Here is a 223,036-nt window from a genome sequence, read left to right as displayed (position 1 = left end):
CGGCCTCGGTCGCCTTCTACGCGGTGATGCGCCCGATGATCGCCGCCTACCAGAACCGCCGCCGCTCGAAGCTGATGGCCGTCGCGAAGGAGCGGGTGCGCCAGGCGCACGAGCGCCGCCGTGCGGCGAAGGAGGCCAAGCAGGCCGCCAAGGCCGCCAAGGTCGCCCCGATCCGCGGCGCGGGCGACACGACGGGCTGACCCCCTGCCCGGCGCCGACGATCCTCCCCGCCGCTGGCGGACCGAGCGGCTGGCGATGCGCCCGGCGGGGCCGGCGGACCTGGCGCTGGCGGTCGCGCTCTTCTCCGATCCCCGGATGCTCGCCCATCGCCCGGATCCCACCCCGCCCTCGCGCGAAGCGCTGGCCGAGGAGATGGCGCAGGCCGAGGCCGCCTGGGCCCGCGACGGCGTGGGGCGCTGGCGGCTGGACCTGCGCGAGGGCGGCGAGGCCGGCTTCGGCGGCCTCGGCCCGCGGCCGGGGCGCGAGGGGCTGAACCTGTCCTTCCACGTCGCGCCCGCGCTGCAGGGACGGGGGCTGGCGGGCGAGTTCGTGGCGGGCGCCCTGGCGCTCGCCTTCGGCGTGCTGGAGGCGGAGCAGGTCTACGGCCTGGCGCGGCCGTGGAACGCGGCCTCGCTGCGGGTGCTGGAGCGGGCGGGGTTCGAGCCGCGGGGCAAGGTCGAGCTGCACGGCGCCCCCAGCCGGCTGATGGTCCGCCGAAGGGCGTGAGCGGGCCGCCGAGGCGCGATCTGGTCGCGGGGCGGGAGGGCGCTGGGCGTCAAGACATCGTGGCCGCGGGCGCCTATGCTGGCCTGGACCGACTCTGCGAAAGGACCCGCGCGATGACCCTGGCGCAACCTCTCGGCCGCCTGCGGCTGGGCGTGAACATCGACCACGTCGCCACCATCCGCAACGCCCGCGGCGGCGCGCATCCCGACCCGATCAAGGCCGCCAAGATCGCCGAGGCCGCGGGCTGCGACGGCATCACCGCGCATCTGCGCGAGGATCGCCGCCACATCACCGACCCCGACATCGAGGCGCTGGTGGCCAACCTCTCGGTGCCGCTGAACTTCGAGATGGCGGCGACCGACGAGATGCAGGCCATCGCCCTGCGCCACCGCCCCCACGCCGTGTGCATCGTCCCCGAGAAGCGCGAGGAGCGCACGACCGAGGGCGGCCTGGAGGTGGCGAAGGAGGAGAACCGGCTGGCCCATTTCATCGCGCCCCTGCGCGAGGCGGGCTGCCGGGTGTCGATCTTCATCGCCGCCGACCCGCGCCAGATCGAGGCCGCCGCGCGCATCGGCGCGCCGGTGATCGAGCTGCACACCGGCGCCTACACCGACGCCCATAACGAGGGCCGCTTCGAGGAGCGCGACGCCGAGCTGGAGCGCCTGCGCGAGATGTCGACCTTCGCCCACTCGCTGGGGCTGGAGGTCCACGCGGGCCACGGGCTGACCTACGACACGGTCAAGCCCGTCGCGGCCTTCCCGGAGGTGATGGAGCTCAACATCGGCCACTATCTGATCGGCGAGGCGATCTTCTCCGGCCTCGACAGCGCGATCCGGCGGATGCGGGCGCTGATGGACCAGGCCCGGCGCGAAGCCTTCGGCGAAGGCGCCGCGTAGGGCGCATTTCAATGCGCCGCGGCCCGTCGAACGCCTGACGGCGCTCGCGCGGCGCGGCGGCGCGATGTACTCTCCTTCCGCTAGGTCATTCGACCGATCGCGGAGGGGAGGTCGGCATGGACGATGAGGCGGAGATCCGCTCGCGGGTGGGCGAGCATTTCGAGGCGATGCGCTGGGGGGAGGGGCTCGAGCCCGACTGGGAGCGGTTTCGCGCCGACTTCCTGCCAGGCGCGGCGCTGGTTGGGGCGGCGCGCCCCGCGGCCGTCCGCTCGGTCGACGCCTTCGTCGAGCGGATGGAGACCGTCGCCCGCGCCAACCTGAGCAGCTTCGAGGAGCACACCCGCGGCATGAAGGTGCTGCGCTTCGGCAACGTCGCGGTGGCGCTGGCGTCGTCGGAGATGCTGGAGAACGGGGTGGACGTGAACCACGACGTCAGCGGATACCTGCTGGTGAAGTCGGAGGGACGCTGGAGCATCGTCGCCCACGCCTGGGACCAGGCCGGCGAGGACAAGCCGGTTCCCGACGACTTGCGTTGAGCGTCGCCGCGGGATCGGGCGCCGGCTGGCCGCGTCAGCCGTAGCGCCCGCTCGGGCGGGTTCAGGCGCGGGATCGGGGACGGGAACGGCGGCGGCGCATCGACAGGCGCCCTACGCGAGCTTGCGCGCCAGCGCCCGGTGCTTTTCGACCTCGGCCTCGAAGCCCTGCAGGGCGATGCGGCCCTCGCGGACCACGGCGCGGCCCTCGACATAGGTCTCGCGGGCCTTCGCGTCGGCGCAGAGCAGCAGGGCGGCGAGCGGGTCCCAGGCGCCGGCCTGGGCGAGGCCGTCGGTGGGGAAGACCGCGAAGTCGGCGCGCTTGCCGACCGCGAGCGCGCCCAGGTCGTCGCGCCCCAGCACCTGCGCGCCGCTCAGGGTGGCGATCTCCAGCGCCTCGCGCGCGCTCATCGCGTCGGCGCCGCGGGAGACGCGTTGCAGGAGCATGGCCTGGCGGGCCTCGGCCAGCAGGTCGCCGGAGTCGTTCGAGGCGGAGCCGTCCACCCCCAGCCCCACCTTCACGCCCGCGTCGCGCATGGCGCGCACCGGGGCTACGCCGCTGCCGAGGCGGCAGTTGGAGCAGGGGCAATGCGCGACGCCGGTTCCGGTGCGGGCGAAGAGGGCGATCTCGGAGGCGTCGAGCTTCACGCAGTGGGCGTGCCAGACGTCCTCGCCCACCCAGCCCAGCCCCTCGGCGAAGTCGCCGGGGCGCTGGCCGAATGTTTCGAGGGAATAGGCGATGTCCTCGTCGTTCTCGGCCAGGTGCGTGTGCATCATCACGCGCTTGTCGCGGGCCAGCAGCGCCGAATCCCGCATCAGTCCCGGCGAGACCGAGAAGGGTGAGCACGGGGCGACCCCCACCCGGATCAGGGCGCCGGGGCGCGGGTCGTGATGGGCGTCGATGACGCGGATGCAGTCCTCGAGGATCGCGGGCTCGCTCTCGCACAGCGCGTCGGGGGGCAGGCCGCCGGCGCTCTCGCCCACCGACATCGAGCCGCGCATGGCGTGCAGGCGCACGCCCAGGCGCAGGGCGGCGTCGATCTCGTCCTCGAGCCGGGCGCCGTTGGGAAAGATGTAGAGGTGGTCGGAGGAGAGGGTGCAGCCGGAGAGGGCCATCTCGGCCAGGCCGATGAGGGCGGAGGAGTGGATCTCGTCGGGGCCCATGCGGCTCCAGATCGGGTAGAGCGACTGCAGCCAGCCGAAGAGCAGCGCGTCCTGCCCGGCGGGGACCGCGCGGGTCAGGGTCTGGAACAGGTGGTGGTGGGTGTTCACCAGGCCCGGCGTCACCACGCAGCCCGAGGCGTCGAGGATCTCGTCGGCCTCGCTCGGCAGGGTCGCGGTGGGGCCCACCGCCTCGATCACCCCGTCGCGGGCGAAGAGGCCGCCGCCTTCGATCTCGCGCCGGGTCTCGTCCATCGTGGCGAGGACGCGGGCGTGGCGGACGAGGAGCGTGCCCATCCTCAGACCCGCTGCAGGGCGAGGCGGGCGGCGAGGGCGAGGAAGATCGTCCCCGTCGCCGCCTGCAGCGCCTGCGACATGCGCCGCGAGCGGGCGAGCGCGCGCCCCACGTGGCCGGCCGAGAGGCCGACGGCCCCGTTGATCGCCATGCCGCCGATGCCCAGCACCGCGCCGAAGACGAGGAACTGGCCGAGGATCGAGCCCGCCTCGGGCCGCACGAACTGGGGGACGAGGGCGAGGACGAAGATCCCCACCTTGGGGTTCAGCAGGTTCACCAGCAGCCCCGCGCGGAAGGCCGCCAGCGGGCGCATCGGCGCGACCGAGGGCGCGCCGTCGAGCCCGTGGCCGCGGGCGAGATCGGCGAAGGCGCGCAGCGCGAGCCAGACGAGGTAGGCCACCCCCGCCCAGCGCACGACCTCGAAGGCGAGCGGGTGAGCGGCGATCAGGGCCGCGAGGCCCACGCCCGCCGCCGTCGCATGCACCAGGCTGCCGGCGGAGATCCCGGCCGCCGCCGCCACCCCCGCCGCGGGGCCCGAACGCGCGCCCTGCCCCAGGCTGAACAGCATGTCCGCCCCGGGCGTGAGGTTCAGCGCCAGGGCGACGGGGATGAAGACGGCCAGCGTCTCGGGCGAGACCGGGAAGCTCATGGGGCGATCCTTTCGGGCGCTCAGTCCTGGGGCGCGCCGGCGCGCAGCCAGGCGCCGAGGACGGCGCGTTCCTCGGGCATCATGCCGGTCTCGTTGCCCAGCGGCATGATGTTGGACATCACCGCCTGGGCCAGCATCTTGGGCGCGTGGGCGCGGATCTGGTCGAGCGTGTCGAACATCACCCCGCCCGGCGCCTCGTCGAAGCCGTCGTGCCGCGGGGTCTGGGCGTGGCAGACCGAGCAGTGCGTCGCCACGATCGCCATGGCGCGCTGGGGCTCGAGGTCGGCCTGGACCTGGTCGGGGCGCCAGGAGGAGAACCACATCATCACGATGAAGAGCAACGAGGCGGTGGGCAGCTGCCAGCGCACCGCCCAGTCGTGCTTGCCCATGTCGTGGCTGTTGAAGAAGTGGCGCACGATGCCGCCGATGGCCAGGATGAAGGCCACGATCACCCAGTTCGACGGATGCCCGAAGGCCATCGGGTAGTGGTTCGAGACCATCATCGCGATGACCGGCAGCGTCAGGTAGTTGTTGTGGGTCGAGCGCAGCTTGGCGATCTCGCCGTAGCGGGGATCGGGGTCGCCGCCCTGCTTGAGGACCTCGACCACCTTCTTCTGGTTGGGGATGATCACCATGAAGACGTTGCCCGACATCATGGTGGCGATCAGCGCGCCGGTGTGCAGCCAGGCGGCGCGGGCCGAGAAGACCTGCCCGTAGAGCCAGCAGATCAGGACGATGGCCGCGTAGAGCACGGCGAAGAGCAGCGGCGGATTGGCCTTCAGCGGCGACTTGCAGAGCTGGTCGTAGAGGATCCAGCCCACGAAGAGCGAGCCGGCCGAGACCGCGACCGCGAGCCCGACGGGGACGTCGGCGACGGAGCGGTCGATCAGCAGCCCCTCGGCCCCCCACCAGTAGGTGACGGCGAGCATCATGAAGCCGGTCAGCCAGGTGGAGTAGGCCTCCCACTTGTACCAGTGGAGGACGGTCGGCATCTTCTCGGGCGCGACGGAATACTTGCGGATCTGGTAGAAGCCGCCCCCGTGGACGGACCAGCTTTCGCCCTTCACGCCCTTGGGCAGGTCGGGGTCGTGGCGCAGGGAGTAGTCCAGCGCCATGAAGTAGAACGACGATCCGATCCATCCGATGGCGGCGACGATATGCGCGGCGCGGATCAGGAAGCTGATCCAGTCGTGAAATTGCGCCTCCATCGGCCCCATCCCCCGTTGCGGTCTTTATTTCGCGGACGCCGACGTTATCTGCGCAGGACGGCCCCGGCCAAGCCCGTTTCGCGCGTGCCGTGAGCGCTGCGGCGCCGCAGCAAGACGCGCGGGCGGGCCGGCGGCGCGGGCCGCGCCCGATGTCCAGGCCGCCGCGGCGGCCGCGCCCGGTTTCCGACGCCGGTTCCCCCCGGCCGCCCGATGGGCGGCCAGCCAAGGAGACGCCATGTTCGTGTTCGCCCAGCCCCCCGCCGAGATGCCCCGCGACGCCTTCGTCGCGACGTTCGGCGGCGTCTACGAGCATTCGCCTTGGGTGGCGGAGCGCGCCTGGGACCAGGGCCTGGGCGAGGAGACGGCGACCGCCGGGGGGCTGTCGGGCGCGCTGCATGCGCAGGTGACCGCGGCCTCGCACGCGGAGCGGCTGGCGCTGCTGCGCGCGCATCCCGACCTCGCGGGGAAGCTCGCGCTGGCGGGCGGGCTGACGGCCGAGTCGTCGGCCGAGCAGGCGGGCGCCGGCCTCGACCAGTGCACGCCCGAGGAGCTGGCGGAATTCCAGGACCTGAACGCCCGCTACCAGGCGCGCTTCGGCTTCCCCTACATCCTCGCGGTGAAGGGCCGGCGGCGGGAGCAGATCCTGGAGAATTTCCGCGCCCGGGTGGACGAGGAGCCCGAGGCGGAGTTCGAGGAGGCGATCGAGCAGGTGCGCCGCATCGCCCTGCTGCGGCTGGAGGCGATGGCCGGGGACTGAGCGCCGACGGCGGCGGGCCGACGCGGACGTTACGTAACCCCAAGATTTCCAATAGGAATCCCTGTACGTGGCGGACAGGGACCGGTAGGGTGACTCATCTTATGTTCACCTGACGATCAGTCAGGCTGCGTGTGCCGGAGTCGCGTATGCTCGCCCAGACCCAATCCCTCGCCGCCGCCGTTCTGCTCGCCAGCGCGTCCCTCGCCCAGGCGGCGACGGTCTACGACAGCGGCGTGACGCCGGAGGCGGCGACGCTGTCGAGCCCCGCCTACAATGCGTTCTACGAGATCGCGACCGAGTTCTCGCTGGGCGCCGGGTCGAGCATCACCGGCGCGACGCTGGTCGGCTCGGGCGGCACGCCGGGCGCGTTCACGCTGAACTTCTACGCCGACGCCGGGTCCTCGCCCGAGACGACCGCCGCGGCCACCGTGACGGTCAGCGACTGGACCCGGGTCGAGACGACCACGGCCGACCGCTTCGTCTACACGCTCGACTTCTCCGAGATCGTGCTGGCCGCGGGGACCTGGTGGTTCGCGGCCTATGCCGAGACGGCGTGGAACTGGAGCGCGAGCTCGGTCGACGTTCCGGCCACGGTCTACCGCGTGGCGGGCACGTCGTCGTCCTGGACCGCCTACAACGGCTACAACCACGCCTACACGCTGACCAACGGCGACTCGGCCGCGGTGCCCCTGCCCGCCGCCCTCCCCCTGCTGGGCGCGGCGTTGGCGGGGCTGGGCCTGTTCGCGGCGCGCGGCCGGCGCGCCGCCTGATCCGCATGGCCTCCGCGCGCGGAACTTGAAGCCTGCGCGCGACGGGCGCCGCCCGGGCGGACCGACCGCTTCCTTTCGTCGTCGCCCGGGCGGCCGCCCGAATTGAGCGCCCTCACGCGGCCAGCGCCGCGGCCTCCTCGAACAGGATCGCGTGGCGCGCGGCGAGCTCGTGCGGATCGCGCGAGTAGCCTCCGCCGAGCGCCGCCGCCACCGGCAAGCCGCGGCGGCGCAACGTCTCCAGCACCAGCCGGTCGCGCCGGCGCAGCCCGTCGAGGGTGAGCGAGAGGCGGCCCAGGCGGTCCCCCTCCCACGGATCGACGCCCGCGTTGTAGAAGACGAGGTCGGGGGCGGCGCGCTCGACCGCCTCGTCCAGCGCCTCGGCGAGGCGCGCGAGATAGTCGGCGTCGCCCAGCCCGTCCTCCAGCCCCACGTCGAGGTCCGAGACCGCCTTGCGGGCGGGGAAGTTCTTCTGCGCGTGGATCGAGAAGGTGAAGACGCGCGGGTCGCCGGCGAAGATCCAGGCGGTGCCGTCGCCCTGGTGGACGTCGCAGTCGACCACGAGGATGCGCGGAGCCGAGCCCTCGTCCGCCAGCGTCCGGGCCGCGACGGCGACGTCGTTGAAGACGCAGTAGCCCGAGCCGTAGTCGGGCCCCGCGTGGTGCGAGCCCCCGGCCGCGTTCACCGCCAGCCCCCGGTCGAGCGCGAGCCGCGCCGCCAGCAGCGTGCCCGCGGAGGAGAGCTGCGCGCGCCGGGCGACCTCGGGGGTCGAGGGCAGGCCGATGCGCCGCGTCTCCTCGGGGGTCAGGGTGCAGGAGATCACCCGCTCGACATAGCCGATGGCGTGGGCGCCCGCGACCTGGAGCGCCTTGAGCGGGGCGGGCGCGAGCCAGCCCCCCGTCTCCATCAGCCCCCGCGCCTCCAGCGCCTGGCGCAGGTAGTAGTACTTGGACATCGGGAACGGGTGGTTGGGCCGCAGGGCGACCACGTAGTCGGGATGCCAGACGATGGGCAGGCGCATCAGCCGCCCCCCTCCCCGGCCGCGTCGTCGCCGGGCGCGGGCAGCAGGCGGTCGACGACGGCGGCGGCGGCCTCGCGCTCGGCCTCCAGCCGGGCGGAGAGCGCGTCGATGTCGGGCGCCTCGGAGACGCGCAGCAGCGCGGCGATGGGGCCGGGGCCGGCGGCGGCGGGATCGAAGGCGCCGCTGGCCGCGACCCGCAGCGCCTGCAGGAGGCGGGACTGCAGGTCGTGGGCCGAGCGCAGGACGGCGACGTCCCCGGCCTCGAGCCGGCCCCGCGCCTCGAGCGCCTCGAGCGCGCGGGGGGCGGAGGCGGCGCCCAGCGGCAGGTCCGCCTCGCCCTCGCCCGCGGCGGCGAGCAGGCCCGCCTGGGCCACGAACTCGATCTCCATCAGCCCGCCGCGGTGGCGCTTCATCGCCCAGGGGTCGCGGCGCGCGCCCTTGTCGGCCTCGGCGATGCGCGCGCGCATGTCGGCGGCGCCGACCCAGGTCTGGGCGGCGGGACGCGGCAGGCGCAGCGCCTCCTCGACCGCGGCGCGGACGTCGGCCTGGAGGTCGTCTCGCCCCGCGACGGGCCGGGCGCGGGTGAGGGCCATGCGCTCCCAGGTCCAGGCGCGCTCGGCCTGGTAGTCGCGAAAGCCCGAGAGGGAGGTGGCGACCGTGCCCTGCCGGCCCGAGGGGCGCAGGCGCATGTCGATCTCGTAGAGCTCCCCCTCCGCCGTTTTGGCGGTCATCGCCGAGATCAGCGCCTGGGTGAAGCGGGCGAACCAGGCGGGCGAGGAGAGGGGCCTGGGCCCCTCCGAGCTCTCCTGCCCCTGGGCGTCGTAGAGCAGGATCAGGTCGAGGTCGGAGGTCGCGGTCATCTCCCCCGAGCCGAGCCGGCCCATGGCGAGCACCGCCGCCCCCCGGCCCGGGGGCGGACCGTGGCGGCGGGCGAACTGCGCCTCGACGATGGGGAAGAGCGCGCGGATCGCGGCCTCGGCGATGGCCGAGAAGCCCTGCCCGGCCTCCTCGGCGTCGGCGATCCCGCGCAGGAGCTGCACGCCCATGCGGAAGCGCATCTCCTTGGCCCAGGCGCGGGCGGCGTCGAGCTGGCGCTCGTAATCCTCCTCCCGCGACAGCCATTCGCCGAGCTCCGCGGTCAGGGCGTCGGCGTCGCCCAGCGGCTCGAAGAAGTCGGTGGCCAGGATCGCGTCGAGCACGCGGGAGGAGCGGCCGAGCATCTCGGCCAGCCGCGGCGAGGCCGCGCAGATCTCCGCCAGCAGGTCCACCAGCCGGGGGTTCTGCTCGAACAGCGAGAACACCTGCACGCCGGCGGGCAGGTTGGTGAGGAAGCGGTCGAACTGGGCGAGCGCGTCGTCGGGCGAGGCGGCGGCGCCCAGCGCGTCGAGGATGCGGGGTTCGAGGCCGGCCAGCAGCATCCGCGCGCGGGGGGCGCGGGTGGCGGGGATCGCGCCCTGGCGCCAGCGCTCGATGATGCCCTCGGCCGTCTCGGGGCGCTGGAAGCCGCGGGAGGCGAGGTCGCCCGCGTCCTCGCGCGCCTCCGGCGGGGGCGCGCCGGGGGGCTGGAAGAACGCCTCGGAGATCTTCGAGACCCGCTCCAGCCGGGCGAGGATGTCGGCCTCGAAGGCGGCGCGGTCCGTCCAGCCGGAGAGGGCGGCGACGCGGTCGCGCGCCTCGGCCGCGGTGGGCATGGTCTGGGTCTGGCGATCCTCGATCATCTGGAGGCGATGCTCCAGCTCGCGATGCGCGACGTAGGCGGCGTCGAGCTCGGCGGCGGCGTCCTCGCCCACCCAGCCGGCCTGGGTCAGGGCGCGCAGGGCGCCGCGGGTGCCGCGGTCGCGCAGGGCGGGGTCCCGGCCGCCGCAGATCAGCTGGCGGGTCTGCACGAAGAACTCGATCTCGCGGATGCCGCCGCGGCCGAGCTTCACGTTGTGGCCGGGCACGTTGATCGCGCCGCCGCCGCCGCGGTGGGCGCGGATGCGCTCGCGGATGTCGTGGGCGTCGCGGATGGCGGCGAAGTCGAGGAAGCGCCGCCACACGAACGGGCGCAGGCGGTTGAGGAAGGCCTCGCCGGCCTCGATGTCGCCGACCGAGGCGCGGGCCTTGATGAAGGCCGCCCGCTCCCAGGTGCGCCCGAGGGATTCGTAGTAGCGCTCGGCCGTCTCCATGCCGATGCACACGGGCGTGACCGAGGGGTCGGGGCGCAGGCGCAGGTCGACGCGGAAGACGTAGCCCTCGCCCGTGGGCTTCGACAGCAGCTGGGAGACGCCCTGCACCACCTTCACCAGGCGCGAGCGGGCCTCGGCGTAGGCGTCGGGGTCGTGGCGGGATTCGTCGAACAGGAAGATCAGGTCGATGTCGGAGGAGTAGTTGAGCTCCCGCGCCCCGCCCTTGCCCATGGCGAGGCCGAAGAGCCCGGCCATGCCCGCCGCGTCGTCGGGATCGAGCTTCAGGCGGCCGCGGGCGAGCTCGTCCGCCAGCAGGCCGCGCAGGGCGCCTTCCACCGCCGCGTCGGCGAAATCCGAGAGCGCGGCGGTGGTGGCGTCGAGGTCCCACACCCCCCCGAGGTCCGCGAGCCCGGTGAGCAGCGCGAGCCGGCGCTTGCCCCGGCGCAGGATGCCGGCGCGCAGGCCGGTGTCGGCCTCGGCCGCGGCGCGGGCGTCGGCGATCAGGGCGGCGAGCGCGGGCTCGGGCGGGCCCTCCAGGGCGTCGGCCAGCCACTCCGCCTCCCGCGAGATCAGGCCGTGGAGGAAGGGGGAGGAGCCGCCGGTCCCCTCGACCAGCGGCCGCAGCTCGGGCGCGTCGAGATGGGCCGCGAGCGCCTCCCACGATTCGCGCCCGCGGGCCGGATCGTGGGCGAGGGGGGCGCGGGTCAGGCGCGCGGCGAAGGGGGCGGCGGAGGCGGAGCCGGGGGTCTGGGCGGTCATGGCGCGCATCCTCCCCGGGCAGGCGGCCAAGTCAACGCGGGAGAGGGCGGCGGCGCCTCGGAGCGGGCGGGAGCGGCGCCCGGGGAAGGTCGGGGCGAGGCGCCTGGCGGGGCGACGCAGGGGCCGCAGGGCGTGCGCCGGGTGGCGAGAGAGCCGCCCCGCGGCGGGGCGCGGCGCGTAGGCGGGCCTTGCGCGTTCGGGGCAGGGGGCGCATCAATAAGGAAACCACACGAAAATATCGGAGGAATCGGACCCGTGCCCCAGATCGCCGCTCCCGACCGCTACCGCTGGGTGGTGGTCTTCGCCGCCGCGGTGATCCTGGCCCTGAGCATGGGGCAGATGGTCAACGGGCTGTCCGTCTTCTTCGTGCCGCTGGAGGCCGAGTTCGGCTGGGCGCGCGGCGACGTGGCGCTGATCAACACCGCGGGCGTGGTGGGGCTGGCGGTCGGCGGGATCGCGATGGGCCAGCTCGCGCCCCGGGTGGGCACGCGGGCGATCAGCGTGTTCGGCGCGGTGGTGATGGGGCTGTGCGTGACCGCGGCTTCCCAGGCGCAGGCGCTGTGGCAGCTCTACGCGCTGTTCCTGGTGGGGGGCGCGCTGGGCGCCGCGGCCTTCTTCGCGCCGCTGATCGCGCTGGTGGGCAACTGGTTCGCGGCCGGCGCGGGCATGGCGCTGGGCATCGCCTCGGCCGGGCAGGCGCTGGGCCAGGGGACCGTGCCGCTGGTCTCGGCGATGATGATCGAGAGCTTCGGCTGGCGCGGGGCCTTCCTGGGCCTGGGGCTCGCGACGCTGGCCGTCTGCGTGCCGCTGTCGCTCCTGATGCGCGAGCCTCCGGTCCCCGCCGGCGGCGCGGGCGCGGGCGGCGCGGACGAGGCGCCGACGCCCCTGCCCCCGCGCCTCGCCACGGTGCTGCTGAGCCTCGCCGTCGTCGGCTGCTGCACGCTGATGTCGGTGCCGCTGATGCACCTCGCCCCCCTGATGCAGGGCTGCGGCCTGGCGGCGACGGATGCGGGGGGCGTGATGGTGACGATGCTGGTCTCGGGCATCGCGGGGCGGCTGTTCTTCGGGCGGCTGTCGGACATGGTGGGCGCGCTGCCGGCCTTCGTCACCGCCTCGCTGTGGCAGACGCTGATGGTCTTCGGCTTCACCCGCTTCGCCACGCTGGAGGGGTTCTACATCTACGCGGTGATCTACGGCTTCGGCTACGCGGGCGTGATGACCGGGGTGCTGACCACGGCGCGGGCGCTGTCGCCGGCGGCCAAGCGCGCCTCGACCACCGGAATCGTGGTGGCCTTCGCCTGGCTGGGCCACGGGCTGGGGGGCTGGCAGGCGGGCGCGCTCTACGACCTGACAGGCGCCTATACCGCGGGCTTCGCGGTGGCGACGGCGGCGGGGGTGATGAACCTCGCGATCCTGACCGGGATGATGGTCTACATCCGCCGCGGCCCCGACCCCGCGCCGGCCTGAGGGCCGCTCAGCCCCCGGCCCGCGCCCCGGCGTTCGCGAGGAAGCCCGCGAGGTCGCCGTAGCCGGTGAAGCGCCGCTGATGCGCGAGGCCGAGGCGGGCGGCGGCCTCCTGCGCCTTCGCGTCGAGCTCCGCGTCCTCGATCTGGGCGAGATGCACCAGCGTCGTGTAGTGGCCGAAGATCATGTCGCGCAGCTCGGGGTGGCGGTCGAGGCCCATGGGCTTCCACACGAAGGCGTCGAACTGCCGGACCAGGAAGTCGGTCAGGTAGAAGCAGGTCATCTCGGCGTCGCCGCGGGCGGCGAAGGTCTCGTTCCCGTCGAAGAAGCTGTAGCAGTGGGGGCCGGGGATCATCTCGACCCCCAGCTCTGCGCAGCGTTTCTCCAGCAGCCCGCCGGTGCCGCAGTCGGCGTAGACGACCTTGACCGCGTCGAAGCGGCCGCGGGCGCGCTCGACCTCCCGCGCGACGGCGTCGGGGATCAGGTCGGGGCGCAGGTGCAGCTGGGCCGGCAGGCACTTGAGGTCGAGGTGGCTCCAGCCGTTAAGGCGGATCAGCGCCAGGATCTCGCGCGCCAGCGCCCCGCAGGCGATCAGGCGCACGCGCCCCAGGTCGGGGCCGAGGCCGGGACCGGGCGCCTCGGCGGGGACCGAGAGCCCCTCGCGGGTCAGCGTCTCGTCGTCCGGCTCGGGGAGCGGGGCGGGCGTCGTCTCGGTCATCCCTTCCTCCGTGCGGCGTAGCCGATGCGCCCGGCGGGGAGCGGCAGGTCCCCCCAGCGGTCGAGGGCGCGCGCGTCGAACCCGGCGTGGTCGAGGGCGGCGACCACCGCCTCGGGCGGGCGCAGCGCCAGGCGGTGGCGGGTGCGGCGCAGGCGGGGGACGCCGTGGACGCGCCGCTCGGTCTCGATGTCGCGCACCAGCGCGCCGCCCTCCATGCGCTGATCGAGGCGCAGGCGCCAGCCCTGCCCCGCCTCCTCCTGCGGGCCCAGCGGGGTCTCGGGGCCCGGCAGGTCGAAGATCAGCCAGGCGCCGGGGCGCAGGATCTCGCCCGCGCGGCGCGCCACGACGTCGAGCGCGGGACGCCCGTCGCGGTCGAGATAGGCCAGCGCCTCGCCGAGGCCGGTGACGAGGTCGACCGAGGGCATCGGGGCGCGGGCGGCGTCCGCCTTCGCGGGCCGCAGGCCGCGGTCCTGGGCGAGGGCCACGCAGGCGGGCGAGAGGTCGAGCCCGGTGACCCGGAACCCCGCGTCCTGCGCCCGCGCCATCCAGCGCCCGTCCCCGCAGCCGAGGTCGTGGAGCGCGGGGTTGCGCCCGCTGCCCACCGCCGCCGCCCGGCCCATGGCGATCAGCCAGGGCAGGCCCGCGTCGGCGCGGGGCGAGATCGCCTCGGCCTGGATGGCCGCCAGGTCCTCGTCGAAGAGGCCCGGCAGATCGAGCGGCGCGGCGGACATCGGCCTAGCGCTCCTGGCGCGGGCGGGGGGCGGGGCGGAGGGGGCCGGAGGGCCGGCGGGCGAGGGCGGAGGGGGGCAAGGCGGGGCGCGGGATTCGAGGGGCGGGGCCGGTGGACGGGACGACGAAGCCGAAGGATCGCACGGCGCGGCGGCGAAATCGCGGCGCGAACGTGGAGGCTCGCCGGGCCGGGTCACAAGGTCGTGGGGCGACGGCGCCCGTCGGGCCGGGAACGCGACGGCCCGCGACGCGGTGGGCGTCGCGGGCCGGGGCGCGGGGGCCCGGCGGAGGCGGGACCTGCGCGCGTTCCGCCGCGGAGGCAGAACGGCGGGGGCGGCCGGGCGCCGCCGGGCGCTGGCGGCGCGGGCGATCAGCCCGCGGTCACCTGGTTGTGCTTGCGCGCGGCGATCAGCTTCTTGGCGGTCTCGACCGCCACGGCCGCGTCGCGGCAGTAGGCGTCGGCGCCGATGGCCTTGCCGAACTCCTCGTTCAGGGGCGCGCCGCCCACTAGCACGATGTACTGGTCGCGGATCCCCTTCTCCTTCAGCTGGTCGATGACGACCTTCATGTAGGGCATGGTGGTGGTCAGCAGCGCGGACATGCCCAGGATCGCGGCCTCCTCGCGCTCCAGCGCCTCGATATAGGCCTCGACGGCGTTGTTGATGCCGAGGTCGACCACGTCGAAGCCCGCGCCTTCCATCATCATCGACACGAGGTTCTTGCCGATGTCGTGGATGTCGCCCTTCACCGTGCCGATCACCATCGTGCCCATCTTGGGGGCGCCGGTCTCGGCCAGCAGGGGGCGCAGGATGCCCATGCCGGTCTTCATGGCGTTGGCGGCGAGCAGCACCTCGGGCACGAACAGGATGCCGTCGCGGAAGTCGTCGCCGACCACCTTCATGCCGGCGACCAGCGCCTCGGTCAGGACCTTGTAGGGGGCCCACCCGCGCTCGAGCAGGATGTTCGTCCCCTCGGCGATCTCGTCCTTGAGACCGTCGTAGAGGTCGTCGTGCATCTGCTGGACGAGCTCTTCGTCGTCGAGCTCGGAAAGGACGATGTCGTCGTCTTCGTCCGCCATGGCCGGGCCTTTCTGCGTCTGGGCGCGCCGGAGACCCGAGGCTGGGGTCCGGGGCGCCGCGCGTCGCGTTCGTTGCGGGGCACGATAGAACGCTTGCGCAACCTGTGCACGGCGGAAACGCGACGCAATGTCCGCGTCCCGCGTCGTCGTCGCCGCATCGCGGAGGCCTTCGGGCCCCGCCGCGGGACGCGGGGGAGATCAGCCGCCTGCGGCCTCCGCCTCGGCCAGCGCGCGCAGGCGCCCGACCATGGCGCGCAGGCCGTTGGAGCGCTGGGAGCTGAGATGCTCGGTCAGCCCGAGGCGGGCGAACTGGGCCTGGGCGTCGGTGGCCAGGATCTCGGCCGCGGTGCGCCCGGAGTAGAGCGCGCGCAGCACCGCGATCAGGCCGCGCACGATCAGCGCGTCCGAATCCCCGTCGAAATGCAGGCGGCGGGGCGCGCCCTCCTCGATGCGGGGGACGATCCAGACCTGGCTGGCGCAGCCGTCGACCTTGGTCTCGGGGCCCTTCAGCGCGTCGTCGAGGGGGGGCATCTTCTTGCCCAGGTCGATGACGTAGCCGTAGCGGTCCTCCCAGTCCTCGAGGAACTCGAAGTCGGCGGCGATGTCTTCGAAGGCCTGCGGGGGGGCTTCGGTCATGGCGATCTCCTGCTCGGGGCCTCACGTAGACCGCCCCGCACGGGGCCGCAACACCCTGTGAGGCGCGGAAGGGGCCGGGGCGGCCCTCGCGTCCGCTGCGCGGCCGCCTCGCCCCGCCCGGCCGTCCCCGTCGGGAGCAGGTCGGGCGAGGGCCGGCGATCGGGCGAGGGGCGCGGCGGATGGGCCGAGGATCCGGCGGGAGCCGCGGACGGCGGGGCCCGGCCGCTGTGCCACGGGCGCGCGCGGGGCGGCGGGGACGCGGCGGAAACGGGGGCGGGCCTTTCCTTTCGGGCCGCGCTGTGGCGTGATGCGCGCCGCCGCGGGACCGCGGCCGGACAGGCGCGCCGGCGCAGGGCGGCGGCGCGCGAGGAATGCAACACGGGGACGACGACGATGGTTCAGCGGCGAGCTTCGCGCGGATGGGCACGGGGACGGGCGGCCGCGCCGCTGGCGTTTGCGGCGGCGGCGCTGGCGCTGTCGGGCTGCGGCCTGTGGGAGGACGAGGCCGCCGTCGCCGACGCGCCCTCCGCCCCCCCGCAGTCGGGCGCGCCGGGGGTCGAGGGGCCGCGGCTGAACTACCTGCCCGCGGCCGGCGTCGAGTCGCTCGAGATCGGGCAGATCTACCGCGGGCGGCTGCTGACCGCGCACGGGTACGCCCCCGCCACCGGCTGGTTCCGCGCGACGCTGCAGCCCCGCAACGGCGGGCGGCCGGGCCCCGACGGGTTCCTGGAATACGACCTGGTCGGCGCGCCGCCGGAGCTGAACGGCGGCGAGCCAGGCGCCCCCGCCCGCCAGCCGCTGCGCGCGGACCTCGCGATCCCCTCCTCGGCGCTCGCCGGGGTGCAGGGGGTGCGGGTGCATGCGGGCGGCCAGGCGGTGGCGATGCGCGTCTCGGCCGCGTCGCCGGAGCCCTCGCAGACCACCGGGCCGCGCACGCCGGCCGTCTTCACCCCCGTGGCGCCGACCCGCGCCGGCGGCTCGCAGCCCGCCTCGGGCGGCGGCCTGTCGATGCCGCGCATCGGCGGCTGAGCGGAGGGGGCCGCGCGCCCTGCCCCGCCCCCGGCCCCGCGCCCCCCGTCGAGACGCCCGCCCCTCGCCCGCGAGGGGGACGGCCGGGCGGGGCGATGCGGCCGCGAAGCGGACGCGAGGGCCGCCCGCGCCGGAGACGGGCTCGGAATCTCGCAGGCACGATGCGAAACGGGCGGGGACGGCCATCGCCATCCCCGCCCGTTTCATCTCCGGACGTCCGCTGCCCGCGCCCCCGCAGGGGCCGCAGGGGTCAGTCGTCGAACTCGACGATCTCGATGTCCGCCCCGTTGGCGCTGAGCGCGATCTCGCCGCGCTTGAGCTGCAGGGCGAGCTCGCCGAAGGCCTTGCGCCGCCAGCCCGAGAGGGCGGGCACGTCGGGCTCGTCCTCGGCCGCGATCTGGCTGAGCTCCTCGGAGGAGGCGAGCAGCTTCGGCGCCACGCCCAGAGCCTCGGCGCGGCTTTTCAGCAGCACTTTCAGCAGGTCGATCAGCGCCTCGGACCCCTTGCGCGAGGCCTTAGGCGCCTCCCGCTCGGGCGTCTCGTCCTCGGGCGTCTCGAGGCCCTTGGCCACGGCCGCCAGGATCTCCTTCGCGACGTCGCCCTTGCGGGCCTCGCGCTGCAGGAAGCGGGAGCGCTGGAGCTCGTCCATCGAGGTCGGGCGCGCCGAGGCGATCTCGAGCAGCGCGTCGTCCTTCATCAGGCGCGAGCGGGGCACGTCGCGCTCCTGCGCCTTGGACTCGCGCCATTCCGCGAGCGCGGCGGCCACCGCCAGGAACCGAGGCGAGGAGGAGCGGGTCTTCAGCCGCTTCCACGCCTCCGTCGGCTCGTTGCGGTAGGTGGCGGGGTCGGTCAGCACCGCCATCTCCTCGCCCACCCAGGGGCCGCGGCCCGAATCCCGAAGCTCCTGCTCGAGGTGCTCGTAGATGCGGCGCAGGTGGGTGACGTCGGCGATCGCGTAGTTCAGCTGCTTGTCCGACAGCGGCCGCGCGGCCCAGTCGGTGAAGCGGGAGCTCTTGTCGAGGCCCTGCTTGCAGATCTTGCGCACCAGCGTCTCGTAGCCGACCTGGTCGCCGTAGCCGCAGACCATCGCCGCCACCTGGGTGTCGAACAGCGGCTCGGGGATCAGGTCGCCCAGCTTCCAGAAGATCTCCAGGTCCTGGCGCGCGGCGTGGAACACCTTCACCACGGAGGTGTTCTTCATCAGCTCGAACAGCGGACCGAGGTCCAGGTCCGTCCCGATCGGGTCGATGATCGCCGCGGTCTCGTCGCCGGAGCCGGGATAGGCCACCTGCACCAGGCACAGCTGGGGCCAGTAGGTCCGCTCGCGCAGGAACTCGGTGTCGACGGTGACGTAGGGGTGCTTGGCGCAGCGCTCGCAGAAGTCGGCGAGCGTCGATGTGTCCTTGATGACGTTCATGAGCGAGGCCGGTCGTCCTCCGGGAGCAGGCGGGGCGCGGTCATCGCGCCCGGGATGTCCCGCGCTATAGCCCCAACGCGCGCGGTTTAACAAGCGCGACCGACCGTGCGGTCGGTTGCAGGCGGAAAGGGTCCGTCCCTGGACGCAGGGCGGCGGACGCGGTCACAGCGCCTCGAACGCCGCGGCCGCGTGGGCGACGAGGGCGGCGTCGCCGGGATTCAGCGCCTCGATCCGGGCGCGCAGGGCGGGGTCGAGGCTCTCGATCCCCGGCTTGCCCTTGGTGCGGCGGACGTGGCCCAGCGGGGGGAAGTCGATCCCCAGCTTCTCCCCGATCCGCTCCACGAAGCGGTCGATCTGGGGGAGGGCGGCGGCGAGCCACAGCCGATCGTCCACCGCGCGGCGGGCGGCGTCGAGGTCAGGGCGCCCGCCCGCGAGCTGCCGGCACTGGTAATCGTGCTGGTAGACCTCGGGGCGCGCCTCGATCGCGGCGACGAAGTCGGGCAGCTCGAGGTCGTATAGCCGATGGTCGAGACAGTCCGAGCGCGCCCGGTCGCGCTTACCGCGCATGAAGGCGTGGTCCGACAGGAACCGCTCGGCCGGGTCGCGCAGGATGGTGATGTAGTGGCGCGGGCGCGGGGAGGGCGGCTCCTGCCCCAGGATCATGTGGGCGCCGTAGAAGGGCTGGTCCTCGACCAGGTGGACGGGGCGCCCGGCCAGGCGGCGGCCCAGGATCTCGAGATCCTCGCGCAGGTTGATCGCGGCGCGGCGCAGGGGGCCGTGCAGCGCCAGCAGCCCGCTCTCGGACCGCTCGGCCGAGCCCCAGGGCGTGCGCATCGGCGCATGCGCCCCCAGCCCCTGCATCAGCGAGGCCGCCAGCGCCGTTCCCGCCGTCTTGCGGATGTGCACGAAGACGATCTGGTCGGTCGCGGGGTTCGGCGTGACCTGGTGGTAGAGCATGGGGTCTCCGGGCGGCGGGGCGGGTCCGAGCGTGCTTAGGTCATTCGCCCCCGCGCTTCCAGATCGGGGCGCGTGCCGGGGCGGGCGCCCTGCCCGGCTCCCCGCCTGCGCAGGCGCAGGCTCAGGACGTCACGGGATAGCCGAGCGCGCCGAGGTCTATCCCGATGCGCCGGGAGACGCGGGCGTTGGAGGCGGCGTACTGGTCGCCGATGGCCGCGGCCACCACCGCCTTGTGGCGGGCCGAGCCGCGCTTGCCGCCTAGGCTGCGCGCGAGCTGGTCGACCTTGTAGGCGACGGAGTTGGGCGTCCACTTCGATTTCCGTCCCTTGGGTCGGGCGCGCTGGAAGCGGCTATCTTGTGGGTGGAGCATGTTCAACAACCGCAGGGCCGTGCGGCCCGCTCCGCCCAGAGCCTCATTCGTGCGTGTCGCGGCGATGTCGGGGCGGGGGCGGTGATCTCGGCGCCGATGAAGGCCGACAGACGCGCCATCGCCTCCGTCGGATTGCGGGTCATCCACTCCATCGGCAGCATCAGCACCCGGCCCGCGCCGAAGAGGCCCTCGTAGAGGTCGAGCAGCCGGTCGTAGTCGTAATAGGCGCGTTCGAGGATCGGGCGAAGGGCGCCCTTGTCATCGCCGGGATCCACGAACTCCTCGATCGGGCTCGAGTACCCGTAGCGGAGATACTGGCCGTACATCGAGTCGATCACCGCCTTCTGCTCGCGGATGGTCACCAGGATGCGGGCCCTGGGGAAGGCCTCGGCCATGCGCAGGGCGGCGACCTCGCGATCGAAGCGGTGGTGGAACGGGTAGCCCGAGAGGGTCTCGTCGGTGACGATCAGCGGCAGGCCCGTTTCCTCCGACCGCTCCAGCCAGGGGGAGAGGCGCGCGCGGGCGCGGCGCGGATCGAAATCGCCCCAGGCGGGGCGCAGGAACGCCTCGTGCGTCGCGGGGAAGTCGAAGCAGTAGACGAGCTCTTCGCCGTCCTTGGGCCCCAGCACCACGTCCTGCAGCCAGGTGGTCGCGGTCTTGTGCGGGCCGACGTGGATAAGCGGCTCAGCCTGCGCGAAGCGCACATCGCGGTCGTGATCGCCCGTCGTTTCAGTCGCGGCAGTGTCGCCGCGCCCGACGCCCATTACGTCGGCATCCTCATCGTCCGTCCCCTTGAATCCACCCCAAAATCGCTGGTGCGACCCTAGGAGATTCTGAACGCGAAGGCGAGCGCGGGGCCCGCCCTGCGGCCCCGCGCCCCTCCCCCGACGGACCGCCCCAAGCCCGGAAAGACGGGAGGCGCGCCGCCCCCCCCACGCGCCCTTCGTCACGGTCCGGCCGCGAGCCTGGCTCAGTCGCGCGGGATCACCCGCAGGCCGAGCTCGCGCAGCTGCTCGTTGGTGGCGGGCGAGGGGGCCTGCATCATCAGGTCCTCGGCGCGCTGGTTCATCGGGAACATGATGACCTCGCGGATGTTCTCCGCCCCGGCCAGCAGCATCACGATGCGGTCCACGCCCGGCGCGATGCCGCCGTGCGGGGGCGCGCCGAACTTGAAGGCCGAGAGCATGCCGCCGAAGTGGTCGTCCACGAACTTCTGGTCGTGGCCGACGATCTCGAAGGCCTTGTACATGATCTCGGGCTTGTGGTTCCGGATCGCGCCGGAGCTGAGCTCGACGCCGTTGCACACGATGTCGTACTGGTAGCCCAGCACGTCGAGCGGGTTCATCTTCTCCAGCGCCTCGAGCCCGCCCTGGGGCATCGAGAACGGGTTGTGGGAAAAGTCGAGCGCGCCGGTGTCGGGGTCCTTCTCGTACATCGGGAAGTCGACGATCCAGGCGAGCTTGAACTCGTTCTTCCAGTCGTCGTTGGGCTGCAGGTCGGCCCAGATCGCATTGCGCGCGCGCCCCGCGACGTCGACGAACTTCGAGGGCTCGCCGGCGAGGAAGAAGGCCGCATCGCCCAGGCCCAGGCCCAGCTGCTGCCGGATCGCCTCGGTCCGCTCCGGCCCGATGTTCTTGGCGAGCGGGCCGGCGCCGACGGTCTGGCCCTCCTCCTCGCGCCAGAAGATGTAGCCCATGCCCGGCAGGCCTTCCTTCTGCGCCCAGGAGTTCATCCGGTCGCAGAACTTGCGGGAGCCGCCGCCCGGCGCCGGGATCGCGCGGACCTCGTTCCCGTCCTGCTCGACGATCTTGGCGAAGATCGCGAAGCCGGAGTCGCGGAAGTGCTCGGAGACGATCTGCATCTCGATCGGGTTGCGCAGGTCGGGCTTGTCGGAGCCGTACTTCAGCATCGACTCGGCGTAGGGGATCCGCGGGAACACCTTGGAGACGGGGCGGCCGCCGCCGAACTCCTCGAAGACGCCGCGCATCACCGGCTCGATGGCCTGGAAGACGTCCTCCTGCTCGACGAAGCTCATCTCGATGTCGAGCTGGTAGAACTCGCCGGGGGAGCGGTCGGCGCGGGGGTCCTCGTCGCGGAAGCACGGCGCGATCTGGAAGTAGCGGTCGAAGCCCGCGACCATGATCAGCTGCTTGAACTGCTGGGGGGCCTGCGGGAGGGCGTAGAACTTGCCCGGATGCAGGCGCGAAGGCACCAAGAAGTCGCGCGCGCCCTCGGGCGAGGAGGCGGTCAGGATCGGCGTCTGGTACTCGAGAAAGCCCTGGTCGGTCATCGAGCGGCGCAGCCAGGAGATCACCTTCGAGCGCAGGACGATGTTGGCGTGCAGCTTCTCCCGGCGCAGGTCGAGGAAGCGATACCGCAGGCGGGTCTCCTCGGGGTATTCCTGCTCGCCGAAGACGGGCAGCGGCAGCTCGCCGGCCTCGCCCAGCACCTCGATGTCGCGGACGTAGACCTCGATGTCGCCGGTGTCGAGCTTGGGGTTGCGCAGGTCCTCGGCGCGGGCCTTCACGACGCCGTCGATGCGGATCACCCACTCGGCGCGCACCTTCTCGACGTCCTTGAACACCGGGCTGTCGGGATCGCAGAGCACCTGGGTGATGCCGTAGTGGTCGCGCAGGTCGATGAACAGCACGCCCCCGTGATCTCGCACGCGATGCACCCAGCCGGAGAGACGCACGTCGTGGCCGACATGCTCGGCCCGGAGCGCGGCGCAGGTGTGGGAGCGGTAGGCGTGCATGATCATCCCCTCGGGAGGCGTCGGAAGCGGTCGGAAGTCGGCGAGGGGCTTCCACTTCCCGGGGCGCGATGTCAAGGGCGAGGGGCGCGCCGGGCGCGAGGCGGCGTCTCGCCCGCCTCTGGACGCCGGGCTGCGCCTGCGCGAAGAGATCCGCCGACATCCGGCAGGAGACACGCCCATGGACATGACGCGCCGCCACGTTTTCAACGGCAACCCGATGGAGGAGATCGCGGGCTTCAGCCGCGCGGTGCGGGTGGGGCCGTGGGTCTCGGTCGGGGGCACGGCGCCGGTGGGGCCGGACGGGAAGACGGTGGGCGTGGGCGACGTCGCCGCGCAGACCCGCCGCTGCTACGAGATCGCCGAGGCGGCGCTGAAGGTGGCCGGCGCATCGATGGCCGACGTGGTGCGCACGCGCCTGCTGCTGGTGGACATCGCCGACTGGAAGACGGCGACGATGGTGCGCCGGGAGTTCTGCGGCGAGGCGAAGCCGGTCGAGACGATCATGGCCGTCTCCGCCTTCGTGAACCCCGAGTGGCTGGTCGAGATCGAGGTCGACGCCCTGATCGCCGACCGCCCCTGAGGCCCGCGCCCGCCCGCTGCCCCACCAGGCGCCCCTCCGCCCCAAGCCCCGCCGCGAGCGCCTGTTCTTCGGAGCCGTCCGTCGCTGATGCCGTAAAGAGCGAGTCGGCGGGAGGGGTCAGGGATCGCGAAGCGACCCCGCGCTCCGCGCGGGGCTTGTCCTTGACCCCTCCCGCCGACTCGCTCAGGCATCTTCAGCGACGGACGGCTGCGAAGGACAGGCGCGGCCCTGTTCTTGGGTGGGTTCCCGAAGCGAAAAAGCCCCCGCGGAACGCGGGGGCCCTGAGGCCCGCAAGGGCCGAGGCGAAAGGAATGCCCGCGTCAGCGGGCGCCGCTCGATCGGCGGCTCAGAAGAACGCCTGCAGCCCGGTCTGCGCCCGGCCGAGGATCAGCGCGTGCACGTCGTGCGCCCCTTCGTAGGTGTTCACCGTCTCCAGGTTCATCGCGTGGCGCATCACGTGGTACTCGGCCGAGATGCCGTTGCCGCCGTGCATGTCCCGGGCCATCCGCGCGATGTCCAGCGCCTTGCCGCAGTTGTTGCGCTTGATGATCGAGATCATCTCCGGCGCCGCCATCGCCCGGTCCATCAGACGCCCCACGCGCAGGGCCGCCTGCAGGCCCAGCGCGATCTCGGTCTGCATGTCCGCGAGCTTCTTCTGGAACAGCTGCGTGTTCGCCAGCGGCCGGTTGAACTGCTTGCGGTCGAGCCCGTACTGGCGCGCCCGGAACCAGCAGTCCTCCGCCGCCCCCATCACCCCCCAGGCGATGCCGTAGCGGGCGCGGTTGAGGCAGCCGAAGGGGCCCGTCAGCCCCTCGACGTTGGGCAGCAGCGCGTCCTCGCCGACCTCGACCCCCTGCATGGAGATCGAGCCGGTGATCGAGGCGCGAAGGCTCAGCTTCTGCTCGATCTTCGGCGCGCTCAGGCCCTTCATCCCCTTCTCGAGCACGAAGCCGCGGATCTTGCCGCCGTGGGCGTCGGACTTCGCCCAGACCACGAAGACGTCGGCGAAGGGCGCGTTCGAGATCCACATCTTCTCGCCGGTCAGCCGGTAGCCGCCGTCGATCTTCTCGGCGCGGGTCTTCATGCCGCCGGGGTCGGAGCCCGCCTCCGGCTCGGTCAGCCCGAAGCAGCCGATCAGCGTGCCGGCGGCGAGGCCGGGCAGGTACTTCCTGCGCTGCTCCTCGGAGCCGTAGGCGTAGATCGGGTACATCACCAGGGAGGACTGCACCGACATCATCGAGCGGTAGCCCGAATCCACCCGCTCGACCTCGCGCGCAATCAGGCCGTAGCTTACGTAGCCCGCGCCGATCCCGCCGTATTCCTCGGGGATGGTGGAGCCGAGCAGGCCCATCTCGCCCATCTCGGCGAAGATCTCGGGCTCCGAGGTCTCCTCGAGGAAGGCCTTGGTCACGCGGGTCGCCAGCTTCTCCTGCGCGAAGGCGTGGGCGGCGTCCATCAGCGCGCGCTCGTCCTCCTCCAGCTGGTCGGCCAGCAGGAACGGGTCCTCCCACACGAACGACGCCTGCGACGGGCGGTCCTTGGGCTTCAGCTTCGCGCTCATGGCGTCCTCCTCCCCGCGCCGTTCGCCGTCCGGCGCGGAGGGGGCGGGCGCCTCCGCGCGTCGGTTGGGCGAAGCGTTACCCCAGCCGGGCGCGGATGCAAACCGCGCCGGGCCTGCGGGGCGCGCGGAAACCCTGCACGCGGTTGTGAGCGGAGGCCTGCGGAGCTATAGGTTCCGCAACCGTCGCGCGCGGACTTTCGGCGCGCGCCCGGCCGCCTGTCGCCGCGGCGGCGCCGGCCGACACCCGAGACCTGCAGGACGCCCATGACCGACAAGCTCAGCCAGTTCCTCGCGACCCGCCCCTGGATCCTCGCCGACGGAGCCACGGGCACCAACCTCTTCGCGCTGGGGCTGGAGCATGGCGAGGCGCCGGAGCGCTGGAACCTCGAGGAGACCGCCAAGGTGAAGGCGCACTACCGCTCCTTCATCGACGCGGGCTCGGACCTGGTGCTGACCAACACCTTCGGGGGCACCGCCAACCGCCTGAAGCTGCACCAGATGCAGGACCAGGTGCACGAGATCAACGCCGCCGCCGCGCGCCTGCTGAAGGAGGCGATCGCGGAGTCCGGGCGCGACGTGATCTGCGCGGGCGACGTGGGCCCCACCGGCGACCTGTTCCAGCCCGTAGGCCCCCTGAGCTTCGAAGACGGCGTCGCCGCGTTCGAGGCGCAGATGCAGGGCCTCAAGGACGGCGGCGCGGACGTGCTGTGGGTCGAGACCATGTCCTCCGAGGAGGAGTACAAGGCCGCGCTGGAGGCCGCGCACCGCGTGGGCATGCCGGTGGTCGGGACCATGTCCTTCGACACCAACGGGCGCACCATGATGGGCGTGACGCCCAAGCGCCTGGCGGCGCTGGCGCACGAGTGCGACCACGACCACGCCCCGATGGCCTACGGCGGCAACTGCGGCACCGGCGCCCCGGACCTGCTGGTGGGGATCATCTCGGCGGCGGACGAGATCCGCGAGGGCGACGTGATCGTCACCAAGGCCAACTGCGGCATCCCCGAGTACGTGGACGGCGCGATCCGCTACTCGGGCACGCCGGAGCTGATGGCGGACTACGCCTGCCTCGCGCGCGACCTGGGCGTGCGGATCATCGGCGGCTGCTGCGGCACCCAGCCGGGCCATGTCGCCGCGATGCGCCAGGCGCTGGAGACGGTGGCCCCGGGTCCCCGCCCCTCGGTCGAGGACGTGATCGCCAAGCTGGGCGCGACCACCGGCTCGACCCTGGACCTTCTGAACGACGACGCAGGCGCGGCCCCCAAGCGCAGCGGCGGCCGGCGGCGTCGCGCGGGCTGAGCCCGGATCCGCGGACGGAACGACAGACGGCGCTCCACAGGGGGCGCCGTTTGCATTCGGGCCCTTGGCGCAGGCCTCGCCGAGCGCCGCGAGCCTGACGGCAGCCCACGAGACCAACGCCGACGCGGCGCCTGCCCCCGGCTAGTTTCGGTTGAGGCCGGTTTCCACGTTGCGAGTGTCCAGGACGTCCTTCCAGTAGCTCTCGCGCGCGATGACCATGGCGTCATCTATCCGCGCGTCATGATGTTCGAGCAAGGTGAAGCGGAAGTTCTTCCGGCAATAGTCGAGGCTGTGATCGGCCACGATGGCGCGCAGCTCGACGTTGCCGCCATGGCCGCCGTCGACATAGGCGCGCCATCGCGACCAGACGCCCTCGTCGCCATAGGCCGAGCCGACATAGCGCCGTTTCGTCCGCGTGTCGGTGATCAGGTAGACGCCCTTCACATGGGCCAGCGCCGTCGCCCAGTCCTGACGGCCGTGATGGACAAGCGATTCCAGCTCCTCGAAGCTGAGATTGACGGCGGCGTAGCCGGGGAAATCGCGGCCGGTGTAGGTCTCGGCCAGGATCTCGTGCACGACGAACTGGTCGTAGTGGTTTTCGAGGTTCAACCGGGTTCCGCGGCCGCGATGCACACGGTGGAGCTTCAGTCGGCCCACGACCGGGCGCAGCGCGTCGGAGAGCTCGACGTCATAGCTTCGCGCACCGCCATCCGGCCGCTCGACGATGCCGCGAACCCTCCAGATCCCGCCGAACATCCAGAGATCGGGCTGACCGGGCATCTGCGCCAGCGCGAAGATCCAGCGGCGGTTGAAGGCGTTCTTGCCGGGATACCAGGCCTGCCAGGTCCGCCACTCGTCCAAACTGCGCGCCAGCACGCGCAGCGGCTGCTCGCGCTGGTTGAAGCGGGCGAAATGCACCTTGAAATCCCTGAGCGACTCCGGTCGCCAGATGTCGGACAACATCAACTGCATCGTCATCGCCGACCCCTTCCCCGGTCGCAGGCCACCGACATGGGATAGGCGATCGCGGAGAGACCGCGAAACGAAAACGCCCGCCCCGGCGAGGGCCGGGGCGGGCGTGTTCAGGTCAGGAGGCCGGGGCGCGCGGCCGCCGGCCCGGCGGCGATCAGCCGACCAGCTCGAGGCCCGAGAAGAAGAAGGCGATCTCGATGGCCGCGTTCTCGGCCGAGTCGGAGCCGTGGACCGAGTTCTCGCCGATCGACAGCGCGAAGGCCTTGCGCACGGTGCCCTCGGCGGCCTCGGCCGGGTTGGTGGCGCCCATCACTTCGCGGTTGCGCGCGACGGCGGACTCGCCCTCGAGCACCTGCACCACGACCGGGGCCGAGGCCATGAACTCGCACAGCTCGCCGTAGAAGGGGCGCTCGGCGTGGACGGCGTAGAACTGGCCGGCCTGGGCCGGGGTCAGCTGGATCCGCTTCTGGGCGACGATGCGCAGGCCGGCATCCTCGAACATCTTGTTGATCGCGCCCGTGAGGTTGCGGGCGGTCGCGTCCGGCTTGATGATGGACAGCGTGCGCTCGACGGCCATGGGTGGTCCTCTCGTCAGGAGATCGGGGTCGGAGGGGCCGCGCAACCGCGCGCGGGCCCCGCAAAAGGCGCGCGCTCGGTAGCATGGGAGACCGGACCATGAAAGCGCATTTCGCGAGCTTCGCGCGCTACAACGCTTGGGCGAATCGTCGCCTCTACGCCGCCGCGTCGCAGATCGACGACGCCCAGCGCCGCTCGGACCAGGGGGCGTTCTTCAAGTCCCTGCACGGCACGCTCAATCACCTGCTGGTCACCGACGTGATCTGGATGGCCCGCCTGCGCGGGATCCCGGGGCCGTCGTGGACGCTCGACCACGTGGCCCACGACGACTTCGAGGAGCTGCGCGCCGCGCGCGAGGCGCAGGACGCCGACATCGTGCAGTGGATCGACGCCCTGCCCGAGTCGGACATCCTGGCCACCACCCTCTCCTACACCCGCGTCTCGTCGCCCGAGCCCATCGTCCAGCCGATGGCCGAGGCGCTGGCGCATGTCTTCAACCACCAGACCCATCACAGGGGGCATTGCCACATGATCCTGACCCGGCTGACCGGAACGGCGCCCGAGCTCGACCTGCTCTTCTACCAGCGCGAAGCGAAGGCGGCGGCATGAGCGACATCCGCCCCCCCGTTTGGTTCGAGGACCTGACGCCCGGAACCGTGATCAAGACCGCCGGCGCCACGCTGACCGAGGGCCAGATCATCGAGTTCGCGATGCGCTGGGACCCGCAGCCCTTCCACATCGACGTCGAGGCGGCGAAGGGCTCGATGTTCGGCGGGCTGGCGGCCTCGGGCTTCCACACGATGCTGACGGCCTTCCGGCTGCTGCACGCGACGAACTTCATGTATCCCGCGGGCCAGGGCTCGGGCGGGATGGAGGCGCTGCGCTGGCTTATCCCGGTGCGTCCCGGCGACACGATCCGCATGGAGTGCCACGTGACCGACGCACGGGTGCTGAAGTCGAAGCCGCACATGGGCGTGTGCAGCTTCCGCTACGACGTGTTCAACCAGAAGGACGAGCTGGTGATGGACTGGAAGGCCTCGGCCTTCTACCTGCGCCGGCCCGAAAACCGGCCGGAGGCCGCGGCGGCGGGCTGAGGCGGCGAGCCGAGGCGCGCGCGGCGCGCCCGGTCTCCCTCCCGCTCCGGCGCCCGGCGTCGGGGCGGGCGTCGGCGGTCGTCGGGACGGCGCGTCCTGCGGCGCGCCGCGGCGGCCGCCTCAGCCGCGGTCGCGGCAGACGGCGGGGGTGCGGATCGCGGCCGGCTTCCGGTCGGCGGCGAACAGGGCGCGGACCTTGGCGAGGGAATGCGCGTCGGTCTCGACCAGGAGGTCGGAGTAGGTGGCGGCGACGTCGGCCATCGCCCGGCGGGCGCGCTCGGCCTCGGGCCGGTCGGCGCTGAGGCGGGCCACGTCGGCCATGAACGCCGCGATCTGGCCCGCCACGAAGCCGGCGGCGTCGACCGCCTCCTCCGGGGGCAGACGGTAGAGCTCGGCCAGCGCCTCGAAGACGGCGTCTTCATGCATCGACCTTTGGTCCGGACCGTTCGCGTATCCCTGGCTGTCGTCGGCGCGCATGGCCTTGCCCCCTGTGGCTTGCGACGAGTGCTGCGGCGAAGTGTAACTTCGGTCAGCCATGCGGCAAGTTGAATTTCGTTATCTTTCATAAGTCTGTAAGTTTCATCGCGAAAGCGTCAGCGGTTCGTGAACGCCGCTCGTCCGCCGTCGGCTCTTCGCGCCGGCGTCCTCGGGCGCGCTTGTCGGAGTCGCGCGGGGCGTCGGCCGCGCTTTCGCGGCGCCGCGGCATACGCCCCTTCCCCCGGGGCCCGGCCTGCGGTATCCGCGGCCCCATGATCGCAATCCGCAACATCGACTTCGCCATCGCCGGCCGCCCCCTGCTCGAGGGCGCCTCCGCCACGATTCCGCTGGGCCACAAGGTGGGGCTGGTGGGTCGCAACGGCACGGGCAAGACCACGCTGTTCCGCCTGATCCGCGGAGAGCTGCACCCCGACGGCGGCGAGATCGAGGTCGGCCGCGGCCTGCGCCTGGGCGGCGTCGCGCAGGAAGCCCCGGCGAGCGAGCTGTCGCTCTTGCAGACCGTGCTCGACGCCGACGAGGAGCGCGCGGCGCTTCTGGCGGAGTCCGAGACCTCGACCGACCCGCTGCGCATCGCCGAGGCGCAGGAGCGGCTGGTCGCCATCGACAGCCACACCGCCGAGGCCCGCGCCAGCGCGATCCTGCGGGGCCTTGGCTTCGACGCCGAGGCGCAGGCGCGGCCCTGCTCGGAATATTCCGGCGGCTGGCGGATGCGCGTGGCGCTGGCGGCGGTGCTGTTCTCGCGCCCCGACATCCTGCTGCTGGACGAGCCCACGAACTACCTCGACCTCGAGGGCTCGATCTGGCTGGAGAACTTCCTCGCGACCTGCCCGGCGACGGTGGTGGTGATCTCCCACGACCGGGGCCTGCTGAACCGGGCGGTGAACCACATCCTGCACCTGGATCGGAAGACGCTGACCCTCTACGGCGGCGGCTACGACCAGTTCGAGGAGGTGCGCCGCCTGAAGATGGAGCAGACGGCGGCGGCGGCGGAGAAGCGCGCCAAGGCCCGCGCCCACATGCAGAGCTTCGTGGACCGGTTCCGCGCCAAGGCCTCGAAGGCCAAGCAGGCGCAGAGCCGGATCAAGATGCTGGAGAAGATGACCCCGATCGAGTTCCAGGCGGATTCGGACGTGGCCCCCTTCTCCTTCCCCTCCCCGGCCGAGCTGCCGCCGCCGCTGATGCAGGCCGAGGGCGCGAGCCTGGGCTATGACGGGCGCGCGGTGCTGCGCAACCTGACCTTCCGCATCGACCAGGACGACCGAATCGCCCTGCTGGGCGCGAACGGCCAGGGCAAGTCGACGCTCGCCAAGCTGATCTCCGGCCGGTTGCCGCCGATGGAGGGATCCTGGCGCTGCTCCCGCGGCATGAAGGTGGGCTTCTTCGCGCAGCACCAGCTGGACGAGCTGGTGCCCGGCGAGACGCCGATCCAGCACGTGCAGCGGCTGCTGCCGGATGCGCCGCAGGGCAAGCTGCGCGCGATCCTGGCGCGGGGCGGCATCGGGGCCGACATCGCGGCCAACCCGGTCGAGCGGCTGTCGGGCGGGCAGAAGGCGCGGCTGCTGATGCTGCTCGCCGCCTGGGACGCGCCGCATGTGCTGGTGCTCGACGAGCCGACCAACCACCTCGACATCGAGAGCCGCGAGGCGCTGGCCCAGGCGCTGGCGGAATACGAGGGCGCGGTGATCCTGATCTCCCACGACCCCCACCTGGTGGAGGCCGTCGCCGACCGGCTGTGGCTGGTCAAGGACGGCCGGGTGAAGGCCTACGACGGGGACATGGAGGACTATCGCCGCCTGCTGCTGGCCGAGCGCGGCGGCGGCGGGCGGCTTGCGAGCCAGGCCGAGAAGCGCGAGGCGCGCGAAGCGAAGGAAGCGGCGAAGGAGGCCGCGAAGCCCCGCCGCTCCCAGGCCGAGCTGCGCCGGGCGCTCGCACCCCTGAAGGCCGAGGTCGCGAAATGCGAGGAGCGCATCGCCAAGCTCGAGGCGATGCGCGGCAAGATCGACGCCCGCCTGATGGACCCGGAGTTCTACATGAAATCCGCGCCCGGCGAGGCCGAGGCCCTGCAGCGCAAGCGCGCCGAGATCGTGGCCGCGATGGAGAAGGCCGAGGCCCTGTGGGTGAAGGCGCAGGAGCGGCTCGACGCGGAGGAGGCCGCGGCCTAGCTCATCCGCCGGGGGGATCGCCGGACAGGAGGCCCCGATGGCGCGATCGAGCATCAAGGACCAGAGCACCTACGAAGCCCTGCGCGAGGAGGGCGCGAGCAAGGAGAAGGCGGCGCGCATCGCCAACGCGAAGGCCGCCGGCGACAAGCCCTCGGCCAGGGGCGGCAAGGCGCCGCCCTACGAGGACTGGACCGTGGACGAGCTGAGGGCGCGGGCGCGCGAGCTCGACGTCTCCGGCCGCTCGACGATGAAGAAGGCCGAGCTGATCGAGGCGCTGCGCAGCCGCTGAGCGCGGCGGCGGCGGCCGGCGCGGGTCCGGCCCGGCGCCCCGGGCGACCCGCGCCGCGGGCGGAACGGTCCGGCCGGGCGCGCGGGCGACGCGGCGCCCGGGGCCCGGGGCGCGCCCGTCAGCTCTTGGCGTCGAGGCCGGTGGTCTCCGAGGGCGGGGCGAAGACGTCGAGGGCGACCGAATCCTCCAGCGCCTCGATGGCATGGGGCACGCCGCCGGGCAGGTGCAGCAGGTCGCCGGGGCCGACCTCGTAGACCGTGGTCTCGCCCGGATGGCCCACCGTCAGGCGCAGGCGGCCCGAGAGCACGATGGTGAACTGCTCGTTGGGGTGGCTGTGGGGCGGCAGCGACAGGCCCTTCTCGACGATCGCGTGCTGGATCATCGCCTGTTCGCCCGAGATCCGGCGCAGCGTCGCGCCCGCGATGGGCGTCAGCGCCGGCAGCGCCTCGAACACGCGCTTGAGACCTTGCATTCCGATCCTCCCCTGTCCCTCGCCGCCGCGTCGCGGGTGCGCGCCGCCGCGGGGGGCCAAGTCTATGCCCCCGCGGCCGCCCGCGGAAGCGTGGGGATCGCGGGCCGGGCGGGCGCCTGCGCGCCATCGCGCGCAGCGCGCTTGCCTTCGGGCGCCGCGCACCCGACATTCTCCCGCATGGACGCATTCGACGGCATCGCGCTGGAGCGCCTGGTCTACCTGGTCCTGCTTCTGGCGGTGGTCGTCACGGGCGTGGCCACGGTCTATCGCGGGCGGATGGGGACGGGGCTGCGCGACGCGCTGCTGTGGGGGCTGATCTTCATCGGCTTCGTCGCCGTCTACGGGTTGCGCGAGGATCTGGCGGCCTCGTTCTCCTCGGCGCCCTCGCGGGTGACCTCGGCGGGCGAGATCGTGGCCCCGCGCAGCCCCGACGGGCATTTCCGGGTGCGCGCCGAGGTCAACGACGTCGACATCGTGTTCATGGTCGACACCGGCGCCTCGGGCGTGGTGCTGACCGCCGCCGACGCCCGGCGCGCGGGCTTCGACCCGGGGGACCTCGTCTATTCCGGCCGCGCCAAGACCGCCAACGGCGAGGTGCGCCTGGCCCCGATCCGGCTGGAGCGTCTGCGCCTGGGCGACGTCGAGGCGCAGCGCTTCCGCGCCTCGGTCTCGGAGGGGGACCTGTTCTCCTCCCTGATGGGGATGGATTTCCTCGAGCGCTTCTCCCGCGTGACGGTGGAGGGCGACCGGATGACGCTCACGCCCTGATCCCCCACGGCCGGGCGAGCCCGGCGCCCGGAGGCGCCGGGGCCCGGCCGCGCGCTCAGCCGAGGCGGGAGAGCTCCGGCAGCAGCCGGCCGTCGCGGGCGATGCGGCGGCCGTTCTTCCACACCTCGCGGCCCCCGGGGGCGCCGGCGACCGCCTCGGGCACGTGGGCGGCGGGGATGGTGACGAAATCGGCCGCGGCGCCCGCGCGCAGGCCGTAGTCGGTCAGGCCCAGGACCTTCGCGCCCGCCTCGGTGACGATGTCGAAGGCGGCGGCGAGCTCGGCGTCGGTCCTTAAGCCGGAGCGGTAGCCGATCATCTGCGCCCGCCCCAGCATGTCGCCGTCGCCGTAGGGGGACCAGCTGTCGCGGATGTTGTCGCAGCCCGACCAGACCGTCGCCCCCGCCTCGCGCAGGATCGCGACGGGCGGGAAGCCGTGCGCGCCGGGGGCGGTGGTCATGATCGCCACCCCCGCCGCGGCCAGCCGGTCGGCCGCCTTGCGCTGGGCGCCCGGATCGACGTCGCCCAGTCCGTAGGCGTGGGAGACGCCGACGCGCCCCTGCATCCCGGCGGCGACGGTGCGCTCGCAGATCCGCTCGATCTCGAAGACGCCGAGCGTGCCGTGGTCGTGCAGGTGGATGTCGATGGGGGCGCCGCGCCGCTCGGCGATCTCGAATACGACGTTCAGGTGCCCCTCGACGTCGCGGTCGAAGGTGGCGGGGTCGAGCCCGCCGACCACGTCGCAGCCCATGCCCATCGCCTCGTCCATCATCTCGGCCACGCCGGGCGAGTGCAGGATGCCGTTCTGGGGGAAGGCGCAGAGCTGGAGGTCGATGAGGCCGGCGTATTCCTCGCGCACCGCGAGCAGCGTCTCGACGTGGCCCAGGCCGACGGTCAGGTCGATCATCACGTGGCTGCGCATGCGGGTCGAGCCCTGCGCGAGGCAGAGCTCGAGCTGGTTGCGCGCGCGCACGGCCAGCGGCGCGGCCTCGGCCAGGTTCTCGTGCTGGAAGGCCACGCGCTCGTGGACGTCGAAGCCGTCGGTGCAGGGCTTGTAGGGGAACCAGGCGTCGCCCCAGAAGGAGGTGTCGAGGTGGATGTGCCCCTCGACGAAGCCCGGCGCGACGAGGCGGCCGCCGACGTCCGCCGTCTCGCCCGCCTGCGGACGGGGCGCGCCCGGGGGCAGGATCGCCTCGATCCGCCCGCCGCTCACGGCGATGGCGGCGGCGCGGGTCCCGTCGGGGAGCAGGGCGTTTTCGATGAGCAGGTCGGTCACGGAGGGGCTCCGGCGGCTGGGAGGAAGGGCGGGCGCCACGCTAGAGGGAAGCCGCGGGAGAGGGAACCGGGAGGAGCGGCGGCGGCGTCCCGCGGCGGGAGCGCCGCGTCGACCCGCGCGCCCGGCCGACGCCCTGAGCCCGCGGCGCGCGGCGGAGGTCGGCGCCCGGCCCCCCGGTCGCCGGTCGGAGACGCCGGCGCCAGGCGACCCCGCCCGCCCCGCGCCGCGGGCGGAAGCTGCGGGCGGGGCGCGACGGCCGACGCGGCGCCTGCGTCGTCGGGGAGAGGGCGCCGCGCGGCCAAGCGGACGGCCGCGCCTGCGCCGGGCGCTCAGACGGCGAGGCCGAGGCCGGTCAGGTGGCGCGCGCCCTCGGGCAGGTCGGCGCGGTCCTTGAGCTCGAGGATCAGGCGGGCCTCGGGGGCGTGGGCCGCGAGCGCCTCGAACAGCGGCGCCCAGGCGATGCGGCCGCGGCCGGGCGCCCAGTGGCGGTCGCCGGCCCCGTCGACGTCCTGCAGGTGCACGTGGCGAAGCCGCGCGCCGGCGGCGAGGACGTGGAAGTCCACCGGCCGCCCGCCGCGGGCGACATGGGCATACTCGGCGTGGCCGGTGTCGAGCGAGACCCAGGCCGGCCCCGGCGCCAGCGCGTCGACCAGCGCGACGCGGTCGGCGGGGTCGAGGTCCTCGACGTTCTCGATCACCAGCTCCACGCCCAGCTCCTCGGCGCGCGCCAGCACCGGGGCCAGCAGCTCGGCGGCGCGCGCGATCAGCCCCTCGCGCCCGCCGGGCATCAGGGGGAGGTTGTCGTGGTGCCAGGCGGAGAAGGGCGAGTGGGCGACCATCTGCGTCGCCCCCAGCCGCCCCGCCGCCTCCAGCCCCTGCAGCAGGCGGCGGCGGGCGAAGTCGCGGGCCTCGGGGTCGAAGGCGGCGAGGTTCACGTCGAAGAAGGGCCCGTGGATGCCCAGGCGCCCGGACCAACCGTCGAGCGCCTTCATCGCGGCCGCGACCAGCGGCGCGGGATCCTCGAGCGCGGCGGGCAGGAACCAGTCCTGGATCTCGAGGTCGCGGTCGCGCTCGCGCAGCCAGTCGACGTGGTCGGGGATCTCGGCCGTCATCATCGCGGCCCCGAGGACGAGGGTCATGGCGCAGGCTCCTGGGATTCGGGTGGGCGCAGTGTGGCGGATTTCGCGGGCGGATATCGACGCCGTTGCGCGACGGGCGGATGACGCGGGCGCGACGATCCGGCGACGGGGCGGCGCGGCGCGGGACGCGAGACGGAGCGCAGGCCGGGGGCCGGGAGAGAGTCGGCGCAGGTCGCGCCGCCTGCGCCGGAGCGGGGAGCTCAGAGGGGGCGAGCGCCGCGGGAGACGACGCTGCGGGGCGTGGAGATGCGCAGGGGGCCAGGGGGCCGCGGAGGCGTCCGGCGGCTCAGGCGCCGCCGCCGCTCTCGGCGCGCTTCACCCAGCGGCCGCCGTCCCGGGCCCAGTAGACGGCCTTCATGCCGGTCGAGGAGACCTCGCGCCAGGCGGCGCGGGCGCGGTCCTTGGCGGGGGCGTCGGCGTCGTCGAACATCAGCACCACGCGCTCGAAGTTCGCGAACTCCGGCACGTCGGGGGCGGCGCCGTCGACCAGCATCAGCACGTCGGGGCGGTTGGGCGTCTCGCGTCCCGCGGTGAGGTAGATGGGCTGGGCCTCGGCGTAGCCGTCCTCGGGGGCGCCATGGGGGAGGAAGGACTCCTCGCGCCAGACCCACAGGTGGCGGTTCAGCGCCGAGACCCGCGCCGTCGAGCCCGCGCGCACGCAGACCCGCCAGCCGCGGGAGAGGCACTTCTCGAGGATGTCGGGGGCCGCCGCCTCGAGCGCGATGTCGGTCAGGTGGTAGAACCAGGCCTCGGCCATCCTCGGTCCGCCTTCTCGATCTTCGCCGCGCGGGGCGCCCCGGACGGCGGGGGCCGGCCGGGCGCGTCGTTCGTTGCGGGCCGGCCGGGCGCTCCGCCAGATGCAGGCCGGCCGGGCGCTCCGTCAGATGCGGGCTGGCCGGGCTCGACAGGCCCGGCGCGGTCGAGGGGGGCTCGACGCCCCCCGGGACCACCGCCCTGCCCCGGAGGGCGGGGCCTCAGCGCTTCTCGCGCCCCTTCACCAGCGCGTCCACCGCCCGCACGCCCCAGCCGGTCGCGCCGCGAGGGGCGAGGTCGGTGGCCTCGGAGAGGAGCGCCACGCCGGCGATGTCGACGTGGATCCACGGCACCTCGTCCTTGACGAAGCGCTTGAGGAACTGGGCCGCGGTGATCGAGCCCGCGGGCCGGCCGCCGGTGTTCTTGATGTCGGCGAGGCGCGACTTGATCTGCTTGTCGAAGGCGGGGTCCATCGGCATCCGCCAGGCCTTCTCGCCCGCCGCCCTCGCCGCCGCGCCGAATTCCTCGGCGAAGGCGTCGTCGTTGGCGAAATAGCCCGCGTACTGGTGGCCCAGCGCGATGATCATCGCGCCCGTCAGGGTCGCGAAGTTCATCATCACCGCGGGCTTGAACCGCTCCTGCGCGTACCAGAGCACGTCGGCGAGGACGAGGCGGCCCTCGGCGTCGGTGTTGATCACCTCGATCGTGTCGCCCTTCATCGACTTCACGATGTCGCCGGGGCGCTGCGCCTTGCCGTCGGGCATGTTCTCGACGAGGCCCACGAGGCCGACCACGTTGGCCTTGGCGCCGCGCAGGGCCAGGGCGCGCATCACGCCCGCCACCACGCCGGCGCCGCCCATGTCCATGGTCATCTCTTCCATGCCGCCCGCGGGCTTGAGCGAGATGCCGCCGGTGTCGAAGACCACGCCCTTGCCGACGAGGGCCACGGGGGCTTCGTCCCCGCCGCCCTTCCACTGCATGACCACGACCTTGGAGGGCTGGCAGGAGCCTTCGCCCACGCCCAGCAGCGCACGCATGCCGAGGCTCTTGAGGTCGGCCTCCTCGAGGATCTCGACCTCCAGCCCCAGTTCGCCCATGGCGGCGAGGCGGGCGGCGAACTCCTCGGTGCCGAGCACATTGGCGGGCTCGTTGACCAGGTCGCGGGTGAAGAACACGCCCTCGGCCACCGCCATGTCGTCGCGCGCGGCGCGGGAGACCTTCTCGGGCGCGTCGGCGTAGATCGTGGCCTCGCCGCGCACGGCCTTGTCGTCCTCGCCCGTCTTGTAGACGTCGAACGTGTAGCCGCGCAGCGCCAGGCCGAAGGCCACGGCGGCGGCGATCTCGGGCGCGCCGGTTCCGCCGGCGAAGATCGAGACGCCCTTCTTCGCGGCCTTGCCCGCGACGGCGGCGGCGATCGCGCCGCCCGCCTTGCGCGCGTCCTCGACCGAGGGCTCGGCCCCCAGCGAGACCAGCAGCAGCGCGTCGGCGGCGAGCCCGGCGGGGGCGGGGAAGCGGATCATGTCGCCGGGCTTGCCCTTCCACTCGGCGGCGGCGACGGCGCGGGTCAGGCCGCCCGACAGGGCGGCGTCGGCGGCCTGGGCGGCGGGGGTGAGGCCCTCGGGGCCCAGCGCCAGAACCACGACGGTTCCGCCTGCGGCGGCCAGGGCGCCTTCTTCCTCGGTCTCGAACTCGATCTCGATCGGCGCGCTCATCTTCGGCCCTCCCCGGCGCTTCTTGCGATGACGTCGCCCCAGACCTAGCCCCGGGCGCGTCCGCTTGCCAGCGCCGCGGGGTCGCGGCGCGACGTCGCTGCGGGAGAGGGCGCCCGCCGTCGCGCAGGCGCCGCGTCGGCCGTCCCGTGGGACGCCTCCGCCCCGCCCGCGGCGCGCGGCGGGCGTCGGCGTCCGGGGCGGGCGGGGGCGGCGGGACCCGGTCGCCCCGGGCGGCGAGGCCGGGACGCGCCGCGGGCGGGGGGCCGGCCACGAGCGCGACGGGCGACGCGGCGCCTGCGCGACGGCTGGGACCGGCGCCCGTCGGCCGCAGGGGCCGCGGGACCTCCGGCGAGCCCCTGCGCGCGGCGCCGATCACGGACCGGGGGCGGGGCGTGATCGCGGGTCGCTTGCCTCCGTCCCGCGGGCGACGCATGTTCGCGCCCATGCGTGGAACCGCTTCCCGATACGTGATCTCCCAGATCCTCGGGCCCTTCGGGCTCTTCTCCCTCGTGCTGCTGGGGCTGGTCTGGCTGACCCAGTCGCTGCGGGTGATCGAGACGGTGGTCGCCTCGGGCCAGTCGGCGGCGGTGTTCCTGCAGTTCGCGGCCCTGCTGCTGCCGGTGGTGATCTCGATGATCCTGCCGGTCGCGGCCTTCGCCGCGGCGCTCTACGCGCTGAACCGGATGTTCCAGGATTCGGAGGTCGTGGTGCTGATGGCCGCGGGCATGTCGCGCCTGCGCCTCGCGCGGCCCGTGTTCCTCTTCGGCCTGCTGGTGATGGCGGCGATGGCGGTCGTCACCCTCTACCTGATGCCCACCGCCAGCCGGGAGCTGCGCGACCGCATGGCCGAGGCCGGCGCCGACGTCGCCGGCGCCCTGCTGCGGGAGGGCGAGTTCCTCAACCCCGCCGACGACGTCACCGTCTACGTGCGCCGCGCGGGGCGCGACGGGCAGATGGCGGGGCTGTTCGTGCAGGACGACCGCGACGACGACGCGCGGGCGACCTACACCGCCCAGCGCGCCGCCCTTGTGCGCACCGAGGCGGGGCCGCGCCTGGTGATGTTCGAGGGCGCGGTGCAGCGCTACGACCGCGAGCAGCGCACCCTCTCGGTCCTCGCCTTCGACAAGCTGGTCTACGACCTCGCGCCGCTGATGCAGACGGGCGACTCGCGGCGGCTGAAGCCGTCGGAGTACTATTTCTTCGACCTGATCGCCCCGAGCGTGGCGATGCTGGACGGGCGCGAGCCCGACGAGTTCGTGGCCGAGGGGCATGAGCAGCTCTCGGCCCCGCTCTACGCCGTGGCGCTGCCGCTGATCGCCATGGCGGCCCTGCTGGGGCCGGGCTTCCGGCGGCGCGGCTACGGCAAGCGGCTGGCGGCGGGGGTGGCGCTGGCGGCGCTGTGCCGGCTGCTGGGGGTGGCGGCGAAGTCGGCGACCTCCTCCTTCCTGATGGCCTGGCCGCTGATGTACCTGGTCCCCCTGCTGGGGGCGGCGCTGGCGCTGCTGGTGCTGTGGCGCGGCCTGCCCAAGCGGCGCGGGCAGATGCCGGCCGAGGCCCCCCTGCCCGGCCCGGAGGCGTCATGATCGGCACGCTCTCGCTCTACGTCATGCGGCGCTTCGTGGGGGCCTTCGTCGCGGCCTTCTCGGCGGTGCTGCTGCTGGTGGTGATGGTCGACCTGGTGGAGCAGATGCGCCGCTCCGCCGGCACCTCGACCAGCTTCGAGCAGGTGCTGGAGCTGTCGCTGCTGCACGCGCCCTCGCTGATGATGGAGATCCTGCCGTTCCTGACGCTGATCGCGGCGCTGACCTGCTTCGCCCGCCTCGCCCGGTCGTCGGAGCTGGTGGTGACGCGGGCGGCGGGCGTCTCGGTCTGGCGGCTGATCGCGCCGGCGGTGGGGGCGGCGGCGCTGGGGGGCGTGCTGGCCTTCTCGGTGCTCGACCCGCTCTCGGCCGGGCTGCTGCAGCGGTTCGAGCGGCAGGAGGCGCGCTGGATCAAGGACCGCGCGAGCCTGCTGTCCGTCTCCGGAAACGGGCTGTGGCTGCGCCAGGCGAGCGGCGAGGGGCAGACCGTGGTCCACGCCCAGCGCGCCAACGGCGACGGCACGCTGCTGTGGCGCGTCACGCTGTTCCGCTTCGCCGCGGGCGACCGGCTGACCGCGCGGGTGGAGGCGGCGCGCGCGGTGCTCGAGCCCGGGCGCTGGGTCCTCTACGACGTGCGGGAGTGGGACCTCGACCAGTCGGCGGCGCCCGCGCGGGGCGCGCCGGGCGACCTCGACTCCGTCCCCGCCATGGGCTGGACCGACCTCGAGCAGCTGACCCTGCCCACCGACCTGACCCGCGCCCAGATCCTGGAGAGCTTCGCCTCCCCCGGCACGATCTCGTTCTGGGCGCTGCCCGGCTTCATCAAGGGGCTGGAGGCGGCCGGCGTCTCGGCCGCGCGTCACCGGATGCACTGGCAGGCGCAGCTGGCGCTGCCGCTGCTGCTGCCGGCGATGGTGCTGATCGGGGCGGCCTTCTCGATGCGCCACGTGCGATTCGGCGGCCTGGGGCTGATGGCGCTGGGGGCGATCGGCACGGGGCTGGCCTATTTCTTCCTCGCCAACGTGACCCAGGCCTTCGGCGGATCGGGGGCGATCGCGGCCCCGCTGGCGGCCTGGATCCCGCCGGTCGCGATGACGTTGCTCGCCCTCGGCTTGCTCCTGCATCTTGAGGACGGCTAAAGGAGGGGGGCGGCCGGCCCAGCCCGGCGACCGATCCGGAGTTCCCGACCCCGTGCCGTCCCGCGACACCCTGAGCGACCGTCCCGCCCCGCGCGCCCGCCGCCGTTCCGCGCGCAAGGCGCGCGGCGCCCTTCTGGCCGCGACGCTGCTGCCCCCCGCGCTGGCGCTGGCCGCGCCCGCCGGGCCGGCGCAGGCCCAGGGCTCGCTGTCGGAGATGGTGGCGGCCCAGCCGAACCAGGGGCCCGTCTCGCTGGTCGCCGACCGGGTCGAATACGACAACGCCGCCAACACCCTGACCGCCGAGGGCAACGTCGAGGTCTATTACGGCGAGCGGACGCTGACCGCCTCGCGCATCGTCTACATGCGCGAATTCGACCGCCTGACCGCCGACGGCCCCATCGTGCTGCGCGGGCCGGAGGGGGCGACGATCCTTGCCTCGACCGCCGAGCTCGACACCCAGCTGCGCAACGGCATCATCCAGGGCGCCCAGGCGGTGATGCAGGAGAACCTGAAGTTCGCCGCCAACGAGGGCCGGCGCATCGACGGGCGCTACAATGTGCTGACCCGGGCGGTGTTCTCGCCCTGCCTCGTCTGCCCCGAGGATCCCACGCCCCTGTGGCGCATCCGCGCGAGCCGCATCGTCCACGACGAGGAGGCGCGCACCGTCCACTACGAGGACGCGACCTTCGACGTCCTCGGCGTGCCGGTGGCCTGGACCCCCTACTTCCGCCACCCCGACCCGACGCTGGAGCGCGCCTCGGGCCTGCTGCCGCCGGAATACCTGCAGAACTCGAACTTCGGCTATGCGCTGAAGGTCCCCTACTACTGGGTGATCGACGAGCAGACCGACGCCACCATCACGCCCTACGCGATGACCGACGACGGGCTGATCGTCGAGGGCGAGTTCCGCCGGGCCTTCCAGCGCGGGTCGCTGGCGCTGCAGGGCTCGGTGACCCAGCAGGACTACGACGGGTCGGACGACTGGCGGGGGCACATCTTCGGCCAGGGCCTCTACCGGCTGACCGAGCTCGACGGCGGGGGGATCGAGGCGGGCTTCTCGCTCCAGCAGGCCTCCGACGACGGCTACCTGCGCCGTTACGAGTTCACCAACGACGACCGGCTGGAGTCCGAGGCCTTCGTGCGCGGCTCGGACGCGAAGGGCTGGGGCGAGGTCTCGCTGGTCCGCTTCCAGTCGCTGCGCGACAACGAGCCCTTCGGCCAGATCCCCATGGCGCTGCCCGTCTTCGAGGGGCGGCGCGTGTGGGACGGGCCGATGGGCACGCAGCTGGGCATGTCGCTGTCGGGCTATGCGCTGAAGCGCACCGACGGCCAGGACACGGTGCACGGCTTCGGGCGCGTCGACGTCGAGCGGCAGTGGCTGACCGACAGCGGCGTGCAGCTGACCGCCTTCGGCGCGATCCGCGGCGACGTCTGGCGGCTGAACGACGAGGCCCCGGGCGTGCCGGACGAGGAGCAGCGCCTCGCGCCCCTCGCCGCGCTCGACGCGCGCTATCCGCTGATCCGGCGCGACGAGGGGGGCGACCTGCTCTCCCCCCTGCTGGGGCCCGGCGCCGCGACGCATGTGCTGGAGCCGATCGTGCAGGGTGTGGCCGCGCCCTATTTCTCCGACGTCCCGCCCTTCCCGGACGAGGACAGCCAGGTGGTCGAGTTCGACGAGACCTCGCTGTTCGACGTGCGCCGCCATGCCGGCTACGACGGGTTCGAGGAGGGGCCGCGCCTGAACGTGGGCCTGCGCTATGCGCGCGTCGGCGACGACGGCTCGCGCCTCGCGGCCGCGGCGGGGCGGGTGTTCCGGCCCAAGGAGATCGGCTCCTTCCCCCAGGGGGTGGGCCTGAACAAGCGCGAATCCGACTGGGTGGGCGCCTGGGCGCTGGAGATCCCGGACCTCGTGAAGCTCGCCCACCGGGTGCGCGTGGGCGACGACCTGGACCTCAACCGCAACGAGGTCTACGGCTCGCTGGACTTCGGGCGGCTGGAGCTGGCGGGCTCCTACGTGTGGCTGGCGCAGGACGCGGTGACCACCATCGACCGGCACGAGGTCGCGGCCGAGGCGCGCCTCGCCGTCTCGCGCAACTGGTACGTGGGCGGCGAGCTGCAGCGCGACCTGCAGAACGAGCGCTGGGTCGAGACCGAGGCGCTGGTGGGCTACGCCAACGAGTGCGTCGACGTGGCCTTCTACGTCGGGCGGCACTTCACCTCGACCGTGGACGTGCCCGCCTCGACCTATTTCGGCGCGCGGGTGAACCTGTGGGCGCTGGGCGGAGCGGGCGCGCCGGGACCGAAGGCCGGGGCCTGCGCGCCGGTGTTCGACACCGCCGGGCCGCTTTCGGGCGGCGTCAAGTAGACCGTCGCGGGCCCATGCGGGCTGGACTGGCGCGCCCGGCTGCGGCAAGGGTGGCGCATGGCTGAGGAACCCCGAATGACGACCACTACGACCCGCCCCCGCGGCGCCGCGCGCGCTCTGCTGGCCGGCTTCGTCGCCGCGCTGGCGCTGGTTTGCGCCGGCGCGCCGCAGGCCACGGCCCAGTCGGCCCCCGACGCCTTCGCCGCGGCGGCCTTCGTCAACGGCAAGGCGGTGACCAATTTCGACGTCGAGCAGCGCCAGAAGCTGATCGCGCTTGCCGGCGCCGGCTCCTCCGACCGGGAGACGGCGCTGCAGTCGGTGATCGACGATCGCCTGAAGCGCGGCGCGGCCGACGCCGCCGGCGTCTCCGTCGCGCCCGAGGAGGTGGAGGCCGCGCTGGGCCGTTTCGCCGCCTCGCTGGGGGTGAACGGGCCGGCCGCGCTCGAAACCCGCCTGCGCCGGGCCGGCATCTCGCTGCCCATCGCGCGGGAGTTCGTGGAGACCGAGCTGCTGTGGTCGGCCGTGGTGCGCCGCGACTTCCTGCCCGGCGCGCAGGTGACCGAGGCCGAGGTCGACGCCGAGATCGAGGCCGCGGGCCTGGACAAGACCGTCGACTACTCGATGGGCGAGATCGCGGTGCCCGACGAGGGCGATCCGGTCGGCAAGCGCGCCGAGGTCCAGAAATGGGTCGAGGAGCTGCGCGCCGGCGCGGACTTCGAGGCGATGGCCCGCGCGCGCAGCCGCTCGCGCACCGCGGCGCAGGGCGGGCGGATCGGCTGGGTGCCGGCTTCGCAGCTGCCGCCGGCGCTGACCTCGATCCTCGCCCAGCTGCCCGTCGGCGGCGTCACCGACGCGCTGACCGCGCAGGGCGCGGTGGTGGTGCTGAAAGTGTTCGACCGCCGCGAGACCCCGCGCGAGATCACCCCCGAGGACCGCGAGCAGGTGCGCGCCCAGATGCTGGAGCGTCGCCTGGCCCGCCAGGCCGAGGGGCGCCTGCAGCAGCTGCGCGCCCGGGCCTATGTCGAGCGGCGCTGACCCCGCGCCGGGGGGCGAGCCGTCCCCCGCGGCCGGGGGCGATGCTTCGGTCCCGCCGCTGGCGCTGACCTGCGGCGACCCCGCCGGCATCTGCGCCGAGATCGCCGCCGGCGCCTGGTCGCGCCTGCGCGGCGCCGCGCCGATGTTCCTGCTGGGCGACGCCGACCACGCCGCCGCCCACGGCCCCGTGCACCGCATCGCGGCGCCCGAGGAGGCGACGGCCGAGCTCTGCGCCCACGCCCTGCCCGTCCTGCATCGTCCTCTGGCCGTGCCGCCTCTTCCTGGGCGCCCCGCGCCCGAGAACGCGCCGATGGTCGTCGCCGCGATCGAGGAGGCCGTCGCCCTGTCGCGCGCCGGCCGCGCGGGCGGGGTGGTGACCTGCCCGATCAACAAGAAAGCGCTCTACGACGGCGCCGGCTTCGCCTTTCCGGGACATACCGAGTTCCTCGCCGCGCTGGCGGGCGTCGCCCGGCCGGTGATGATGCTGGCGGGGCCGCAGCTGCGCGTGGTTCCGGTGACCATCCACATCGCCCTTTCCGCCGTGCCCGCCGCCCTGACGCCGGAGCTGCTGGAGGAGACGATCCGCATCACGCACGCGGGCCTCGTCCAGGACTTCGCCCTGCCCCGCCCCCGCATCGCCGTGACCGGCCTCAACCCCCACGCGGGCGAGGGCGGCGCGATGGGGCGCGAGGAGATCGAGGTGATCGCCCCGGTGCTGGAGCGGCTGCGGGCCGAGGGCTTCGACCTCGCCGGCCCCCTGCCCGCCGACACGATGTTCCATGAGCGGGCGCGGGCGCGCTACGACGCGGCGGTATGCATGTATCACGACCAGGCGCTGATCCCGATCAAGGCGCTGGACTTCGACCGCGGGGTGAACGTGACGCTGGGCCTGCCCTTCGTGCGCACCTCGCCCGACCACGGCACCGCCTACGACATCGCCGGCCAGGGGCTGGCGGACCCGACCTCGCTGGTCGAGGCGATCCGGCTGGCCGCCTCGATGGCCGCGGCGCGGATGGGGGCGGGGGCGTGAGCGGCTCGCCCGACGGGCTGCCGCCGCTGCGCGAGGTGATCGCGACGCACGGGCTGGCGGCGAAAAAGAGCCTCGGCCAGAACTTCCTGCTCGACCTCAACCTCACCCGCCGCATCGCCCGCGCCGCCGGGCCGCTGGAGGGGGTGGAGGTGTTCGAGGTCGGCCCCGGCCCCGGCGGCCTGACCCGCGCCCTGCTGATCGAGGGCGCGGCCCGCGTGGTGGCGGTGGAGCGCGATCCCCGCTGCCTGCCGGCGCTGGCCGAGGTGACCGCGGCCCATGGCGGGCGGCTGGAGGTGATCGAGGGCGACGCGCTGAAGGTGCAGGCCGCCGAGATCATGCGCGCGCCCTGGCGGGTGGTCGCGAACCTGCCCTACTACGTGGGCACCGAGCTTCTGGTGCGCTGGCTGACGCCGCCGAGCTGGCCTCCGGGCTGGGAGAGCCTGACGCTGATGTTCCAGAAGGAGGTGGCCGAGCGGATCGTCGCCGGCCCCGGCTCCAAGACCTGGGGGCGGCTGTCGGTGCTGGCGCAGTGGCGCTGCGAGGCGCAGGTCGCCTTCGACCTGCCGGCCCGCGCCTTCACCCCGCCGCCGAAGGTGGATTCGGCCGTGGTGGTGCTGCGCCCCCTGCCCGAGCCGCGCTTTCCCGCCGAGCCGCGGATGCTCGACCGCGTCGTGGGCGCGGCCTTCGGGCAGCGCCGCAAGATGCTGCGCCAGTCGCTGAAGACCGCGACCCCCGCCGCCGCCGCCCTGTGCGAGGCCGCGGACGTGACCGAGACGCTGAGGGCCGACGACGTCTCGCTGGCGCAGTTCTGCGCGCTGGCCCGGGCCTTGGCGGCGGCCGAGGCCGGCTGATCCAGCGGCGCCCGCGTTCCGCGGGCGGTCCTTCCTCTCGGGTCCGCGCAGACGCGCGGCCCTCGGGCGGGCGCGGGAGGCTCGCGGACCTCGTCGCGCGCGGTCGGGCTTGACCTGCGGGGGGCGGAGGGGGCGAGGTGGGGGCCTGCGCCCTTGCCCGGAGATCCGCCCATGTCCGCCAACCCCTACGCCGCCGGCGCCGCCTACGTGGACGGGCGCTACATGCCCGTCGCGCAGGCGGCGATCCCCGTCACCCATTTCGGCTGGCGCCGCTCGGACGTGACCTACGACGTGGTGGGAGTGTGGGAGGGGAGCTTCTTCCGCCTCGACGACCATCTCGAACGCTTCGCGGCCTCGCGCGCCGAGCTGCGCATGAGCCCGGACGAGAGCGACGCGGACCTGCGCGCGATCCTGCACCGGGTGGTGGCGATGTCGGGGCTGCGGGAGGCCTACGTCTCGATGGAGTGCCTGCGCGGCGCGCCTGCGCCCGGCCAGCCGCGCCACCCGGCCTTCGTGCGGCCCTATGTCGTCGCCTTCGCGATCCCCTGGGTGACGCTGGCGCCGCCCGAGATGATGGCGCGGGGGATGCACCTGATGGTCTCCGACACCTGGCGCATCCCGCCCGAGAGCGTGGAGCCGCGGGCCAAGAACTTCCACTGGGGCGACATGACCCGCGCCCAGTTCGAGGCGCTGGAGGTCGAGGCCGACTACGCGGTGCTGCCCGACCGCGAGGGGAACGTGACCGAGGGGCCGGGGTTCAACGTCTTCTCGATCACCGACGGGGTGGTGGCGACGCCGGTGCGCGGCGGGCTCGACGGGATCACCCGGCGCTCGGTGATGGAGCTGTGCGAGGAGCTGGGCCTGCCGCTCGAGGTCCGCGCGATCCCGGTCGAGGAGTTCCGCGCGGCCGACGAGATCTTCACCTGCACCACCGCCGGCGGGATCATGCCGGCGAGCCGGATCGACGGGCGGCGGATGAACAACGACCGGCCGGGCCCGATCTCGATGCGGCTGCACGACCTGTTCTGGGAGAAGCGGGCGCAGGGCTGGCACGCGACGCCGGTGGATTACTCGATGGCGGAGGAGCCGGCCTGAAGCGGCCGCGACGCAGAATCGTCAGGGAGGCCGAGCGGACCGTTCGCGGCCGCAAGGCCTTGCCGCGCTCGGCTGGAGGATGATGCCCGACGGGCGCGTGGGGCGTTCGATGCCCGGAGCGTCGCGCATTGCGCTTCGCGGTCGCGGGACGGGCGGCGCCGGCCCCTGGAGGCCGCACGCCTGATGCCGGAAGCGATGCAGGCCCGGAAGGCAGGGTTCGTGCTCGCAGTTGCAAGGTCAGTGGCCCAGGGCGCATGGCTTCGGTCCAAAGGCGCGAGGCGCAGGACCCTCGGCGCCCGGGCGTGGGATGAATGGCGAGCGACGCATGCCTCCGACCCCCGTCCGCGTCTCCGCCCGAAGCGCCCGAATCTCTCCACGACCGGCGGCGGGAGACGGCGCCCCCGGGCGCTTCGCCGGCCCTGCGCCGCGGGCGCGAGGGAACGGCCGGGCGGAACGTCGGCCGCGGCGCCCCCCCGCGGGGGGCGGGCGGCTCAGTAGATGTAGCGAATGTGGTCCATCCAGAAGCGCTCGATCCGCTGGAGCGTGTCGTTGGCGTCGGGCAGGCGCGCCTGGCCGGCCATGGCGTCGTCGGCGAGGGCGCGGGCGTGGCGGGAGAACAGCTCGGAGACCGTGTCGTGGATGAAGCGGCCGCGGTCGGTCAGGCGGATGCGGACCGAACGGCGATCGACCTCCGAGCGCTCATGGTGGAGGTAGCCCGCCTCGACCAGCTTCTTGAGATTGTAGGAGACGTTGGAGCCCTGGTAGTAGCCCCGCGTCTTCAGCTCGCCCGCCGTCACCTCGGCGTCGCCGATGTTGAACAGGAGCAGCGCCTGGACGGCGTTGATGTCGAGCAGGCCCAGCCGCTCGAACTCGTCCTTCACCACGTCGAGCAGGAGGCGGTGCAGACGCTCCACCTTCGAGAGCAGGTCGAGGTAGCTTTCCTGGTAGGGTGCGGCGTCGACCGCATCCCCCCGAACCGCGCCGCCGGACCCGACGCCCGCCATGGGCTTCGCCGCCTGAGCCGCCTTCGCCATCGCTCGACTCTCCCGATGTGAACCTTCGGGGGGAAATTGAGCGCAAAAGCGAAACACGAGGTTAACGCGGCGGCGCGTGTTCAGGCGGCCGCCCGCCCGCAGCCGGGCCTCAGCCCAGGTCGTGGAAGCGGCGCAGCGCCGCCAGCGCCGGGGCGTGCTCTGCAGGGCCTTCGACGGCGCCGGAGACCCACAGGTAGAGGTCCTGGTCGTTCTCCTCCATCAGCGCCTCGAGCGCATCGAGATCGGCCTCGGTCCGCCCGTCGAGCAGCGCGTCGGCGTAGGGGCCCAGGATCAGGTCCATCTCCTTCATGCCGCGCCGCCAGCCGCGCACCTTCAGGCGGCGCAGGCGGGATTCGCGGTCGGGAGAGACGCCGGCGGCGGGGGCGGTCGGGGTCATCGGGGATCCTCCTCGTTCCAGAGCCAGGCGGCGCCGCGCACGCCGGAGCTGTCGCCGTGCACCGCGCGGCGCACCTCGGTCTCGACCACGTCCGAGAAGACGTAGGGCAGCATCGCCTTGCGGGCGCGTTCGGGCGCGTCGGGCAGGTTCGACAGGCCCCCGCCCAGCACGATCACGTCGGGGTCGACCATGCCCGCCAGCAGCGCCAGCGCCCGGCCCCAGCGGTCGTAGAGACGGGCGAAGGCGGCCTCGGCGTCGGGGTCGCCGGCGGCCTCGAGCTCCACCAGCTCGCGCGCCGAGGGGCCGTCGCCCTCGCCCGCGCCCACGGTGCGGGCGAAGTCGGCCTCGAGCCCCGGGCCGGAGATCCAGACCTCGAGGCAGCCCTGGCGGCCGCACCAGCATTTCGGGCCGGGATGCTCGTCGCCCCGCGCCCAGGGGAGGGGGACGTGGCCCCATTCGCCCGCGATGCCGTTGCGCCCGCCCCAGGGGCGGCGGTCGACCACCAGGCCGCCGCCGACGCCGGTGCCGTTGATCGTGCCGAAGACCACGCGGCCGTCGGCGCCGGCGCCGTCCACCGCCTCGGACAGGGCGAAGCAGTTGGCGTCGTTCTCGATGCGCACGGGGCGGCCGATGGCCTGCGCCAGGTCGCGGTCGAAGGGCTTGCCCAGCAGCCAGGTGGCGTTGCCGTTGCGCACGGTGCCGTCCCGGGGGGACAGCGAGCCGGGAATGCCCACGCCCACCCCCGGCGCGCGCCGGCCGGTCCGCGCCTCGAGCGCTGCGACAAGCTCGGCGATGGCGCGCACGGTGCCGGCGTAGTCGTGGCGCGGCGTGGGGGCGCGAAGGCGGGCCAGCTCGGCGCCCGCGGGGTCGAGCGCGAGGCCCTCGATCTTGGTTCCGCCGAAGTCGATCCCGATGCGCATGCGCGGCCTCCCTGCCCCCCGGAACGCGGCGCCGGGGTCCGGTCGGGGTAGCCGAGGCGCCGCCCGCAGGCAAGGCCGGGCGCGCGGGGCTCCGGCGGGGGACGGGGGCCGTCGCGGCCCCGCCGCGTCTCAGCTCGAGGCGCCGCTCTCGCGGATGCGCTTCTCCAGCCGCCCCAGCCGGTCGAGCAGGCGGCGCTGCGCCACGCGGATCTCGCGCAGCTCGGCCAGCACGCCCTTGATCTCGCCGTCGCCCTCGCCCTCGGGCGTCACGCCGCCCTCGCCCTGGCCGGTCAGCAGCCAGATCATCGAGACGTTGAGGATGCCCGCGATCATCTGCAGCTTGTTGGCCCGGGGTTCGGAGCGGTCCCCCTCCCAGTTCTGGATCGTCGAGAGGCGCACGCCCGCGCGGGAGGCGAGCTGCGCCTGGCTGAACCCCAGCGCCTCGCGCGCGGCGGCGAGGCGGTCGCCGAAGGTGGCGGCCTCGTCGCTGTAATAGTCGTCGTCGGTCATGGTCGTTCCTTCCCTCGGGGCCGGCCGGGAGACTCGGCCCCCTTGGCCCCAATCTGCACCGGACCCAAGGTCGCACCCGCGCCGGCCCCCGACGCCCTGGGGCGCGAAAGCGGCGCAGGGGCGCGGGAGGGGGCGCCCCCTGCCCCGCGATGAGCGATTGGGGGCGGAGCGGCAACGGGTATCGAGATCGCCCACGCCATCGGTCGGCGGCCAATCGCAGGCGCGGAGGCGACGAGCGCGCCGTGGGTCGCGCGGCGGACGGCGATTCTTCCGGGCCGGCCGTCGCCGGACGCGGGGCCGCCGGCCCGCGCCGGTCCGGGCCAAGGGCGGATCTCGGCGGGGCCCGCGGCGACCGACGGGCGCCTTCCGGGCCGCCCTCGGCGCCGCCGCGGCGCCCGGATCGAGGGAAATGCGCCCTGAAACGGCGTTTCCGGCCGGCTTTCGCTTGCCCTGCCGCGCCCGCGGGCCTATCAGACCGACGCCCCAACGAGGGGCGAAATCCAACACCCGGGAGCATCATCATGGCCTTTCTCGCCGACAGCCTCGCCCGCGTGAAGCCCTCCGCCACCATCGCCGTGACCAACAAGGCGCGTGAGCTGAAGGCCGCCGGCAAGGACGTCATCGGCCTCGGCGCCGGCGAGCCTGACTTCGACACGCCGCAGCACATCAAGGACGCCGCCAAGGCCGCCATCGACGCGGGCCAGACCAAGTACACCGCGGTCGACGGTATCCCCGAGCTGAAGCAGGCGATCTGCGAGAAGTTCAAGCGCGAGAACGGCCTGACCTACACCCCCGCGCAGATCACCGTGTCGACCGGCGGCAAGCAGGTGCTCTACAACGCCTTGATGGCGACCCTGAACCCGGGCGACGAGGTGCTGATCCCCGCGCCCTACTGGGTGAGCTATCCCGACATGGTGCTGCTGGCCGGCGGCGAGCCGGTGGCGATCGAGGCGGGCATCGAGACCAACTTCAAGATCACGCCCGAGCAGCTCGAGGCGGCGATCACGCCCAAGACCAAGTGGTTCATCTTCAACTCGCCCTCGAACCCCTCGGGCGCGGGCTACACCGAGGCGGAGCTGAAGGCGCTGACCGACGTGCTGATGAAACATCCGCACGTCTGGGTGATGACCGACGACATGTACGAGCATATCGTCTACCCGCCCTTCGTCTTCGTCTCGCCTGCGCAGGTGGAGCCTGGCCTCTACGACCGCACGCTGACCTGCAACGGCGTCTCGAAGGCCTACGCGATGACCGGCTGGCGGATCGGCTATGCCGGCGGGCCCGAGCCGCTGATCAAGGCGATGGCCAAGATCCAGTCGCAGTCGACCTCGAACCCCTGCTCGATCTCCCAGCACGCGGCGCTGGCCGCGCTGACCGGGCCGCAGGACTACATCGACGAGAGCCGCGTCGCCTTCCAGCGTCGCCGCGACCTGGTGGTCTCGGCCCTGAACCAGTGCGAGGGGATCGAGTGCCCCGAGCCCGAGGGGGCGTTCTACGTCTACCCCTCGGTCGCCGGCTGCATGGGCAAGACCGCGCCGTCGGGCAAGGTTCTGGAGACCGACGAGGACTTCGTGACCGAGCTGCTCGAGACCGAGGGCGTGGCCGTGGTGCAGGGCTCGGCCTTCGGCTCGGGCCCCTGCTTCCGCGCCTCCTACGCCACTTCGGACGAGGCGCTGAAAGAGGCCTGCGACCGCATCCGCCGCTTCTGCGGCGCGCTGAAGTAAGATCGCCGCCGAGACGGTCGGGCGGCGAAGAGCCCCCGACCCCGACCCCGCCGCAGATCGAGGGCGTCCTTCGGGACGCCCTTTTTCATGTCGGACCGGTCCGCTGCGCCCCCCGCCGCCGAATCCTGACGGGAAAACCCTTGATCGGACGAACGGACTCGCCAATAAGTGAACGATCCGTAACGCTTTCATTCTGCGTTCACAATATGAGTTCGTGAGACCCTGCCATGATCCGAACGACACTGTCCCTCGCGCTCGCGGCCGGCGCCGCGTTCGCGCCCATGAAAGCCGCCGCCGTCGCGGTGATCGACGCCGGCGACATCGCCTCGCCCTATACCGAGGACTTCAACTCCGCGCCCGTCGGCACGATCGGCATCAGCGATCCGATCTTCTCGGCGCTGGGGATCGTGTCGATCACCGGAACCCTCGACTCCAGCGACACCTACGACCCCCGGACCTTCTCCAGCCGGGCGCTGACCCTGAACAGCGGAGGCGACATCGTCCTGATCGATCCCGGCGCGTTCGGACTGCTGGCGTCGGTGACGCTGACCTTCGCCGCGCCGATCACGGAGATCGGGATCGGCTGGCATGACCAGGGGGGCACCGTCGCGGCCTCGTTCCTTCTTGGGGCGAACCCGGTCGACAGCTACTCGGGCTCCGATCAGGTTCTGGCCGGCGAAGCGGCCGACCTCGCGCACATCGCGTTCCGCACCACGAACGCGTTCGACACGTTCACCTTCTCGATCGGCGGCAGCGGCTTCGCGCTGGACGACATCACCGTTTCGGGCGTGAGCGCGTCGGTTCCGCTGCCGGCGGCCGCGCCGCTGGTCCTGACCGGGCTGGGCGCGCTGGTCGGCGTGTCGGCGCGGCGGCGCCGCCGCCGGAGCGCCTGACGGCCCGGACGACGAGGCGGGCGGCGGCCCGCCGCTCGACGCAGGACGGAGCGGCCCCCAACGGGCCGCTCCGTTTCGTTTCGGGCCGGGCGGAAACGGAAAACGCCCCCGCGCCGGGCGGGGCGCGGGGGCGTTGGGGATCGTCGGAGGCGGGCGCCCCGGCGCGGAGGCGTCAGACCTGCGCGCCGAACTGGGTGCCGGCCTTGGCGTCCTTCTCGGGCTTGGACCAGTCGCGCTTCACACCCAGCTTCAGCAGGAAGAAGGCGGCGATGAAGATGGACGAGTAGGTGCCCACCACCACGCCCCAGATCATCGCGAAGGTGAAGCCGCGGATCACCTCGCCGCCCAGCGCGTAGAGGGCGACCAGCGCCAGCAGCGTGGTGCCGGAGGTCATCACGGTGCGCGACAGCGTCTCGTTGATCGACAGGTTCAGCACGCCGGCCAGCGGCATCTGCTTGTACTTGCGCAGGTTCTCGCGCACGCGGTCGAAGACGATGACCGTGTCGTTGAGCGAGTAGCCCACGATGGTCAGCAGCGCCGCGATGATCGAGAGGTTGAACTCCAGCCGCACGATCGAGAACACGCCGATGGTCAGCAGCACGTCATGGACCAGCGCGATCACCGCGCCGAGGGCGAACTGCCATTCGAACCGCAGCCAGATGTAGATCAGGATCGCCCCGATCGCGAGGGTCAGCGCCAGCACGCCGTCGAACATCAGCTCGCCCGAGACCTTGGGCCCCACCACCTCGACGCGGCGGAACTCGATCCCCTCGAAGGCGGCGGAGAGGGCGGTCTGGACCTGGCCCACCACCGCCATCTGCGCGTCGCCGTCGCCGGGCTGGGTCTCGACCCGGATCAGGACGTCGTTGGGCTCGCCGAATTCCTGCACCGCCACGTCGCCGAGGCCGAGGCCGCCCGCCACGTTGCGGATCGCGCCGATGTCGGCGGCCTGCTGGGTGCGGGCCTCGATCATCGTGCCGCCGCGGAAGTCGATGCCGAAGTTCAGACCGAGCGCGACCACCAGCACGATCGAGGCGAGGATTCCCGCCACCGACAGGCCCGCGGCCCACTTGCCCAGCGACATGAAGTCGAAGGACGTCTCCTCGGGAACCAGCTTGAGGCGCATCGTTCCCTCCTCAGACCTTGAGCGTCTTGGGCCGCGCCCGGTCGAACCAGGCGGCGACCATCAGGCGGGTGACCAGGATGGCGGAGAACACCGAGGTGACGATGCCGAGGGCGAGCGTCACCGCGAAGCCCTTCACCGGACCCGAGCCCATGAAGAACAGGATCGAGGCGGCGATCAGCGTGGTCACGTTCGCGTCCACGATCGAGGTGAAGGCGCGGGCGTAGCCGGCCTCGATGGCCCTTGCGGGGCCTCGGGCGGTCTTCAGCTCCTCGCGTATGCGCTCGAAGATCAGCACGTTGGCGTCGACCGCCATGCCGATGGTCAGCACGATGCCCGCGATGCCCGGCAGGGTCAGCGTGGCCCCGATCAGCGACAGCAGCGCCATCAGCATCGCCACGTTCAGCACCAGCGCGATGTTGGCGAAGAAGCCGAACAGGCCGTAGCTGACGAACATGAAGATCAGCACCGCCGCGAAGGCGACGAGCACCGCGATCTCGCCCGCGGCGATCGAGTCGGCGCCTAGGTCCGGGCCCACCGTGCGCTGTTCGAGCACGGTGATCTCGGCCGGCAGGGCGCCGGCGCGCAGCAGGATGGCGAGCTGGCTCGCGCTCTCGACCGTGAAGGAGCCGGAGATCTGGCCCGAGCCGCCGGTGATCGCCTCGCGGATGGTGGGGGCGGTGATGACCTCCCCGTCCAGCACCACGGCGAAGGGGCGGCCGACGTTCGCGGCGGTGACGTCGCCGAAGCGGCGGGCGCCGGCGACGTCGAAGCGGAAGTTCACCACCGGCTCGCCCGTGCGGCTGTCGAAGCCGGGTTGGGCGTCGGTCAGCCGGTCGCCGGTGATCAGCGCGCTTTCCTCGAGCAGGTAGTAGACGCCCGGGTTCTCGGCGTCGGGCAGCTTGATCTGGCCCGGCGGCGGGGTCGCGTCGGCGTCCTGGGTGGTGCCCTCGACCATGTGGAAGGTCAGCTTGGCGGTGGTGCCGATGATCGCCAGCACCTCCTCGGCCGAGCCGACGCCGGGGACCTGCACCAGGATGCGGTCGTCGCCCTGGCGCTGGATCGTCGGCTCGCGGGTGCCGGTCTCGTCGATGCGGCGGCGCACGATCTCGAGCGACTGCGCCATGGTGCGGTCGTCGATGGCGGTCTTGGCCTGCTCGGTCAGCTCGGCGGTGACGGCGGCGCCGTCGACCGAGACCGTCAGGTCCGGCCCGCCGCCGCCCAGAAGGCCGGCGTTGACCGGCTGGGCGAGGCCGCGCAGCACCTCGGCCGCGGTCTCGGCCCCGGCCGCGTCGTCGAGGCGGATGGTCAGGGCGTCGGCGCGGTCGCCGGTGCGGCGGAAGGCGCCGACCTCGTCGCGCTTGTCCCGCAGGGCGCGCCGGGCCTCGGGCCACAGCGCGTCCATGCGCTCCTTGTAGACGTCCTCGACATGGACCTCGACCAGCAGGTGGGCGCCGCCGCGCAGGTCGAGCCCGAGGTTGACCAGGTCGGCGGGCGCCCAGGAGGGCCAGGCCGCGGCCTGCTCCTCCAGACCCGGATCGGTCTTCCCGGCCTCGATCGCCGCGCGGGCGTCGTTCGCCTGCTCGACCGTCGAGTAGAAGATGTTGGGCGCCGAGAAGACGACGCCCGCGAGGCAGACGAGGAGAACCAACGCCGCCTTCCAGGTGGGGAACTGGAGCATGCGCCCCTCCGCCTAAGGCCTGCGGGAGATCAGGCGTCCTTGACCGGTTCGGTCTTCGAGACGACCTGGGCGATGGTGCCGCGCACGCAGCGCACCTTCACGCCCTCGGCGATCTCGACCTCGATCTCGTCCTCGCCTTCCTTGACCCGCGTGACCTTGCCCATCAGGCCGCCGGCGGTGATGACGTGATCGCCGCGGCGCAGCGCCTCGAGCATCGCCTTGTGCTCCTTGGCGCGCTTCTGCTGCGGGCGGATCATCAGGAAGTAGAAGATCGCGAAGATCAGGATCAGCGGAACGAAGGAGCCGAAGGCCCCCATGGGATCGCCTGCGGCCGTCTGGGCGTAGGCCGGGGTGATGAACATGCCGCCTCCTCGTGATCTGGCGTGACTTGCTTCTGCGCGGGACCATGTAGGGACGCCGTCCCCGCCCCGCGAGGCCGCGCGGACTATAGCCGCGGGCGGCGCCGATGCAAGGCGGCGAGCCGCGGCATGAACGGACGCGGACCCCGGCCCGGGCGCCGCCGCGTCGCGTCGGGGCCCGGGATGCGGGCGAAACCCGCTTTCGGCCTTGCCTGCAAGGGCGCGGCGCGGCTCGCGTCCTCGTGAACGCAGCAGGGGCGAGGGCGCCTCCCCGCCCTCGCCCCCGCGCTCCTCCCTGCGGCTGCGCGCCGCTGGGCGGAAGCCCGTCCCGCCCCCGGTTCAGTAGGGCAGGCCGACGTAGTTCTGGGCGAGCGCGCGCTGCGCGGCCTCGTTCTCGGCCAGAAAGGCGAAGTCCGCCTGCTGCATGCGCCGGTCGAAGCCCGACTGGTCGGGGAAGCGGTGGAGCAGCGTGGTCATCCACCAGCTGAACCGCTCGGCCTTCCAGACGCGGGCGAGGGCCCGCTCGGAATAGCGCGCGATCCCCTCCGCCTCGCCGTCGGCGTAGAAGGCCGCGAGCCCGTCGAAGAGATAGCGCACGTCGGAAGCGGCGGTGTTCAGCCCCTTGGCCCCGGTCGGGGGCACGATGTGGGCGGCGTCGCCCACCAGGAACAGCCGGCCCCAGCGCATCGGCTCGCACACGAAGGAGCGGAGCGGCGCGAGGCTCTTCTCGATCGAGGGGCCGGTGACCATCGTCTCGGCGACCTCGGCCGGCAGGCGGCGGCGCAGCTCGTCCCAGAAGGCGTCGTCGGACCAGGCCTCGACTTTGTCCGACATCGGCGCCTGAACGTAGTAGCGCGACAGGTTCGCGTTGCGCATCGAGCAGAGCGCGAATCCCCGGTCGGAGGAGGCGTAGATCAGCTCCTCGTGCACCGGCGGGGTTTCGGAGAGGATGCCGAGCCAGCCGAAGGGATAGACCTTTTCGAACTCCCGCCGGGAGGCCTGGGGGATCGTCTCGCGCGAGACGCCGTGGAAGCCGTCGCAGCCGGCGACGAAGTCGCAGTCGATGCGATGCTCGGTTCCGCCCTGCGTGTAGGTCACGAAGGGCGCGTCCGTGTCGGCGTCGTGGATCGTCACGCCCTCGCAGTCGAAGCGCAGGTCCGCGCCCTCCGCCTCGCGCGCCTCGTAGAGGTCGCGGGTCAGCTCGGTCTGGCCGTAGACGAGGACGTGGGCGTCGGCGAGGCGGGCGAAGTCGATGCGCAGCCGCTCCGCGTCGCAGGAGATCACGGCGCCGTCGTGGACGTAGCCCTCGGCCTCCATGCGCGCGCCGACGCCGGCCTCGCGCAGCAGGTCGGCCATCCCGCGCTCCAGCACGCCGGCGCGGATGCGGGAGAGGACGTGGGCGCGCGTCCGCCGCTCGAGCACCACCGAGGCGATCCCCCGCCCCGCCAGCAGCTGCGAGAGCAGGAGACCCGAGGGGCCGCCCCCCACGATGCAGACCTGCGTGCGCAATTGGATCCTCCCCGGCGTCGTCGTTTCCCGCGAAACTAGGCGGCGGGGGCGGCGGCGCGAATGGATTTCCCGGCGCGATGCGGGTACTTTCCGAACATGGCCCGCCCTGCTCCCGCCCCGCCGATCCCCGCCTATGCGCTTTACGGCGAGCACCGGGATTTCCCGGATGTGCTGCATTGCGAAGAGATCTGGGACCGCGCCCATCGCTACGACTGGGTGATCGCGCCGCACCGGCACCCGGCGCTGGACCAGGTGTTTTTCATCACCGACGGCGGGGGCTGGGTGGAGCTGGACGGCGCGCGCCGCCCGCTCGCGCCCCCCTGCGCGATCTGGGCGCCGCGGCGGGTGGTGCACGGGTTCCGCTTCGTCGAGGGCACGCGGGGGCACGTGGTCTCGATCCCCTCGGCCGAGGTCGCGGCGATGGCGGCGGAGGAGCCGGAGCTCGCGGCCTTCGCCCGCGGCGCGCGGGTGCTGGCGGGCTCGGGGGAGCTGCGCGCGGCGGTCGAGGCGCTGCATCGGGAATGGCGCGCGGCGGCGCCCCTGCGCGCGCCGCTGCTGCGGGCGCTGGCCCGCGCGCTGGTCGCGCGGCTCGCCCGGGCGGCGGCGGATGCCGGGCGCGCGCCCGGCGCGGTGGAGGCGCGGATGGAGGCGTTCGAGGCGCTGGCGCGCGAGCGGATGGCGCAGGACTGGAAGGTGGCCGACTACGCCCGCGCGCTGGGCTACTCGGCCACGCATCTGGGGCGTCTGACCCGCGCCCATGCCGGCCAGTCGCCGGCCGCCTTCCTCACCGCCCTGCGGATGCAGGAGGCGCGGCGGCTGCTGGCCTACACGCTGATGGACGTGGCCGAGGTGGGCTATCGGCTGGGCTACGAGGACCCGTCCTATTTCTCCCGCGCCTTCCGACGGGAGACGGGGCTCAGTCCCAGCGATTTCCGCGCGCCGTATCGGGCGGAGGGGTGAGGGGGCGGGGCGGCATGGAGCGTTGAACCGTGCCCGACGGGGTCAGGTCTTCGTCCAGATCTCGTCCTGGCCGCAGAACTCCACCAGGCGGTGGCCGGCGGCCTCCATGATCCGGCGGATCTCGGGGCTGCGGGCGTTGTTCTCGATCGCCCAGACGCGCACCGGGTGGCGCGCGAACGGGAAGACCGAGAGGGCGGCGACCTCTCCGCCCTCGATGTCGAGGGAGACGAAGTCGGGGGTGCGCGGCGCCTCGTCGAGGATCGCGGCGAGGGGGCGGGTGGGGACCTGGCGCAGCACCTCGCGATGGCGCGGATCGGCCCGGACCTGGGAGAGGAGACCGGGGTCGTAGCTGTCGACGAGCCCGCTCATCTGGGTGTAGCCGGCCGCGACCTCGAGGAACTGCGCCTCGCCCTCCTCGGCCGCCACGGCCACGCCCAGGCAGGGGCAGCGGCGCAGGGCGCGGGCGGCGGCGAGCTTGTCGGGCGCGGGCTCGACCAGCAGGCCGGTCCAGCCGCGGCGCTGCTCGAAGAACAGGGTGTTGGAACCGGTGATCCCGTCGTAGCCCCCCACGTCCGCGAAGACGCCCCCGGTCAGGCCGCCCAGGATGCGATCGACGGCACGGTCCTGCCCGGCCTGGCTGGCGTGGCCGGAGTCGGGGACCAGCATCCGCTTGATCTCGTGCAGGCGCTGGTTGAGCAGGCCGCGGCGGCGGCCCCGCTCGGTCCGCAGGGCCTCGAGCAAGCCGGCGCGGGCGGCCAACAGGTCCCGGCGGGCCTGCTCCATGGCGGCGCGGGCGCGGTCCTCGGGCGACGCGGGATTTTGGGGGGCGGGATCGAGGGGGTCGGGATCGGGCATCGGCGGGGCCTCCGGCTGGGCGCCTCTCCGCAATGGCCCGGCGGGGCGCCGGGGCGCAAGCGCGGAGGGGCGGCTCAGGCGTTGCGGATGGTCATGCCGCCGTCGACGGGGATCGCGGCGCCGGTGATGTAGCCGGCGGCGGGCAGGCACAGCGACAGGGTGGCGTGGGCGACCTCCTCGGGCTCGGCGTAGCGGCGCAGGGGCACGCGGCGGCGCACGAAGATCGCCTTGTGCTCCTCGGGGATCGCCTCGGTGATCGCGGTGCGCACGGGGCCGGGGCAGACCGCGTTCACCGTGATCCCCTCGGGGCCGAGGTCCACCGCCAGCGCCCGCGTCAGGCCGATGACGCCGTGCTTGGCGGCGGTGTAGGGCGAGTGGCGGGGCGAGGCGCCCAGCCCGTCGGTCGAGGAGATGTTGACGATCCGCGCGCAGTCGGAGCGGCGCAGCAGCGGCAGCGCCGCCCGGATCAGCCGCTGGTGGGCGGTCAGCATCACCTCGAGCGTGCGCGACCAGACCCGGTCGTAGTCCTCGGCGTCGAGGGCCGAGGTCTCGAGGAAGCCCGCGTTGTTGATCAGCATGTCGAGCCCGCCGAAGCGCGCCTCGACCGTGGCCATCGCCGCGCGGCCGGCCTCGGCGTCGGCCACGTCGAAGGCCAGCGGCAGGACCTCGCCGATGGACGGATCCCCGGCGCGGGCGGCGTCGATCTCGGCGGCGACGGCCTGGACGGAGGCGTCGTGGAGGTCGGCGGCGACGACGCGGGCGCCCTCGCGGGCGAAGAGATGGGCGGTGGCCCGCCCCATGCCCGAGCCCGCCCCGGTGACGAAGGCGACGCGCCCGGCGACGGAGCGGGAGAAGGGTCGATAGGCGGACATGGCGGCTCCGATGCGGCCCCGGATCGGGGCGGGGCGGGATCGGAAAGGCGCAGGCGACGGCCCCGCGCGGCGGCGCGGACTCGCTCCTCCCCGGCCGGGCGCCCTGTGTCCGGGGCCTCGGCGCGCGCAGCCTAGGCGCGGCGAGAGCCGGGGGCAACGCGGGACGGGAGGGCCGGCGAGGCGGAAGCGGCGGACGACCGGCCCGGCCGGCGGCGCCGGGGCGCGGAGAGCGGCGGTGGAGGCGCGAGCGGCCCGCTCAGGCCCCCTGCCCGTCCCCCATCCCGTGACGGGCCATGCGGCGGTAGAGCGTCATGCGCGAGCAGTTCAGCGCCCGCGCCGCGGCGGCCTTGTTGCCGCCCGCGCGGCGCAGGGCGTCGGCGAGGGCGAGGCGCTCGTCCTCCGCGGCCTCCTGCCCCCAGCCGCCGGCGCCCTCGCCGACCCAGCCGGGCGGGCGCAGGCCGGGGGGGAGGTCCGCGAGGCGGATCTCGCGCCCCTCCCGCCCGATGGCCGCGACCTCGAGCGCGTTGCGCAGCTCGCGCGCGTTGCCGGGCCAGTCGTGGGCGACCAGCGCCGCCGCGGCGGGCTCGGAAAGGCGCGCCGGCCGGGCCATGCGCGACAGCAGCAGGCGGGCGAGCGGCGCCACATCCTCGCGCCGCTCGCGCAGCGGGGGCACGCGGATGCGGGCCACGGCGAGGCGGTAGAAGAGATCCTCGCGGAAGCGCCCCGCGGCGACCTCGGCGGCGAGGTCACGGTTGGTCGCGGCGATCACGCGCGCATCGAACCGGGCGGCGACGCGGGCGCCCAGGGCGTGCACCTCCCGCGTCTCGATCGCGCGCAGCAGCTTGGCCTGCGCGGCGGCCGAGAGGTCGCCCACCTCGTCGAGGAACAGCGTCCCCCCGTCGGCGAGGCGCATCTTGCCCGGATGGTCGCGCACCGCACCCGAGAAGGCGCCGCGGACATGGCCGAAGAGCTCCCCCTCCACCAGCTCGTCGGGGATGGCGGCGCAGTTCAGCGCCACCAGCGGCCCGTTCGCGCGGCGCGAGCAGCGGTGCAGCATCAGGGCGGCGCATTCCTTGCCCGCCCCGGTCTCCCCGGCGATCAGGGCCGTGGCCTCGCTGGCCGCGACCCGGCGCAGGAAGGCGCGCAGCTCGGCGATGGCGCGGCTGGCGCCGACCAGGCCGCAGCGCAGCGCCTCGGCGTCGGGGGCGGCCTCGTCGGCCGGAGCGGCCCCGCGCATCTCGCTGAGATGATGGGCGACCCGCGCGGCGAGGTCCGCGTCGCCGCCCGAGAGCGACACGAAATCGTCCGCGCCCGCGCGCAGGGCCTGGATGGCGGCGTCCTGGCCGCGGTCGGCGGCGGCCACGATCAGGCGGGCGCCCGGACAGGCGGCGCGCAGGCGGGCGAGCGCCCCCGCCTCGGCCGGTCCGACGCAGATCACGAGGGCGGCGCGCGGATCGGGCCGGTCCGGCGCGTCGGCGGCCGCGCGGATCGGCGCGCAGCGCAGGCCGAGCTCCCGGCCCAGCGCCTCGAGCCGGGCGCGGCGCCGATCGTCGGGATCCACCAGGACCAGCCGCGGGCGATGTGCCGGCGACGTCATCAATCCCCTCCCCGTGCGGCGTCAGGCGCGCCGCATCTCCAATCTCGCCCCCCTCTCGGGCGTGCCCGACGCAAACGGGCGGCGGGCACTCTGGCCGCCCTTGCGTAAACCGGCTGTGAACTTGGGCGTCAGAATTATGAAGACGCCTCCATCTGCGTAAGCTTTCCTTAATCCGGTTTCATCGCCTAACATATTCAATCCGATTCGTTGAATTCGTCGATGCATTCACCTCACTTTAAGAAAATGTCTTCTAATTTTTAGACTCGGGACATCCGTCTCGTTTCGATGCAGCGACGCAGGGGAGCTTCCGCATGCCCGACGACGCGACGCCCCTCGCCTTCGCCGGCGAGGCCGAGCCCATCACCGACGACCGCCCCTACATCGAGGCCGCCGAGGCGCTGGGATGCGAGCTGGCCGCGGTGAAGGCGGTGGCCGAGGTCGAATCCCGCGGCGCCGCCTTCCTGCCCGACGGCCGGCCGCCGATCCTGTTCGAGCGCCACATCTTCTCCCGCACCACCCGCAACGTGCACGACGCCAAGCATTCCGGCGTCTCGAACCCCTCGCCCGGGGGCTATTCTGGCGGGACGGCCGAATACGACCGGCTGGCGGAGGCCATCGCGCTCGACCGCGCGGCGGCGCTGGAGTCGGCCTCCTGGGGCAAGTTCCAGATCATGGGCTTCAACGCCTCGACCTGCGGCTTCCGCACGGTGGAGGACTTCGTCGAGGCGATGTGCGCCTCCGAGGAGGCGCAGCTCGACGCCTTCGTGGCCTTCGTGAAGCGCAACGGGCTCGACCGCGCGCTGCGGGCGCGCGACTGGGCGGGCTTCGCGCGGGGCTACAACGGGCCCTCGTTCAAGAAGAACCGCTATGACGAGAAGATGGCCGCCGCCTACCGCAAGTTCTCGACCGTCGAGGGGACCGGCTTCCGGGTCGAGACGGTGCGCGACCTCCAGGTGGCGCTGAACTTCCTGGGCGCGGACGCGGGCGACGCCGACGGGCTGATGGGCCCCAAGACCGCCGCCGCCATCCGTCGCTTCCAGGGCGAGTGCCGGCTGGCCGAGACGGGCCAGCCATCCCCCCCGCTGATGCAGGCGGTGCAGGCCGTCTACTACGCGCTGGGCGGCAAGGAGGCGCGCGGCGTCGTCTGACGTCCGCGCGCCCCGCCCCTTTCCGATCGCTTCCAGGAGGCGCAGATGCTGCCCGCCGTCCTTCCGCTGCTGACCTCGCTGGCCCCGGTGCTGGCCAAGCTCGTCTCCGGCTCCGACCGGGCGGAGGCGGTCACCAAGACCGTCTCCGCCGCCGTCGAGCGGGTGGCCGGCATCGCCCCCGACACGCCCGAGAAGGTCGAGAAGGTGCGCGCCCTGATCGACCAGAACCCCGAGATGTTCGTGAAGCTGCGCACCGAGCTGCAGGCGATCGAGCAGGCCGAGCTCGAGGCCTATCTCGCCGACCGCAAGGACGCGCGCGCCCGGGACCTGGAGCTGCACCGGCTGGGCGACGGCAACCTGCGCGCCAACATCATGCTGGGCATGGCCTTCGGGGCGATCGTGGTGATCACCGGCGCGCTGGTCCTGCTGAACACCTTCGGCGAGAAGAGCGAGTTCACCGGCGCGATCTTCGGCTTCCTGACCGGCATCGGCGGGATGTTCGCGCGCAACGTCGGCTCGGCCTTCGACTTCGAGTTCGGAAGCTCCCGCGGGTCGCAGAAGAAGAGCGAGCAGCTCCAGACCATGACCGACCGGATGCAGACCCTGCAGGGCCAGACCGCGCAGGGCGTGGTCTCGGGCGTGGTCGGGGGCATGGCCAAGGCCGCGCCCGAGGCGATCGAGGCGGTGCGCGAGGCGTTCGAGGACGACGACGACGACCTCAACCGCAAGAGCCTGAGCGCCTTCCGCAAGCGCATGGGCGGCGCCGCCGCCCTGCCCGCCGCCGGCTGAGCGGGACGCGGATCGGCTCGCCCCGCAAGGTTGGGCGGACCGGCCGCCACGGAGGCTCCGCGCATCGGAGCGTTCGTTGAAGTCGCATCGGCGGAAGCGCCTGCACGTCCCGCAGCGATTGACATTCATGTTTACGAATTTATATATGCGATATCGAACAGGCGGCCCCGCGGGGTCCGGCGACGGTCGCCGGAGCGGGCGGGCGGGCCGCCGCGGATTGCGGAGGACGCGCCGATGACCCTCGATCGCTACATGCTGGCTTTCGCCGGCTTCATGGTTCTGCTGTCGGTGGCGCTGACCCAGCTGGTCTCGCCGCACTTCATGTGGCTGACCGTCTTCGTCGGCGCGAACCTGTTCCAGTCGGCCTTCACCGGCTTCTGCCCCGCCGCCATCGTGATGCGCCGCCTGGGCGCGAAGCCCGGCCCGGCCTTCTGAACCCCCGCGCCGCGCGCCGGGTCGATCCCGGCCCGGGCGTCGGAAGACCCGTGGACGAACTGAAAACGGCGGGCGCCTGCGCCCGCCGTTTCGTCGTTCCGGTCCCGGCCTCCGGTCGGATCAGCCCATCCGGTAGTTCGGGCTCTCCCGCGTGATCTGCACGTCGTGGACGTGGCTCTCGCGCAGGCCGGCGCCGGTGATGCGCACGAAATTGCAGTTCTTGCGCATCTCGTCGATGGTCCGGTTGCCGGTGTAGCCCATCGCCGCCCGCAGGCCGCCGGCGAGCTGGTGGAGCACCGCGTTGGCGGAGCCCTTGTAGGGCACCCGGCCCTCGATCCCCTCGGGGACCAGCTTCTCGGCCGAGACCTCCTTCTGGAAGTAGCGGTCGGCCGAGCCGCGGGCCATCGCCCCGACCGAGCCCATGCCGCGGTATTCCTTGTAAGAGCGCCCCTCCCACAGGACCACCTCGCCAGGGGATTCGTCGGTGCCGGCGAGCGCCGAGCCCACCATCGCGCAATGCGCGCCCGCGGCGATCGCCTTGGCGAGGTCGCCGGAGAACTTGATGCCGCCGTCGGCGATGGCGACGGCCCCGTGGCGGTCGGCCTCCTCGGCGCAGTCCATCACCGCGGTCAGCTGCGGCACGCCCACGCCCGCCACGATGCGCGTGGTGCAGATCGAGCCCGGCCCGATCCCCACCTTCACCGCGTCCGCGCCCGCGTCGATCAGCGCGCGCGTCGCCTGCGCGGTCGCGACGTTGCCCGCCACCACCTGCACCGCGTTCGAAAGCTTCTTGATCCGCGTCACCGCCTCGCCGACCGAGGCCGAGTGGCCGTGCGCGGTGTCGATCACGATCAGGTCGACGTGGGCGTCGATCAGCGCCTCGGAGCGCGCGAAGCCCGCGTCGCCGACCGTGGTCGCCGCCGCCACCCGCAGGCGGCCCAGCGGGTCCTTGCAGGCGCGGGGGTGGACGACCGCCTTCTCGAGGTCCTTGAGGGTCATCATGCCCGACAGGCGCCCCTCGGCGTTGACCACCAGCAGCTTCTCGATCCGCCGCTCGTGCATCATGCGGCGGCCCTGCTCGGCGTCCACCGGCTCGCGCGCGACGGCGAGCTTCTCCTCCGGGGTCATCATCACCCGTACCGGGGTCGCCTCGTCCTCGACGAAGCGCATGTCGCGGTTGGTGAGGATGCCGACCGGGCGGCCGCGGTCGTCGACCACGGGGAAGCCGGTGATCTTGAAGCTGGCCTGCATCTGGCGCGCGTCGGCCAGCGTCTGGTCGGGGCGCAGGGTGATGGGGTTGTAGACGATCCCGCTCTCGAACCGCTTCACCCGGCGCACCTGGTCGGCCTGGGTCTGGATGTCGAGGTTGCGGTGGATCACGCCCAGGCCCCCGGCCTGGGCCATGGCGATGGCCATCTCGGCTTCCGTCACCGTGTCCATCGCCGAGGACAGCAGCGGCAGGTTCAGCTCGATCTCGCGGGTGACGCGGGTGCGCAGGTCGGCGGCGGCGGGCAGCACCTCGGAGGGGCCCGGAACCAGCAGCACGTCGTCGAAAGTATATGCCTCGCGAATCTCCATGGGAGCCTCCTGCCCGGGACCTCGGTTGGCGCTTCCCTCTGTCACCTTTGCGGGGGAAAGGAAAGCGGCGCGGACGCCGCGGGCCGGGCGTGGTAGAATGCGCCCCCGCCGTGCCGCATCCGACCAGGGAGGACGCCATGCAGGACACGCCCCTTTTCACCGAGATCGTCGCCTTCGCCATCCCCGAAGGCATGAGCCGCGAGCAGGTGCTGGAGGCCTACGCCGCCTCGGCCCCGATCTGGCGGGAGCATCCCGACCTGATCCGCAAGAACTACCTGCTCGACCTCGAGACGCGCCGCGGCGGCGGCGTCTACCTGTGGCGCTCGCGCGAGGCGGCGGCGGAGGCGCACGGCCCCGCCTTCCGCGCCCGCATCGGCGCGGCCTTCGGGGCCGAGCCCGCGATCTCGATCTTCGAGACGCCGCTGATCGTGGACAACGCCCCCGTGCCCGCCTGACGCATGGGGGAGCTGCCGGCGTATCCGCGCCCCGAGGTCCTGCCCCTCGACGCCGACTGCCGCGGGCGGCTGGAGGCCGCGCGCGCCTGGCTGCTGGACCACTACGCCGACGACGCCGTGTCCCGCTGGGCGCCGCTGGAGAACAAGCTCGACCTGCTGGCGACGATCCTGGAGGAGGGCCGGGTGGAGGCGGACGAGACCTGGAAGCTGCAGGCGATGGGAATCGGCCTGGGCGACGCGCTGGTCCAGGCGCTGGGGCTGGAATGGGCGACGGTCGAGGACGCCTACGGCAGCGATCCCGCGCTGATCAGGCCCGGCCTGTCGCTGGTCGTGCATCCGCCCACGATGATCTCCAAGCGCATCGAGCGGGGCGAGACCGTGGACGTCCACGTCCTCTTCGCGCGCGTCCTCGACGACCTGGAGCGCGTCATCGCCGATCCGCGGACGGCCTGATGGGGCGGAAGCGCCGCCCGGCTCAGGCGACGCGCGCCCCGGCCCCCGCCCGGCGGAGGGGGCCGGCGACGCTCAGGCCCGGCGGCGGCGGGCGACGAGACCCAGCGCGCCGAGGCCCATCAGCGCCAGGCCCGCGGCGCCGGGCAGCGGAACCGCGACGGGGCCGTCGGACAGCACCACGTCGAAGCTGTAGGCGCCCAGCGGGTTCAGCGGCGGATCGCCCGGCGGCGGCTGGAGATCGGTGTCGACGACCCCGAGGAAATAGGTCCCCGGCCCGACCAGCACGTTCAGGAACGCGACCGAGCCCGGGCCGCTGCCGACGAAGAAGCAGTCGTTGCAGTAGGCCAAGGACTCCGAGTCGTCCCCGAAGCCGATGTCGAAGGCGTCGAAGGTCGCGTCCAGGGTGAGGTCGGGCGAGAGGTTCAGCACCGAGACGTATTTCGGCGCGGCCAGCACGAAGCTGTAGAGGTCGTTGTCCGCCTCCGTCAGCGTGCCCGAGATGCCGGTCAGCGTCGTGGCGTCGACCGCCTGCGCCGTTCCGAAACTGTCGCCCGCGTCGCCGATCTCGGCGTGGACCAGGGCGTGCGCCTCGCCCGCCGCGGCGAGCAGGCCCGCCGTCAGCGCGGCGGCGGCCGCAATCGAAGTCGCGATGTTCATCTCAAATCCCCCAGGACGCCCTTACGTAGCGTACAGTGTCGCTTCGCGACGGCGCGCGCAAGGATTCACTGGGAGACCGCGTCCGAACGGCGGCGCCCGCCCGCCCCGGTCGGGGGCGGGCGGGCGGGGGGATCAGCCGCCCATGCGCTTGGGCGCGCCGGAGGCCATGTCGGTGCCGATGTAGGGGAGCTTCGCGGCCTTCCAGGCGCCGAAGCCGCCCTCCATGTGGGCCATGCGCGCGATCCCCGCCTGGGCGGCGACGCCCGCCATCTTCGCCGAGCGCATGCCCGAGCCGCAGTGCAGCACCACCCGCTTCGAGCCGTCCACCGGCAGCGAGGCGGGGGCGAAGAAGGCCATGGGCATCAGCAGCGCGCCCTCGATGTGCTCGAACATGTATTCCTGGGGCGTGCGCACGTCGATCAGCACGATCTCGCCGGCCTTCAGGGCGGCGGCGACCTCCTCGGGGGTCCAGTGCTCCAGCACGCCGGCGTCGGTGGTCTCCTCGCGCATGGCGATCTCCTCGGGATTCGGATTCGGGGGCGGGGTTCGGGATCAGAAACGGTCGGCCGGGATCTTGAAGTAGCTCCGGCCGTCGGATTCGGCGGGCGGAAGCCGGCCGCCGCGCAGGTTGACCTGCAGGGCGAACAGCATCCGGTCGGGCAGCTCCAGCGTGGCGTCGCGCGCCTCGCGCAGCTTCACGTAGTCGGCCCTGGTCTTACCCGCGAGATGCGGGTTGGACGATTTCTGCTCGGCCACGGTGGATTCCCACGCCGGCCCCTCGCGCCCCTCGGCCCCGTAGTCGTGGCCGATGAACAGGCGCGTCGCGTCGGGCAGCGCCAGGATCGCCTGGATCGAGTCCCACAGCGTCCCGGCCGAGCCGCCGGGGAAATCCGCGCGCGAGGTGCCCACGTCCGGCTGCATCAGCGTGTCGTGCACGAAGGCCGCGTCCGAGCCCACCACGTAGGTGATCGAGCCCAGCGTGTGCCCGGGGCTGAGCATCACCGAGACCGGCAGCCGGCCGATCGCGAAGCTCTCGCCATCGGCGAACAGGCGGTCGAAGTCCCGGTCGGGATCGAAGGCGCCAGGGGCGTGGTAGAGCTCTTCCCACAGCTTCGCGATCTCGCGCACCTTCTCGCCGATGGCGGTGGGGGCGCCGATGCGTTCCTTCAGCAGGGCCGAGGCCATCAGATGGTCGGCGTGGGGGTGGGTGTCGAGGATCCACTCCACCGTCAGCCCCTCGCGCGCCACCAGCTCCAGCACCGTCTCGACGGCGTCGTCGCGGATGCGGGCGGCGGCGGGGTCGAAGTCGCGCACCACGTCGATCAGCGCGGCCTTCCGGGTCTCGGGGTCCGCCACGACGTACTGGCACGAGCCGCTGGCGGCGTCGTAGACGCCCCAGACGTCCGGCGACCCGGGGCCGCTGGACGGGCTGCGTCGGATCTCGGTCATGCTCGCCTCCTTAATATCTTCAAAACCGAATATATTTCGGAGCGCGCTCCCGCCTACCCCCGGCGACGCAACGTCAGCGCCGCGGGGGCGGGTCCGCGAGGCGCCTCACAGCAGGCGCAGCTTGCGGATCAGCCACAGCTCCAGCCCCGCCACCACCGCCAGCAGCGCCACGAAGACGGCGAAGCCCCAGGGCGCGGCCTGCCCCGGCAGACCGCCCAGGTTCACCCCCAGCAGGCCGGTGAGGAAGCCCAGCGGCAGGAACACCGCCGTGACGATCGAGAGCACGTACATCGCGCGGTTGGAGCGTTCGGCCGCCCGGGCGGCCGCCTCCTCCCCCAGCACCAGCGCCCGCTCGCGGATCGCGTCGAGGTCTTCGACGTAGCGGGTCATGCGGTCGCCGGTCTCGCCCAGCTCCGCCCGGTCGAGGTCGGTCAGCGGGGCGGAGGAGAGGCGGCGCAGGTCGGTCAGCGCGTCGCGCTGCGGGCCCAGGTAGCGGCGCAGCGCGATGCCCACCCGGCGCAGCTCCGCCAGTTCCCGACGCGCCTCGCGGGGGTCGAGCGGGTCGATCATGCCCAGCACCGCTTCGGCGGCGCGGTCCTCCATGTCGTCGGCCCGATCCTCGAGCGCGTCGAGCACCGGGGACATCCGCTCGGCCAGGCCCTCGGTCAGCTCGGTCAGGAACACGCCGGGGCGGGCGGGGGCGCGGTTCGCCTCGGCGTCGGCGCGCAGGGCCGCGACCGTCAGCAGGCGGCGCAGCACCACGGTCAGCACCCGCGTCTCGTTCATCCACACGCGCACCGAGATCATGTCCTCGACGTCCGCGCCCTCGTTGAGGTTCACGCCGCGCAGGAACACCAGCGCGCCGCCGTGGGCGGCCTGGGCGCGGGGGCGGGTGTCGGTCTCGGTCAACGCCTCGGCGAGGATCTCCGGCAGGGGGCCGGCGGCGCCGGAGGCGAGCCAGTCCTCCGCCCCCGGCGCGAGGCCGTCGAGGTGGATCCAGCGGTAGGCCGCGCCCTCCGCCTTCGGCCCGCCGACCTCGCGGGGCGCGACGGGATCCGCCCGGCCGTCGGGGAAGACGTCGTAGGCCCACAGGACGGCGGGCGTCTCGGGATCGGCGGGGAGGTCGTATTCGCCGGGCCTGCGCCGCGGCGCGCCGCCGGAGGGCCCCCCGAGGGGGGCGTGCGGCCCGCGGCCCGGGGCGCCTTTGGCATCGAGGCTCATCGAAGCTCCTGAAGAAACGAACCGACGCCGAAACCTAGCCCGCCCGATCCCCCCTGCCCAGCGCCGGGGATGCGACGGGAGGCGTCGGCCGAGGACGGCCGCAAGGCGGGGACCCGCCGGACGGCGCCCGCGCGGGCGATGGATGACCCCACGACGGAGACCGCGAGGCCAGGCTCGCCGTCGGCCGAGCGCGCCCAGGACGGGCCGAGGACAGGGCGCCGACGGCGGCCGCCTGCGCGCGGGGGACCCCGGCGCGCCGGGGTGGGCGGGCAGGAGGCGTGCCGGGGTCCCCCGCCCTGCCCGCCCGCGCGACGGCGGCCATTGGAACGCGCCGCCCCCCCCTGGAACGAAACCGCCGCGACCCTTGGGGCCGCGGCGGGGGCGTCGTCGGGAGGTCTCCCTCCCGCTCCGGCAAACCGGGGCGGAGCGGGGGGCCGGCCTCAGGCCTCGGTCTTGGCCTGCGGGTAGCCTAGTTCCTTCACCGCGCCGCGGATCTCGTCGAGGATCGCGGGGTCGTCGATGGTGGCGGGGGTCTTGAACTCCTGCCCGTCGGTGATCTTGACCATCGTCGCGCGCAGGATCTTGCCTGAGCGGGTCTTGGGCAGCCGGTCCACCACCGCGGTCAGCTTGTAGGCGGCGACGGGCCCGATCTCCTGGCGCACCAGGGCCGCGCATTCCTTCACGATCTCCTCGTGGGGACGGTTCACGCCCTTGGTCAGGCACACGAAGCCCATAGGCAGCTGGCCCTTCAGCTCGTCCGCCACCCCGATCACCGCGCATTCGGCGACGTCGGGATGGGAGGCGAGCACCTCCTCCATCGCGCCGGTCGACAGGCGGTGGCCGGCCACGTTGATCACGTCGTCGGTGCGCGCCATGATCCACACGTAGCCGTCGTCGTCGATCATGCCCGCGTCGCCCGTCTCGTAGTAGCCGGGGAAGTGGCTGAGGTAGCTCTTGCGGAAGCGCTCCTCGGCGTTCCACAGGGTCGGCAGCGTGCCCGGGGGCAGCGGCAGCTTCACCGCGATGGCGCCCAGCGTGCCCGCCGGCACGGGATGGCCCGCCTCGTCCAGCACCTGCACGTCGTAGCCCGGCAGCGGCACCGAGGGCGAGCCGACCTTGATCGGCAGCAGCTCCAGCCCCGCGGGGTTGCCGACCATGCACCAGCCCGTCTCGGTCTGCCACCAGTGGTCGATCACCGGCACGCCCAGCTTGTCGGCGGCCCAGTTGACCGTGTCGGGGTCCGCCCGCTCGCCGGCCAGGTAGAGGTAGTTCAGGCAGGAGATGTCGTAGCGCGCCAGCTCCTTGGCGTGCGGGTCGTCGCGCTTGATGGCGCGGAAGGCGGTGGGGGCGGTGAAGAAGCTCTTCACCTTGTGCTCGGAGATCACCCGCCAGAAGGTGCCGGCGTCGGGGGTGCCCACGGGCTTGCCCTCGAACACCACGGTGGTGCAGCCGGCGATCAGCGGTCCGTAGCAGATGTAGCTGTGCCCCACGACCCAGCCCACGTCCGAGGCCGCCCAGAACACGTCGCCCGCGTCCACCGCGTAGAGGTTCTTCATCGACCAGGCGAGCGCCACCGCGTGTCCGGCGTTGGGGCGCACTACGCCCTTGGGCTGGCCGGTGGTGCCGGAGGTGTAGAGGACGTAGAGCGGATCGGTCCCCTTCATCGGCTCGCATTCGCAGGGCGCGGCCTTGGCCTGGAACGAATGCCAGGCGTAGTCGCGCCCCTCGATCAGCTCGCACTCCTCCGCGTCGCGCTGGAGGATCACGGTGAACTCGGGCTTGTGCTTGGCCTGCTCGATGGCGCCGTCCAGCAGCGGCTTGTAGTGCACGATCCGCCCCGGCTCGATCCCGCAGGAGGCGGCGAGGATCGCCTTGGGCTTGCAGTCGTCGATGCGCACCGCCAGCTCATGCGCCGCGAAGCCGCCGAAGACGACCGAGTGGATGGCGCCGATGCGCGCGCAGGCGAGCATCGCCACCAGCGCCTCGGGCACCATGGGCATGTAGATGATGACGCGGTCGCCCTTCTCCACGCCCTTGGCCTTCAGCGCGCCGCCCATGCGCGCCACCCGGTCGCGCAGCGTGGCGTAGGTGATCTCCTGCTTGGTGCGGGTGACGGGGCTGTCCCAGATGATCGCGGTGCGATCGCCGTGGCCCGCCTCGACATGGCGGTCGACGGCGTTCCAGCAGGTGTTCATCACCCCGTCGGCGTACCACTCGTAGAGCGGCGCGTTCGCGTCATCGAGCGCGCGGGTCGGCTTCTCGACCCAGTCGATGGCCTCGGCCGCCTGCATCCAGAACGCTTCGGGGTCCGCCTTCCAGGCGTCATAGGTCTCGCGGTAGCCCATGGCTTCCTCCCGTCTTCCCGGCCCGCGACGCGCGCGGCCGGGTCCCTGCCCTCCGCCCGCGCCGCACCGGGACGCGAGCGTGGCGGAGGCCCGGCGCCGCCCCTTGCGCCCGGGTCTTCCGCCCACGAGGGGGACGGCTCCTCTCCGCCCCCGGAGGGCGCGCGCCCGGCGCGCGCCCCGGCGGACCGCGACGCGCGCGATCCGGCCGTGGTGTTGGCGCGGGCCGCGGGGCCGGCGCCTTGATCCATCTCATGCGCGACGGCGGGTCGCGGGGTCAGGCGGCCCGCCCGGCCCGCGCCAGCAGCGCCGCCGCCGCCGCCAGCAGCCCGCCCGACAGGCGGTTGACCGCGCGCCGGCGCGCCCGGCTCATGCCGCCCGCGCCCAGCGCCGCGCCCGCGCCCGCCCAGGTCGCGGCCGCCGCAAGCTCGCACAGGAGGTAGACCGCGCCGAGCGCCAGCAGCTGAGAGGCGAAGCCGGCCGGCGCATCGGGCTGCACGAACTGCGGCAGGAACGCCGTAAACAACACCAGCGCCTTGGGGTTTGCAATGCCGGTCAGGAACTCCCGCCGCGCCAGAACGCCTCGGCCGGAGAGGCGTTTCGCCCGCGCCTGCGCCTCGGCGAGCGCGCCCTCGACCGGGGCCGACCAGATCTTCCAGGCGAGCCAGAGCAGGTAGGCGACCCCCGCCCACTTGATCGCGGCCGCGAGCCCGGCCGAGGCCGCCAGCAGCGCCCCCAGCCCGAAGGCCACGCCCGCGATCAGCAGCCCGTAGGCCGCGAGCCGCCCGAACACCCCCACCACCGCCGCCCCCCAGCCGCGGGTGGCGGCGTTGGCGAAGGCCAGCAGGTTCGAGGGCCCCGGCGTCAGCGCCATCAGCAGCGCGGCGGGGACGAAGGCGATCAGCTGCCAGGCGCTCACCCCCGTCCCCTCCTCACGCCCGTCCCCTCCTCATCGCGCGACCTCCCGCTCAGGCGTAGGAGGTCATCGGCGTCGAGGCGAGGGCGGCGATGTTGAGCAGCCCCCGCGCGGTGATCGAGGGCGTCACGATATGCGCCCGGTTGCCCATGCCCATCAGGATCGGCCCGACCTCGAGCGCGCCCGACATCTGCTTGAGCACGTTGCGCATCCCCGAGGCCGCGTCGGCGTTCGGCAGGATCAGGATGTTGGCGATCCCGTCGATGCGCGAGTTGGGGAAGATGCGCTCGCGGATCTCGGGGTCGAGGGCGGCGTCGGCGTGCATCTCCCCCTCGTAGGCGAAGCCGCGGTCCTGCTCGTCCAGGATCTCCATCGCGCGGCGCATCTTGCGCCCCGAGGGGATGTCCATGTTGCCGAACTGGGAATGCGACAGCAGCGCGACCTTGGGCTCCATGCCGAAGCGGCGGCAGTGGCGCGCGGCGCCGATGGCGATCTCGGCGATCTCCTCGGCGGTGGGGTCGGGGTGGACCTGGGTGTCGGCGATGAACACCAGCCCCCGCTCGAGCAGCATCAGCGACAGGCCGCCGACCGGGCGCAGCCCGTCGGTCGCCAGCATCTGGGTCACGTAGTTCAGGTGCCACAGATACTGGCCGAAGGTGCCGCAGATCAGGCTGTCGGCGTCGCCCTGGCGCACCATCGTGGCCGCGATGGCCGTGGTGTTGGTGCGCAGCACCGCGCGGGCGAGGTCCGGCGTCACGCCGCGCCGCTCCATCGTCTCGTGGTAGGTCTCCCAGTAGTCGCGATAGCGGGGATCGGACTCGGGGTTCACCAGCTCGAAGTCGCGGCCGGGCTCGATCGGCAGGCCGTAGCGCTCGAGCCGGTGGGCGACGACCTCCGGACGGCCGATCAGGATCGGCTTGTGGGAGGTCTCCTCCAGCATCGCGTGGGCGGCGCGCAGCACCCGCTCGTCCTCGCCCTCGGCGAAGACGATCCGCCGCTCGGAGGCGCGGGCGGCCTCGAAGACCGGGCGCATCACGAGGCTGGAGCGGAACTGCGAGTTCTCGAGCTGGTTGCGATAGGCGTCCAGGTCCTCGATCGGGCGGGTGGCGACGCCCGAGTCCATCGCGGCCTTGGCGACGGCGGAGGCGACCGCGGGCAGCAGCCGGGGATCGAAGGGCTTGGGGATCAGGTACTCGGGCCCGAACACCAGGCGCTCGCCGCGATAGGCGGCCGCGGCCTCGGCCGAGCCGGCCTGCAGCGCCAGGTCCGCCAGCGCCTTCACGCAGGCGATCTTCATCTCCTCGTTGATCTCGCGCGCGCCGACGTCCAGCGCGCCGCGGAAGATGAAGGGGAAGCACAGGACGTTGTTGACCTGGTTGGGATAGTCCGAGCGGCCGGTGGCGATCAGCGCGTCGGGCTTCGCCTCGCGGGCGAGCTCGGGCATGATCTCGGGGATCGGGTTGGCCAGGCCGAAGATGATCGGACGGTCGGCCATCTTGGCGACCATCTCCTTGGTCATCACGTTGGCCGCCGACAGGCCCAGGAAAAGGTCCGCGCCCGCGATCACGTCGTCGAGGCCGGTGCCGCCCTTCGCGTCCTCGGGATCGCGCGCGTAGCCTTCCTTCTGGGCGCCCATGTTGTCGCCGCGGCCCTTGTAGATCAGGCCCTTGCGGTCGAGCAGCCAGACGTTTTCCTTCTTCACGCCCAGCGTCTGGAGGAGGTTGAGGCAGGCGATGCCCGCGGCCCCCCCGCCCATCGAGACGACCTTGATCTCCTCGAACTTCTTCTGGGCGACCCGCATGGCGTTGAACGCCGCGGCGGCGACCACGATCGCGGTGCCGTGCTGGTCGTCATGGAAGACGGGGATGTTCATCTTCTGCTTGCACAGCTCCTCGACCTCGAAGCAGTCGGGGGCGGCGATGTCCTCGAGGTTGATCGCGCCGAAGGTCGGCTCCAGCGCGGCCACGATGTCGGCGAGCTTGCGCGGATCGCGCTCGCTGACCTCGATGTCGAAGCAGTCGATGTTGGCGAATTTCTTGAAGAGGACGGCCTTGCCCTCCATCACCGGCTTGGAAGCGGCGGCGCCGATGTCGCCCAGGCCCAGCACGGCGGTGCCGTTCGAGACCACCGCCACCAGGTTGCCCCGCGCGGTGTAGCGCGCCGAGGCCGAGGGGTCCTTCTCGATCTCGAGGCACGCCTCGGCCACGCCAGGGCTGTAGGCGCGGCTCAGGTCGCGCTGGTTGGCCATGGGCTTGGTGGCGCGGATCTCGAGTTTCCCGGGCTTGGGAAACTCGTGGTAGTCCAGCGCCGCCTGGCGTGCGGCATCCTGGCTGCGGTCGTCGCTCATGACCTTCCTCCCGTTCTCGCCGGAAGGGCCTCCCGCCCCCCGGCCGGCGCCGACTTCGCGGCGCGAATTCCGGACGGACCCAATGGCCCATTGCGCGCCCGGGAGCAAGCGGCACGCAAGCGTCGCGACGACGCCGAGCGCGGACGCGACGTCGCCCGCGACGGAACGCGCAGGCGAAAACCGCGCGGACGCAGGGGCCTGCGCGTTGAATCGGGGGGCTTCGATCCCAAATTGGTTTCCTGACGCGAAAATTCCAGAGGAGGGGCCAGCCCATGATCATCCGCGCCATCGACCGACTGTTCCGGCACGAGGCCGCTGGCGGGATATTGCTGCTGCTGTCGGCAGTGGCGGCGCTGGTCGTCTACAACTCTCCGCTGGCGGAGTGGTACGACAACACGCTCAGCGCCTATCTCGACTTCACCTACGACGGCGTCGGCATCGAGAAGCCGCTGATCCTGTGGATCAACGACGGCCTGATGGCGGTGTTCTTCTTCCTCGTGGGGCTCGAGCTGAAGCGCGAGTTCCTGGAGGGCAAGCTCAAGAACCCCGCCGACGTGATCCTGCCGGGCATCGCCGCGGTCGGCGGCATGGCGGTTCCCGCGATCATCTACGCGGCCCTGAACTGGAACACGCCCGAGACGCTGAGCGGCTGGGCCATTCCCGCGGCCACCGACATCGCCTTCGCGCTGGGCGTCCTGGCGCTGCTGGGCGACCGCATCCACCCGTCGCTGAAGATCTTCCTGCTGACGCTGGCGATCCTGGACGACATCGGCGCGATCCTGATCATCGCCCTGTTCTACACCGCCGAGCTGAAGCCCGAGTACCTGCTCTACTCGCTGGCTCCCATCGCGGGCCTGCTGTGGCTGAACCTGCGCGGCGCGCACCGGGTGGCGCCCCTGCTGATGCTGGGCGTGGTGCTGTGGTTCCTGGTGCTGAAGTCGGGCGTGCACGCGACCATCGCGGGCGTGCTGCTGGCCTTCTTCATCCCCCTGCGCTCGCGCCACGGCTCCTCGCCGCTGCATTCGCTCGAGCATGGGCTGACGCCGTACGTGTTCTTCTTCATCGTGCCGGTCTTCGCCTTCGCCAACGCGGGCCTGTCGCTGCAGGGCATGAGCCTGGCGAGCCTGCTCGAACCGGTGCCGCTGGGCATCGCCGCGGGCCTGTTCCTGGGCAAGCAGATCGGCGTCTTCGGGGCCTCGTTCCTGACGGTGAAGCTCGGCATCGTGCGGATGCCCGAGGGGATGACCTGGCCCAAGCTCTACGGCGCCGCGCTGCTGGCGGGCATCGGCTTCACCATGTCGCTGTTCATCGGCGGGCTCAGCTTCTCGGACGTGCAGCATGCCGCGGACGTGCGCCTGGGCGTGCTGACCGGCTCGCTGCTCTCGGCGGTGTTCGGCTACCTGGTGCTGCGGGTGCTGACCAAGCCGCACGAGGCGCGCGGCCAGATCACCGAGCCCGAGGCCGCCGCCCTCGACCGCGCCGGCAAGCCGGCCGAGTGAGCGCCGCGCCTCAGGCGATCGCCAGCCACCCGGCCCAGGCGATCGCCATGACCGAGGCGTAGAACCCCCACGCGAAGCCGGGCGCCCTGAGCAGGGGCGCCCGGTGATAGCCGATCCAGAACATCGCCCGCGAGACGGGGAAGGCGAGGCCCAGCGCCGCCACCGCCCCCAGCCGGTCCGCCGGCAGCGCCAGCGCCAGCGCGGGCCAGGCGAGCGCCGCCAGCAGCGCCTGCTCGACGGTGTTCCTCAGGACCCGCTGGTCGATCTCCGCCCCCGATCCCGGGGCCGGCGCCTGCCCCTCGATCAGGGCCGCGTCGAAGAAGCGCCGCTGCGCGATGCGCCCGATCACGGCCGCCAGCGCCGCGCCCGGCCCCAGCAGCGCCGTCGCCGCCAGCGCCAGCCGCGCGCCCGGCGAGCCGTCGCCCGGGACCGCGCCCCAGCCCGCCCCGGCCGCCAGCGTGCCCAGCGCCAGCGCCGCGCCCGCGCCCATCCCCGCCAGGACCCTGGCCCGCGTCCGCGCCGCCGCCCGCATGCCGCATCCTCCGCCCTGCCCGGCCCCCGCCCGGGCGCCGCGCTAGCGGATCCCCGCGAAGCGCCTGTTCCCCGGAGCCGTCCATCGCTGATGCCGTAAAGAGCCGCGGGGGCGAGTCGGTCAAGGATCGCGCAGCGACCCGCGCCTGCGCGGGCTCGTCCTTGACCGACTCGCCCCCGCGGCTCAGGCATCATCGAGCGATGGACGGATCCGGGGAGCAGGCGCGGCCCTGTTCCCGGGTGAGTCTTGAAGCGTGACCGTCTCCCGGCGCCCCGACCGACCCGCGCGCGACGCCGCCGGGCCCGCCCGCAGGGCGCCTCCGCCCCCTGGAGCGCGCCTTACCGGCGCCGACCCAGCCGCCAGGGCGCGAGCAGCGCCGCGAGGGTGCGATGCGCCGGCGCCTCCAGCCCCTCGGCCGCCGACAGGCGCGCCACCGCGCCCGACAGCCAGTCGACCTCGATGGGCCGGCCGGCGTCGAGGTCCTTGGCCATGCTCGCGCGCATCCCCGCGGGGAAGCCCGCGATGATCTCGCCGACCTTGGCCTCGTCCTTCTCGGTGATCGGCACGCCCTTGGCGCGGGCCAGCGCTCCGATCTCGGCCACGCAGTCGCGCACCAGCGCGCTCAGCGCCTCCGAGGCCTGGATGTCCCCGGCCGAGCAGCGCCCCGCCGCGGTCACCCCGGCCAGCGTCGCCAGCATCAGGAACTTGCGCCACAGCTCCACCCGGATGTCCTCGGGCACCGCCGCGTCGATCCCCGCCGCGCGCATCGCCGCCGCGATCGCCTCGGCGCGCTCGGAGCGGGTCCCGTCGCGCTCGGCGAACTTGTACCAGGCGAAGGAGGAGGCCATGTCCAGCCGCCCCGGCTCGCCCAGGAAGATCGAGATCCCGCAGGTCCCCTCCAGCACCCGGCCCGCGCCCAGGTGATGCTCCAGCCGCTCGGAGGCCTCGACGCCGTTGAGGAAGGGGATCACCACCGTCTCGGGGCCCATCATCGGCAGGCACAGCGGCGCCGCGCCGTCGAGGTCCTGGGCCTTCACCGCGAAGAGGATCACGTCCACCGGCCCGATGGCGCCGGGATCGTCGGTAGCCAGGCGCGGGCGCCCGACGCTCTCGCCCGCGGGCCCGACCAGTCGCAGGCCGCGGGCGCGGATCGCCTCGAGATGGGCGCCGCGCGCCAGGCAGGCGACGTCCGCGCCGCCCTCCGCCAGCTTCACCGCGAGGTAGCCGTTCACGCCCCCCGTCGCCACCGTCGCGAACCGCATCGCCATCTCCCGCTCCCGCAGGGCCGTTCCCTGCGCCGCGCAGATTGCAGGGCGAGGCCGGCCGGTTCAATGGGCGCCGCCGCCCGCGCGGGCGGATCGACGGAACGCCGCGGCCGGCGCGGACGGCCGAATGGAATGTCGTGGACGGCGCGGCGGGCGCCTCGCCGGCGGCGGAGGGCCGGCCCGGGCGGGGGACGAGGCGCCCCCGCCCCCCTCGCCCGACGCGGCCGGGCTCAGTCGCCGCTGTCCTGGGCGTCCATGCCGCCCGGCGTCAGGGCGTCGTCCTGCAGGAAGGCGGTCAGCGTCTTCGCGCCGGGTCCGTAGACGCAGGTGAAGGCCGAGGAGTCGGCCGAGGCGGGCGTGGTCACGCCGGCCACCTTCGCGCCCCCGTCCGGGGTCATGCCGTCGAAGCGGGCGCTGAGGTCGTGGGTCGACATCGACAGCTTCTGCGAGGCCGAGACGAGGCACGACTGCACCAGCGCCGCCTGGGCGTCCTGCGAGAGCGGAACGGCGGCGGAGGCGGACGAGGCCGCCGCGGCGGCGCCGAGGGCGACGAGCGCGGCGAAGAGAGGTCTGCGGGTCATGAGGAGGTCCTCCTGCGGATTGCATTGCGCGTCGGAGGTCTGGGAGGGGGGGCGGTCCTGAGATCGTCCGGCCTGGAAGGCGTCCGGCGTGGCCCTGAGATCGGCGCAGGTCCGCGCCTGCGCAACGCCTTGCAATCCCCGCTCGCGCGCCCATCGGATCACCGGGAGTCGCGAGGACGTGCGCGGGACGACCCGGATCGGGGCGATCCCCGCCCGGCCCGAGCAGGAGCCCCGCGCGCCGCTCGCGCAGGACGCCCCCTGCAAGGCGCGTCCGATCAGTCCGCCGCCGCCCCTTGGCCGCCGATGCGCCCGGCCGGGCCAAGGATCTTCGCCGGCGCGGACGACGCGGCCGGACGGCTCCGCGAGGGCCCTTCGGCCTCAGCGCCCGTCGCGGTGGGGGCGCAGGACGGCGTACATCGCCTCGGTGGCGGGGACCGGCACGCCGTGCTCGCGGCCCATGCGCGCCACCGCCCCGGTCATGTGGTCGAGCTCCAGCGGCTTGCCCGCCTCCAGGTCCGCGGCCATCGAGGAGCGGATCTTGCCCGACATCTTCTCGAACCGCGCGATCACCGCGTCGGCCGTGCCCTCCGGCACCGGGGCGCCCGAGGCGATGGCCACCGCCTGGGCCTCGCGCACCAGCGCCTCGTAGAGGCGCCGCAGCTCGGGAACCGTCTGCAGCTCATGCACCGTGCAGCGGGCGGCGGCGGTCAGGGTGCCGGTGCCGTTCCAGGCGATCATCTTGCGCCACAGGTCCACCCGCACGTCGTCGGAGGCGGGCGCCGGCGCCCCGGCGGCGAGGAACATCTCGCGCGCCGCGGCGGCGGGCTGCGTGTCCTGGCGCCCGTCGCGGTCGCCGAAGATGATCCCGGTCTCGCTGTCGAGCTTGCCGATCACGCCCGGCCGCACGATCTCGGCCGAAACCAGCGCCACGCCGATCAGCGCGCGCCCCTCGCCGTAGACCGCCTCCAGCCGCGCGGTCGCGGTCACGCCGTTGAGGATCGGCAGCGCCACGCCGCCCTGCGCCATCAGGGGGCGGGCCGCCTCCATCGCAGCGTCGAGCTGCTGGCCCTTCACCCCGAAGATCACCAGGTCTGCGGGCTCGAGCTCTGCGGGGTCCGCGGCGGCGGGGATCTTCACCGTGGTGGTCTTGCCGCCATGTTCCTCGAGCGTCAGGCCGTCCGCGCGGATCGCCTCCAGATGCGCCCCGCGGGCGACGACCGAGACGGGATTGCCCGCCGCCGCCAGCCTCACCGCCAGGTAGCCCCCGATCCCGCCCGCGCCGACGACCGCCACCTTCATGGGGATGCTCCTTCGATCCGATGCCCTGCGGCGCGGAGGGTTTCACCGCGCGCCTGTCCGGACATGCTTAGCCCCGCCCGGCCCCCGCCGCCCCCGGCCGGATGCCGCAGCGCGGGGGCCGGCGGGACCGGAGGCGTCCTCGCGGCCGTCCCCCGACGCCCTGGTCCATCGCGTGCCGGCCGTGCGCCTGTCGCCCTGCCCGCCCTCGCGTCGCGGCTCCGCAGAGACGGAACGGCAGGCCGCGCCCCGTCCTTCCACGCCCGGCGGTCCGGGGCGACGGGCCGCCCGGCGGCGCCTCCCTTTCCTTCCGCCAGCGGCGGAGACCGCGAAGGGGACGGCCGGGCGGGGCGATGCGGCCGCGCAGCGGGCGCGAGGGCCGCCCCGGCCGCGGGGGCGCGTACGGAAAGGGGCGCGCCGACCTCCCGATCGGCGCGCCCCGGCGCTTCCTCCCGCCCCCGCCCTGTCGCGGCCGGGGGCCTTCCACGCGTCCCTTCGCGCGGGTCTCCCCTCTGCGGGGTTTACTCGGCCGCCTCGGGGCGCCGGCTCTCGCGGATCAGGGTCAGGATGTTCTTCGCGGCCTCGGGGATGTTGGTCCCCGGCCCGAAGATCGCCTTCACCCCCGCGCCCTTGAGGAAGTCGTAATCCTGCTGCGGGATCACGCCGCCGCAGATCACGATGATGTCCTCGGCGCCCTTCTCCTTCAGCGCCTGGATCAGCTTGGGCGCGAGCGTCCGGTGCCCCGCCGCCTGGGACGAGACGCCGACGACGTGCACGTCGTTGTCGATCGCGTCGTCCGCGGCCTCCTCCGGCGTCTGGAACAGCGGGCCCACGTCGACGTCGAAGCCGATGTCGGCGAAGGCGGTCGCGATCACCTTGGCGCCGCGGTCATGGCCGTCCTGGCCCATCTTGACCACCAGCATGCGCGGGCGGCGGCCCTCCTCTTCCGCGAAGGCGGCGACGTCGTCCTGGATCGCCTTGAACCCCGCGTCGCCCTCGTAGGCGGCGCCGTAGACGCCCGACAGCGTCTTCACCTCGGCGCGATGCCGGCCGAACGATTTCTCCATGGCGTCCGAGATCTCCCCGACCGTGGCGCGGGCGCGCGCCGCCTCGACCGCGGCGGCCAGCAGGTTGCCCTCGCCGGTCTCCGCCACCTTCGTCAGCGCGGCCAGGGCCGCGTCGCAGGCGGCCTGGTCGCGGCCGCCGCGCACCTTCTGGATGCGCGCCACCTGGGCCTTGAGCACCGCCTCGTTGTCGATGTCGAGGATGTCGAGGTCGTCCTCCTTCTCGAGCCGGTACTTGTTGACCCCGATGATCACCTCTTCGCCGCGGTCGATGCCGGCCTGGCGCATGGCCGCCGATTCCTCGATGCGCAGCTTGGGCATGCCCGAGGCGACCGCCTTGGTCATGCCGCCCATGGACTCGATCTCCTGGATCAGCGCCCAGGCCTTGTCCTTGAGCTCGGCGGTCAGCGCCTCGACGTAATAGGAACCCGCCAACGGATCGACGACCTTGGTGACGCCGGTCTCCTCCTGGAGGATCAGCTGCGTATTCCGGGCGATGCGGGCGGAGAACTCGGTCGGCAGCGCCACCGCCTCGTCCAACGCGTTGGTGTGCAGCGACTGGGTGCCGCCCAGCGCCGCCGACATCGCCTCGTAGGCGGTGCGGATCACGTTGTTGTAGGGGTCCTGCTCGGCCAGCGACACGCCGGACGTCTGGCAGTGCGTGCGCAGCATCTTCGAGCCGGGCTTCTGCGCGCCGAAGTCCTCCATCACGCGGGCCCACAGCAGGCGGGCGGCGCGGAGCTTCGCCGCCTCCATGAAGAAGTTCATGCCGATGGCGAAGAAGAACGACAGCCGGCCCGCGAACTGGTCCACCGTCAGGCCCTTGGCCATGGCCGCGCGCACGTATTCCATGCCGTCGGCGATGGTGAAGGCCAGCTCCTGCACCAGGTTCGCGCCCGCCTCCTGCATGTGATAGCCGGAGATCGAGATCGAGTTGAACTTCGGCATCTCGTTCGAGGTGAACTCGATGATGTCCGCGATGATCCGCATCGAGGGCTCGGGCGGATAGATGTAGGTGTTGCGGACCATGAACTCCTTCAGAATGTCGTTCTGAATGGTCCCCGAGAGCAGCTTGCGCTCCACCCCCTGCTCTTCGCCCGCGACGATGAAGTTCGCGAGGATCGGGATCACCGCGCCGTTCATGGTCATCGAGACCGAGATCTTCTCGAGCGGGATCCCGTCGAACAGGATCTTCATGTCCTCGACCGAGTCGATGGCCACGCCCGCCTTGCCCACGTCGCCGATCACCCGCGGGTGATCGCTGTCATAGCCGCGGTGGGTGGCGAGGTCGAAGGCGACCGACACGCCCTGCTGCCCCGCCGCCAGCGCCTTGCGGTAGAAGGCGTTCGACTCCTCGGCGGTCGAGAAGCCGGCGTACTGGCGGATCGTCCAGGGACGGCCCGCGTACATGGTCGCGCGCGGGCCGCGCACGAACGGGTACTGCCCGGGCACCGTGCCCAGGTGATCGACGCCCTCGAGATCGGCCTCCGTGTAGAGGGGTTTGACGTCGATCCCCTCGATGGTCTTCCAGACGAGGTCGTCGGGCGACTTCCCCTTGAGTTCCTTCTCGGCCAGCGCGCGCCAGGCCTCGAGATCCGACTTGCTCATCCCGCTCCTCCTTTCCGGCGCTCGCCGCGCCGTCCGGTTTCCATGGCGCCGCGCGATGGCGCGGCCCTGAACTTCTACGCCGCGCCATGGCGCGGCCGTGAACCCGTCCGCCGCGCGGTGGCGCGCGGCCCTGAATTTCGTCCGCCGCGCGACGCCGCGGCCTGTCTCCACCGACCGCGCCCGGCGCGGCCCATCGCCCTTGGCTCGCCCCGCCGCTGGCCGGGGGGCGGGCGAACGCCTATATCTTGTGCCACCCCGGCCGCATCGCAGCAGCCTCAAACGCCCGGAGCCGATGACCTCTCGCCGACGCCTCATCGCGGCCTTGCCGGCCCTCGCGCTTCTTCCCGTCGTCCGCGGCCTTCCCGCGCGCGCCCAGGCGGATGACGATCCGCTCGCGCCCTACCTGTGGACCGCGCGCCCGGTGATCGTCTTCGCCAACACCGACCGCGACCCCCGCTTCATCCGCCAGATGAAGGAGCTCGACCGCGTCGCCGCCGACCTCGAGGAACGCGACGTGGTGGTGATCGTCGACACCGAGCCCGGCCCCTCGCGCTACGAGACCACGGACCTGCGCCGCAAGTTCCGACCCCACGACTTCAACGTCCTGGTGATCGGCAAGGACGGCGAGGTGAAGAAGCGCAGTCCCGTGCCGCTCGGCGGCGACGGCATCGCCCGGCTGATCGACCGGCTGCCGATCCGCCAGCAGGAGCTCGGCCGCCGCTGAGCGCCCGGCTCCGGCCGACGTCAGAACCCCACGACCCGGCCGCGCGCGCCCGCCGTCCGCAGGCCCCGCGAGGGGAACGGCCGGGCGGGGCGAGACGTCCGCGCAGCGGGCGGCGAGGGCCGCCCGAGCCGCAGGCGAGAGCCGGGCGGGCGCGGCCACGGGGCCGGCCGGGGCGGCCTGCGCCGCCCTCGATCCGATCCCCATGATCGCGCCCGCCCCGGTCATGGCCTCACTCGAACTCCATGATCACGTCGTCCACCGCCAGGCTGTCGCCGGCCTTGGCGTTGACCTTGGTGACCACGGCCTTCTTCTCGGCGCGCAGCACGTTCTCCATCTTCATGGCCTCGACCACGGCGAGGATCTGCCCCTCCTGGACCTCCTGCCCCTCCTCCACGTCGACCGAGACGATCAGGCCGGGCATCGGGCACAGCAGCATCTTCGAGGTGTCGGGCGGCATCTTGACGGGCATCTTCGCCGCCAGCTCCGCCTGGCGCGGGGTCAGCACCTGCACCTTGAGGTCGGCTCCGCGGTAGCGCACCCGCGCCCCGCCGACGCCCAGCGAGACCTTGGCGGTCAGCGGCTTGCCGTCGACCACCGCCTTGGCCAGCGTCTTGCCCGGGGTCCAGGCCGTCTCCACCCGGCTGGTCTGGCCGTCGATGGTCACGTCCCAGCCGCCGGCGACCTCGGCCACCAGGGTCTTGAAGCTCTCGCCGCCGATCATCACCACCCACTCCGGATCGACCCGGCGGGTGTGGTTGCGCATCGCGCCCGAGATCTGCGCCGCGCGCCCCTCGACGATCATGTTGAAGGCCGAGGCCGCCGCCGCCAGCCGCTTCAGCGCCTCGGGGGCGAGCGTCGCGCCCTCGAAGCCCTCGGGGTATTCCTCGGCGATGAAGGCCGTGGAGATGTCGCCCGAGACGAAGCGCGGGTGGTCCATCACCGCCGCGCAGAACGGCAGGTTGTGGCCGATGCCCTCCACCTCGAACCCGTCGAGCGCGTCGCGCATCACCTCGATCGCCTCCAGGCGCGTGGGCGCCCAGGAGCAGAGCTTGGCGATCATCGGGTCGTAGAACATCGAGATCTCGCCGCCCTCGAACACGCCGGTGTCGTTGCGCACGGCCATCGAGTTGGTGGCGACCTCCTCGGGCGGGTTGTACTTGGTCAGCCGGCCGATGGAGGGCAGGAAGTTGCGGTAGGGATCCTCGGCGTAGAGGCGGCTCTCGATCGCCCAGCCGTTGATGCCGACGTCCTTCTGCTCCAGCTCCAGCTTGTCGCCCCAGGCGACCTTGATCATCTGCTCGACCAGGTCGACGCCGGTGATCAGCTCGGTGACGGGATGCTCCACCTGCAGGCGGGTGTTCATCTCGAGGAAGTAGAAGTTGCGGTCGCCGTCGACGATGAACTCCACCGTGCCGGCCGAGCAGTAGTCCACCGCCTTGGCCAGCGCCACGGACTGCTCGCCCATGGCCTTGCGGGTCTCCTCGTCGAGGAAGGGCGAGGGCGCCTCCTCGATGACCTTCTGGTTCCGCCGCTGGATCGAGCACTCGCGCTCGTTGAGGTAGATGCAGTTGCCGTGCTTGTCGCCCAGCACCTGGATCTCGATGTGGCGGGGCTGGGTGACGAACTTCTCGATGAAGATGCGGTCGTCGCCGAAGGAGGACTTCGCCTCGTTCTTCGAGGACTGGAAGCCCTCGCGCGCCTCCTGGTCGTTCCAGGCGATGCGCATGCCCTTGCCGCCGCCGCCGGCGGAGGCCTTGATCATGACCGGGTAGCCGATCTCGCCCGCGATCTTCACCGCCTCGTCGGCCGAGTCGATCAGGCCCATGTAGCCGGGCACGGTCGACACGCCCGCCTCGGCGGCGAGCTTCTTGGAGGTGATCTTGTCGCCCATCGCCTCGATGGCGCCGGCGGGCGGGCCGATGAAGGCGACGCCGGCGTCTTCCAGGGCCTTGGCGAACTTCGCGTTCTCCGACAGGAAGCCGTAGCCGGGATGCACCGCCTCGGCGCCCGTCTGCTTGATCGCGTCCATGATCTTGTCGATCACGATGTAGGACTCGGAGGCCGGCGGCGGGCCGATGTGGACCGCCTCGTCCGCCATGCGCACGTGCAGCGCGTTCTTGTCGGCGTCCGAATAGACCGCGACCGTCTTGATGCCCATCTTGCGGGCCGTCTTGATGACCCGGCAGGCGATCTCGCCGCGGTTGGCGATCAGGATCTTCTTGAACATCGTCCCTCCACGTGGGTGGTCAGGCGGCGAAGGCCGGCCCGGAATGCACGAAAGCCCGCCGCGCGGAGGCGCGGCGGGCCGATGGATGCAGGATGCAGGCCGCGCGCGCGGCGCCCGTCAGGGCGGCGCGGCGGGCCGGAATCGGGCGCGCGACGGCGGCCCGGGCGGCGAAGTGGCCGCCCCGGGTCGCGCCCGCGCGCTCAGTAGCGGCGACGCTTCTTCTTGTTGCCGCTGAGGTTGATGTCGTCGGAATCGGTGAGCGCGCCGGTCGCGGCGCCGGCCGCGCCGCCCACGATGGCCCCGGTCGCGAGATCGCCGCCGGTGATGGCCGCGGCGCCCGCGCCCACGCCCGCGCCGATGGCGCCGCCGGAGAGCGCGCGCTCGCCGGTCGAGTTGCCGCAGCCGGCGGCGACCATGGCCGCGGCGAAACCCAGGCCCAGCGCGATGCGCGACGGCGTGGCGATGAGAGTCTTCGAGGACATTTCGTCCCTCCTTCTGCTCGGACGTTCGTCCAATACAACGCACGCAGGAGGGCGGAAATTCCGTCGGAGCGGGGCGATTTTTCGACCGCATCCCCGTCGATTGCGGCGGAGCGGGTCGGATGATGAACCGCCGCCGAACGCGCGCGCGCCGCGCGCGCGGGCCCCGCCGCCGGAACGGCGAGGCCGCGCGCCGCCCCGCGGGCGGAGAAGACGCCGGCCCTCGGCGCCCGCCCGCGGGGGCGGGCGCCGAGCGCGGCCTCAGTCGAGCCGGATGTCGTCGGCGTCGGTGAGGGCGCCGGTCGCGGCGCCGGCCGCGCCGCCCACGATGGCGCCGGTGCCGATCGCGCCGCCGGTGACGGCCGCGGCGCCCGCGCCGAGGCCCGCGCCGATGGCGCCGCCGGACAGGGCGCGCTCGCCGGTGGAGTTGCCGCAGGCCGCGACGCCCAGGCCGAGGGCCAGGACCGAGGCGCCCAGCAGGCCGCGACGAAGGGTGCTGTTGCGGGTGAACATGGTGCTTCTCCTCTCTCGCTCGTGTAGCTGAGAGAGAGATGGGCGCCGCCTGAGGCGGAACCCGCGCGACCTCTGGGCAAGCCCTGCCACACTCGTTCCACGCAATGGAAAAGCGTCCGCGCGTCCGGGAGGGCGGCCGGGCTCAGTCCTTTTCGTGCGGCAGCACCGCGAGCACGCCCCAGGTGATCCCCACGAAGCCGAAGCTCACCCCGAAGCCGATGGCGAGCATCACCGTCGCCATCTCCGAGCGCTCGGCCCGCGCGACCAGGCTGCCCAGCCCGCCGATGTCGGTCCACAGCAGGATCAGCAGCGCGACCCATCCCGCCACGATCCCGGTCGCGGCGTGCAGGCCGACGAACTTCGCCAGCCGGTAGGGGTCGTGCGGCTTCTTCGGATCGGGCTTCATGGCGCGTCTCTCCGGGCGCGGGGGCCGGGAACAGGGGCGCCGCCTGCGCGGCTGCACAGGGAAATAGTGTAGATCCGCCGAGAGGAGAACCGCGGCGTTCCGACCCGCTCCGCGCCGGACGCGCGGCGGACGCCCCCCGCTCCGTCGCGACGGTCGCCGCCCCGATCTCTCCCCGCGCGATCATTCCGGCCGCCTCGCGATGCAGTCGATCTCGACCAGCGCGCCGACGGCGAGCGCGGTGACGCCCACGGTGGTGCGCGCCGGCAGGCGGTCGGCGGGAAAGAAGCTCTTGTAGGTCTCGTTGAAGGCCGCGTAGTCGCGCTCGAATTCGGTGAGGAAGCAGCGGCACTGGACGACATGGCTCAGGTCCAGCCCCACGCCGTTCAGCACGATCTCCAGGTTCTCCATCACCCGCCGCGTCTGCGCCTCGACGCCCTCGGGCAGCGGCGCATCGGGGGCGGCGGGATCCGTGGGCATCTGCCCGGTCAGGATCACCCAGCCGTCCGCCTCCACGGCGTGGCTGAAGGGGGCCACGGGCCGCGGCCCCCCGCCGATCATATGGAAGATGGGATGGTCCATCTGGGCCCCTGCCGGACTATTCCGCGCTCACAGCGGAATGTTGTCGTGCTTCTTCCACGGGTTCTCGAGCTTCTTGTTGCGAAGCGCGGCGAAGGCCCGGCTGACCCGGCGGCGGGTCGACTGGGGCATGATCACCTCGTCGATGAAGCCCTTCTCGGCCGCCACGAACGGGTTCGCGAAGCGGTCCTCGTAGTTCTTGGTGCGCTCGGCGATCTTCTCCTTGTCGCCCAGCTCGGAGCGGTAAAGGATCTCGACCGCGCCCTTGGCGCCCATCACCGCGATCTCGGCGGTCGGCCAGGCGTAGTTGATGTCGCCGCGCAGGTGCTTGGAGGCCATGACGTCGTAGGCGCCGCCGTAGGCCTTGCGGGTGATGACGGTGACCTTGGGGACCGTCGCCTCGCCGTAGGCGAACAGCAGCTTGGCGCCGTGCTTGATCACGCCGCCGTACTCCTGGCCCGTCCCCGGCAGGAAGCCCGGCACGTCGACCAGCGTCAGGATCGGGATGTTGAAGCAGTCGCAGAAGCGCACGAAGCGCGCGGCCTTGCGGGAGCTGTCGATGTCGAGGCAGCCGGCCAGCACCATCGGCTGGTTGGCGACGACGCCGACGGTCTCGCCCTCCATGCGGATGAAGCCGGTGATCATGTTCTTGGCGAAGTCGGCCTGGATCTCGAAGAAGTCGCTCTCGTCGGCGATCTTCGTGATCAGCTCCTTCATGTCGTAGGGCTTGTTGGGGTTGTCGGGGATCAGCGTGTCGAGGCTGGTCTCCACCCGGTCCACCGAGTCGAAGAAGGGCCGCACGGGCGGCTTCTCGCGGTTCGACAGCGGCAGGAAGTCCACCAGGCGACGGGTCTGGATCAGGGCCTCGACGTCGTTGTCGTAGGCGCCGTCGGCGACCGAGGACTTGGAGGTGTGGGTCTTGGCGCCGCCGAGCTCCTCGGCCGTCACCACCTCGTTGGTCACCGTCTTCACCACGTCGGGGCCGGTGACGAACATGTAGGACGAGTCGCGCACCATGAAGATGAAGTCGGTCATGGCGGGCGAGTAGACCGCGCCGCCCGCGCACGGGCCCATGATCACCGAGATCTGCGGCACCACGCCCGAGGCCATGATGTTGCGCTGGAACACTTCCGCGTAGCCCGCCAGCGAGGCGACGCCTTCCTGGATGCGCGCGCCGCCCGAGTCGTTCAGCCCGATCACCGGCGCGCCGTTGCGCATCGCCATGTCCATGATCTTGCAGATCTTCTGGGCGTGGGTCTCGGACAGCGAGCCGCCGAAGACGGTGAAGTCCTGGGAGAAGACGTAGACCTGGCGGCCGTTGACCGTGCCCCAGCCGGTGACCACGCCGTCGCCGTAGGGACGGTCCTGCTCCATCCCGAAGTCGGTGCAGCGATGGGCCACGAACATGTCGAACTCCTCGAAGGAGCCCTCGTCCAGGAACAGCTCGATGCGCTCGCGCGCCGTCAGCTTGCCCTTGGCGTGCTGGCTGTCGATCCGCTTCTGACCGCCGCCCAGGCGCGCGGTCTGGCGACGAAGTTCAAGCTCCGCGAGGATGTCGTTCATCGGGGTCCCTTCTCGTTTCGGCCGAGGTCCGTCCCATTCCGGCGCGGCACCGTATCGCCGGCGGCCGCCCCGGGAAAAGCCTTGTCGCGCGGAGGTGCGAAGTTTACGAAAGTCCGATGATGCGAATTGCGAAGTTGCGAAGACCGCGCCGCTTCGCCCGGAGGAGGCCCGATTGACCCGCGCCCGAAAACTCTACGCCGGCGTCCGCCTGCGCGAGATCCGCCGCGAGCAGGGCCTGACCCAGGCCGCCTACGCCGAGGCGCTGGGGATCTCGCTGAGCTATCTCAACCAGATGGAGAACAACCACCGCCCCGTCTCGGCCGCGGTGGTGATCGCGCTGTCTGAGCGGTTCGGGGTCAACCTCTCCACCCTCTCGGTCGGCGAGGCGCAGCGCCTGACCGCCGACATGCGCGAGGCGCTGGCCGACCCGGTCTTCGACGGCGCCCAGCCGCCGCTGGCTGACCTGGAGCTGGCGGCCTCCAACGCCCCCTCCCTCGCCCGCGCGTTCCTGTCGCTCCACCGCGCCTTCCGCCAGCGGGGCGAACGGCTGGCGAGCCTCGACGACGCGCTGGGCCGCGAGGATGCGCTGGCCCCGCAGCCGTGGGAGGAGGTGCGCGACTTCTTCCACTATTGCGACAACTACATCGACGCCGTGGACCGCGCGGCCGAGAGCTTCGCCGCCGCCACCGGCTTCGGGCGCCCCGATCCGGGCCGCGACCGCCTGCAGGCCGCCGGCGACTGGCTGGAGGAGCGCCACGGCATCCAGCTGCGCATCGCCGACACCCCCGCCCTGCGGATGATGACCGGCGAGGTGCTGACGCTGTCCTCGCGCGCCTCGTCGGCCACCCGCGCCTTCCAGGCGGCGGTGCAGGTGGCGCTGACCTCCTACGGCGACCTGATCGAGGCGACGCTGGACCTCGCCGGCTTCGGCTCGGACGAGGCGCGGGAGATCTGCAAGATCGGGCTCGCCAACTATTTCGCCGGCGCCGCCGTCCTGCCCTACGCCGCCTTCCAGGAGGCCGCCGAGGAGCAGCGCCACGACATCGAGCTGCTGGCCGACCAGTTCGGCGCCTCGATCGAGCAGGTGGCCCACCGCCTCTCGACCCTGCAGCGCAAGGGCGCGCAGGGGATCCCGTTCTGGTTCGTGCGCGTCGACCAGGCGGGCACCATCACCAAGCGCCACTCGGCGACCCGGCTGCAGTTCGCGCGCTACGGCTCGGCCTGCCCGCTGTGGAACGTGCACCAGGCCTTCGAGACGCCGGGCCGCCTGCTGCGCCAGCTCGCCGAGACGCCGGACGGGGTGCGCTACCTCTCGCTCGCCCGCGACGTGACCAAGCCGGGCGGGGGCTTCCGCCGGCCCACCCGCCGCTACGCCATCGGGCTGGGCTGCGAGGTGAAATTCGCGGGCCGCCTGGTCTATGCCGACGACCTCGACCTCGCCTCCCCCGCCTCCTACGAGCCGATCGGGGTGAGCTGCCGGATCTGCGAGCGGGCGGACTGCCACCAGCGTTCGGTCCCGCCGCTGAAATCCGCGATCGCGGTGGATCACTCCCGCCGGGACCTGCTGCCCTACAGCCTCGCCGCCCCCGAGGGCCGGGGCGCGCGGGAGAAGGCGGCGGACGGGAGCTGAGCACGGGGGCTGAGCACGGGCGCCCGCCCACCTCCCCCCTGCCCCGGCCGCGCGCCCCGACCGCGCGTCCCCCTCGCGCCGTCCGCCGCCGGGCGCCCCTGCCCGCCCGCGCCGAGGCCCGCCCCGCGCCGCGGGCGGAACCGGGCCGACGGCGCGCGGGTCGACGCGGCGCCCCCTGCCGAGAAACGCTCCCGGGGAAATGCATTGACCGCGCTCGCCGGGCGCCTACCATCGGCGCTCCGCATGGGCCTCGCCCGGACCGTGCGGTCAAAACCAGAACCAAAAGGGGAGGATCGGGCGATGCCAGGCGACTTCAGGCGCGACGCGCGCAGCCGTGCGGCCGGACCGGCCCCGCGGCGGGCCCGCCTGCGCCCGTCCGGCGCGCGCTGAGCCTTCGGCCGGGACCGGCCGCGCGGCCGGATCCCCCCAAGCGAATACATGCCGGCGACGCGGGGGGGAGGATACGCCCGCGGCGCTCGGCCCAGCCAGGGAGACCCACATGCCCAAGGATTTCGGGATCGGCGCCAGCTCCAAGCGGCGGGAGGACGTGCGCTTCCTCACCGGCGAGGGCCGCTACACCGACGACATCAACCTGCCCGGCCAGGCCTACGCGGCGATCCTGCGCTCGCCCGTCGCCCATGCCCGGATCAACGCCATCGACACCTCCGCCGCCAAGGCCGCGCCGGGCGTCCTGCTGGTGCTGACCGGCGCCGACGTCGAGGCGGTGGGCGGCCTGCCCTGCGGCTGGCTGATCCACTCGCGCGACGGCTCCCCGATGAAGGAGCCCAAGCACCCGATCCTCGCCCACGGCAAGGTCCGCCACGTCGGCGACCCCGTGGCCCTCGTCGTCGCCGAGACCTACGCCCAGGCCCGCGACGCCGCCGAGATGATCGAGATGGACCTCGCTGAGCTCCCCGCCGTGGTCGACATGCGCAAGGCCCTGCAGGACGGCGCCGGCGACGTGCACGAGGATGCGCCCGGCAACCTCTGCTACGACTGGACCTTCGGCACCCCCCAGGAGGAGACGGACGCGGCCTTCGAGAGCGCCGCCCACGTCACCACGCTGGAGCTGGTCAACAACCGCCTCGTCGCCAACCCGATGGAGCCCCGCGCGGCCATCGGCGACTACGAGCGGCACTCGGGCCAGCACACGCTCTACACCACCTCCCAGAACCCGCACGTGATCCGCCTGCTGATGGGCGCCTTCGTGCTGGGCATCCCCGAGCACAAGCTGCGCGTGGTGGCGCCCGACGTGGGCGGCGGCTTCGGCACCAAGATCTACCACTACGCCGAAGAGGCGCTGGTGACGCTGGCGGCCAAGAAGATCAACCGCCCCGTGAAGTGGACCTCCGAGCGGGCCGAGGCCTTCATCTCGGACGCCCAGGGCCGCGATCACGTCACCAAGATCGAGCTGGCGCTGGACGCCGAGGGCAAGTTCCTTGCGCTGCGCACCGACACGCTCGCCAACATGGGCGCGTATCTCTCGACCTTCGCCTCCTCGATCCCGACCTACCTGCACGGGACGCTGATGGCGGGGAACTACCTGACGCCCAAGATCACCGTGAACGTGCGGGCGGTGTTCACCAACACCGTGCCCGTCGACGCCTACCGCGGCGCCGGCCGGCCCGAGGCGACCTACCAGCTCGAGCGCATCATCGACATGGCCGCGCGGGAGCTGGGGATGGACCCGGTGGAGATCCGGCGGAAGAACTTCGTCCCCGCCGACCGCTTCCCCTACGCGACCCCCGTGGCGGTGGAGTACGACACCGGCAACTACGCCGCGACCATGGACAAGCTCGTCGAGATCTCGGACCGCGCCGGCTTCGAGGCGCGCCGCGCCGAGAGCGCCGCGCGCGGCAAGCTGCGCGGCTTCGGCGTGGCGAGCTACATCGAGGCCTGCGGCCTCGCCCCCTCGCGCCTCGCCGGCCAGCTCGGCGCCCGGGCGGGCCTGTTCGAGAGCGCACAGGTCCGGGTCAACGCGGCCGGCGGCGTGGTGGTCTGGACCGGCACGCACTCCCACGGGCAGGGGCATGAGACGACCTTCGCCCAGGTGGTCGCCGACATGCTGGGCCTGCCCGAGGACCAGATCGAGATCGTCCATGGCGACACCTCGAAAGGCTCGATGGGCATGGGCACCTACGGCTCGCGCTCGCTGTCCGTCGGGGGCTCGGCCATCGTCAACGCCACCAACAAGGTGATCGAGAAGGCCCGCAAGATCGCAGCCCACCTGATGGAGGCCTCGGCCGAGGACGTGGCCTTCGAGAACGGCCAGTTCACCGTCAAGGGCACCGACCGCTCGGTCGCCTTCGGCGAGGTGGCGCTGGCCGCCTACGTGCCCCACAACTACCCGCTCGAGGAGCTGGAGCCGGGGCTGGAGGAGCAGGCCTTCTACGACCCGTCCAACTTCACCTACCCCGCCGGCGCCTACGCCTGCGAGGTCGAGGTGGACCCCGACACCGGCAAGACCGAGGTGCTGGGCTTCTGGGCGGCGGACGACTTCGGCAACGTCGTCAACCCGATGATCGTCGAGGGCCAGGTGCAGGGCGGCGTCGTCCAGGGCATCGGCCAGGCGCTGATGGAGCATTGCGTCTACGACGAGACCGGCCAGCTTCTGACCGGCACCTACATGGACTACGCCATGCCCCGGGCCCATGACCTGCCCAACATCGGCGTCGACCACTCCTGCCAGACGCCCTGCACCCACAACCCGCTGGGCGTGAAGGGCTGCGGCGAGGCGGGGGCCATCGGCTCCCCGCCGGCGCTGGTCAACGCGGTGCTCGACGCGCTGAACGCGGGCGGGTGCAAGGTGGCGCATATCGACATGCCGCTCAGCCCGTCCCGCGTCTGGACCGCGATGCAGTCGGCCTGAGGCGCGCCTCAGCTGGAAATGCGACGGGCCCCCTCCGCCGGAGGGGCCCGTTCGCTTTCGGGCGAGGCGTTCGGCGCCGGTCGCGCCGGGGCGTTAATCTGCCCTTGAGACTCTGCGTCCAAAAAAAGAGGGGCGCGCCGCCCTGCGAAGATCGCCGACGAACGCGCCCCAGAAAATTCGTCGTGAGCGGACAGGCTTCACGACCGAGGGACGTCCTGACCATTCGGTCAATAGTCGGCGGCCGTCTGTTCGAATTGCGGCGCTTTCAAGGCGTGCGCTGAACTGTCTGTGAACACACGTTTTTCAGCGCCGTGCGGAGCGTCTCCGCGCCCTCGGCCGGCGGCTCGATTCGCAGGTGCACCGGCAGCGGCATCGCCTTGCCGCGGAACTCCGCCGGCAGGCGCACGGCGTCCTTCTCGGTGGTGACCATCCGCGCGCCCAGCGAGGCGGCCTCGGCCTCCAGCCGCCGCAGCGCGCGGGGCGCGAAGGGGGCGTGGTCGGGAAAGGCGTGGGCGGCGACGAGGTCGGCGCCCAGCCCCCGCAGGGTGGCGAAGAACTTCTCGGGATGCGCGATGCCGGCGAAGGCGAGCACCTTCTCGCCGCGCCAGTCGATCCCGATCTCCCGCGCGCGGACCTCCCCCTCGAACAGCGGCAGGGTTTCGAGCGCGGGCCAGCGCTCGCGCAGGCGCGCGCGGGCGGCGGGGGCGCCGATCAGCAGCGCGGCCTGGGCGCGGGCGAGGCCGGCCGCGACCGTCTCGCGCAGCGGGCCCGCGGGGATCGGCAGGCCGTTCCCGAAGCCCGAGGCGGCGTCCACGACGACGAGCGAGAAATCCTTGGCGAGGCCGGGGTTCTGGAAGCCGTCGTCCATCACCAGCGCCTGCGCGCCGGCCGCGACCGCGGCCTTCGCGGCCGCCGCGCGGTCCGGGCAGACCCATACCGGGGCGAAGGCGGCCAGCAGCAGCGGCTCGTCCCCCGTCTCCTCGGCCCGGTCGGCGGCGACGTCGACCCGGTGGGGCGCGCCCCGCCCGAGCGTGCCGCCGTGACCGCGGCTGAGCACGTGCGCCTCGATCCCCAGATCCGCGAAGATCTCCAGCAGCGCCAGCACCGTGGGCGTCTTGCCCGCGCCCCCGGCGGTGAGGTTGCCCACGCAGATCACCGGAACCGGCGCGCGCCAGTCCGACGCGCGGGCGACCCGGCGGGCGGTGGCGAGCGCGTAGAGCCGCCCCAGCGGCGACAGCAGCCGCGCGAGCCAGCCCGGACGCTCGGGCGGGTTCGACCAGAAGGCGGGCGCGCGCCTCATCGCGCGGCGCCCCCGGACCTCCCCCCAGGCCCCTCCGTCGGGCGGGGAAGCAGGGGCAGGAGGGCTGCGAGCGTGGTCTCGACCACGCCGCGCCCGTCGCCCAGCGCCGTCCTGGCGGCCTCGGTCATCCGGGCGCGGGCGGGGGCGTCGGCGAGCAGGTCCGCCACCGCCTCGCCCAGCGCCTCGGCGTCCGCGACCTCCCGCGCGCCGCCGGCGGCGGCGAGGGCGGCGTACTCGGCGCGGAAATTGCCGACATGGGGCCCGTGGAGGATGGCCGCGTCCAGCGCCGCCGGCTCGTGCGGGTTGTGCCCGCCCCGATCGACCAGCGAGCCGCCGACGAAGGCCACCGGGGCCAGCCGCAGCCAGGCGCCCATCTCGCCCATCGTGTCGAGCACCTGGATCTCGTCCTGCGGGCCCAGCGCCTCGCCCTTGCCGCGGCGGGCGACGCGCAGGCCGCGCGACCACAGCTCCTCGGCGATCTCGCGGCCCCGCTCGGGGTGGCGGGGGACCAGCAGGCACACCAGGCCGGGATGCCGCTCTGCCGCTACGCGCTGCGCCTCGGCGACCAGCAGTTCCTCGCCCTCGTGGGTGGAGACGGCGAGCCAGACGGGCCGCCCTCGCAGGGCCGCCACGGTCGCCTTGCGCAGGTTCGGCCGGTCGGGCGGCGCGGCGCCCGCCTTGAGCGAGCCCGCGGCTCGCGCGCCGACCGCGCCCAGGCGACGCAGCCGCTCGGCCCCGTCGGCATCCTGCGCCAGCACCACCGAGAAGCGGCGCAGCAGGTGCGCGATCATCCCCGGCGCGCGGCGCCAGCCGCGGGCGGACTTGCCGGACATGCGCGCGTTGACCAGCGCCATAGGGGCGCCGGCGCGGGCGGCGGCCTCGACCAGGGCGGGCCAGATCTCGCTCTCGACCCAGACGCAGAGGTCGGGGCGCCAGTGGGCGATGAAGCGCGCGGGCGCCCGGCCGAGGTCGAGCGGGGCGAACTGGTGGCGGCACCCCTCGGGCAGGCGCGTGGCCATCAGCTTCGCCGAGGTCAGCGTGCCCGTGGTCACCAGCACCTCGACGTCTGGGCGCGCCGCGCGCAGCTCCGCGATCAGGCCGAGGACCGAGAGCGACTCGCCCACGCTCGCGGCATGGAACCACGCCAGAAGGCCCGGCGGGCGCGGCAGGGTCGCCTCGCCCAGCTTCTCGCGCATCCGGGCGGGGTCCTCCTTGCCCTTGCGCTCGCGCGCCGCCAGCAGGCGGGGTCCGAGCGGCCCGGCGAGCCGGGCGAGCGCGAGGTAGAAGGTCAGCGCGGGCGTGGACATCTCAGCGCCTCGCGCCCGGGGGCGCGGGCTCGACCGGGGCGCGGCCCATCCGGCGGTCGGCGGCTTGGGTGATCTCGGTCAGCACCCGTTCGATCCGCAGGCGGTGCGCCTCGATCCCCTCGGGGGAGCGATCCTCGGGCGGCTCGATCACCGGGCCCCAGATCTTCACGCCGCGCCCGAACGGCAGGGGAACGAAGAACGCGTCCCAGCTGCCCGCCACGAAGCCGCGGGAGGTGGCGTAGGCGAAGGGCATCACCGGCACGCCCATCGCGGCCGAGACGGTGGCCACCCCCGGCTGCGCGCGCATCCGCGGCCCGCGGGGCCCGTCGGGGCTGAGCGCCACGGCGATGCGCTCATGCTCGCCCAGCAGCTCCATCGCCTCGGCGGCGACGGCGGCGCCGCCCTTGTGCTTGTGGGGCTTGCGCGGATCGCGGGAGCTGCCGCGCATCGAGGCGATGCCGAAGCGCCCCACGCAGTCGGCGATGATGTCGCCGTCGCGGTTGGCCGAGATCATCGCATGCACGCGCTTGCCCGGCGGCATCTCGGCGGGGACCATCAGCAGCCGGCCGTGCCAGATGGCGACCACGATCCGCTCCCGCTGGGCCCGGATGCGGTCGCGCAGGGCGGGATCGGGGATCTCCCAGCGCGTGGTGCGCTCCACCAGCCGGATGTACCACGCCCCCAGGCCGGCGGCGAGCCAGCGCAGTCGCGGCGATCGTCGGACCCGGCCCAGCATCGAGGCGGCGGGGGCGGTCAGCCCAGCTCCTCGGTCGGGCTCGCCTCGCGCTCCTCGTCGCGCAGCCGGTGCAGGTGGGCGATGAAATAGCGCGTCTGCGCGTCGTCCACGGTGCGCTGGGCGGCGGCCTTCCAGGCGGAGAAGGCGGCGGCGTAGTTGGGATAGATGCCCACGATGTCGATCTTCGACACGTCGGTGAACTGCGTCGAGGAGGGATTGATCAGCTCGCCGCCGAAGACGAGGTGAAGACGCTGGACCATGTCTGGCCTCCGCTTGCTGCATCGCAGGATCGGCCGAGCGTTAGACCGGCGCGCGGCGCGGCGTCAATCGCCAACCGGCGGTCAGCGGTCCGCGGGCGGCCGAAACCGCGGTTTCCGCGCCGCGCCCGGCGTGAATCCGCGCGTCCCCCGCCCCCGCGCCGGGCGGGCGCGCTTGACGCGGTGGGTCGCGAACGGATATGCGCGCCCACCCCGGAGGCGTCTGCCCCGGCCCTGCCCCGGCCCCGACCCTGCCGCGCGGCGGGCCGCGGGCGCGCCGGCTTGAGGAGGCGTCGATGTCCCGCCCGCACTTCACCCCGCTGGTCGAGCGCCTGCCGGCCACGATCCCCTTCGTCAGCCCCGAGCAGCAGCAGCGCGCGCTGGGCCGCCCGTTCTCGGCGCGCATCGGCGCGAACGAGAACGTCTTCGGCGCCTCGCCCCATGCCCTCGCCGCGATGGCGCAGGCGCTGCCCGAGTGCTGGATGTACGCCGACGCCGAGCACCGCGAGCTGCGCGAGGCGCTGGCCGCCAAGCACGGCGTCCCGTTCGAGAACATCATCGTGGGCGAGGGCGTCGACGGGCTGCTGGGCCTGCTGGCGCGGGTCCTGGTCTCGGACGGGACGCCCGTGGTGACCTCGCGCGGGGCCTACCCGACCTTCAATTACCACGTGGCGAGCTTCGGCGGGCGTCTCGCGACCGTCCCCTATCGCGACGACCGCGAGGATCCCGACCTGCTGCTGGCCGCCGCCGCGCGCGAGGCGAGCCCGCTGGTCTACATCGCCAACCCCGACAACCCGATGGGCACCTGGTGGCCCGCGGCGCGGATGCAGGCGATGATCGAGGAGATGCCCTCGGACTCGGTCCTGTGCCTGGACGAGGCCTATATCGAGTTCGCCCCCGAAGGCACCGCCCCCGAGATCGACCCCGAGGATCCCCGCGTGGTGCGGATGCGCACCTTCTCGAAGGCCTACGGCATGGCGGGGATGCGGGTGGGCTACGCGATCGCCACGCAGCGGATGATCCAGGCCTTCAACAAGGTGAAGAACCACTTCGGCATGAACCGGCTGTCGCTGGTGGGGGCGCAGGCCTCGCTGGAGGATGCGGACTGGATCCCGCAGGTGCGCGCCAAGGTCGAGGCCGCCCGCGGGCGCATCGGCGAGATCGCGGCGAGGAACGGCCTGTCGGTCCTGCCGTCGGCCACGAACTTCGTGGCGGTGGACTGCGGACGCGACGGCGACTTCGCCAAGGCGGTGCTGTCGGGGCTGATCGAGCGCGGGATCTTCGTGCGCATGCCCTTCGCCGAGCCGGAGAACCGCTGCATCCGCGTCTCCGCCGGCACGCCCGAGATGCTGGACGCCTTCGAGGCCGCCCTGCCCCAGGCGCTCGCCGAGGCCGCCGCCGCGGTCGAGACCGCCGAGGCCTGAGCGCCCCGCCCCGGCGGGGCGGACGCCGCCCGCAGGGCGGCGCCCCCCGGCCGGGCTCAGCCGAAGTTCACGGCGTCGGTGTTGCCCCCGCAGATCAGCACGCCCACCGCCTCGCCGCGGTCGGGCTTGTAGGCGCCCGACAGCAGCGCCGCCAGCGCCGCGGCGCCCGCGGGCTCGGCCGCCACGCGGCAAACGGTCCACAGGCGCTTCTGCGCCTCGACGATCGCCGCGTCCGTCACCAGCGCCGAGCGGGTCACGTGGCGCTGCGCCAGGGGGAACATCCGCTCCCCCACCTGCCGGGGCGCGAGGCTGTCGGCGGCGACGCCGCCCGCCGGCGCCTCGACCGGGCGGCCGGCCTTCAGGGCCATGTGCAGGGTGGGCGCGGCCTCGGGCTCCACCGCCACCAGCCGGCGCAGGCCGGCGAGATAGGCGGCCATGCCGCCGATCAGCCCGCCGCCGCCGGTCGCCACCAGCACCGTGTCCGGGGCGGCCTGCGCCTCGAACTCCAGCGCCACCGTGCCCTGGCCGCACAGCGTCTCGTGGCTGTCGTAGGCGTGGACGGACATCGCGCCCGTCGCCTCGGCATGCGCCTCGGCGGCGGCGCGCGCCTCGTCGTAGCGCTGGCCGACCAGGCGCGTGTCCGCGCCCAGCGCCCGGATCGCGGCGATCTTGGCGGGGTTCGACACCTCGGGCACGAAGATCGTGGCGGGGATGCCGGTGCGATGGGCCGCGAAGGCCACCGCCACCCCGTGATTGCCGCCCGAGGCCGCGACCACCCCGACCGCCGGCGCCCGCCGGCACAGAAGGTTCGCGAAGGCGCCCCGCGCCTTGAAGGAGCCGCCGTGCTGCATGAGCTCGAGCTTCAGGAACAGCCGGAACCCGTCCAGGCCGAAGTCCCGCGGGTCCACCTCGACCACGGGAGTGCGACGCACGTGGGGCACGATCTGGCGGTAGGCGTCCTCGACGTCCTGGCGGCAGGTCAGCTTCAGCGCGGCGACGGGCATGGTCATGCTCCCGGGTCTTGAGTCTCGGCCTTCCGCATGGCACAAGTTCTCAACTTAGCAAAGAGGCTAACTCTTGCCGGTACAGACATTCGCCCCACCCGTGGCCGCCCATGCCGCGTTCGACGACGACGGCGAGCCCGCGCGAAACGGGACCGACCCCGCCACCGCCGAGCTGGTGGAGGGGCTCAAGGCGCTCGCCTCCGACAAGCGGCTGGCGGTGCTGGCCTGGCTGCGCGATCCCACGGCGCATTTCCCGCCCCAGCGCGACGGGGACCTGGTGCGCGACGGGGTCTGCGCGGTGTTCCTGGCCGAGAAGCTGGGCATCTCCCAGCCCACGCTGCACCGTCACATGCAGCAGCTGACCGCCGCGGGTCTGGTGGTGGCCAAGCGCACGCGGCAGTGGACCTTCTACCGACGGAACGAGCCGCGGATCGCCGACCTCGCCCAGCGCATCGGCCAGGCGGTCTGAGGGGTCAGGCCGTCCGCCGGGTCAGCGCGCGCAGCCGCAGCAGCGCCGCCAGCGCGCCCAGCGCCCCGAGGAAGGCCGCCCCGATCGGACCCGCCGCCCCGAAGGCCGCCAGCAGCCCGCCGAACAGCGGCCCCGCGGCCGCGAAGGCGAGGTTCATCGGCAGCGCCAGCCGCGTGACCATGCGCGCGTAGGCGGCGGGGTCGAACAGCTCCAGCGGCAGGGTCGCGCGGCAGACCGACAGCAGCCCCGTCCCCGCCCCGTAGATCGCCGCGAAGATCACCGAGGCGACCACCGCCCCCTGCCCCAGCCCCAGCACCGCGAAGGCGACGGGCATCGCCAGCGCGGCGAGGATCGCCACGCTCAGCGCCGGCAGGGGCGCGCCGAGCGCGAAGTCCACCGCCCGGGCCGCGACCTGGCCCACCCCCACCACCGCCGCGATCATCACCGCGGTGCGCGTCTCGGCCCCCAGGGCCGCCAGCGTCTCGGGCAACGCCACGCCCAGGCCCCAGGAAATCATGCCCGCCAGCGACATCGCCAGCGCCAGCCAGCCGAAGCGCGCCCGCTCGGCGGCCGAGGCGGCGGCGGCGCGGCGGCCGAGCAGGGCGGGGTCGGGCGCATCCTCGCCGGGCGGCGCCACGGGGGCCGGCGCGGGAGGCGGCGCCGCCGCGGGCCGCGGTCCGGGCACGAACCAGTGCAGCGGCGCGCAGACCAGCAGGTTCGCCAGCGCATAGACCCCCAGCGTCCCCCGCCAGCCCAGCATCGGCTCGAGCCACAGCATCACCGGGAAGGAGCAGGTCGAGGCGAGGCCCGAGACCAGCATCGCCGCCGAGATGCCGCGCCGCGCGCGCGGGCCCAGACGCTCGGCCAGCAGGACGTTGGCGCCGTTCGACAGCGCCATCGCGCCCCCCGCCCCCATCACCACCCAGGCGAGGAAATAGACGACCCAGTTGGGGCTGAGCGCCAGCACCGCCAGCCCCGCGGCCAGCACCACCGAGCCCAGCGCCAGCAGCGGGCGCGCGCCGCGCCGCTCGAACACCGGGCCCAGCCAGGGCGAGACGCCGGCCATCGCCAGCAGGAAGGCCGAGGAGGCGCCGAAGGCCAGCGCCAGCGGCATCCCCAGCGCCTCGGCCATCGGGCGGGCGAGCACCGCGGGGATCGAGTAGGTCGAGCCCCAGCCGATCAGCTGGGTCAGCGCCACCATGCCCGCCAGCCGCGCGGCCCCGGGCGTGCGCGATGCGGCGGAGAGGCCGCGGGGCGCGGGCGCGTCGCTCACCGCCGCCCTGCGCTCACTGCTCGCCGCTGCGCGACATCCGCCGCTCCAGCCAGCGCACCGCCTGGGAGACGAGCAGGATCAGGAGGAGGTATTCGAGGACGAGGACCGTGTAGATCTCGAGCGGGCGGTATTCCGTCACCACCAGCTCGTTGGCGCGACGCGTCAGCTCCTGCATGCCGATGACCGAGACCAGCGCCGACATCTTCAGCATGTAGGCGAACTGGTTGGCGAGCGGCGGCAGGATCCGGCGCAGCGCCTGGGGCAGGATCACGAAGCGCATCACCTGCAGGCGATTCAGGCCCATGGACTGCGCGGCCTCGGTCTGGCCCTTGGGGATGCCCTGGATGCCGGCGCGGAAGATCTCGGCCTCGAAGGCCGAGTCCGACAGGGCCAGCGCCAGCACGCCCGCCCAGAACACGTTGATCGCCACGCCCGCCACCACCGGCAGGCCGTAATAGACCCACAGGATCAGGACCAGGATCGGGATCGCGCGCACCACCTCGACGTAGACGAGGTTGAAGCGCCGGCCCCAGCGGTTGCGCCCCACCGCCGGCAGCGCCACCGCGATCCCGACGAGGACCGAGATGGTCATCGCCGTCGCCGACAGCAGGATCGTGTCCCACAGGCCCCCGATCAGGAACAGCAGGTTCGACCGCCCGCCCGCCGTCCAGGGGGAGACCACGTACCACCCCCAGGCCGAACCGCCCTGCGCCCCGTTCCCGCAGCCCGCCAGCGCCAGGACCGCGGCGAGCGCGAGGAAGGCGCGGAGCGTCGCGGCCGATCCGGGCCGGATTCGGCGAAAGCCTGTCATGAACGTCCTCCGGGAGGGGGCCGGCGCGCGCGCCCCGTCCGGGGCCGCCGCCGCCGCGGGGCATGTCGCGCGGAGCCTAGCCCCATCGCCTGCCGCGCGAAACCCGCGCCGTGGGCCCGCATCCCGGGCGGGACGCCGCGGGGTCATGTCGTGGCCAGCACCAGGGCCACGATGGCGGCGCTGACCAGCAGCACGCCCGCCAGCTCCCGCCGGCCCGGCCGCTCGCCGAACATCAGGATCGAGGCGGCCAGCGTGAAGGCGACCTCGACCTGCCCCACCATGCGCACCGAGGCCGCGTCGCGCAGCGCGAAGGCGCAGAACCAGCCCAGCGAGGCGCTCACGCCCGTCACCCCCACCACGATCCCCGGACGCCAGGCGCGGATCAGGCGCGCGACGTCGCCGCGCCGGCCGAGCTCGAGCTGGCCCAGCGTCAGGATCGCCTGCAGCAGCGTCACCGCCGCCAGCGCGGTGATCGCGCGCATCGCGGCGTCGCCCTCGGGAAGCGACAGCGTGGCGCCGCGGTAGGCCACCGCCGAGAGGCCGAAGAGTCCGCCGGAGGCGATGCCGATCAGCGCGCCGCGGTCCAGCAGCGCGCCCGCGCGGATGCCCTCGGGCGGGCTCGAGATCAGGACCACGCCCACGATCCCCAGCCCGATCGCGCCCCAGGCCGGCAGGGGCAGCGCGTCGCCCAGCAGCAGGGCGCCGAACAGCGCGGTCTGCAGCGTCTCGGTCTTGGTGTAGGCCATGGCGGCGGCGAAGTTGCGCTGGGCGAACAGGCCCACGATCAGCCGGGTCGCGGCCATCTGCGCGAGCCCGCCGCCGACGCAGAAGCCCAGGAAGGCGAGGTTGGGCGCCGGCGGGGCCGCGTCGCGCGCCAGGCACAGGCCCAGCAGCGCGGCCGCGGCCAGCGGCGCCGCGAAGACGAAGCGCGCGCCCGCGCCCCCGGCGGAGCCCAGCGCCCCCGCCAGCCGTTTCTGAAGCGCGAAGCGCAGGTTCTGAAGGAACGCCGCCCCGACGGCGAGAAGGACCCAGGTCTCCATGGTTCCCGCATCAGCGGGGTCGCTGGGCGAAATGTCAAACCGGGAAACGGTCCGCATACCCGCCATGCGGCCCCGGCGCCCCTCGGGCGCGGTCCGCGCGGCTCGCGCCTTTGCGACTGACAGATGTGAACAAGGTGATATGGTCGATCCCGCGCCGCCCGCGCGTCCCGCGCGGCCCGGAGGGGGGAGCGCGCGAGATAGACAGCCGGGCGCCGCCGCGGAGCGGCCGACCGGCGCAGAACGGAGAGAGCGATGCGACGACTTTTCGGCCGGGGCCTCGCGGCCGCCGCGATGCTGGCCCTTTCGCTGGGGGCCCTGCCCGCCGCGGCCCAGTCCGCCCTGCAGGACGTGCTGAACGGCGGCGTGCTGAAGGTCGGCACCACCGGCGACTGGAACCCGATGAGCGTGCGGGACCCCGCCTCGAACAGCTACAAGGGCTACGACATCGACGTGATGGAGGCGCTGGCCGCCGACCTGGGCGTCGAGCTCGAGTTCGTGCCCACCGACTGGAAGACGCTGGTCAACGGCGTGGTGGCGGGCAAGTACCACCTGACCGGCTCGGCCTCGATCAGCCCGGCGCGGATGAAGGTGGCGGGCTATTCGGACAGCTACCTCACGGTCGTGATCCTGCCCTTCACCACCCAGGACAAGGCCGACCGCTTCTCGGACTGGGGCGACATCGACAAGCCCGAGGTGACGGTGGCGACCACGCTGGGCACCACCTTCGAGAAATACGTGAAGGAGTGGTTCCCCAACGCCACCATCAAGGTCGTCGAGGCCCCCGCCCGCGGCTACCAGGAGGTGCTGGCCGGGCGCGCGGACGTCTTCGTGACCTCGAACATCGAGGGCGCGACGCTGACCGAGAAGTTCCCGAACGTGACGCGGGTCGAGGTGACGACCGCCCGCGCCCCCTCGCCGATCGCGATGCTGCTGCCGCAGGCCGATCAGGTGTGGATCAACTACGTGAACAACTGGATCAAGATCAAGAAGCTGGACGGCTTCTTCCAGCGCACGGCGGTCAAGTGGGGCCTCGCCCCCGAGGAGTGAGCCTCGCCGCCCTGCCCGGGACCGAAACCGCCGGTCGAGCGAAGGCTCGGCCGGCGGTTTTCCTTTCGCGGGGCGCGGTTTGCCTTCCTCGCCCGTCCGCGCCATAGAGGGCGCGAGCGACGTTCCCGAGGATCCGACGTGAAGTCCGCCGACCGAACCGCCTGAACGACGCCCCGCGCCTGAGGCCGGGGTCCGCGCGCGCCGCGCCTCCGACCGGGAGGCGGGCGCGCCCCGTCCGCGTGCGCGGACGGGATCCACGTTCAGTCGTCCGCGTGCGGACAGGATCCTCGTTCAGGACCAAGCTCATGCAAAACGTGTTCGAAAGCCCCTTCCGGGGCGTTCCGCTCGACCGCCAGGTCACCAACCCCAACATCGTCGTGGGGCGCTTCAGCTACTATTCCGGCTGGTATCACGGCCACGGCTTCGACGACTGCGCGCGCTACCTTCTGCCCGATCCGGGGGTGGACCGGCTGGTGATCGGCGCCTTCTGCTCCATCGGGTCGGGGGCGGCCTTCATCATGGCCGGCAACCAGGGCCACCGGCACGACTGGATCAGCACCTTCCCCTTCCACTGGGCCGATGAGCCGGCCTTCGCCGGGGCCGAGAACGGCTATCTTCCCGCCGGGGACACGGTGATCGGCAACGACGTCTGGATCGGCTCGGAGGCGATCTTCATGCCCGGCGTGCGGGTCGGGGACGGCGCGGTGATCGGGACCCGCGCGGTGGTGACCCGCGACGTGGCGCCCTACGCCATCGTCGGCGGCAATCCCGCCCGCGTCCTTCGCCGCCGCTTCTCCGACGCGGACGTCGCGCGCCTGCTCGAGCTGAAGTGGTGGGACTGGCCGGAGGCGGAGCTGACCGCCGCCATGCCCCTGCTGACCTCGGGCGACGTCGCGGCGCTGCACGCCCGTTGGCGCGCGCGCATCCGCGAGGCCTGACCCGGCCGCGCCCGCCCCGCAGCCCGGGGCGGGCGCGGCGCCCGCTCAGCGGCGCACCTTCTCCGGCATCAGGCCGCGGGGGGCGAAGCGCAGGACCAGCAGCAGGATCAGGCCCATGAAGATCATGCGCATGTGGGCCGCCCCCTCCTGCAGGTGGGCGGCGACGGGATTGCCCTCGGGCGCCCAGGCGGTCAGCAGGTCCATCAGCCAGCGGCCGGCGGGCTCTGCCTCGATCCAGACGAACCAGACCAGGAACCCGCCCAGGACCGAGCCCCAGTTGTTGCCCGAGCCGCCCACGATCACCATCACCCAGACCAGGAAGGTGAAGCGCAGCGGCTGGTAGGCGCCCGGGGTGAACTGGCCGTCGTAGGTGACCATCATCGCCCCCGCGATCCCCACCACCGCCGAGCCGAGCACGAAGGTCTGCAGGCGGCGCTTGACCACGTCCTTGCCCATCGCCTCGGCCGCGACCTCGTTGTCGCGGATCGCGCGCATCATCCGCCCCCAGGGGGAGTTCAGCGCCCGCTCGGCCAGCCACAGCAGCACGCCCAGCACCGCCATGAACAGGACCGCGTAGACCAGCTTCACGAACAGGCCCGAGGCCTCGGCCGGGTCCAGCCCCAGGGACTGCGCGCGCTCGACGAAGGCGGCGGAGGCCTGGAGGTCCACCTCGTAGGGCGCGGGGCGCGGCAGGCCGGTCACGTTCTTCACGCCGCGGGCCAGCCAGTCCTCGTTCTTCAGGACGGCGATGATGATCTCGGAGATGCCCAGCGTGGCGATGGCGAAGTAGTCCGAGCGCAGGCCGAGCGAGACCTTGCCGATCAGCCAGGCGCCGCCCGCCGCCAGCACGCCCCCCAGAAGCCACCCGGCCACCGAGGGCAGGCCGAGCCCGCCGAGATAGCCGGTGACGGCGGGGTCCACCGCCTCGATCGCATCCGTGGCGGGATCGAACAGCAGGCGCACCAGCGCGTAGGCGCCCACCACCAGCGCCACGGTGACGATGGCCCGCAAGCGGCCTTTCGCCAGCCGCGCCCGCACCAGGGCGATGAACACGACCGAGACCACCAGCGCCGCGCCCGAGCCCAGCAGGCGCAGGCCGCCGGCGGACCAGGCCTCGGGGATCGGGGGCTGGGCGGCGAGCACGGCGGCGAGCCCGCCGAGCGCCGCGAAGCCCATCAGGCCCACGTTCATCAGGCCCGCGTAGCCCCAGGCGATGTTCGCCCCCAGCGCCATCACCGCCGAGATCAGGCCGAAGTTCAGGATCGCCAGCGCTACGTTCCAGCTCTGCAGCATGCCCACCAGGACCAGCAGCAGCGCCATCACGGCGTAGAGGGCGGGCCCCCGCGCGGGACCTTGCAGGAAGCTCATATGACCTTCCCCCGGAAGATGCCGGTGGGCCGCGCCAGCAGCACCACCACCAGGATCACGAAGCTGACCGCGAACTTGTAGTCGGTCGACAGCAGCTGCAGCAGGCCGTCGGGGACCATGTCCTCGGGCAGCAGGTAGCCGGCGAACTTGCGGTAGGCGTAGGTCACCATCACCTCGGAGAAGGCGACGATGTAGGCCCCCACCACCGCCCCCAGCGGGTTGCCGATGCCGCCGAGGATGGCGGAGGCGAAGATCGGCAGCAGCAGCTGGAAGTAGGTGAAGGGCTTGAAGGACTTGTCGAGGCCGTAGAGCACGCCCGCCAGCGTCGCCAGCGCCGCGGCCAGGATCCAGCAGACCCGCACCACCTTGGCGGGGTCCACGCCCGACAGCAGCGCCAGGTCCTCCTCGTCCGAATAGGCGCGCATCGCCTTGCCCATCCGGGTGCGCTGCAGGAACCAGAACAGGGCCGCCATGGCGATCAGGGCGACCACGATGGTCAGCGCCTGGGTGGACTTGAAGGCGATGCCCTCGTCGAGCCCCGTCCAGTCCCGGAAGTCCCCGACCTTGAACAGGAACCGCTCGCCGTCGGCGAAGCGCTGGTCGTCGGGCCCGATGACCAGGCGCACCAGCCCGTTGAGCAGGAACATCACCCCGACCGAGGCGATCATGAACACCACCGGCTTGGCCTTCTGCCGGCGGTAGAAGGCGAACACCCAGCGGTCGAAGAGCAGCGCGATCGCCGCGGCCGCCGCGATCCCCACCGGCAGCGCCAGCAGCGCCGTCGGCAGCGGCCCCAGCCCGATCCCGGCCGCCTGCAGCCCCCAGGTCGCCAGCACCACGACCATGGTCCCGAAGGCCATCAGGTCGCCATGGGCGAAATAGGTGAAGCGCAGCACCGCGTAGATCAGCGTCACCCCCAGCGCGCCCAACGCCAGCTGGGAGCCGTAGGCCAGCGCCGGCAGGCCGACGAAGTTGGTGAACAGCGCGAGGGCGTTGAGTATTTCAGTCATTTCGCCCCGCCTTCGTGAATTCGTGCCGAATCTTGTTCGCCAAACTCTCAGGCAGCGATTGAATCTTTCCCAAAAACAGGTAGTCGAGCGTTAGCGGAAATACATCACAAAGAAGTATTGCAATATCAAGTGAAAGCCGTCGCTTGCCACCCTCACATCTTGACCAATATGTACGCTCGATTCCAACGCGATCAGCGATCTCAGAAGACTTCAAACCCAGCGCAAGACGGGCCGCACGTAGGCGCGCACCGATCATTTCGGGCATCCGTTCAATATCAAGGTCGCTAGCGGCCGGAAGAACCATCTCACCCTTCCCCGCGCCGGCAGGCGCCGTAGTACTGGGTCGGCTTCAGCTCTCCCCCCAGCAGCGCGTGCTTGGAGTGGACCGCGACGCCGCCGTCGGCGACCGAGGTCATCACCAGGTCGCCGCGGTCCATGATCTCGATGAAGTGCCAGAACGCCTCCATCTCGGCGACCGTCACGTCGCCCGAGCGGCCGGCGCCGTCGGTGAAGCGGCCGTCCTCGCCGTCCCACTCGATGCGCAGCTCGTAGGAGGTCGAGCGGCAGCCGTCCGGGGCGCAGACCCGGTCGAAGTCGCAGCGCAGGCGCTCGGCCGCGGCCGGCAGGGCGACCAGCGAGAGGGCGACGGCCGGCAGGAGGCGGGCGGATTTGCGGATCATGGGCTCAGCCTCCGAGGAAGGATCGGCGCACCTCGGGGTTGGCCATCAGCGCCTCCCCGGTGTCGGTGAAGTGGTTGCGGCCCTGGGCCAGCACATAGCCGCGGTCGGCGATGTTCAGGGCCTGGCGGGCGTTCTGCTCGACCATCAGGATGGCGATGCCGGCGGCGGCGATCTCGATGATCTTGTCGAAGAGCTCGTCCATCACGATGGGCGAGACGCCGGCGGTCGGCTCGTCGAGCATCAGCACCTCCGGCCTCGTCATCAGCGCGCGCCCCACCGCCACCTGCTGGCGCTGCCCGCCAGAGAGCTGGCCGGCGGGCTGGCGGCGCTTCTCGCGCAGGATGGGGAACAGGCCGTAGACCATCTCCATCGTCTCGCGGAAATCGTCCTCGCGCAGGAAGGCGCCCATCTCCAGGTTCTCCTCCACCGTCATGGTGGCGAAGACGTTGCGGACCTGGGGGACGAAGCCCATGCCGGCCTTCACCCGGTCCTGCGGGGAGAGCGCGGTGATGTCCTGCCCGCGCAGGCGCACGTGGCCCCGGCGCAGCGGCAGCATCCCGAACAGCGCCTTCATCGCGGTCGACTTGCCCGCCCCGTTGGGGCCCACGATCACCGCGATCTCGCCCTTGTCCACGGCGATGGTGCAGTCGTGGAGGATGTCGGCGGCGCCGTAGCCGCCGGTCATCGCCTCGCCGATCAGGACGCTCATGCCGACGTCTCCGCGGCGCGGGTCCGGGCGGGGCGGTTCTTCAGGCCGCGGCCGAGATAGGCCTCGATCACCCGCTCGTCCGCCTTCACCTCGTCGACCGACCCCTCGGTCAGCACGCGGCCCTCGGCCATCACGATCACCGGGTCGCAGAGGCGGCCGATGAAGTCCATGTCGTGCTCGATCATGCAGAAGGTGTAGCCGCGCTCGCGGTTCAGGCGCTGGATGGCGTCGCCGATGGAGTAGAGCAGCGTGCGGTTCACGCCGGCGCCGACCTCGTCTAGGAACACGATCCGCGCCTCGGTCATCATGGTGCGGCCGAGCTCGAGCAGCTTCTTCTGCCCGCCCGAGAGGTTGCCCGCCAGCTCGTCGGCCACGTGGCCCAGCTGGAGGAAGTCGATCACCTCGTCGGCCTTCTCGCGCACCGCCCGTTCGCGGTCGCGCACGGCGGAGGGGCGGAACCAGGCGCTCCACAACGCCTCGCCGTCCTGCTCAGGCGGCACGGTCATCAGGTTCTCGCGCACCGTGAGGGTCGAGAACTCGTGCGCGATCTGGAAGGTGCGCAGCAGGCCCTTGTCGAACAGCTGATGGGGCGCGAGGCCGGTGATGTCCTCGCCGTCCAGCAGCACGCGCCCCTCGTCGGGGGCGTAGGCGCCGGCGATGACGTTGAACAGCGTCGTCTTGCCCGCCCCGTTGGGGCCGATCAGTCCGGTGATCGCGCCCTTGGCGATCTCGAGGCTCGCGCCGTCGACGGCCCGCAGGCCCCCGAAGCTCTTCACCAGGTTCTCGACGCGGATCACGAACGGCTCCCCTCATATGCATCGGCCCGGCGCAGGTGCGCCGGGCCGGGCTTTAAGCATAACGCGAGCGTCAGCGGAAGCCGACGGTCTCGTAGGCGCCGTCCTTCACCTCGTACTCGCGGTAGGTGCCGGCGGCCTCGCCCGGGCCGATCAGCTCGACGTTGGTGGCGCCGACGTAGTCGACGTCGCCGCCGTCCTTGAGGATCTGCAGGGCCTTGGCCAGTTCGCCGGGCAGGATCTTCTCGCCGGGGGCGTTGGCGACGTCCATCACCTTGTCCTTGAAGACCTTCGGGTCGGTCGAGCCGGCGGCCTGCATGGCCAGCGCGATCAGCGCGGCGGCGTCGTAGGATTCGCGGCGGAACGAGCCGTCGGGATCCACGCCCGCGGCCTCGGCGGCGGAGACGAACGCGTCGGCGCCCTCGCCCTCGGACCACGGGACCGAGCCGATGGTGCCGTTCAGGTCGTCGCCGATGGCCTCGATCAGGCTCTCGGCGAACATGCCGTCGCCCAGCACGAACTTCTCGAAGGCGCCCGAGTCGACGGAGGCGCGGATGATGCCCACGCCGCCCTGGTCGGCGTAGCCGAAGACGGCCAGGTACTCGGCCCCGGTCGCCGACAGCGCGCCGACCTCGGCCGAGTAGTCGGCCTTGCCGTCCTCATGCGCGGCCGAGAGCAGGACCTTGCCGCCCTTCTCCTCGAACGCGGCCTGGAAGCTGTCGGCCAGGCCCTTGCCGTAGTCGTTGTTGGTGTAGGTGACCGCGATCTCGGTCACGCCCTTGTCGGTCAGCACCTCGGCCAGCACCGCGCCCTGGCGGGCGTCGGAGGGGGCGGTGCGGAAGAAGAAGCCGCCGTCCTCGATCGACGACAGCGCCGGCGAGGTGGCGGACGGCGAGATCATCACGATGCCGTTGGGCATCGCCACGTTGTTCAGCGTGGCGATGGTGACGCCCGAGCAGTCGGCGCCCATGATCGCCTTCACGCCCTCGGCGGTGACCAGGCGCTCGGCCGCGGCCGAGGCGGCGGCGGCGTCGATGCAGGTCGAATCCGCGCGCACCGGGACCAGCATGTCGCCGCCCAGGACGCCGCCCGCGTCGTTGACCTCCTTCATCGCCAGCTCGGCGCTGTCGGCCATGCCGGGGGTGAGGGACTCGATCGGGCCGGTGTAGCCCAGCAGGACGCCGATCTTGACGTCCTCGGCCTGGGCGGGGGCGGCCATCGCCAGGGCCGAGGCGCCCATCGCCAGCGCGGCGGCGAGGTGTGCGGGTTTCATCGTTGCATCTCCCTGTCATCCTGTCCCGCCCGCGGCGCCGGCTGACCCGGGGCGCGCGCGCAGCCGGCGAAATCCGGCGCGTCGCGCCCTGCGCCGGGATGCGCGGACGGTGAAGCTTATCCGTGTCGGCTCGCGCCCGCCCTGTCAATCGCAAGGCCCCGCCCGGCGGACGGCGGCGCGGGCGCCGCGGATCGGGGCGACGCCGCGTCAGGCGGACGCGGGGCGAAATGCGCCTGTCTTCGCCCGAAACACGGCGCGCGAAGCCCCTGACGCCGCAGCGGAAACCACCTTCGCCGCGAGAGCGGACGCATTCAGCTTCGCGCGCCGGGGCGTGAATCTGGGCGAAACCGTGGCGGCTTCCCTTGCACCCAATACGATTCACACTAAAATCGTAAGCCGACATGACAGGATCAGGAGCCGCCATGACCCTTCCGACCCGCGCCATCGCGCAGGATACCCTGCACGACGCGCCCGCCGGGACCGCCAACGGCATCACGCCGGCGGCCTCCGGATCCTCCGCCCCGAACGTCGAGGTCATCCCCAACACCCGCTCGCTGGGCTTCCTGCTGCAGGACGTGGCGCGGCTGATGCGCCTGAGCTTCGGGCAGGCGGTGAACGACGCGGGTCTGGAGCTGACCACGGGCGAGGCCCGCGCGCTGGTCCATGCGGTCGCCGCCGCCGGCGCCCGGCAGACGGAGATCGCCGAGCGCATGGGCGTCGAGCCGATGACGCTGTGCGGCTACGTCGACCGGCTGGAGAACCGCGGCCTGGTCGAGCGTCAGCCGCATCCGGCCGACAAGCGCGCCAAGCGGATCGTTCCGACCGACACGGCCGCCGACGCGATCGACACGATCATGCCGCTGACCCGCAAGGTCGTGGCCGACGCCATGGACGGCCTGCCGCAGGAGGACGTCGAAGCGTTCCGCCGCGTGCTCCAGCACATGCACGAATACCTGGCCGACGGCCGCCGCAACGGCTGAGGCCCCGGCCTCCCGACGGTTTCCGGTTTCAGGCGCGGCCCCCACGGGCCGCGCCTTTTTCGTGCGCGCCCCTGCCGCGTATGCCCCTGCCCGGACGCCCCTGCCCCGGACGCGCGAACGCCCGGCCGTGCGGGGCCGGGCGTTCGGGATCCGGATCGGGTGTCGAGAGGCTCAGGCGCCCAGGCGGCGCAGGGTCTCTTCGATCAGTTCGGCCTGCACGGCCCAGGCGGCGGCCCAGGGCAGCGCCATCAGGGCGCACCAGTTGCGCATCGCCGACTCCGCGCCGTCGGCGCCGGAAAAGCCGAAGGCGTCCCCGGCGCGCGCGGATCCGGATCGCGCGGCGCCGTTCGACAGGATGGGTGCAGGCACGCAGACCATGAGCTCGTCTCCTTCCAACCGTTCGTCGTCACACCGTCACGAAAACAACTTGTGGCAAGTCTCCAGCGCGTCCACCAGCACGTCCACCTCTTCGCGCGTGTTGTAGAGCGCGAAGGACGCCCGGCAGGTGGCCGAGACGCCCATGTGCTCCATCAGCGGCTGGGCGCAGTGGTGCCCGGCGCGCACCGCGACGCCCTTGCGGTCGACGACGGTGGAGATGTCGTGCGGGTGGCCCGCCCCCTCGAGCGTGAAGGAGAAGATCGCCCCCTTGCCCGGCGCCGTCCCCTGGATCTGCAGCCAGTTGAGCCCCGAGAGCCGCGCCTGCGCGTAATCGCGCAGGTCCCGCTCATGGGCCGCGATCGCCTCCATGCCGAGGTCGGTCATGTACTCCAGCGCCGCGCCCAGGCCGATCATCTGCACGATGCCCGGCGTGCCCGCCTCGAACTTGTGGGGGGCGTCGTTGTAGGTGATCGCGTCGCGGCCCACGTCGCGGATCATGTCGCCGCCGCCGATGAAGGGCCGCATCTCGGGGTAGCGCGCCGCGTTGACGTAGAGCGCGCCCGAGGCCGAGGGGCCGTAGAGCTTGTGGCCGGTGACCGCGTAGAAATCGCAGCCGATGGCCTGCACGTCCACGGGCATGTGCACCGCGGCCTGGCTGCCGTCGATCACGGTGGCGATCCCCCGCTCGCGCGCCGCGGCGCAGATCGCGGCGACGTCGACGACCGTGCCGGTGACGTTGGACATGTGGGTGATCGCGACGAGCTTCGTCTTCGGCCCCATCGCGTCGATCACCGCCTGCGGGTCGAGGCTGCCGTCGGCCGCCGGCTCCACCCACTTCAGGACCACGCCCTGACGCTCCCGCAGGAAGTGCCAGGGCACGATGTTGGCGTGATGCTCCATGACCGAGAGCACGATCTCGTCGCCGGCCTGCAGCCGCGGCGCGGCCCAGGCGTAGCTGACCAGGTTCAGGCCCATGGTCGAGCCGGTGGTGAACAGGATCTCCTCGGGCTTCGCCGCGCCCAGGAAGGCGCGGATCGTCTCGCGCACCGCCTCGTACTTGTCGGTGGCGAGGTTCGACAGGAAATGCAGCCCCCGGTGGACGTTGGCGTATTCCTCGGAATAGGCGCGCGTCACCGCCTCGATCACCTTGCGCGGCTTCTGGGCCGAGGCGCCGTTGTCGAGGTAGACCAGCGGCTTGCCATGCACGGTGCGCGACAGGATCGGGAAATCCTTGCGGATCTCGTGGACGTCGTAGGGGGCGTTGCTCATCGGGGCGGACCTTTCGCAGGCCGGGGCGCGCCGGTCAGGCCGGCGTCGGCGGCGCGAGGGAGAACAGGGTGACGAGGATCATCATCGCGAAGCCCAGCGCGATGAACCCCGCGACGGTGGCGGCCACCACCGCCCCGATGCGCCGGAAGCCGTGCGCCTCGGCCACGAAGGCGGCGAAGAGCCAGATCGAGAGACCGACCGAGATCGGCGCCAGCAGCGCCAGCGCCGAGGCGCCGCCCTCGGGCGAGGCCTCGGTGATGGCGTGGATGCCCAGCAGGTTCAGGGGCGCGAGGAAGGCGGTCACCAGCAGGTGCCAGGCGACCACGCGGGCCATGTCGGCCGGCTGGGCCCTGCCGCCGAAGCGCCGGCCCAGCGCGAAGGCGCCCGCGGTCAGCACGGCGAACATGAAGAAGTTCAGCGCCACCTCGGTCATCCGGGCGCCGAGCGCGGACATCGAGGTCCCGCCGTCGCCCAGCGCCATGTCGACCACCGCGCCGAACATGGCCTGCACCAGGGTGGCGAGCACCACCATCAGGGCGCAGTCGGCCATGCTGGGCGCCCGGTCGAGCATCCGTCGCGCCGAGCGGCGCGGCGACCGATAGGCCTCGGCGACGGTCTTGAGGAATTCCAGGATCATGCGCGCCCGCTCCCTGCGGCCGCGTCGCGCGCGCGCCGCACCCGCGGCGCGCCCCGCGGGGCCGTCGTCAGGCGGACAGATAGACGCCGAGAACGCTGAGCGCCACCGTGCCCGTGCTCAGGATCAGGAAGATCCAGCCCACGCGCGCCATGCCGTGCACCGCCGCCAGCCCCGCCGCGATGAACCACAGGAACGGCACCAGGCCGATGTAGTAGGGCGGCAGCGCGAACATGGGATCGCCCAGCGCCGGCCAGAGCGTCTCGGCCCGCACCATGCCCACCGCGATCACCGCCGCGAGGAACCCGAAGGGCGACGAGACCAGCGCCCCCCAGAACACCGCCGCGCGGGTGTCGCGCCACGAGCCGCGCCCGCCCGCGACCCGGCAGGCCGCGAAGGCCGCGGCCGCCAGCACGTACATCGCCGCGGTGCGCATCAGGAAGCCCACCAGCAGGATGCCGCCCATCTGCAAGGGCATCACCGCCGCGGCCGCCGAGGTCGGCGCCAGCACGCCCTTGATGGTCCAGGACAGGAAGAACACCAGGTCCGACAGGATGAGGTAGAACAGCAGCCGCCCCTCGGACGGGTTCTCCGACACCAGCCGGCGCGTCGAGGCCTGCATGTCCGCCCAGGCTTCCAGCACCCGCCCGCTCATGGTCGCGGGACCGAGGTCCTCCTCCGGTTCCGCATCGAGCTGCGGAGGGAGGGACTGAATATACGCCATGCCGGAAACTCCAAACGCGAACTTGCGGCGAGGCCGCCTCACTCTGGAGTTGTCTAGCACGACATGAAGCCGAAGTGAACGAGAAATCTGCACCCCACATGAACGGGACGCAGGGCCGCTCCGGACGCCTTACGCAGGGACCGGAAAGACCTGCGGGCGAAGCGACCCGCGCGGCCGGGGCCGGATGAACGCCCGGGCCGCTCATGCCGCCGCGCCGGAGCCGTAGGTGTAGACAAGCACGCCCGCGATCCAGATCAGCACGATGGCCGCGAAGGCCGGCCAGGCGCGGCGGAAGCCATGCGCCTCGGCGAGGCCCGCGCACCAGAACCACAGGCCGATCAGCCCGGCCAGCGCGCCCGGCGCGTCGGTCAGCATCGGGGCCGCGCCCGCGACGGTCAGCAGGCTGGTCGCCGCCGCCGCCACCAGCGCCGCGGGGGCCGCGGCGATCGGGGCCCAGAACACCGCGAGCCGCGTCGCCTGCCAGCCGCCCTCGCCTCCGAACAGGCGCAGGACGATGCGGATCAGGGCCGCGACGCCGTAGAGGAACAGGGGCAGGAAGAACAGGTCGGCGACCACGTGCATGGTCACCACCTCGCCGACCGACAGCGCCTCGCCCCCGCCCGGCGCGGCGGCGAGCTGCGCCCGCTCGGCCAGCTTCGCGGGCAGCGTGGTCAGCAGCGACAGCAGCCCCACGCCCATCACGTAGGCGAGCAGCCGCGCCTCGGTCACGCCGGCGGCGAGGTCGGCGCGGATCACCTCCCGATGGCGGCCCGACCAGGCGGCCGCGATCCGCCCGACCAGCCCGCGCGGAGCGGGCCGGTCGGCCGGGGTCGGGGCGGGGGCGAGGCTCTCGCTCACGCGCCCGCCGTCACCCACTGGGCGATGCGCTCGCGCATCTCCTCGGCCAGGTCCTCGGACTCGATCTCCTCGACCGCCTCGCCGAGGAAGGACATCACCAGCAGGTTCTCCGCCTCGCGCTTCGCGATGCCGCGGGCGCGCAGGTAGTAGAGCGCGTCCTCGTCCACCGCCCCGCAGGTCGAGCCGTGGGAGCACACGACGTCGTCGGCGTAGATCTCAAGCTCGGGCTTCGCCAGGAAGTCCGCGTGCTCGTCGAGCAGCAGCCCCTGGGAGATCTGGTAGCCGTCGGTCTTCTGCGCGCCCGCCTTCACCAGGATCTTGCCCTGGAAGATGCCCTTGGCCTGGTCGCGCAGGACCTTCTTGAACACCTGCCGGCTCTCGCAGTTGAGCGCATCGTGGGTGACGAAGACCGTGTCGTCGTGGTGGAAATCCTTCCCGTCGCCGAGGCAGGCGCCGGCCAGGTGCACGGCGGCGTCGTCGCCGGTCAACTCCGCCACCTGCTCGATGCGGGTCAGGCGACCGCCGGCGGCGACCGAGAAGGTCTTGCACACGGACTCGGTCCCCAGCCGCGCGAACAGGTGCCAGGCGCCGCGGCGCTCGGCCTCCGGCCCATGGGCGCGGACCTGGTGGAAGGCGGCGCGGTCGGCGATCTCGACCTCGAGGACCGAGTTCACCCGCGCGCCGGGCCCGCCGGCCTCGAGCACGGTCAGCTCCGCGCCCTCCTCCAGCTTCACCACGTGGTGCAGCAGCGCGTCGGAGGCCTCCTGCTCCCGCACGCCCTTGATCAGGACGGGGCGGGTCACCTTGCCGGTGGCGCGGATCGCGATCCCCTGCCCCGCGACGGCGGTGTTGAAGGCGGCGAGGGGACGGGCGACCGGATCCTGGCCGCGGGCCTCCAGCACGCCGAAGACCTCCTTCGCCCAGTGGATGTCGGCCGAGAGCGCCTCGGCGAGGGTGCAGATCTCGGCGCCCTCCAGCGCGAGGTCGTCGGAGAGGTCGGGGCGCAGCACGCCGTCGACGAAGGTGACGACCAGCGCGCCGCGGTCGGCGAAGATCGCCTCGCCCGCGGCATGCAGCGGCGCGGCCGGCGCCTCGGGCGCGGTCAGCGCCGAGGGGTCGGTCCACTTCCAGTATTCGTCGCGGCCGACGGGCGCGCCCATGCCGCGCAGGCGCGCGGCGGCGGCGGCGCGGGCCTCGCGCGCCCAGGCGCCCTCGCCCTGCGGCGCGGGATGGGCGGCGAGAAGGGCCTCGGCCGCCTCGGACTTGCGGGCGGGAAGGGCCATGGTCACGCGCCCTCCTTCAGGTCGGCGTAGCCGTTCTTCTCGACCTCGAGCGCCAGCTCCGGCCCGCCGGTCTTGATGATGCGGCCGTCGGACATGATGTGCACCACGTCCGGCTGGATGTGGTCGAGCAGGCGCTGGTAGTGGGTGATCACCAGGAACCCGCGGCCCGCGTCGCGCAGCGCGTTCACGCCGTCGGCCACCAGCTTCATCGCGTCCACGTCGAGGCCCGAGTCGGTCTCGTCGAGGATGCACATCTTCGGCTCGAGCACCGCCATCTGCAGGATCTCGTTGCGCTTCTTCTCGCCGCCCGAGAAGCCCACGTTCACCGGGCGCTTCAGCATCTCGGGGCTGATCTGGAGCTGGGCGGCCTTGTCGCGGATGAACTTCAGGAACTCGGCCGCCGACATCTCCGGCTCGCCCTTGGCCTTGCGCTGGCTGTTGAGGGCGGTGCGCAGGAAGGTCATGTTGCCCACGCCGGGGATCTCGACCGGGTACTGGAAGGCCAGGAACAGGCCCGCGGCGGCGCGCTCCTCGGGCTCCATCTCCAGCAGGTCCTCGCCGTCGAGCGTGGCCGAACCGCCGGTGACCTCGTAGCCGTCGCGGCCCGACAGCACGTAGGACAGCGTCGACTTGCCCGAGCCGTTGGGGCCCATGATGGCGTGCACCTTGCCCGCCTCGACGGTCAGGTCGACGCCCTTGAGGATCTGCTTGTCCTCTTCCTCCAGCTTCACCGAGAGGTTCTTGATCTCCAGCATCGCGCGTTCCTTGCGTTCTGGCCGCCCGGGGCCGGGCCCCGGCGGCGCGTAGGGTTTGGGGGGAGGCCCCCCGGAATTCATCTGGCGGCGCGAGGGCCGCCGGTTCGTCAGTCGACGACGACCGCGGTCCCGGAGACCGAGACCATCAGCATCGAGCCGTCCTTGCCGACCACCTCGTAGTCGATGTCCACGCCCACCACGGCGTTGGCCCCCAGCCGCTGGGCGCGGGCCTCGAGCTCCTGGAAGGCGACCTCGCGGGCATCCTGGAGCTTGCTCTCGTAGGCGCCCGAGCGGCCGCCGACGATGTCGGTGATGCCGGCGAAGAAGTCGCGCACGAAGTTCGCGCCCATGATCGCCTCGCCGACCACCACGCCGCGGTAGGCGGTGATGCGATGGCCCTCGATGGAATTCGTGGTGGTGATGATCATGCGTCCGTCCTCGATCTCGTCGCGTCGGCCCCAGGGACCGGCCATCTCAGCGCCCGGTCCGCGCGGGGTCGCAGGCCATGCGCACCCACGACAGGGTCAGCAGCCCCCAGACGACCAGCAGGATCAGCGACAGGATCACCTCCGCCGTCAGCTGCGCCCGGGCGCCCAGGTTCCAGGTCTCCGCCATCAGCTCGACGATCTCCTCGTCCTCGAGCGACAGCGCGAAGACGACGAGATGGGCCGAGATCAGCCAGCGCACCTTCGAGGGCAGGCTCAGCCGGCCCGAGTGGCCCACCACGGGGCCGTGCGATCCATGTTCGGCGCTCATCGCGGGATCCTCCTTCGCCCGCGGGCCCGGCACGGCGCCGGGCTCCGTCGCGCCCGGGCCGCGGAAGGGCGGCCGGGGCGGGGGGAGTGGGGCGGGGCCGGCCTCAGCCGACCGAGCCCTCGAGGCTGATCGCCACCAGGCTCTGGGCCTCCATGGCGAACTCCATGGGCAGGGCCTGCAGGACCTCCTTGCAGAAGCCGTTGACCACCAGCGCCACCGCCTCCTCCTCGTCCATGCCGCGGGCGCGGCAGTAGAAGAGCTGGTCGTCGGCGATCTTGGAGGTCGTCGCCTCGTGCTCGACCTTCGAGGAGTTGTTCTTCACCTCGATGTAGGGGACCGTGTGGGCCCCGCACTTGTCGCCGATCAGCAGGCTGTCGCACTGGGTGTAGTTGCGGCTGTCCTTGGCCTTGGGATGGATCGAGACCAGCCCGCGGTAGGTGTTCTGCGCGCGGCCCGCCGAGATGCCCTTCGAGACGATCCGCGACCGGGTGTTCTTCCCCAGATGGATCATCTTGGTGCCGGTGTCGGCCTGCTGGTAGTTGTTGGCGATGGCGATCGAGTAGAACTCGCCCTGGCTCTCGTTGCCGCGCAGGATGCACGACGGGTACTTCCAGGTGACGGCCGAGCCGGTTTCGACCTGCGTCCACATCACCTTCGCCCGATCCTCGCGGCAGTCGGCGCGCTTGGTGACGAAGTTGAAGATGCCGCCCTTGCCCTCGCTGTCGCCGGGGAACCAGTTCTGGACGGTGGAGTATTTCACCTCCGCGTCCTCCAGCGCCACGATCTCGACCACCGCCGCGTGCAGCTGGGTGGTGTCGCGCTTGGGCGCCGTGCAGCCCTCGAGATACGAGACGTAGGAGCCCTTGTCGGCGATGATCAGCGTCCGCTCGAACTGGCCGGTGTTCTCGGCGTTGATGCGGAAGTAGGTCGACAGCTCCATCGGGCAGCGCACGCCCGGCGGCACGTAGACGAAGGACCCGTCGGAGAACACCGCGGAGTTCAGCGTCGCGTAGAAGTTGTCGCTGTAAGGCACGACGGTGCCGAGATATTTCTTCACCAGCTCCGGGTGCTCCTGCACCGCCTCGGAGATCGAGCAGAAGATCACGCCGGCCTTGGCGAGCTCCTCCTTGAAGGTGGTGCCGACCGAGACCGAGTCGAAAACCGCGTCCACGGCGACCTTGCGGCCCTCGGCCGGGGCCGCGTCCGCGCCCTCGACGCCCGCGAGGATCATCTGCTCCTTCAGCGGGATGCCGAGCTTCTCGTAGGTGCGCAGCAGCTCGGGATCGACCTCGTCCAGGCTCTTCGGCTTCTCCGCGAAGCTCTTGGGCTGGGCGTAATAATACTGATCCTGGAAGTCCGGCTTGGGGTAGTTGACCATCGCCCAGTCCGGCTCGTCCATCTTCAGCCAGCGCTGGTAGGCCTTCAGGCGCCACTCCAGCAGCCACTCCGGCTCGTTCTTGCGGGCCGAGATCAGGCGGACGATGTCCTCGTTCAGGCCTTTGGGGGCGTAGTCCATCTCGATGTCGGTGGACCAGCCGTACTTGTACTCCCCGCCCAGCGAACGGACGGCCTCGACGGTGTCCTGCTCGACGCCTTCCTTGACGTTCAGATCGTCCAGAGCGGCCATGTCGCGTCTCCTTGGTCCGACCGCCGCGCCGATCCGGGAAAGGCGCTTGCGGTCAATGCGTTGCGTGCGTGTCTTCAGGCCGATTTCAGGCGAAGTCGGCGGTATCTGTCTTCCCAGGCGGCGGCGAAGCCCATCACCTCGGCCTCGGTCGTCGTCGGGCCCAGCGAGACCCGGATCGCGGAGCCCGCGGTCTGCGCGTCGAGCCCCATCGCGGCCAGCGCCCGGCTGGGCCCGGCCTTGCCCGAGGAGCAGGCGGACCCGGCCGAGACGGCGAAGCCCGCCAGGTCCATCTGCATAACCTGGGTCTCGCCCCGCCATCCGGGAAGGGCGAAGCAGGCGGTGTTGGGCAGGCGCGGCGCGCCCTCGCCCACGATCACGAGTTCGGGCGCCGCCGCGCGCAGCCGCGCCTCGAGCGCGTCGCGCAGGGTCTCGACCCGCGCCCAGACTCCAGTCTCGAGGTCGGCCAGCGCCGCCTCGGCCGCGGCGCCGAAGCCGGCGATGCCGACAACGTTCTCGGTGCCCGAGCGGCGCGACAGCTCCTGTCCGCCGCCGCGCAACAGCGGCGCGATCTCGCGTCCCTCCCGCAGGATCAGCGCGCCGACGCCCTTGGGGCCGCCCAGCTTGTGGGCCGACAGAAGCGCCATGTCCCAATCGGTCCAGATGCTTGCGGACGGAAGCTTGCCCGCCGCCTGAACCAGGTCCGCCAGGATCCGCGCCGGCGTCTGCGGGGGCGCGGGCTGGATCACGCCCGTCTCGCCCGAGGCGCCGCCCCAGGCCAGCGTGCCGGTCAGCGCGCAGGAATGGCTCACCGCCTCCGCCAGCCCGCGCCGGTCCACCGGCACGATCCGCTCGGCCCATTTCAGGACGCAGTCATGCTCCGTCGCCAGCGCCGTCACCGGCCCGCCGGAGGCGAGCGCCGTCGCCGCGGCCTCGGTGGCGCCGGAGGTGAAGATCACCTCCCCCGGCGCGCAGCCAACCAGCGCCGCCACCTGGGCGCGCGCCCGCTCGACCGCCGCGCGCGCCGCCCGGCCCTCGGCATGGACCGACGAGGGGTTCCCCGCCAGATCCATCGCCGCGAGCATCGCGGACTTCGCCTCCAGGCGGAGGGGCGCGGTCGCGTTCCAGTCGAGATAGGCGCGGGGCTGCGTCATGCGCGGACGGCTCTCCCGGTCTCGCGGGCCGAGGCGGGGATCTCGCCGCCGGTCGCGTCCTCGTCCATCAGCAGGCTGAAGTCGGGGACCGCCGGGCAAGGCACCATCTTGTCCGCCACCACGTCGGCCAGCGTCGTGCGCGACAGGAACACGTGCACATGCGCCGAGAGCTGCTCCCACAGGTTATGGGTCAGGCAGCGCGCGCGGGATCCGCCGCAGCCGTTCGCGTCGTCGTCGCAGTCGCCCATGGCGTTCAGCCGCTCGTCCACCGCGGCCATCACCTCGGCGATGGTCACCCGGTCCGCGGGCCGCGCCAGGCGATAGCCGCCGCCGGGGCCGCGCACGCTCTCGACCAGGCCTGCGCGGCGCAGGCGGGCGAAAAGCTGCTCGAGATAGGCGAGCGAGATGTCCTGCCGCTCGGCGATCTCGGACAGCGAGATCAGCCGCCCCTCCTGGCCGCCGGAAGCCGCGTGCTGAAGGGCGATGTCGGCCAGCGCGGTCACCGCGTAGCGTCCTTTGGTGCTGAGCTTCATCGGGTCCTCCGCTGGCCGGCATGGGGGTGCGCCGGTCGTCTCTGGGACGGGCCGGAAACGCGGATTGCGTCGGGACGGACCGCCATGGTGCGGCGCCGAAACTCCTGCGCGAGAGTTGACGGCGCCGGGGCCTCCCCCTAATTGCTGACGGACCGGCGCGAGGCCGGTCATCAACTTTGGAAACGTTCTAAGTAGCCCGACCATATGAGTCAAGCTTTCCGCCGCCGTTTCCGGCGGCGCAAGGCCGACGCGGCGGGACCTGGACGGCGACATGCGCGCGGGGGACCCGAATGCCTGAAGTGATCTTTCCCGGACCGGATGGACGGCTGGAAGGACGCTATCACCCGCAGAAGGCCAAGGACGCGCCGATCGCCCTGATCCTTCATCCGAACCCCCAGTACGGGGGGACGATGAACAACAAGGTGGTCTACAACCTTCACTACGCGTTCCACCGGCTGGGCTTCTCGGTCCTGCGGTTCAACTTCCGCGGCGTGGGCCGCAGCCAGGGCGAGTTCGACCAGGGCATCGGGGAGCTTTCCGACGCCGCGGCCGCGCTCGACTACCTGCAGGTGCTGAACCCCAACGCCCGGCAGAGCTGGGTGGCGGGCTTCTCCTTCGGGGCCTGGATCGGGATGCAGCTGCTGATGCGGCGGCCCGAGATCTCGGGCTTCGTGTCGATCGCGCCGCCGGCGAACATGTACGACTTCTCGTTCCTGGCGCCCTGCCCCTCCTCGGGGCTGATCGTGAACGGCGAGGTCGACCGCGTGGCGCCGCCGGCGGACGTGCTGAAGCTGGTCGACAAGCTCAAGACCCAGCGCGGGATCGAGATCACCCACGAGGTGATCCCCGGCGCCGGCCACTTCTTCGACCGCCAGCTCGAGGAGATGACCGGGCTGGTCGAGGGCTACGTGCGCAACCGCACGCAGGTCCAGGCCGAGTGAGCCCCGGCCGGCGACGCGCCGGCCGGACGGAGAGCTTGGGAAACGCGAAAGGCCCGGTCGGCGACGACCGGGCCTTTCGCTTGCACGACGGAGACGAGGGTCCGGGGCGCGCGCGTCAGCGGACACGCCTGCGCCGAATCGGGAAACGGCCCGCCGTCCCCTTCCGCCCCGGCGCCCCTCGAACGGTGCGTAGGCCCGACCGACCCGCCCCTTCTCAGGGCCGCGAGATCCGCCCGCCCGGCGTCGGCGCCGGAACCCCGGTCGTCCCCGGCGCCGACAGCGGCAGTCCCCGCAGCGCGCGCACCGCGAGATAGGCGAAGCACTGCGCCTCGAGCAGATCGCCGTCGAGGCCCGCGGCCTCCGCCGGGATCACCTCGGCCTCGACCCGCTCGGCGATCATGGCGGCGAGCGTGGGGTTCAGCCGGCCGCCGCCGCACAGGATCCAGGTCGCCGCGGGCCTCGGCAGATGCGCCTGCGCGCCCGCGGCGCAGATCGCCGAAAGGGCGGTCAGGGTGGCCGCGCCATCCTCGGTCGACAGCCCCTCCATCGCCTCCAGCGCCTGGGCGAACTCGTTGCGGTCCAGCGACTTGGGGGGCCGGCGGGCGACGTAGTCGGCGATGGAATTGCGCGCCAGCCGGTCCGCGTGCACCCGCCCCGCGGCGGCCGCCGCCCCGTCGCGGTCGCAGCTCTCGCCGGTGCGCGCGCGCATCCAGTCGTCGACCAGGGCGTTGGCGGGCCCGGTGTCGAACCCGACCAGCGCGCCCGGCGCCTCGGGCCCCGCCGCCTCCGGATCCGCCCAGGAGACGTTGCCGACGCCCCCGAGGTTGAGGAAGCACACCGGCCCCCGATCCAGCGTGCGCGCCAGCGCGAAATGGAAGAACGGGGCCAGCGGCGCCCCCTGCCCGCCCGCGGCCACGTCCGCCGTGCGGAAATCCCAGGCGACGGTCCGGTTCAGCGCGCACGCCAGCGCCGCCCCGTCGCCCAGCTGCCAGGTCCAGCCGCCCGCGGGATCGTCGGGCGCATGGGCCACGGTCTGGCCGTGGAAGCCCACGATCTCGGGCGCGCAACCCGCGGCTTCGGCCCGCGCCAGCAGCCGGGCCGAGGCCCCGGCATGGGCCGCCGTCACCTCCGCCTCGGCGCGCGCCAGCGTCGCGGCCGCCTCGCTACCCGCCGCCGCGCCGCGATAGGGCCGCCAGTCGCGATGCACCGCGCGCGCGGCCTCCATCTCGCCGGGCGCGTAGTCGAACCCGGCCCCCGGCCCGAAGGCCGCGACCGTCTCGCCGTCGGTCTTCACCAGGCCTGCGTCGATCCCGTCGAACGAGGTCCCCGACATCAGCCCCAGCGCCCAGATCGCCTCCACGCCCGCACTCCCTGTCCCGAGAAACCGCCCGACAGGACCCGCGCCCCGCGCCGCGGTCAACCCCGCGCCCGACGGAACCCGCCCCTCGCCGAGCGCCTGTTCCCCGGAGCCGTCCATCGCTGATGCCGTGAAGAGCCGCGGGGCCGAGTCGGTCCAGGATCGCGAAGCGACCCGCGCTTGCGCGGGCTTGTCCTTGACCGACTCGGCCCCGCGGCTCAGGCATCTTCGGCGATGGACGGCTTCGGGGAACAGGCGCGGGGCTTGTTCCCGGGTGAGTCCGGAAGCGCACGCCCCCCTGGATGCCCCGGGCGCCGCGCGCAGCGCCCCCCGAGACGAGCCCCGCCTCGGCGAGGCTCCCCCCGCCCCGGCCATCCCTTCGGCGCCGCGCGAAAACCACGGCCGGCCCCGCTCCCCTCCCCGCGGGGCCGCCCCCCTCTTTCCTTCCGCCCGCCCTCAGGGCATAGACCGCCGCTCAACCTCTTCCCAAGGAACGGACCGATGACTTACGCACCCAAGTCCGATTTCCTGCACGCCGTGGTCGAGCGCGACCTGGTGCAGGACTGCACGGATCTCGAGGGCCTCGACGAGGCGCTCCTGGCGGGCGTCGTTCCGGGCTATATCGGCTTCGACTGCACGGCGGACAGCCTGCATGTCGGCCACCTGACCGGCATCATGCTGCTGCGCTGGCTGCAGACCACCGGCCACAAGCCGATCGCGCTGATGGGCGGCGGCACCACCCGCATCGGCGACCCGTCCGGCAAGGACACCCAGCGCCAGATGCTGACCGACGAGATCATCGCGTCGAACATGGCGGGCATCCGCGAGATCTTCAAAAACTACCTCACGTTCGAGGAGCAGGGCGGCCCCGCCATCCAGCCCAACAACGCCGAGTGGCTGGACGAGCTGAACTACATCGACTTCCTGCGCGACTACGGCCGGCACTTCACCATCAACCGCATGCTGACCTTCGACAGCGTGCGCCTGCGCCTCGACCGCGAGCAGCCGCTGACCTTCCTCGAGTTCAACTACATGCTGCTGCAGGCCTACGACTTCCTGGAGCTGAGCCGGCGCACCGGCTGCCTGCTGCAGATGGGCGGCTCGGACCAGTGGGGCAACATCGTCAACGGCGTCGAGCTCACCCGCCGCGTCGACGGCAAGCAGGTCTTCGGCCTGACCGCGCCGCTGCTGACAAAGCCCGACGGGACCAAGATGGGCAAGACCGCCGGCGGCGCGGTGTGGCTCAACGAGGACCGGCTCGGCAACTTCGAGTTCTGGCAGTACTGGCGCAACGTCGAGGACGTGCAGGTCGAGCAGCTCCTCAAGCGCTTCACCGAGCTGCCGCTGGACGAGTGCCGCCGCCTGGGCGCCCTCGCGGGCTCGGAGATCAACGAGGCCAAGGTGATCCTCGCCAACGAGGTCACCAAGCTGGCCCGCGGCGAGGCCGCCGCGCAGGCCGCCGAGGCGACCGCCCGCGAGGTGTTCGAGCGCGGCGGCGCCGGCGAGGACCTGCCGACCTTCGCGCTGACCGCCGACGAGGCCGCCGCCGGCGTCTCGGTCGTGCAGCTCTTCGTCAAGGCGGGGCTCGCCAAGTCCGGCAAGGACGCCAAGCGCCTGATCGCCGAGGGCGGCGCCCGGCTGGGCGACGAGCCGGTCTCGGACGCGGGCCTGGTGCTCCAGGCCGAGGCCTTCGCCACCGGCCCGCTGAAGCTGTCGGCGGGGCGCAAGCGCCACGCGCTGGTCAAGCTCGACTGATCCGGACGGCGGGGGCCCTCGGTCCCCGCCGCCTTCGCCTCTCCCACGCGCCCGTCCGGCGCCGCGCCCCTAGCGGTCGCCCTGGAACAGGTCGGGATAGCGGTCGCGGCCCGTCTCGACCTCGTTTCCGGGCTGCAGCAGGCGGCGCAGGACCCCAGGGGTCAGGAACGAGAGGGGCGAGGCGTCGATCACCGGATCCGCCGCGTCGCCGGTGACGGTGAAATTCATCGCGAAGATGCCCTCCCCCTCGCCGCCGAACAGCTCTCCCAGCACGGGGATGTTGTTGAGCAGGCCGTTCACCGCGTAGGCGGGCGTCAGCACGCCCTGCAGGTCCAGCCGGTCGGCGCCCAGGTCGTAGTCGCCGTTCACCTTCAGCGCCAGAAGCGCGCCCGTCGCCAGCGCGTCGGTCACCGTGACCACGTCGCCGCGCAGGCGGAAGGGCGCCTCGACCCGGTAGAAGTGATAGCCGCCCTCGACCTCCTTGGCCTTGCGCTCGAACACGCCGTCGCGGCGGGCGGCGCTGACCACGCCGTCCAGCGCCTTGCGCCCGGCGACGCGCAGGTCGGTCAGTTCGGCCACGCCCTCCAGCGTGGACTCGCCCGGCGGCAGGCGGCCGCGCACCTTCAGCGACCCGCCCTGCACCGCGTCCGAGATCTCCAGGTCGTCCAGCAGCCGCCCCGCGTCGTCGCTGCGCAGCGACAGCGTGATGCCTCCGCGCCGGCCCTCGCGGTAGCGCAGCCGCGCCTCGGCGCCGCCGTTCACCCGGCCCGCCACGGTCACCGCGGTGACGCCCCGCCTGCGGCTGAGCTCCCCCGTCGCCGCGGTCAGGTCCACCCCGTCGACCAGGGTCACCACGTCGAAGGCGAGGTCGCCCTTCAGGTCGGCCATGCCCGCCAGCGGATCGTCGGCGGCCCCGGCGTCGGCCTCGCCGCCCGGCGCCGCGGCGCCGCCGGTCGCGCGGGCGTCGGCCATCCGGTCCCGCCGCGCCGTCAGCCCCGCGATGTCGAGCCGCCGGCCCGTCGCCGACAGGCGCATCCCCCCGCCCGCGTCCACGTCGAGCGTCAGCGCCGCGTCCAGCACCCCGTCGAGCGTCAGCCGCTCCAGCGCCACCCGGCGCAGCGCGCCCCCCGCCCCCAGCGAGGCGGAGCCCCGCGCCGCGAGGCCCGGCGCCTTCAGCTCGAAGGCACGCAGCTCCACCGCGCCGTCGTCGCCGGTGCGCCCGGAGACGGTCAGCGTCCCCGCCTCGCCCTTCGCCTTCTCCCACCCGATCTCGGGGATGCGCAGGGCCGCGGGGCCGAGGTTGGCGGTCACCACGAAGCCGTCGCCGATGGCCTCGCCGGTCAGCTTCACGTCGGCCGAGATGCGGCCCTGGGGCATCTCCAGCGCGCCGTCGAGCCCGAACTGCGCCAGGTCCTTCTGCCCGATCGAGACGTCGGCCTCGACCTGGCGGCGCTGGTCGGCGGGCAGCGAGGAATCGAATCGCTCGACCCAGCTGACCTGGGCCGCGCGCCCGCCGATGTTCGCCTCGCCCCACAGGCGGAAGCGGTCCGGCGTCGCGGTCAGGCGCAGGTCGTCGGAGACGATGCGCGGCCCGTCCCCCGGCGCCGTCATCTCCAGCGAGCGGATGCGGGCCGAGGCCTCGACCGCCACGTCGTCGACGTCGAGATCCTTGAGCAGGCGGAACGACAGCCGCGCCTCGACCGAGGCGCGCCCGGACATCGAGCCGAGGTCCATGTCGAGCTTGCGCGTCAGGCGCAGCGGCGGCTGGTCGATCAGGGCCAGCAAGTCGCCCAGCCGCCCCTCGCCGCGGATCACCGGAGCGGCGGGCTGCGGATCCTCGACCAGGTCGGGGATGATGAAGCGGGAGCCGGCGAGGCTGATCGGCCCGCCGCCGGGGGGCGTGGTCTGCGCCGCGTCGAACGCCATCTCGAAGCGCGACAGGGTCGCCCGGCCCCGGCCGGCGGCGCCGATCAGGCGGGGCATCCCCTCGAGGATCGTGCCCGAGAGGTCGGCGAAGCCGAAGTCGAGCGTCACCTCCGGCGCCTCGCCCGGGGCCATCCAGAAGGCGCCCGACATGCCGGTGATGCGGGCCGCCTCGACGTTCGCGGTCACCCACTCCCGCGCGCCGGGCGCGGCGAAGCGCGGCCAGGCGCGCTTGAGCGCCTCGGCGTCGAACCCGTCGGAGCCGTAGCGGATCGCGACGCGCGGCCCCGCCTCCTCCAGCGTCGCGACGCCCTGGGCGTGCAGGGGCAGCGCGCCGGCCTCGCCCAGGTCCGACTCCAGCGTCAGGGTCGCGAGCTCCAGCCGGCGTTCGGCGGGCAGCACGTCGGCCTCGATCCGTCCGCGCTGGAAGGAGAGGGGGGCGACGAAGCCCGTCGCCTCGCTCGCCGACAGCGCGTCGACGTCGAGCGTCACGCGCCAGCCCGTGGGGGCGAGGGCGCCGGCTTCGCGACGCTCGCCCCAGGGCTCGGCGACCCCCGAGAGCGACAGCGCCCCGGCCGGGCCATGCAGCGACAGGCGCGTCAGGTCGACCGTGCCCTCGGCCCGCTCCCAGGCGGCCTCGGCGATGGCGGCGTCGATCCGGTCGAAGGGCGCCTCCAGCCCCGCGATCCCGAGGGCGCCGGGGCCCAGCGTCAGCCGGCCCGCGGCGGTCTGCACCGCGCCGGCCCCGTCCAGCGTCAGGTCCACCTGGCCCGAGCCGCGGCTTTCGACCCCGGCGAGATCGCCCAGCGCGGGGGCGGAGGCGAGGTCGCTGAGCGGCAGGTCCCGGAAGACCAGGCGCGCGGAGATCATGCCGTCCTCCCGGTTTCGCCGCCCGGTCAGGATCGCGTAGGGGGCGGGCGCCTCGGCGGCCGTGCCGGCGAGGGCGGGGTCGGCGGCGGAGGAATCGTCGGGCGCGTCGCCCGCTTCCGGATAGTCCGGCGCGTCGCCCGCCTCGGAATCGTCCGGCACGTCGCCCGCTTCGGGATAGTCGGGCGCGGGCGCGGCGCCGTCCTCGAGCACCTGGCGCACCGGATCGTCCGCGCCGGGCCCGGCGGCCGTCTCCGGCGCCGAGTCCTCGTTCGCCAGCCGGCCCGAGAGGCGGCCGACCTCGCCGTCCGCCTCGAGCGCCACCACCACCTCGGCGTCCTGCAGCCGCCAGGAGACGCCGGTGGCGGCGTCCAGCAGCGTCACCGTGGCGTCGCGGGCGGAGAGGCTGGCGAAGCGGCGCAGCGGCCCCTCGCCCCCCGCGGCCTGATCGAGAAGCGTGAGGAAGCCCGAGACGCCCGGCCCCTCGCCGCCGGCTTCGGCCAGCGCGTCGCCGGCCCCCTCGGGCGCGGCTTCGGAGACGGCCGGCGCCGGGCCGCCGGCCAGCTCCACGGTCCGGTCGGGCTGCAGCACCAGCGCGAGGGTCACGCCGCGCAGCTCCAGCGCGGTCGGCTCCAGCCGGCCCTGCAGCGCGTCGACGAGGCGGAAGTCCACCACCAGCTCGGGCGCCGCGGCGATGGGCTCGCCGTCGGCGCCGCGCAGGGTGACGTCGATCAACCTCAGGCCCGAGGCGCGCCCCGGCGCGCCCAGCGCGAACTGCACGTCGCCGATGTGGACGCCGAGCCCCTCGGCCCCCGCCTCGATGCGCGAGGCGACGAGCGCCGCCGCCTGCGGCCCCAGCGAGACGGGGCCCTGCCGCAGCCGCTGGTGGCCCAGGCCCACCGCCAGCGTGACCAGCACGATGGCCGCCAGCAGGAACGAGCCGGCCCGCCGCAGGCCCCAGCCGACGGGACCTCCGCGGCGATGGCGGCGGCGATGGCGATGCGCGCCATGCCGCCCCTCGCGCGCGTGCGCGTGCCGCACATGCGCGGGGGATCGCCGCTCGTGGTCGTGCCTGCGCTGCATTCCGGTCGTCCTGCGCCTCCGCCTTTCCGCGCCGCCTCGCCGTCTTTCATCGGCGCGGCGGCCGCGCCCCCTGCCATCGGCGCGGCGGCCGCGCCCCCTGCCATCGGCGCGGCGGCCGCGCCCCCTGCCATCGGCGCGGCGGCCGCGCCCCCTGCCCGAGGCCCCGTCCGTCGCGATGCGGTCTTGACCCGGCGCGGTCCGGCCTGTCGTTCTGCCGACCGGACCCTCGCGCCGCGCGCGCCCGGGCACACATACTGAAACCGCCCCCACAGGAGAAGCGATCATGACCGAAGCCGCCGCCCCCGCCGCAGGCCCTGCGATCGGCGACATGGCCCCGGACTTCACCCTGCCCCGCGACGGGGGCGGAGATGTGGCGTTGTCCGGGCTGAAAGGGAAGCCGGTCGTCGTCTACTTCTACCCCAAGGACGACACCTCCGGCTGCACCAAGGAGGCGATCGAGTTCACCGGCCTGGGCGAGGACTTCGCCGCCCTCGGCGCGGTGGTGCTGGGCGTCTCGAAGGACCCGGTCGCCAGCCACGACAAGTTCAAGGCCAAGCATGACTTGGGCGTGACGCTGCTGTCCGACGAGGAGGGCGCGGTCTGCGAGGCCTACGGCGTCTGGGTCGAGAAGAGCATGTACGGCCGCAAGTACATGGGCATCGAGCGCGCCACGTACCTGGTGGGCCCCGACGGGCGGATCGCCCAAGTCTGGCGCAAGGCCAAGGCGACCGGGCACGCCAAGCAGGTGCTGGCGGCGACCAAGGCCCTGGGCGACTGAGGCGCGAATCGCTTTCGCGGCGCAGGTTCCGGCGCGGAAGGCGCGGAACCTGCCGGCCGGTCGCGACCGCAGGCCGCGGCCGGCGTCCACCTCTCGGCGGCGTATTCCGGCGGGCGGGTTTTCCGCACGCATCCCGATACGCCCCGCCGCGCCGTCTCGCCGCACGCGACGGACGCCCGAGGGCTCGAGTCGTCCATCTGGCATTAACTTTAAGGCGTCTAGCGTCCGCAATCGCGACGAAAAGCGGGCGATTCTCGCGATCCGTGTCGTCAATGGGCCGTCCCGGCGGACGCAACCCCCGCCCGTCGCGGGGCGCAGGGCGACGTTAAACGTGTTGATCGTTGGTGCGCACTGCGTATAACGATGCATAAACAACACAACACGCGAAAATCGTCGTCGGCTTTGAATCGACGCGGGACCGTACCGAGGGACAGCGATGACGGGCCAACCGAACCGCACGGACGACGTGCGCGAGCAGGCTGGATTGCCTGAAAGGCGTCTAACGATCCGGGCCGGAAATGACGTGCGACGACTGTCGCTGACGCCGCGCATGCAGCTGCTGGGGGCGGCGGCGATCGTCGGCCTGCTGGGCTGGACGGGCTACGCCACCGTCTCGGGCTTCGTGGCCGCGACCGAGCGCGACGCGCTCGCCGCGCGCGTGGCGCAACTCGAGACCGGCGCCGTCAACGTCGGCGCCGAGGTCGAGAGCCGCCACGCCCAGGCGCTGGCCGAACTCGCCTCCGACTCCCACGCCCGCATCCAGACGCTGATCGAGGATCGCGACGCCGCCCGCCGCTCGGCCGAGGACGCGCTGGGCAAGCTCGCGGTGATGACCCGCGAGCTCGCCCGCCGCCAGTCCCGCCTGGTCGAGGCCGCGGATTCGGAGGCCGAGCTCTCCGCCGCGCTCGACAGCCTGCGCGGCAAGCTGGCCGACGCGGTGGCCGAGCGCGACGCCGCCCAGCGCCGCCAGACCGAGCTCGCGCGCCAGGTCGCCGAGCTGAGCCGCGAGACCGGCGCCGAGGACCAGGCCGAGGCCGAGTGGACCGCCTCGATCGCCGAGGTCACCGCCGCCCTCGAGCAGACCACCGAGGAGCGCGACGCCGCCGCCCTGCTGCAGGCCGCCCTGCGCGAGCGCCTGGCGACGATGGAGGCCGACCAGGCCCGCGCCGAGGAGGCCCGGTCCCGGCTCTTCGCCCAGCTCGAGGACGCGGTGCAGGCCGGTCTCGGCGGGCTCGAGTCGATGTTCGAGAAGGTCGGCGTCGATCCCGAGCGGGTGGTCGCCGAGATGCGCCGCGACTATTCCGGCGAGGGCGGCCCCTTCATCCCGGTCGACGAGACGCCCACGCCCGACCTGATCTCGGCCGACGCCCAGCGCGTCGCCTCGCTGCTCGGCGGGCTGGAGCGCGCGAGCCTGATGCAGGTCGCCGCCGCCAAGATGCCGGTCGCCAAGCCGGTGCGCGCGGGCTTCCGCTTCACCTCCGGCTTCGGGGTGCGCAAGGATCCCAAGAACGGCCGCATGCGGATGCACGCCGGCGTCGACTTCGCCTCCGACGTGGGCACGCCGATCTATTCGGCCGCCGACGGGGTGGTGGTGTTCTCGGGCTGGCAGTCGGGCTACGGCCGCGTGGTCAAGATCCGCCACGCCTTCGGGTTCGAGACGGTCTACGGCCACCTCAACGCCGCCCGGGTCAAGGTCGGCGATCGGGTTGCGCGCGAGGACCGGATCGGCGATATGGGTAGGACCGGTCGCGTGACGGGCCCGCATCTCCACTACGAGATCCGCCTCAACGGCAAGCCGGTCAACCCCATGAAGTACGTCGAGGCCGCGCGCAATGTTCTCTAAGTCGAAGATCAACGATCCGATCGACACCAAGGCGGACGAGGCTTCCAAGCCCGCGCCTGCGCCCGCCGCGCCGCCGCGTCCCGGCGCCGCCGCTCCCGCCCCGGCGCCCAAGCCCAAGGCGCCGCCGTCGATCCTCAGCTCGGACCTGACGATCACCGGCAACATCAAGACCACCGGCGACATCCAGGTCGAGGGCACGGTCGAGGGCGACATCCGCGCCCATCTGCTGACCGTCGGCGAGACCGCCACCATCCGCGGCGAGATCGTCGCCGACGACGTGGTGGTCAACGGCCGCGTGGTGGGACGCGTGCGCGGCGTGAAGGTGCGCCTGACCTCGTCCGCGAAGGTCGAGGGCGACATCATCCACAAGACCATCGCGATCGAGAGCGGCGCCCATTTCGAGGGCTCGGTCCAGCGTTCGGACGACCCGCTCTCCAACGGCGCCTCCCCCGCGAAGCCGGCCCCCGCGCCCGCCGCGACCGGCCCCGTCGGCGAAAGCTGAGCGACCGGCGGCCCCCGAGGCCGCGCCCGGAGATCCGAAGGCCCGCGACGTCCGCGTCGCGGGCCTTCGCCGTTTCAGGGACGCGCCTGCGGGGCGACGAGCGCCGCCCTGCCCGGCCTCGCCCCGTCCAGATGCGGCAAGGCCCGCGGCGCGGGCGCGTCGCGGGCCTTCCTCTCTTCGGGATCTCCCGTCCGGCGTCCGCCACGCCCGAGGGTCCGCGCGAAGGACCTCTCGAGCCGGCGGCGCGCCGGGCGGGAGCGTCGGTTCCAGCCGCCGGGCGCGCCCTGTGGAGGGGGTGAGCGCAAGGGGATGGGCCGCGCCCGCCCCGCCGAGGCGGGGACGGACGGCTGGAACCGGTCCGGGTCTCAGGCGACGTCGCGCGCGGCGCGGCGGGCCTCGATCTCCTCCTCCAGGTCGGCGTCCCAGGCCGCGAGGTCGCTCGCCGTCACGGCCGCATCCTGCGCGGGCCGGCGAAGCAGGGTCAGGGCGACCGGCACGGCGACGACCATCGCGACGGCCGTCAGCCAGCTCGACAGCGCCGCGATGTGCAGGCCGTGGCCGGCCAGCGCCACCATGCCCCCGACGGCGAGGCCCGAGAGGCAGGCCAGCAGCAGCGATCCCATCAGCGGCGGCGTGGACGGCTCGGCGAGGGCGAAGGACGCGTCGGGGTCGGAGAAGCGGGTCATGGCGGAGATCCTCGGCTGCGTCGGTCAGGCCGGGAGGCGACCGCTTCGCCCCCTTCTTTCGCCTTCGGTTTTACGAGAATCCGCCCCTATGGGCGACGTAGCGGACGGTCAGCGCCCCGGTCCGAAAGGCGAGTCCCCCTATCCGAAAGGATAGGCGCGCGGCCTGCCTGCCCGCGCCGCGCCTGCCCGGCGCGCCGGGAAGGGCGGGCGAGGCGCGCCGGGCAGGCGCGGCGCGGGCCGGGCGCGCCATCGGCGGAAACGAGAACGGCGGGCGAGGGCCTTCGCCCCGCCCGCCGTCAAGAGTCGCACCTGCCCCGGGAGGCCGGCGCTCAGTCCTCGGCCATCGCCTCGGCGCGGGACTTGCCGGTGACCTCCAGCGCCAGCGCCGCGGCCATGAACTTGTCGAGGTCCCCGTCCAGCACGCCGCCGGTATCCGAGGTCTCGACGTTGGTGCGCAGGTCCTTGACCATCTGGTAGGGCTGCAGGACGTAGGAGCGGATCTGGTTGCCCCAGCCGATCTCGCCCTTGGCGTCGTGGGCCTCCTGGATCGCCTCGTTGCGCTTGCGCAGCTCCATTTCGTAGAGCTTCGACTTCAGCGCGGCCATGGCGTTGGCCCGGTTCTGGTGCTGCGACTTCTCCGAGGAGGTCACCACGATCCCGGTGGGCAGGTGGGTGATGCGCACCGCCGAGTCGGTGGTGTTCACGTGCTGCCCGCCCGCGCCGGAGGAGCGGTAGGTGTCGATGCGGATCTCGTTGGGCTTCACGTCGATCTCGATCGAGTCGTCGACCACCGGGTAGACCCACACGGACGAGAACGAGGTCTGCCGCCGCGCCGCGTTGTCGAAGGGCGAGATGCGCACCAGCCGGTGCACGCCCGATTCCGACTTCAGCCAGCCGTAGGCGTTGGGGCCGGAGATCTTGTAGGAGGCCGACTTGATCCCCGCCTCTTCGCCCGCGCTCTCCGACATCAGCTCGACCTTGTAGCCGTGCGCCTCGGCCCAGCGGGTGTACATGCGCGCCAGCATCTGCGCCCAGTCGCAGCTCTCGGTGCCGCCGGCGCCGGCGTTGATCTCGAGGAAGGTGTCCGAGCCGTCGGCCTCGCCGTCCAGCAGCGCCTCGATCTCGGCGGCGGCGGCGCGGTCGCGCAGCTCCGAGAGCGCGGTCTCGGCCTCGCCGATCACCTCGGCGTCGTCCTCCATCTCGCCCAGCTCGATCAGCTCGACGTTGTCGGCCAGCTCCTGGGCGATCTCCTTGCAGCGCGCCAGCGCGTCGGCCAGCGTCTGGCGGTCGCGCATCACCTTCTGGGCGTTGGCGGGATCGTCCCACAGGGTGGGGTCCTCGACGCGGGCGTTCAGCTCCTCCAGCCGATGCTCGGCCGTCTCCCAGCCCAGACGCTTGCGCAGCAGGTCCAGCGATTTCTCGATCTCGGCGACGACGCCCTGGGTCTCCGCGCGCATGGGGGCATGCTCCTCGTCCTGACGGCGCGCGAAGGCCCCCGTCGATGACGGGAGCGCGCGCGTGGGGGGGATTTAGACCGCCGAGGCGCGCGGCTCAAGAGAGCGGCGCGCCTCTGGGGCCTGCGAATGGGAAACGCGCGGCCCCGAGAGGGCCGCGCGCGAAGTTCGGGGTCAGTAGAGCCCGCCGGAGCCGAACCCGCCCGAGGAGGGCTTGGGCGGCGCCGGGCGGGAGGCCGCGCCGGCCGCCGAGGGCGAGGCGCCGCCGCCGTAGGCGCCGCCGCTGTCGGCGCTGGCGTCCAGCGACATCGGCAGGTCGCCGCCCTTGTAGGCCACGAAGCCGCCGTCGATGACCCGGCCGCCCGAGTACTCGCCGATCTGGGGCTCCTCGCCGGGGTGGAAGGCCTCGACCACCACGCCGGGGCCCGAGGCGTCGTCCGACAGCCGGCGGCCCGAGCCGCGGTCGATCTTGGCCATCACCGCGCCCGGGGGCACGTGGAAGTCCAGGTGGGGACGGTCCTTCATCGCCTCGGCCATGAAGGCCTTGATGACCGGGCCGCACATGGTCGCGCCGTAGGCGCCGCGGCCCATCGGGCGGGGGTTGTCGTAGCCGATGTAGCAGCCCGCCACCATGTTCGGGGTGAAGGCGATCAGCCAGGCGTCGCGGGCGTCGTTGGTGGTGCCGGTCTTGGCGGCCATCGGGATGCCCAGCGAGGCCAGCGTCGTCGCCGTGCCGCGCTCGACCGTGCCACGCATCATCGAGGTCAGCTGGAACGCCGTCACCGGGTCCATGATCAGCTTCTTGTCGGGGGTGGGCACGGGCTCCTGCAGGCCGGCCTCCCAGATCTCGGTGCACTCGTAGCAGGCGCGGTTGTCCTGCTTGAACAGGGTCTCGCCGTAGCGGTCCTGCACGCGGTCGACCAGGGTCGGCTCGATCCGCCAGCCGCCGTTGGCGAACATCCCGTAGGCGCCGACCATCTGGTAGAGCGTCGTCTCCCCCGCGCCCAGCGCGTAGCTCAGGTGGTGGGGCATGTTCTTGTAGACCCCGAAGCGCTCGGCGTACTCGGCCACGCGGTCCATGCCGATCTCCTGCGCCAGGCGGACCGTCATCACGTTGCGCGACTGCTCGATGCCCACGCGCATCGGCGAGGGGCCGTAGAACTTGCGCGACGAGTTCTCGGGCCGCCACAGCTCGTCCGAGCCGGTGTCGATCGCGATCGGCGCGTCCAGGATGACAGAGGACGGGGTGTAGCCGTTGTCGAGCGCCGCGGCGTAGACGAAGGGCTTGAACGAGGAGCCGGGCTGGCGCTTGGCCTGGCTGGCGCGGTTGAACACCGAGGTCTCGAAGCTGAAGCCGCCCTGCATGGCCAGCACGCGGCCCGTGGTCGGGTCCATGGCCATGAAGGCGCCCTCGATCTCGGGGATCTGGCGCAGCGACCAGCTGTCCAGGCCCGCGGTCAGCAGCTGGTCGGCGGGGACGTCGCGCATCTCGGCGCCCTCGGCGTCCTCGGCCGCGACCATGATCACGTCGCCGACCTCGAAGATGTCGGAGGGCTTGCGCGGGGCGCGGCCGACGCCGCCGCCCTGCAGCTCGGGCTTGGCCCAGCCGGCGTCGGCGATGCCCACGTAGTGGCCGTCCTCGTCCTCGGCCACGCCCTCGACGCCGATGCGCGCAGTCGTCTCGCCCACTTCCAGCACCACGGCGGGATACCAGCCGGGGATGTCGGCGGGGGCGCGCTGGGCCGACAGGGCGCGGCGCCAGGCGGTCTCGCCGCCTTCGAGCTCGGCGGGGTCGATCTTGGCGACCGGGCCGCGCCAACCCTGGCGGGTCTTGTCCCACTCGACCAGGCGGTCGCGCAGGGCGTCGGCGCCGATGCGCTGCAGCTTGGGATCGAGCGTGGCGCGGATCGTCAGGCCGCCGCCCTCGACCTCGTCCTCGCCCAGGCGGTCGACCAGCTGGCGACGGATCTCCTCCGAGAAGTAGTCGCGCGCGGGCACCGGCGGGATCTCGGGCTCCAGCGAGCCGTCGAGGATGGTGTCGAGAGGCTCCTTCATCGCCTCGTCGTACTGGGCGTCGGTGATGAAGCCGGCGCGCAGCATCTGGCTCAGCACGTAGCCGCGGCGGTCCAGGGCCGCCTCGCGGTCGTTGACGGGATGCAGGTTGGAGGGCGCCTTGGGCAGCGCGGCCAGATAGGCGGCCTGCGCCACGCTCAGGTGCTCCAGCGGGCGGCCGAAGTAGTTGGCCGCGGCCGCGACCACGCCGTAGGCGCGCGCGCCGAGGTAGATCTCGTTGAGGTAGAGCTCGAGGATCTGGTCCTTGGACAGCACCTGCTCCATGCGGGTGGCCAGGATGATCTCCTTGAACTTGCGGTCGAAGGATCGCTCGTTCGTCAGCAGGAAGTTCTTCATCACCTGCTGGGTGATGGTCGAGGCGCCGCGGAGCCGGCCGCCCTTCACGTAATCGACCACCGCGCCCACGATGCCGACCGCATCGAAGCCGTGGTGGTCGTAGAAGTTGCGGTCCTCGGCGGCGATGAAGGCGTTCTTCACCAGGTCGGGGATCTCGTCGACCGGGGCGAAGACGCGCCGCTCGGTCAGGTATTCCGCCATCACGGCGCCGTCGCGGTCGTAGACCCGGCTCAGCGTGGCGGGCTGGTAGTTCTCCAGCTTCTCATGGGATGGCAGGTCGTTTCCGTAGTGCCAGACCATCACGGCCATCGCGCCGAGGCCGAAGATGGCCCCGATCGAGATGATGCTGAACACCCATGCCAGAAAGCGCGTCATGCCGGTCCCGTTCCCTGCTCCGTCCCCAATCGAGTCGATGATCAAGGACTCGCGGAACATAGTGACGGAGCGAGGGCGGCGACAGGGCGTCGTGCGGGCGCAGCGGGCGATCCGATGACGCGTTCGTCCCAAATGGGGCGAACCGCGGGCGCTCAGCGGGCGAGCGAGGCAAAAGGTTGGGCGGCGCCGTCCTCCGCCCAGATCTCGACGCCTTTCGCGACGGCGCCCGCCGCGCGCGCCCGCCAGGCCGGATCCTGGAGGCGGGCGAGGTCCTGCGCGTTCGACAGGAACCCCAGCTCGACCAGCGCCGCGGCCACGCGGGAGGACTTCAGGACCCGGAAGCCCGCGTGCGTGTGCGCGCGCCCGCGAAGCATGGGGGTGGTCTGCGACAGCTCCGCCGCCAGCGCGTCGCCCAGCCGACGCGAGGCCAGCAGCGCACGGCGCATCCCGATCTCGTGAACCGCGCGCAGGGCGGCGTCGGGCTCAACCGCCCGGTCGTCGCCCGGCGCCACGTCGGCGCGGTTCTCCGAATCGGCCAGCGCCTCGGTCTCGGCGTCGACCTGCCCCGCGGCGAGGGTGAAGATCGAGGCGCCGACCGCGTCGCCCCGCGCCACGGTGTTGGCGTGCAGCGACAGCAGGACCGCCGCGCCCGCCGCCTCGGCGCGCGCCACCCGCTCGGCGAGGCCGAGGTAGCGGTCGTCCTCGCGGGTCAGCGCCACCCGCCAGCGGCCGGTCGCCTCGAGGGCGGCGGCGAGGTCTCGGGCGAAGCGCATCACCAGCACCTTTTCCACCGCCTCGCCGCGGATCGCGCCCGGGTCCATGCCGCCGTGGCCGGGATCGAGCATCACCAGCGGCCGCGGATCGGCGGGCGGCGGCGCGGGGGCGAGCGGCCCCTGCCCCTCCGGCCAGCCGGCGCGCGCCTCGAAGTCGCCGGGGCTCTCGTAGGCGAGCTCCAGCCGCAGCACCGTCGCCTGGCCGGCCGGGTCTTCGGGGTCGGGCATCTGCACCGCCTCGGCCAGGCGGGCGGGCCGCGCGAGGTCGAGCACCAGCCGCGCCCGCCCGTCGGCCACGAGCCCGGCGCGCACGCCGGCGACCAGCCCGTCGGGCGGCGGCGGCGGGGGCGTCCCCTCCCAGGCGGCGCCGTCGAACTCGACCACCAGGCGGGGCGGATCCTGCAGGCCGAAGACGCGCAGGCCCGCCGCCTGCGGCAGGCGCAGGGCCACGCGGGTGCGGCCCTCGGCATGGCGCAGGCCCAGGATGCGCGGCCCGGCGGGGGCGAGGGAGGGGCGCGCCGGGGGCGCCTCCGTCGCGGGCGCCGGCGCGGGAGTGATCGCGAAAGCGGCGGCGAGCGCCGCGGCGCTTGCGCACATCGCGGCCCGCGGGCGTCGAATGACGCCGCGGCGCCCCGGCCGGGACGGCGCGGAAAACGGGTTTCGGACCATGGTCTTGGCGGGTTCCCGACGGCGGGTTGACGGCGCGCGGCGCAGGCCGCGCCGGCGGCGCGCCCGCCTTATGCGGCCTCGGGGCTTTGCGATTGTCAAGACGACCCGCCCCCGGCTATATTGAGCAGGCTGCGGAAGACCCGGATCCGCGCGCCGCCTTCGTGCGATGCGCCCCCGTGTCCCGCCGCCCGATGAACGAACAGGTTTTTCGGACGACGCCCCGGCGCATTCCCGGATGTCCAGGAGGACGCGGCCACGACCGCCCCCTGCGAGAGCCCGGCGACGGCGCGTCCCCGAAGTTCGGGCCCGACTCCCCAGAGGACGACGGCCCCCCGACGCGACCACGCCGAACCGAAGATCCGGCGGCGTGATCTTGGAGACCAGACCGCGATGCCCCTTTCCCCCCGGACCCGCGAAGACGGAGGACGCGCCCCGGCGCCGGCCCTTCCGCGCGCGGACGTCGCCGGCGGGCCCGGGCTCGCCCGTATCGAGACCGGAGCGCCCCTGCTGCGTCCGCCCCCGCAAGGCCGGGCGGAGGAGGGCTCGCGCCGGCGTGGGAGACCATGGCGAAGAAAATGCTCATTGACGCGACGCACCCGGAGGAGACCCGGGTCGTCGTCGCAGACGGCAACAAGGTAGAAGACTTCGACTTCGAGACGATCTCGAAGAAGCAGATCGCCGGAAACATCTACCTCGCGAAAGTGACCCGCGTGGAGCCGTCCCTTCAGGCGGCCTTCGTGGAGTACGGCGGGAACCGACACGGTTTCCTCGCCTTCTCGGAGATTCATCCCGACTACTACCAAATCCCCAAGGCCGATCGCGAAGCGCTGATCGCCGAGGAGGAGGAGGAGACGCGTCGCCGCGCCGCCGCCGACGAAGAGCGTCGCGCCGCCCGCCGGGCCGCCGCCGAAGCGCGCGCCAAGGCGCGCGACGAGGATGACGACGAGGATGACGACGAGGACGAGGACGACCGCGACGACGAGGACGATCGCGACGAGGACGACCGCGACGACGAGGACGATCGCGACGAGGACGACGAGCGCGACTCCGTCGACCGCGGCGAGGACGAGTCCGGCCTGGTCGAGGACTCGGACGACGAGGACGACGATTACGAGGCCGAGCGCCCCGAGACCGTCGCCGGCGCCGACGACGAGGACGACGGCCGCACCGACGACCGCGACGACGTCCCCTCCGAGCCCGACGCGCCCGCCGAGACCGAGACGGCCGAAGAGCCCAAGGTCGCCGAGACGGCCTCCGACGCCGCGCCGGTGATCGAGAGCGAGACCACCGAGACGGTCGCGCAGGCCCAGGATGCGCCCGCCGACGCGTCGTCGGACGAGGCCGATGCGCCGAAGTCCGAAGACGAGCGCTCGAAGGACGGCTCCGACGACGACGACGACGGCTCGCCCCGCGTGATGGCCGAGGCCGCCGGCGCCGGCGACGAGGACGACGAGCGCGTGGAGGAGGACTACGTCCCCGCCGCCCGCCGCCCCGAGGACGAGACCGCCCCCGAGACCGCCGCCGACGCCGCCTCCCCCGCGCCGACGGAGACGCCGGCCGAGGAGCCGACGGCCGAAGCCGCTCCCGAGACGACCGACGAGGCCCCCGCGGCCGAGGAAAGCGTGACCGCCGAGCAGCTCGCCCAGGCGACCCCGGCGGAGGAAGCTCCGGCCGAGACGGCCGAGGCCGCGCCGGACGTTCCGGCCGAGGAGGCCGCCGTCGAGGAGGCCGCGGCCGCGGAAGCCGCTGCGGACGAGACCCCGGCCGAAGAGACCCCCGCGACGGACGCCGACGCCGAGGCCGCCCCCGCCGCGGACGAAACCGCGGCCCAGGACGCGCCCGCCGAGCCCGCCGCGGCGGACGAGACGCCCGCGGCCGAGGCCCAGGCGTCCGAGACCGCCGAGGGCGAGACCGAAGCGCAGGAGGCCACGTCCGAAACCACCGCGGCCGCCGAGGCGGCTTCGGCCGTCGCGGCCTCGATCGTCGCCAAGGCCTTCGCCTCCTCCGACGAGGACGCCGCGAAGACCGACGCGCAGCCCGAGGGCGACGCCGAAGCCAAGGGCGACGCCCAGGACGAGACCCAGTCCGAAGACGACGCGGAGGCCGAGGGCGAGAGCCAGGAGGCCTCCGGTTCCGACGACTCCGGCTCCGACGACGCCGCCGGCGACAAGCGGCGCCGGCGCTCGCGCCGCGGCGGCCGTTCGCGCCGCTCGCGCCGCGGCAAGTCCCGCGACGAGGGGACCGAGGACGCCCCCGCCGAGGCCAGGACCGACGCCCCCTCCGAGGAGGAGAGCGCGGACGAGGACGACCAGCCGGCGCCCGAGAAGCGCTCCCGCGGGCGCTCGCGCAACCGCTCCGAGGACCGTGAGCGCGACCGCGACTCCGACGACTCCTCCGACGACGGCGTCGAGGAGATCTCGGCCCGCCGCATCTTCCAGCGCCGCTACAAGATCCAGGAGGTGATCAAGGTCCGCCAGATCCTCCTGGTCCAGGTCGTGAAGGAGGAGCGCGGCAACAAGGGCGCCGCGCTGACCACCTATCTCAGCCTCGCCGGCCGTTACTGCGTGCTGATGCCCAACACCGCCCGCGGCGGCGGCATCTCCCGCAAGATCACCAACGCGGCCGACCGCAAGAAGCTCAAGGACATCGCCTCGGACATCGAGGTGCCCAAGGGCATGGGCCTGATCATCCGCACCGCGGGCGCAAAGCGCACCGCGCAGGAGATCGAGCGCGACTACGAGTACCTGCTGCGCCAGTGGGAGCAGATCCGCGAGACCACGCTGAAGTCCGTGGCCCCGACGCTGATCTACGAGGAAGGCAGCCTCATCAAGCGCGCCATCCGGGACCTGTATGCGCAGGGCATCGACCAGATCTGCGTGGACGGCGACGAAGGGTATCGCGAGGCCAAGGACTACATGTCCATGCTGATGCCCGGCCACGCGCGCAACGTGGTCCGGCACTCGGATCCGCAGCCGCTGTTCGCCAAGCACGGGGTCGAGCAGGAGCTCGCCTCCATGTTCCACCCCACGGTGCACCTGAAGTCGGGCGGCTACATCGTCATCGGCGTGACCGAGGCGCTGGTGGCCATCGACATCAACTCCGGCAAGTCGACCAAGGAAGGGTCCATCGAGGACACCGCCCTGAAGACGAACCTGGAGGCGGCGGACGAGATCGCCCGCCAGCTGCGCCTGCGCGACCTCGCCGGCCTGATCGTCATCGACTTCATCGACATGGAGGACCCGCGCAACAACCGGTCCGTCGAGAAGCGGATGAAGGAGAAGCTGAAGGTCGACCGCGCGCGCATCCAGGTCGGCCGGATCTCCGCCTTCGGCCTGATGGAGATGTCGCGCCAGCGCCTGCGCCCGGGCGTGCTGGAGGCGACCACCGCCCCCTGCGCCCACTGCCACGGCACCGGCGTGGTGCGCGCGGACAGCTCGCTGGCCCTGTCGATCCTGCGCCAGCTCGAGGGCGAGGCCGCCCGCGGCCGCGCGCCGGAGCTGTCGGTGCGCGCGCCGATGGGCGTGACGAGCTACCTGCTCAACGACAAGCGCGACCACCTCTCGGGGATCGAGGCGCGCCACGGCGTGGTGATCCGCATCGAGGGCGACCCGTCGCTGTTCTCGCCCGAGTTCCATGTCGAGCGCATCAAGACCGCCAGCCGCCTGCCCATGCAGGCGCCGCTGCCGGTGGCGATGATGGACGCGCCCGACCTGGAGGAGGCCGACGAGGTCGAAGAGGCCGAGGTCCTCGAGACCGCGGTCGAGGAGGCGCCCGCGCCTGCCGCCGCCGCCGCCGCCGAGGAGAAGGCCCCCGAGCCGCGTCCCGCGCGCGAGGAGGACAAGGGCGAGGACGACGGCTCCCGCCGTCGCCGGGGCCGTCGCGGCGGCCGCCGCCGGCGGCGCGGCGGGGACGACGAGGGCGCGTCCAACGAGGCCGAGACGTCCGGGTCCGAGAGCGCGGACAAGGCGCCCGAGGCCGACAAGGAGGTCGCCGAGACCGCCGCCGTCGCCCCGGCCGCCCTGCGCGAGCCCGACGAGCCGGCCGAGATCCCGGAGCCCAAGCGCACCCGCCGTCGCCGCAAGCCCAAGAAGGCCGACGAGGCCGAGGCCGAGACGACCGATCGGTTCGAAGCGGAGACGGCGTCGCCCGAGCCGGAGGCCGCCGCCGAGCCTGCTCCTGCGCCCGAGGCGCCGGTCGCCGAGCCCGAGCCCGAGGAGACCGCGGTCGCCGAGGCGCCGTCCGAGCCGGAGCCCGTCGCCGAGCCCGCGGCAGCGGCCGAGGAAGCCCCTGCAGAGGCGCCGGCCGCCGAGCCGGAGGTCGCAGAGGCTCCTGAAGAGGCGCCCGAGCCCGCCGCCGCCGAAGCGCCGGCCGAGCCGGAGCCCGTGGCCGCCGAGCCCGAGCCGGTGGGCGCCGACGACGGCGAGGCCGCGTCCCGTCCCAAGAAGCGGGGCTGGTGGGCGTTCAACCGCTGATGCCGCGCTCAGGGCTCTCCGCCAGCGGAGAGGCCTGAGCTCGCCAGGCTATGAAATGGACGAAGGGCAGGCGCGGCGCGCCTGCCCTTTTCCATTTCGCATCCGGGCGGCAGGCTCGTCTGCACGCCTGGATGAGGACGCGCCGAGGACCTGCCCCTTCGCAGCTTCTGGGGTTTCGCCGCCGGGAAGCATGAGGGGGCGCCGACGGCAGCGTCCGTCCGGCCTATCAGCCGTCCCCTTTCGAGACGGCCGCCTGGTCGCGGATCTTTCGGGGCGGGCTGCTCCTTCGGAGGCCCAGGTCCCAGACCGACGGCGGTCCCCGAGAGGCGGAGGCGTCGCGGGCGCCGTCAGGCTTCCACCGGCTTGCCGAGAGCGCTCGCAAGGGCGAGCCGCGCCGATCGAGGGAAGTCTGCTCGCCTGCGAGGGCGGCCGCGTTTGCGCAAATCCGCCCCACCGAATCGAAAACGCCGCCCCCGAGGGAGCGGCGTTTCTAGACCTTGGATCGCTGAGGCGATCAGGACTTGCGGCGGCGAGCCACGAAGCCCAGGGCAGCCAGACCGGCGCCGAGCAGCGGCAGGGCCGCCGGCACGGGCACGTTCGAGTCGGGCACGTCGTAGGTGTAGGTGATCTCGGCGGAGATGTTGTAGATCTCGCTCAGATCCTCGGACCAGGTGGTGTTGGTCGAGAACGCGCGGCTCAGAACGCCGCCGATGCCCAGATCCCACACCGCGTACTCGGAGCTCAGGCCGATGTAGTCGACGAAGTCGGCGCCGGCCACGGTCCAGTCGAACGAGTCGTTCTGGTCGATGGTGCCAGAGGCCGGGTAGGACTTGGTCTGACCCGCAGCGTAGGTGTCCACCGGCACGAACGGCGCCGCCGCCTGGTAGAAGGTCACGTCCAGACCGCCGCCAAAGATGCCGATCAGGGCGTCGTTGTTGGTGTCCAGCACGCTGATGGTCGAGTCCAGCGTGGCGCTGGTGACGTCGCCCGACTCGGAGCCGGTGTTGGTCACGGTCAGCGAGGCCGACACGTCGCCGAAGATGGTGATCTCGATCGAGGTCAGCGCGTACGGCAGCGAATACTTCGGGAACAGGATCTCATAGAGATTGTTCGAAGCCGGAACGGGCCCGGCGCCGACCGTGGCGGGCGTCGTGCCGGCATTATACACCAGCGACTGAGTCGCGGCGGTGGCCGCGCCGGCGGTGGCGATCAGCGCCGCGGTGGCGGCAAGCGCGATGGTCCGCATTTGATTGTAAACTCCTAGCTCTCGTCTTCCCCAACCGAGACCTGGAAGGCTGCCGGTAACCCGGCACCCCCTCTTCCGAGGGAACCCCACATATCTCTCTCTGGACGATTCATACCTCGATTCATTTCCGTTGGGAACACCGATGTTCACATTCCGGCAATCTTATTGGGGCCCGCCGCCCGCCGCATGAGCGCCATCATCCGCGCAGCCACGCCTTCAGGCGCCGGGCCCCCTCGGCGATGTGCGCCTCGTCGCGCGCGAAGCTGAACCTGACGAAGCGCGCGCCCCGCACCGGGTCGAAATCGTGGCCGGGCGTTGCGGCAACCCCGGCCTCGGCGAGCATCCGCTCGCAGAAGCTCAGGCTGTCGTCGGTCAGGGCGGAGACGTCCGCATAGAGGTAGAAGGCGCCGTCGGCGGGGGCGAAGTCGGTGAAGCCCGCGGCCGGCAGCTCGGTCATCAGGAGGGCCCTGTTCCGTTCATAAACCCTTCTGTTCGCTTCGCATTCATCTTCAGCTTGCAGGGCTGCAATCGCCGCGACCTGGCTGACGTGGGGGGCGCAGATGAAGAGGTTCTGGGCCAGCCGCTCGACCGTGCGGACCAGCTCGGGCGGGACCACCATCCAGCCGATCCGCCACCCCGTCATCGACCAGTATTTCGAGAAGGAGTTGATCACGATGACCCGGTCGGTGACCTCCAGCGCGCTGACCGCGGGCTGCCCGTAGCTCAGCCCGTGATAGATCTCGTCGGAGATGAAGCCCGCGCCGCGCGCCTCGCAGGCCGCGGCCAGAGCCGAAAGCGCGGCGCGGTCGAGCATGGTGCCCGACGGGTTCGCCGGGCTCGCCACCAGCAGGCCGTCGGCGGTCCCGAGGTCTTCGGGCCGGGGCTGCCAGCGCGATTCGGGACCGGTCTCGATTCGCAACGGTTCGATTCCCAGCGCCGAGAGGATGTTGCGATAGCTGGGATATCCCGGATCCCCGATCGCCACCCGGTCGCCGATCTCGAACAGCGCGAGGAAGGCGAGGATGAAGGCGCCCGAGCTGCCCGCGGTGACGATCACGCGGGAGGGATCGAGCGACAGGCCGTGGCGACGCCTGTAGAGGTCGGCGATCCCCTCGCGCAGCTCCGGCAGGCCGAGGCCGACGGTGTAGCCCATCGGGTCCTGCACGACCGCGCGCGCCACCGCCTCCCGCGCCAGGCGCGGCGCGGGGGTCGAGGGCTGGCCGACCTCCATGTGGATGATGTCGCGCCCGGCGGCCTCCATCTCCCGCGCGCGTTCCATCACGTCCATCACCATGAAGGGAGCGACCGCTCCTCTCCTTGAACTCTTCATCTTTTTCGGCTCCTGATGGCCCTGCGCGCGCCCCGGTCCGGGGGTGGGAGAGGTCTCGTCCGAAAGGTGGCCCTCCGCCGCCCGGGCGGTCAACCGCCCGCCGGGCCGCCGGAGCCGCGGCCCACCGGCGCGGCGCGATGGAACGGGGGCGGACGGCCGCGCCCCGCGGAAGGATCACCCGCGCGGGATCCCGGGCCGCAGGCCCGCACGCGCGGACGAGACCGAAGGCGAGCCCAGGACGTGTCCAAGCCCCCTCTCCGCCCGACCGACGCCCCCGATCGCGGAGCGCCCCGGAGCGACGGCCTGCGCGGGCGTTCGCGCCTGCTGCGGCGCGGCCTGCGCGGCGCGGCCTTCGCCGCGGCGACGCTCGCGGCCCTCGCCCAGCCCGCCTACGCCGCGGGCTTCGTGCGCGACGCGGAGGTGGAGGCGACGCTCAAGCGCCTGTCCGACCCGCTGTTCCGCGCCGCCGGCGTGGCCCCGGATTCGATCGAGATCCGCATCTTCGACGACCGCCAGCCCAACGCCTTCGTCTACGGCGGGCGCAACCTGGTGGTCTCGACCGGGCTGCTGCGCGATTTCTCCGAGCCCACGCAGCTGCAGGGCGTGATCGCGCACGAGATCGGGCACATCACCGGCGGCCACCTGGCGCGGCGGCAGATCGCCATGAACAACCTGCGCGGCCCGGCCATGGCGGGCGTGCTGCTGGGCATCGCGGCGGCGGCGGCGGCCGGGCTCGCGGGCGGCGCCGGCGGCGCGGCGGCGGGCGTGGGGCTGGGCGCGAGCTCGCAGACCGCGGTGCGCCGGGCGATGCTGTCCTTCTCGCGCGCAGAGGAATCCGCCGCCGACCAGGCCGGCATCACCTATCTCGAGCGCGCGGGCGTCGACCCCACGGGCATGGAGCAGGTGCTGGAGAAGTTCCGCGGGCAGGAGGTGTTCTCGACCCGCCACGTCGATCCCTACGCCCTGACCCACCCCGTCTCGGCCGAGCGCCTGTCCTCGATCCAGCGCCGCGCCTCCGAATCCCCCGCGCGGGGACGCGAGCCGGACGCCGAGCTCCTCTACTGGACCCACCGGATGGAGGCGAAGCTGGAGGGGTTCCTCGAGACGCCCTGGACCGTGCTGCGCCGGCTCGACCCGAACGACCATTCCGAGTTCACGACCCTGCGCCGCGCCGTGGCCCTGCACCGCGCCCCGGACCCCGAGGGCGCGGTGGCCGAGGCGAACCGGCTGATCGAGATCCGCCCCAACGATCCCTACTACTACGAGCTGAAAGGCCAGATCCTGCTGGAGAGCGGACGCGGGGTCGAGGCCGTGGCCCCCTATCGCCGCGCCGTGGCGCTGGCGCCGGAGGAGCCGCTGATCCTGGGCTACCTGGGGCGCGCCCTGCTCTCGGTCGGCTCGCCCGAGGCGGACCGCGAGGCGCTCTCGGCGCTGGAGCGGGGGGCCGAACGCTCCGACGGGGGCGACCCGGGCCTGCTGCGCGATCTCGCCTTCGCCTACGCCCGCACCGGCGACGAGGGGCGCGCCGCGCTGGTCACCGCCGAGCGGATGATGCTGATCAACCAGCCCCGCGACGCCCACCGCATGGCCGAGCGCGCCAAGGGGATGCTGCCCCACGGCTCGCCCGCATGGCTGCGCGCCGACGACATCGTCGTTGCGACGAAGGCGATGGAGCAATGACGGCCGCGGCCGTGATAGACCTCGCCCCCGACCGGGTTCCGCATCGCGGCGCCCCTTCCCGATCCCGCGCCCGGCGCGGCCCGAAATGATCGCCCCTGACGTGGAGTGACCGGACCATGACGCTGACCGCGCCGACCTTCGCCCTGCCCCGCCTGGCGCTGCCCCGCCTCGCTTTCCCCCGCCGCCCCCTCGCGCGCCTGCTGGCCGCGGCGGCGCTGGCGACGGCCGGGCTCCTGGCCCACGCCCCCGCCGCCTCGGCCCAGACCGCGCTGTCGGAAGCCATGCAGCTCGACCCCGAGGGGCGGGCGGTGCTGCGCTCCGAGATCCGCAAGTACCTGCTGGAACACCCCGAGGTGATCATGGAGGCGGTGAAGGTCCTCGAGGATCGCCGCGCCGAGGCGGAGGCGACCGAGGCCCGCGATCTCGTCGCCGACAACGCCGCCGAGATCTTCCAGGACGGCTATTCCCACGTCGCCGGCAACCCCGACGGGGACGTCACCGTGGTGGAGTTCATCGACTACAACTGCGGCTACTGCAAGAAGGCCCACGCCGACGTGCGCGAGCTGGTCGAGAGCGACCCCAACCTGCGCTACGTGGTCAAGGAGTTCCCGATCCTCGGCCCCTCCTCGATGACCGCGGCGAAGGCGGCGCTGGCCTCGCGCGCGCAGCAGGGCGGGCGGCTCTACATGGCGTTCAACGACGCGCTGATGGGCCACCGCGGCGCGCTGAGCGACGAGCAGGTCTGGTCGATCGCCGAGGACGTGGGCCTCGACGTCGCCGCGCTCAAGGCCGAGGCCGAGACGCCCGAGATCAAGTCGCAGATCGACCGCACCTATGCGCTCGCCAAGAAGCTGGACATCCAGGGCACGCCGACCTTCGTGATCGGCGACGAGCTGGTGCGCGGCTACGCCCCCATCGACCACATGCGCGACGTGGTCGCCGCCGCCCGCGAACGCCAGGGCTGAGACGCCGCCGCCCCACTGGCCCGACAGGGCCCGCGCGCGGCTCGAGACGGAGACGGGCGGCCGGACCCGCTCGCGCACGGGGGCGCGAGGCGGGGACGGCCGCTCTTGGCAAACACCCTTTGCAACGTGTAAACGCCTCGCGACGACACCGGGGGCCCGCGTCGCCTGACCAATGGCGTCGCTCCGTCAGGCCTCGCAACAGCGCGAACCCTGCATGAGCAAGCACCACGAAGCCGACATCGCCTTCATCCGTTCCCTCGCCGAGCTGCTCCGGGAAACCGAGCTGACCGAGATCGAGGTGGAACGCGAGTATGGCGAGGACGACCAGCTGAAGGTGCGGGTCACCCGCCAGCTTCAGGTCGCGGCGCCGGTCCAGGTCGCCGTTCCCGCCGCCGCGCCCGCGCCGGCCGCAGCCGCCGCGCCCGCCCCGGCCGAGGCCACCGGCGACGCCGCCGACGACCTCGCCCGCCATCCGGGCGCCGTCGCCTCGCCGATGGTCGGCACCGTCTACCTCCAGGCCGAGCCCGGCGCCCCCAGCTTCGTGCGCGTGGGCGACCAGGTCTCCGAGGGGCAGACCCTGCTGATCGTCGAGGCGATGAAGACCATGAACCAGATCCCCTCGCCGCGCGCCGGCACGGTGAAGCGGATCCTGGTCACCGACGGCACGCCGGTCGAGTTCGGCGCCCCCCTGATGATCATCGAGTGACGCCGGACCGGGGGCCTTCCGCGCCCCCGGGTCCCTCGTCCTTTACCGGGAGCGTTTCGATGTTCGACAAGGTCCTGATCGCCAACCGGGGCGAAATCGCCCTGCGCATCCATCGCGCCTGCCGCGAGATGGGCATCAAGACGGTGGCGGTGCATTCCACCGCCGACGCCGACGCCATGCATGTGCGCCTCGCCGACGAGAGCGTGTGCATCGGCCCGCCCGCCGCGGCGCAGAGCTACCTCAACATTCCCGCGATCATCTCGGCCTGCGAGATCACCGGCGCCGAGGCGATCCACCCCGGCTACGGGTTCCTGTCCGAGAACGCGAACTTCGTGCAGATCGTCGAGGATCACGGCCTGACCTTCATCGGCCCGTCCGCGGCGCACATCCGGGTGATGGGCGACAAGATCGCGGCGAAGGACACGATGAAGGCGCTGGGGGTGCCCTGCGTCCCCGGCTCCGACGGCGCCGTGACCTCGGTCGAGGAGGCGCTGAGCGTCGCCGAGGAGATCGGCTACCCGGTGCTGGTGAAGGCCTCCGCGGGCGGCGGCGGGCGCGGCATGAAGGTGGCGCGCGACGCCTCCGAACTGCCCAACGCCTGGTCCTCCGCCCGCTCCGAGGCGCGCGCCGCCTTCGGCGACGACGCGGTCTATCTCGAGAAGTACCTCGGCAAGCCGCGGCACATCGAGATCCAGGTCTTCGGCGACGGCAAGGGCCGCGCGGTGCACCTGGGCGAGCGCGACTGCTCGCTCCAGCGCCGGCACCAGAAGGTGTTCGAGGAGTGCCCCTCCCCGGTGCTGACCGCCGCCGACCGCAAGCGCATCGGCGAGACCTGCGCCGACGCGATCGCGCGCATGGGCTATCGCGGCGCGGGGACCATCGAGTTCCTGTGGGAGAACGGCGAGTTCTACTTCATCGAGATGAACACGCGCCTGCAGGTCGAGCACCCGGTGACCGAGGCCGTCTGGCGCGTCGACCTCGTGAAGGAGCAGCTGCGCGTCGCCGCCGGCCATCCGATGACCATGCAGCAGGAGACGCTGAAGCCCGAGGGCCACGCGATCGAGTGCCGCCTGAACGCCGAGCGTCTGCCCGACTTCGCCCCCTGCCCCGGCACCATCACGGCGTTCCATGCGCCGGGCGGCCTGGGCGTGCGGATGGACAGCGCCATCTACCGCGGCTACCGGATCCCGCCCTATTACGACAGCCTGATCGGCAAGCTGATCGTGCATGCCGAGGACCGGCCCACCGCCCTCGCCCGCCTGCGCCGCGCGCTGGCGGAGATGATCGTGGACGGCATCGACACCACCGCGCCGCTGTTCGACGCGCTGGCCGCCGACCCCGAGGTCCAGGCCGGCGCCTACGACATCCACTGGCTGGAGAGCTGGCTGAGCGGTGGGCGCGACTGAGCCCGCCGGCTTGCCGAAACGATCCGAAAGCCGCCCTCCGGGCGGCTTTCGCGCTTTCGCGCGGGGTCCGGTCGCCTCGGCCGCGGCCGAGGCCGGCTTCAGGCGGCGCCGACGGCCAGGCGCGGGTCCGGGGCGCGGTCGAGGGCGCGGGTCATGTGCAGCACCTGGGCGGCGACCTTCAGCCCGGCGAGCGGGATCTCCACCTCCGGGCAGCGGACCTGCAGCCAGCGGACCAGCTCCGGCGGCGGCTCCCGGTCGCACAGCAGCAAGATGCGGTCGGCCTCGGGCAGCAGCTGCTCCATCCGCGCGGCGGCGAGCCCCGTCCAGGCCCGCAGCGCGGCGGCGGAGCGCCCCTCGAGCCGGTCGGCGTAGGGCTGGACCCGCTCCTCCGGGTGCAGGAGGCCGTGGCGGGCGGAGAGGATGAACCAGGCCCCGCCGTCCCGCTCCGCCAGGGCACGGGCGGTGCGGAACCACAGGCCGTCGTAGAGATCCCTCGCCGCCTCGGCCGTCGGCCGCTGACGCGACCCGCCGGAGACGAGGTGCAGGACGCCGACGCGGCGACCGACCTTCGCGATCATGACGCTTCCTCCAATCCTGTTCTGGTTGAGGGAAAGCGTCGTCCCGAAGTCGTTTACGAAAGATGAACGCAGCCCGCCCGCGCGCGACCGAATCTTGCGATTTCGTTGCATCGCGCGCGGCGCCGTCAGGCGGGCGACGCCGCGTCCGAAATCGGGACCCGTCCGGCACGAAAACGGGAGGGGAGGCCCGACCCGGCCCTTCCGCCCGCGCGATCCAGAGCGGCGACGGAGCGCCGTGCGAATCGAAAAGCGCCGCCCCCGGGGGGAGCGGCGCCTCGTCTTGGGCCCGACGTCAGGCCGTGCGGTCCGCCCGCAGGCGGGACCGCGTCACTCCACCGAGACGGCCACGAAGCGCAGGTCCCCGCGGGAGTTCACCAGCAGCAGCACCGACTTGCGGCCCTGGTCCTTGGCGGACTGCACGCGCGCCTCGACGTCCTGCGGGGAGGCGACGGCCTCCTGCGCCACCTCGACGATCACGTCGCCCGGGCGCAGGCCCTTCTCGGCGGCGTTCGAGGCGTCGTCGACCTTCTCCACCAGCACGCCGGCGAGGTCGTCGGCCAGGCCGTAGTCCTGCCGCGCCTGCGGCGTGATCTCGGTCAGCGTCATTCCCAGCGCCTCGGCGCCCTGGGACTCAGCCTGGGGCGTGACGTCGGCCGAGGCGTTCAGCACCGGCGCGTCCTCCTCCAGCAGGCCGAGCTCGACCTCCACGGTCTCGACCTCGCCCTTGCGCCAGACCTCGACCTCGACCTTCTTGTGGGCCTTGGTCTCGGCGACCATGCGGGGCAGATCGCGCATCGTGTCGACGGGGCGGCCGTCGAAGTTGAGGATCACGTCGCCGTTCTGCAGACCCGATTCCGCGGCCGGGCCGTCCTCGACCACCTGGGCGACCAGCGCGCCGGCGGCCTTGTCGAGGCCGAGGCTCTCGGCGATGTCGGGCGTGACCTCCTGGATCGAGACGCCCAGCCAGCCGCGGCGGGTGGAGCCGTACTCCTGCAGCTGGTCGACCACGTTCTTCACGATGTTCGCGGGCACCGCGAAGCCGATGCCGATCGAGCCGCCGGTGGGCGAGATGATGGCGGTGTTCATGCCCACGACCGCGCCCGACATGTCGAACAGCGGACCGCCCGAGTTGCCGCGGTTGATGGCGGCGTCGGTCTGCAGGAAGTCGTCGTAGGGCCCGGCGTTGATGTCGCGGTTGCGCGCCGAGATGATGCCGGCCGAGACCGAGCCGCCCAGGCCGAACGGGTTGCCGATTGCCATCACCCAGTCGCCCACGCGGGTCGCGTCCGAATTCGCGAAGGGCACGTGGGGCAGGTCATGGTCGGCCGTCACCTTCAGCAGCGCCACGTCGGTCTTGGGGTCGGTGCCCACCAGCTCGGCGTTCAGCGAGGAGCCGTCGGTGAAGTTCACCTTGATCTCGTCCGCGCCGTCGATGACGTGGTTGTTGGTCACCACGTAGCCGTCGGCCGAGATCACGAAGCCCGAGCCCAGCGACTGGCGCGGGCGCATCTGCTGCTGGCCGCCGCGCTCGCCGAAGAGCTCGGGGAACAGCTGGCGGAAGGGCGAGTTCTCGGGCAGCTGCGGCCCGTCGGGCCGGTCGGGCATGGCGACCTTCGAGGTGGTCGCGATGTTCACCACCGCGGGGCTCAGCGTCTCGGCGAGGTCGGCGAAGGTCGCCGGGGCGCCCGCCGGCTGGGGCCCGGTGGACTGCGCCAGCGCATGGGGCGTGGGCCCGGCCGCGATCAGCGCGGCCGCGAGCGCCGCGGCCAGCGCCAGCGACGACGCCATCGGCCTGCCGCGCAGGGTGAAGGGGGAAAGTTGCACGTCTGCGTCCTCCAGCTTCCGGATGCCGCGGGCGGTCGCCCTTCCGGCCCATCCGCCAAACTAGCGGAGGGAGGGTGAATGCCGCGGCCTTTAGATGCGATCCGGACGTAGATGTGGTCAATTCGCCACGTCGCAACCGCATTCGCCCAGATCGGCGTCACATGAACGAGAGGATGCCGGAGGGCGCCGGACGTCGCGGCGCGGCGCCCGGGAGGTTCCCTGCGCGCCGGGCGCGGCCTGACCGGCGGCCGGCGGCACGCGAGGCGATCACGCGCCCCGCCGCCTCAGCCGATCACGGCTTCGCGAAAGGCCCGCGCCGCGGCCACGGCGGCCAGCGCCTGGGCGCGCAGCAGCAGGCGGAACAGCGGGCCGTCCACCGTCTCGTCCGGCGTCTCCACGATCAGCGTCACGGGGAACGGGGGACCGTGAGGCGAGGGCGACGGCGGCCCCTGCACCACCGGCACGCAGCCGATCCGCTCGGGCGCGGCCGAGGGGGCGTAGCGCGCCAGCGTCTCGAGCTGGCGGGCGTTCAGCGCCGCGATCTCGGCGTCCCCCTCCAGCGCGGCGGCGGCGGCGTGCAGGACCGCCTGCGCCGGCCCGCGCCAGGCGGGATCGAAGCGCAGGATCAGGAAGCAGCCGCGGGGGAGCGACCAGGACTCGAAGCCATGCGGCAGGTAGCCGGTGAACGGGTGCAGCCACTCGTGCGAGGGATAGCCGTGCAGGCTGAGGTGCAGGTCCGCCCCCGCGCCCCGGTCCGCCGCGGCGCGCAGCAGCGGGCGCAGCGCGCCCTCGCCGCCCGGAACGAAGGCGAGGTCCGCGCCCAACGCGGTGTAGCGCGCGGCGTGGTGCATGTGGCGCGGCGCGGTCTCGCGCAGGCGCATGTGCAGGGCGTGGCCGTCGGGGTTCTCCAGCGGGCAGACGGCGACGGGCACGCCCTCGGCCGCCAGCGTCCGGGCCGCCAGCAGGGCGCCGGGGATGCCGGTGGGCTCGTTCGCATGCTGGCCGCCGGTGATCACCACCCCCGGCCCTTGGCCCGCCAGCACCCGCCCCTGCACCGCCCGCCCGCGGCGGGAGCGGACCTCCAGCGGCTCGCCCCCCAGCGCGGCGAGGGCGGCGGCGATCTCGCGCGCCGTCATCGGCCGGTCGAGCGTGGCGAGGTCGGGCGCCGGGACCGCCTCGGGCGCCGGGCGCGCGGGCGCGGGCGCCTCGGGGGGCGCGGAGACGGTCACGCGCAGCCGAACCGGCGCGCCGGCGGGGACGGGCGCGATCTCGGGGACGACCTCGCCAGGGATCAGGCTGCGGTCCCCCGGCGGCAGGCCCGCGGCCGCGCGCAACAGGTCGAGCGCGCCGAAGTAGAGCTCCTCGTGCAGCGCCTCGGCGAGGCTCAGGCTCTCGGCGCCCCAGGCGAGGGGCCGGTCGACCAGAGGCGCCTCGATGCGCAGGACCAGCCGGTCGAAATGCGGCCCGCGGGAGCGCCAGCCGCGGCCCTCGATGGCCTGCGAAACCGCGGCGAAGGCGGCCTGGAGGGCCTGCTCGATCGGATCCGCCCAGGGTGCGTCCACCTCCGGAACCTCGGCGCCCGGCGGGGTCGCGCGCAGCCAGCCGCAGGCGGACAGGACCTCCCCGCCATGGGGCGCGCGGCGGGGACGGACGGGGATCGCCAGCGCCTCCTCCCGGCCGTCTGCGTGGCGGAGGCGGCAGACCGGCGCCGCGGACGGCACGGGCGTCAGTCGCAGGCCGGGCCACAGTTCCGCGGCCGGGTGCAGCTCCCGCAGGAAGCGCTCGGGATCCTGGCCGGGGAGGACGGGGTAGACGATCTCCACCGGGGGCGCCGTCGCCTCCAGCATCGCGTGCAGGGCGGTCTTCCAGGCGGCGTGGACGCGGGCCTCGACCCCGCGGGCGGCGAGCGCCGCCTCGGCCGCGCGGCGCGCGGCGGGGGGCGCGAAGCTCCACAGCTCGACCCGGGCGCCGGGCGCGAGATCGGCGAAAGGCGGCGCGGAGAGGTCTTGGACCAGGCCGAACGACCGCTCGACCAGGGTCTCGACGTCCCCTTCCGGGACGCTCGCCGGCCCTCCAGACACGCCTTCGCTCGATCTCTCGCCGCTCATCCGCCATCCCCTTGTTGCGGGTCGGTTCTTTCGATACCCATTGTAAACAAGCGCGGCGACACGCCGCGGAGGTTTTCGATGTGACGACGCCGCAGGGCGCGCATTCGCGGGCGAACGAGCCCGCCCAAGGCATTCCGGTCCGGGCCCGAACGCGGGCTCCGGCACGTTATGCTGCGCTGGACCTGGGCACCAACAACTGCCGCCTGCTGATCGCCGAGCCCGATCCCCGCGGCTTCCGGGTGATCGACGCCTTCAGCCGCAACGTGCGCCTGGGCGAGGGGGTGGAGATCCATGGCGAGCTGTCGCGCGCCGCGATGTCCCGCACCATCGACGCCCTGCGCATCTGCGCCTCCAAGATCCGCCGTCACGAGGTGGCGCGCTGCCGGATCGTGGCGACCGAGGCCTGCCGGCGCGCCGCCAACGCGCGGAGCTTCCTGCGCCGGGTGCGGCGGGAGACGGGGCTGGAGCTGGAGGTGATCTCCCCCGAGCAGGAGGCGCGCCTGGCGCTGGCCGGCTGCGCGCCGCTGCTGGAGGAGCAGGCCGAGAGCCTGATGGTCTTCGACATCGGCGGCGGCTCGACCGAGCTGATCTGGCTCGACCTCGCCGGCTGCGACCCGGCCGAGCGGCAGGACCTGATCCTCGCGCTCGCCCCCGGCCGCGGCGGCCCCGACCGCTCCGAGCTGCGCCGCGCGGCGCGCGAGCGGATCGTGGACTGGATCTCGGCTCCCGTGGGCGTGGCCACCCTGCACGACCGCTATTCGGACGTGGAGAGCGACGCCGACCGCTACGCCCTGATGGCCTGCCATTTCGAGGATCACATCGCCGGCTTCCTGCCCTACGAGGACGAGAACGCCGCCGCGAAGCTGCCGGGCCTGCAGATCATCGGCGCCTCGGGCACGGTGACCACCATCGGCGCGCTGCGGCTGGGGCTGACCAAGTACGACCGGGCGAAGGTGGACGGGATGTGGCTGGAGCGGACGGCCTCGGCCCGGATCGCCCGCCACCTGATCGACCTGGGCCCCGAGGGGCGGCGCGCCCACCCCGGCGTGGGCCCCGACCGGGCGGAGCTGGTGATCGCCGGCGCCGCGATCCTGCAGACCATCCTGCGGCTATGGCCCGCGCCCCGCATCCGCGTCGCGGACCGTGGCCTTCGCGAGGGGATGCTGTATTCCCTCATGTGGGCCGAGCGGGCCCGCCAGCACTGAAGACGGGTGAAGCCATGGGCGGCGGCAACAGCGGCGGCGGCGGACCGGGAACCTCCGGCCGCGGGGCGCGGGAACTCAAGACGCGGGTGAAGACCGCCAAGGGCCGGCGCCTGTCCTCGACCCGCTGGCTCGAGCGTCAGCTCAACGATCCCTACGTGCAGCGCGCCAAGCGCGAGGGCTACCGCGGCCGCGCGGCGTTCAAGCTGCTCGAGATCGACGAGAAGCATCCCTTCCTCAAGACCGGCGCCTGCATCGTCGACCTGGGCTGCGCGCCCGGCGGCTGGCTGCAGGTGGCGGCGAAGAAGACCAACGCCGACGGCCACAAGCCCAACCGCCCGCGCGGCCGCATCCTGGGCATCGACCTCCAGGAGGTCGATCCCCTGCCCGGCTGCGAGCTGATGCAGATGGATTTCCTCGACGAGGGCGCGGACGAGGCGGTGAAGCAGGCGCTGGGCGGCGAGGCCGACGCGGTCCTGTCGGACATGGCCGCCGCCTCCTCGGGCCACCGGGCCACCGACCACCTGCGGATCATGGCGCTGTGCGAGGCCGCGGCCTGGTTCGCGACCGAGGTGCTCAAGCCTGGCGGATCGTTCCTGGCCAAGACCCTGCAGGGCGGCTCCGAGGCGGACCTGCTGGCGATGCTGAAGGCGAACTTCAGCGCCGTGCGCCACATCAAGCCGCCCTCCAGCCGCAAGGATTCGGCCGAGATGTACGTGCTCGCCACCGGCTTCCGCGGCCGCAAGGATGCGCAGGACGACGGCGAGGACCCGGAGGTCGGCCCGCTGGGCTGAACGCTCGCGGAGCCGCTCCTGGGTTCATCGGACGGCCGACGGCCGCCTGTTTCGGACGCCTCATGCCCGCTCGTTCGGCCGAAGCCATCCGAGAGACGCGACGACCCGCTCGCGCGACGGGACCGGCTGCGGGGCCCCGGGCGGAACCGGACGGCGAAGCGCGCCCCCCGGAGGGAGGCGCGCGGACCCAAGGGCGCGGGATGGCCGATATACTCGCTCCGCCATCCCGCGCCGCGCGGGCGGCCGGGGCGGCGCCGCCGCGCACGCGGCCGAACGGGGTCGTTCAGCCGCGCCGACGCCTCCGGGTCAGGCCCAGCGCGGCGATCCCCGACGCCAGCAGGGCGGCCGGAAGCGGAACGGGAACCGACGTGGACGGCGGCGGCGCCACGTAGGCGCCCGAGGTCCCGGAGGTCATCGAGAACGAGGTGGTGCTGCTGTACCAGCCCCCCGCGAAGATCGCGTTGCTCAGGCTCGTCGTCGTTCCGTCGCTCGGCTTGCCGGTGGTCAGCCAGTAGCCGGTGAAGAAGCCGCCGCCGTTCGTCGGCTCGGCGAGGCCGGAGAAGTAGGGGGCGAGCTCGGCCGGCGTCGAGCCGCCGCCCGAGGCGTTGATGTCGCCCGCGACGTGGATGAAGTTCGACGGGGTCAGCCCGCCCTTGGGCACGAAGCCGCCACCGCTCTGGAACTTCACCTGGCCGTCGTAGCCGTTGCCGAAGTTCGAGTCGGTGTCCCAGCGCAGGATGAACACGTCGTCGGAGTCGCCGGTGATGTCGATCTGCGACGACACCTGGAAGGCGGAGGTGATGTCGACCACGAAGGTCTCGGCGATGCCGTTCGCGACGTCGAGATTGTCGAGGAAGGTCGGCGCCACGCCGGCGAAGCCGGTGGTGGCCGTCAACCCGTTGATGGTGGAGAACGCCGCGGCGAGGTCGGCCTCGAGCGCCGCGATCCGCGCGGTCTCCCCCGTCACGCCGGCCGCGGTCGAGGGATTGGCGTTCACGATGTTCTGCCAGGCCCCCAGCGAGCCGGAGTTGGTGTAGATCGTCCCGGTGTAGGGCACGGTCCCCGAGGTGCGCTCGTCGGCGCTGACGCCGTCGATGGCGACATCGCCCACGAAGCCCTTGCTGGCCCCCTGCCAGTTCGCGTCGGCGCTGCCGTCGGTGAACACGAACAGGTAGTCGGTCAGGCCGCCGAGCTCGACGCCCCCGATCATCCGGGCCTGCGCGGCCCAGGGCGCGGCGGCCGCGGCCGTCGCGGCGAGGGCGATCGCGCCCAGTCGGCGCGCGCCCAGGCGCCCTCTACCGACCGGGCCGCGCCCGATCGCTGCAGATCGTCCAATGGTCATAACGGCTCCCCCCGCTTTCCGCCGGGCGTGGCGCCCGCCGCGGAAAGGCATGTCGTCAACTGTCGGTCGACACGATGGAACGCGGGCACGCGTGGACGCGGACGCAACCCTGGGGCTCGCAGCACGCGGAATATGACGCTGCGTCAGGCGAGTCTCATATTCATATCCCATTTCAACGACTCGGCAATTCGAATGATCGAGGACCGTCGCGGATTCACGTTTGCGCCCCGGCGATCGCGCCCCGCCGGTCGACCCGATCGCCGCACCCCCGCCTGCTGCGTGGACAGCCCCCCCGGGGACGTCTAACGCTCAGGCCCATGATCCGATCGCTCTACAACTGGGTGCTGCGGCAGGCGGAGACGCCCTACGCGCTGTGGACGCTGGCCTTCGTCAGCTTCATCGAAAGCTCGATGTTCCCGATCCCGCCGGACGTGCTGATGATCCCGATGATCATCGCCGCCCCGCGCAGGGCGTGGCTGATCGCGGGGGTGGCGACCGTCTCCTCGGTGCTGGGCGGGGCGCTGGGCTACTATATCGGCTGGGGCCTGTTCGAGTCGGTGGGCCGGCCGGTGCTGGAGTTCTACGGCAAGGCCGACGCCTTCGACCTGCTGGCCGAGTCCTACAACCAGCAGGGCTTCTGGGCGGTGCTGATCGCCGGCGTCACGCCCTTCCCCTACAAGGTCATCACGATCTTTTCAGGGCTGACGGGTTTGAACTTCGCCCTGTTCATGGCGACGTCCGTCCTCGCCCGCGGCCTTCGATTCTTCATCATCGCCGCGCTTCTGCACCGCTTCGGCGAGCCGATCCGCGATTTCATCGACCGGCGGCTGGGGCTGGTGGCGACCGTGTCGGTCGCCCTGCTGATCGGAGGCTTCGCGATCGTGAAGTACGCCCTGTGAGCGCGCCGGCGTCGAAAGCCGCCCGCGCCCCCCTGCCCGAGACCGCCCAGACCTACCTCGCCGGCCTCGCGGCCGCAGGCTCGGCCGGGATGCTGGCGGGGGCCTTCCTGTTCCAGCACGTCGGCGGCCTCGCCCCCTGCGAGATGTGCATCTGGCAGCGCTGGCCCCATGCGGTCGCGATCGTGCTGGGCGCGCTGATGCTGGCGCCGGCGCTGCGCGGCCTGCGCGCGATCCGGCTGGCCGGCGCGCTGTCGATGCTGGTGGGGGCGGGCATCGCCCTGCTCCACACCGGGGTCGAGCGCGGCTGGTGGGAGGGGCCGACGGAATGCTCCTCGACCGTGGGCGCGGGGATGTCGACCGACGACCTGCTCAAGGCCATCCAGAACGCCCCCATCGTGCGCTGCGACGACGTCGCGTGGAGCCTGATGGGCCTGTCGATGGCCTCGTGGAACGGGATCCTGTCGCTGGTCCTGGCGGGCCTGTGGCTCGCCTCCCTCAAGCGGGCCTGAGGGGGCCGTCGCCTCGCGCAGGGGACCGCGCGGGGCCTCAGGGCTCCAGCTCGGCGTCCCAGTAGAGGTAATCCAGCCAGGTCACGTGCAGGTGGTTGGGGGGGAACTTCCGCCCCACGTTCTGCAACATCGCCGCGGTGGGCCGGCGCACGGGCTTGGCCAGGCGCATCCCCGCCTGGCGGAGCGAGCGCGAGCCCTTGCGCAGGTTGCACGGTCCGCAGGCGGCGACGACGTTCTCCCAGGTCGTGCGCCCGCCCGCGGCGCGGGGGATCACGTGGTCGAAGGTCAGGTCGCCCTTGGCGCCGCAGTACTGGCAGCGGAACTCGTCGCGCAGGAACAGGTTGAAGCGGGTGAAGGCGGCCAGCCGCGCCGGCTTCACGTAGTCGCGCAGCACCACCACCGAGGGCAGCTTCATCTCCAGGCTCGGAGAGCGCGCGACCTCGTCGTATTCCGCGACGATGGTCACCCGGTCGAGGAAGGCGGCCTTCACCGCCTCCTGCCAGGGCCACAGCGACAGGGGAAAGTAGCTCAGCGGCCGATAGTCGGCGTTGAGCACCAGCGCGGGATGGTCCTTCAACCGCGCCGGACTTCGCACGAACTGGGTGGCGTAGGGGTCGTTCCTCACCCGACAGGTCTCCCGTCCCAGCGTTCCGTTTTCCGCCGAGACGGGACGCGTCCCGTCCCGGTAGATGAGAGAACTATATCTGGCGGATGACGCCGCGCAACTCTCCAGATGCTGCGGGCTCTTCCGCCGCACCGCTGGTCTAGCAGCGAATTGCGACGCCTTGACGACGCCGCCCGCGCGACCCTGCGGCGCGGGGGTCCGGGGGCCGGAAGCCCCGCGGGATCAAGGCCTTGCGCCCGATCCGCGGGGTCCGCGGGATCAGTCGAGATGGGCTTTGAGCATCTGCAGCGCCGCGCCCAGACCCTCGGGCGAGATCGAGTGGGGGACGCCCGCGCAGGGCAGAATCCGCACCTCGATTCCCGCCTCCGACAGGCCGCGGGCCGCGAGCTCCATGTTCTCGAAGGGCACCATCGGGTCGGCGTCGCCGTGCACCAGCAGCACCGGCGGCTTGGTGACGATCTCGTCCTTCAGCCTCTCCGGCGCCAGCAGCATCCCCGAGAAGCCCACCACGCAGGCCAGCTGCTCCGGGCGGCGGGGCGCGACGTGCAGGGACATCATCGTGCCCTGCGAGAAGCCGACCAGCGCCAGGCGGTCGGCGCTCAGGCCGGTCTCGGCCAGGATGCCGTCGAGATAGTCGTTCACCAGCCCGATCGAGACCTGCATCGCCGCCTCGCGCTGCGCCTCGGTCGAGCCGTCCATGCGCGGGATCGGGAACCACTGGTAGCCCATGGGGTTCATCACGCTGCGCTCGGGCGCGTTGGGGGCGTAGAAGGCGGTGTCGGGCATGTGGTCGGCCAGCACGTCGCCCAGGCCCAGCAGGTCGGGCCCGTCCGCGCCGTAGCCGTGCAGGAACACCACCGCCGATTTCGCCTCGCCCGATTTCGCCGGCAGCGAGGGTCCCGAAAGAGCCGCCATCAGATCATCCCTTCCCTGTTCTTGAGCGCCCTGTAGTAGGCCCAAAGCATCCGCGCCGCCACCCCGCGCCAGGGCGACCAGTCGCGCGCCATCTCGGCGAAGTCCTTCTCGGGGGGCCGCGCGTCGAGCGCGAACAGCGCGCGCGCGGCCTCCTGCAGGGCGAGGTCGCCGGCCGCGAACACGTCCGCGCGCCCCAACGAGGTCAGCAGGTAGACCTCCGCCGTCCAGCGCCCGATGCCCGGCAGCGCGTCGAGGGCGGCGATGGCCGCCTCGTCGGGCATCGCGCGCAGGGCCTCGAAGTCGAAGCCCGACTCCGCCAGCGCCCGCGCATAGCGCACCTTGGGGCGGGACAGGCCCAGCGCCCGCAGCCCCTCGTCGTCGAGCGCGCGCACCGCCTCGGCGGACGTGGCGCCCGCCGCCTGCATCCGCGCCCAGATCCCGGCGGCGGAGGCGACCGAGACCTGCTGGGAGACGATGGCCGAGAGCAGCGCCTCGAACCCGTCCGCCCGCCGCCTCAGCGGCGGCGGCCCGCACACCTCCAGCACATGCGCGAAGCGCGGCTCCCGCCCCGCCAGCCACGCCGCGCCCTCGGCCACGCAGGCCTCCGTCTCGATGATGCGTCCCACCATGGCGCGCAGAGGACCCCGCCGCCCCGCCCCCGTCAACCGCCCGACGATCCGATCGCGCCCGCGCCGAGCGCCCTCGCCTCCCCCTTCGCCCCTCCCCTCGCCCTTCCAGGCGCCCATGGCGCGCGCCCTGCGGCCCTCGCGAAGCGCCTGTTCTCCGGAGCCGTCTCTCGCGGATGCCGTTAAGAGCGAGTCGCCGGACGGGGTCAGGGATCGCGAAGCGACCCCGCGCCTGCGCGGGGCTTGTCCTTGACCCCGTCCGGCGACTCGCTCAGGCATCCATCAGCGAGAGACGGTTCCGGAGGACAGGCGCGGCCCTGTTCTTTGGTGAGTCAGGAGTCCGCCGGAGGCTCCCACGCCCGCGCAAGCAAGCGCGCCCGCTCCCAAAGGCCCAAGCCCGCCCGCAGGGCGCCTCCGCCCCCCGCCATCTCTTGACCTCCCGCCTCGCGCAAGCTTCGCTCCGCCGCGATGCATACCGAGCGTTTCGCCCCCTCCCCCAACGGCCGCCTGCACCTGGGCCACGCCTTCTCGGCGATGCTCGCCCATGATTCCGCGCGCGCCGCCGGCGGCCGGTTCCTGGTGCGGATCGAGGACATCGACCGCGCCCGCGCCCGCCCAGAGCACGAGGCCGCGATCTTCGAGGATCTCGCCTGGCTGGGCCTGGAGTGGGAGCGGCCGGTCCTGCGCCAGTCCACGCGCGGCCCGGCCTATGCCGAGGCGCTGGCGGTCCTCCGCGCCCGCGGCCTGCTGTATCCCTGCGCCTGCACCCGCAGGGACATCCTCGCCGCCCTCGACGCGCCGCAGGAGGGGGGGCCGGACGGGCCGGTTTATCCCGGGACCTGCCGCGCCCATCCGCCCGACCCCGCCCTGCCCCATGCCTGGCGGCTCGACATGGCGGCGGCGATCGAGGCGCTGGGCGGCGCGCAGGCCCTCTCCCGCCTGGACTTCACCGAGCTCGACGCCGGCCCGCAGGGGGAGACGGGGCCGCAGCCGCTCTCGGCCGCGTGGCTTATTGGGTCCTGCGGCGACGTGGTGCTGGCGCGCAAGGACGGGGCGGCGGCCTATCACCTGGCGGTGGTGGTGGACGACGCCTTCCAGGGCGTGACCCACGTCACCCGTGGGCGGGACCTGTTCTCAGCCACGCCGATCCACCGCCTGCTGCAGGCGCTGCTGGGCCTGCCGACCCCGCTCTACCGCCACCACCGGTTGATCCGCGACGCCGCCGGCCGGCGCCTCGCCAAGCGCGACCGCGACGCCGGCATTCACGAGCTGCGCGAGGCCGGGTTCACTCCCGCGGAAATCCGCGCGCGCGTCGGTCTTCCATGATCAGCCGCCGGATCAGGCCCGAGAGCAGCGGCAGCGAGAACAGGACCGCGAAGATCCGCGTCAGGTGATGGGTGGCCACGAAGGCGGGGTCCGCATCGATCGAGATCGCGATCAGCGACATCTCGGCCACGCCCCCCGGCGCGAAGGCCAGCAGCGCCGCGAAGAGGTCGATCCCCAGCACCGAGGTCGCGAAGCCCGCGAAGCCGACCGAGACCCCCATCAGCAGCACCGTCCCGACCAGGGTCCACAGCGCCGTCTCGGCGAAGAAGCGCAGCGGCACGCCGCGGAACCGCGTGCCGATGGAGGAGCCGGTGACCACCAGCGCCGCCTCGACCAGCCAGCCGGGCAGCCCGCCGTCGATCACGCCCGGAAAGCGCAGCGCGGCCGAGGCGATCAGCGGCCCCATCAGGTAGGGCACCGGGAACTTCATGATCCGGAACAGCCAGATCAGCGGCAGCGCCAGCGCCAGCAGGAGGGCGAGGTCGAAGGTCTCGACCAGGCCCGCGGGGTTCTCGGGCGCATGCTCGGGATGCGGCAGGCCCAGCCAGCCGAAGGCCACGATGGGCGCGGCGACCACCACCAGCGCCACCCGCAGCGAGTGGTAGAGCGCCACGCGCCGCTCGTCCGTCCCCGCCTCGCCCGCGAACATGGCGATGGCGGTCAGCCCGCCGGGCATCGAGATCAGCAGCGAGGTCGCCCGGTCCATCCGCGACAGTTTTCGGAAGACCACGTAGCAGACGGCGCAGCCGACCGGCACGTAAAGCACCGCCATGGCGAGCGTCGCCGGCCAGCGCGACAGGCTTTCCGCGTCGGCCGCGGAGAAGCTCTCGCCCAGGAACAGGCCCACGACCGAGAGGAAGATCATCCGCAGCCAGATCGGCACGTCCGCCGGCGCGCCGGCGACGGTGGCGAACATGTTGAAGAACAGCGCCCCCAGCATCCAGGCCAGCGGCACGCCGAGCAGGTGGAAGAGGAAGCCGCCCGTGACCCCGATGCCCAGGCCGAGCGCGAGGCGGCGCAGGTTCGGCCCGCTCAGCCGCTCGGCCCACACCGCGCGGCCGGCGGCGTCCCAGGGGGCGCTCAAGCCTTTTCGGGGGCGAGGATCTCGACCTCCGCGCCCTCCCGCACGGCGGTGTAGAAGCACGAGCGGCGGTTGGTGTGGCAGGCGGGCCCCGTCTGCTCGACCAGCGCCAGCAGCACGTCGCGGTCGCAGTCCACCCGCAGCTCGACCAGCCGCTGGCGGTGGCCCGAGGTCTCGCCCTTTCGCCACAGCTGCGCGCGCGAGCGGGACCAGTAGGTGACCTGACCGGTGGCCAGCGTGTCCTCGAGCGCCTCGCGGTTCATCCAGGCGACCATCAGCACCGTGCCGTCATGGACGTCCTGCGCGATCGCCGGGATCAGGCCCTTGTCGTCCCAGCGCAGGGTCGCGGGATCGAAGGCGGGGCGCGGGGCGTCGGGATCGACGGGCGACGGCAGGGATGGGGGCAAGACCAAGGTCTCCTTATCGTGCGGGACCCGCGTCTTTTACACTCGGCCCGAGGCCGCTATCTAGGGGGAGACGCGCAGCCCTCCCCTGCGCCCGAGAGGATCGCCATGACCGACGCCAGCGCAGAGCAGGACCTGATCGGCCTGTATTCGAAACGCATCCTGGGCCTGGCCTCCGACATCCCCCATGCCGGCCGGCTGGAGGATCCGCAGGCCAGCGTGCGCCGCCGCTCGCCGGTCTGCGGCTCGACCGTGACGGTGGACCTGGACGTCGCGGACGGGAAGATCGCCCGCTTCGGCCAGGACGTGAAGGCCTGCGCCCTGGGCCAGGCCTCGGCCGCGGTGCTGGGCGCGCAGGCCATCGGGCGCACGCGCGAGGAGATCGCGACGGCGCTGGAGCAGCTTCGCGCCATGCTGAAATCCGGCGGCGAGGTCCCCCAGGCGCCCTTCGAAGGCTACGAGGCGCTGCTGCCCGCGCGCGAGTACAAGCACCGCCACGCCTCGATCCTGCTGGCGCTGGAGGCGACGCTGGAGGCGATGGACCAGGCCGAGGGCGGCGCGCAGGCGGCGGAGGGCTGAGGCGCCCCGCCCGGCCTCTGCGTCGGGCGTCCCCGAGGCCGGGCGAAGCGACCGCCTCTCCTGCCGCTTAGACCTCCCCGATCCTGTTCGGCGGTTGAACCCTTCATACAGCTTGGTCGGCGACCGCTCGACGGCCGCGGGCTGCGGCCGTCGTGCCTGGAGGGCCCGGCTGCCCCAGGCGCCCCCTCCCTCCCCCCTCTCCGCAAACGAAAAAGCCGCCGCGAGAGGCTCGCGGCGGCAGGTGTGCGGCTTTTGCGGAGAACGGCCTCCGGCGAAAGGCAGGCGGGCCGGAGGGGCCGGACGAGGGGACCGGCAGGGACCGATTGGGATCTCCGCACGCGACCGCAGGCGAAACTCGGGCGCTCAGGCGAGCGCGGTCATCGCGAAGCCGGCGGCGACCATCAGGCTCAGCGCGGCGAGGCCCAGCGCATCCTCGAGCGCGGTGTCGGAGGTCTCGCGCGAGGCGGCGCGGTTGGCGGCGGAGGCGGCGAGGCGAGCGAGGGTCTTCATGGCGAGGCTCCGATCCCGAGGCGTTTCAATTCCGTTCCGTGTTGCCAGGACGTTCTCCCGAATCTCGCGTCAGGTCAAGAACGATAACGGAACATTAAGGGATCGCCCGCACCATGTCAGACAGAAATTGACGCCCATGCCCGCGATTCGCCCCTGCGCCGACGCCTCGGCCCCGATCGGGAACGCGGGCGCGGGGGGAGGCCTGCGGCCGGGTCGGCGCGACCCGGCACGCCTTCAAGCGACGCTGCGGCCGCGGAAAACCCGCGCGACGGACCCGGCGGGACGGATGAGGCTGGACGCGGACGGAGGAGGAATGCGCAACGGTTGAGACGATCGACGGCGAGCGGCCCCGCCCGACGTGGGGATGTCGGGCTTGGGCGCGAGGGGTCGGCGAGTCGGGACGGACAGAAAGGCGGGCCGTCCGGGGACGACTCGCCGACCGGCGCCGAACTTGAGAAGGCGTGAGCCGCCAGCCGCGGAGGAACGCGACGCCGGGGAGCGTGACGTAGGGAAGTGCGACGCCGGGAAGCGTGATCCGAGCAAGCGTCGCGCGGGGAAGTGCGACGGGCGGCCCAGCGAGCAATGCGGCGCGCCTGCGTCGGGGCGCGTGAGGCGCGCAATGCCGCCGCCGCGCGGCGGCGGCGCGGCTCAGCCGACCTTGAGCAGGCGCAGCGCCTCGTCGGCCTCCATCAGCCACAGCAGGAGGCGCATGGCGCGGCCGCGCTCGCTCTCCAGCGCGGGGTCCTTCGCCAGCAGCAGGCGGGCGTCGTCCTGGGCGGCGGCCATCAGGTCGGCGTGCATCTCGAGGTCGGCGACCCGGAAGTCCGGCAGGCCCGACTGGCGGGTGCCCAGGACGTCGCCGGCCCCGCGCAGGCGCAGGTCCTCCTCGGCGATGCGGAAACCGTCCTCGGTCTCGCGCAGGATCTTCAGCCGCGCCTGGGCGGTCTCGCCCAGCGGCGGGTCGTACATCAGCAGGCAGGAGGAGGCCGCCTCCCCCCGCCCCACGCGGCCGCGCAGCTGGTGGAGCTGGGCGAGGCCGAAGCGGTCGGCGTGCTCGATCACCATGATCGAGGCGTTGGGCACGTTCACACCCACCTCGATCACCGTGGTCGCCACCAGCACCCGCGCCGCGCCGCCGGTGAAGGCGGCCATGGCGGCGTCCTTCTCGGCGGGGGGCATCTGGCCGTGGACGAGGGTCACGCGATCGCCGAACACGGCCTGCAGCTCGCGGTGGCGCGCCTCGGCGGCGGTCAGGTCGGTGGCGATGCTCTCCTCGACCATCGGGCAGACCCAGTAGGCCTGCCGGCCCGCCTCGACCGCCCGCACCAGATGCGCGGTCACCTCCTCCAGCCGGCCCGAGGAAACCAGCACCGTCTCGACCGGCTTGCGTCCGGGCGGCTTCTCGTCCAGCACCGAGACGTCCATGTCCCCGTAGCTCGCCAGCGCCAGCGAGCGGGGGATCGGCGTCGCGGTCATCACCAGCACGTCGGGCCGCCAGCCCTTCTGCGAGATCTCCATGCGCTGGCGCACGCCGAAGCGGTGCTGCTCGTCGATCACCGCGAGGCGCAGGTCCGCGAACTCCACGTCCGCCGAGAACAGCGCGTGCGTGCCCATCACCACGCCCACCTCGCCCGAGGCGATGGCGGCCAGCTTCTCCTTGCGCGCCGCCCCCTTGTCGCGACCGGTCAGCAGCATCGGCACGACGCCCGCGGCCTCGAACAGCGGCGCGAGCCCCTCCATGTGCTGGCGGGCGAGAATCTCCGTCGGGGCCATCAGCGCGGCCTGCCCCCCCGCCTCCACCGCCGTCAGCAGCGCGGCCAGCGCCACCAGCGTCTTGCCCGAGCCGACGTCGCCCTGGAGGAGGCGGTTCATCCGCTCCTCCCCCGCCATGTCGGCCGCGATCTCCTTCATCGCCCGCGCCTGCGCGCCGGTGGGCTTGTAGGGCAGCGAGCCGATGGCGCGGCGCACCAGCCGCCCGTCGCCCCTGGTGGGCCGGCCCTTGCCCTTGCGCTGGGTCTCGCGCGCCAGCGCCAGCGCCATCTGGTGGGCCAGCAGCTCGTCATAAGCCACCCGCTCGCGCGCGGGACTGCGCGGGCGCAGCGCGTCGTCGGAGACGGGACGGTGCAGCGCCTCCATCGCGTTGCGCCAGCCGGGCCAGAGCTTCGCGGCCAGCAAGCCGGGCTCGATCCACTCCGGCAGGTCCGGCGCCCGCTCCAGCGCCGAGAGCGCGGCGCGCCCCAGCGTGTGCTGGGTCAGGCCCTCGGTGGTGGGGTAGATCGGCTCGAACTCCGGCAGCTCGGCGGCCTGCGCCTCGGTCAGCACATGGTCGGGCTGCACCATCTGGCGCATGTGGTTCCAGGTCTCGACCTTGCCCGAGACCACGCGCGTCTCGCCCAGCGGCAGCATCGCCTCGATCTTGGCGGACGGCAGGCGGAAGAAGACCAGCGTGAAGCCCTGGGCCGCGTCCTCGACCACCACCCGGTGCGGGGCGGCGCGGGTGCGCCCGCGGCGATGCTCGACGACCGTCACCTTCACCGTGGCCACGTCCCCGTCGGGCACGCCGTTCAGATCGGGGCGCATCCGCCGGTCCACCAGCCGCGCGGGCGGGTGCATCAGCAGGTCCCGGGGCCGGGTGATGTGCAGCTTCTCGAACAGGCGCGCCGACTTCTCCCCCACCTTGTCCAGCGAGGTGATCTCGGCGAAGAGCGGAAACAGAATCTCGGGGCGCCCGCGGGTCATGGCCGCAACATGGGGCGCCCGGCGGCGCGAGGAAAGCCGCCCCGCCCGCCGCGCGGCGGCATGCCTCCTGCCCGGAGGGAAGCGCGCAATCCGCTTGACCGGGCGTCCCTGCGCGCGGAGACAGGGGGAGATAAGGAAGGCTGAACTTCCGCCTGCGCGACCGGAGACCCCATGGCGCTCGTCCTCGCCCCCGCCGACGCCCTCGCCCGCAACCTGCAGGGGGCGGCGTGGATGGCGCTGGCCATGCTGGGCGTGGCGGTCAACGACGCGCTGATGAAGCTGGTGCTGCCCGACATCGGCATGTTCCAGGCGATCCTGCTGCGCTCGGTCTTCGCGGCCGCGGCGGTGGCGGTCTGGCTGCGGATGCGGGGGCAGCTCAGGCCGCCCGCGCGCCAGGACCTGCCCTGGCTCGCCATCCGCTCGGTGGCCGAGATCGGGGCCACGATCTTCTACCTCAACGCCATCATGCGCCTGCGGCTGGCCGAGGTCTCGGCGATCAACCAGAGCCTGCCGCTGCTGCTGACACTGGCGGGCGTGCTGTTCCTGGGCGAGCGGGTGGGCTGGCGGCGCTGGCTCGCGATCCTGGCGGGCTTCGCAGGGGTGCTCCTGATCGTGCGGCCCGGGGGCGAGGCCTTCGATCCCGACGCGCTCTACGCCGTGGGGGGCATGATCTGCTTCGGCATCCGCGAGGTGGTGACCCGGCGCACCGACCCGCAGACGCCCAGCCTGCTGATCACCTTCATCACCCTGCTGACCGTGGGCACGACCGGCGCGGTCGGCTCGCTGATCGAGCCGTGGTCGCCGATGGAGGCCTGGCACCTGACCGCCCTCGTCGCCTCCTCCGTCGCGATCTTCGTGTGCTATCACGCGGGCGTGGTGGCGATGCGCACGGGCGAGATCGGCTTCACCGCGCCCTTCCGCTACACCGTGATCCTGTGGGCGATCGTCCTGGGATTCGCGGTCTTCGGCGAGGTCCCGGACGTGCAGACCCTGGTCGGCGCCGCGATGATCGTGGCCGCCGGCCTCTACGCCTTCTGGCGGGAGCGGCGGGTGGGCCGCGCCGCCTGACCCAGGATCGACGGGGGGAGAGACGCGCGTCATGAGAATCGCCCAGATCACCGACAGCCACATCGTGGCGCCCGGCACGCTGTGGAAGGACCGGGTCGACATGGCCGCAGGCCTCGCCGCCGCCGTCGCCCGGCTGAACGAGATCGCGCCCGACCTGGTGGTGCACACCGGCGACGTGGTCGACGGGGGCGGCGAGGCGCAGTACGGGCTCGCGGCCGAGATCCTGTCCGAGCTGAAGGCCCCCCTGCGCCTGCTGCCCGGCAACCACGACCTGCGCGACCGGATGCGCGCGGCGTTCGGGCGCCAGGTCGCCCTGTCCGACGGCCCGTTCCTGAATTTCGCCGAGGAGGCGGAGGGGCTGACGATCCTGGGCCTCGACACGATCGAGGAGGGGCAGACGGCCGGCCGCCTCTGCGCCGAGCGCGCCGCCTGGCTGCGCGAGCGGTTGGCCCGCGGCCGCCCGGCGCTGGTCTTCGCCCATCACCCGCCCTGCCCGCTGGGCCTGCCCTTCATGGACCGCTTCACGTTCCGCGGCTCGGAGCTCGCGGCCGAGGCGATCCAGGGCCGGGGCGTGCTGCGCATCGCCACCGGCCATGTCCACGCGGCGGTGGAGCGGCACTGGGCCGGCACGCTGGTCGCGGCCTGCCCCGCGACGGGGGTGCAGATCCCGCCCGCGCAGGACGGCGGCTGGCCCGGCTTCGCGCTGGAGCCCGCCGCGATCCGCCTGCACGACTGGTCGCCCGCGCTGGGCCTGACGGTGAAGACGGTCCCGGTCGAGCCCGGTCCCTTCCACCCGTTCGAGGCGGACCCCAACGCCGATTTCTCGGGCACGCCCCACGCGGAGTGACCGGCCCTCCGGGCGCCCGACCTCCCTCGCGCGAGACGCAGCCAAGCCCGCCCGCAGGGCGCCTGTAGACCGCGCCTCGCCGGTTCGCGCCCCGGGGGCGGGCAACCGGGCCTTTCGAAAAGCGGCGTGCAGGCGCCCTGCGGGCGGGCCTGGCCGGGACGGCGCCGCGGGGCGGGCCCGGGAGACGGACCCCCGGGCGGGTCCCCGGGGTCAGTCGTCGTAGGCGGGGGCCTCGGGCGCCGGGGCGTCGCCCCAGGGCGCGATGGCGACGGCGGAGATGGCGTTCTTGGGCGAGCCGTCGATCATCTTGTCCGAATAGGTCAGGTAGACCAGCGTCGAGCGCTTCGGGTCCCAGAAGCGCACCACCTGCATGGTCTTGAAGACGATCGAGGTGCGCTGGCGGAACACCTCCTCGCCGGCCTCGAGCTTGTCGAGGAAGCGGATCGGGCCGGTCTGGCGGCAGGCGATCGAGGCGTCGGACGTGTCCTCGGCCAGCCCCAGGCTGCCCGAGATGCCGCCGGTCTTGGCCCGGCTGAGGAAGCAGGCCACGCCCTCCACCTTCGGGTCGTCGAAGGCCTCGACCACGATCTTGTGGTTGGCGCCGATCAGCTTGAAGGCGGTGTCGACCTCGCCGATCTCCTCCGCCGCGACGGGGCCGGCGAGGAGCAGCGGCGCCGCGAGGCAGGCGAGCGCCGCGCCGAGGGCGGAACGGGTGGGGGTCATGGTCTCTCCCGGTGGGGCGTGAAATCTCAGGCCCTTCCAGATCGTGCCCGCGCGCGCAGGATCAAGGGCGCCGGCGTCCGCTCTCGCGGCGCCGCGGCGGGATCACACCGGAGCGGCGACGGCGCGCAGGCCCATCTCGGACAGGACGGCGGCGTAGAAGACGAAGGTCGCGACCAGCACGAACCCGTGCCAGATGGCGTTGTGAAACCTCAGCTTCTCGGCCAGCAGGAAGGGCACGCCGAGGGTGTAGAGCACGCCCCCCACGATCACCAGGACCACGGTCGCGAGCGCCAGCGCCTCCTCCCCCGCGCCGGGCCAGAACAGGGCCATGCCCGCCCAGCCCAGCGCCAGGTAGAAGGGCACGGCGAGCCGGCGGAACCCCCGCGGCCAGAAGATGCGCAGCGCGGCGCCCCCCAGCGCCGCGACCCAGACCGAGCCCAGCAGCCAGGCCGCCCCCGCCCCCCCGATCAGCACCGCGAAGGGCGTCTGGGTGGCGGCGATCTTGAGGTAGATCGCGGCATGGTCGAAACGGCGCAGAGCCTCCCGCCAGGCGGGCTTCACCGCGGGCAGCAGGTGATAGGCGGCCGAACAGCCCAGCATCAGCAGCAGGCAGGCGGCGTAGACCGAGACGCCCGCGATCACCGGCCCGGTGCCGTCGAGCAGCGCGGCCAGCACGATCGCCACCGGCACGGCCATCAGCGCCAGCGCCACGCCCAGGCAGTGGACGGCGGCGTCGGCCAGCTTCTCGGCGCGCGTGTAGACGGGCGCGGCCGTCGCGGCGGCCGCGGTCGGGACCCCATCGGTCCCCGCCGCGAGCGCCGGCGCCTGGGGCGCCGACGGCCCCGACGCTCGATCCGCGTTCGGTCCGTTCATGAGCAGAGGATGGGGTGCGCGACCCCGAATGGCAACGCCGCGATGCCGAGGATGCGAGCGATGCCGTTACGTAATGCCGCGTCCCGGCTCTCGCGCCGCGCGGGCCGCGGACCGGAAAACCGCGGCGCGCCAGGCGCCTGGGCCGGCGCGAGGCGGCCGATCGCGGCCTTGGCGCGCGCCCCGCCGGCGGGCGCCCGCGGCGCGCCCCGGCTCGGCCGCCGGGGACTTCGCGTTGCGCCCCGCCCCCGCGCCGTCCATATGATCGCGGGCAACCGAAACGGGAGACCGCGCGCCGATGGACGATCCGATGACCATCCTGTCGATGTTCGACGCCAGCCAGGTGGTGCTGGTCGTCGTCGTCCTGTTCCTCGCGATCACGCTGATCCTGGGCGTTCGGATCGTGCCGCAGTCCGAGCAGTACGTCGTCACGCGCCTGGGCAAGTATCACCGCACGCTGGCGGCCGGCGTGAACCTGATCGTGCCCTATCTCGACCAGGTCCACTCCAAGGTCTCGATCGCCGACCAGGTCATCACCGACGTGCGCCTCGACGTGGTCAGCCGGGACAACGTGGTGTTCTCGATCGAGCTGCTCTGCGTCTACCGCATCGTGAAGTCCGAATACGCGGTGTTCCGCGTCTCCAACGTCAACGAGCTGGTGATCGGCCTGATCAAGAGCCTCGTGCGCGCCGAGATCGGCAAGGTCGAGCTCGACGCCGTGCAACAGGAGCGCGAGAGCCTCAACATCGAGATCCGCCAGGCGCTGGAGGCCGCGGCCGACGACTACGGCATCAACATCTCCCGCGCCGAGATCACCGACGTGGAGCTGAAGCCCGAGACCCAGCGCGCCATGGCCGAGGTGCTGGAGGCCGAGCGGATGCGCCGCGCCGCGATCCTGCGCGCCGAGGGCGAGAAGCGCGCGGTGGAGCTCGCCGCCGACGCCGCCCTCTACAAGCAGCAGAAGGAGGCCGAGGCGCTGATGGTCACCGCCAACGCCACCGCCGAGTCGAACCGCCTGATCCGCGACGGCATGACCGAGGGCGGCGAGGCCGCAGCCCGCTTCCAGATCGCCGAGCGCCAGATCGAGGCGTTCCAGCGGCTGGCGGCCTCCTCGAACTCGAAGATCATCGTGCTGCCGGGCGACGCCACCGACGGCTTCACCCGCGCGGCCACGATCCTGGCGAAGGACTGAGGCGATGCTGGCGAGCTGGCTGGTCGACCCCTGGATCTGGCTGGGCCTGGCGCTGGCGCTGCTGCTGGCGGAGCTGGTGGTGTCGGGCTACGTGCTGCTCAGCTTCTCGGTCGGGGCGGCGATCATGACGCTGGGCCTGGGCGCGTGGCGCCTGCTGGCCGCTCCGGATGCGGGCGCGCCGATGGGCACGCTGGGCCTGCTGATCGCCTGGATGGTCGCCTCGGCCGTCGCGCTGGCGCTGATCTGGCGCTTCTGGCGCGGCCGTTCCCACGGGGCGGGTCCGGACGAGGACGTGAACGAGTTCAAGAACCGGCTCTAGCCCGCGCCGGTCGCGCAGGCCGCCCTGCGGGCGGGATCGCGCCTGCGGCGCGCCGTCAGGCGATCGCCGCGCAGGCGCCGCTGCGCGGCGCTTCGGGCGCCTCGGCGAGGCGCCCGTGGGCCGGCGGATCGGCCGGGCTCAGGCGGCCTTGGCGTCCCCGTCCAGCCCCTCGACCTCCTGCCCCACGGCGGCTGCGGCCTCGCGCTTGAGGTCCTCGGCGCCTTCGCGGGCCTGGTCGACGGTCTCGGAGGCGACCACCTCGGCCTCCTCGGCGTACTGGCGCGCCGCCCGCTCCCAGAACTTCAGGGTCACGATCCACATGTCCGGCAGGCTGCGGCAGGCGGTCAGCTCGCGCGCGGTGGCGAGGTCGTCCTCCAGCCGGCCGGCGACGAAGCCAAGCCACTGCTGCTGCATCCGCCGGATGCCGTCGAGGGCGTGGGCGTTGGCCTCGGCCGCGGCCGAGACGAAGCGCTGGCTCGCCTGGACCGCCTGGGCGGGATCGAGCGCGGCGAAGGGCATCGCCGAGAGGTCCGGCATCGGGAACGGGGCGGTCGGGGACGCGGGGCGCGGGGCGTTGCGTGCGGTCATGAGAGGATCCTCCTCGTCGGGCCGCGCGAGGGGTGCGCGGACGTTGCGGAACATCCTCCCCATCCCGCGCGATGCGTCCTTGACCCGGATCAACTCCCGCGGGCGCGGAGCTCTAGCGCTCCGCCGCCACCGTCGCGCGGAACCGCGCGAGGCTGAGGCCCAGAAGCACCAGTCCCATAAGGCCCAGCGCCAGGAACTGCGGCCAGACCACGTCGAAGCCCGCCCCCTTGAAGATCACCGCCTGCGCCATCGAGACGAAATGACGCGAGGGCAGCAGCAGCGTGAACGGCTGCAGCCAGTCCGGCTGGCCCTCGATCGGGGTCTCGGCGCCCGAGAGAAGCTGCATCGGCAGGATCACCAGGAAGAACAGCAGCGCGAACTGCGCCATCGAGCGCGCGGCGGTGGCGAGGAACATGCCCAGCGCCGTGGTCGAGAACAGGTAGACCACGCAGCCCGCGAGGAAGAGGAGACGGGAGCCCGCGACCTCGACCCCCAGCGCCCCCTCCACCAGCAGCAGCATCGAGAGGGTGGCGGCGGCCAGCACCACCGCGGCGTTCGCCCAGATCTTCGCGGCCGCGATCTCGAAGGGCGAGAGGGGCATGGCCAGCAGATGCTCCAGCGTGCCGTGCTCGCGCTCCCGGATCAGGGCGGCGCCGGCGAGGATCACCGACAGGATGGTGATGTGGCCGATCAGGCTGGTGACCCCCTGGAACTGCACCGGGTCGCGGTTGGGATTGAACGCCGAGCGGGTGACGAGCCGTATCTCCGGCGCCGCCTCGACCTGGCGGCCGGCGGCGAAGCGGCCGATCTCGTCGCCCAGGATCTGCGCGATGTAGCCCGCGCCCAGCCCCGCCTGCTCCATGGCCGTCGCGTCGACCAGCACCTGGATCTCGGGGCCGCGCCCGGTCGAGAGGGCGGAGAGCAGGTCCGCCTCGAACCGCGGCGGGATCGAGATGACGAAGAGGTAGTCGCCCGCGTCCATCGCCGCGTCCGCCTGGACGGCGGGGATCTCGACCGGGGGCTGGAACTCCGGCGGGCGCAGCCCCGCGACCAGCGCGCGGGAGAGGGCGGAGCGGTCCTCGTCCACCACCGCGACCGAGACGTTGTTGACCGAGCCGGTCTTGCCGGTGGCGTCGACGTAGACCGCGGCCGAGAAGGCCCAGACCAGCAGCAGCGACATGGCGATGTCGCGGCGCAGGCTCAGGATCTCCTTCAGCCCCAGCCAGAAGATGCGCCTCGCCCGGCCCATCATCGCTCCTGCCCCTTCAGGAGCAGCGCCGCGAGGCCCAGCAGCGCCGGCCCGAACAGCGCCAGCGCCAGCACGTCGGGCCAGAGCCCCGCCCATCCCAATCCCTTGGCGAAGGCGCCGACGTTGAGATGCAGGAACCACCCCGCCGGCCACAGCGTGCCGATGGCCCGCGCCCCCCCGTCGAGCGTCGAGACCGGCTGCAGCAGACCCGAGAACTGCAGGGTCGGGATCAGCGAGCTGAGCGCGGTCGCGAAGACCGCCGCCACCTGGTTCGAGACCAGCGTCGCCATCACCAGCCCGTAGGAGGTGGTGGCCCACACATACAGCAGCGCCCCCACCGCCAGCGGAAGCGCGCCCCCCTTCAGCGGCACGCCGAAGACGCCCGCGATCATCACCGACAGCAGCAGGAAGTTCACGAAGGCGACCCCCACGTAGGGCGCCTGCTTGCCCAGCAGAAACTCCAGCCGGGTCGCGGGGGTGGCGTGGAAGTTGGCGATGGTGCCCAGCTCTCGCTCCCGCGTGACCGAGACGGCGGTCAGAATCGCCGGCAACAGGATCAGCAGCAGCGCGGGCATGGCGGGGGCCATGGCCGCCAGGCTCTCGAACCCGGGGTTGTAGCGGAAGCGCGTCTCGATCGTGGCGGGGGCGGCCGCGCGCTCCCCCGCCGCGCGGGCGAGCTCCGCGAGGTGGGCCGCGTGGATGCCGGCCACGTAGCTCTCCACCGTCTCGCCCTTGTAGGGCACCGCGCCGTCGACCACCGCCAGCACCTCGGGCGCGTCGCCGCGTTCCAGCGCGCGGCCGAAGCCGGGCGGGATCTCCAGCATCAGCGAGGCGCGCCCCTCCACCAGCGCCCGCCTCGCCTCTGCCGGCGTCTCCACCGGCGGGCCTTCGGCGAAATAGCGCGAGCCCTCGAAGGCCGCGACATAGGCGCGGCTCTGGGGCGTGCGGTCCTGGTCGAGGGCCACGAAGCGCAGGTCCTCGACGTCGAGCGTGATGCCGAAGCAGAACACCGTCAGCAGGATCGCCGAGCCCAGGAAGGCGAAGGCGAGGCGGATCGGATCCCGCGTCAGCTCCAGCGTCTCGCGCGCCGCGAAGGCGGCGAAGCGGGTGGGCGAGAACCAGCCCGAGGGCGGGGGCGCGACGTCCTCGCGCGCGGGCGGCGGCGGCGCCTCGGGCTGGGGGCCCAGCGCGGCGCGCAGATGGGCGACGAAGGCCTCCTCGAAGCTCTCGGCCCCCGCGGCGGCCACGATGGCGGCGGGCGCGTCGCAGGCCAGCACCCGGCCGGCATGCATCAGGGCCACGCGGTCGCACAGCTCCGCCTCGGCCATGAAGTGGGTCGAGACGAAGATGGTCACCCCCTTCTCGCGCGCCATCTCCGCCAGTAGCCGCCAGAAGTCGTCGCGCGCATCCGGGTCCACGCCCGAGGTCGGCTCGTCCAGGATCAGGAGGGGCGGCTCGTGGATCACGGCGACGGCCAGCGACAGGCGCTGGCGCACCCCCAGCGGCAGGGCGTCGGCGCGCTGGTCGAGATGGGCTGAGAGGCCGAAGCGCTCCACCAGCTCGGCGATGCGGGCGCGGCGGGTCTTCGCGGGCAGCTCGAACAGGCGGGCGTGCAGGTCGAGGTTCCGCCGCGCGGTCAGCTCGCCGTAGAGGGAGAAGGCCTGGCTCATGTAGCCCAGGCGCCGGCGCGCCTCGCGCCCGCCGCGACCGTCGACGGGGCGGCCGAAGACGCGGGCCTCGCCCTCGGTCGGGGGCAGCAGGCCGCAGAGCATCTTCATGGTGGTGGACTTGCCGCAGCCGTTGGAGCCCAGGAAGCCGAAGATCTCGCCGCGGCGGATCTCGAAATCCACGCCGTCGACGGCGGCGAAGTCGCCGAAGCGGCGGGTCAGGCCGCGGGCCTCGATCACCAGGTCGCCGTCGCCGTCCTGGCGCGGGGGGATGGCCAGGGCGGCCTCCCTCGGGCCGGGGCGCAGGGCGCGGAAGGCGGCCTCGAGGTCCTCGGCGCCCGCGCGCGCCACCAGTTCGGCGGGCGTGCCCGTGGCGATGACGCGGCCCGCGTCCATTGCCGCCAGCCAGTCGAAGCGCGCGGCCTCGTCCATGTAGGCGGTCGACACGATCACCGACATGCCCGGCCGCCGGGCGCGGATCTCGCCCACCAGGTCCCAGAACTGGCCGCGGGCCAGCGGGTCCACCCCCGTCGTCGGCTCGTCCAGGATCAGCAGGTCGGGGTCGTGGATCAGCGCGCAGCACAGGCCCAGCTTCTGCTTCATGCCGCCCGAGAGCTTTCCGACGGGCCGGTCCGGAAAGGGCGCGAGGCCGGTCGCGGCGAGCAGGCTCGCGATGCGCCGGTCCCGCTCGGCCCGGCCCTGCCCGAAGAGGCGGCCGAAGAACTCCAGGTTCTCCCGCACCGAGAGCTCGGAATAGAGGTTCCGCCCCAGCCCCTGGGGCATGTAGGCGATGCGCGAGGCGACCCGCCGGCGATGCGCGCCCGAGCCCATCTCGCCCCCCAGCGCCTCGATCCGCCCGGCCTGCAGCTTGCGGGCGCCGGCGACCAGGCCCAGCAGGGTCGACTTGCCCACCCCGTCGGGGCCGATCACCCCCGCCAGCACGCCCGCGGGGATCTCGAGGTCGAGCCCCGCCAGCGCCTCGACCTTGCCGTAGCGGTGGCGCACGCCCTCGATGCGCATCGGGGGCGGGACAGGAGACGAGGTCGGGCTCACTCGGCGGGCTCCGCGACCGGATCGGCCAGCGCCTCGGGCCACTCGGCGTCGGGGTCGATCTTCACCCAGGCGACGCCGCGCATGCCGGTCTTCACCCGGTCGAAATAGGCCGCCACCAGCGTCGGCGGCACGCGCACGCGCACCCGGAACACCAGCTTCTCCCGCTCGTCGCGGGTCTCCACCTGCTTGGGGGTGAACTGCGCCTCGGGGGCGACGAAGCTGACGGCGGCGGGGATCGCGGCCTCGGGGAAGGCGTCGAGGACGATGCGCGCCTCGGCCCCGATGGCGGTCCGCGCGGCCTCCCGGGCGGAGAGGAAGATCTCCATGTAGACGTCGCCCAGGTCCAGCAGCACCAGCACCGGCTGGCCGGCGCCGACCACCTCGCCCGGCTCGACCAGGCGGTAGAGCACGCGGCCGTCGGCCGGGGCGACGAGGGTGGAATCCCCGATCAGCGAGACGATGCGGCGCACCTCCGCCTCGGCCGCGGCGATGGCTCGCCAGGCGGTGGCGACCTGGGCGCGGGCCGCCCGCTCCGCCGCCTGGGCCACGTCGCGGGCGGAGCGGCGGGCGTCGAGCGTCGCCTGCGAGGCGTGCCCCTTCTCGACCAGCGAGGCGGCGCGCTCGTATTCGTGCAGCGCGAGGTGCGTCTCGCTCTCGCGCAGCGCCACCTGCGCCTCGGCCTGGGCGAGGCTTTCGCGCGACAGCGCCGCCTCCGCCTCCGCCCGGTCCAGCGAGGCCTCCAGCTCGGCGGTATCGAGCCGGGCGAGCTTGTCGCCCGCCGCCACCCGGTCGCCCTCGCGCGCGTCGACCTCGACCACGCGGCCAGCGCGGGGCGGGGCGATGTCGACCTGCACCGCCTCCAGCCGGCCGGGGCCCTGGGCGAGCCCCTCGGGCAGGCCGTCGCCGGTCTGGAACCAGGCCAGCGCGGCGTAGCCCGCGGCCAGGAGCGCGGCGGCGATCAGCAGAAGGCGCCCGATGCGCAGGGTCATGTCGGCGGTCTCCGATTCTCCTCCGGCCCGGGGCCGGCCCGTGGTTTCGCCCTGAAATAGCCGTCGCCGCCCGGGGTCGCATTGCGGTGCATCAAGGCGCGACCCCATCTGGAGGGGCAGATTGCCCGACGTGCCGGTCCGGCACGCCGCCCCCGGCTCGGAGATCCGAGATGACGTCCCCGTCCAAGTCCCCCGCCCCGCTATCCCTGGTCGAACCCGCCGCTCCCGGCCGCCGCCCCCGCCGCCGCCCGCCCGCGCCCCCGGCGCCGGAGGTGGCGCCCGAGGACGTCTCCCACGCCGCGGAGGCGCTGGGGGAGGTCTTCGACCGCTCGCTTCACGCGTTGATGGCGCGGGCCACGATGGGCCTGTCGCCCGCCGCGCTGCTGGCGATCTGGTCGGACTGGGCGGTGCACCTCGCAGCCTCGCCCGGCAAGCGGATGCTCCTGGCCGAGAAGGCGATGCGCAAGACCCTGCGCCTGCAGCGTTACCTCGCGACCTGCGCGATGTCGGGCGGCCGCTCCGAGCCCTGCATCGAGCCGCTGGAGCATGACCGCCGCTTCGCCGCGCCCGGCTGGCACAAGCCGCCCTACAACCTGATGCACCAGGCCTTCCTGCTGACCCAGCAGTGGTGGTGGAACGCCACCACCGGCGTGCGCGGCGTGACGCCCGGCCACGAGGCCGCGATCAGCTTCGCCGCGCGCCAGATGCTGGACGTGGTCTCGCCCGCCAACTTCTTCTGGACCAATCCCGAGGTGCTGGAGAAGACGCGCGAGACGGGGGGGCGCAACCTCCTGCAGGGCGCGCGCAACTGGCAGGAGGATTTCGAGCGGGTGATCTCCGGCCGCCCCGCGCCGCGCGATCCGGCCTACACGCCGGGCGAGCAGGTCGCGGTCACGCCGGGCAAGGTGGTGCTGCGCACCCGGCTGATGGAGCTGATCCAGTATTCGCCGACCACCGGGACGGTGCACCCCGAGCCGGTGCTGATCGTCCCGGCCTGGATCATGAAATACTACATCCTCGACCTGCGGCCCGAGAACTCGCTGATCCGCCACCTGGTCGCGCGGGGGCACACGGTCTTCGCGATCTCCTGGCTGAACCCGACCTCGAAGGATCGCGACCTCGGCATGGACGACTACCGCGAGGACGGCTTCCTCGCGGCGCTGGAGGCGGCGCTGGAGATCACCGGCGCCAGGCAGGCCCATGCCGCGGGCTACTGCCTGGGGGGCACGCTGCTGACCATCGCCGCGGCCGCGATGGCGCGGGACGGGGACGAGCGGCTCGCCTCGATGACCCTGCTGGCGGCGCAGGCGGATTTCTCGGAAGCGGGCGAGCTGATGCTGTTCATCAACGACAGCCAGATCGCCTTCCTCGAGGACATGATGTGGGAGCAGGGGGTGCTCGAGAGCGCGCAGATGGCCGGCGCCTTCCAGATCCTGCGCTCGAACGACCTGGTGTGGTCGCGGATCACGCGCGAGTACCTGATGGGGGAGCGGGCGCCGTCGTCGGACCTGATGGCCTGGAACGCGGACGCCACCCGGATGCCCTACCGGATGCATTCCGAGTACCTGCGCCGCCTGTTCCTGGAGAACAGCCTCTCGGCCGGGCGCTACGAGGTGGACGGGGCGGCGGTGGCGCTGTCGGACATCCGCGTGCCGGTCTTCGCGGTGGGGACCGAGACGGACCACGTCGCGCCCTGGCGCTCGGTCTACAAGGCGCATCTGCTGTTCGACGCGGACGTGACCTTCGCGCTCACCTCGGGCGGGCACAACGCGGGCATCGTCTCCGAGCCCGGGCATCCGCACCGCCGCTTCCGGCTGCTGTCGACGGCGGCGCACGATCCCTGGCGCACCCCGGACCAGTGGCTGGAGGCGGCGGAGATGCAGGAGGGCTCGTGGTGGCCCGCCTGGTTCGACTGGCTCGCCGAGCGCTCCGCCCCCCGCGTCGCGCCCCCGCCGATGGGCCGCCCCGAGGCCGACCTGCCGCCGCTGTGCGACGCGCCGGGGACCTACGTGCTGCAGACGTGAGGGAGACCGGGGTCCAGAGAGCAGGCCGCAGAGACTGAAGGCCCGGACGACGGGCCTCTCGGAACGGGCGAACAGCCAAGCGACGCGAGGACGTGGAACCCGGCCCCCCTTGGACCACGAGGGTCGGCGCGGGCGTAGCCATGCGCGCGGTGCGAGGCGCAGACGCAGCGCCGCGCGCGGAACGCCGCCGAAAGCGACTGACGCGCGGACCGACGCTGGAGATCGGGGTGCGCGCGAGGCCCCGGGGCGAGCCCGAGGCGCCGGCGGCGTCGCTCCCTCCCGCGAGCGAGGGAGCGCGCTCGGACAGGGCGCGGGGCTCAGCCAGGGCGCGGCGCTCAGGTGGGCCGCCGGGCTCGGGCGGACCGCCGGGCTCAGGCCGGACGCCGGGCTCAGGCGGCGCGGCGGGATCCGCCGCCGCCCTGGGCGAGGCGGAAGCGGCCGGTGAGTTCGTCGACCTCCTCCATCAGCCCGTCCAGGGCCGAGGCCGCGGCGGCGGTGCGTTCGGCGGCGGCGGCGTTGCGCTGGGTGTCGTCGTCGAGCGCGCGCAGCACCGCCGTCGTCTCGGCCACGGCGGCGGAGAGCTGGCGGTTCTCGTCGCTGATCTCGCCGATGGCGCCGCTGAGGCGGGTGATCACCTCGAGGATGCCGTTCAGCGCCCCGTCGACATGCTCGCTCAGGGTCACGCCCTGCTCGACCTTGGCGCCGGCGTCCTCGATCAGGCGGCCGATGTCGCGGGCGGCCTCGGCGCTGCGCTGGGCGAGCGTGCGGACCTCGGCCGCGACCACGGCGAAGCCCTTGCCGGCCTCGCCCGCGCGGGCGGCCTCGACGGCGGCGTTCAGGGCCAGCAGGTTGGTCTGGAAGGCGATCGAGTCGATCACCCCCACGATCTCGGCCATGCGCGCCGAGCTGTCGCGGATCGCCCAGATCGCCTCGGTCGAGCGGACCACGACGCCGCGGCCTTCCTCGGCCCGGGTCTCCGCGAGGCGCGCGTCGTCGGCGGCGGCGCCAGAGCGCTGGGCGGTCGACTTCACCCGGGCCGACATCTCCTCGGCGGCGGCGGAGGTCTGCTCCAGCGCCGCGGCCTGGGATTCGGCGCGCGAGGCGAGCTCGCGGCTGTCCTGGGCGAGGGTGCGCGTCTCGGCGCCCGCGCGCCCGGCGCGGGCGCGCACCTCGCCCAGCATCTCCGACAGGTTCACGCCCGCCCGCTCGGCGTCGCGCGAGAGCGCCGCGAAGGCGCCGTCGAAGCGGCCCGGCATGCCCGTCGAGAGGTCCCCCTCGGCGAGCGCCGCCAGCGCGCCGCCGACGGCCGAGACCGCCTCCGACACCGCGCCCATCAGCCGGTCGACGTCGCCTGCCAGCCGGTCGAGCTCCGCCGCCCCGTGGCCGCGGCCGAGACGACGCGAAAGGTCGCCCTGCGCGGCGGCCTCGGCCAGTTCCGACAGGCGCGCGTTGAGCTTCGCCGAGGCCTCCGCCCGCCGGGTCGCCTCCTGCTCGCGCGCCAGGGTCTCGCGCTCCATTCGGGCGCGGTCGGCCTGGGCGCGGCGGAAGGCCTCGAGCCCGTCGCGCAGTTCCCCGACCTCGTCGCCCGCGCGCCAGTCGGGGGCGGCGACGTCGAGCTCGCCGGCGTTCAGCCGGCGGAGCGTCGCGGCGAGGTCGTGCAGGCGTCCGCCGATCACCCGCGACAGCCACCGCCAGGCGACCAGCGCGGCCAGCGCCAGCGCCACGCCCGCCAGCAGCGGCAGCAGGGTCGCGAGCGACTCGTTGGCGCGCAGGTCCGCGAGGCCCGCGTGCATCGAGTCGTGAATCAGCTCCTCCGCCCGGTCGGCGGCGACCATGAAGCGTGCGAAGGCCGCGTCGAAGGCGGCGCGGGTCGCCGCCTCCTCCCGCGCCTGGGCGAGACCGTCGGCGAGCCGCGTCTCGGCCAGGGCCGAGAAGCGGGCGATCGCCTCGGGCAAGGCGGCCAAGGCCGGCGCGGCGGCGGGCGCGACGGCGCGCGCCTCCTCCAGCAGGGCGCGGGCCTGGGCGAAGGCGGCCAGCGCCTCGCCCATGTCCTCGCCCGCGTCGCCGCCCAGCACCTCCTCCACCAGCAGGTGGCCGTGGGCGATCAGGCGACGCGCCTCGCCCAGGCGCCGCTGGGCGCCGCCGGATTCGCCGGCGAGGGGGATGGCGGCCGCGGTCGCCTCCAGCAACTGGTCGTAGAGCCCGTCGAATTCCTCGTCCGCGTCGCTCCCCACGCCGGTGCGCGCGGCGAGCAGCGCGTGGCGCGTGCGACCGGCCGCCAGCAGGCCGTCGATTTCCGTGGCCACCTCGGTCGCGGCGGCGCGCATGGCGGGCGACTCGGAGGGCAGGAAGTCCCCTTCCCCGTTGCTCCCCCCCTCCAGCAGGGCGCGGGCGTAGAAGCGGGCGGTCTCCATCCCCTCGAGGAAGGCGTCGAACGCGGCGTCGCCGGCGCCGGCGGCGACCTCCTCCATCCGGATGCGGGCGAGGGCGCCTTCGAGCTTGATCTCCATCGCCGCGTCGCCCTGGGGGGCCAGCCCCTCGCCCACGTGCAGCCCGCTTTCGGCGGCCATGCGCCCCGCCAGCGAGGTCGCGGCCAGGAACGCGGCCGAGACCGCGAACAGCCCGGCGAAGGCCAGCAGGATCTTCCGGCCCGCAGGCAGGTTCTGGAGGGACATGGCGCGCTCCGCTCGATCGTCAGGATCGCGGAGGCCTACCGCCCAGAGGTTTCGCGAGGATTAACCCTGCCCGGACGCGGCACGCGCCGACGCCGGCCGCGGGGCGGCCCCGTCCGTCGTCCTCGATGTCGTCGGGAGGGGAGTGATGGTGGGCGCGGCTGGGATTGAACCAGCGACCCCTACGATGTCAACGTAGTGCTCTCCCACTGAGCTACGCGCCCATCACGAGGCGGGTGATTATCCGTCGGCGGAGGGGGTGTCAACGCCTCCGGCGCGGGAAAATCGGGGCGGAGGGCGACGCCCTTGCGGAAGCTCGCCCGCCGGGCCCTCCGGCCTCAGAAGGCCTTGAAGGTCAGGGTGGTGTAGGTCCGCTCGATCCCGTCGATGTCGTGCAGGTTCTGGTTCACGAAATGGCCCACGTCGACGTCGTCCTCGACGTAGAACTTCGCCAGCAGGTCGTATTCGCCGGAGGTGGAGTAGACCTCGGAGGCGAGCTCGCGGCGGGCCAGCGCGTCGGCCACGTCGTAGGCGCGGCCCAGCTTGGTCTTGAGCTGCACGAAGAAGCACTGCATCGGGGGTCCTCCGGGGTCTGCGCGGTCGGGAACGGGGATCGCTCGCCCCCGGTCTACCAGTCCGCGAGCGTCTCCGTCAGGGGGCTTTCGGGCTCGCTCAGCGGGGCGACCACGTCGAAGTGATGCTTGCCGGGCTCGACCACCAGGCGGGTCTCGGCGAGCCCGCCCCAGGCCACCGCGATCAGCAGCGACTGGCGGATGAACTCCGGCCGCTCGTCCGCGCCCACCCAGACGGCGAGGCGCGCGCCGGGGGCGGGGTTGTGCAGCGCCGCGCTCTCGGCCGCGGCCTCGGCCACGTCGAGGTTCAGCTCGGCGTTCATGGCGGTGAAGCGCAGCGGCCGCAGGTCGTGCAGGCCCGAGATCGAGACGGTGCGCACCAGCCGCGAGGCGGCCTCCGGCCCCAGCGGCGAGCCGGCGCAGGTCATCCGCGTCACCAGGTGGCCGCCGGCGGAGTGGCCCGCCAGCGCGATCGGCCCGCGCACGAGGCGCGCGGCCTCCTCGACGGCGCGGGCGATCTGCGAGGTGATGGAGGAGATCCGCGCCCGCGGCGCCAGCGAGTAGGAGGGCATCGCCACCGCCCAGCCCCGCGCCACGGCGCCGGCGGCCAGGTGGGACCAGGTCTCGCGCCCGAAGCGCAGCCAGTAGCCGCCGTGCACGAAGACCACGAGGCCCCTGGGCTCGCCCTCGGGCAGGAACAGGTCCAGCCGCTCGCGCGCCGAGTCGTTCAGTCCGCCGCGATAGGGAAGGTCGAGCTTCGCCCGCGCGCCCATGGCGTCGCGAAAGGCGGCGGCGTCCACGGGCCAGCGCTCGACGAACGCCTGGGCGTTCGGGATGTGGCCCGAATTGTCGTAGGCGTCCGTCCAGTCCGAGAGGCTGGGACGATCCAGCGGCCTCTCGGGCGGAGGAAGGGTGGGCCTGAAGCCCATCATGGCTCAGACCCTCCCGACGGCGATCAGATCGCGCTCTCGATCCACTGCTTCAGCGCCGACTTCGGCGCCGCGCCGACCTTCGACGAGGCGACGGCGCCGCCCTTGAAGACCAGCAGCGTGGGGATGCCGCGCACGCCGTAGCGCGAGGCGGCGTTGGGGTTCTCGTCGACGTTCAGCTTGACGATCTTCACCTTGCCGTCGAGCTCGCCGGCGAGCTCCTCCAGCGAGGGGCCGATCTGCTTGCACGGGCCGCACCATTCGGCCCAGAAGTCGACGACGACCGGCGTGTCGGACGCGATCACGTCGGCCTCGAAGGTGGCGTCGGTCACGGGGGAGGTGCCCATGGTCGCTCTCCTGATTTCGGCGGCGGCCGGGGTCCGGCGCCGGGAAGGCAGAAGCTATGCAGCCCCCCCGCCGGGGTCAAGATCACGCGCACGCCGGTGCGGCAGGGCGCAGATGTAGCGTCTCGGCTGCATCAGGGCGCCAGAGAGGCGGGGTTGGGCGGGTCCGCGGGGGCGGCCAGACGGTCCGCTTTCGGGTCGGCCGAAAGCCGCGACAGCGCCCCCTCCAGCGCCTGCGGGGAGAGGCGGTCGAGCCGCCCGGTCCCGCCCTCGGCGCCGGTCCAGAACAGGGCCGCCTCGACCTCCGCGCCGGGGTGCAGGGTCCGCAGGGCGTGGGCGTAGGCCGCCATCTGGCGCAGGTAGGCCTCGGGCGCCTCCGCGGGGCCGGCGGGGGCGGGGCCGGTCTTCCAGTCCAGCAGGCGCACGCGCCCGGGTTCGACCGCCAGCCGGTCCACCCGCCCCACCAGCCGCAGCCCGCCCGGCAGATCGGCGCTCAGCGTCGCCTCGGCCAGCGCCTCGGGGACCAGCCAGGGCGCGGCGTCGGGATGGGCGAGCGCGGCCAGCGCCTCGGCCGCGCAGCCGGCGCGGACCTCGGCGTCCAGGTCGGGATGGGCGGCGGCGAGCAGCGCCTCGGCCCGCGCGGCGCGCTCGGCCGGCGGCAGGGGCGGCAACACCTCCAGCAGAAGGTGGATCGCGTCGCCGCGGCGGCGCGCCGTCTCGCGATCGTGAAGGGAGGGGGCGTGGGACTGGAGCGGGGCGGCCTCCCCCTCGCGATCCAGCGCGCTGGCCGCGACCCGCCGCGGCGGGCGCGGCGTGGGGACGGGGCGGGCGTCGGCGGCGGGCGGCAGGGAGAAGGGGCCGGGATCGAGGGGCGCGCCCGCCGCGGGCGCGGCCTGCGCGGGTTCGCCGCCGACGTCGCGGGCCGGCGGATCCCAGCGGTCGGCGAGGGTCAGCACCTCCTCGAACGGCTCCCCCGCGAGGCAGGCGGGCCTGGGCGCGGCCTGCGCCCCGCTCGCCTCCATCGCGGCGGCGACGCGGTGGTGCCAGCTGCCCTCCGGGTCCGCCTTCGCCCCCAGCGTGCCGCAGACCAGCAGGCGGGAGCGGGCGCGGGTCAGGGCCACGTAGAGCAGGCGCAGGCTCTCGTCCGCCTCCCGCTCCGCCCGCGCGGCCTTGGCGGCGGTCACCGGCGGCGCCTCCTCGGCCTTGGGGCTCGACCACAGCGCGACGGGGGGATCGGCGGGATGGGCCAGCACGTCCGAGCCCGGCGGCGACTTCGACGGTCCCGCGTCGGCGAGGATCACGAAGGGCGCCTCCAGCCCCTTGGCCGCATGCACGGTCATCACGCGGACCGCGTCGCCGGCGCCGTCCATCTCCCGCTTCAGGGTCAGGTCCTCGGACGCCTCCATGAAGGCGAGGAAGCCCGGCAGGGTCGGCGTCTCGGTCGCCTCGTAGGCCAGCGCCCGGGCGAGGAGCTCGTCGACCGCGTCCTCCTCCTCCGGGTTCAGGCGGGCGCGGATGCGGGCGCGCCCGCCATGGCCGGCGAGCGCCCGTTGCAGGAGTTCGTGGGGGCGTTCGTAATCCGCCGCCCGCGCCACGTCGCGCAGCAGCGCGGCGGCGAGCGGCCAGTCGTCCGCCGCCTCCTCGACGGCGTGATAGAGCGAGCTCCGCCCCCGGCCCAGCGCCAGCGCCTCCAGCCCCTCGGGCGTGACCATGCCCAGCGGCGAGCGCAGGACCTCGGCCGTCGAGAGATCGTCGTCGGGGTCGAGCGCCACGCGCAGCAGCGACAGCAGGTCCCGCACCGCGAGCGAGGCGGTCAGGCGCAGGCGGTCGGCGCCCGCCACCGGCACGCCGCGCTGCTTCAGCCGGTCGACCAGCGCGCCCGCGAGCGCCCCCCGCCGGCGCAGCAGCACGATCACGTCGCCCGCCCGCATCGGCCGCCAGCCGCCCGGCGCGTCGCGGTCGGGGATCATCGCGGTCTGGATCTGCTCCTCGACATGGGCGGCCACGGCGTCGGCGAGGCGCAGGACCGGCGCCTGGGCCGGGATCGCGTCCACCGGCAGGTGCCAGGACGGGGGCTCGGGCTTCTCCGGCGTCTCGAACAGGGGCCACAGGTCCACCCGGCCGGCGTCGGCGGCGTGGAAGGCCCGGTGGCGCGGCGTCTCGGCGTCGGCCGTCAGGGCGGCGGCGGCGTCGGCGAAGGCCGCGTCCACCAGCGCCAGCAGCGAGGGGGCGGAGCGGAAGGAGAAGTCGAGCGAGCTCTCCTGCAGCGCCGTGCCCTCGTTCGCCGCGGCGGCGGCGGCGAGGAAGTCGCGGAAGTGCGCCCGCATCCGCCCGAACTCGCGCGGCGCGGCGCCCTGGAAGGAATAGATCGACTGCTTCTCGTCCCCCACCGCGAAGACGGTGCGCGGACGCTCCCGCGCGCCCTGCCCGGCCAGGAACTCCTCGGCGATGGCGCGCACCAGGGCCCATTGCGCGGGCGAGGTGTCCTGCGCCTCGTCGATCAGGATGTGGTCGAGCCCGCCGTCGAGCTTCCACAGCGCCCAGGCCGCGGTCTCGGAGGTGGTCAGCAGGGCGCCCGCGGCGCGGATCAGATCGTCGAAGTCGATGGCGCCGGCGCGGGTCTTCTCCTGCGCGTAGAGCGCGAGCACCGCGCGGGCGTAGCGGTGCAGGTCCATGGACTTCTCGAAGCCCATGTGGGCGACGCGCATCGCGCGCAGCTCGATCGCCTGGCCCGAAAGCTGCTCCAGCAGGTCGAGGGTCCAGGGATGCGCCTCGGCCACGGCCTTGGTGGGCAGACGGCCGAGCTTGCGGGGCTCGCCGGACTTGGTGTGCATCGCGGTCTCGACCGCGCGGGCGGCGGCGATGGCGTCTCCAGCCTCCAGCGCGTGGAGCGCGGGGCGCAGGTCGTCGGCGAAACTGGCGTCGGTGCTCTTGCCCCTGGACATGACCTCGACGAGGCGGCCGATCTCGTCCGCATCAAGGCCCGAGACCTCGCGCTCCGCGGCCGCCTGCCAGGTGGCGCCGGGGGAAAGGTCGAAGGCCGCGCGCAGCGCCGGCTCGGGATCCTCGGGGAACAGGTCGCGCGCGCCCAGGATCGCGCCGGTCAGGCTCTCGAGCCCCTGTTCGGTCACGCGCTCGGCGGCGGCGTCGAAGGCGGCGTCGGCGCCGGTCTCGGCGGCGGCGGCCATGCGGTCGCGGATCTCGTCCAGCATCCGCTCGCGCGCCGCGTCGTCGAGCTCGGCGAAGCCCGGCGGCGCGCCCGACTCCAGCGGAAAGCGGCGCAGGAGCGAGGCGCAGAAGGCGTGGATGGTCTGGATCTTCAGCCCGCCCGGCGTCTCCAGCGCCTCGGCGAACAGTTTTCGCGCCCGTCGCAGGTCGGAGTGGTCGGGCACGCCCGGCAGGCCGAGGTCGGTCAGCGTCTCGGCCAGCGTGGCGTCGGGCTGCAGCGACCAGCGGCCCAGAAGCTGGAACAGGCGGGCCTGCATCTCGGCGGCCGCCGCACGGGTGTAGGTCAGGCACAGGATCTTCTCGGGCCGGCAGCCGTCGAGCAGCAGCCGCGCCACCCGCCGCGTCAGGACCGAGGTCTTGCCCGAGCCCGCGTTCGCCGCCACCCAGGCCGAGGCGCCGGGCGCCGAGGCGCGCACCTGCGCCAGCGTCGCCTCGTGCGGCGCGGCTCCCTGCCCGCTCATTCCTCGTCCTCCGCGCCGGACCATTCCCCATGGCGGGCGAGCTGGTCGTAGTCGCCCACGAATTCCTCCCGCGGCAGACGCTCGCGGCTGCGGTAGCCCTGCCCCGGGTCGTCATAGCGCGCGATCAGCTCGGCGAGCTGCGCCCAGGCCCGGTCGGCGGGGTGCTTCACCAGGTCCACCGGCCGGCTGGTGCCCCCGGCGCTGGTCCCCGAAAGCCCGAGGTATTCCAGGTGCGTGACCGGGGCGGGGGGCACGTCCGGGAAGCCCCCCGCCTCGGCCATCGCGGCCTCGAGCTGGAGCTGGACGTTGTAGACGCCGATCTGCTTCACGCTGGGCGGCGCGCCGGTCTTGTAGTCGTAGATCGCGAGGCCGCCCTCGCGCTTGCGGTCGATCCGGTCGGCGGTGGCGGTCAGCAGGAACTCCCCCGCCCCCGTGGCCAGCGTGCGCCGCCCCTTCGCCTCCAGCGCCGCGACTTCGCCCTCGGCGCGGCGGACCAGCTCGCCCTCCACGAACCAGCCCGCCACCCGGGCGAGGCGCTTGAGCCAGAGGCGACGCTGCGCGGGCCAGGGCACGAGGTCGGGCAGCACGCGCTCGGCCGCGGCCATCAGCGCCGCGTGCAGCCCCTCGCGCCGCAGCTCCGGGCGGGCGGAGACGTCGCGCGCGAAGGCCTCCATCACCGCGTGCAGGGCCACGCCCATGTCGCGGGCGTCGGGGGCGCGGCCCAGCGGCTCGAGCTTCTTCAGCTTCAGCACGTGGCGGGCGTAGATCGCGTAGGGGTCGCGGACCAGCGTCTCGACCGCGGTGACCGACAGGCGGCGGGGGCGCACGTCGAGCGGGGGGCGCGGGTTCGGCCGCTCCTCCGCCGGCAGCTTCGTCGCGTCGTCCAGCGCGTCCGCTCCGCGCAGCAGCGCCCGGCCCCGGGCGCGCATGGCCTTCAGGCTCTCGTCCGAGGCGCCCTCCAGCAGGTTCTGCAGGCGCACCAGCCAGCGGGCGGGGTTCGACGGCCCCCCGTCGTCGCGCTTCGAGCGGCTGAGGATCGCCCGCGGCGCGTTGGCCGCGATCAGGAAATCGTGGGCCGAGAGGCCGATGCGCCGCTCGGGCGAGGCGAGGCCCAGCTGCTCGCGCATCCCCCGGTTCAGCCAGGGATCGGGCGAGGGATGGGCGGGCCAGGCCCCCTCGTTCAGCCCGCCCAGGATCATCAGCTGCGCGGTCTCGGCCCGCGCCTCGAGCGCGCCGAGGATGCGGATGCGCTCGGTCACCCGCTCGGGCCGGGGGCGGGACTGTTCCGCGCGGATCAGGGCGGTCCACAGCGCGCCGTAGGCCGCGGCCGCGAGGCCGTCGCCATGGGCGGGGGCGGCCTCGGCCAGCCGCTCGACGAAGCGCAGCGCGTCGCGGCCGTCGGAGTCGGACCACAGCGGGGCGAGGGGGACGCCCTCCGCGTCCGTCTCCGGCGCGGCGCCGGGGTCCTGCGGCAGGGGATCGGGGCCCAGGCTCAGCGCCTCGGCCGCCGCGCGATGGATCGCGGCCAGCCCGGCGGCGCCGGCGGGGGCGTCGGCCAGCGGTTCCAGCAGCGCGCGCAGCCACGACAGCCAGGCGTCGAAGCCCTCGGGCGCCTGGGCGGGGCGCTCGGGGTCGGCGCGCCGGGCGTCGAGGCGGGCCTGCATCCGGTCCCAGTCGATCTCCCGCGGGCCGCCGCGCAGCGCCTCGCGCACGAGGAAGGCGAGACAGCGCAGATGCGCGCGCCGGGCGGGCGCCGCGGTCAGCGGGTGGCGCAGAAGGGCGGCCAGCGCCTCGGCCGTCATCGGGCGGCCCAGCCGGCCCGCGGCCAGGCCCAGCAGGATGCCCGGCGGGGTCAGGCCCAGGGGGCGGCCGGCGCTGTCGTCGGGCTCGATCTCCCAGCGCGCCAGCTCCGCCTTCACGCGGCGGGCGAGCACCTGGTCGGGGGTCACCAGCGCCGCGGTCCGCCCGGCCGCGGCCTCGGCCATCAGGGCGCCGGCGATGGCGGCGGCCTCGTCGCGGGGCGTCTCCGCCTCCAGCAGGGCGAGGCCGGCGGTGGCCTCGGGCGCCTCGGCGGACAGGTCCTCCAGCGCCTCCAGCCAATGGTCGGTGACGGGCGCGGGGCGCAGCGCCTGGGTCAGCAGGCGCAGGCGGGCGCGGGAGGGGGGCTCTCCCTCGTCCCAGGGCGCCACGTCGGCGGGGCCGAGGCCCAGGCCCGCGAGGAACCGCGCCTGGAAATGGTGGGGATGCTCGGGCCGCGGCGCGTCGCCGGTCAGCTCCTCCCAGACGTCGCTCGGGATCTCCGGGTCCCAGCCGGGCAGCACCACCGCCCCGTCGGGCAGGCGCGCGACCGCGGCCAGAAGCTCGGCGGTGGCCGGGGTCGAGGCGGTGGAGCCCGCGGCGATCACCGGATGGCCGGGGGGCGAGGCCGCCCAGCGCGCGGCGAGCGCGGCGACGGCGAGGCGACGGCGGGTCTCGGGGTCCGGGGCGCCGTGCTCGTTCTCCTCCAGCCAGGCGGGCCAGTGCTCGGCGGCGATGGCGAGGAAGCGGGCGGTCAGCTCCCAGTGGCGGGCGTGCTGCTCCAGGTCCAGCTCGCGAAGGTCCTGCGCCTCGCGCCCCGCGGCCTGAAGCTCGTCCAGCAGGGCGCGGAGCGACATGGCGAGCGCGGGGGCCGAGACGGGATCGCCGAACTCCGGATTGGCGCCCAGGAACGCCTCGGTCAGCCGCATCAGCGCCAGCGTGCGCCGCAGTGGGCCGGAACCGGCGGGGATGCCGGCGAGCGTCGCCTCCTCCGCCAGCTCCCCCACGTAGGAGACGCGGGGCAGCCAGGCGGCGGGCCGCCCGGCCTCGAGCGCGGCGAACACCGCCCGCCCGGTGCGGCGGGTGTTGAGATAGAGCTGCACGCGGGCCATCGCCTCGGGCGCGTCGCCGCCCGGCGCGGCCGCGAGCCGGGCGCGCAGGCCGCGGGCGAGGGCGGCGGAGAAATCCGCGCCCGGCGGCACGTGGAAGACCCGCGGGGCCGCTGCGGCGCCGGGGTCGGGGGCGGCGAAGAGCTTCATGCCCGCGCCAGCAGGGCCTCGGCCGCGGCCAGCCCCTCCTGCGTGCCCACGTCGACCCAGGCGCCTTCATGCACCACGGCGAACAGGCGCCCGGCCTCCAGCAGACGGTCCCACACGAGGTTGGTCGAGAACGGGCCGTCGGGGAACCCGTCGAAGGCGGCGGGGCGGATGATCTGCGCGGAGGCGTAGATGTAGGGGGCCGAGGCCGCCGCGCCCCGGCGCACCGGCCGGCCGACGCCGCCCGCGACGTCCTCGAGGAAGAAGTCGCCCGCGCGGGTGTAGGCGATGGCGTCCTCGCGCCGCACGAAGTGCAGGAGCGCGTCCATCCGCGCCCCGTCCCAGGCCCCGGCGAGCGTCGGCAGCGGCGCGGCCCCGGTCCAGATCGCGTCGGAGTTCAGGACGTAGACCGGCGCCTCCCCCAGCAGCGGGCGCGCCTTGCGCACCCCCCCGCCGGTGTCGAGCAGCGCCTCGCTCTCGTCCGAGAACGCGACCCGGGGGCGCGTCCGCCCGCCCAGGTGGGCGCGGATCTGCTCGCCCAGGTGATGGAGGTTCACCACCGCCTCCCGCGCCCCGCCCTCGGCGGCGCGGTCGAGCGCATGGTCGATCAGCGGACGCCCGCCCACGGGCAGCAGGGGCTTGGGGGTGGTGCGGGTCAGCTCGCCCATCCGCGTGCCCTTGCCCGCGGCCATGATCATCGCGCGCTCCGGCGTCCCGCTCATGCCGCGCCCTCCCGCAGGCGGGCGAGCACGCCGGCGTCGGGCGGCGGCACGTGGGCCGACACGAAACCGCGCAGGTCGCTCAGCGCCGGGTGGGCGAGATCGCGCATCAGGTGGCCCCAGACCCGCGGGATCAGGTCCAGGTACTGGGGCTTGCCGTCGCGCAGGCGCAGGCGGGCGAAGATGCCCACGATCTTCATGTTGCGCTGGGCGGCGAGCAGGGCCGCGGCGGTCCCGAAGGCCTCCGCGTCCTGGCCCGAGGCCTCGAGATACCGCGCCGCGGTCGCCGCGCGCAGGTCGTCCGAGGTGTCGCGCCGGGCGTCCTCGGTCAGGGAGATCAGGTCGTAGGCGCCGTGGCCGCGCAGCGCGTCCTGGTAGTCGATCAGCCCCACCCGCGCGGCGCCGCGGCGATCGGGCAGCCACAGCAGGTTCTCGGCGTGGAAGTCGCGCAGGGCCAGCGCCGCCCGGGCCCCGGCGACGGGGGCCATCGCCTCGGCCACCCGGGCGCGGAACTCCTCGGCCAGCGCGGGCGAGCCCAGGCCCTGCCCCGCCAGGTACCACTCCGGCAGCAGCATCGCCTCGCGCTCCAGCGCGGCGGCGTCGTAGGGGGGGACGGCGTGGTCGCCGGCGATCTCGGGGGCCGGCTCGGACTGGAGCTCGGCCAGGAGTTCCGCGGCGGCGAGGTAGAGGGGGCGCTCCTGCGCCGGGTCGGCGGCGCAGACGCGGGCGTAGAGCGCGTCGCCCAGGTCCTCGATCACGGCGAAGCCCGAGGCGGGATCGGCGGCGAGGATCTCGGGCGCCGAAAAGCCGCGGGCGCGCAGGGCCTGCGTCACGCCGAGGAAGGGGACCAGGTCCTCGCCCTTCTCCGGCGGGGCGTCCATCAGCACCGCCCCCGCGCCTCCCGGCCCGTCCGACAGCCGGTCGTAGCGCCGGTTCGAGGCGTCGCCGGCCAGCGGCCGGATCTGCGCGCCGCCCCAGCCGGCCTGCGCGAGGAAGGCCGCGCGCCGCGCGGCGCGCTCGCCGGCCGGCGCGCCGGGGGCGGAGGAGGAGGCGGCTGCGGGGGTCTGGGACACGGTCGCTCCGGGGTCGGGGGCGGGGGGAACGCGGGCCGTTCTGGGATCGGCGCCGGGCGAGGTCAAGCGGCGCGCGCGGCAGGCGCCGGCGCGGGGGTCGGGCCGCGGGAGGTCAGGCGCCTAGCGCGGCCAGCGCCGCCTCCCACCCGGGGCCCAGCGCGCGCACGTCGAGCACCCGGCCCTCCTCGCCGCCCGGCGGGAAGGCGAGCGCGATCTCCAGCCGCCGCCCGGGCGCGAGGGGGCCGAGGCGGTCGGGCCACTCGACCAGGCAGATCGCGTCGTCGAAGGCCTCCTCCAGCCCCAGCTCGGGGATCGCGGCGGGGCCGCCCAGGCGGTGCAGGTCGGCGTGCCAGATCTCGCCCCGCTCCGAGTCGTAGGTCTGCACCAGGGTGAAGGAGGGGGAGGGGATGTCCTCGACCCGCCCCTCCTGCGCGAGGATGGCGGCGATCGCGGCGCGGGCGAGGGCGGACTTGCCGGCCCCCAGGTCGCCCGACAGCATCACCGCGTCGCCGGGCGCCAGCGCCAGGCCCAGCGCCGCGCCCAGCCGGTCGGTCGCCTCGGCGTCGGGCAGGCTCAGGCGCAGGTCTGGCGGGGCGGCGGCGGCGAGGCTGGGGGCGGACATGGCGGTCCCGTCGTGAGGTCGGCGCGAGGCGCGCACGGCGAAGAAGCGGCCGCAGACCGGCCCGCGCCCCGATCATGGCAAGCCCGCCGGCGCGGAGCAATGCCCCGCGCCGGCGCCCGCCTCGCCCCTCCGCGACGTCGTCCGGCGCCCGCGCCGCCGTTCGTCCAGCCCGAGACCGCGGACAAGTGCACGAAGTCCAAGTCAGGCGACCGCAGAGCGGCGCCTTTTCTCTGCGCCTCGCCCGCGCACTTTGGGAGATGACGAGACGGATACGCCGAGCGAAACGCGGCACTTGGAGGAGTTATCCGCCGAAGAGCTCCGCCCGGCTCCCTCGCGGAGCCATGCGGTCCAATGAACCCGCCCGCAGCCTGAGGCCGTCGCGCCCGGCCCCTGCCCGTCAGGCGACGGCCGACGGGCGTTTCGAGGCGACGCGCAGGGCGTCGACGGGGAGGGTGCAGACCACCTGCCGGCGGACCGCGCCGTCGCTCTCCCGCCGCTCCACGCGCACCGTGCCGCCGTGCAGTTCCGAGAAGCGGCGGACGAGGGCGTGGGCGAGGCCGCCGCGCAGGAGTTCGTCCTCCTGCTCCGCGTCGGGGGAGGCGGCGGGGCCGTCGGTCCAGATCTCCACCGTCTCGCCCCTGCGCCGGGCGCCGGCGCGCACCATGTCGCCGGGCTCGGCCCGGTGAACCGCGTCGGTGGCGAGGTTGAACATCAGCTGGCGCACCCGCGCGGCGTCGCCGATCACGTGCTCCGCCGCCGTGGCGGCGTCTTCGGCCGCGTCGCCCGGCTCCGGCGGGTCGGCGGCGGCGCGGCGGGTCTCCAGCGCCAGGGTCACGCCCCGCTCCGCGGCCCGGCGCTGCGCCATCTCCAGCGCCGAGACCAGGGCCGTGCGCAGGTTCACCGTCTCGGAGGACATCGAGAGCACGCCGGCCTGGGCCGAGGCCAGGTCGGCCACCCCGCTCAGCGCCGACTGAACCTCGGCCGCGGCCTCCAGGATCGCGTCGATCCGGGCCAGCGCCTGCTCCGTCTCCGCCCCGTCCTCGACCGCGTCGCGCAGCGCCTGGCCGAGGCCGAGGATCCGCGCCAGCGGCGTGCGCACCCGGCTCGACGCCTGCTCGAGCAGCGCGCCCCGGATCTCGTCGGCCGCCTCCAGCGCGCTCTGCCGCTCGCGCATCGCGGATTCGGCGCGGGCCGCGTCGGTGACGTCGGTGAAGGCCACCAGGATCGAGCCGTCGGGCAACGCCGCCACCCGCACCCGCAGCCGGCGCCCGTCGATGAGCGAGGCCTCCTCCGACCAGGCCGCGCGCTCGGTCGGGGCGGCGAAGAAGGCCGCCAGCCGGTCCCAGGCGGGGGAGGAGGGGCTGCGCGCGCGGAACATCGCCATCGCCTGCGGCAGGCGCAGCGTCTCGGCCGAGGCGCCCTCGGCCGCGGCGAAGATCGCGGCGGAGGCGTCCTCGGAGCCGGGCGGGCTGGTCCCCCAGATCGCGGCGAAGGCGGGGTTCACGAAGCGCGCGGCGCCGTCGGGCCCGAAGGCGGCGACGCCCTCCTCCAGCCGGTCCATCACCGCGCGGCGGATCTCGGTCTCGGTGGCGAAGCGTCGTTCCAGCCGCGCGGCCTCCGAGACGTCCTCGAACAGGAAGGCGACCGCGCCCTGGGGATGGGGGCGGGCGACGACGCGGATCTGCTCCTCCCCCGGCAGGTGCCAGACCTCGGTGCGCTCGGGCCGCTCCTGCGCGCCGTCGGCGCCGAACAGCTCCAGCATCCCCGCCCGCCAGGTGCGGAAGTCCTCGTGGTCCGGCATCCGGCGGCTGGCGCGCAGCCGCTCGAGCACGTCGGGCAGCGAGGGGCGCCCGGCGAGCCAGGCGGGATCGAGGTGCATCAGGTCGGCGAAGGCGGGGTTGAACAGGCCCAGCCGCGTCTCCCGGTCGAAGATCGCGAGGCCGATGGACAGGTGCGCGAAGGTCTCGGTCAGCGTCTCGACGAAGCGGCGCAGCGCGCCCTCGGCATGGACGGCGGGGGCGGCGTCGGCGCCGTAGCCCAGCAGCCCCCCGTCGGCGGAGGAGATCTCCCTCATCTCGAACCAGCGCCGCTCGCCCGTGCGGGCGTCGAAGACGGCGCGGCGGCCGTCGAGCCGGGCGGAGGCTTCGCGCACGCCCCGCCCGCCGGCGCCGTCGTGGTGCAGCTCCGGCAGGGGCGCAGCGTCGGAGCCGAAGGCGTCCGCCGCGCCCGTCATCCGCCGATAGAGCGCGTTGCCCCAGATCACCCGGCCCGAGGGCGAGCGGCGCCAGGCGAGCAGCGGCGCCACCTCCAGCGCCTCGGCCGCCTGGTCGCGGTCGTCGGCGAGCATCGCCAGCATCCCGCTCAGGCGCGCGATCTCGCGCCGCGCGGCGCCGGCGGGCAGCAGGGTCACCTGCGCCTCCCCCGCCGCGGGCCGGCCCGACACCTCCCACGAGCGGCCCTCGGCGTCGTCGGCGAGGCCGCGGAACGGGCGGCCGTCGGCCTCCAGCGCTCGCAGGGCGACGGCGAGATCGGCGATCCCCTCGACCGGGGTCAGGCGGGCGGCGAAGTCGGCCAGGGCCCGCCGCTCCCCGCCCAGGAAGGCGCGCGAGGCGCGGCTGCGCGCGACCGCGCGGCCCTCGTCGATGCGGAAGGTCAGGGCCGCCTCCTCGCCGCGCTCGGGCGCGAAGGCGCCTGCGCGGGGCGAGACGAGCGACGCCGGCGAGGCGGCGGCGGCGAGCGCGGCGGGAAGCCCCGCGCGCAGCGCCGCGCGCGCCCGCAGGCCGCGGGCCCCGGTCAGCGCGAAGGCCGCGAGCAGCGCCCCGGCGCAGCCCGCCAGCAGGGCGACCAGCACGCGCCCGCCGCCCGACAGGGCGTCGAACTCGGCGGGCCCGAAGGCCGCCAGGAAGGTCTGGGCGTCGGCAAGCTCCTGCAACGGCGGTCTCCCGCGCATGCGCCGGGTCGGCGGCGACCCGGCCTCGCGTCGTTCAACCTATACGAAAGTTCGGGACGATCAAACGTTCCGAAGGGTAAACGTTTCGTTTTCGCCGAGCGCGCCCTTCGGACGGCCCTCGGGCAGGTCCAGCGCGCCGCGGGGCCACACCGCCTCGACCACCGCGCCGGGGGCGCGGGCGGTCTCGGGGAACAGGCGCGCCTCGGGGGAGCGGGCGTCGGGGGCGCGCGCCTCCTCGTCGCCGCCGTTGGCGAAGGAGACGCGGGCGCCGGTGCGCTCGAGCAGGGTCTTGGCGATGAACAGGCCCAGGCCCATGCCCTCGTAGCCGGCGCGGCCGTCGGCCCCGGCCTCGCGCCGCTCGGCGGCGGGGGCCTCGGCCTCGGCGGCGGCCGCGGCGGGCTCGGCGGGGGGCTCGACGCCGGCGGCGGGGCGCATGCGGGCGCGCACGAACGGGTCGCCCAGCCGGCCCAGCATGTCGGCGCCGAAGCCCGGCCCGTCGTCGCCCACCGCGATGCGCAGCGTGCGCTCGTTCCAGTCGACGTCGATCCACACGCAGGCCTCGGCGAAGTCGACCGCGTTCTGCACCAGGTTGCGCAGGCCGTGGATCACCTCGGGCCGGCGCATCGCCTCGGGCTGGGGCGGGGGCGGATCGCTCAGCGGGCGCCCCTGCAGGCGCAGGATCACCCGCTTGCCGCGGTCGGAGTGGGGGCCCGCGGCCTCCTCGACCAGGCGGTAGATCGGGGCGGTGCGCACCTGGCGGTCGTCCTTGCCGGTGGCCGAGAGCTCGCGCAGGATCTCGCGGCAGCGCTCGGCCTGCTGGCGGATCAGGTCCACATCCTCGTAGAGGTCGGGCTGGGTGCGCAGCTCCCGCGCCAGCTCCCCCGCCACCAGCTTGATGGTGGCGAGCGGCGTGCCCAGCTCGTGCGCGGCGGCGGCGGCGAGACCGCCGATGGCGGTCAGGCGCTGCTCGCGGCCCAGCGCCTCCTGCGCCGCGCCCAGCGCCTTGGTCATCGTCCACATCTCGGCCGTGACCCGGCGCGCATAGCCCGCCACGAAGGCGAGCCCGGTCATCAGCGCCGCCCAGGTCCCCACCAGGATCAGCGGCTGCGGCTCGATCCGCGTGCCGTCGGCGAGCACCAGGGGGATGTAGACCAGCGCCAGCAGGCTGATCTCCGCCGCCGCGAAGACGCCCAGGATCAGGGTCGAGCGCAGCGACAGCGCGGTCGCCGAGACGATCACCGGCGCCAGCACCAGCAGCGCGAACGGGTTGGTCAGCCCGCCGGTCAGGAACAGCAGCGCGCCCAGCTGGGCGAGGTCGAACAGCAGCGTCAGCGCCACGCCGCGCTCGGAGAGGCGCTTGTTGGGCGCGTGCACCGCCTCGGCCACGATGTTGAGGCTGACCGAGGCCGCGATGGCCCCGAAGCAGGCGCCGATCGGCAGCTCGATGTCGAGCGCCAGGTGCGCGACCAGCACCGCCGCCCCCTGCCCCAGCGCCGCCAGCCAGCGCAAGGAGGTCAGGGTGCGCAGCCGCACCCAGTCCACCCGTCCCCGGGCGGGAATTCCGAAGGGAAGTCCGTCCGCCATGCCCCGGGTATATCGCGCGTCCGCGCCCCGGGAAAGCGCCGCGCACGGCGGGCGGATCCGACCTTCGCAGGGTCTTCCGAGGCCCCTGCCGGGGCCCCGCGCCGCGCCCGGCCCTCCCGAGGGTGGCGCGACGGACGCGATTGCCGTAGCCTGACCCAGCGTCACGCGCGGTCGCGGCCCTGGGGAACGGGCCGGAACGGCCGGCGGAATGGGGAGATCCGCGGCCCGACGACCCTGCGCCGCGGCATGGCGATCAGGGGAGGCGACCATGCCCGGCGGCAAGGCGAAGCTGAAGCATTTCGGTCCCGGAGCGGGCACGTTCATGACCCCCGGCGAGATCCTGCTGCGGATCTACGGCGCGGGCGATTACGACGAGACCTTCGACAAGACCTCGAAGAAGACCGGCGTCCTGACCCTGACCGGCGACGGGTTCGTCGCCGTCATCAAGGTCAAGCTCGACAAGCGCGGCCGTCCCGACACGGTCAAGACCGTCGAGCTCCAGGACGCGGACGGAACCCCGCTCGCCCGCGCCAGCGGCATGCGCGAGGACATCGACGACTTCTTCGACGACCTCGACGACGCGCTCGCCCATCTCGACGACGGCGATCTCGACGGCGCGCTGCACCACATCGCGCGGGCCTTCGGGTCGCGCGATCTGAAGGTGCTGGGCACCGGCGCGCGCGACGTGATCATGGGCGCCGACGGCGACGACGTCGTGAAGGCCAAGGGCGGCGACGACGCGGTGCTGGGCACCGAGGGCGCGGACAAGCTCAACGGCGGCGGCGGCTCCAACGGCCTCTACTACGGGACGCTCGACGTCGGGACCAAGCAGGCCGGCGTGAAGGCCGACCTCGGCAAGGGCAAGGCCAAGGTCGACGGCGAGACCCAGAAGCTGAAGAACTTCCAGGACCTGGGCGGGACCGAGGGGCGCGACGAGCTCCACGGCGACGACCGGGGCAACATCATCTCCGGACGCGGGGGCGACGACTCGATCGACGGCCACGGCGGGGACGACTTCATCTACGGGGGCGACGGCGCGGACGACCTGTTCGGCTCGGCGGGCGCCGACTATCTCGAGGGCGGCGCGGGCACCGACACGGTCCGCGGCGGCTCGGGCGCCGACAACGTCTACGGCGGCGACGGCGCGGACACGGTCGACGGCCAGAGCGGCGCGGACAACGTCGACGGCGGCGCGGGGAACGACAGCGTCTCGGGCGGCTCGGGCAACGACACGGTCGCGGGCGGCGAGGGCGACGACCTGGTGCGCGGCGGCTCCGGGAACGACACCGTCTTCGGCGGCGACGGCGACGACACGGTGATGGGCGACGGCGGCGCGGACCGGCTGACCGGCGGCGCGGGGGCGGACGAGTTCCGGCTCGACTCGACCACCGGCGCCGACACCGTGACCGACTTCGAGACCGGCACGGACAAGATCCGCGCCAACGTCCCCTTCGCCGAGCTGACCTTCACCGACGTCCCCGGCGGGACCGAGATCCGCACCTCCGGCGGCGACCTCGTGGGCACCGTCGAGGGCGTGGACGCGGCCACGCTGAACGACGCGGACAACTTCCTCTGACCTCCCGCGCGCCCCGGCCGCCTCGCCGGGGCGCGCGCAGGACCCCGGAGGCGCCGCGGCCCCGCGCCTCCGCGTTGCTGGTCTTCGCGCGCTCGACCTCCACGACTCCGGCGTCCGGGGCGCCGACGTGCGGGGCGGGGGAGCCGCCGCCCCGGCGCTCCGCAAGCCCCGGCGCGGCCTCGCGTCGCGCGGGGTTTCGCCGGCCGGCGCGGTCGGTCATCTATGCGCCGCGGGCGCGGCCGCCGGGCGGGTCCTCCGCATCGACGTCTCCGCCCGAGGAGCCGAGCCATGCCCAAGCCCAACGCCGCCCGCGCCGCCGCCTTCGCAGGACTGGCCGTGGCGCTCGGGGGTCTCGCGGCGGGCGCCTGGTTCGCCTTCGCCCCCACCGGCGGCGACGACCGCTTCGCCCAGTGCCGCGCCTCGGCCCTGGCCCCGGGCGCCGCGGCCATCGGCGGCCCGTTCGAGATGACCGACCAGACCGGGCGCACGGTCACCGACGCCGACGTCATCGACGGGCTGACGCTGGTCTACTTCGGCTACACCTTCTGCCCGGACGTCTGCCCCTTCGACACCGCCAACATGGCCCAGACGACCGAGATCCTCGAGGATCGCGGCATCCTGGTGACCCCGGTCTTCGTCACCATCGACCCCGCGCGCGACACGCCCCAGGCGCTGTCGGACTTCGTGGGCGCCCTGCACCCGCGGATGGTGGGCCTGTCGGGCACGCCCGAGCAGACCGCGGCCATCGCCAAGGCCTACAAGGCCTACTACGCCAAGCAGGGCGACGACCCCGAGGACTACCTCATGGATCATTCGACCTTCACCTACCTGATGGCGCCCGAAGTCGGCTTCCTGGACGTGTTCCGCCGCGACATTCCCCCCGCCGAGGTGGCCGACCGGGTGCAGTGTTTCGCCGAAAGACTGTGAAAACGGCGATTTTTTCGCTCCGCCGCGACGTTCCGTCCGCGCGCGCCTTTGACACGGCCGCCGATTTCCATAGTGTCCCCCCAGATTCGCTGGGCGAACGGGAGTTACGCTGTCCATGACCGACCAAGAAGAAGACGACCGGGCGCCGCGGGACATCGGCCCCGACAAGTCGCTCCTGGTGCTTGACGACGACGAGCCCTTCCGCCGCCGCCTCGCCCGCGCCATGGAGCGTCGCGGCTTCGAACCCACCCCGGCCGAGAGCGTGGCCGAGGGCCTGGCGCTGGTGCGCCGCGCCCCGCCCGCCTTCGCGGTGATCGACCTGCGGCTCGAGGACGGCAACGGCCTCGACGTGGTCGAGGCACTGCGCGAGGCGCGCCCCGACAGCCGCATCGTGGTGCTGACCGGCTACGGCGCCATCGCCACCGCGGTCGCCGCGGTGAAGATCGGCGCCACCGACTACCTGGCCAAGCCCGCCGACGCCGACGACGTCGAGGCCGCGCTGCTGTCGGACGGCGAGCAGAAGCCGCCCCCGCCGGAGAACCCGATGTCCGCCGACCGGGTGCGCTGGGAGCATATCCAGCGGGTGTTCGAGCTCTGCGACCGCAACGTCTCCGAGACCGCGCGCCGCCTGAACATGCACCGGCGGACCCTGCAGCGTATACTGGCCAAGCGCAGCCCGCGCTGAGGGCCCCGCCACGACCCCATCCCGAAGGGCGCCCCTCGCGGCGCCCTTCGTCGTTTCGGCCGGCTCGCTCCCCCCTCGCCGACGGCCGCCCTTCCCGCCTCCGCGCGCGACGCGCCCCCCCCCCCCGCCGCCGCCTCGCCCCGCGACGCCCGCCGCTCCCCCCCGCTCCCTCCTCCAGGCGCCCCGGCGCGCGGCCGGCGGCCCTCGCGGAGCGCCTGTTCCCCGGAGCCGTCCATCGCTGATGCCGTAAAGAGCGACTCGCGGGGAGGGGTCCAGGATCGCGCAGCGACCCCGCGAAGCGGGGCTTGTCCTTGACCCCTCCCCGCGAGTCGCTCAGGCATCTTCAGCGATGGACGGCTTCGGGGAGCAGGCGCGGCCCTGTTCCCTGGTGAGTTCGGAAGCGGAGCCCCCCCCGCGCCCCCCTCCGCGGCTCCGGGCTCCCGCCCCCAAGGAAGCCACGCCCCCCTTGCGCCCCGCCCTCCGCGGACGCATCGTCGCCTCGATCCCCCGACAGCCCTGAAGGAGCCCGTCCATGTCCGACCTGCTTTATCTCACGCGCGCGGACGTGGAGGGACTCGGCATCACCGCCCGGGAGATGACGGGCATGCTCTCGCGCCTGCTGACGGGCCTGCGCTCGGGGACCTCGGTGAACACGCCCAAGCGGGCGATCAACCGCGAGGACGGGCGGCTCTACATGTCGATGCTGGCCGCCTCCGACGATCCGCCCCGCTTCGCGGTCAAGTCGCTCGGCGTGTCGCCGCTCAACGCCGAGAAGGGCCTGCCCTCGATCGGCGCCCTGATCACCCTGCACGACAGCGTCACCGGCGCGCCGCTGGCGGTGATGGACGGCGACTGGATCACCGGCGTGCGCACGGCGGCGCTGTCGGCGCTGGCCGCCCAGCACCTGGCGCGCGAGGACGCGAAGGTCCTGTCGCTGATCGGCACGGGGGTGCAGGGGTCCTGCCACCTCGCGCTCTTCTCCCAGCTCTTCCCGCTGACCACGGTGCGCATCCTGGGCCGGGGCCGCGCCAACATCGACAAGCTGGCCGCCGAAGCCCGCGCCCTGGGCCTCGCGGTCGAGGAGGCGTCGGACCCGCAGGCGGCGGTGGAGGGGGCGGATCTCGTGGTCTCCTCCGTCACGCCCACGCCGGAGCTGCCGCGGTTCCTGGATCCCGCCTGGCTCGCCCCCGGCGCCTTCGTCTCGATGGTCGAGCTCGCCCGCGCCTGGCAGGTGGACCGCCTCGCCGGCCGCGCCCGCGTCTTCACCGACGACCGCGAGCAGGAGCGGCAGATGGAGGATCCGCTGCTGGAGTTCTCGCTGATCGAGGGGGACCTCGCGGCCCTCGCGACCGGCGAGGTCCAGGGCCGGCGCGACGCCGCCGAGACCATCGCCTTCGCCTTCCGGGGCCTCGCCATGGGCGACCTGGCGCTGGCGGCGCTCTGCCACGAGAAGGCGCTCGCCGCCGGCGTGGGGACCGCCCTGCCCCGCTGACGCCCCGCGCCTCCGGCCCGTCCCGCCCTCGCCGGCGAGGCGCCCGCGCCCCGGCGCGCGGGGTGGGCGGGCGGGAGCGGGCCGGGGCGCGCGCCGCCCCGCGGGGCGGCGCCCTGCCCTCCGCCCCGGCGGGCGCGAATGGAAAAGGGGGCCCGAAGGCCCCCTCTCCCGGTCCGCGGCGGCGGCGGGGATCACTCCACCAGCTTCACCACCACGGTGTCGGAGATCTCGACCTCGATCGGGTCGCCCTCGTCCAGCGAGGCGACGAAGGCCCGCGCCTCGTCGTTGGTCAGGTGGTAGCGCACCACGTTCCCCTCGGGCGAGCGGAAGACCGCCACGTCGGTCTTGTCGTTCCAGACCACGAAGGTCATCACCGAGCGGGTCAGCTTGCCCCCCACCATCGCCGGCGAGCCGCCGGAGGCGGCGGGCGTCGACATCAGCTCGGTCTGGGTGCCGCCGGTGTCGTCGCCGGGCTCCGCCGGCCAGGCGGTGATCGCGCGGGTGCGCATCGCCTCGACCACGTCGCCGGGCTTCACGCCGATGGCGCCGGTCATCTCGGCGGGGGGGCGGTGCACGAAGGTCTCGCCGGTGGCGAGGTCGCGCATCATGATCTGGCCGCCGGAGGGGTCGACCGAGAGGATCTCGGCCCGCATCCGCGTGGTCTCGGCGATCGAGACGCCGTCGGAGACGTCGACCTCGGCCTCCGGCGCGGGCGAGGCGCAGGCGCCCAGCGCCAGCAGGCCCGCCAGCCCGGCGACGGCGAGCGCCCCGCGCCCGGTCGCCGCGCGGCGGCGGGGGGCGCGGCCCCGGTCGGACGTCGTTTCGCGATGGTCGCGGCGCAGGCGGATCATATCGGGCACTCCCATGCTGTCGGTCGACAGGGAGCCCGGCGGGCCCCGGTCCGTCAAGCCCTCGGGCGCGCGCGGCCCCCGCCTGACGCGCCTCCGCGGCGCCCCGGACGCGCCCCATGCCGCGCCCCAGGGCCGCGTCCCGGGCCCGCCGAGGACCGCCCCGCGGTTGACTCCGGCCCCTGCCGCGCGTAAAGGCCCCGGAATTCTCCGGAAGCCCAGACCGCTTCCGGTCCCCGCCGTGCGCGGGGATCGCCTCCGGCCAGCGCGTCGCGCCCGCCGGAGCGCTTGACGTTTGCGCCGTCCCCACCGACCTGCGTCGGACCGGGACAAGAAAGGCCTCCCGCGCCGGGCGCGGGTCGCGAAAGGAAGGAGCGCCGGCATGTTCGAGAGTCTCTCCGAACGCCTCTCGGGCGTCTTCGAGAAGCTGACCAAGCAGGGCGCGCTGTCGGACGCCGACGTCGCGACCGCGCTGCGCGAGGTGCGCGTGGCCCTGCTCGAGGCCGACGTCTCGCTGCCCGTGGCGCGCGACTTCATCAAGGCGGTGCAGGAGAAGGCGACCGGCCAGGCCGTCACCCGCTCGGTCACCCCCGGCCAGCAGGTCGTGAAGATCGTCCATGACGAGCTGGTCCACGTGCTCGCCGGCGACGGCGAGGAGATCGGCCGCCTGCGCGTCGACAACCCGCCCACGCCGATCCTGATGGTCGGCCTGCAGGGCTCGGGCAAGACGACGACCACCGCCAAGCTCGCGATGCGGCTCAGCCAGCGCGAGAAGAAGAAGGTCCTGATGGCCTCGCTCGACGTCCGCCGCCCGGCGGCGATGGAGCAGCTTCAGGTCCTGGGCCTGCAGACCGGCGTCGAGGTGCTGCCGATCGTGAAGGGCGAGAGCCCGGTGCAGATCGCGCGGCGCGCCAAGATGACCGCCGAGCAGGGCGGCTTCGACGTCTACATGCTCGACACCGCCGGCCGCCTGCACGTCGACGACGAGCTGATGGACGAGGCGATCGCGGTGCGCGACGCGGTCAAGCCGCGCGAGACGCTGCTGGTCGTCGACGGCCTCACCGGCCAGGACGCGCTGAACGTGGCCGAGAACTTCGACGGCCGCATCGGCGTCACCGGCGTGGTGCTGACCCGCATGGACGGCGACGGCCGTGGCGGCGCGGCGCTGTCGATGCGCGCGGTCACCGGCAAGCCGATCAAGTTCGTCGGCCTCGGCGAGAAGATGGACGCGCTCGAGGAATTCCACCCCGAGCGGATCGCCGGCCGCATCCTGGGCATGGGCGACATCGTCTCGCTCGTCGAGAAGGCGCAGGAGACCATCGAGGCCGAAGAGGCCGAGCGCATGATGAAGCGGTTCCAGAAGGGCCGCTTCGACATGAACGACCTCATGAAGCAGTTCGAGCAGATGATGGCCATGGGCGGCATGGGCGGCCTGATGGGCATGCTGCCGGGCATGGGCAAGATGCAGAAGCAGATGGACGAGGCCGGGATCGACGACAAGATCCTCAAGCGCCAGATCGCCATCATCCAGTCCATGACCAAGGAGGAGCGGAAGAACCCCGACATCCTCAAGGCCAGCCGCAAGAAGCGCATCGCGGCGGGCTGCGGCATGGACGTGGCCGACGTGAACAAGCTTCTCAAGATGCACCGCCAGATGGCGGACATGATGAAGAAGATGGGCAAGATGGGGACCAAGGGCCTGATGCGCGGGGGCCTCGGCGCGCTCTTCGGCGGCAAGGGCGGCGGCATGCCCCCGGGGATGACGCCCCCCGCAGGCATGGGCGGCGCCCCCGGCGCCGCGCCGAAGCTTCCCGCCGGCATGGGCGGGATGGGCGGCGGCATGCCCGGCGGTCTTCCGGGCCTCGGCGGCGGCGCCCCCCTGCCCCCGGGCCTGTCGGGGTTCGGCAAGAAGAAATGAGCTTCCGCCTCGACATCCCCACGCTGGAGACGCAGCGCCTGGTGCTTCGCGCGCCGCGCGCGGACGATTTCGACGTGTACGCGGCCTTCATGGGCTCGCCGCGGTCGGAGTTCGTCGGCGGCCCCGTCGTGCGCGGCGAGGCGTGGAAGGACTTCGCCTCCTTCCTCGGCTGCTGGGCCCTGCACGGCTACGGCCCCTTCTCGGTCGAGGAGAAGGCGAGCGGCGCCTTCGTGGGCATGATCGGCCCCTGGTTCCCCGTCCACTGGCCCGAGCCCGAGATGAGCTGGGACCTGATGGAGGGCTACGAGGGCCGCGGCTACGCCACCGAGGCGGCGCTCGAGTCCCGCGACTGGGCCTATCGCAGCGCCGGCTGGAGCACCGCGATCAGCCTCGTCGCCGCCGAGAACCACGCCAGCCGCGGCGTCGCCGAACGGCTCGGCTGCGTGCGCGAGGGGCTCTTCGTCCACCCCGAGCAGGGCTGGGAGGCCGAGATCTGGCGTCACCCCTCGGCCGCGGAGCTGGCGGCATGAGCCGGGTCGTGACCATTCCCACGCTCGAGACCGAGCGGCTGGTGCTGCGCGCCCTGCGGCTGGAGGATTTCGAGCCGCTGGCCGCCTTCTACGCCGGCCCGCGCGCCCGCTTCGTCGGCGGGCCGATGACCCGGCAGCAGGCCTGGAGCAAGTTCCTGTCCTTCCTGGGCATGTGGACCCTGCACGGCTACGGCATGTTCGCGATCGAGGAGAAGGCCACCGGCGCCTTCGTCGGCCGCACCGGCCTGCAGCGCCACGACTACGCGCCCGAGCCGGAGATGGCCTGGTCGGTCCTCGACGGCTTCGAGGGCCGCGGCTACGCCTTCGAGGCGACGCTGGCCGCGCGCGACCACGTGCGCGAGACGCATGGCGTCGACGCGCCGATCAGCCTGATCGACGGCGCGAACGCCGCCAGCCTCGCGCTCGCCCGCCGCCTGGGCTGCGTGCGCGAGGCCGGCGACTTCGCCTATCCCGACGGCCACGTCGTCCAGGTCTGGCGCCACCCGGCGCGGGCCCGGCTCGCGGCCCAGTGAACCGAGGGGAGGACGACATGACCGAGACGGCGAAGACCGCCCGGCCCGACGCGGGACAAGAACCCGAGCACGTGGTCCGCGCCCGCGAGGTGCTGGCCAAGCTGCGGGGCGACATCGACAACCTCGACGCGATCCTGGTCTACACGCTGGCCCAGCGCTTCAAGGCGACCCAGGCGGTCGGCCGGCTGAAGGCCGAGCACGACCTGCCCCCCGCAGACCCCGACCGCGAGGCGCGCCAGGTCGCGCGCCTGCGGCAGCTGTCGAACGACTCCGGTCTCGACCCCGAGTTCGCGGAGGCCTTCCTGGCCTTCATCATCCAGGAAGTCATCCGCCACCACGAGAAGCTGCAGAGCTGATCCGAACCCCGGGCGCGCGCGCCCGAACCTCAGACCCGGGCCGAAACGCCCGACACGACCTCCCGGCGCGAAGCGCCGGACCGAAACCCAAGGAGACCAAGACCATGGCCATCAAGATTCGTCTCGCCCGCGGCGGTTCCAAGAAGCGTCCCTTCTACCGCGTCGTCGCCGCCGACAGCCGCGCCCCCCGCGACGGCCGCTTCATCGAGAAGCTGGGCACCTACAACCCGCTCCTGCCCAAGGACTCCGAGGAGCGCGTGAAGCTCGACGTCGAGAAGATCCAGGCGTGGATCGCCAAGGGCGCCCAGCCCACCGACCGCGTCGCCCGCTTCCTGGAGGCCGCCGGCGTCCGCGAGAAGGCCGAGCGCGCCAACCTGAAGAAGGCCCAGCCGGGCAAGAAGGCCGTCGAGCGCGCGAAGGAGCGCGAGGACAAGGCTGCGAAGGCCGCCGAGGCCGCCGCCGCCGCGAAGGCCGCCGCCGAGGCGCCCGCCGAGGCCCCGGCCGAGGAAGCCTCCGCCGAGTGATCGCCTGGGCGGCGGGAGGGCGGGGCGTACGGGCCTCGCCCGCCCGCCGCGCCGCTTCGCGCGGCCCCGGTCAAGGCTTCCTTCACGGCCCCTCCCCCAGGATGACGCCATTCGACGGGCGCATCGGAAGGAGGATCGGGCCATGGCCGGCGACGCGCGGGTGCGGGAGCGGAAGTTCTGGATCGGCGTCGGCTCCTCCGACCATGTCGAGGAGGCGGTGTCGCGGATGTTCTGCCTGCTGTCCCACGGGACCGAGGCGGCGCTGCACGCGATGCACCCCGGCGACGGCCTGGCGCTGTTCGCCAAGCGCACCACCGACCACTCCGAGGAGCTGGTCGAGCGGTTCGAGGCGATCGGCGTCATCGGTCCCGGCACCGCCTGGACCCGCGGGCGCGACGGCGGCGTGATCCGCCGCCTGCAGGCCCGCTGGATCGCGCCGGCCCGCCCGGTCCATGCCGAGGCCGTGATCTCGCGGCTGGCCTGCATCAAGACCCCCGCCCGCTGGCGGGCGTCGCTGGCGCGGGACCGCAAGGCGATCGGGCGCGAGGATTTCGCCCGCCTCGCCGAGGCGATGGACCTTCCCGGCTTCGCCTGGGAGATCCGCAACGACCGCGGGCTGGATTTCGCGGTCGACGCCGACGGCCAGGAGGCCGCCGGCGCCCTGGAATCCGGCCGCGGCCGCTCCCTCCGAGGGGCGTCCCGGCCCCAGAAAGGTCCGTTCCGGACGCGGGGATGATGAGCGACGAACCGATCGGCAAGGTCTGCGTGGGCGCCATCGCCGGCGCCTTCGGGGTGCGCGGCGACGTGCGCCTCAAGAGCTTCTGCGCCGAGCCCGAGGCGATCGGCGACTATGCGCCCCTGACCGACGAGGCCGGGCGCGAATACGCCGTGACCATCGAGCGCCCGATCAAGGGCGGCTTCTCGGCGCGCCTGGGCGGCGTGCGCACCCGCGAGGAGGCCGAGGCGCTGAAGGGCGTGCGCCTCTACGCCCCCCGCTGGAAGCTGCCGAGCCTGCCCTCGGACGAATTCTACCACGCCGACCTGATCGGCCTGCCGGTCTTCGACGGCGGCGGCGTGCGGCTGGGCAAGGTGCGCGCGGTGCATGACTTCGGCGCCGGCGACATCCTCGAGATCGTCTCGCCCGACATCCGCCAGCCGGTGATGCTGCCCTTCACCCGCGCGGCCGTGCCCATCGTCGACCTCGCCGCCCACCGCATCGTCGCCGACCCGCCCCCGGGCGTCTTCCCCGACGACGGCGTCGAGGAGCGCGGCCCCGGCGAGGGCCCCGAGGACGCCGCCCCCGATGCCGCCCCGGACGAGGAGCCCGGCGCGTGAGCGACGCGCCCGACGCGCCGAAGCCGGCCGCAGGCGCCCCCGATCCGGCCGCGGGCGCCGAGGCGCAGCCTTCCGGCGACGCGCCCGCCCCCGCCCGCTCCCACGGGCGGCTGACCATCTCCGCCTCCCGTCGCCCGCGCGACCTGATGGAGGAGACGCGGGTCAAGAACGCCTGGCGCGCCACCGTCGTCACCCTGTTCCCCGGCATGTTCCCCGGCCCCCTGGGCGAGAGCCTGCTGGGCCGCGCGCTCGCCGAAGGCCTGTGGGCGCTGGAGCGGGTGAACCTGCGCGACTATGGCCTGGGCCGGCACCGGGCGGTGGACGACACCCCCGCCGGCGGCGGCCCGGGCATGGTGCTGCGCGCCGACGTGGTGGCCGCGGCGCTCGACGCCGCGCCTCGCCCCGGCCCGATCCTGATGATGTCCCCGCGCGGGCGCCCCTTCGACCAGGCCATGGCCCAGAGCCTCGCCGAGGCCCCCGGCGCGACCTTCATCTGCGGCCGCTTCGAGGGGATCGACGAGCGCGTGCTGGAGGCCCGCGGCATCCACGAGGTCTCCCTGGGGGATTTCGTGATGACCGGCGGGGAAATCGCCGCGATGGCATTGATCGACGCCACGGTTCGGCTTATACCGCGCGTCCTCGGGAACCCCGAGTCCGTGGAGACGGAATCCTTCTCCCACGGGCTTCTGGAAGCCCCGCAGTATACGAGGCCCCCCGTGTGGGAAGGGCGCGAGATCCCGGAGACGCTTCTCTCCGGCAATCACGCCCGGATCGCGGAGTGGCGTCGGCAAGCGGCCGAAAGGCTGACCAAGGAACGTCGACCCGATCTCTGGCGGGCGCACCGGGAGCGCAGCTCCGGTCCGGACCCGAAGGAAGCCCAGAGCGCTCGGTCGCGCATCAGTCCGTCCCCCGCCCAGCCGGGTCCGGGGAAAAAAGACGGCCAGGACAAGGAATAGAGGTCATGAACCTCCTGCAGACGCTCGAGCTCGAGCACGCCAAGGAACTTGGCAAGTCCATCCCCGACTTTCAGGCCGGCGACACCATCCGCGTCGGCTACAAGGTGACCGAGGGCACCCGCACCCGCGTGCAGGCCTTCGAGGGCGTCGTGATCGGCCGCAAGGGCGGCAACGGCATCGGCGGCTCCTTCACCGTCCGCAAGATCTCGTTCGGCGAGGGCGTGGAGCGCGTGTTCCCCATCCACTCGCCCAACATCGATTCGATCGAGGTGGTGCGCCGCGGCCGCGTGCGCCGCGCGAAGCTCTACTACCTCCGCGCCCGTCGCGGCAAATCGGCCCGCATCGTCGAGAAGACCAACTACAAGCCGCGCGACGGCTTCTCGGGCGGCCGCGCCCTGCCCGGCGCCGAGTAATCCGCGCGGGGCCCCGCGCCCCTGCCGACGTCATCGAGGGCGCGCGCCGCAAGGCGCGCGCCCTTCGCGTTCCGGCCCCCCCTATTTCGCACCCCGCGGCCAGGTCAGATAGCCCAGCACCGCGGCCTCGAGCCTCGGGCGCAGGGCCTGCGGGTCCGTCTCCCCCGCCCGGGCGGCGGCGTCGATCATCCCGCGGGCGATGGCGAGCGCATCGCGCGCGGCCTGCGGCCCCGCCCCGGGCGCCAGCGCGCGCACCGCCGCCAGCACCTCGTCGATCAGCGCGGCCTCGAGGGCGGCGGCGTCCTCGCGCTGGTCGACCTCCTGCTCCAGCCCCTCCAGCGCGAGGGCGAGGCGGGGGCGGGCGAACTGGTGGCGCAGCGCCGCCTCCAGCATCGCCGAGAGCGTCGCGCGGGGATCGAGGCCGGCCGCCGCCGCCTCCCGCACCTCCGCCAGCAGGCGCCCCCGCTCCCGCGCCGCCAGGGCGGCCACGATCGCCTCGCGGTTGGGGAAGTACTGGTAGAGGGAGCCCACGCTCGCCCCCGCCCGCTCGGCGATGCGGTTGGTGGTCAGGGCGCCGCGCCCCTCGCCCTCCAGAATGCGAGCGGCGGCCTCGACCAGCGCCTCGGCGGTGGCCCGGGCGCGGGCCTGTCTGGGCGTCTTTCTCGGGGGATGGGCCATGGCGGGTCCGGCGCCGGGGAATGCGAGTTGCGAATGCGAGCATTCGCTCGGATTTTCAGTCCCGAAGCAACCCCCTCGCCCGGAGCCCGCGATGACCTCTCCCGCACCCGCCCCCTCTTCGCCGCCGATGACCGTATTCCTGCTGCTGCGCGCCCGCCCCTCGTGGCTGGCGCTCGACCGCGCCGCGCGCGACGCGCTCGCCGGCCCGGCCATCGCCGAGGCCTTCGGCGCCCGCGGCCTGCGCCTTCGCCATTTCGACGCCGAGGCCTTCCACGGCCGCGTCTCCGACATCGCGATGGTCGAGGTCGACGCCCCCCTGACCTGGCACGGCGCGATGGAGCGGCTGCGCGACTCGCCCCTGCTCGCGCAGGATCACTTCGAGGTGGTCGACATCCTGCCCGCCATCGAGGACGGGTTCCGCCTTTACGAGGCGGGCCTCGCCGGCGCCGCCGCCCCGGCCTGAGCCGACCGGCGCGCCCGCCCGGACGCCGCCCGCGCGGCCCGGAACGCCCGCGTCTCACGAAACCGGCGCCGGCGGCTGCGCCGCTGGACGCGGCGCGCCGGGCGGGCGATGCTCCGCCCTCCGCGCCGCATCCGGCCGCGGCCTCCGTCCGTTCCGCCCCCCCCGCCTGCCGAGCCTTCCCATGACCGTCGACGCCGCCGACCCCCTCGCCGCGAACCTCGCCCGCTGGAACGCGCGGGCCGAGATCCACATGGCCGACCGCACCGGCTTCTACGACGTCGAGGGCGTCGTCGCCGGGACCCGGACCTTCGAGGGGGTGAGCGACGCGGACCTCGGGCCCGTCGAGGGCCTGCGCATCGCCCATGTGCAATGCCACTTCGGCCTCGACAGCCTGATCCTCGCGCGCAAGGGGGCGGTGGTGGAGGGGCTCGACTTCTCCCCCGTCGCCATCGAGGGGGCCCGCGCGTTGGCCGCGCAGACCGGCCTTCCCGCCACCTTCCACCTCGGCGACGCGATGCGCGCGGCCGAGGTGATGGGGGCGGGGCGCTTCGACATGGTCTTCGTCACCTGGGGCACGATCTGCTGGCTGCCCGACGTCTTCGCCTGGGGCGCGCAGGTGGCGGCGCTGCTCAAGCCCGGCGGGCGGCTGTTCTTCCGCGACGGCCACCCCGCGGCGCAGGCGCTGGACCCGGTCGACGGGCGGCTGGTTCCCTGCTTCGACTGGCGCACCGCCCGCGAGGCGCCGCTGCGCTTCGAGGAGGAGACCACCTACACCGGCGACGCCGACGCCTTGCCCCCGGTCGCGGATCACGAGTGGATCCACCCCGTCTCGGACATCGTCATGGCGCTGCTGCGCGCGGGCCTGCGCCTCGACGGGATCGAGGAGCATGACTTCCTGGTCTGGGACATGTGGCCCGGCGTGACCGAGCGGGGCGAGGACGGCCTGTGGCGCCTCCCCCCCGGCCAGGTCCGCGTGCCGCTGAGCCTGACCGTCCGCGCCTCGCGCCCGGCATGAGCGCCGTGCGTCCCGCCCCAAGCCGCCCCGGCGCGGCCGCCGCGCCGCAGTCGGCCTCGGCCGCGCGGCGGCGCCCGTCCGCCGTCCCCGCGCGGGCGACGTCCCCGGGTTCGATGCGGCGGGCCGCGAAGGCCCTCGCGACGGCGGCGGGCGCGGCGCTGCTCGGCTCGCTGCTCCTCGCCGCCCCGGCCCTCGCCTGCGGCTCGCCCGAGACCGTCTGCACCGTCGAGGGCGACTTCGGCGCCGGGGAATACCGGCTCGCCCTGCCCGAGGCCCGGACCGAGGGCGCGGCGCTGCCCGTCGTCGTGGTCCTGCATGGCTACGGCGGGCAGGCGGCGGTCGCGGTGCGCTCCGCCGTCATGGCGGGGGAGTGGCTGGCCCGCGGCTGGGCGGTGCTCGCGCCCCAGGGGATGCCCCGGCGCGAGGGCGACGCGGGCGGCGCCTGGAACAGCCGCGCCTCGACCGCCGGGCGCGACGACGTGGCCTTCCTGCGCGCGGTGCTGGCCGACGCCGCCGCCCGCGCGCCCATCGACCCGACCCGCGCGGTGCTGGGCGGCTTCTCCGGCGGGGGCATGATGACCTGGCGGGTCGCCTGCGACGCGCCCGGGGCCTTCCGCGCCTACCTCCCCGTCGCGGGCCTCCTGTGGCGCCCCCTGCCCGAGGCCTGCGCCGGCCCCGCCCCGATGCTGCACGTCCACGGCTGGAGCGACCCGGTCGTCCCGCTCGAAGGCCGCTCGGTCGCCGGCGGGCGGATCACGCAGGGCGACCTCTTCGCGGGGCTCGCGCTGATGCGCGCCGCCAACGGCTGCACGCGCGACGACCCCGACCAGATCGCGCTGGGCGAAGCCTTCTGGCTGCGCCGGTGGAACGGCTGCGCCGGGGCGCCGCTGGCCTTCGCCTTGCACCCGGCGGGACATGTCGTCCCCTCCGGCTGGGCGGACCTGGCGCTGGACTGGCTCGCCTCGCTGGAGGCGACCGAGGAGTGACCGGACGATGATGCGCACGCTCGCCCTGACGCTGACGGCGCTGGTCGCCTTCGCGGCGAACTCGGTCCTGTGCCGGGCGGCGCTGGATGCCGGGATGCTCGACGGGCGCACGCCCGACGCCGCCGCCTTCACCGCGCTGCGCCTGGTTTCAGGGGCGGCGATGCTGTGCCTGTTGCTGGCCGCGCGCACGCCGCTCGGGCCCGCGCTGAAGGGCGCGCAGCCGATCTCGGCGCTGGCGCTGCTGGCCTACGCGGGGCTGTTCTCGATGGCCTACCTGGACCTGAACGCCGGCATCGGCGCGCTGATCCTGTTCGGGGCGGTGCAGACCTCGATGTTCGCGGGCGCGCTGATGCTGGGCGAGCGTCCGCCGGCGATGCGCTGGCTGGGGGCGGGCTGCGGGCTGGCGGGCCTCGCCTGGCTCGCCGCGCCGGGGGCGAGCGCCCCGCCGCTGCTGGCCTCCCTGCTGATGGCGGGGGCGGGGGCGGCCTGGGGGGTCTATTCCCTGCGCGGGCGCGGCTCCTCCCGTCCGCTGGCCGACACGGCGGGGGCCTTCGTGCTGGCCGCGCCGCTGGGCGTGGGGCTGTGGGCGATCGCCTGGGCGCTGGGGGCCGCGCCGGGCCTGGGCGGGCGCGAGATCCTGCTCGCCGTCGCCTCGGGCGCGCTCGCCTCGGGCTGCGGCTACGCGGTGTGGTACGCGGCGCTGCCCCGGCTCGAGGCGTCGATGGCCGCCGTCTCCCAGCTCGCGGTGCCGCTGATCGCGCTGGCGGGCGGGCTCGCCTGGCTGGGCGAGGCGCCCTCGCCGCGGTTCTGGACCGCCGCGGCGCTGATCCTGGGGGGGCTGGGCGTCGCCGCCCTCGCCGCGCGCCCCCGCCGGGCCTGAGCGCCTACCAGTCCGACAGCACCGCCGCCTCGAGCGTCCCCGGCGCCATCGCCGCCAGCCGCGCGTCGTGGGAAGGGCTGGCCGGATCGCCCCAGATCCCGGCCGCGGCCCGCATCCCCTCGGGCGCGCCGCGCCGCGCGGCCTCGAGGTAGTGCAGCAGGGCCACCACGTCGTCCTGGCGCACGTGCCGCCCCTCGTCGAACAGCGCCCCCAGCACCAGCCACGCGGCGGGCGAACCCTGCTGCGCCGCCTGTTCGAGCAGCGCGTAGGCCACCGCCTCCTCCCCCTGCCGCCACAGGGCCCGGGCGAGCTGGAGGCGCAGGCGCGCGAGGTCGGGCCGGCGCGCCACCGCCGCCACGCAGGCCGCCCGCGCGGCCTCGGCCGCCAGCGCCGGGCCCGCCACCGGCTCCGCCCGCCGCTCGGGGTCCGGGGCCCAGGCCGCCAGCCGGTCGCAATCGGCCACCGGGTCGCGGGCGGCGGCGAGGGCGGGCGCGTCATGCGCGGCCTTGCCCAGCGCGGGGCCGCACAGCGCCCCGGCCAGCCCCAGCGAGGCGAGAAGCAGGCGCGCGGGGCGCAGGGCGGCGAGGTCGAGGATCACGGGTCGGCGGCTCCGGCGCAGGCGCGGCGAGGGGTTTCACGACAGTCTGACGAAGCTTTCGTGACGATCAAGGCCCGCCTGCCCCGACGTGCCCTCCGCCCCCGGCGGATCGTTTCGCAAAGGGCGACGACGCGACGCGGCGCAGGCCCCGCCCTGCGGCCCCGGCGCGCTCGACTTCCCCTCCGCCCCGCGGCAATGCTGCGGCCGTGTGGAATGAAAGGGCGTGACTCCATGAACTACGCGGCGATCACCGAGACCTTCACCCAGCTGGCGCTCGAGGCCGGCGACCTGATCATGCAGGTCTACGCCTCGCCCGATTTCGAGGTGAAGTCGAAGTCCGACGAGAGCCCGGTGACCGAGGCCGACGAGAAGGCCGACGCCCATATCTCGGCCGGCCTGCGCGCCGCCTTCCCCGACCTGCCGCTGGTGACCGAGGAGCAGGCGGGCACCCATTCCCAGCAGGTCTCGACCTTCCTGATCGTCGACCCGCTGGACGGCACCAAGGAATTCGTGAACCGCCGCGGCGAGTTCACCGTGAACATCGCCCTCGTCGAGGACGGCGTGCCGACGCATGGCGTGGTCTACGCCCCCGCGCTGGGCCGGCTGTTCCGCACCACCGCCTCCGGCGGGGCCGAGGAGATGAACGTCGAGACCAAGGCGACCACGCCGATCTCGGTCTCGACCCCCGACATGGGCGGGCTGAACGTGGTGGCCTCGAAGTCCCACCGCGACCAGGCGACCGACGACTACATCGGCCAGTACCAGGTGGCGGACTTCCTCTCGGCCGGCTCCTCGCTGAAGTTCTGCCTGGTGGCGACGGGGGAGGCCGACCTCTACCCGCGCCTGGGCCGAACGATGGAGTGGGACACCGCCGCGGGCGACGCCGTGCTGCGCGCCGCCGGCGGGCATGTCGACAAGATGGAGGGCGGCGGGCCGCTCCCCTACGGCAAGTCGGGCTTCGCGAACCCGTTCTTCGTGTGCTATGCCCCCGGCGTAGACGTGAAGCCCCTGTGAACGAGGGGCGCTGAAGAACGAGGCCGCGAATGCGCGCCGCCATCATCATCCCCGCGCGATACAAGAGCTCGCGCTTCCCCGGAAAGCCGCTGCAGGCCCTGAAAGGGGCCGACGGCGTCTCCAAGACCCTGATCCAGCGGAGCTGGGAGGCGGCGATGGCCGCCTCCGGCTTCGCCGAGGTCGCGGTCGCCACCGACGACGACCGCATCGCGGACCATGCCCGCGGCTTCGGCGCGACGGTCATCATGACCCCCGAATCCTGCCGCAACGGGACCGAGCGCTGCGCCGCCGCCCTGCCGGGCCTGGCGCAGGCGCCCGACCTCGTGGTGAACCTGCAGGGCGACGCGCCCCTGACGCCGCCCTGGTTCGTCGAGGCGCTGCGCGACGCCATGGCCGCCGCGCCGGAGTTCGACGTGGCCACCCCCGTCCTGCGCTGCGACGCCGAGGCCCACGCCGCCTTCCTCGAGGATCGCGCGGCGGGCCGCGTCGGCGGCACCACCGCGGTCTTCGACCGCGCGGGCCGGGCGCTCTACTTCTCCAAGGAGGTGATCCCCTACACGGGCCGCACCTTCTCGGCCGAGGAGGTCCCGCCCGTCTTCCACCACGTCGGCTGCTACGCCTACCGCCCCGCCGCTCTGGCGGCCTACGGCGGCTGGCCCGAAGGCGAGCTGGAGCGGTGGGAAGGGCTGGAGCAGCTCCGCTTTCTCGAGAACGGCACGCCGCTGAAATGCGTCGAGGTCGAGGCCCGCGGCCGCGTGTTCTGGGAGGTGAACAACCCCCAGGACGTCGCCCGGGTCGAATCCGCCATGGCGCGCGCCGGACTGAGCTGATCCGCTGCGCGCACGCGTCGCGGCGAAAACCTCCGCGGCGCCGGGATCCGGTCACGTCGTCGTCACGAGGGCGTGTCCAAGGTGCCCGCGTCGCGCCCAGCCCGGACCCCAGGGTCCCCAGCCGCGCGGCGCTCCGGCCGACAGGTTTGCGCCGGAGGGCGCGACACGAACCGGCCCGCGCCGAGACCCGGCGAAGACACGGGCCCGCGCCGCAAGGCGCAGGACGAACAGGATGAGAGACGCGCCGCGCCCCGGGGCCGGACGCGCTCCGCAACGAGGACGAGAATGAGCAACAAGGTCACGAAGGCGATCTTCCCCGTCGCGGGGCTGGGCACGCGGTTCCTGCCGGCGACCAAGGCGATCCCGAAGGAGGTTCTGCCCCTGGTCGACCGCCCGCTGATCCAGTACGCGATCGACGAGGCGCGCGCCGCCGGCATCCGCGAATTCATCTTCGTCACCAGCCGGGGCAAGTCCGCGCTGGAGGATTACTTCGACCTCGCCCCCGAGCTCGAGCGCGCCCTGGTCGAGAAGGGCAAGGACGACCTGCTCTCCGAGGTCCGCAAGGCCAACATGGACTCGGGCCAGATCGCCTACGTCCGCCAGACCGAGGCGCTGGGCCTGGGCCACGCCGTGTGGTGCGCCCGCCGCCTGATCGGCCCGGACGAGCCCGTCGCGGTGCTGCTGCCCGACGACGTGATCTCGGCCGAGACGCCCTGCCTCGAGCAGATGATGGAAGCCTACAAGGAGACCGGCGGCTGCATGGTCGCCACCATGGAGGTCCCGCGCGAGCAGGTCTCGTCCTACGGCGTGCTGGACGTGGCCGACGACATGGGCCGCCTGGTGAAGGCGCAGGGCATGGTCGAGAAGCCGAAGATCAACCCGCCCTCGAACCTCGCGGTCATCGGGCGCTACATCCTCGCCCCCTCGGTCTTCACCACGCTCAACGACGGCCAGAAGGGCGCGGGCGGCGAGATCCAGCTGACCGACGCCATCGCCCGCGAGATCACCGAGGGCCGCGACGTCTACGGCTACCGCTTCGAGGGGCGGCGCTTCGACTGCGGCTCCAAGTCCGGCTTCCTCAAGGCCACGGTCGCCTTCGGCCTGGCCCGCCCCGACCTGGGCCCCGACTTCGCCGAGTTCCTGCGGGACACGGTCAACTACATGCCGAACCCGGGGGAGTAAGGCCCGCATGGCGAAAGTTCTGGTGACCGGCGGCGCGGGCTACATCGGCTCGCACGGCTGCAAGGCGCTGCGCGCGGCGGGCCACGAGCCCGTCGTCTTCGACAACTTCCGCACCGGCTGGAAGCAGGCCGTGAAGTTCGGCGAGATGATCGAGGGCGACCTGCTGGACGAGGCGTCGCTGAAGGCCGCCTTCGACACGGTGAAGCCCGACGCGGTGATGCACTTCGCGGCGCTGTCGAACGTGGGCGAGTCGGTCGCGAACCCCGATCTCTACTGGCGCAACAACGTGGGCGGCTCGCTCAACCTGCTCTCGGCCATGGCCGGGGCGGGGGTGAAGGCGATCGTGTTCTCCTCGACGGCGGCCACCTACGGCGAGCCCGACCAGGACCCGATCACCGAGACCGCGCCCCAGCGCCCGATCAACGCCTACGGCGCCTCCAAGCTCGCGGTCGAGGCGATGCTCGACGACTTCGAGAAGGCCCACGGCATCCGCTCGATCGCGTTCCGCTACTTCAACGTGGCCGGCGCCGACCCCGAGCGGCAGATCGGCGAGCATCACGTGCCCGAGACGCACCTGATCCCCAACGTGCTCGACGCCGCCGCCGGCGCGCGCGAGGCGCTGACGGTGAACGGCGACGACTACCCCACGCCCGACGGCACCTGCATCCGCGACTACGTCCACGTGATGGACCTGGTCGACGCGCACGTGCTGGGGACCGAGTGGCTGCTGGCCGGCAAGGAGAGCCTGCGGCTCAACCTCGGCACCGGCTCCGGCTTCTCGATCTGGGAGGTGATCGGGGCGGCGAAGGACGTGGTGGGCACCGAGATTCCGCTGAGCGTCGGCCCGCGGCGTCCCGGCGACCCCTCGCGGCTGGTCTGCGACGGGACCCGGGCGCGGGAGGTGCTGGGCTGGGCGCCGAAGCGCAGCGTCATGGCCGAGATGATCGGCGACGCCTGGGCCTGGCGGCAGACCGGCCGATACAGCGCCTGATCCCATGGCGCGGCGTCTGCTGGATCTGACGCGAACCGTGGCCCGCGCCGGGCGAGTGACGCCCGGCGCCATCGACCGAACCGAGCGCGCCTGGGCCGCGCGCCTCTCGGCCGATCCCGACGCGCGCTTCCTGGTCTCGGCCGGCCCCCGCCACGTGCTGCTCGACGGCGACGGCGCGCGGGAGCTGATCGCGGCGCTGGAAAGCGGCGAGGAGCTTCCCCCCGCCGACCTGCGCGGCGCCTTCTCGCCCTGGAAGACCGAGCGTCAGCGGCGCGCCGACAGCCTGGCGCGGCGCCTCTCGCGCGGCATGGGCGAGGACCTGGCTTCCCTGCTCGCCGCCAGCCCGGGCCCCTGGACCTATCTCAACATGGCGCAGGCGCAGCTCGACGCCGGACGCCTGAAGGCCCTGCGCGCGGGCGGCGCCACCCGCGCCGTCGCCATGGCCCACGACCTGGTGGCGCTGGAGCGGCCCGAGCTGACCCGCCCGACCGAGCCCACCCGCCTGCTCGCCTTCCTCGCCGCGGCGGGGCTGTGCGACGGGGTCGTCTACGCCTCGCCCGAGACCGCCGCCATCGCCGGGCGCGCGTTCGAGAGCGCGCCCCCCGGCCGCGTCGCGCCCCCGGGCGTCACGCCCCTGCCCACCCCGTCGGGCGCCGACGCCGCCGACGCCGAGGAGGCTGCGGGCGCCTTCGTGATGCTGGGCGCGATCGAGCCGCGGCGAAACCACCTCGCCATGCTCTGGATCTGGCGGCGCCTGTGGGACGAGTTGGGCGAGGGCGCGCCGCGCCTCTTCATCCTCGGGCGCCGGGCCTCCGAGTCGGAGATGGTGCAGGACATCCTCGAGCGCTCGCCCATGGCCGGGCGCATCGTGTTCGAGCGGCGGGACCTGAGCGACGCGCAGGTCGCGGGCCGGCTCTCGGCCGCCTGCGCCCTGCTCGCGCCCAGCTTCGCCGAGGGTTCGGGCCTCGCGGTCGCCGAGGCGCTGACGCTGGGCTGCCCGGTGCTCGCCGCCGACATCCCCGCCCTGCGCACGGCCGGGGGCGCGGCCCCCGACTACATCGACCCGCTGGACCTGCCGGAGTGGCTGGAGGCGATTCTCGCCTACGCCCATCCCAGCGGCGAGGGGGCCGATCCGCGGGCCGTCCAGCTCGCTCGACTGGCCGAATGGCGGCCCCGCACCTGGGCCGCGCATTTCGAGGAAGTCGACGATTTCCTTGAGGAAATCGAGGCCTGAGCCGTCCTCTCGACGGCCCGGACAGCTTGTCACGTGCGCGTCACGCCGCCCCTGTCAAACAGAGGATGGAGGCGGGCCGCACGCGGTCTGCGCCGGGGAAACCGCAGGGTGCGGTTTCGCGGCCCGCCGATCCTGCCGGCTGCGCATCGCGCCGGCGGGAGCTCCCGGCGCCGGCCCGCTCCATCGGGTCGGCGCACGCAGCCCCGGGGCGGCACCCCCGGTGGGCGCGCAAGGGGGCCGAGGGGTCGGGCGGCGACGTCCGGCCCCTTTGATGCGGCCGCCCTCCCCCTCCCGCCGCGCCAGCCGAAGCCGAACGCGCCGGGCTTGGGCCTGCGGCCGTCATGTCGTAGGGTAAACCAGACGCAGTCGGCGTTTCGTGAACAGGGGAGCGCGAACATGGCCGGGACCTTCACGTTCAGCCGCAAGGTGAACTTCAAGCAACTGATCGACTCGTTGACCGAGGTCGACGGCGACGGCGACGCCACGACCTTCGAGGGTCAGACCGCCGACGGAACGACCGACCTCTTCGCCGACGGCGCGTTCCTGGCCAATGGCCACGTCGCGGGCACGGCGACCTCGATCGAGTTCTCCAAACCCGGCGGCGGCGTCTTCGGCGCCTTCGGCGGCACGGTCGCGCTCGACACCTCCGACGGGGGTTTCGATTTCGCGCCGCCGCTCTCGGGCGGCGTGACCGTGCTCGCGGGTCGGGCCGACGATCGCCTGACCGGCCTTCGCGGCGGCGACGACTCGGTCGACGGCGGCGGGGGCGACGACGTGATCGACGGCGGCGGGGGGAACGACGGCCTCTCGGGCGGCGGCGGCGCGGACGCGATCTTCGGGCGCGGCGGCTTCGACGTGATCTCCGGCGACGGCGGCAAGGACGTGCTCAAGGGCGGCGGCGGCGGCGATTTCCTGACCGGCGGCGGCGGCGACGACGAACTGGTCGGCGGCGGCGGGATCGACAATCTCGACGGCGGCGGGGGCGACGACGTGCTGCGCGGCGACGGCGACGGCGTGGGCGACTTCCTGCGCGGCGGCGCCGGGAACGACCGCCTGATCGGCGACGCCGGCGACAACCTGATCGGCGACGCGGGCGCCGACACGATCATCTCCCGCGGCGGCAAGGGCGTGTTCATCGACGCCGGCTCCGGCAAGAACCGCGTCTTCCTCGAGGACGGGCGCCGCAACGCCGAGGACGTGGGCTTCCTGTTCGGC

201 protein-coding genes, 1 tRNA gene and 1 pseudogene (2 of these 203 cut by a window edge) are annotated in these 223,036 nt (G+C 73.4%); 83 read left to right on the top strand and 120 right to left on the bottom strand.

The window, feature by feature from the left end:
- From P2H44_RS08885 to P2H44_RS08870, 4 genes are all read left to right on the top strand, one after another.
- On the top strand, nt 1-200 hold the end of the coding sequence (locus tag P2H44_RS08885) for a DUF2062 domain-containing protein (protein ID WP_275763154.1). The gene continues 436 nt to the left of window position 1, outside the view; 200 of the gene's 636 nt are visible here — the last part of the coding sequence; its start codon lies beyond the left edge, outside the window; it ends in the stop codon at nt 198-200.
- Nucleotides 201-255: 55 nt separating this feature from the next.
- Nucleotides 256-726 (top strand): GNAT family N-acetyltransferase, encoded by a 471-nt coding sequence (locus tag P2H44_RS08880; protein WP_275763153.1) that lies wholly within the window; start codon nt 256-258, stop codon nt 724-726.
- Between the two features lie 113 nt (nt 727-839).
- Nucleotides 840-1,622 carry a pyridoxine 5'-phosphate synthase gene (locus P2H44_RS08875; RefSeq protein ID WP_275763152.1) on the top strand — a complete coding sequence of 261 codons (783 nt, stop codon included), beginning with the start codon at nt 840-842 and terminating at the stop codon, nt 1,620-1,622.
- 116 nt (nt 1,623-1,738) lie between these two features.
- Nucleotides 1,739-2,158: a nuclear transport factor 2 family protein gene (locus tag P2H44_RS08870; protein ID WP_275763151.1), complete on the top strand. Its 420-nt coding sequence runs from the start codon at nt 1,739-1,741 to the stop codon at nt 2,156-2,158.
- Nucleotides 2,159-2,269: 111 nt separating this feature from the next.
- Here P2H44_RS08870 and P2H44_RS08865 read toward each other — a convergent pair whose 3' ends face one another.
- Genes P2H44_RS08865 through P2H44_RS08855 form a run of 3 tightly spaced genes read right to left on the bottom strand, consistent with a single transcriptional unit; the run spans nt 2,270 to nt 5,468 of the window.
- Entirely contained in the window at nt 2,270-3,613 is a 1,344-nt protein-coding gene (locus P2H44_RS08865) for an 8-oxoguanine deaminase (protein WP_275763150.1), read from the bottom strand.
- Between the two features lie 2 nt (nt 3,614-3,615).
- A complete protein-coding gene (locus P2H44_RS08860) occupies nt 3,616-4,260 on the bottom strand; it encodes a LysE family translocator (RefSeq protein WP_275763149.1) in 645 nt (214 codons plus the stop codon).
- 20 nt (nt 4,261-4,280) lie between these two features.
- Entirely contained in the window at nt 4,281-5,468 is a 1,188-nt protein-coding gene (locus P2H44_RS08855; RefSeq protein WP_275763148.1) for a urate hydroxylase PuuD, read from the bottom strand.
- A 235-nt stretch (nt 5,469-5,703) separates the two neighbouring features.
- On the opposite strand from P2H44_RS08855, the gene uraD reads away from it, so the two are divergent.
- Together uraD and P2H44_RS08845 are read left to right on the top strand one after the other, a co-directional pair.
- A complete protein-coding gene (gene uraD, locus P2H44_RS08850; RefSeq protein WP_275763147.1) occupies nt 5,704-6,225 on the top strand; it encodes a 2-oxo-4-hydroxy-4-carboxy-5-ureidoimidazoline decarboxylase in 522 nt (173 codons plus the stop codon).
- A gap of 146 nt (nt 6,226-6,371) precedes the next feature.
- The gene (locus tag P2H44_RS08845) at nt 6,372-6,995 is read left to right on the top strand and encodes a hypothetical protein (RefSeq protein ID WP_275763146.1); all 624 of its coding nucleotides are present in this window, start codon (nt 6,372-6,374) and stop codon (nt 6,993-6,995) included.
- A gap of 112 nt (nt 6,996-7,107) precedes the next feature.
- On the opposite strand, the gene P2H44_RS08840 is transcribed toward P2H44_RS08845, so the two are convergent.
- Entirely contained in the window at nt 7,108-8,013 is a 906-nt protein-coding gene (locus tag P2H44_RS08840) for a histone deacetylase family protein (RefSeq protein ID WP_275763145.1), read from the bottom strand.
- Nucleotides 8,013-10,940 carry a bifunctional [glutamine synthetase] adenylyltransferase/[glutamine synthetase]-adenylyl-L-tyrosine phosphorylase gene (locus P2H44_RS08835; RefSeq protein ID WP_275763144.1) on the bottom strand — a complete coding sequence of 976 codons (2,928 nt, stop codon included), beginning with the start codon at nt 10,938-10,940 and terminating at the stop codon, nt 8,013-8,015. Before P2H44_RS08835 ends, P2H44_RS08840 begins: the two co-directional genes overlap by 1 nt.
- Nucleotides 10,941-11,195: 255 nt before the next feature.
- Between P2H44_RS08835 and P2H44_RS08830 the strand changes: the two genes are divergently transcribed.
- A complete protein-coding gene (locus tag P2H44_RS08830) occupies nt 11,196-12,407 on the top strand; it encodes an MFS transporter (protein WP_275763143.1) in 1,212 nt (403 codons plus the stop codon).
- Nucleotides 12,408-12,414: 7 nt separating this feature from the next.
- On the opposite strand, the gene P2H44_RS08825 is transcribed toward P2H44_RS08830, so the two are convergent.
- The 4 genes from P2H44_RS08825 to P2H44_RS08810 form a co-directional block, all read right to left on the bottom strand.
- Nucleotides 12,415-13,122: a DUF1638 domain-containing protein gene (locus tag P2H44_RS08825; protein WP_275763142.1), complete on the bottom strand. Its 708-nt coding sequence runs from the start codon at nt 13,120-13,122 to the stop codon at nt 12,415-12,417.
- On the bottom strand, nt 13,119-13,853 hold the full coding sequence (locus tag P2H44_RS08820) for a class I SAM-dependent methyltransferase (RefSeq protein WP_275763141.1): 735 nt from the start codon (nt 13,851-13,853) through the stop codon (nt 13,119-13,121). The genes P2H44_RS08825 and P2H44_RS08820 overlap by 4 nt, the downstream gene beginning before the upstream one ends.
- 368 nt (nt 13,854-14,221) lie before the next feature.
- Complete coding sequence (locus P2H44_RS08815) at nt 14,222-14,929, bottom strand: corrinoid protein (RefSeq protein WP_275763140.1); 708 nt, start codon at nt 14,927-14,929, stop codon at nt 14,222-14,224.
- A 198-nt stretch (nt 14,930-15,127) separates the two neighbouring features.
- A complete protein-coding gene (locus tag P2H44_RS08810) occupies nt 15,128-15,565 on the bottom strand; it encodes a SufE family protein (RefSeq protein WP_275763139.1) in 438 nt (145 codons plus the stop codon).
- Between the two features lie 393 nt (nt 15,566-15,958).
- Between P2H44_RS08810 and P2H44_RS08805 the strand changes: the two genes are divergently transcribed.
- Nucleotides 15,959-16,594 carry a hypothetical protein gene (locus P2H44_RS08805; protein ID WP_275763138.1) on the top strand — a complete coding sequence of 212 codons (636 nt, stop codon included), beginning with the start codon at nt 15,959-15,961 and terminating at the stop codon, nt 16,592-16,594.
- A gap of 250 nt (nt 16,595-16,844) precedes the next feature.
- Here the strand turns inward: P2H44_RS08805 and rnd are convergent, their stop codons facing one another.
- From rnd to aspS, 5 genes are all read right to left on the bottom strand, one after another.
- Nucleotides 16,845-18,011 carry a ribonuclease D gene (gene rnd, locus P2H44_RS08800; RefSeq protein WP_275763137.1) on the bottom strand — a complete coding sequence of 389 codons (1,167 nt, stop codon included), beginning with the start codon at nt 18,009-18,011 and terminating at the stop codon, nt 16,845-16,847.
- A gap of 162 nt (nt 18,012-18,173) precedes the next feature.
- Entirely contained in the window at nt 18,174-18,968 is a 795-nt protein-coding gene (locus P2H44_RS08795; RefSeq protein WP_275763136.1) for a sulfotransferase family 2 domain-containing protein, read from the bottom strand.
- A gap of 121 nt (nt 18,969-19,089) precedes the next feature.
- On the bottom strand, nt 19,090-19,338 hold the full coding sequence (locus P2H44_RS08790; RefSeq protein ID WP_275763135.1) for a hypothetical protein: 249 nt from the start codon (nt 19,336-19,338) through the stop codon (nt 19,090-19,092).
- Between the two features lie 2 nt (nt 19,339-19,340).
- Nucleotides 19,341-20,042: a sulfotransferase gene (locus tag P2H44_RS08785; RefSeq protein WP_275763134.1), complete on the bottom strand. Its 702-nt coding sequence runs from the start codon at nt 20,040-20,042 to the stop codon at nt 19,341-19,343.
- 266 nt (nt 20,043-20,308) lie between these two features.
- A complete protein-coding gene (aspS, locus tag P2H44_RS08780) occupies nt 20,309-22,093 on the bottom strand; it encodes an aspartate--tRNA ligase (protein WP_275763133.1) in 1,785 nt (594 codons plus the stop codon).
- Nucleotides 22,094-22,271: 178 nt separating this feature from the next.
- On the opposite strand from aspS, the gene P2H44_RS08775 reads away from it, so the two are divergent.
- The gene (locus tag P2H44_RS08775) at nt 22,272-22,673 is read left to right on the top strand and encodes a RidA family protein (protein WP_275763132.1); all 402 of its coding nucleotides are present in this window, start codon (nt 22,272-22,274) and stop codon (nt 22,671-22,673) included.
- Between the two features lie 346 nt (nt 22,674-23,019).
- Here the strand turns inward: P2H44_RS08775 and P2H44_RS08770 are convergent, their stop codons facing one another.
- A complete protein-coding gene (locus P2H44_RS08770; protein ID WP_275763131.1) occupies nt 23,020-24,234 on the bottom strand; it encodes an acyl-CoA dehydrogenase in 1,215 nt (404 codons plus the stop codon).
- A 264-nt stretch (nt 24,235-24,498) separates the two neighbouring features.
- Here P2H44_RS08770 and bmt point away from each other — a divergent pair, with 264 nt between their 5' ends.
- Nucleotides 24,499-25,533: a betaine--homocysteine S-methyltransferase gene (gene bmt, locus P2H44_RS08765; protein WP_275763130.1), complete on the top strand. Its 1,035-nt coding sequence runs from the start codon at nt 24,499-24,501 to the stop codon at nt 25,531-25,533.
- A 141-nt stretch (nt 25,534-25,674) separates the two neighbouring features.
- On the opposite strand, the gene P2H44_RS08760 is transcribed toward bmt, so the two are convergent.
- Nucleotides 25,675-26,511 carry a GIY-YIG nuclease family protein gene (locus P2H44_RS08760; protein ID WP_275763128.1) on the bottom strand — a complete coding sequence of 279 codons (837 nt, stop codon included), beginning with the start codon at nt 26,509-26,511 and terminating at the stop codon, nt 25,675-25,677.
- Between the two features lie 148 nt (nt 26,512-26,659).
- Nucleotides 26,660-27,082 (bottom strand): nucleoside-diphosphate kinase, encoded by a 423-nt coding sequence (gene ndk, locus P2H44_RS08755; protein WP_275763127.1) that lies wholly within the window; start codon nt 27,080-27,082, stop codon nt 26,660-26,662.
- Between the two features lie 98 nt (nt 27,083-27,180).
- On the opposite strand from ndk, the gene P2H44_RS08750 reads away from it, so the two are divergent.
- Nucleotides 27,181-27,690 (top strand): DinB family protein, encoded by a 510-nt coding sequence (locus P2H44_RS08750; RefSeq protein WP_275763126.1) that lies wholly within the window; start codon nt 27,181-27,183, stop codon nt 27,688-27,690.
- Nucleotides 27,687-28,175 (top strand): MaoC family dehydratase, encoded by a 489-nt coding sequence (locus tag P2H44_RS08745; RefSeq protein WP_275763125.1) that lies wholly within the window; start codon nt 27,687-27,689, stop codon nt 28,173-28,175. Before P2H44_RS08750 ends, P2H44_RS08745 begins: the two co-directional genes overlap by 4 nt.
- 120 nt (nt 28,176-28,295) lie before the next feature.
- Here P2H44_RS08745 and P2H44_RS08740 read toward each other — a convergent pair whose 3' ends face one another.
- Nucleotides 28,296-28,601, bottom strand: a complete 306-nt coding sequence (locus tag P2H44_RS08740) for a hypothetical protein (protein ID WP_275763124.1) — start codon at nt 28,599-28,601, stop codon at nt 28,296-28,298.
- Between the two features lie 323 nt (nt 28,602-28,924).
- Between P2H44_RS08740 and P2H44_RS08735 the strand changes: the two genes are divergently transcribed.
- Both P2H44_RS08735 and P2H44_RS08730 read left to right on the top strand, forming a co-directional pair.
- Nucleotides 28,925-30,835, top strand: coding sequence for an ABC-F family ATP-binding cassette domain-containing protein (locus P2H44_RS08735; RefSeq protein WP_275763123.1), 1,911 nt, complete (start codon nt 28,925-28,927; stop codon nt 30,833-30,835).
- A gap of 37 nt (nt 30,836-30,872) precedes the next feature.
- A complete protein-coding gene (locus P2H44_RS08730) occupies nt 30,873-31,124 on the top strand; it encodes a DUF7218 family protein (protein ID WP_275763122.1) in 252 nt (83 codons plus the stop codon).
- A gap of 118 nt (nt 31,125-31,242) precedes the next feature.
- On the opposite strand, the gene P2H44_RS08725 is transcribed toward P2H44_RS08730, so the two are convergent.
- Nucleotides 31,243-31,596 (bottom strand): cupin domain-containing protein, encoded by a 354-nt coding sequence (locus tag P2H44_RS08725; protein ID WP_275763121.1) that lies wholly within the window; start codon nt 31,594-31,596, stop codon nt 31,243-31,245.
- Between the two features lie 177 nt (nt 31,597-31,773).
- Between P2H44_RS08725 and P2H44_RS08720 the strand changes: the two genes are divergently transcribed.
- Complete coding sequence (locus P2H44_RS08720) at nt 31,774-32,364, top strand: retropepsin-like aspartic protease family protein (RefSeq protein ID WP_275763120.1); 591 nt, start codon at nt 31,774-31,776, stop codon at nt 32,362-32,364.
- A 55-nt stretch (nt 32,365-32,419) separates the two neighbouring features.
- Here the strand turns inward: P2H44_RS08720 and P2H44_RS08715 are convergent, their stop codons facing one another.
- The 4 genes from P2H44_RS08715 to P2H44_RS08700 form a co-directional block, all read right to left on the bottom strand.
- Nucleotides 32,420-33,637 carry an amidohydrolase family protein gene (locus tag P2H44_RS08715; protein ID WP_275763119.1) on the bottom strand — a complete coding sequence of 406 codons (1,218 nt, stop codon included), beginning with the start codon at nt 33,635-33,637 and terminating at the stop codon, nt 32,420-32,422.
- Nucleotides 33,638-33,966: 329 nt separating this feature from the next.
- Nucleotides 33,967-34,776 carry a sugar phosphate isomerase/epimerase family protein gene (locus P2H44_RS08710; protein WP_275763118.1) on the bottom strand — a complete coding sequence of 270 codons (810 nt, stop codon included), beginning with the start codon at nt 34,774-34,776 and terminating at the stop codon, nt 33,967-33,969.
- Between the two features lie 286 nt (nt 34,777-35,062).
- Nucleotides 35,063-35,533 (bottom strand): DNA polymerase III subunit chi, encoded by a 471-nt coding sequence (locus tag P2H44_RS08705; RefSeq protein WP_275763117.1) that lies wholly within the window; start codon nt 35,531-35,533, stop codon nt 35,063-35,065.
- Nucleotides 35,534-35,750: 217 nt separating this feature from the next.
- Nucleotides 35,751-37,241 (bottom strand): leucyl aminopeptidase, encoded by a 1,491-nt coding sequence (locus P2H44_RS08700; protein ID WP_275763116.1) that lies wholly within the window; start codon nt 37,239-37,241, stop codon nt 35,751-35,753.
- 443 nt (nt 37,242-37,684) lie between these two features.
- Between P2H44_RS08700 and lptF the strand changes: the two genes are divergently transcribed.
- The 7 genes from lptF (at nt 37,685) to P2H44_RS08665 (ending at nt 46,336) form a co-directional block, all read left to right on the top strand.
- Complete coding sequence (gene lptF / locus P2H44_RS08695) at nt 37,685-38,824, top strand: LPS export ABC transporter permease LptF (RefSeq protein WP_275763115.1); 1,140 nt, start codon at nt 37,685-37,687, stop codon at nt 38,822-38,824.
- Nucleotides 38,821-39,960: an LPS export ABC transporter permease LptG gene (gene lptG, locus P2H44_RS08690; RefSeq protein ID WP_275763114.1), complete on the top strand. Its 1,140-nt coding sequence runs from the start codon at nt 38,821-38,823 to the stop codon at nt 39,958-39,960. Before lptF ends, lptG begins: the two co-directional genes overlap by 4 nt.
- A gap of 52 nt (nt 39,961-40,012) precedes the next feature.
- Entirely contained in the window at nt 40,013-42,325 is a 2,313-nt protein-coding gene (locus P2H44_RS08685) for an LPS-assembly protein LptD (RefSeq protein WP_275763113.1), read from the top strand.
- Nucleotides 42,326-42,400: 75 nt separating this feature from the next.
- Entirely contained in the window at nt 42,401-43,360 is a 960-nt protein-coding gene (locus P2H44_RS08680) for a peptidylprolyl isomerase (protein WP_275763112.1), read from the top strand.
- Complete coding sequence (gene pdxA, locus P2H44_RS08675; RefSeq protein ID WP_275763111.1) at nt 43,344-44,390, top strand: 4-hydroxythreonine-4-phosphate dehydrogenase PdxA; 1,047 nt, start codon at nt 43,344-43,346, stop codon at nt 44,388-44,390. Before P2H44_RS08680 ends, pdxA begins: the two co-directional genes overlap by 17 nt.
- Nucleotides 44,387-45,241, top strand: coding sequence for a 16S rRNA (adenine(1518)-N(6)/adenine(1519)-N(6))-dimethyltransferase RsmA (gene rsmA / locus P2H44_RS08670; protein ID WP_275763110.1), 855 nt, complete (start codon nt 44,387-44,389; stop codon nt 45,239-45,241). Before pdxA ends, rsmA begins: the two co-directional genes overlap by 4 nt.
- 171 nt (nt 45,242-45,412) lie before the next feature.
- Nucleotides 45,413-46,336: an aminotransferase class IV gene (locus P2H44_RS08665; RefSeq protein ID WP_275763109.1), complete on the top strand. Its 924-nt coding sequence runs from the start codon at nt 45,413-45,415 to the stop codon at nt 46,334-46,336.
- A gap of 491 nt (nt 46,337-46,827) precedes the next feature.
- Here the strand turns inward: P2H44_RS08665 and P2H44_RS08660 are convergent, their stop codons facing one another.
- The 4 genes from P2H44_RS08660 to P2H44_RS08645 form a co-directional block, all read right to left on the bottom strand.
- The gene (locus P2H44_RS08660; protein WP_462976285.1) at nt 46,828-47,340 is read right to left on the bottom strand and encodes a MarR family winged helix-turn-helix transcriptional regulator; all 513 of its coding nucleotides are present in this window, start codon (nt 47,338-47,340) and stop codon (nt 46,828-46,830) included.
- Between the two features lie 139 nt (nt 47,341-47,479).
- Nucleotides 47,480-47,767: an FAD assembly factor SdhE gene (locus P2H44_RS08655; protein WP_275763107.1), complete on the bottom strand. Its 288-nt coding sequence runs from the start codon at nt 47,765-47,767 to the stop codon at nt 47,480-47,482.
- Entirely contained in the window at nt 47,764-48,687 is a 924-nt protein-coding gene (locus P2H44_RS08650; protein ID WP_275763106.1) for an ROK family protein, read from the bottom strand. The genes P2H44_RS08655 and P2H44_RS08650 overlap by 4 nt, the downstream gene beginning before the upstream one ends.
- Before the next feature lie 129 nt (nt 48,688-48,816).
- Entirely contained in the window at nt 48,817-49,197 is a 381-nt protein-coding gene (locus tag P2H44_RS08645; protein WP_275763105.1) for a helix-turn-helix domain-containing protein, read from the bottom strand.
- 521 nt (nt 49,198-49,718) lie between these two features.
- Here P2H44_RS08645 and P2H44_RS08640 point away from each other — a divergent pair.
- Together P2H44_RS08640 and P2H44_RS08635 are read left to right on the top strand one after the other, a co-directional pair.
- Entirely contained in the window at nt 49,719-50,921 is a 1,203-nt protein-coding gene (locus P2H44_RS08640; protein ID WP_275763104.1) for a pyridoxal phosphate-dependent aminotransferase, read from the top strand.
- Between the two features lie 281 nt (nt 50,922-51,202).
- Nucleotides 51,203-51,814: a VPLPA-CTERM sorting domain-containing protein gene (locus P2H44_RS08635; protein WP_275763103.1), complete on the top strand. Its 612-nt coding sequence runs from the start codon at nt 51,203-51,205 to the stop codon at nt 51,812-51,814.
- Between the two features lie 172 nt (nt 51,815-51,986).
- Here P2H44_RS08635 and secF read toward each other — a convergent pair whose 3' ends face one another.
- The 4 genes from secF to pobA form a co-directional block, all read right to left on the bottom strand.
- Entirely contained in the window at nt 51,987-52,940 is a 954-nt protein-coding gene (gene secF / locus P2H44_RS08630; RefSeq protein ID WP_275763102.1) for a protein translocase subunit SecF, read from the bottom strand.
- A gap of 10 nt (nt 52,941-52,950) precedes the next feature.
- Nucleotides 52,951-54,618, bottom strand: coding sequence for a protein translocase subunit SecD (gene secD / locus P2H44_RS08625; protein ID WP_275763101.1), 1,668 nt, complete (start codon nt 54,616-54,618; stop codon nt 52,951-52,953).
- A 29-nt stretch (nt 54,619-54,647) separates the two neighbouring features.
- Nucleotides 54,648-54,980, bottom strand: coding sequence for a preprotein translocase subunit YajC (yajC, locus tag P2H44_RS08620; RefSeq protein ID WP_275763100.1), 333 nt, complete (start codon nt 54,978-54,980; stop codon nt 54,648-54,650).
- A gap of 336 nt (nt 54,981-55,316) precedes the next feature.
- A complete protein-coding gene (pobA, locus tag P2H44_RS08615; RefSeq protein ID WP_275763099.1) occupies nt 55,317-56,486 on the bottom strand; it encodes a 4-hydroxybenzoate 3-monooxygenase in 1,170 nt (389 codons plus the stop codon).
- Nucleotides 56,487-56,582: 96 nt separating this feature from the next.
- Here pobA and P2H44_RS08610 point away from each other — a divergent pair, with 96 nt between their 5' ends.
- Complete coding sequence (locus tag P2H44_RS08610; protein ID WP_275763098.1) at nt 56,583-57,446, top strand: helix-turn-helix domain-containing protein; 864 nt, start codon at nt 56,583-56,585, stop codon at nt 57,444-57,446.
- A 42-nt stretch (nt 57,447-57,488) separates the two neighbouring features.
- Here the strand turns inward: P2H44_RS08610 and P2H44_RS08605 are convergent, their stop codons facing one another.
- The 3 genes from P2H44_RS08605 to P2H44_RS08595 form a co-directional block, all read right to left on the bottom strand.
- The gene (locus P2H44_RS08605; RefSeq protein ID WP_275763097.1) at nt 57,489-58,301 is read right to left on the bottom strand and encodes an FkbM family methyltransferase; all 813 of its coding nucleotides are present in this window, start codon (nt 58,299-58,301) and stop codon (nt 57,489-57,491) included.
- 74 nt (nt 58,302-58,375) lie between these two features.
- The gene (locus P2H44_RS08600; protein ID WP_275763096.1) at nt 58,376-59,173 is read right to left on the bottom strand and encodes an SDR family NAD(P)-dependent oxidoreductase; all 798 of its coding nucleotides are present in this window, start codon (nt 59,171-59,173) and stop codon (nt 58,376-58,378) included.
- Between the two features lie 256 nt (nt 59,174-59,429).
- A complete protein-coding gene (locus tag P2H44_RS08595; RefSeq protein ID WP_275763095.1) occupies nt 59,430-60,770 on the bottom strand; it encodes a sigma-54 interaction domain-containing protein in 1,341 nt (446 codons plus the stop codon).
- Nucleotides 60,771-61,081: 311 nt separating this feature from the next.
- On the opposite strand from P2H44_RS08595, the gene P2H44_RS08590 reads away from it, so the two are divergent.
- The 3 genes from P2H44_RS08590 (at nt 61,082) to P2H44_RS08580 (ending at nt 63,142) form a co-directional block, all read left to right on the top strand.
- A complete protein-coding gene (locus P2H44_RS08590; RefSeq protein ID WP_275763094.1) occupies nt 61,082-61,918 on the top strand; it encodes an N-acetylmuramidase domain-containing protein in 837 nt (278 codons plus the stop codon).
- Nucleotides 61,919-61,963: 45 nt separating this feature from the next.
- On the top strand, nt 61,964-62,707 hold the full coding sequence (locus P2H44_RS08585) for a hypothetical protein (protein WP_275763093.1): 744 nt from the start codon (nt 61,964-61,966) through the stop codon (nt 62,705-62,707).
- 234 nt (nt 62,708-62,941) lie between these two features.
- Nucleotides 62,942-63,142, top strand: coding sequence for a YgaP family membrane protein (locus tag P2H44_RS08580; RefSeq protein WP_275763092.1), 201 nt, complete (start codon nt 62,942-62,944; stop codon nt 63,140-63,142).
- Between the two features lie 120 nt (nt 63,143-63,262).
- Here the strand turns inward: P2H44_RS08580 and guaB are convergent, their stop codons facing one another.
- Nucleotides 63,263-64,720, bottom strand: a complete 1,458-nt coding sequence (gene guaB / locus P2H44_RS08575) for an IMP dehydrogenase (protein ID WP_275763091.1) — start codon at nt 64,718-64,720, stop codon at nt 63,263-63,265.
- 137 nt (nt 64,721-64,857) lie between these two features.
- On the opposite strand from guaB, the gene P2H44_RS08570 reads away from it, so the two are divergent.
- Nucleotides 64,858-65,175 carry a hypothetical protein gene (locus P2H44_RS08570; RefSeq protein ID WP_275763090.1) on the top strand — a complete coding sequence of 106 codons (318 nt, stop codon included), beginning with the start codon at nt 64,858-64,860 and terminating at the stop codon, nt 65,173-65,175.
- A 3-nt stretch (nt 65,176-65,178) separates the two neighbouring features.
- On the top strand, nt 65,179-65,628 hold the full coding sequence (locus tag P2H44_RS08565; RefSeq protein WP_275763089.1) for a DUF3806 domain-containing protein: 450 nt from the start codon (nt 65,179-65,181) through the stop codon (nt 65,626-65,628).
- 72 nt (nt 65,629-65,700) lie between these two features.
- On the opposite strand, the gene P2H44_RS08560 is transcribed toward P2H44_RS08565, so the two are convergent.
- The 7 genes from P2H44_RS08560 to P2H44_RS08530 form a co-directional block, all read right to left on the bottom strand.
- Nucleotides 65,701-66,285, bottom strand: coding sequence for a PEP-CTERM sorting domain-containing protein (locus P2H44_RS08560; protein ID WP_275763088.1), 585 nt, complete (start codon nt 66,283-66,285; stop codon nt 65,701-65,703).
- 132 nt (nt 66,286-66,417) lie between these two features.
- A complete protein-coding gene (locus P2H44_RS08555; protein ID WP_275763087.1) occupies nt 66,418-66,795 on the bottom strand; it encodes a rhodanese-like domain-containing protein in 378 nt (125 codons plus the stop codon).
- A 42-nt stretch (nt 66,796-66,837) separates the two neighbouring features.
- On the bottom strand, nt 66,838-67,734 hold the full coding sequence (locus tag P2H44_RS08550; RefSeq protein ID WP_275763086.1) for an MBL fold metallo-hydrolase: 897 nt from the start codon (nt 67,732-67,734) through the stop codon (nt 66,838-66,840).
- Between the two features lie 105 nt (nt 67,735-67,839).
- Nucleotides 67,840-68,955 (bottom strand): CorA family divalent cation transporter, encoded by a 1,116-nt coding sequence (locus P2H44_RS08545; RefSeq protein WP_275763085.1) that lies wholly within the window; start codon nt 68,953-68,955, stop codon nt 67,840-67,842.
- 440 nt (nt 68,956-69,395) lie between these two features.
- The gene (locus tag P2H44_RS08540; RefSeq protein WP_275763084.1) at nt 69,396-71,300 is read right to left on the bottom strand and encodes a propionyl-CoA synthetase; all 1,905 of its coding nucleotides are present in this window, start codon (nt 71,298-71,300) and stop codon (nt 69,396-69,398) included.
- A 274-nt stretch (nt 71,301-71,574) separates the two neighbouring features.
- Nucleotides 71,575-72,216 (bottom strand): LysE family translocator, encoded by a 642-nt coding sequence (locus P2H44_RS08535; RefSeq protein ID WP_275763083.1) that lies wholly within the window; start codon nt 72,214-72,216, stop codon nt 71,575-71,577.
- A 49-nt stretch (nt 72,217-72,265) separates the two neighbouring features.
- On the bottom strand, nt 72,266-74,560 hold the full coding sequence (locus tag P2H44_RS08530) for an NADP-dependent malic enzyme (protein WP_275763082.1): 2,295 nt from the start codon (nt 74,558-74,560) through the stop codon (nt 72,266-72,268).
- A gap of 272 nt (nt 74,561-74,832) precedes the next feature.
- Between P2H44_RS08530 and nhaA the strand changes: the two genes are divergently transcribed.
- Nucleotides 74,833-76,059, top strand: coding sequence for a Na+/H+ antiporter NhaA (nhaA, locus tag P2H44_RS08525; RefSeq protein WP_275763081.1), 1,227 nt, complete (start codon nt 74,833-74,835; stop codon nt 76,057-76,059).
- A gap of 10 nt (nt 76,060-76,069) precedes the next feature.
- On the opposite strand, the gene P2H44_RS08520 is transcribed toward nhaA, so the two are convergent.
- From P2H44_RS08520 to scpA, 5 genes are all read right to left on the bottom strand, one after another.
- A complete protein-coding gene (locus P2H44_RS08520; protein WP_275763080.1) occupies nt 76,070-76,591 on the bottom strand; it encodes an MAPEG family protein in 522 nt (173 codons plus the stop codon).
- A 338-nt stretch (nt 76,592-76,929) separates the two neighbouring features.
- Nucleotides 76,930-77,853: a ketopantoate reductase family protein gene (locus P2H44_RS08515; RefSeq protein WP_275763079.1), complete on the bottom strand. Its 924-nt coding sequence runs from the start codon at nt 77,851-77,853 to the stop codon at nt 76,930-76,932.
- A 233-nt stretch (nt 77,854-78,086) separates the two neighbouring features.
- Nucleotides 78,087-78,437: a hypothetical protein gene (locus P2H44_RS08510; protein WP_275763078.1), complete on the bottom strand. Its 351-nt coding sequence runs from the start codon at nt 78,435-78,437 to the stop codon at nt 78,087-78,089.
- 378 nt (nt 78,438-78,815) lie between these two features.
- Nucleotides 78,816-79,736: a ketopantoate reductase family protein gene (locus P2H44_RS08505; protein WP_275763077.1), complete on the bottom strand. Its 921-nt coding sequence runs from the start codon at nt 79,734-79,736 to the stop codon at nt 78,816-78,818.
- Between the two features lie 518 nt (nt 79,737-80,254).
- Nucleotides 80,255-82,405 (bottom strand): methylmalonyl-CoA mutase, encoded by a 2,151-nt coding sequence (gene scpA, locus P2H44_RS08500; RefSeq protein ID WP_275763076.1) that lies wholly within the window; start codon nt 82,403-82,405, stop codon nt 80,255-80,257.
- Between the two features lie 292 nt (nt 82,406-82,697).
- Between scpA and P2H44_RS08495 the strand changes: the two genes are divergently transcribed.
- On the top strand, nt 82,698-83,129 hold the full coding sequence (locus P2H44_RS08495) for a DUF4174 domain-containing protein (protein ID WP_275763075.1): 432 nt from the start codon (nt 82,698-82,700) through the stop codon (nt 83,127-83,129).
- A 229-nt stretch (nt 83,130-83,358) separates the two neighbouring features.
- Here the strand turns inward: P2H44_RS08495 and P2H44_RS08490 are convergent, their stop codons facing one another.
- The 6 genes from P2H44_RS08490 to P2H44_RS08465 form a co-directional block, all read right to left on the bottom strand.
- Nucleotides 83,359-85,356: an acetyl-CoA carboxylase biotin carboxylase subunit gene (locus P2H44_RS08490; RefSeq protein WP_275763072.1), complete on the bottom strand. Its 1,998-nt coding sequence runs from the start codon at nt 85,354-85,356 to the stop codon at nt 83,359-83,361.
- Between the two features lie 200 nt (nt 85,357-85,556).
- Complete coding sequence (locus P2H44_RS08485; protein WP_462976273.1) at nt 85,557-85,838, bottom strand: hypothetical protein; 282 nt, start codon at nt 85,836-85,838, stop codon at nt 85,557-85,559.
- A gap of 258 nt (nt 85,839-86,096) precedes the next feature.
- Nucleotides 86,097-86,348, bottom strand: coding sequence for a hypothetical protein (locus tag P2H44_RS08480; RefSeq protein WP_275763071.1), 252 nt, complete (start codon nt 86,346-86,348; stop codon nt 86,097-86,099).
- Nucleotides 86,349-86,490: 142 nt separating this feature from the next.
- Nucleotides 86,491-86,754, bottom strand: a complete 264-nt coding sequence (locus tag P2H44_RS08475) for a hypothetical protein (RefSeq protein WP_275763070.1) — start codon at nt 86,752-86,754, stop codon at nt 86,491-86,493.
- A gap of 180 nt (nt 86,755-86,934) precedes the next feature.
- Entirely contained in the window at nt 86,935-87,333 is a 399-nt protein-coding gene (locus P2H44_RS08470; protein ID WP_275763069.1) for a RidA family protein, read from the bottom strand.
- A gap of 27 nt (nt 87,334-87,360) precedes the next feature.
- Nucleotides 87,361-88,893 (bottom strand): acyl-CoA carboxylase subunit beta, encoded by a 1,533-nt coding sequence (locus P2H44_RS08465; protein ID WP_275763068.1) that lies wholly within the window; start codon nt 88,891-88,893, stop codon nt 87,361-87,363.
- A 172-nt stretch (nt 88,894-89,065) separates the two neighbouring features.
- Between P2H44_RS08465 and P2H44_RS08460 the strand changes: the two genes are divergently transcribed.
- Entirely contained in the window at nt 89,066-90,523 is a 1,458-nt protein-coding gene (locus P2H44_RS08460; protein WP_275763067.1) for a helix-turn-helix domain-containing protein, read from the top strand.
- A 499-nt stretch (nt 90,524-91,022) separates the two neighbouring features.
- Nucleotides 91,023-93,392, top strand: coding sequence for a xanthine dehydrogenase family protein molybdopterin-binding subunit (locus P2H44_RS08455; RefSeq protein ID WP_275763066.1), 2,370 nt, complete (start codon nt 91,023-91,025; stop codon nt 93,390-93,392).
- A gap of 265 nt (nt 93,393-93,657) precedes the next feature.
- Here the strand turns inward: P2H44_RS08455 and lpxK are convergent, their stop codons facing one another.
- Genes lpxK through P2H44_RS08435 form a run of 4 tightly spaced genes read right to left on the bottom strand, consistent with a single transcriptional unit; the run spans nt 93,658 to nt 96,995 of the window.
- On the bottom strand, nt 93,658-94,692 hold the full coding sequence (gene lpxK, locus P2H44_RS08450) for a tetraacyldisaccharide 4'-kinase (RefSeq protein WP_275763065.1): 1,035 nt from the start codon (nt 94,690-94,692) through the stop codon (nt 93,658-93,660).
- Nucleotides 94,689-95,999 carry a 3-deoxy-D-manno-octulosonic acid transferase gene (locus P2H44_RS08445; protein ID WP_275763064.1) on the bottom strand — a complete coding sequence of 437 codons (1,311 nt, stop codon included), beginning with the start codon at nt 95,997-95,999 and terminating at the stop codon, nt 94,689-94,691. Before P2H44_RS08445 ends, lpxK begins: the two co-directional genes overlap by 4 nt.
- A gap of 1 nt (nt 96,000) precedes the next feature.
- A complete protein-coding gene (locus P2H44_RS08440) occupies nt 96,001-96,735 on the bottom strand; it encodes a lysophospholipid acyltransferase family protein (protein WP_275763063.1) in 735 nt (244 codons plus the stop codon).
- A 17-nt stretch (nt 96,736-96,752) separates the two neighbouring features.
- On the bottom strand, nt 96,753-96,995 hold the full coding sequence (locus P2H44_RS08435; RefSeq protein WP_275763062.1) for a DUF4170 domain-containing protein: 243 nt from the start codon (nt 96,993-96,995) through the stop codon (nt 96,753-96,755).
- A 293-nt stretch (nt 96,996-97,288) separates the two neighbouring features.
- Here P2H44_RS08435 and P2H44_RS08430 point away from each other — a divergent pair, with 293 nt between their 5' ends.
- Entirely contained in the window at nt 97,289-98,416 is a 1,128-nt protein-coding gene (locus P2H44_RS08430; protein ID WP_275763061.1) for a pyridoxal phosphate-dependent aminotransferase, read from the top strand.
- A 56-nt stretch (nt 98,417-98,472) separates the two neighbouring features.
- On the opposite strand, the gene P2H44_RS08425 is transcribed toward P2H44_RS08430, so the two are convergent.
- Nucleotides 98,473-99,426 (bottom strand): serine/threonine dehydratase, encoded by a 954-nt coding sequence (locus P2H44_RS08425; protein ID WP_345798985.1) that lies wholly within the window; start codon nt 99,424-99,426, stop codon nt 98,473-98,475.
- Between the two features lie 67 nt (nt 99,427-99,493).
- Between P2H44_RS08425 and P2H44_RS08420 the strand changes: the two genes are divergently transcribed.
- Nucleotides 99,494-99,889, top strand: coding sequence for an ArsR/SmtB family transcription factor (locus tag P2H44_RS08420; RefSeq protein WP_275763060.1), 396 nt, complete (start codon nt 99,494-99,496; stop codon nt 99,887-99,889).
- Nucleotides 99,890-99,893: 4 nt separating this feature from the next.
- On the opposite strand, the gene P2H44_RS08415 is transcribed toward P2H44_RS08420, so the two are convergent.
- The 3 genes from P2H44_RS08415 to P2H44_RS08405 all read right to left on the bottom strand — a co-directional run bounded on the left by P2H44_RS08415 (nt 99,894) and on the right by P2H44_RS08405 (nt 103,013).
- Complete coding sequence (locus P2H44_RS08415) at nt 99,894-101,162, bottom strand: MFS transporter (RefSeq protein ID WP_275763059.1); 1,269 nt, start codon at nt 101,160-101,162, stop codon at nt 99,894-99,896.
- Between the two features lie 13 nt (nt 101,163-101,175).
- A complete protein-coding gene (locus tag P2H44_RS08410) occupies nt 101,176-101,973 on the bottom strand; it encodes an amino acid ABC transporter permease (RefSeq protein ID WP_275763058.1) in 798 nt (265 codons plus the stop codon).
- Nucleotides 101,974-102,116: 143 nt separating this feature from the next.
- Nucleotides 102,117-103,013: an EamA family transporter gene (locus P2H44_RS08405; protein ID WP_275763057.1), complete on the bottom strand. Its 897-nt coding sequence runs from the start codon at nt 103,011-103,013 to the stop codon at nt 102,117-102,119.
- Nucleotides 103,014-103,265: 252 nt separating this feature from the next.
- Between P2H44_RS08405 and P2H44_RS08400 the strand changes: the two genes are divergently transcribed.
- Both P2H44_RS08400 and catB read left to right on the top strand, forming a co-directional pair.
- Entirely contained in the window at nt 103,266-104,060 is a 795-nt protein-coding gene (locus P2H44_RS08400) for a transporter substrate-binding domain-containing protein (RefSeq protein ID WP_275763056.1), read from the top strand.
- A 305-nt stretch (nt 104,061-104,365) separates the two neighbouring features.
- Nucleotides 104,366-104,998, top strand: a complete 633-nt coding sequence (catB, locus tag P2H44_RS08395; protein WP_275763055.1) for a type B chloramphenicol O-acetyltransferase — start codon at nt 104,366-104,368, stop codon at nt 104,996-104,998.
- A 45-nt stretch (nt 104,999-105,043) separates the two neighbouring features.
- On the opposite strand, the gene P2H44_RS08390 is transcribed toward catB, so the two are convergent.
- The 7 genes from P2H44_RS08390 to P2H44_RS08360 form a co-directional block, all read right to left on the bottom strand.
- Nucleotides 105,044-106,357, bottom strand: coding sequence for a branched-chain amino acid ABC transporter permease (locus tag P2H44_RS08390; protein ID WP_462976284.1), 1,314 nt, complete (start codon nt 106,355-106,357; stop codon nt 105,044-105,046).
- A 5-nt stretch (nt 106,358-106,362) separates the two neighbouring features.
- Complete coding sequence (locus P2H44_RS08385) at nt 106,363-107,376, bottom strand: branched-chain amino acid ABC transporter permease (RefSeq protein WP_275763053.1); 1,014 nt, start codon at nt 107,374-107,376, stop codon at nt 106,363-106,365.
- Nucleotides 107,369-107,680, bottom strand: coding sequence for a helix-turn-helix domain-containing protein (locus P2H44_RS08380; protein ID WP_275763052.1), 312 nt, complete (start codon nt 107,678-107,680; stop codon nt 107,369-107,371). Before P2H44_RS08380 ends, P2H44_RS08385 begins: the two co-directional genes overlap by 8 nt.
- Nucleotide 107,681: 1 nt before the next feature.
- Nucleotides 107,682-108,056: a hypothetical protein gene (locus P2H44_RS08375; RefSeq protein ID WP_275763051.1), complete on the bottom strand. Its 375-nt coding sequence runs from the start codon at nt 108,054-108,056 to the stop codon at nt 107,682-107,684.
- A 4-nt stretch (nt 108,057-108,060) separates the two neighbouring features.
- Nucleotides 108,061-108,765, bottom strand: coding sequence for an ABC transporter ATP-binding protein (locus tag P2H44_RS08370; RefSeq protein ID WP_275763050.1), 705 nt, complete (start codon nt 108,763-108,765; stop codon nt 108,061-108,063).
- A complete protein-coding gene (locus P2H44_RS08365) occupies nt 108,762-109,562 on the bottom strand; it encodes an ABC transporter ATP-binding protein (RefSeq protein WP_275763049.1) in 801 nt (266 codons plus the stop codon). Before P2H44_RS08365 ends, P2H44_RS08370 begins: the two co-directional genes overlap by 4 nt.
- A 70-nt stretch (nt 109,563-109,632) precedes the next feature.
- A complete protein-coding gene (locus tag P2H44_RS08360) occupies nt 109,633-110,832 on the bottom strand; it encodes an ABC transporter substrate-binding protein (protein ID WP_275763048.1) in 1,200 nt (399 codons plus the stop codon).
- A 422-nt stretch (nt 110,833-111,254) separates the two neighbouring features.
- On the opposite strand from P2H44_RS08360, the gene P2H44_RS08355 reads away from it, so the two are divergent.
- Complete coding sequence (locus tag P2H44_RS08355) at nt 111,255-111,812, top strand: MarR family winged helix-turn-helix transcriptional regulator (RefSeq protein ID WP_275763047.1); 558 nt, start codon at nt 111,255-111,257, stop codon at nt 111,810-111,812.
- 171 nt (nt 111,813-111,983) lie between these two features.
- On the opposite strand, the gene P2H44_RS08350 is transcribed toward P2H44_RS08355, so the two are convergent.
- The 12 genes from P2H44_RS08350 to P2H44_RS08295 all read right to left on the bottom strand — a co-directional run bounded on the left by P2H44_RS08350 (nt 111,984) and on the right by P2H44_RS08295 (nt 121,780).
- The gene (locus tag P2H44_RS08350) at nt 111,984-112,190 is read right to left on the bottom strand and encodes a hypothetical protein (RefSeq protein ID WP_275763046.1); all 207 of its coding nucleotides are present in this window, start codon (nt 112,188-112,190) and stop codon (nt 111,984-111,986) included.
- Between the two features lie 36 nt (nt 112,191-112,226).
- On the bottom strand, nt 112,227-113,459 hold the full coding sequence (locus P2H44_RS08345; protein ID WP_275763045.1) for a cysteine desulfurase: 1,233 nt from the start codon (nt 113,457-113,459) through the stop codon (nt 112,227-112,229).
- A 34-nt stretch (nt 113,460-113,493) separates the two neighbouring features.
- Nucleotides 113,494-114,096 carry a YIP1 family protein gene (locus P2H44_RS08340; protein WP_275763044.1) on the bottom strand — a complete coding sequence of 201 codons (603 nt, stop codon included), beginning with the start codon at nt 114,094-114,096 and terminating at the stop codon, nt 113,494-113,496.
- Between the two features lie 67 nt (nt 114,097-114,163).
- Nucleotides 114,164-114,817, bottom strand: coding sequence for a YIP1 family protein (locus tag P2H44_RS08335; protein WP_275763043.1), 654 nt, complete (start codon nt 114,815-114,817; stop codon nt 114,164-114,166).
- Nucleotides 114,818-115,018: 201 nt separating this feature from the next.
- Nucleotides 115,019-115,675, bottom strand: a complete 657-nt coding sequence (locus P2H44_RS08330; RefSeq protein WP_275763042.1) for a YIP1 family protein — start codon at nt 115,673-115,675, stop codon at nt 115,019-115,021.
- Complete coding sequence (locus P2H44_RS08325) at nt 115,672-116,958, bottom strand: SufB/SufD family protein (RefSeq protein ID WP_275763665.1); 1,287 nt, start codon at nt 116,956-116,958, stop codon at nt 115,672-115,674. Before P2H44_RS08325 ends, P2H44_RS08330 begins: the two co-directional genes overlap by 4 nt.
- Nucleotides 116,959-116,960: 2 nt before the next feature.
- Nucleotides 116,961-117,713: a Fe-S cluster assembly ATPase SufC gene (sufC, locus tag P2H44_RS08320; RefSeq protein ID WP_275763041.1), complete on the bottom strand. Its 753-nt coding sequence runs from the start codon at nt 117,711-117,713 to the stop codon at nt 116,961-116,963.
- A gap of 107 nt (nt 117,714-117,820) precedes the next feature.
- On the bottom strand, nt 117,821-118,141 hold the full coding sequence (locus tag P2H44_RS08315) for a heavy metal-binding domain-containing protein (protein ID WP_275763664.1): 321 nt from the start codon (nt 118,139-118,141) through the stop codon (nt 117,821-117,823).
- 46 nt (nt 118,142-118,187) lie between these two features.
- On the bottom strand, nt 118,188-118,469 hold the full coding sequence (locus P2H44_RS08310) for a hypothetical protein (RefSeq protein ID WP_275763040.1): 282 nt from the start codon (nt 118,467-118,469) through the stop codon (nt 118,188-118,190).
- A 103-nt stretch (nt 118,470-118,572) separates the two neighbouring features.
- Nucleotides 118,573-120,096 (bottom strand): Fe-S cluster assembly protein SufB, encoded by a 1,524-nt coding sequence (gene sufB / locus P2H44_RS08305; RefSeq protein ID WP_275763039.1) that lies wholly within the window; start codon nt 120,094-120,096, stop codon nt 118,573-118,575.
- Nucleotides 120,097-120,170: 74 nt separating this feature from the next.
- Entirely contained in the window at nt 120,171-121,247 is a 1,077-nt protein-coding gene (locus P2H44_RS08300; protein WP_275763038.1) for a cysteine desulfurase family protein, read from the bottom strand.
- Nucleotides 121,244-121,780: an Rrf2 family transcriptional regulator gene (locus P2H44_RS08295; RefSeq protein WP_275763037.1), complete on the bottom strand. Its 537-nt coding sequence runs from the start codon at nt 121,778-121,780 to the stop codon at nt 121,244-121,246. The genes P2H44_RS08300 and P2H44_RS08295 overlap by 4 nt, the downstream gene beginning before the upstream one ends.
- Nucleotides 121,781-122,070: 290 nt before the next feature.
- Between P2H44_RS08295 and P2H44_RS08290 the strand changes: the two genes are divergently transcribed.
- Entirely contained in the window at nt 122,071-122,721 is a 651-nt protein-coding gene (locus tag P2H44_RS08290; protein WP_275763035.1) for an alpha/beta hydrolase, read from the top strand.
- A gap of 214 nt (nt 122,722-122,935) precedes the next feature.
- On the opposite strand, the gene P2H44_RS08285 is transcribed toward P2H44_RS08290, so the two are convergent.
- Nucleotides 122,936-124,072: an anhydro-N-acetylmuramic acid kinase gene (locus P2H44_RS08285; protein ID WP_462976283.1), complete on the bottom strand. Its 1,137-nt coding sequence runs from the start codon at nt 124,070-124,072 to the stop codon at nt 122,936-122,938.
- Nucleotides 124,073-124,579: 507 nt separating this feature from the next.
- Here P2H44_RS08285 and tyrS point away from each other — a divergent pair.
- Nucleotides 124,580-125,833, top strand: a complete 1,254-nt coding sequence (gene tyrS / locus P2H44_RS08280; protein ID WP_275763032.1) for a tyrosine--tRNA ligase — start codon at nt 124,580-124,582, stop codon at nt 125,831-125,833.
- A 69-nt stretch (nt 125,834-125,902) separates the two neighbouring features.
- Here the strand turns inward: tyrS and P2H44_RS08275 are convergent, their stop codons facing one another.
- A complete protein-coding gene (locus tag P2H44_RS08275; RefSeq protein WP_275763030.1) occupies nt 125,903-129,706 on the bottom strand; it encodes an AsmA-like C-terminal region-containing protein in 3,804 nt (1,267 codons plus the stop codon).
- Nucleotides 129,707-129,989: 283 nt separating this feature from the next.
- On the opposite strand from P2H44_RS08275, the gene P2H44_RS08270 reads away from it, so the two are divergent.
- From P2H44_RS08270 to P2H44_RS08260, 3 genes are all read left to right on the top strand, one after another.
- A complete protein-coding gene (locus P2H44_RS08270) occupies nt 129,990-130,484 on the top strand; it encodes a peroxiredoxin (protein ID WP_275763029.1) in 495 nt (164 codons plus the stop codon).
- 436 nt (nt 130,485-130,920) lie between these two features.
- A complete protein-coding gene (locus P2H44_RS08265; RefSeq protein WP_275763027.1) occupies nt 130,921-132,327 on the top strand; it encodes a DUF5930 domain-containing protein in 1,407 nt (468 codons plus the stop codon).
- Complete coding sequence (locus P2H44_RS08260) at nt 132,317-132,829, top strand: bactofilin family protein (protein ID WP_275763026.1); 513 nt, start codon at nt 132,317-132,319, stop codon at nt 132,827-132,829. Before P2H44_RS08265 ends, P2H44_RS08260 begins: the two co-directional genes overlap by 11 nt.
- 365 nt (nt 132,830-133,194) lie before the next feature.
- Here P2H44_RS08260 and P2H44_RS08255 read toward each other — a convergent pair whose 3' ends face one another.
- The 4 genes from P2H44_RS08255 to P2H44_RS08240 form a co-directional block, all read right to left on the bottom strand.
- A complete protein-coding gene (locus tag P2H44_RS08255; RefSeq protein ID WP_275763025.1) occupies nt 133,195-133,515 on the bottom strand; it encodes a hypothetical protein in 321 nt (106 codons plus the stop codon).
- A gap of 329 nt (nt 133,516-133,844) precedes the next feature.
- Nucleotides 133,845-134,972 carry a peptide chain release factor 2 gene (prfB, locus tag P2H44_RS08250; RefSeq protein ID WP_275763023.1) on the bottom strand — a complete coding sequence of 376 codons (1,128 nt, stop codon included), beginning with the start codon at nt 134,970-134,972 and terminating at the stop codon, nt 133,845-133,847.
- A gap of 171 nt (nt 134,973-135,143) precedes the next feature.
- Nucleotides 135,144-137,753 carry a penicillin-binding protein 1A gene (locus P2H44_RS08245; protein ID WP_275763021.1) on the bottom strand — a complete coding sequence of 870 codons (2,610 nt, stop codon included), beginning with the start codon at nt 137,751-137,753 and terminating at the stop codon, nt 135,144-135,146.
- Between the two features lie 152 nt (nt 137,754-137,905).
- A complete protein-coding gene (locus P2H44_RS08240; protein ID WP_275763019.1) occupies nt 137,906-139,123 on the bottom strand; it encodes an N-acetylmuramoyl-L-alanine amidase in 1,218 nt (405 codons plus the stop codon).
- A gap of 647 nt (nt 139,124-139,770) precedes the next feature.
- Between P2H44_RS08240 and P2H44_RS25490 the strand changes: the two genes are divergently transcribed.
- Nucleotides 139,771-143,667 (top strand): Rne/Rng family ribonuclease, encoded by a 3,897-nt coding sequence (locus P2H44_RS25490; RefSeq protein WP_345798984.1) that lies wholly within the window; start codon nt 139,771-139,773, stop codon nt 143,665-143,667.
- Between the two features lie 514 nt (nt 143,668-144,181).
- On the opposite strand, the gene P2H44_RS08225 is transcribed toward P2H44_RS25490, so the two are convergent.
- The gene (locus P2H44_RS08225) at nt 144,182-144,913 is read right to left on the bottom strand and encodes a VPLPA-CTERM sorting domain-containing protein (protein WP_275763017.1); all 732 of its coding nucleotides are present in this window, start codon (nt 144,911-144,913) and stop codon (nt 144,182-144,184) included.
- 196 nt (nt 144,914-145,109) lie between these two features.
- A complete protein-coding gene (locus P2H44_RS08220; protein WP_275763015.1) occupies nt 145,110-146,243 on the bottom strand; it encodes a pyridoxal phosphate-dependent aminotransferase in 1,134 nt (377 codons plus the stop codon).
- Nucleotides 146,244-146,483: 240 nt separating this feature from the next.
- Between P2H44_RS08220 and P2H44_RS08215 the strand changes: the two genes are divergently transcribed.
- The 4 genes from P2H44_RS08215 (at nt 146,484) to accC (ending at nt 151,000) form a co-directional block, all read left to right on the top strand.
- A complete protein-coding gene (locus P2H44_RS08215) occupies nt 146,484-147,923 on the top strand; it encodes a M48 family metalloprotease (protein ID WP_275763013.1) in 1,440 nt (479 codons plus the stop codon).
- 116 nt (nt 147,924-148,039) lie between these two features.
- Nucleotides 148,040-148,888: a DsbA family protein gene (locus P2H44_RS08210; RefSeq protein ID WP_275763012.1), complete on the top strand. Its 849-nt coding sequence runs from the start codon at nt 148,040-148,042 to the stop codon at nt 148,886-148,888.
- A 214-nt stretch (nt 148,889-149,102) separates the two neighbouring features.
- On the top strand, nt 149,103-149,594 hold the full coding sequence (accB, locus tag P2H44_RS08205; RefSeq protein ID WP_275763011.1) for an acetyl-CoA carboxylase biotin carboxyl carrier protein: 492 nt from the start codon (nt 149,103-149,105) through the stop codon (nt 149,592-149,594).
- A 59-nt stretch (nt 149,595-149,653) separates the two neighbouring features.
- The gene (gene accC / locus P2H44_RS08200; RefSeq protein ID WP_275763010.1) at nt 149,654-151,000 is read left to right on the top strand and encodes an acetyl-CoA carboxylase biotin carboxylase subunit; all 1,347 of its coding nucleotides are present in this window, start codon (nt 149,654-149,656) and stop codon (nt 150,998-151,000) included.
- Between the two features lie 98 nt (nt 151,001-151,098).
- Here the strand turns inward: accC and P2H44_RS08195 are convergent, their stop codons facing one another.
- The 3 genes from P2H44_RS08195 to P2H44_RS08185 all read right to left on the bottom strand — a co-directional run bounded on the left by P2H44_RS08195 (nt 151,099) and on the right by P2H44_RS08185 (nt 155,510).
- Nucleotides 151,099-151,578: a DUF6884 domain-containing protein gene (locus tag P2H44_RS08195; RefSeq protein ID WP_275763009.1), complete on the bottom strand. Its 480-nt coding sequence runs from the start codon at nt 151,576-151,578 to the stop codon at nt 151,099-151,101.
- A 327-nt stretch (nt 151,579-151,905) separates the two neighbouring features.
- Entirely contained in the window at nt 151,906-153,366 is a 1,461-nt protein-coding gene (locus P2H44_RS08190) for a DegQ family serine endoprotease (protein WP_462976282.1), read from the bottom strand.
- Between the two features lie 320 nt (nt 153,367-153,686).
- Entirely contained in the window at nt 153,687-155,510 is a 1,824-nt protein-coding gene (locus P2H44_RS08185) for a M14 family metallopeptidase (protein ID WP_275763007.1), read from the bottom strand.
- An 80-nt stretch (nt 155,511-155,590) separates the two neighbouring features.
- On the opposite strand from P2H44_RS08185, the gene P2H44_RS08180 reads away from it, so the two are divergent.
- Entirely contained in the window at nt 155,591-156,715 is a 1,125-nt protein-coding gene (locus P2H44_RS08180; protein ID WP_275763006.1) for a Ppx/GppA phosphatase family protein, read from the top strand.
- Between the two features lie 14 nt (nt 156,716-156,729).
- Complete coding sequence (locus P2H44_RS08175) at nt 156,730-157,506, top strand: RlmE family RNA methyltransferase (protein WP_275763005.1); 777 nt, start codon at nt 156,730-156,732, stop codon at nt 157,504-157,506.
- A gap of 283 nt (nt 157,507-157,789) precedes the next feature.
- Here P2H44_RS08175 and P2H44_RS08170 read toward each other — a convergent pair whose 3' ends face one another.
- Complete coding sequence (locus P2H44_RS08170) at nt 157,790-158,848, bottom strand: hypothetical protein (protein ID WP_275763003.1); 1,059 nt, start codon at nt 158,846-158,848, stop codon at nt 157,790-157,792.
- 317 nt (nt 158,849-159,165) lie between these two features.
- Between P2H44_RS08170 and P2H44_RS08165 the strand changes: the two genes are divergently transcribed.
- Together P2H44_RS08165 and P2H44_RS08160 are read left to right on the top strand one after the other, a co-directional pair.
- Entirely contained in the window at nt 159,166-159,747 is a 582-nt protein-coding gene (locus tag P2H44_RS08165; protein WP_275763002.1) for a YqaA family protein, read from the top strand.
- Nucleotides 159,744-160,256, top strand: a complete 513-nt coding sequence (locus P2H44_RS08160; protein ID WP_275763000.1) for a disulfide bond formation protein B — start codon at nt 159,744-159,746, stop codon at nt 160,254-160,256. Before P2H44_RS08165 ends, P2H44_RS08160 begins: the two co-directional genes overlap by 4 nt.
- Nucleotides 160,257-160,293: 37 nt before the next feature.
- Here the strand turns inward: P2H44_RS08160 and P2H44_RS08155 are convergent, their stop codons facing one another.
- The 3 genes from P2H44_RS08155 to P2H44_RS08145 form a co-directional block, all read right to left on the bottom strand.
- Complete coding sequence (locus tag P2H44_RS08155; protein WP_275762999.1) at nt 160,294-160,881, bottom strand: HNH endonuclease; 588 nt, start codon at nt 160,879-160,881, stop codon at nt 160,294-160,296.
- A 258-nt stretch (nt 160,882-161,139) separates the two neighbouring features.
- A complete protein-coding gene (locus P2H44_RS08150; RefSeq protein WP_275762998.1) occupies nt 161,140-161,796 on the bottom strand; it encodes an alpha/beta hydrolase in 657 nt (218 codons plus the stop codon).
- Entirely contained in the window at nt 161,796-162,425 is a 630-nt protein-coding gene (locus tag P2H44_RS08145; RefSeq protein WP_275762997.1) for a DNA-3-methyladenine glycosylase family protein, read from the bottom strand. The genes P2H44_RS08150 and P2H44_RS08145 overlap by 1 nt, the downstream gene beginning before the upstream one ends.
- Nucleotides 162,426-162,890: 465 nt before the next feature.
- Here P2H44_RS08145 and gluQRS point away from each other — a divergent pair, with 465 nt between their 5' ends.
- The gene (gene gluQRS, locus P2H44_RS08140) at nt 162,891-163,748 is read left to right on the top strand and encodes a tRNA glutamyl-Q(34) synthetase GluQRS (RefSeq protein ID WP_275762996.1); all 858 of its coding nucleotides are present in this window, start codon (nt 162,891-162,893) and stop codon (nt 163,746-163,748) included.
- Here the strand turns inward: gluQRS and P2H44_RS08135 are convergent.
- Both P2H44_RS08135 and hisI read right to left on the bottom strand, forming a co-directional pair.
- Nucleotides 163,708-164,832 (bottom strand): AbrB family transcriptional regulator, encoded by a 1,125-nt coding sequence (locus tag P2H44_RS08135; RefSeq protein WP_275762995.1) that lies wholly within the window; start codon nt 164,830-164,832, stop codon nt 163,708-163,710. The two genes, gluQRS and P2H44_RS08135, sit on opposite strands and share 41 nt — an antisense overlap.
- Nucleotides 164,829-165,236, bottom strand: a complete 408-nt coding sequence (gene hisI / locus P2H44_RS08130; protein ID WP_275762994.1) for a phosphoribosyl-AMP cyclohydrolase — start codon at nt 165,234-165,236, stop codon at nt 164,829-164,831. The genes P2H44_RS08135 and hisI overlap by 4 nt, the downstream gene beginning before the upstream one ends.
- Nucleotides 165,237-165,341: 105 nt before the next feature.
- On the opposite strand from hisI, the gene P2H44_RS08125 reads away from it, so the two are divergent.
- The gene (locus P2H44_RS08125) at nt 165,342-165,812 is read left to right on the top strand and encodes an iron-sulfur cluster assembly scaffold protein (RefSeq protein ID WP_275762993.1); all 471 of its coding nucleotides are present in this window, start codon (nt 165,342-165,344) and stop codon (nt 165,810-165,812) included.
- Nucleotides 165,813-166,175: 363 nt separating this feature from the next.
- Here the strand turns inward: P2H44_RS08125 and P2H44_RS08120 are convergent, their stop codons facing one another.
- Nucleotides 166,176-166,322 carry a hypothetical protein gene (locus P2H44_RS08120; protein WP_275762992.1) on the bottom strand — a complete coding sequence of 49 codons (147 nt, stop codon included), beginning with the start codon at nt 166,320-166,322 and terminating at the stop codon, nt 166,176-166,178.
- Nucleotides 166,323-166,970: 648 nt separating this feature from the next.
- Nucleotides 166,971-169,061 carry an ATP-dependent DNA helicase RecG gene (recG, locus tag P2H44_RS08115; RefSeq protein ID WP_275762991.1) on the bottom strand — a complete coding sequence of 697 codons (2,091 nt, stop codon included), beginning with the start codon at nt 169,059-169,061 and terminating at the stop codon, nt 166,971-166,973.
- 171 nt (nt 169,062-169,232) lie between these two features.
- Between recG and P2H44_RS08110 the strand changes: the two genes are divergently transcribed.
- Together P2H44_RS08110 and P2H44_RS08105 are read left to right on the top strand one after the other, a co-directional pair.
- The gene (locus tag P2H44_RS08110) at nt 169,233-170,129 is read left to right on the top strand and encodes a DMT family transporter (protein WP_275762990.1); all 897 of its coding nucleotides are present in this window, start codon (nt 169,233-169,235) and stop codon (nt 170,127-170,129) included.
- 31 nt (nt 170,130-170,160) lie between these two features.
- Nucleotides 170,161-170,976 (top strand): metallophosphoesterase, encoded by an 816-nt coding sequence (locus P2H44_RS08105; protein ID WP_275762987.1) that lies wholly within the window; start codon nt 170,161-170,163, stop codon nt 170,974-170,976.
- A gap of 210 nt (nt 170,977-171,186) precedes the next feature.
- Here the strand turns inward: P2H44_RS08105 and P2H44_RS08100 are convergent, their stop codons facing one another.
- Nucleotides 171,187-171,699 (bottom strand): CreA family protein, encoded by a 513-nt coding sequence (locus P2H44_RS08100; protein ID WP_275762986.1) that lies wholly within the window; start codon nt 171,697-171,699, stop codon nt 171,187-171,189.
- Nucleotides 171,700-171,801: 102 nt separating this feature from the next.
- Complete coding sequence (trhA, locus tag P2H44_RS08095) at nt 171,802-172,572, bottom strand: PAQR family membrane homeostasis protein TrhA (protein ID WP_275762985.1); 771 nt, start codon at nt 172,570-172,572, stop codon at nt 171,802-171,804.
- Nucleotides 172,573-172,867: 295 nt separating this feature from the next.
- On the opposite strand from trhA, the gene P2H44_RS08090 reads away from it, so the two are divergent.
- Both P2H44_RS08090 and P2H44_RS08085 read left to right on the top strand, forming a co-directional pair.
- The gene (locus P2H44_RS08090; protein WP_275762984.1) at nt 172,868-173,761 is read left to right on the top strand and encodes an SPFH domain-containing protein; all 894 of its coding nucleotides are present in this window, start codon (nt 172,868-172,870) and stop codon (nt 173,759-173,761) included.
- Between the two features lie 4 nt (nt 173,762-173,765).
- On the top strand, nt 173,766-174,080 hold the full coding sequence (locus P2H44_RS08085) for a hypothetical protein (protein WP_275762983.1): 315 nt from the start codon (nt 173,766-173,768) through the stop codon (nt 174,078-174,080).
- A 138-nt stretch (nt 174,081-174,218) separates the two neighbouring features.
- Here the strand turns inward: P2H44_RS08085 and P2H44_RS08080 are convergent, their stop codons facing one another.
- From P2H44_RS08080 to P2H44_RS08065, 4 genes are all read right to left on the bottom strand, one after another.
- Nucleotides 174,219-174,668 carry a phasin family protein gene (locus tag P2H44_RS08080; protein WP_275762982.1) on the bottom strand — a complete coding sequence of 150 codons (450 nt, stop codon included), beginning with the start codon at nt 174,666-174,668 and terminating at the stop codon, nt 174,219-174,221.
- 112 nt (nt 174,669-174,780) lie between these two features.
- Nucleotides 174,781-175,917, bottom strand: coding sequence for an ABC transporter permease (locus P2H44_RS08075; RefSeq protein ID WP_275762981.1), 1,137 nt, complete (start codon nt 175,915-175,917; stop codon nt 174,781-174,783).
- Nucleotides 175,917-178,604, bottom strand: coding sequence for a ribosome-associated ATPase/putative transporter RbbA (rbbA, locus tag P2H44_RS08070; RefSeq protein ID WP_275763663.1), 2,688 nt, complete (start codon nt 178,602-178,604; stop codon nt 175,917-175,919). The genes P2H44_RS08075 and rbbA overlap by 1 nt, the downstream gene beginning before the upstream one ends.
- Before the next feature lie 29 nt (nt 178,605-178,633).
- On the bottom strand, nt 178,634-179,626 hold the full coding sequence (locus P2H44_RS08065; protein WP_275762980.1) for an HlyD family secretion protein: 993 nt from the start codon (nt 179,624-179,626) through the stop codon (nt 178,634-178,636).
- A 170-nt stretch (nt 179,627-179,796) separates the two neighbouring features.
- On the opposite strand from P2H44_RS08065, the gene P2H44_RS08060 reads away from it, so the two are divergent.
- Nucleotides 179,797-181,650 carry a PHA/PHB synthase family protein gene (locus tag P2H44_RS08060; RefSeq protein ID WP_275762979.1) on the top strand — a complete coding sequence of 618 codons (1,854 nt, stop codon included), beginning with the start codon at nt 179,797-179,799 and terminating at the stop codon, nt 181,648-181,650.
- Between the two features lie 389 nt (nt 181,651-182,039).
- Here P2H44_RS08060 and P2H44_RS08055 read toward each other — a convergent pair whose 3' ends face one another.
- The 12 genes from P2H44_RS08055 to P2H44_RS08000 all read right to left on the bottom strand — a co-directional run bounded on the left by P2H44_RS08055 (nt 182,040) and on the right by P2H44_RS08000 (nt 199,857).
- The gene (locus tag P2H44_RS08055; RefSeq protein ID WP_275762978.1) at nt 182,040-184,325 is read right to left on the bottom strand and encodes a methyl-accepting chemotaxis protein; all 2,286 of its coding nucleotides are present in this window, start codon (nt 184,323-184,325) and stop codon (nt 182,040-182,042) included.
- A 146-nt stretch (nt 184,326-184,471) separates the two neighbouring features.
- Nucleotides 184,472-184,546, bottom strand: a tRNA-Val gene (locus tag P2H44_RS08050).
- 114 nt (nt 184,547-184,660) lie between these two features.
- Nucleotides 184,661-184,897 (bottom strand): Lrp/AsnC ligand binding domain-containing protein, encoded by a 237-nt coding sequence (locus tag P2H44_RS08045; RefSeq protein ID WP_275762977.1) that lies wholly within the window; start codon nt 184,895-184,897, stop codon nt 184,661-184,663.
- 53 nt (nt 184,898-184,950) lie between these two features.
- A complete protein-coding gene (locus P2H44_RS08040; RefSeq protein WP_275763662.1) occupies nt 184,951-185,823 on the bottom strand; it encodes an alpha/beta hydrolase in 873 nt (290 codons plus the stop codon).
- 26 nt (nt 185,824-185,849) lie between these two features.
- Nucleotides 185,850-186,170, bottom strand: a complete 321-nt coding sequence (gene trxA, locus P2H44_RS08035; protein WP_275762976.1) for a thioredoxin — start codon at nt 186,168-186,170, stop codon at nt 185,850-185,852.
- 131 nt (nt 186,171-186,301) lie between these two features.
- Nucleotides 186,302-189,856, bottom strand: a complete 3,555-nt coding sequence (gene addA / locus P2H44_RS08030) for a double-strand break repair helicase AddA (protein WP_275762975.1) — start codon at nt 189,854-189,856, stop codon at nt 186,302-186,304.
- On the bottom strand, nt 189,853-192,912 hold the full coding sequence (gene addB, locus P2H44_RS08025) for a double-strand break repair protein AddB (protein ID WP_275762974.1): 3,060 nt from the start codon (nt 192,910-192,912) through the stop codon (nt 189,853-189,855). The genes addA and addB overlap by 4 nt, the downstream gene beginning before the upstream one ends.
- The gene (locus tag P2H44_RS08020) at nt 192,909-193,631 is read right to left on the bottom strand and encodes a nucleotidyltransferase family protein (protein WP_275762973.1); all 723 of its coding nucleotides are present in this window, start codon (nt 193,629-193,631) and stop codon (nt 192,909-192,911) included. Before P2H44_RS08020 ends, addB begins: the two co-directional genes overlap by 4 nt.
- Nucleotides 193,628-194,701, bottom strand: coding sequence for an aminoglycoside phosphotransferase family protein (locus tag P2H44_RS08015; protein ID WP_275762972.1), 1,074 nt, complete (start codon nt 194,699-194,701; stop codon nt 193,628-193,630). The genes P2H44_RS08020 and P2H44_RS08015 overlap by 4 nt, the downstream gene beginning before the upstream one ends.
- Before the next feature lie 112 nt (nt 194,702-194,813).
- Nucleotides 194,814-195,323 (bottom strand): tRNA (adenosine(37)-N6)-threonylcarbamoyltransferase complex ATPase subunit type 1 TsaE, encoded by a 510-nt coding sequence (gene tsaE / locus P2H44_RS08010; protein ID WP_275762971.1) that lies wholly within the window; start codon nt 195,321-195,323, stop codon nt 194,814-194,816.
- Nucleotides 195,324-195,720: 397 nt separating this feature from the next.
- Nucleotides 195,721-198,255 carry a sensor histidine kinase gene (locus tag P2H44_RS08005; protein ID WP_275762970.1) on the bottom strand — a complete coding sequence of 845 codons (2,535 nt, stop codon included), beginning with the start codon at nt 198,253-198,255 and terminating at the stop codon, nt 195,721-195,723.
- Between the two features lie 78 nt (nt 198,256-198,333).
- The gene (locus P2H44_RS08000) at nt 198,334-199,857 is read right to left on the bottom strand and encodes an ActS/PrrB/RegB family redox-sensitive histidine kinase (RefSeq protein ID WP_275762969.1); all 1,524 of its coding nucleotides are present in this window, start codon (nt 199,855-199,857) and stop codon (nt 198,334-198,336) included.
- 268 nt (nt 199,858-200,125) lie between these two features.
- Between P2H44_RS08000 and P2H44_RS07995 the strand changes: the two genes are divergently transcribed.
- The 4 genes from P2H44_RS07995 to P2H44_RS07980 all read left to right on the top strand — a co-directional run bounded on the left by P2H44_RS07995 (nt 200,126) and on the right by P2H44_RS07980 (nt 204,537).
- The gene (locus tag P2H44_RS07995) at nt 200,126-201,433 is read left to right on the top strand and encodes a calcium-binding protein (protein WP_275762967.1); all 1,308 of its coding nucleotides are present in this window, start codon (nt 200,126-200,128) and stop codon (nt 201,431-201,433) included.
- 288 nt (nt 201,434-201,721) lie between these two features.
- The gene (locus tag P2H44_RS07990; RefSeq protein WP_275762966.1) at nt 201,722-202,360 is read left to right on the top strand and encodes an SCO family protein; all 639 of its coding nucleotides are present in this window, start codon (nt 201,722-201,724) and stop codon (nt 202,358-202,360) included.
- Nucleotides 202,361-202,475: 115 nt separating this feature from the next.
- Nucleotides 202,476-203,045, top strand: coding sequence for an ActR/PrrA/RegA family redox response regulator transcription factor (locus tag P2H44_RS07985; RefSeq protein ID WP_275762965.1), 570 nt, complete (start codon nt 202,476-202,478; stop codon nt 203,043-203,045).
- 532 nt (nt 203,046-203,577) lie between these two features.
- Complete coding sequence (locus tag P2H44_RS07980) at nt 203,578-204,537, top strand: ornithine cyclodeaminase family protein (protein WP_275762964.1); 960 nt, start codon at nt 203,578-203,580, stop codon at nt 204,535-204,537.
- Nucleotides 204,538-204,728: 191 nt separating this feature from the next.
- On the opposite strand, the gene P2H44_RS07975 is transcribed toward P2H44_RS07980, so the two are convergent.
- A complete protein-coding gene (locus P2H44_RS07975) occupies nt 204,729-205,403 on the bottom strand; it encodes a hypothetical protein (RefSeq protein WP_275762963.1) in 675 nt (224 codons plus the stop codon).
- A 364-nt stretch (nt 205,404-205,767) separates the two neighbouring features.
- Between P2H44_RS07975 and ffh the strand changes: the two genes are divergently transcribed.
- The 9 genes and pseudogenes from ffh to rplS all read left to right on the top strand — a co-directional run bounded on the left by ffh (nt 205,768) and on the right by rplS (nt 211,950).
- A complete protein-coding gene (gene ffh, locus P2H44_RS07970) occupies nt 205,768-207,303 on the top strand; it encodes a signal recognition particle protein (RefSeq protein ID WP_275762962.1) in 1,536 nt (511 codons plus the stop codon).
- On the top strand, nt 207,300-207,833 hold the full coding sequence (locus P2H44_RS07965; protein WP_275762961.1) for a GNAT family N-acetyltransferase: 534 nt from the start codon (nt 207,300-207,302) through the stop codon (nt 207,831-207,833). The genes ffh and P2H44_RS07965 overlap by 4 nt, the downstream gene beginning before the upstream one ends.
- Entirely contained in the window at nt 207,830-208,366 is a 537-nt protein-coding gene (locus tag P2H44_RS07960; RefSeq protein ID WP_275762960.1) for a GNAT family N-acetyltransferase, read from the top strand. Before P2H44_RS07965 ends, P2H44_RS07960 begins: the two co-directional genes overlap by 4 nt.
- Nucleotides 208,367-208,383: 17 nt before the next feature.
- A complete protein-coding gene (locus P2H44_RS07955; protein WP_275762959.1) occupies nt 208,384-208,722 on the top strand; it encodes a chorismate mutase in 339 nt (112 codons plus the stop codon).
- Between the two features lie 104 nt (nt 208,723-208,826).
- A complete protein-coding gene (gene rpsP, locus P2H44_RS07950; RefSeq protein ID WP_275762958.1) occupies nt 208,827-209,246 on the top strand; it encodes a 30S ribosomal protein S16 in 420 nt (139 codons plus the stop codon).
- Nucleotides 209,247-209,388: 142 nt separating this feature from the next.
- Nucleotides 209,389-209,982, top strand: coding sequence for an EVE domain-containing protein (locus P2H44_RS07945; RefSeq protein ID WP_275762957.1), 594 nt, complete (start codon nt 209,389-209,391; stop codon nt 209,980-209,982).
- Nucleotides 209,982-210,488: pseudogene (gene rimM, locus P2H44_RS07940) on the top strand (ribosome maturation factor RimM); the annotation flags it as partial. The gene P2H44_RS07945 and the pseudogene rimM, both read left to right, overlap by 1 nt.
- A gap of 89 nt (nt 210,489-210,577) precedes the next feature.
- Complete coding sequence (gene trmD, locus P2H44_RS07935) at nt 210,578-211,537, top strand: tRNA (guanosine(37)-N1)-methyltransferase TrmD (protein WP_462976272.1); 960 nt, start codon at nt 210,578-210,580, stop codon at nt 211,535-211,537.
- 5 nt (nt 211,538-211,542) lie between these two features.
- Nucleotides 211,543-211,950, top strand: coding sequence for a 50S ribosomal protein L19 (gene rplS / locus P2H44_RS07930; RefSeq protein ID WP_275762956.1), 408 nt, complete (start codon nt 211,543-211,545; stop codon nt 211,948-211,950).
- 81 nt (nt 211,951-212,031) lie between these two features.
- Here rplS and P2H44_RS07925 read toward each other — a convergent pair whose 3' ends face one another.
- A complete protein-coding gene (locus P2H44_RS07925) occupies nt 212,032-212,628 on the bottom strand; it encodes a TetR/AcrR family transcriptional regulator (RefSeq protein ID WP_275762955.1) in 597 nt (198 codons plus the stop codon).
- Nucleotides 212,629-212,719: 91 nt separating this feature from the next.
- Here P2H44_RS07925 and P2H44_RS07920 point away from each other — a divergent pair, with 91 nt between their 5' ends.
- From P2H44_RS07920 to P2H44_RS07905, 4 genes are all read left to right on the top strand, one after another.
- Nucleotides 212,720-213,091, top strand: coding sequence for a darcynin family protein (locus tag P2H44_RS07920; RefSeq protein ID WP_275762954.1), 372 nt, complete (start codon nt 212,720-212,722; stop codon nt 213,089-213,091).
- 181 nt (nt 213,092-213,272) lie between these two features.
- Entirely contained in the window at nt 213,273-214,106 is an 834-nt protein-coding gene (locus P2H44_RS07915; protein WP_275762952.1) for a class I SAM-dependent methyltransferase, read from the top strand.
- Between the two features lie 113 nt (nt 214,107-214,219).
- Entirely contained in the window at nt 214,220-215,092 is an 873-nt protein-coding gene (locus tag P2H44_RS07910) for a CE1 family esterase (protein WP_275762951.1), read from the top strand.
- 7 nt (nt 215,093-215,099) lie between these two features.
- Nucleotides 215,100-215,972, top strand: a complete 873-nt coding sequence (locus P2H44_RS07905) for a DMT family transporter (RefSeq protein WP_345798982.1) — start codon at nt 215,100-215,102, stop codon at nt 215,970-215,972.
- A 4-nt stretch (nt 215,973-215,976) separates the two neighbouring features.
- On the opposite strand, the gene P2H44_RS07900 is transcribed toward P2H44_RS07905, so the two are convergent.
- Nucleotides 215,977-216,570 carry an SEL1-like repeat protein gene (locus P2H44_RS07900; protein WP_275762950.1) on the bottom strand — a complete coding sequence of 198 codons (594 nt, stop codon included), beginning with the start codon at nt 216,568-216,570 and terminating at the stop codon, nt 215,977-215,979.
- A gap of 231 nt (nt 216,571-216,801) precedes the next feature.
- Here P2H44_RS07900 and cysQ point away from each other — a divergent pair, with 231 nt between their 5' ends.
- The 6 genes from cysQ to P2H44_RS07870 all read left to right on the top strand — a co-directional run.
- Entirely contained in the window at nt 216,802-217,584 is a 783-nt protein-coding gene (cysQ, locus tag P2H44_RS07895; protein WP_275762949.1) for a 3'(2'),5'-bisphosphate nucleotidase CysQ, read from the top strand.
- 29 nt (nt 217,585-217,613) lie between these two features.
- Complete coding sequence (locus P2H44_RS07890) at nt 217,614-218,414, top strand: 3-deoxy-manno-octulosonate cytidylyltransferase (RefSeq protein WP_275762948.1); 801 nt, start codon at nt 217,614-217,616, stop codon at nt 218,412-218,414.
- A gap of 285 nt (nt 218,415-218,699) precedes the next feature.
- Complete coding sequence (gene galU / locus P2H44_RS07885; RefSeq protein ID WP_275762947.1) at nt 218,700-219,596, top strand: UTP--glucose-1-phosphate uridylyltransferase GalU; 897 nt, start codon at nt 218,700-218,702, stop codon at nt 219,594-219,596.
- A 7-nt stretch (nt 219,597-219,603) separates the two neighbouring features.
- Entirely contained in the window at nt 219,604-220,587 is a 984-nt protein-coding gene (gene galE / locus P2H44_RS07880) for a UDP-glucose 4-epimerase GalE (protein ID WP_275762946.1), read from the top strand.
- A 4-nt stretch (nt 220,588-220,591) separates the two neighbouring features.
- On the top strand, nt 220,592-221,821 hold the full coding sequence (locus P2H44_RS07875) for a glycosyltransferase (RefSeq protein ID WP_275762945.1): 1,230 nt from the start codon (nt 220,592-220,594) through the stop codon (nt 221,819-221,821).
- Between the two features lie 396 nt (nt 221,822-222,217).
- Nucleotides 222,218-223,036, top strand: partial view of a hypothetical protein gene (locus P2H44_RS07870; RefSeq protein WP_275762944.1) — the 5' portion only. It continues 288 nt past the right edge of the window; 819 of the gene's 1,107 nt are visible here — the first part of the coding sequence; the start codon lies at nt 222,218-222,220; the stop codon falls past the right edge of the window.

Origin of the sequence: Albimonas marina, from assembly GCF_029223255.1 — a bacterium.
GTDB lineage: Bacteria > Pseudomonadota > Alphaproteobacteria > Rhodobacterales > Rhodobacteraceae > Albimonas.
This window is presented reverse-complemented; position numbering and strand designations above follow the sequence as displayed.

What these genes read in the sequence shown, in the direction of transcription:
- P2H44_RS08880 (WP_275763153.1), top strand. Translation starts at nt 256, where the DNA reads ATGCGCCCGGCGGGGCCGGCGGACCTGGCGCTGGCGGTCGCGCTCTTC.
- P2H44_RS08875 (WP_275763152.1), top strand. Translation starts at nt 840, where the DNA reads ATGACCCTGGCGCAACCTCTCGGCCGCCTGCGGCTGGGCGTGAACATC.
- P2H44_RS08870 (WP_275763151.1), top strand. Translation starts at nt 1,739, where the DNA reads ATGGACGATGAGGCGGAGATCCGCTCGCGGGTGGGCGAGCATTTCGAG.
- P2H44_RS08865 (WP_275763150.1), bottom strand. Translation starts at nt 3,613, where the DNA reads ATGGGCACGCTCCTCGTCCGCCACGCCCGCGTCCTCGCCACGATGGAC.
- P2H44_RS08860 (WP_275763149.1), bottom strand. Translation starts at nt 4,260, where the DNA reads ATGAGCTTCCCGGTCTCGCCCGAGACGCTGGCCGTCTTCATCCCCGTC.
- P2H44_RS08855 (WP_275763148.1), bottom strand. Translation starts at nt 5,468, where the DNA reads ATGGAGGCGCAATTTCACGACTGGATCAGCTTCCTGATCCGCGCCGCG.
- uraD (WP_275763147.1), top strand. Translation starts at nt 5,704, where the DNA reads ATGTTCGTGTTCGCCCAGCCCCCCGCCGAGATGCCCCGCGACGCCTTC.
- P2H44_RS08845 (WP_275763146.1), top strand. Translation starts at nt 6,372, where the DNA reads ATGCTCGCCCAGACCCAATCCCTCGCCGCCGCCGTTCTGCTCGCCAGC.
- P2H44_RS08840 (WP_275763145.1), bottom strand. Translation starts at nt 8,013, where the DNA reads ATGCGCCTGCCCATCGTCTGGCATCCCGACTACGTGGTCGCCCTGCGG.
- P2H44_RS08835 (WP_275763144.1), bottom strand. Translation starts at nt 10,940, where the DNA reads ATGACCGCCCAGACCCCCGGCTCCGCCTCCGCCGCCCCCTTCGCCGCG.
- P2H44_RS08825 (WP_275763142.1), bottom strand. Translation starts at nt 13,122, where the DNA reads ATGACCGAGACGACGCCCGCCCCGCTCCCCGAGCCGGACGACGAGACG.
- P2H44_RS08820 (WP_275763141.1), bottom strand. Translation starts at nt 13,853, where the DNA reads ATGTCCGCCGCGCCGCTCGATCTGCCGGGCCTCTTCGACGAGGACCTG.
- P2H44_RS08815 (WP_275763140.1), bottom strand. Translation starts at nt 14,929, where the DNA reads ATGGCGGACGAAGACGACGACATCGTCCTTTCCGAGCTCGACGACGAA.
- P2H44_RS08810 (WP_275763139.1), bottom strand. Translation starts at nt 15,565, where the DNA reads ATGACCGAAGCCCCCCCGCAGGCCTTCGAAGACATCGCCGCCGACTTC.
- P2H44_RS08805 (WP_275763138.1), top strand. Translation starts at nt 15,959, where the DNA reads ATGGTTCAGCGGCGAGCTTCGCGCGGATGGGCACGGGGACGGGCGGCC.
- rnd (WP_275763137.1), bottom strand. Translation starts at nt 18,011, where the DNA reads ATGAACGTCATCAAGGACACATCGACGCTCGCCGACTTCTGCGAGCGC.
- P2H44_RS08795 (WP_275763136.1), bottom strand. Translation starts at nt 18,968, where the DNA reads ATGCTCTACCACCAGGTCACGCCGAACCCCGCGACCGACCAGATCGTC.
- P2H44_RS08790 (WP_275763135.1), bottom strand. Translation starts at nt 19,338, where the DNA reads ATGCTCCACCCACAAGATAGCCGCTTCCAGCGCGCCCGACCCAAGGGA.
- aspS (WP_275763133.1), bottom strand. Translation starts at nt 22,093, where the DNA reads ATGCACGCCTACCGCTCCCACACCTGCGCCGCGCTCCGGGCCGAGCAT.
- P2H44_RS08775 (WP_275763132.1), top strand. Translation starts at nt 22,272, where the DNA reads ATGGACATGACGCGCCGCCACGTTTTCAACGGCAACCCGATGGAGGAG.
- P2H44_RS08770 (WP_275763131.1), bottom strand. Translation starts at nt 24,234, where the DNA reads ATGAGCGCGAAGCTGAAGCCCAAGGACCGCCCGTCGCAGGCGTCGTTC.
- bmt (WP_275763130.1), top strand. Translation starts at nt 24,499, where the DNA reads ATGACCGACAAGCTCAGCCAGTTCCTCGCGACCCGCCCCTGGATCCTC.
- P2H44_RS08760 (WP_275763128.1), bottom strand. Translation starts at nt 26,511, where the DNA reads ATGACGATGCAGTTGATGTTGTCCGACATCTGGCGACCGGAGTCGCTC.
- ndk (WP_275763127.1), bottom strand. Translation starts at nt 27,082, where the DNA reads ATGGCCGTCGAGCGCACGCTGTCCATCATCAAGCCGGACGCGACCGCC.
- P2H44_RS08750 (WP_275763126.1), top strand. Translation starts at nt 27,181, where the DNA reads ATGAAAGCGCATTTCGCGAGCTTCGCGCGCTACAACGCTTGGGCGAAT.
- P2H44_RS08745 (WP_275763125.1), top strand. Translation starts at nt 27,687, where the DNA reads ATGAGCGACATCCGCCCCCCCGTTTGGTTCGAGGACCTGACGCCCGGA.
- P2H44_RS08740 (WP_275763124.1), bottom strand. Translation starts at nt 28,601, where the DNA reads ATGCATGAAGACGCCGTCTTCGAGGCGCTGGCCGAGCTCTACCGTCTG.
- P2H44_RS08735 (WP_275763123.1), top strand. Translation starts at nt 28,925, where the DNA reads ATGATCGCAATCCGCAACATCGACTTCGCCATCGCCGGCCGCCCCCTG.
- P2H44_RS08730 (WP_275763122.1), top strand. Translation starts at nt 30,873, where the DNA reads ATGGCGCGATCGAGCATCAAGGACCAGAGCACCTACGAAGCCCTGCGC.
- P2H44_RS08725 (WP_275763121.1), bottom strand. Translation starts at nt 31,596, where the DNA reads ATGCAAGGTCTCAAGCGCGTGTTCGAGGCGCTGCCGGCGCTGACGCCC.
- P2H44_RS08720 (WP_275763120.1), top strand. Translation starts at nt 31,774, where the DNA reads ATGGACGCATTCGACGGCATCGCGCTGGAGCGCCTGGTCTACCTGGTC.
- P2H44_RS08710 (WP_275763118.1), bottom strand. Translation starts at nt 34,776, where the DNA reads ATGACCCTCGTCCTCGGGGCCGCGATGATGACGGCCGAGATCCCCGAC.
- P2H44_RS08705 (WP_275763117.1), bottom strand. Translation starts at nt 35,533, where the DNA reads ATGGCCGAGGCCTGGTTCTACCACCTGACCGACATCGCGCTCGAGGCG.
- P2H44_RS08700 (WP_275763116.1), bottom strand. Translation starts at nt 37,241, where the DNA reads ATGAGCGCGCCGATCGAGATCGAGTTCGAGACCGAGGAAGAAGGCGCC.
- lptF (WP_275763115.1), top strand. Translation starts at nt 37,685, where the DNA reads ATGCGTGGAACCGCTTCCCGATACGTGATCTCCCAGATCCTCGGGCCC.
- lptG (WP_275763114.1), top strand. Translation starts at nt 38,821, where the DNA reads ATGATCGGCACGCTCTCGCTCTACGTCATGCGGCGCTTCGTGGGGGCC.
- P2H44_RS08680 (WP_275763112.1), top strand. Translation starts at nt 42,401, where the DNA reads ATGACGACCACTACGACCCGCCCCCGCGGCGCCGCGCGCGCTCTGCTG.
- pdxA (WP_275763111.1), top strand. Translation starts at nt 43,344, where the DNA reads ATGTCGAGCGGCGCTGACCCCGCGCCGGGGGGCGAGCCGTCCCCCGCG.
- P2H44_RS08665 (WP_275763109.1), top strand. Translation starts at nt 45,413, where the DNA reads ATGTCCGCCAACCCCTACGCCGCCGGCGCCGCCTACGTGGACGGGCGC.
- P2H44_RS08660 (WP_462976285.1), bottom strand. Translation starts at nt 47,340, where the DNA reads ATGGCGGGCGTCGGGTCCGGCGGCGCGGTTCGGGGGGATGCGGTCGAC.
- P2H44_RS08655 (WP_275763107.1), bottom strand. Translation starts at nt 47,767, where the DNA reads ATGACCCCGACCGCCCCCGCCGCCGGCGTCTCTCCCGACCGCGAATCC.
- P2H44_RS08650 (WP_275763106.1), bottom strand. Translation starts at nt 48,687, where the DNA reads ATGCGCATCGGGATCGACTTCGGCGGAACCAAGATCGAGGGCCTCGCG.
- P2H44_RS08645 (WP_275763105.1), bottom strand. Translation starts at nt 49,197, where the DNA reads ATGACCGACGACGACTATTACAGCGACGAGGCCGCCACCTTCGGCGAC.
- P2H44_RS08640 (WP_275763104.1), top strand. Translation starts at nt 49,719, where the DNA reads ATGGCCTTTCTCGCCGACAGCCTCGCCCGCGTGAAGCCCTCCGCCACC.
- P2H44_RS08635 (WP_275763103.1), top strand. Translation starts at nt 51,203, where the DNA reads ATGAAAGCCGCCGCCGTCGCGGTGATCGACGCCGGCGACATCGCCTCG.
- secF (WP_275763102.1), bottom strand. Translation starts at nt 52,940, where the DNA reads ATGCGCCTCAAGCTGGTTCCCGAGGAGACGTCCTTCGACTTCATGTCG.
- secD (WP_275763101.1), bottom strand. Translation starts at nt 54,618, where the DNA reads ATGCTCCAGTTCCCCACCTGGAAGGCGGCGTTGGTTCTCCTCGTCTGC.
- yajC (WP_275763100.1), bottom strand. Translation starts at nt 54,980, where the DNA reads ATGTTCATCACCCCGGCCTACGCCCAGACGGCCGCAGGCGATCCCATG.
- P2H44_RS08610 (WP_275763098.1), top strand. Translation starts at nt 56,583, where the DNA reads ATGGCCCGCCCTGCTCCCGCCCCGCCGATCCCCGCCTATGCGCTTTAC.
- P2H44_RS08605 (WP_275763097.1), bottom strand. Translation starts at nt 58,301, where the DNA reads ATGCCCGATCCCGACCCCCTCGATCCCGCCCCCCAAAATCCCGCGTCG.
- P2H44_RS08600 (WP_275763096.1), bottom strand. Translation starts at nt 59,173, where the DNA reads ATGTCCGCCTATCGACCCTTCTCCCGCTCCGTCGCCGGGCGCGTCGCC.
- P2H44_RS08595 (WP_275763095.1), bottom strand. Translation starts at nt 60,770, where the DNA reads ATGACGTCGCCGGCACATCGCCCGCGGCTGGTCCTGGTGGATCCCGAC.
- P2H44_RS08590 (WP_275763094.1), top strand. Translation starts at nt 61,082, where the DNA reads ATGCCCGACGACGCGACGCCCCTCGCCTTCGCCGGCGAGGCCGAGCCC.
- P2H44_RS08585 (WP_275763093.1), top strand. Translation starts at nt 61,964, where the DNA reads ATGCTGCCCGCCGTCCTTCCGCTGCTGACCTCGCTGGCCCCGGTGCTG.
- P2H44_RS08580 (WP_275763092.1), top strand. Translation starts at nt 62,942, where the DNA reads ATGACCCTCGATCGCTACATGCTGGCTTTCGCCGGCTTCATGGTTCTG.
- guaB (WP_275763091.1), bottom strand. Translation starts at nt 64,720, where the DNA reads ATGGAGATTCGCGAGGCATATACTTTCGACGACGTGCTGCTGGTTCCG.
- P2H44_RS08570 (WP_275763090.1), top strand. Translation starts at nt 64,858, where the DNA reads ATGCAGGACACGCCCCTTTTCACCGAGATCGTCGCCTTCGCCATCCCC.
- P2H44_RS08565 (WP_275763089.1), top strand. Translation starts at nt 65,179, where the DNA reads ATGGGGGAGCTGCCGGCGTATCCGCGCCCCGAGGTCCTGCCCCTCGAC.
- P2H44_RS08560 (WP_275763088.1), bottom strand. Translation starts at nt 66,285, where the DNA reads ATGAACATCGCGACTTCGATTGCGGCCGCCGCCGCGCTGACGGCGGGC.
- P2H44_RS08555 (WP_275763087.1), bottom strand. Translation starts at nt 66,795, where the DNA reads ATGCGCGAGGAGACCACCGACGCCGGCGTGCTGGAGCACTGGACCCCC.
- P2H44_RS08550 (WP_275763086.1), bottom strand. Translation starts at nt 67,734, where the DNA reads ATGACCGAGATCCGACGCAGCCCGTCCAGCGGCCCCGGGTCGCCGGAC.
- P2H44_RS08545 (WP_275763085.1), bottom strand. Translation starts at nt 68,955, where the DNA reads ATGAGCCTCGATGCCAAAGGCGCCCCGGGCCGCGGGCCGCACGCCCCC.
- P2H44_RS08540 (WP_275763084.1), bottom strand. Translation starts at nt 71,300, where the DNA reads ATGGGCTACCGCGAGACCTATGACGCCTGGAAGGCGGACCCCGAAGCG.
- P2H44_RS08530 (WP_275763082.1), bottom strand. Translation starts at nt 74,560, where the DNA reads ATGAGCGACGACCGCAGCCAGGATGCCGCACGCCAGGCGGCGCTGGAC.
- nhaA (WP_275763081.1), top strand. Translation starts at nt 74,833, where the DNA reads ATGATCATCCGCGCCATCGACCGACTGTTCCGGCACGAGGCCGCTGGC.
- P2H44_RS08520 (WP_275763080.1), bottom strand. Translation starts at nt 76,591, where the DNA reads ATGCGGGCGGCGGCGCGGACGCGGGCCAGGGTCCTGGCGGGGATGGGC.
- P2H44_RS08515 (WP_275763079.1), bottom strand. Translation starts at nt 77,853, where the DNA reads ATGCGGTTCGCGACGGTGGCGACGGGGGGCGTGAACGGCTACCTCGCG.
- P2H44_RS08510 (WP_275763078.1), bottom strand. Translation starts at nt 78,437, where the DNA reads ATGACCCGCAGACCTCTCTTCGCCGCGCTCGTCGCCCTCGGCGCCGCC.
- P2H44_RS08505 (WP_275763077.1), bottom strand. Translation starts at nt 79,736, where the DNA reads ATGAAGGTGGCGGTCGTCGGCGCGGGCGGGATCGGGGGCTACCTGGCG.
- scpA (WP_275763076.1), bottom strand. Translation starts at nt 82,405, where the DNA reads ATGAGCAAGTCGGATCTCGAGGCCTGGCGCGCGCTGGCCGAGAAGGAA.
- P2H44_RS08495 (WP_275763075.1), top strand. Translation starts at nt 82,698, where the DNA reads ATGACCTCTCGCCGACGCCTCATCGCGGCCTTGCCGGCCCTCGCGCTT.
- P2H44_RS08490 (WP_275763072.1), bottom strand. Translation starts at nt 85,356, where the DNA reads ATGTTCAAGAAGATCCTGATCGCCAACCGCGGCGAGATCGCCTGCCGG.
- P2H44_RS08485 (WP_462976273.1), bottom strand. Translation starts at nt 85,838, where the DNA reads ATGTCCTCGAAGACTCTCATCGCCACGCCGTCGCGCATCGCGCTGGGC.
- P2H44_RS08480 (WP_275763071.1), bottom strand. Translation starts at nt 86,348, where the DNA reads ATGTTCACCCGCAACAGCACCCTTCGTCGCGGCCTGCTGGGCGCCTCG.
- P2H44_RS08475 (WP_275763070.1), bottom strand. Translation starts at nt 86,754, where the DNA reads ATGAAGCCCGATCCGAAGAAGCCGCACGACCCCTACCGGCTGGCGAAG.
- P2H44_RS08470 (WP_275763069.1), bottom strand. Translation starts at nt 87,333, where the DNA reads ATGGACCATCCCATCTTCCATATGATCGGCGGGGGGCCGCGGCCCGTG.
- P2H44_RS08465 (WP_275763068.1), bottom strand. Translation starts at nt 88,893, where the DNA reads ATGAACGACATCCTCGCGGAGCTTGAACTTCGTCGCCAGACCGCGCGC.
- P2H44_RS08455 (WP_275763066.1), top strand. Translation starts at nt 91,023, where the DNA reads ATGCCCAAGGATTTCGGGATCGGCGCCAGCTCCAAGCGGCGGGAGGAC.
- lpxK (WP_275763065.1), bottom strand. Translation starts at nt 94,692, where the DNA reads ATGAGGCGCGCGCCCGCCTTCTGGTCGAACCCGCCCGAGCGTCCGGGC.
- P2H44_RS08445 (WP_275763064.1), bottom strand. Translation starts at nt 95,999, where the DNA reads ATGTCCACGCCCGCGCTGACCTTCTACCTCGCGCTCGCCCGGCTCGCC.
- P2H44_RS08440 (WP_275763063.1), bottom strand. Translation starts at nt 96,735, where the DNA reads ATGCTGGGCCGGGTCCGACGATCGCCGCGACTGCGCTGGCTCGCCGCC.
- P2H44_RS08435 (WP_275763062.1), bottom strand. Translation starts at nt 96,995, where the DNA reads ATGGTCCAGCGTCTTCACCTCGTCTTCGGCGGCGAGCTGATCAATCCC.
- P2H44_RS08430 (WP_275763061.1), top strand. Translation starts at nt 97,289, where the DNA reads ATGTCCCGCCCGCACTTCACCCCGCTGGTCGAGCGCCTGCCGGCCACG.
- P2H44_RS08425 (WP_345798985.1), bottom strand. Translation starts at nt 99,426, where the DNA reads ATGACCATGCCCGTCGCCGCGCTGAAGCTGACCTGCCGCCAGGACGTC.
- P2H44_RS08410 (WP_275763058.1), bottom strand. Translation starts at nt 101,973, where the DNA reads ATGACAGGCTTTCGCCGAATCCGGCCCGGATCGGCCGCGACGCTCCGC.
- P2H44_RS08405 (WP_275763057.1), bottom strand. Translation starts at nt 103,013, where the DNA reads ATGGAGACCTGGGTCCTTCTCGCCGTCGGGGCGGCGTTCCTTCAGAAC.
- P2H44_RS08400 (WP_275763056.1), top strand. Translation starts at nt 103,266, where the DNA reads ATGCGACGACTTTTCGGCCGGGGCCTCGCGGCCGCCGCGATGCTGGCC.
- catB (WP_275763055.1), top strand. Translation starts at nt 104,366, where the DNA reads ATGCAAAACGTGTTCGAAAGCCCCTTCCGGGGCGTTCCGCTCGACCGC.
- P2H44_RS08385 (WP_275763053.1), bottom strand. Translation starts at nt 107,376, where the DNA reads ATGACTGAAATACTCAACGCCCTCGCGCTGTTCACCAACTTCGTCGGC.
- P2H44_RS08380 (WP_275763052.1), bottom strand. Translation starts at nt 107,680, where the DNA reads ATGGTTCTTCCGGCCGCTAGCGACCTTGATATTGAACGGATGCCCGAA.
- P2H44_RS08375 (WP_275763051.1), bottom strand. Translation starts at nt 108,056, where the DNA reads ATGATCCGCAAATCCGCCCGCCTCCTGCCGGCCGTCGCCCTCTCGCTG.
- P2H44_RS08370 (WP_275763050.1), bottom strand. Translation starts at nt 108,765, where the DNA reads ATGAGCGTCCTGATCGGCGAGGCGATGACCGGCGGCTACGGCGCCGCC.
- P2H44_RS08360 (WP_275763048.1), bottom strand. Translation starts at nt 110,832, where the DNA reads ATGAAACCCGCACACCTCGCCGCCGCGCTGGCGATGGGCGCCTCGGCC.
- P2H44_RS08355 (WP_275763047.1), top strand. Translation starts at nt 111,255, where the DNA reads ATGACCCTTCCGACCCGCGCCATCGCGCAGGATACCCTGCACGACGCG.
- P2H44_RS08350 (WP_275763046.1), bottom strand. Translation starts at nt 112,190, where the DNA reads ATGGTCTGCGTGCCTGCACCCATCCTGTCGAACGGCGCCGCGCGATCC.
- P2H44_RS08345 (WP_275763045.1), bottom strand. Translation starts at nt 113,459, where the DNA reads ATGAGCAACGCCCCCTACGACGTCCACGAGATCCGCAAGGATTTCCCG.
- P2H44_RS08340 (WP_275763044.1), bottom strand. Translation starts at nt 114,096, where the DNA reads ATGATCCTGGAATTCCTCAAGACCGTCGCCGAGGCCTATCGGTCGCCG.
- P2H44_RS08335 (WP_275763043.1), bottom strand. Translation starts at nt 114,817, where the DNA reads ATGGCGTATATTCAGTCCCTCCCTCCGCAGCTCGATGCGGAACCGGAG.
- P2H44_RS08325 (WP_275763665.1), bottom strand. Translation starts at nt 116,958, where the DNA reads ATGGCCCTTCCCGCCCGCAAGTCCGAGGCGGCCGAGGCCCTTCTCGCC.
- sufC (WP_275763041.1), bottom strand. Translation starts at nt 117,713, where the DNA reads ATGCTGGAGATCAAGAACCTCTCGGTGAAGCTGGAGGAAGAGGACAAG.
- P2H44_RS08315 (WP_275763664.1), bottom strand. Translation starts at nt 118,141, where the DNA reads ATGATCATCACCACCACGAATTCCATCGAGGGCCATCGCATCACCGCC.
- P2H44_RS08310 (WP_275763040.1), bottom strand. Translation starts at nt 118,469, where the DNA reads ATGAGCGCCGAACATGGATCGCACGGCCCCGTGGTGGGCCACTCGGGC.
- sufB (WP_275763039.1), bottom strand. Translation starts at nt 120,096, where the DNA reads ATGGCCGCTCTGGACGATCTGAACGTCAAGGAAGGCGTCGAGCAGGAC.
- P2H44_RS08300 (WP_275763038.1), bottom strand. Translation starts at nt 121,247, where the DNA reads ATGACGCAGCCCCGCGCCTATCTCGACTGGAACGCGACCGCGCCCCTC.
- P2H44_RS08295 (WP_275763037.1), bottom strand. Translation starts at nt 121,780, where the DNA reads ATGAAGCTCAGCACCAAAGGACGCTACGCGGTGACCGCGCTGGCCGAC.
- P2H44_RS08290 (WP_275763035.1), top strand. Translation starts at nt 122,071, where the DNA reads ATGCCTGAAGTGATCTTTCCCGGACCGGATGGACGGCTGGAAGGACGC.
- tyrS (WP_275763032.1), top strand. Translation starts at nt 124,580, where the DNA reads ATGACTTACGCACCCAAGTCCGATTTCCTGCACGCCGTGGTCGAGCGC.
- P2H44_RS08275 (WP_275763030.1), bottom strand. Translation starts at nt 129,706, where the DNA reads ATGCAGCGCAGGCACGACCACGAGCGGCGATCCCCCGCGCATGTGCGG.
- P2H44_RS08270 (WP_275763029.1), top strand. Translation starts at nt 129,990, where the DNA reads ATGACCGAAGCCGCCGCCCCCGCCGCAGGCCCTGCGATCGGCGACATG.
- P2H44_RS08265 (WP_275763027.1), top strand. Translation starts at nt 130,921, where the DNA reads ATGACGGGCCAACCGAACCGCACGGACGACGTGCGCGAGCAGGCTGGA.
- P2H44_RS08260 (WP_275763026.1), top strand. Translation starts at nt 132,317, where the DNA reads ATGTTCTCTAAGTCGAAGATCAACGATCCGATCGACACCAAGGCGGAC.
- P2H44_RS08255 (WP_275763025.1), bottom strand. Translation starts at nt 133,515, where the DNA reads ATGACCCGCTTCTCCGACCCCGACGCGTCCTTCGCCCTCGCCGAGCCG.
- prfB (WP_275763023.1), bottom strand. Translation starts at nt 134,972, where the DNA reads ATGCGCGCGGAGACCCAGGGCGTCGTCGCCGAGATCGAGAAATCGCTG.
- P2H44_RS08245 (WP_275763021.1), bottom strand. Translation starts at nt 137,753, where the DNA reads ATGACGCGCTTTCTGGCATGGGTGTTCAGCATCATCTCGATCGGGGCC.
- P2H44_RS08240 (WP_275763019.1), bottom strand. Translation starts at nt 139,123, where the DNA reads ATGTGCGCAAGCGCCGCGGCGCTCGCCGCCGCTTTCGCGATCACTCCC.
- P2H44_RS25490 (WP_345798984.1), top strand. Translation starts at nt 139,771, where the DNA reads ATGCTCATTGACGCGACGCACCCGGAGGAGACCCGGGTCGTCGTCGCA.
- P2H44_RS08225 (WP_275763017.1), bottom strand. Translation starts at nt 144,913, where the DNA reads ATGCGGACCATCGCGCTTGCCGCCACCGCGGCGCTGATCGCCACCGCC.
- P2H44_RS08220 (WP_275763015.1), bottom strand. Translation starts at nt 146,243, where the DNA reads ATGAAGAGTTCAAGGAGAGGAGCGGTCGCTCCCTTCATGGTGATGGAC.
- P2H44_RS08210 (WP_275763012.1), top strand. Translation starts at nt 148,040, where the DNA reads ATGACGCTGACCGCGCCGACCTTCGCCCTGCCCCGCCTGGCGCTGCCC.
- accB (WP_275763011.1), top strand. Translation starts at nt 149,103, where the DNA reads ATGAGCAAGCACCACGAAGCCGACATCGCCTTCATCCGTTCCCTCGCC.
- accC (WP_275763010.1), top strand. Translation starts at nt 149,654, where the DNA reads ATGTTCGACAAGGTCCTGATCGCCAACCGGGGCGAAATCGCCCTGCGC.
- P2H44_RS08195 (WP_275763009.1), bottom strand. Translation starts at nt 151,578, where the DNA reads ATGATCGCGAAGGTCGGTCGCCGCGTCGGCGTCCTGCACCTCGTCTCC.
- P2H44_RS08190 (WP_462976282.1), bottom strand. Translation starts at nt 153,366, where the DNA reads ATGGCGTCGTCGCTGGCGCTGGCCGCGGCGCTCGCGGCCGCGCTGATC.
- P2H44_RS08185 (WP_275763007.1), bottom strand. Translation starts at nt 155,510, where the DNA reads ATGAGCGGCGAGAGATCGAGCGAAGGCGTGTCTGGAGGGCCGGCGAGC.
- P2H44_RS08175 (WP_275763005.1), top strand. Translation starts at nt 156,730, where the DNA reads ATGGGCGGCGGCAACAGCGGCGGCGGCGGACCGGGAACCTCCGGCCGC.
- P2H44_RS08170 (WP_275763003.1), bottom strand. Translation starts at nt 158,848, where the DNA reads ATGACCATTGGACGATCTGCAGCGATCGGGCGCGGCCCGGTCGGTAGA.
- P2H44_RS08165 (WP_275763002.1), top strand. Translation starts at nt 159,166, where the DNA reads ATGATCCGATCGCTCTACAACTGGGTGCTGCGGCAGGCGGAGACGCCC.
- P2H44_RS08150 (WP_275762998.1), bottom strand. Translation starts at nt 161,796, where the DNA reads ATGGCGGCTCTTTCGGGACCCTCGCTGCCGGCGAAATCGGGCGAGGCG.
- P2H44_RS08145 (WP_275762997.1), bottom strand. Translation starts at nt 162,425, where the DNA reads ATGGTGGGACGCATCATCGAGACGGAGGCCTGCGTGGCCGAGGGCGCG.
- gluQRS (WP_275762996.1), top strand. Translation starts at nt 162,891, where the DNA reads ATGCATACCGAGCGTTTCGCCCCCTCCCCCAACGGCCGCCTGCACCTG.
- P2H44_RS08125 (WP_275762993.1), top strand. Translation starts at nt 165,342, where the DNA reads ATGACCGACGCCAGCGCAGAGCAGGACCTGATCGGCCTGTATTCGAAA.
- P2H44_RS08120 (WP_275762992.1), bottom strand. Translation starts at nt 166,322, where the DNA reads ATGAAGACCCTCGCTCGCCTCGCCGCCTCCGCCGCCAACCGCGCCGCC.
- recG (WP_275762991.1), bottom strand. Translation starts at nt 169,061, where the DNA reads ATGACCCGCGGGCGCCCCGAGATTCTGTTTCCGCTCTTCGCCGAGATC.
- P2H44_RS08110 (WP_275762990.1), top strand. Translation starts at nt 169,233, where the DNA reads ATGGCGCTCGTCCTCGCCCCCGCCGACGCCCTCGCCCGCAACCTGCAG.
- P2H44_RS08105 (WP_275762987.1), top strand. Translation starts at nt 170,161, where the DNA reads ATGAGAATCGCCCAGATCACCGACAGCCACATCGTGGCGCCCGGCACG.
- P2H44_RS08100 (WP_275762986.1), bottom strand. Translation starts at nt 171,699, where the DNA reads ATGACCCCCACCCGTTCCGCCCTCGGCGCGGCGCTCGCCTGCCTCGCG.
- trhA (WP_275762985.1), bottom strand. Translation starts at nt 172,572, where the DNA reads ATGAACGGACCGAACGCGGATCGAGCGTCGGGGCCGTCGGCGCCCCAG.
- P2H44_RS08090 (WP_275762984.1), top strand. Translation starts at nt 172,868, where the DNA reads ATGGACGATCCGATGACCATCCTGTCGATGTTCGACGCCAGCCAGGTG.
- P2H44_RS08085 (WP_275762983.1), top strand. Translation starts at nt 173,766, where the DNA reads ATGCTGGCGAGCTGGCTGGTCGACCCCTGGATCTGGCTGGGCCTGGCG.
- P2H44_RS08080 (WP_275762982.1), bottom strand. Translation starts at nt 174,668, where the DNA reads ATGACCGCACGCAACGCCCCGCGCCCCGCGTCCCCGACCGCCCCGTTC.
- P2H44_RS08075 (WP_275762981.1), bottom strand. Translation starts at nt 175,917, where the DNA reads ATGGGCCGGGCGAGGCGCATCTTCTGGCTGGGGCTGAAGGAGATCCTG.
- rbbA (WP_275763663.1), bottom strand. Translation starts at nt 178,604, where the DNA reads ATGCGCATCGAGGGCGTGCGCCACCGCTACGGCAAGGTCGAGGCGCTG.
- P2H44_RS08065 (WP_275762980.1), bottom strand. Translation starts at nt 179,626, where the DNA reads ATGACCCTGCGCATCGGGCGCCTTCTGCTGATCGCCGCCGCGCTCCTG.
- P2H44_RS08060 (WP_275762979.1), top strand. Translation starts at nt 179,797, where the DNA reads ATGACGTCCCCGTCCAAGTCCCCCGCCCCGCTATCCCTGGTCGAACCC.
- P2H44_RS08055 (WP_275762978.1), bottom strand. Translation starts at nt 184,325, where the DNA reads ATGTCCCTCCAGAACCTGCCTGCGGGCCGGAAGATCCTGCTGGCCTTC.
- P2H44_RS08045 (WP_275762977.1), bottom strand. Translation starts at nt 184,897, where the DNA reads ATGCAGTGCTTCTTCGTGCAGCTCAAGACCAAGCTGGGCCGCGCCTAC.
- P2H44_RS08040 (WP_275763662.1), bottom strand. Translation starts at nt 185,823, where the DNA reads ATGGGCTTCAGGCCCACCCTTCCTCCGCCCGAGAGGCCGCTGGATCGT.
- trxA (WP_275762976.1), bottom strand. Translation starts at nt 186,170, where the DNA reads ATGGGCACCTCCCCCGTGACCGACGCCACCTTCGAGGCCGACGTGATC.
- addA (WP_275762975.1), bottom strand. Translation starts at nt 189,856, where the DNA reads ATGAGCGGGCAGGGAGCCGCGCCGCACGAGGCGACGCTGGCGCAGGTG.
- addB (WP_275762974.1), bottom strand. Translation starts at nt 192,912, where the DNA reads ATGAAGCTCTTCGCCGCCCCCGACCCCGGCGCCGCAGCGGCCCCGCGG.
- P2H44_RS08020 (WP_275762973.1), bottom strand. Translation starts at nt 193,631, where the DNA reads ATGAGCGGGACGCCGGAGCGCGCGATGATCATGGCCGCGGGCAAGGGC.
- tsaE (WP_275762971.1), bottom strand. Translation starts at nt 195,323, where the DNA reads ATGTCCGCCCCCAGCCTCGCCGCCGCCGCCCCGCCAGACCTGCGCCTG.
- P2H44_RS08000 (WP_275762969.1), bottom strand. Translation starts at nt 199,857, where the DNA reads ATGGCGGACGGACTTCCCTTCGGAATTCCCGCCCGGGGACGGGTGGAC.
- P2H44_RS07995 (WP_275762967.1), top strand. Translation starts at nt 200,126, where the DNA reads ATGCCCGGCGGCAAGGCGAAGCTGAAGCATTTCGGTCCCGGAGCGGGC.
- P2H44_RS07990 (WP_275762966.1), top strand. Translation starts at nt 201,722, where the DNA reads ATGCCCAAGCCCAACGCCGCCCGCGCCGCCGCCTTCGCAGGACTGGCC.
- P2H44_RS07985 (WP_275762965.1), top strand. Translation starts at nt 202,476, where the DNA reads ATGACCGACCAAGAAGAAGACGACCGGGCGCCGCGGGACATCGGCCCC.
- P2H44_RS07980 (WP_275762964.1), top strand. Translation starts at nt 203,578, where the DNA reads ATGTCCGACCTGCTTTATCTCACGCGCGCGGACGTGGAGGGACTCGGC.
- P2H44_RS07975 (WP_275762963.1), bottom strand. Translation starts at nt 205,403, where the DNA reads ATGGGAGTGCCCGATATGATCCGCCTGCGCCGCGACCATCGCGAAACG.
- ffh (WP_275762962.1), top strand. Translation starts at nt 205,768, where the DNA reads ATGTTCGAGAGTCTCTCCGAACGCCTCTCGGGCGTCTTCGAGAAGCTG.
- P2H44_RS07965 (WP_275762961.1), top strand. Translation starts at nt 207,300, where the DNA reads ATGAGCTTCCGCCTCGACATCCCCACGCTGGAGACGCAGCGCCTGGTG.
- P2H44_RS07960 (WP_275762960.1), top strand. Translation starts at nt 207,830, where the DNA reads ATGAGCCGGGTCGTGACCATTCCCACGCTCGAGACCGAGCGGCTGGTG.
- P2H44_RS07955 (WP_275762959.1), top strand. Translation starts at nt 208,384, where the DNA reads ATGACCGAGACGGCGAAGACCGCCCGGCCCGACGCGGGACAAGAACCC.
- rpsP (WP_275762958.1), top strand. Translation starts at nt 208,827, where the DNA reads ATGGCCATCAAGATTCGTCTCGCCCGCGGCGGTTCCAAGAAGCGTCCC.
- P2H44_RS07945 (WP_275762957.1), top strand. Translation starts at nt 209,389, where the DNA reads ATGGCCGGCGACGCGCGGGTGCGGGAGCGGAAGTTCTGGATCGGCGTC.
- rplS (WP_275762956.1), top strand. Translation starts at nt 211,543, where the DNA reads ATGAACCTCCTGCAGACGCTCGAGCTCGAGCACGCCAAGGAACTTGGC.
- P2H44_RS07925 (WP_275762955.1), bottom strand. Translation starts at nt 212,628, where the DNA reads ATGGCCCATCCCCCGAGAAAGACGCCCAGACAGGCCCGCGCCCGGGCC.
- P2H44_RS07920 (WP_275762954.1), top strand. Translation starts at nt 212,720, where the DNA reads ATGACCTCTCCCGCACCCGCCCCCTCTTCGCCGCCGATGACCGTATTC.
- P2H44_RS07915 (WP_275762952.1), top strand. Translation starts at nt 213,273, where the DNA reads ATGACCGTCGACGCCGCCGACCCCCTCGCCGCGAACCTCGCCCGCTGG.
- P2H44_RS07910 (WP_275762951.1), top strand. Translation starts at nt 214,220, where the DNA reads ATGCGGCGGGCCGCGAAGGCCCTCGCGACGGCGGCGGGCGCGGCGCTG.
- P2H44_RS07905 (WP_345798982.1), top strand. Translation starts at nt 215,100, where the DNA reads ATGATGCGCACGCTCGCCCTGACGCTGACGGCGCTGGTCGCCTTCGCG.
- cysQ (WP_275762949.1), top strand. Translation starts at nt 216,802, where the DNA reads ATGAACTACGCGGCGATCACCGAGACCTTCACCCAGCTGGCGCTCGAG.
- P2H44_RS07890 (WP_275762948.1), top strand. Translation starts at nt 217,614, where the DNA reads ATGCGCGCCGCCATCATCATCCCCGCGCGATACAAGAGCTCGCGCTTC.
- galU (WP_275762947.1), top strand. Translation starts at nt 218,700, where the DNA reads ATGAGCAACAAGGTCACGAAGGCGATCTTCCCCGTCGCGGGGCTGGGC.
- galE (WP_275762946.1), top strand. Translation starts at nt 219,604, where the DNA reads ATGGCGAAAGTTCTGGTGACCGGCGGCGCGGGCTACATCGGCTCGCAC.
- P2H44_RS07875 (WP_275762945.1), top strand. Translation starts at nt 220,592, where the DNA reads ATGGCGCGGCGTCTGCTGGATCTGACGCGAACCGTGGCCCGCGCCGGG.